Raw genomic sequence first — 230,686 nt, 5'->3', positions numbered from 1 at the left:
GAACATGCTTACCGGTGCGGTAGCCGATTCATTGGCGTCTGTCAGCTTAACCAGCGTGATATGTGCTGCCTGGTCCTGGATATACTGGGACGCGGAGATGGAAGTCACATCGCCGTTATACCCCACGATGGCTTCATTTTCCGCTTTGATCTCGCTCAGTACCAATACCACTGTCTCTGCCAGTTCAAAACGGTTGTCGTCTTTCACTTTTACAGACAGGCTCGCGGTGCTGGCGCCATTGTCAATCACAAACGGCGCTTTGATGCTGCTCACAAAGTCAGCACCAGGCAACGCGGTACCGTTACCGAACTTGTAAGTCAGCCTTACAGGCTTGCCAGTGGCGTTGATCAGCGGCGTATTGTCGCGTTTGAACAGCCCCGCAGAGAATACCACATCGGTAGCAGGTTCCGCCCCGTTGGTGCCTCCAATGAATTTTACCATGGCCGGCTGGTCCAAAATGGTCACTTCGCCTTTCGCCTTAGTGAGGTGCAATTCCGACGCATCCATGATCTCTACGTGGAAAGACTCTTTGCCCTCCAGCAGATTATCGCTTTTAACGGGTATCTGGATAGTCTTCGAGATAATAGCACCTGCAGCGAATTCAGAAGGTACAAAGGAGATAGTGCCTTCAGTAATGTCGAAGTCCCCCTGACCAGCGCCGTCTTTATGCGGGATGGTTTTGTAATGCACATTCACCGGGGTACGCACGCCATTGCTTCTAAGGAAGCCGGAGAGCGTAATGGTGAGAGAGGCGTTAGACAAGCCGTTGAGCGGCTCAGAAACGGCAATATCATTCACAGACACACCGTGGCTGATTTTGATGATACGGTTGCCGTCTTCGTCACCACCGCCGGCCGCCAGGATTTCGCCGGAAGGGCTCATCAGCAGGGAGGCAAGAGTGGTTTTGGCATCGTATTTACCCAGTTGTTTGTCGAACATCAGTTCACCGTCAGGCGTCAGTTTAATGAGGCGGTACCCTTCCCTGGTCACCACGCACATCTCATCGTCTTCTGTGAGCAGCAGGTGCTGAAACACCGTACCCATGTTTTTGTTGACTACCTGCGTGCCGTCGGGCAGTAATTTTACGATTTTACCGGTATTCATGCCGATGTTACCACCAGCAGCTACCACTTTACCGTTTTTACCTACTTCCAATGCATACAGGGCTGCGTCCACCTCTTTGTTGAACAGCTCTGTACCGTCAGGACGCAGCTTTACGATGCGGCCCTTATCTTTTTCTTCCGCACAGGCGAAGATCTGGCCCAGATCGTTCACCTTCATGGCGTTGAACTTACCGTCCAAGGTGCTGTATTCCTTGTCGAATACTACCTGGCCTTCGGCGTTCACTTTAGCGATGCGGCTGGCGTTGCCGGTGCCATAAGCACCGCCGCCCATGGCCAGGATGGAACCGTCTTCCAACAGCAGCATTTTTTCAAACACGGCGCCGGGCTTACCAAAAGTCAGGTCAAACTGTTTTTCACCCTTACCGTCTACTTTTACCATAAAGGCTTTACCCTGACCGTCTCCCACGTCTCCGCCAACAGCTACAATATTCTCGTCTTCGTCGATTAATACGTTAGTAAATACGTTGTGTGCCCCAAAACCTTTGTCAAACTCGATCTTGCCATCGGGTGTCATTTTGGTGATGCGGGCCTGTGCCGGCTTGCTGCCATCTACGCCTACGGTGATGTAGTTACCGTGACGGTCGGCAATGATCTTCGTGAAATAACCACCCTGACCGTTGCCGATGCTTTTGTCAAACACCACTTCTCCCGTGGCGCTCAGTTTGGTAATACGGGCATTACCATAGGCAATAGTGCCGCCGCCTACTGCCACCAACTCATTTTTAGGCAGCAGTAACAAGTCCTGGTAAGCTACCAGCCCGCCTTTGTTTAAACGGGTATTGTAAATAGGATTTCCCGTGGAGGATAATTTGGTGATACATCCGTTATCCAATCCACCGCCGATAGCAACAATAGCATTGTTCTCCGCAATGGCCAGTTTACGGTACTGGTTCTTGGGAGCGCCCATGCTTTTGTTGAACACAACTGGCATTTCCTGGGCAAAGGCCTGTGAGCCCATTCCCAGCAACAGCATTAGTGATGCAACTTTGTTCATTTTGTTAGTTTGATATACGCAATAAAAAAAATCAGTTTACTGTATGGTGATCTCACACCGCCTGTTCACTCCCTGCTGCAGGATAAATTTCTCCCGGTCAGCATCCATGGTATACTGGCTGGCTACCAGCACCGGCCGGGTAGACCCGAAGTAGTTGATACGAATGCGCGCAGCTTCCACCCCCCTGCTGAGCAGGCACTCCTGGATATACACCGCCCGGTTTTTGGACAGGGCGAGGTTGTATTTCTCCGTACCGATAATGTCTGCGTGGCCGTTAACGATGATCATCCGCTGCGGTTGGGCTTTCCAGATATAAAAGATAGAATCCAGCTTACGCCATTCCTTGTCCTGTGGGATATAGGAATTGAGATCGAAATAAACGGCGCCCGGTACTTTCCATCCGGAGACGGGTATACGAAACGCGCTGTCTGCAGCCAACGTATAGGCGCTCACGTGAATAACCGTACTGTCTGCCGTCATGTTCTTTTTTACGGGAGATGCGGGAGCCCCCTTTGCAGTAGCTGCCCCCTGCCGGTTGAGCTGCTGTGGCTGACCGCCAACGGTCCGCTGCCCATAGTCGGGCACGATAGCAGCCGGGGCTGCTGCAGTGACAGGCGCAGCGGCGGGCGCCGGATGGGCCAGGTTCTGCCAGGGTATCATCTCCGGAGAACTGTCCACCACCTCATCTGTATAATCTTTTACCTCACGGGCAGTCGTAGTAACGGGAACGGCTGTATGTACCACGGCAGGCGCAGCAGGCTTGTCTTCCGCTTTTACAACGGGAGCCAGGTTATCATAGGTTTTATCCCCTACTAAAGTCAGCTGTTGACGGTTGTCCGTCTGCATCATGGTATAAGGCACTTTGTCTTCGTCGTTTACCGGCTTGCCGGGATAAGGCAGTCCCAGTTGTTTCAAAGGATTCTTCTTCAGGTTCAGCACATAGATATGATCATTATCATGCACCCCGGAACGGTCCGATGTAAAATATAATAATGATTTGGATTCGTCCAGCACCGCATTCAGATCGTCAAACTGCGAATTGACCGGATAGGGCAGATGTACAGGGCCTTCATCGGGTTTCTTCAGATCGATCATGAATATGTCCAGCCCGCCGAAACCCCGTAAACCGTTCGATGCGAAAAACAGTTTGTCTCCCACAATAAACGGATACAGTTCATTGCCGTTGGTATTTACCTTCGGGCCCATGTTCACCGGCGTTTTCCAGCGTTTTTCCGCTTTGTCCCAGTCAGCATAGTAGATATCCGTACCACCCTGACCGCCAGACATATCGGACGCAAAGTACAAACGTTTACCATTCGAAGCAACTGAAGGATGCAGGAAAGACCAGGAATCTGAAGATTTTCCCAGCTTCAACGGCACCGGTTTGCTCCAGGCATCGTGATTTTCCTGGTAGGTGGAGGTCAGCAGCTGCGTGCCGTTGTTATAATTGATATAGGAGTTTTTATCGTTTTTAACGTCGGTAAAGCGGTTGGAGGTATAGATCACCTTCTGCCCCTTATCGTAAAAAGAGGCCGGCCCTACCTGTAAAATGCCTTTCAGGCTGTTGTTGAACGGCTCAATACCATCTTCCGAGATCATATACAACCTGGAGTTCGTGTAAAATGACTGTGCTTCGTTCTTCTTAAAATCATTGGAAAGAAAAACGATGTTGTCTTTATACAGGGCCAGTCCGTACTGATAGCCGGGCAAACTGAGCCGGAGGCTGTCGGCTTTTACGTTCCGGAGAGAATCCCGGTTAAAGAAGGTATAATAATTCACCAGTGATTCCTGGAGATTGGTGAAGCGGGCATTGTTTTTATAATTGTTGGCGTACACTTCACTGATCTGCCGGGCCTTTTCCACTCTGCCTGTGCGTTTCAGCAGGTCAATATAAGTGGTCACGTCCGTCACCAGCACGTCATCGCTGGGTTTATACAGCAACTCATCGTACAGGCTGACTGTTTTTTCAAACTGCCGCGTCTCAAAATAAATGCGGGCCAGCTGGAACTTCGCCTGTCGCCGCGCATTTTCATTATTGGTGTTATTAATGACATCATTGCAAAGCGATATCGCCCGCTCATATTCCTGTCTTTTAAACAACCGTTCCGCTCTCCTTGCTTTAGACATGCCCATACTACCGGAAGTATGGTCTTTCACAAAAGAGCAGGAACCAGTCATGATCAGCACACCCAGGAAAAACACCAGGTGGCCAACATGGTAATTTCGCATTCGTTCCGTGAATCGGGTTTTCATAACATTTTTTTTAAAAGTACCGCGGGGCCACCACTTTCCATTTGGACCAGGAAAAACGATAATTGATCATTACTTCGTGGGAAACTGTTTGCGCGCCTTTCAGGTTAGACTGCATCGGGGTATCGTAAGAATAGCCCAGTTGCAGGTTTTTGTTCAGCTGCACTTGTACAAGACCGGTCATCGTTTTTTCGGAACGCCAGGATGCGCCCAGCCATACCAGATTTTTTAAGAGAATATTCGCATTGAGATCATACTGCACGCCTGTGCCTTTAACGATCCGCAGCAGCACATTGGGTTTGAGTTTTACGTTGTCATTAATGGTCAGAAGGTATCCGGATTGAATAAAGTAATGTGATTGTACCACCACCTTGTTGACACTGTTGCCCAGGTCAAAACTCTTAAAAGTGGGGGAAGAAACGCCTACAAAAAAGTGATCGGTAAAGAGCATGAAACCAAAGCCCACATCTGTTTTCCAGTAGCTCTGGTTCTGCGCGAACACCGGGTCGGAGGTAGACAGGGAGCTGTTATCCTCCCGGAACTGCGACATACCGGCTTTCAGGCCCATGGCGAGGTACAGCTTTTCGTTCAGCTTTACCCGTTGGGACACGTTGAAGTGCACGCCTGTCTGGGAGTTCACCGTTATTTTTTCATTCATCAGCGACACACCAAGGCTGGTATTGGTAGCTTTCAGTGGTGTATAAAAAGAAGCAGTAGCTGTTTTAGGCGCTCCGTCTACGCCCACCCACTGGTTACGGCCTACGGCTGTCAGGCTGGAAGACTCGTCCATGGAAGGGTATGCCGGGTTGATGATCATCCCGTTAAACATATACTGGGAGTAGATCGGCTGTTGCTGCGCCCACCCTTTCAGGCAGCAGCAACAGCATAGTACAGCAATCCCTAAAGCTTTCATAAATCGCTTGTTCATAGGTATCAGCTTGAATATTTTTACCAATAATGATCTCAACGTTTGATGACAATAAATCCGGTATACCGTTCTACCCTGCCATCCACCCAGATCTGTATCTGGTAGAAGTAGGAGCCGTCCGGCACGTCGGCGCCTGACTGGCCGCCGGCATTGGCCTTGCCTTTGAAACTGTTGGATTTATTATCGTAATTACTTGTCTTGTACACGGTACCGCCCCAACGGTTAAACACCACTACCTCGTTTTTCGGGAACTTCTCGATGTTCTGGATGTACATGAGGTCATTACCCTGTCCGTCATTGTTCGGGGAGATCGCCGGATGTACTTTGATCTTGCCGTCCTTACCGTCGAGGTAATCGATCTTGCGGTTATTGTCGAGATGGAAGCGGCTCACGGAATCGGGCACACCGTCACCATCGGAGTCCAGGTCGAGGAAGTTCGGGATACCGTCTCCATCAGTGTCATCGTCAAACGGGTCGCCGTTGCCGTTGATGTCTTCCTGCTCGTCGGTCAGGCCGTCGCCGTCGGTGTCGCAGGTTTTGCACATCGGGTCGTCGTTGAGGATCACACCGGTAGCTTTGGCAGGATCGCCCAGTACCGGCGTATTCTGGCCGGAAGGCACGGTGATGGTCTGCAGCTTCACGATGAAGGTCTCGTTTTGTTCAAAAGCCTCGTCCCCAATGATATTCACCACTACTTCACCACCGGGCTGGAAGGCAGGTATTTTCGCCTGTTTGACCGTATTGTCGAAATCCGTTCCGGGCGTAGCTTTAAAGCCCAGGTAAGGGAAACTTACCCCATCTGTTGATTCTTCAAAGTCATAGTTGAGGGTAATATCTCTTGAGCTTTTCCGGTTCATCTTCACCACAAATCTCAGGGGGGTATTTTCGCCTTTATTACCTTCTTTTACGCTGAACTTCTCAGCAGCAAAAGCCAGCGTCAGCGGGTCGTTGTCATGAATGGCCGTTTGTGCGGAAACGTTAGCCCCCGCTTTGTAGATCGGGGTACCGCTGCCACTCACATGCGGCAGGATGGTCGCTTTCAGGAAACCGTCATCATCATTGGTATCATTGTCTACCGCGGTAAGGCTAAAGTCCTGCGCCGTACGGAGTGCCGGTAATACCACCGTGATGGTATTGCCATTCACAGTGGCGCCGGCCGCTGTGAAACTGCGTGCAGCATCCTGGTCTACCCGGAAGCGGATCGGCAGGTCACGCGCAGCGGTATTCACCGCACGGATGCTGAATTTCACTGGTTTACCTTCATCTACCGGCAAACCATCGTTGATGATGTCCACCAACAGGGTATCGTTATCGTGGATCAGCACGTCGGCCTGCGCTTTGGCAGATAATGGCCAGGTAACGCCCGGAATGTCGCCGGCAACGGTTTTCAGCTGCACCTGCACATTTTCATCCCCTTCCACAATGGTATTGTCAATCGGATCTACTTTAATATCAGCATAGTTCTTACCGGCAGGGATCACCGTGGTGCCGCTGAGTTTACGGTAACGGGTATCCGCCACAGCATTGCCGCTCACCTGATAAGTCACGGTCACATCTTTCACGGCCGACAGCCTGGCATCGGTGAAGTGTACCCTGAAAGCGCCGGGCGTACTGGGTTCGGACGCATCAGCGGTCTTTTCCACCATCATCTGACGGGCGGTGGCTTTGGCGCCGGTAGCGTAACTTTCATCGTCAAACACCGTCATGCGTACAGTATCCTTATCGTTCACATCGAAACCGATGTTTTTATTGAACCGCTTCATCTGCGCCAGCATCAGCGCTACCTTCACTACTTCGTCGCCTTCAATCACCAGGTTATCGATCACATTCACGGGAACGGATACACTGTTCTGACCTGGTGCAATAGTGGCGGATGTCTGTATCGGCGCTATGTTGGTAGTACCGGCTATGCTGCTCACATAAAACACCACTTTTACTTCGGCAGCGGCGGTGCTGGTACCCGGCAACTTAATCAGGTAAGCGCCGTGGGTGGCCGGTTCGGCCGCATCGTTCTTCTTCTGCAGGTGTACGCTCATATCGCCGGTTTCCGGTATCAGTAAAGATGACGGCTGCAGCAGGGTATATCCTGTGGTTACCAGTTGTGCAGTCAGCTGCAGGGTCTCATCTCCTTCCAGCACATTATCATTGATCATCTGCAACGTGTATACTTTATTGTTAGTCAGCGCCGGCAGCGTCACGGAAGACGGCACACCGCTGTAGTCTGCGGCATCCGCAGTGGAAGCTGCATCCCTGCCGATGTTGATGGTAATGTCTTCATCGGAAGAGATCAGGCTGTTCACAAATCCGACCCTTAGGGCGGAAGTGCTGCCCTCATGCAGGATGGCGGAATCTATCTTCACCTGCACTTTCAGATTGTTGGGATCAAGACGGGTAGCGTCTTTGATGAGCAGGTCGAGGGTATCGCCCTTCATGCCTGCTATATTTTTCGGTGTGGCTACCAGCTGTAACAGCTCGTCTTTTTCGAGGATGTTATCGTTTTCCGCGTGTACGGAGAAGCTGACATCCGGTTGCAGCGCCGGGATCGTCACCTGTGGCGGCAATCCGCTGTAGTCGGACGGTTTGGCTTTTGTAGCGCTGCCGGCGGACAGTGTCACCGTGATCGGTTTGCTGGAAGTAACGCCAGGCGCCAGGGATACTTTGGCCGCATAGGTGTCTCCTTCTTTTACAGCAGTGCCGGTCGTTACCGGGATAATATGGATATAACCGGTCGCCGGATCGTCATGTGTCCTGTCGAGGATTATCACAGTATCTCCTTTCACCGACATATTCACATCGCCGGTGGTGCCTGTGAGCACTACGGTTTCATCATCTTCCAGCACCAGGTCTTTCACAGCTTCCAGCAGCACAGGATGAGTAGCGCCGGTACCCAGTTTCGGGATAGTGATCGTAAGCGGGAAAGGCAGCGGTTTATAGTCGATAGCATCGGCGGTAGACGCCGCATCTTTATGGATGGTGACAACGATGGGCTTACCTGCCTGCCAGCCGTTGGGCAGCTGTACCCCGATAACGGCGCCGGGGCCGCCTTCATTGATAGCGGCCTGCGAGCGGGTAATCTTCACGGGCGCTGTCAGCGGATATTGCGCATCTTCGATGTTTACGTCAAAAACATTGGTGGTATAGCTGCTGATCGCATCGGTGGCAGTAGTACTGATCACCAGTTTCTCAGGTCCTTCCACAAGGTTATCTGCTGCTATCTTCAGCGCAATCGTAGTATCGTTGGCGTTATTAAAGGAAAAAGCGGTGTTCATGGTATAGTCTGCACCGGCTTCCGCATCGCCGCTGGTTTGTGTGAGCGTTAGACTGATGGGTACTTCAGTCGTAATGCCCGCAGGCAGTGCGATACGCACGTGACCGTTATCTCCTTCTTTCGCGTTTAATGTTTTATAGGGTGTGAGTGTCAGCGCCCTGTTGGCGGAAACCGTGCGTGTCAGGTCCTGGATTTTCAGATCGAGGTTGTTCACGGTATAACCGGCCAGTGTGGCGTTGAGTTTGAGTGATTCGTCTTTTTCCAGCACCTGGTCGGTATTGGTCTGAATCACCTCGAAAGTGTGTGTTTTATCTGTTTTCTCCAGTTCCAGCAGGGTGTTGATAACGGCGTAGTCATTTTTGGCGAGACTGGCCTCTGAAGCGGCATCTACAGTCAGCTGCACAGCAACTTTTTTGGCGGAGGTGTACAGCCGCGCTACGGTCACGCTCAGCTTCTCCCCTTCCGGTATCAGCGTTTTGCTGGCGGTGAGGGTGATTTTACGGGCATCCGGTTTATTGATGGTATTGTCTGCAATGTGAATGGTCGTGCTGGTAACAGGCAATGCGGCGTTAGCCGGGTTACCGTCAATGATCAGGTCGGCGTCATCGTCCAGCACATCGTTGTCAGTGGCGAGGACCTGCATGGAGGCGGTACCGGTGGACTGGATGACCAGCTGCTTGTTGAGTATAGTGGTATGGCGGTCGTCAGCGGCGGTGGAGCTGCTGTTCTTCACCAGCTGTACCGTCAGCGGAATGGCTGATTTCCAGCCGTTCGGCAGGGTGGCCGTCAGCGTGGCGCCTGCCGGGTCGTTCTCGCGTATGGTGGCGGGCGTACTGCTGAGCACAATCGGGTTGGTTGCCAGCAGCGGATATTCCCGGTCGTTGATCGTAAAGGCCAGCGTAGCCGGGGTCATGCTGTAGGTGGTGCTATAGGCATCGGTGATGGCCGGTGTGATGGTCAGGTTTTCCTGGTTTTCCACCAGGTCGTCTTTTAATATGCTCAGCGTGGCGACAGGCGCCGGTATAGCGGCGGTGATCTGCAGTGGCCCGGTCAACGTATAGTCGTTGGTGGCAGCGGTACCAGTGACAGCGCTGAAGTCTATATTGATGGGTATTTGCGTAGTAACGCCGGCAGGTAGTGTAGCCGTAATAGTGGTCGTATTATTTTCGGCAATGGTGGTCTGCGGAACGTTGAAAGTCACTTTCGTGTTGGCCGCATTTCTTCTGGTGGCATCATTGATGGTGACGGTCGTTCCGTTCACCGTATAGGCGCCGGCGGTGCCTTTGATCACCAGGGCTTCGTCTTTCTCGATCACCATGTCGGGAGCGGCTGTCAACACGTTGGCCGGCGTGGTATAGGTGCCGGTGGTATTGGCCGGCAGTTCAATTTCGTTGACAAGCGTATAGTCTGTTGTGCCGGCTTCGGTACCTGTCGGGTTGGCAGCCAGGGCGATCCTGATATTTTTGGCGAAGCTGTAACCACTGGTAAGGCTGATGGTAAACGGCGTTGCCTGTCCTTCCGTTAGCGGCGTAGTGACTGGCGCGATGGCGATGGATACAGCAGCAGCATCTGTCTTATCGTGGATATTGAGTGTTACGTCTGCACCGGTATTGATACCTGTCAGCGGTACGCTGGCAGCCGTGGCGGCGTGGATCACCAGCACACGATCATCTTCCAGCACGAGGTTGGCTGCCGCGGAAATAACATCCGGCACAGAAGCCTTTGCTCCGGCGGGAATCACCATGGAAGCTGGTAAACCGCTATAGGAGCCTGTCTGCGCGGTGGTACCGGCAGCGGTGGAGATATCGAAGGTCAGTGCCACGTCGGTGGCAACGATACCGGCAGGTAGTTCTATCCAGCAGTTGGCGCCGGGGCCGCCTTCGTTGATGTCGTTAGTGGACAGATGGAGTGTAGCCGGCGCCGTGAGGGGCAGCTGTGCATCTTTAATAGTGATGGTGGCTGGAGCCAGCTTAAAGGCGGTGGCGCTGCCGTCGGTGATAGCGGCGGTGAGGGTAATGGTTTCATCCCCTTCGATGCGGCCGTCGTCTGTCAGTTTGAGTGTACCGCTGATGGGGGTGCTGCCGTTAATAACAGTGGCCGGCAGGGTCAGCGTGTAGTCTGTATTTTCTGTGGCGGTGCCTCCTTTCGTCAGGGTAACGGTGATGGGTATATCCGTAGATACGCCCGCCGGCAGGCTGATGTTGAAGGTACCGTTATAACTCTCTTTAAAGGTGAGCGCAGGATAGGAAACATCCGGGTCTGCGGGGGTAACGGTAACGCCTAAAGTAATATTGGCGTCGTGGTTGCGGGTATCGTCGGTAATGGTGATCACCGGGCCGGCGGCTGTTTTAGCCTGACCGAGCACGTTGGCGTCTCCCTGTATTTTAAAGGTTTCGCTGGCTTCGAGGACAAGGTCCGTTTTAGCGGTGACCACAATGTTTGCGCTACCGGTACCGTTGGTGATCTTCACTTTTTTATCCATGGTGAAGTCCACGTCTGCCAGGGCGGTGTTGCCGCTGAGGACGGACAGGTCCACATAGGTATCTTCTGTCACCGTGGTGCTGCCGGGCAGGGAAATAGTGCCGGTGATCTGGCTGCCTTCGTTGACGGTTGTCTGCGGGAAGTTGATCGTCAGCGTGCGGTCTTCATCATCGACGATGGTATAGGTCGCCTGTTTGGTAGCGCCCAGTTGTACCAGTGCGTTACAGTTGATATCCTGTAGTTCGAGGGTCAGCTTACGGCTGTATTCCAGTCTGTCGTTCCCTTGGATGGTCACGTTGGTCACCGGTACGGTAGTAGCAGTGGTGTAGTTACCGGCCGGAATAATAAAGCCCATTTCGTAAGTGAAGTCCTGGTTTTCCAGGGCGGGATGCGGTTCTCCGGCATTGGCTACTACTTTCATTTCGGCGTATACCGGCATTTTGAGGATGCCGCCGCTCACTTTCAGCAGGAGGCTTTGCGGTGCGTGGTTATTGCCGGTGTTACCTTCGTTATCGCTGGCATCGCCGGCAAATTCTACAGTCACGGGCGTGCTGCCGTCGCTGGTTTGCCCTCCGATAGCGGTATGGATAGCATCATAGTCAGGATAGGTGGTAACGGGCGGTGTGTTGTCCAGGTCGCCATAACCTACCGCAATGCGGGTCCCCAGCGTTTTACCCGCCAGTTTGTTATTCAGGGCTGATTGCACTAGTAGCATACGGTCATACCCCACACTGATGCCCGTGCCGGTGTTGGAGGGGTAGGGAAAGAGCGTCAGGTTGGAAGATGACTGGTATTTGCCTGGCGCCTTGATATCGTCTGACAGAAAGTAACTGGCAAAGGAGGAGTTAGCGATAAAGGCATGGGTATAGGGTTGCGGCACGCCGCAGTTGATGCTGGCCGCCGTTCCGTGGTAAGCGCCCATGTAAGCCGTTCCGCCCGGCTGTTTAAAGCCGAGGGCGCAATAACCTGCAATGCCCGCCTGATAATCGTTACCGCCGCTATAGGCATAGTTGGGGTCTTGCTGCATGGCCAGGTGTTCTTCCTGGTAAAGCATTACGTTGTACCCGATATTGGCGCCGTTGAAGGAGTAATCGACGGTAAAGTATTTATTCGGCGTTATATAAGTGTAGGCGCGGGTGATATACACAGGTGATTCGAAGTCTGACCCGCCCGCCGGTTTTTTATCATACACCTTGTTAAAGACGAAGATCCTGTAGGGAGAAGTGGCGCTGCCGTTACCGATGACCGGGGATATATAACAGACGTTGGTGTCCAGGCTCTGCAGGGCAGTCATGGGGGTGGTACTGTGTTTCACCCGGATATAGTCGCCGTACCCTTTTTCACCGTTGGCCGCATAAGATTCTGTTTTACCATTCCGGAACACCTGTATCCTGCCTTTGGCGTCCATTTCCAGCCGGAGGCCGTCGCTGGCGGAGTTCCCCCCGGTGGCGTTGATCACGCGGATGGCCGGCAACGGAGCCTGTGCCTGTATGCCGGTATAGCTCAACAGGAACAGGAGCAGTATTACGCAACGCCGAAGCATGGTTTTGCCTTCCGGCAATAGATGCAGCTTCTTTTTCATAGGATGGGACAGGACTAACATATGCGTGTGTAAATTTCTATTTATACATATAAGATTTTATTCAAAAAATGTAAAAAACAGTCCTTTGTAAAACCCTATATGCCTCGTAATTGGCTCTCCCGGCAAACCTTTAACCTAAATACTTCATAAGCTGAAGCTGAAAAACCTTCTGTTGCCGGCAATTATTGTTATCAATACCCCGGGGATGGGGAGAAAATAAGACACACAAATTGCGCTTACAATGATGTTTAATAATTGCTCATACTCTTCTAACTGTTCTTTACCACTAAACAATTAAATATTAAATCATATATTTTAATTCACAAACTTATAACATAATTTATATTAAATCAAATTAAATTTGAAATGAACAGCAAAGACGGCGCTAATGAAATGATTAACAAAATTTTAGGGGCACACTGCGGTGAGGAGGACGGCGCTATTATGTAAAAAGTTAAAATAAGCCTAGATTTGCACAAAACTTTATTTAATGTCCACAATTGCAAAATCCAACATCGACTTTAGCCTTCCGTATAAGGTAAAAGATATGTCACTTGCGGCCTGGGGTCGTAAAGAGATAGAGCTGGCAGAAGCCGAAATGCCCGGTTTAATGTCATTGAGAGAAGAATATGGTGATAAGAAACCCCTGAAAGGCGCACGTATTGCCGGTTGTCTGCACATGACCATTCAAACTGCCGTACTGATCGAAACCCTGGTACACCTGGGTGCGGAAGTACGCTGGAGCTCCTGCAATATCTTCTCTACGCAAGACCACGCCGCTGCTGCAGTAGCCGCTGCCGGTGTTCCTGTATTTGCCTGGAAAGGTCTCAACGAACAGGAATTTGACTGGTGTATTGAACAGACCCTGTTCTTCGGTGGTGCTGACCGTCCGTTGAACATGATCCTGGACGATGGTGGCGACCTGACCAACATGGTATTGGACAAGTATACCGAGCTGATCCAGCATATCAAAGGTCTGAGTGAAGAAACCACTACCGGTGTTCATCGCCTGTATGAGCGCATGAAAAACGGTACTTTGCCGATGCCTGCCATCAACATCAACGACTCTGTTACCAAATCCAAATTTGACAACAAATATGGTTGCCGCGAATCCTGTGTAGACGCTATCCGTCGTGCTACTGACGTGATGATCGCCGGTAAAGTGGCTGTTGTTGCTGGTTTCGGCGACGTAGGTAAAGGTTCTGCTGAATCCCTGAGAGGTGCAGGCGCCCGTGTAATCGTTACCGAGATCGACCCGATCTGTGCTTTACAAGCTGCCATGGAAGGTTATGAAGTGAAAAAAATGAACGATGCCGTTAAAGAAGCGGACATCATCGTTACCACTACCGGTTGCCGCGACATCATCACCGGCGAACACTTCAAACTGATGAAGGATAAATGTATCGTTTCCAATATCGGTCACTTCGACATCGAAATCGATGTAGCATGGCTGAATAAAAACTACGGTAACACCAAAGTGGAAATCAAACCCCAGGTAGATAAATATACCATCGACGGTAAAGATATCATCCTGCTGGCAGAAGGCCGCCTGGTGAACCTGGGCTGCGCTACCGGCCACCCTTCCTTCGTAATGAGCAACTCCTTCACCAACCAGACACTGGCTCAGCTGGAACTGTGGCTGAATTCAGACCAGTACGAAAACAAAGTATACGTACTGCCTAAACACCTGGACGAAAAAGTTGCCCGCTTACACCTGAAAAAAATCGGTGTGGAACTGGACGTACTCACTTCCGCTCAATCCGAATACCTCGGCATCCCGGCAGAAGGTCCGTTCAAACCAGACTACTACAGATACTAGTCAATACCCATTGACAACACAAAGACCTGAGCGGATCACCTTTGCTCAGGTCTTTTTTTATGCCGCATTTTTATGCACACTGCGATAAAACGGCCGCCCCTTCGTAATTCGTGGACCGTAATTCATAATTGATTAGTATTTTTGTGGCATGACAAAGCTGAGCGTAAATATCAACAAGTTTGCTACCCTGCGCAATGCACGGGGCGGCAACCTACCGGACATTCTTAAAGTGGCACAGGATTGCGAACGGTTCGGCGCTGAGGGTATCACCGTACACCCCCGCCCGGACGAGCGTCATATCCGCTACCAGGACGTAAGAGACCTTAAACCCCTTGTCACTACCGAATTTAATATCGAAGGATACCCTTCCCGGGATTTTATGGACCTCGTACTGTCCGTAAAACCACACCAGTGCACACTGGTACCGGACCCGCCGGACGCTATCACTTCCAACACCGGCTGGGATACCATCCAACACCAGTCCCAGTTGAAAGAAGTGATCAGTGAACTGAAAAATGCAGGCATCCGCGTTTCGATCTTCCTCAACGCTGAACCAGACAAGGTAGAAGGCGCTAAAACCGCCGGTGCAGACCGCATCGAACTGTATACAGGGCCTTACGCAGAAGAATATACGAAAGCACGTACGCAGCCGCAGAACCTTCAGCTGTTCAACGACTATAAAAACACCGCCCGCGAAGCCACCAACATCGGCCTCGAACTGAACGCCGGTCATGACCTGAACCTCGACAATCTCCGCTTCTTCAAACTGCATATCCCGCAACTGAAAGAAGTGTCTATCGGCCACGCCCTTGTAGTGGATGCGCTGTACTATGGCCTCGAAAACACCATCCAGCTGTATAAAAGACAACTGGCCGACCACTAACGCTCACATAAAGCGGATAAAGTATAAAAAAAGATACCCGTTTGATGATATATCAAACGGGTATCTTTTTTATAACGTTCCTATCGCCACGAATCAGCAACAATGATGATCATCGCAGTTAAATGTTTAAAGCCATTCCGCTGAGAGGAATGGCTTTAAGAACCCTTAAAACAATCAACATGATGCTCATACCGGGGTCACAACAAAACCGATATGAACTTTTAAAAAATTGCTGCCAGGACTGGCAACAAAATTCGTTTATGTTAAAACTAAAACTAATTCACTTTTATGTTCATCACACGACAGAAAGCCCCTTTCGGTATTCCCTGTTCCGGTGACTTACTTCTTTAATAACGCTATTTCCAGCACTTGGTTCATTTCTCTTACATAATGAAACTTCATGCCTTTGATGTATGAAGGATTTATGTCTTTTATATCCTTCTCATTTTGCCAGCATAAGATAATTTCCTTGATGCCTGCCCTTTTGGCGGCCAGAATTTTTTCTTTGATACCGCCCACCGGCAGCACCTGTCCTCTCAGTGTGATCTCACCGCTCATTGCCAGGTAGGATTTTACCCTGCGGCCCGTGTATACAGAAGCCAGGGCTGTCAGCATGGTAATACCCGCACTGGGACCGTCTTTCGGCACCGCGCCTTCCGGTACGTGCACATGTACGTTCTTCGTGTGGAAGATTTTCGGGTCCAGCTTCAGCATGGAAGGATTGGACTGTAAATAGGTCAGGGCCGTAACGGCAGACTCTTTCATCACATTGCCCAGATTACCTGTCAGTTTCAGCTCCCCCTTGCCTTCGCTCAGGCTGCTTTCGATGAACAGGATATCGCCGCCCACATAAGTCCAGGCCAGCCCTACGGCAACGCCCGGAGGGTTGCCCACTTTATAGATCTCATTGGAATAACGGGGCCTGCCAAGTATCCGCTCTATGTCCGCGTCGGTGATATTTGCCGGCAGCTTGCGTTCCATGGCTACTTCTTTGGCGAGGTTGCGCATAATGGCGGCAAAAAGCCTGTCCAGCTCCCGGACGCCGCTTTCGCGGGTATAATCTGCAATAACATGTTCTATAACGTTATTGCCTATCTTGAATTTCGCATCTTTCAGACCATGTGCCTCCTTCTGTTTGGGCAGCAGGTGGCGTTTGGCGATCTCGGTCTTCTCTTCGATGGAATAACCGCTAAGGTCAATGATTTCCAGCCTGTCGCGCAGCGCAGGGTGGATAGCATTGATATTGTTCGCCGTTGCAATAAACAACACCTTGCTCAGATCGAATTCCAGCTCCAGGTAGTTATCGTAGAAAGTGCTGTTCTGTTCAGGGTCCAGTACTTCCAGCAGGGCTGAACTCGGGTCGCCGCGCAGGTCGTTGCCGATCTTGTCAATCTCATCGAGGATCATGACAGGGTTGGCAGATTTGATTTTGCGGATGGACTGTATCACCCGGCCCGGCATAGCGCCGATATAGGTTTTACGGTGACCTCTGATCTCGCTTTCGTCATGCAGTCCGCCGAGGCTGAGGCGCACGTATTTACGGCCTACTGCGCTGGCAATCGAACGACCGAGAGAGGTTTTACCTATACCCGGAGGGCCAACGAAACAGAGGATCGGTGATTTCATATCCCCTTTCAGTTTCAGTACTGCCAGGTATTCCAGGATGCGCTCCTTGATTTTTTCCATGCCATAGTGGTCATGGTCCAGTATTTTTTTCGCCTTTTTCAGGTCGTAGCTGTCAGTGGTATATTCACCCCAGGGAAGGTCCAGCAACAGGTCCAGGTGATTGTACACCACGCTGTAGTCGGGCGTGCTGGGATGCATGCGCTCCAGCTTCTCGATGCCTTTGGCAAAGGCTTCTGCCGCAGCGGCCGGCCATTTTTTTTCTTCCGCTTTGCGCTTCATTTCCTTCAGCTCGCGGTCGTTGGCGTCGCCTCCCAGTTCTTCCTTGATGGACTTCATCTGCTGCTGCAGAAAGTAGTCGCGCTGCTGTTTGTCGAGATCCGCCTTGGTTTTATTCGTGATTTTGTTTTTCAGTTCTGCCAGCTGCAACTCTGTCTGCAACAGCTTCATCAACAGTTCTGCACGGGTGCGCAGGTTATTGATTTCCAGCAGTTGCTGTTTGTCTTTCAGGTCCGAGTTAAGGTTGGAAGACACGAAATGCACCAGGAAAGAGGCGTTTTCGATGTTTTTGAGAATAATGCTCGCTTCCGAAGGCAGGTTGGGCGACAGCTGGATGATCTGCGCGGCCAGGTCCTTGATAGAGGAGATATAAGCCTCAAATTCGGAATCGTCTTCCGCCGCCTCGTCCTGTAGCAGGGTTATCCGGGCTTTGAAATACGGATCTTCCGAAACAATCTCTTTTATCTTGAAACGTTTGCGGCCCTGGATGATGATGGTGGTGCCGCCGTCAGGCATTTTGATGAGTTTGACAATGCGGGCCACGGTACCCACCTCGCTGAGATCGGCCACGTTAGGATCTTCGATGGTACTGTCTTTCTGTGCCACCACACCGATCAATTTGTCAGCCTTGTATGCGTCGTTAACTGCCTTTATGGATTTATCCCTGCCCACCGTGATCGGTAAAACCACACCGGGAAACAGGACGGTATTGCGCAATGGTAACAATGCCAGTTCATCGGGAATAATGTCTTCCTCCTGACCCTCCCCGTCTTCATTCAAAGGGATAATAGGCATAAACTCCATTTCATCTTCCGAATTTCCTAAATAAAATCTGTTCATCTGAGATATTTAATGCCCGGAGGACATTCTGGCAGAAAATGCTGCAGAAGCCTCCGTTTTTTTATGCTCTCCTACCTTGTCAAGTTTGGTGCCAAGTGACGAGTTGTCACATTTCCCGCAAAGGCGCTAAGCAGCAAAGAACGCTAAGAAAACAAAAAAATAACCGTTGAGAAAATATAAAAAGAACACCAGGAAAACAATAAAAAAGCGAAGATTACATTTTGAGAGCATGATATTGTGCTAAAACAATAATCTATTGACCTCAAAATGTACTCTTCGCTTCTTTGCGTTCTTTGCTGCTTAGCGTCTTTGCGTGACTACAGGGTTACGCCCACTCCCAGCTGAATGCTCTGGTTTTTCCAGTTGCTGGTATTGGTAACGCTTTCGATGCCCTTTACGTCGTTGAACCCAATGATGTAACGGGCGCTGACATTCACGATAGGCAGTTGGAGCCACAGACCGGCCACGCCGGAAATTTCGCCGCCTTTAAAGGCAGTATTGGCAGCACCGAAAACTTTTCTGTCGCTCACCATAGCGCCGAACTGAGGACCTACCTGCAGTTTCAGACGCGGGGTACCGAGGTCGATATTAGCGAGCAACGGAATGCTCAGGTAGTTCAGGTTAACTTTTTTACGGTTATCGGAGGTGCTCACCCCTTCGTAGATATCGCTGAATTTATCCGTGGTTTCTGTTTTAGTAGATGAGAAGATCACTTCACCCTGCACACCAAAACCTTTCACCAGATTTAATTGTGCGAAACCACCGAGATGGTAACCTAATTTGAATCCGTCCTGAAATCCGGAACCATCGAGTTTTCCAAGGTTGGCGCCACCTTTAATACCAAAGCGCAGTAATTTCTGTGCGCTGACAGTGGTGGTAACAGCGGTCATTGCGAGCATGGCAACGGCGAGAAACAGTTTTTTCATAATTGTATTGTTGTTAGTAATGGTTAAAATTATAGACGCCCGAACAGTAAAATACCCCTACTTATCTCAGGGAGATTCCCTAAATACAAATTCCGTGCTATTTGTTAAAGAAATCAGAAACTGTAGGACAAACGGGCGGTGAAATAACCCATCAATTGCTGTTCAGTGCCGGTTAAAGGCTTAAAAACAGTGAAGGAAGGAGAAAAGGTAAACTGATTGAAAAGATAGGATGCATTGATGGTACAATCAATGGCGCGGGGTTCAAAACCGGTATGGTCTTCGAAACTCAGCACTTTCCCGGGGCGGCCTTTGTTCGGTTTCATTTTGGGAGAGCGGCCCATATAGCGGAAAGCTGACAGCTGGCTGTAATAGTTGGCAGTACCCATGGTGAGCGACAGGGAGGGCTGCAACAACAACGCATCGTTGGAAGACAACAGGCCATCAAAAATAAACGGATGCCGTACCGTAGCGATCACATTAAAATCGCTGCCGGTCACATGTTCCTTCAAACGCCGTGTACCACTGGTATAGGCTCCCCAGCCCAAATCCAGGCTGATGCCCATGTGCAGCCACCACTTACGGTAATAGAAATAGGAAAATATTTCATTGTTGATCGGCGTGACCGGAACATCGGTGGAATCAGCAAAAACGTAACGGGTATACGAAATGCCGGTGAGGAAATTTCTTTTTTTCGTATAGTCATATCCGGCAGTAAAGTCCCATTCAAACCAATGTTTTTTGTCGGTATCGAAAAGGTAATAGCCGCTGGCGCCGGCGGTAATGCCGCTTTTATGGTACCAGGTCAGTGAGGGAGAAAGGTAAGCCTTCATGACGATAGGCTGCTCCAGGTTGACGGTCTTGGCGCCGTAAGCAGGATTGTTGCCATAACTCAGGGATGCCACGACTTCACTTTTCTGTTGTTTATTCAGCAGTGAATCCAACTGCCTTTCAAGATCCGCCAGGGATTGGCCCTCAGCGAAAACACAGCAAAACAGTAGCAGACATGTCAGGAATACGCGCATTGAACAGGAGATACTGGCCACAATATAGCATATTTTGGGATTTACGGATTTACGGATTTACGGATTTTGGGATTTACGGATTTTGGGATTTTGAGATTTTGTTAGTCGTGGGGCGTGCCTCCTCAATCCCGAAATCTCAAAATCCGTAAATCCGTAAATCCCAAAATCCTACACGAGGTCGATCACCGTAATTTCCGGCAATACGCCTACCCTGCCCGGGTAACCGAGGAAACCAAAGCCCCTGTTCACATACAGGCGTTGTTCCCCTACTTTGTACAGGCCGGCCCATTCCTTATAGAAATATTGGGCGGGGCTCCATTTGAGACCAGGTATTTCCACGCCGAACTGCATGCCGTGGGTATGGCCGGCGAGGGTGAGGTCAATATCAGGGAACTCAGGACGGACCTGGGCATCCCAGTGGGTAGGGTCGTGCGACATCAGGATTTTGAAGGGGATATGGTCTATCCCGTCATAGGCCCGGCGAAGATCGCCGTGGCGGGGGAAACGTTTGATGGCGCTCCAGTTTTCCACACCGAGGAGGGCGATCTGACCGCCGTCTTTCTCCAGCACTACATTTTCGTTCATCATGAGTTTCCATCCCAGTTCGCCGTGCACTTCCTTCAGGCGTTCCAGGTTCTTTATCTGCATTTCACTGTGGCCGGCAGGCGTTTTATCGGGCCAGGGGTAATAGTCGCCGTAGTCGTGGTTGCCCAGCGTAGAGTATACGCCCATGGGGGCCTTCACCTGGTTGAACACATCCATCCACTGGGCCATTTCATCTGCCCGGTCGTTGACCAGGTCGCCGGTAAACAGCACCAGGTCCGGTTTCTGTGCGTTGATCATGTTCACGCCTTTGGTCACGGCTTCGCGGTTGGCAAAGCTGCCGGAGTGGATGTCCGAGATCTGCACGATGCGCATTCCTTTAAAGGAGGCGGGCAGATTTTTAAATGCCAGTTTGATTTTATGGACGCGGTAGTTGTATTTATTGGAGAAGCCGTAGACCAGGGTGCCGAACAGGCTGCCGCCGGCGATGAGGCCGAGGCGGCTGAGAAACTGGGAGCGGCTGATGCCGTTTGCGGCGGTGGTTGCCGTAACGGTGCTTTTTTCCGGGGTAAACCGGTGGATAAGCCATATTACGCCGCGGCGCACGTCATCTATCAGCAGGAATACCACCGCCAGCAGCTTGGCTACTACCAGCCCGAGAAACAGCGCCACCAGGTAGGATTTCAGCTGGGCCGGCCAGGCGTGCCAGTGGATGTATGGCAGCAGCAGCACCATCAGAATGCAGATGGCAGACACCGACCAGTACGCAACATAGGTGATGGTCCTTACCCGGGGCAGCGACATATATACCATGGCGCGTACCGCCTGGAACACGTAGAGGTCCAACAATAACAGAAAAACAACTAATATAATAGAATTCAGTCCAGGTCGCATTACAAATAATTAATATAATATTTAACAGAAAAGCAAATTAACACAAGTTATCCGTCCCAAAAAGTTAAAACCGACAACCGGCAGCTATGCAGACGAATAACAACCGGATAAATTGCCCGGTTTTAAATTAAATTTCAAAACCGGGCATCTTATCGCATATATATTAATTATATATTAAATATCAACCATAACAAAGGAAGGGCTTATCAGGACACTTTGTGAATAAATAAATATACTACAGCGCCGGAATTGTTGCTATTCGTTGTATTTTTGTCCGATTCAGGTAACTTTTAACAATTAATGACCGGGTTAGTGATTTATTGGGCGAAAGCTTACATTCATCATTCATCGCCCGGAATTCGTTTTTTTTACCTAAACTTGAGACCATGAGATACACCAATTACGGTCATTCCTGCTTTGCAGTGGAGATAAAAGGCAAACGGATACTTTTCGACCCGTTCATTACGTACAATGAGCTGGCTAAAAAGATAGATGTTCAGACGATACAGGCGGATTATATTTTTGTGTCGCATGGTCATGAGGACCATGTGGCTGACCTGATTTCGCTGGCGAAGCAGACCGGGGCCACAGTAGTGTCCAATTTTGAGATTGTTACCTGGGCGGGCAAGCAGGGGTTGACCAAACTGCACCCGATGAACACCGGCGGTAAATGGAAGTTTGATTTCGGTACGGTGAAATGTGTGGTGGCACAGCATTCCAGCTGTTTGCCGGACGGTTCTTACGGCGGTAACCCGATGGGGTTTGTATTTATGACCGACGAAGGCAATTTTTACTACAGCGGTGATACGGCGCTAACGCTCGACATGGAGTTGATTCCGGATATTACCGAACTGGATTTTGCCGTTTTGCCGATTGGTGATAATTTCACCATGGGCCCGGAAGATGCCATTGCCGCGGCCGAAATGATTGACTGTGAAAAAATAATCGGTATCCACTACGACACCTTCGGGTATATCAAAATAGACAAGAAGGAAGTCATGCAGTTGTTTGACGAAGCCGGCGTGGAACTGTTGCTGCCTGAAATAGGCAGTACCATAGAGGTTTGAGGAAGAAGCGATCCTGCTATTTAATCCTTTATCCTATAAATGAACCTTTGAATTTTTTAAATTAGACAATGGCTAGAGTAATCGCAATCGCTAATCAGAAAGGTGGGGTAGGAAAAACAACCAGTGCAATCAACCTGGCAAGCAGCCTGGCTGTACTGGAATTTAAAACATTGCTGGTAGATGCTGATCCCCAGGCAAACAGTACCACGGGACTGGGCTTTGACCTGCGGAATGTGCAGCAGAGCCTGTACGACTGCATGGTAAACGATGTGCAGGCCAGAGATGTGATCCTGGAATCCGATACGCCCAACCTGAAAGTATTGCCTTCCCATATTGACCTGGTAGGTGCTGAACTGGAACTGATCAATCACCCTAACCGTGAGCGGGTGATGAAGCAGGTGGTGGATGCGGTAAAGGATGATTATGATTTTGTGATCGTAGACTGTTCCCCTTCTCTGGGACTGATCACGGTGAACGCACTGGTGGCTTCCAATGCAGTGATCATCCCGGTACAATGTGAATTTTTTGCACTGGAAGGTCTGGGCAAATTGCTCAACACTATCAAGATCGTCCAGAGCAGACTGAATACAGACCTGGAAATTGAAGGTATCCTGATGACCATGTACGATGGTCGTCTGCGCCTCAGCAACCAGGTGGTGGACGAAGTGAAGCAGCATTTTGAGGAGAGCGTATTCAACACCATCATCCATCGTAATACCAAACTGGGAGAAGCGCCCAGCTTTGGTAAATCTGTTATTATGTACGATGCAGCCAGCACCGGTGCCATCAATTACCTGAACCTGGCCAAGGAAATACTGCAGAAGCATAACTACACGAAAATTAAATCCAAAGACAAAATCTTAAAATGACCAATCCAAGTAAGAAAGAGGCGTTGGGGAAAGGTATCCGCTCGCTGCTCCAGAACATAGACACTGACCTGAAGCAAACTGCCGGCGCACTGAGCGACAAAACGGTAGCTACCGCCACAGGTATTGAGCGTATTGCGCTGGAACAGATCGTGACCAATCCGAAGCAGCCGCGTCGTGACTTTGATGAGGTTGCACTACAGGAGCTTAGCCAGTCTATCAAGCTGCATGACATCATTCAGCCGATCACAGTGGCCAAGATCAGTAACAAAAAGTACCAGCTGATTGCCGGCGAGCGCCGTTTGCGCGCCAGCAAAATGGCCGGACTGAAAGACATTCCGGCCTACGTGCGGCAAGCCAACGACCAGGAACTGCTGGAGCTGGCCCTGCTGGAGAACCTGCAAAGGGAAAACCTGAATGCCATCGAAGTTGGATTGAGCTACAAGCGGCTGATGGACGAATGTTCCCTCACACAGGAACAGGTGGCCGACCGTATGGGCAAGGAAAGAAGTACCGTCACCAACTATATCCGCCTGCTCAAACTGCCGCCTGACATCCAGGTAGCGGTACGCAACGGACAACTGAGCATGGGCCATGCCCGTGTGCTCACCGGCGTGGAAAACGTGGAGAACCAACTGTTTCTCTACAATGAGATCCTGCAAAACGGCCTGTCTGTAAGACAAACGGAAGACCTCGCCCGCAAGATCAACCAGGCAGACAAAGGTAACCAGCAGAAAGCGGCCAGGGTAAAACTGCCCCCCGCTTTCCAGAAGATACAGGACAACCTCAGCTCCCACTTCTCCACCAAAGTGAAGCTGGAGAGAGGCAAGAATGGAAAAGGAAGCATTATGATTGAATTCTATTCAGACGATGAACTGAATAGCATCCTGGAAAAAATAGATTTATAAGGTGGCTAAAAAGGCTGGAAGAGCATTCCGTTTATTTCGTCGCCATGTACTGGTATGCCTGGCATTGCTGGTATTGGCGCCCACACTGAGAGGGCAGGACACCACCCGCCGTGCTGCCACAGATACTGTAGTACGCCCGGTCACCGACACCGCCGTCAAACCCGTTGCCGTGTTAACGGATACGACTGCGTCCATCATCAGGCTGCCGTCGCGCGCGCCGCACAGTCCGCGTAAAGCGGCGCTGTACTCCGCCATACTGCCGGGGCTTGGCCAGGCTTACAACCGTGAATACTGGAAAATGCCGCTGGTATACGCTGCCATTGGCACCTGTACCTACTTTTTTGTGTGGAATATGGACAACTACCGGACCTACCGCGATGCCTACCGGCTCTCGATGGATGGCAACCCGGACACCAAGGTGCCGGACCCGTTCCTCGCCGCACAGTCACCCCAATACCTGAAAGCGTATCGTGACTACTACCGGCAAAATGTCGATTACTCCGTACTCTTCTTTGTACTGGCCTATACGCTTAATATCGCCGATGCTACCGTATTTGCACATTTGCGCAACTGGGACATGTCCGACGATCTGAGCATGCGCGTGTCCCCGGCCATTATCAACAACCGGAGTTTAGGCATCAGCGTTAAACTCGACATCGGCGGCGGCCGTAAGCACCATAAAACAGCCTGGGTGGCTGGACGGTAACCAACTCCAACTCATCATCAATCTAAAAAAACAGCAGCAAGGGTCATGAAAATAGCACTAATCGGATATGGTAAAATGGGTAAGGCGATCGATGCCATCGCCACTGCCAAAGGTCATGAGGTAATCCTGAGAATAGATCACGACAGCCAGCATCTGCTGGACAAGGAACACCTGGGACAGGCGGACGTGGCCATTGAATTCACCACTCCTGAAACCGCCTACCATAACATACAAAAGTGCTTTGAAGCCAACGTACCCGTTGTTAGCGGCACCACCGGCTGGCTGGAGAAGCTGCCCGAAGTGAACGCCCTGTGCGAAAAAGGCCACCACGCCTTTTTACACGCTACCAACTTCAGTATCGGCGTCAATATCTTTTTTGAAGTCAACAAAAAACTGGCAGCCCTGATGGCTGCCCAGCCTCAATACAATGTATGGATGGAAGAAATCCACCATACCCAGAAAAAAGATGCCCCCAGCGGCACCGCCATCACACTGGCAGAACAGCTGCTGGCCTCCGTGGACCGCAAAAAAGGCTGGGTCAATGATGAAACACAGCAAGCTGACATGCTGTCCATCATCTCCAAAAGAATAGATCCCGCTCCGGGCACGCATACCATTCATTACTCCTCCCCGATCGATGATATCACGATCACCCATACCGCCCATTCCCGCGAAGGTTTTGCCGCCGGCGCCGTAGTGGCCGCGGAATGGCTGAAAGGGAAGGCTGGCGTATTCACCATGAGAGATGTGCTGAACCTCTAGAGATTTCGTAATGAATTGAAAATCAACTATTTTTTATTCGTGTTACGCTCCGCGTCGGCTGCTGAAATATAAAACTCAAAAGAAGGGCTTATATTTGTTGCGTCAAAAATGTTCATTGCACCACGATAGCGTCATCCGAGAGATGCAAATAAGTCAGTATGTTATCTAAAAAAACACAATACGCATTTCACGCACTCATTCACCTGGCAGAAAATGTTGATAAGGGACCTATCCTGATCTCCGAGATCGCACAGGAAAAGAACATCTCTATCAAGTTCCTCGAAAACATCCTGCTGGAGCTGAAAAATGCCGGTATTTTAGGCAGTAAGAAAGGGAAAGGCGGCGGATATTATCTGATGCGTCCTCCGAAAGAGATTGCCCTGGCTAAGATCATCCGGCTGCTGGACGGCCCCATCGCCCTGTTGCCCTGCGTAAGCCTCAACTACTACGAGCGCTGTGAGAACTGCCGCGACGAAGCCGTATGCGGTCTGAATGAGGTGATGAGCAAAGTAAGGGACGCCACCCTGAAACTGCTGGAGACCAAAACATTAAAAGATATTCTTACCCGCAACGCATAACCAGCGCAGCGTGAAATTATCGGACCGGCCGGGATGATTCCTGGCCGGTTTTTTTGTGCGTTTTGTCCCCCGGGATTATCTCCCGGGAAAACCAGTATGCCGCCAATATTCTCCGTTCTGCCAACCCCATCGCGCCGGGCATCCGGAAACGAAACGCCCTAACCCGCCGATATTCTCCGTTCTGCTAACCCCACTGCGCCGGCATCCGGAAACGAACGCATAAACCCGCCAATATTCCCCGTTCTGCCAACCCCACTGCGCCGGGCATCCGGAAACGAAACGCCCTAACCCGCTCCTACAGCGCCTTTCCCAACAAACGACAATTTTTTGATATAATAGTCTATCTTTTTTATAGGATTTATGTATTTTTGTGTACGGCGTCACTGAAAAGTACGCGCTGGCACTAGGCAATTATCTTTAAGGAAGATTACATGACAGACATTACCAACGCACTGGCCAACAAGCCGGTGGTAGAAGCCATACAATATCTCCTGGAACAATATCCGGGTGCGGTGGCCTTTTCCACTTCCTTTGGCCAGGAAGACCAGGTAATCGCAGACATTATCTGGCGCAATCACCTCCCCGTAAGAGTATTTACACTGGACACAGGACGCCTGTTCCAGGAGACCTATGACGTAATGGACGTTACCCTTGCCCGTTACAAACAGCCGATCGAAGTGTTTTATCCCGAAACAGCGGCGGTAGAGAAACTGGTCAGCGAAAAAGGCCCCAACAGCTTTTACGATTCCGTGGAAAACCGCAAGCAATGCTGTGGCATCCGCAAAGTAGTACCGCTCAACAGGGCGCTGGAGGGCGTAAAAGTATGGATCACCGGCCTTCGCGCCGAACAGTCCGAAAACCGGCATGACATGCAGACGCTGGAATGGGACGAACACCGCCACCTCTACAAATACAATCCCCTGATCCACTGGGGATATGATGAAGTACTGGCGTATCTCTCCCAAAACAATGTTCCTTATAACAAACTGCACGATAAAGGCTATATTAGCATTGGTTGTGCACCCTGTACACGCGCCATCGGGCCGGGAGAACACCCGCGCGCCGGCCGGTGGTGGTGGGAACAGTCGCAGAAAGAATGCGGCCTGCACGGATAACAGAAAACAGCCTTTGCAATCATAAAATTATTGTCACCCATGACACATCAGATAAACTGGGAGTTTCCACAGGCGCTGGAAGATGAAGCCATATACATATTACGCGAAACGGCCGCCCAATTTGAGAAGCCGGTACTGCTCTTCTCCGGCGGTAAAGATTCCATTACCCTCGTAAGACTGGCCCAGAAAGCCTTCTACCCGGGCAAAGTACCGTTTCCGCTGCTCCATGTGGATACCGGCCATAACTTTCCCGAAACGATCGAGTTCCGCGACTGGCTGGTCAACAACCTCGGTCTCGACCTGATCGTCCGCAATGTACAGGACAGCATCAACCAGGGCAAAGTACAGGAAGAAACCGGCAAATATGCCAGCCGCAACGCCCTGCAAACCGTTACCCTCCTCGATGCCATCGAAGAAGGAAAATTTGACGCCTGCATCGGCGGCGCCCGCCGCGATGAAGAAAAAGCCCGCGCCAAAGAAAGAATCTTCTCCGTACGCGATGAATTCGGCCAGTGGAATGCTAAAATGCAACGCCCTGAACTGTTCGACATCCTCAACGGAAAAATCAATATTGGTGAAAACGTGCGCGTATTCCCTATCTCCAACTGGACAGAGCTGGACGTATGGAACTATATCCGCCGCGAAAAACTGGAAATACCTTCCATCTACTTCGCCCACGAAAGAGAAATCATAGAGCGCGACGGCCTCTACTGGCCCTACTCCTCCTATCTCAACACCACCGCCGATGAAGTGCCTTTCCGCCAGAAAGTACGCTTCCGAACCGTAGGCGACATGACCTGTACCGCTGCTGTACTGTCCGAAGCCGATAAGCTGGAAGACATCATCACAGAAATCATGGAAGCTAAAATTTCCGAACGTGGCGCCCGCATCGACGATAAACGCTCCGAAGCGGCCATGGAAAAGAGAAAACAGGCAGGTTACTTTTAACATTTACTTCTTACAGCAAAAAAGCGAACGCATATGGAGGTTTTACGTATAGCCACTTCCGGTAGTGTGGACGATGGGAAAAGCACCCTGATCGGCCGTCTTTTATACGACACCAATTCTATTCCCCAGGATAAAATGGAGGCGCTCCACGCCGCCAGCAAACGTAAAGGACTCGATTTCACCGACCTGTCTCTGCTGACAGACGGCCTCGTGGCAGAAAGAGAACAAGGCATCACCATCGACGTGGCGCATATCTATTTCTCCACCCCTACCCGCAAATACATTATCGCCGACACACCCGGCCATATTGAATATACACGCAACATGGTGACCGGCGCCTCCAACGCGCAGGTATCCCTGATCCTCATCGACGCCCGTAAAGGCATCGTGGAACAGACACATCGCCATTTCTTCATCGCCAACCTGCTGCGCATCCCCCACCTGGTGGTATGCGTCAACAAGATGGACCTGGTAGAATACAGCGAAGCCCGTTTTAACCAGATCGTGGAAGACTTCCAGCAGCTGCTGGCCAGCGCCTCCTTCAAGGCACAACAGGTGAAATTCATCCCGATCTCTTCCCTGTACGGCGAAAACGTGGCTACCCGCAACGGCACCATCAATTGGTACAACGGCCCTACCCTGCTCGATTATCTCGAACAGATCGACCTTGACCAGGAAGACAGCCGCCACCCGGCCCGCTTCCCCATACAAAGCGTAATCCGCCCCCGTACCACCGAACACCACGACTTCCGCGGCTTCGCGGGAAAAGTGGCCAGCGGCCATTTTAACGTAGGTGACGAAATCATCTCCCTGCCTTCCGGTCAAAAAAGCAGGATCAAAACCATCGAGCAGTTCGAAACACAACTGCCGTCCGCCCATGCCCGCGAAAGCGTTGTCATCACCCTCGAAGATGAGATCGACAGCAGCCGCGGTAACATGCTCGTAAAGACCGGCAGCGTGCCCGAACAACGCAAAGAAGTGACCGCCAACGTCTGCTGGATGGACCAGCAGAAACTGGTCGCCGGAAAAACCTACCTGCTCCAGCATGGCGTAAACCGCGTAAAAGCAAAAGTGCAGCAAATCAACTTCGTCATCGATGTCACCAGCAACCAACACATCGAAGGCAAAAATGATATGGGCCTGAACGATATCGGAAGCATCACCCTGAAAACAGCCCAGCCCATCTTTGCGGACATCTATGCGGAAAACCCCGCCAACGGCTCATTTATTCTGATCGATGAATTTAATAACACGACCGTAGCTGTCGGAACTTTGATAACATGATTATTACCGGTTTCGCGGATTCACGAAGAAAAAACGGAGATTGGCACTACCTGCGAAACTCATTCAGGACTAAATAAAGCAATATAAAATGAAGGCCCGGTGAAGATATCACCGGGCCTTACTATTATACTCAAATCAAACAATATATGCTATTCTATATATTCTTAAACATATCTGCTGTCATCTTCGCCAGGTCATATTCGTGTTTCCATCCCCAGTCGGCGCGGGCGAGGCTGTCGTCCATACTGTTGGGCCAGCCGTCAGCGATCTGCTGGCGATAGTCCGGTTCGTAGCTGATGGTGAATTCAGGAACATGTTTTTTGATCTCCGCCGCAATCTCTTTGGGGGAGAAACTCATGGAGGAGAGGTTATAGGCGGAACGCACGGATATTTTGGAGGCATCGGCTTCCATCAGTTCAATGGTAGCGCGGATAGCGTCCGGCATATACATCATGGGCAGATAGGTGTTTTCTGACAGGAAGCAGGTGTATTGTTTGTGTTCTTTCGCTTCATGGAAGATTTCCACCGCATAATCGGTAGTGCCGCCGCCGGGAGCTGATTTATAGCTGATCAGGCCGGGATAACGGAGGCTTCTTACGTCTACGCCATAACGGTGATTATAATATTCGCACCAGCGTTCGCCGGCGAATTTGCTGATACCGTAGATAGTCGTTGGTTCAATGATCGTATGCTGCGGCGTGTCCTGCATCGGGGAGTTAGGACCGAATACCGCGATAGAGCTGGGCCAGTATACTTTATCGATATTTTCTTCCTTCGCGATATCAAGGACGTTGAGCAGGCTTTGCATGTTGATATGCCATGCCAGCAGGGGATTTTTTTCACCGGTGGCAGACAGGATGGCCGCCAGCAGATATACCTGGGTGATGTTGTGACGAATGATCAATACGTGCAGCATCTCCTTGTTCATCACATCCAGCGATACGTAAGGGCCTGTTCCTTTCAGCAGCTCATGCTCTTCCCGCAGATCCGACGCCACCACGTTAGCATCTCCATACATTTTCCTTAACGCCAGCGTCAACTCCACGCCTATTTGTCCGCAGGCACCAATAACCAGGATCTTATCTTTCTTCATATAAACGAAAATTGTAAGCAATAATTTGAGAGCGTAATATTAACAGGTTCGCCGGTATTTCCGTTCCACCTGTCCACGCGCATGACAATGCTATAACAATAAAAACTGCAATGGGTGAACTTTCTGATTCCGGATTACAAAAGTATGACAATTTTAACTTTTCGTATAGGGTGAAGCGGCGGATACAGGGGTCTGTTAATGCCGGGAAAGACTATCTTTGCAGGGCGATTAATGACCCAATAGTTATAAAATTATGAAGCATTTAAAATCATTGTTCAAAGAACAATACAATCCGGAAAATTTTTTCCTGATTGCTGGTCCATGTGTGATAGAAGAAGAAGAATTGCTGATGACAGTAGCGGAGAAAGTTTCCGGTATCTGTAAAAGGCTGGCGATCCCGTATGTATTCAAAGCATCTTACCGGAAGGCCAACCGTACCAGCGCCCATTCTTTCACCGGCATTGGTGATGTGGAAGGGCTGGAACTGCTGCAGAAAGTAGGCAAAACATTCAACGTACCTGTTACCTCCGATATCCACTCCGCCGCCGAAGCCGCTATGGCAGCAGCTTACGTGGATGTGTTACAAATCCCCGCCTTCCTCTGCCGGCAGACGGACATCCTGTTGGCCGCCGCAGAAACAGGCAAAGTAGTAAACGTAAAGAAAGGCCAGTTCCTCAGCGGCGAATCCATGAAATTCGCTGTAGAGAAAGTGACAGGGGCCGGCAATGAAAATATTATCCTGACAGAAAGAGGCACCACCTTCGGTTACCAGGACCTGGTGGTCGATTACCGTAACATCCCGGTGATGAAACATTTCGGGCATCCGGTAGTGATGGACTGCACCCACTCTTTGCAGCAGCCCAACCAGACCAGCGGCGTTACCGGCGGCAACCCGCAGATGATCAGCACTATCGCCAAAGCGGCCATCGCCACCGGCGCTGACGGGCTGTTTATCGAAACCCATCCTGAGCCGTCCCGCGCCAAGTCCGACGGCGCCAATATGCTCCGCCTCGACCTGCTGGAAGAGCTGCTGGAGAAACTGGTGGAACTGCGGAAAGTAGCGGTGAAATTATAAGGTCTGCAAAGGCTTCCCCTTGTTGTTTTGGATCGTTTTATGTAAATTCATAAAACACTAAAAACAGCTCAATATGATCAGTTTACACCATTTAAAAACCGGAGATACGGTGATTACCAGTTACGGAGGTGTAGAGAAACCGGGGAAGATTCTGCAGGTGGATCATGAGGACAAAAAAGTGCTTGTGGCCACCGATAATGACACGAATGAGTTTTGGTATGATCTCGACAACCTGTACTCCATTCCGCTGGACGAGGCAACCTTACTGAGATTGCAGTTCCATCTGGACACTAACCAGTCCGGTAATGGCAAAGGCCGGTTGTATGTCCGGGGACCATTCTCCGTACGCATGCACGAGCCGGGCAATCAGCCCCTGCTTCAGTTGCACTACCGCGACGAGACCAGGAACCTGAACGCGCCCATTACGCTGAATGAGCTGCAAAACCATTATCACGGTATGACCAATTTCCACCTGGAATAAACGCCGGAGGAAGCATATACGACAAAGAGGATGTGACCGGAATACCGGGCACATCCTCTTTGTCGTTTCAGGGAACGATATAACCGGTGACAACCAGGCAGAAGTGTACAGGGCACCGGGGCAGCATTGGGACCATGAGATACCAGTGCATAGAAAAACCGGGGAAAATCAGAAAAAAGGGGCAAAAAGGCCCAAAAACGAGAAAATGAGGGTAATAACTCCAATAGTGAACTCTGAAAAGCCGGGAAGATAGCCGTTAAAGTTAAAAGAGGCCGGAACGGGAAAAACTGCCGGAAGATAAAGGGGCGGAGGTGAAACACGCAGCGGCCGGAGCCTTACGATCTCAGAGATAGCGCAGGGGATTTCTTCTGGCGTTGAGGATATAATTTTTCATATTCATCCAGAAAGCGAGGATCATATAAACGATCACGGGCGATCCCATGGTGAGGAAGGTAGCATAAATAAAAAAGAAGCGGATCCGGGAGCTGGCGACACCCAGTTTTTCACCGATGGCATTGCACACGCCAAAGGCCTTCCATTCCAAAAAGTCTTTTATCCGGTTCATGTTCCAAATGTATCAAATTCCGGCGGGAAAAACAAGCGTGGCCGTCACCGCCGTAATTTAACAGGAGAGCGGCGGGAGCGGTACCCGGGGAGCCTTCTTAAAAAAGGGGGTAAAAATTTAATATAATATTTTTTAACAATTCTTTTAGAGATGGAGACCAATTTGCCCCGCCTGTTTTTTGGGCGGCTGGCCGGGTAAAATTCTGGCGGGATCTTCAGTAATTAATTTAAAAACTTGTTGTTTTTAGTTAATTTTGCGTGCAATTTTTAACCGCTCTTAAATTATTTTTTTCCCATGGTGTTTGATATTGACATGATTAAAAAAGTGTATGCGGCACTACCGGGTAAAGTGGAAGCGACCCGTCAGCTGTTAGGCCGTCCGCTCACACTTGCCGAAAAGATTTTATACGCACACCTGTATGCACCAACTACCACGCCTTTTGAAAGAGGCAAATCCTACGTTGAATTTGCGCCGGACCGTGTAGCCATGCAGGATGCAACCGCCCAGATGGCGTTGCTCCAGTTTATGACCGCCGGCCGCAATAAAGTTGCGGTTCCTTCCACAGTACACTGTGATCACCTTATACAAGCCAAAGTGGGCGCCACACAAGATCTGGCGGCTGCTGTTGACACTAATAAAGAAGTTTACGATTTCCTTTCTTCCATCTCTGACAAATACGGCATCGGTTTCTGGAAGCCCGGCGCTGGTATCATCCACCAGGTAGTACTGGAAAACTATGCATTCCCCGGCGGTATGATGATCGGTACCGACTCCCACACCCCGAACGCCGGTGGTCTGGGTATGGTGGCTATCGGTGTTGGCGGTGCCGACGCGGTAGACGTAATGGCCGGCCTGCCCTGGGAGCTGAAAATGCCGAAACTGATCGGTGTGAAGCTGACAGGTAAAATGAGCGGCTGGACTTCCGCAAAAGACGTGATCCTGAAAGTAGCGGGTATCCTGACCGTAAAAGGCGGTACCGGCGCTATCGTGGAATACTTCGGCGAAGGTGCTGACAGCCTGAGCGCTACCGGTAAGGGCACTATCTGTAACATGGGTGCTGAAATCGGCGCTACCTGCTCCCTGTTCGCTTACGACAGCAAAATGGCTGACTACCTGAAAGTAACCAGCAGAGCTGAAGTAGCCGCCCTGGCAGACGGTGTGAAAGAACACCTGCGTCCGGACGCGGAAGTATACGCAGAACCTGCGAAATACTACGACCAGGTAATCGAAATCAACCTCGACGAACTGGAACCCCATGTAAACGGTCCGTTCACCCCGGACCTGGCATGGCCTATCTCCAAATTCGCACAGGCGATCAAAGAAAATAACTGGCCTGAGAAGCTGGAAGTAGCCCTGATCGGTTCCTGCACCAACTCTTCCTACGAAGACATCTCCCGCTCCGCTTCCCTGGCCAAACAAGCCATCGACAAGCAGCTGGACATGAAATCCGAATTTACCATCACCCCAGGTTCTGAACTGGTGCGTTATACCATCGAAAGAGACGGTCTGCTCTCTACCTTTGACCAGGTAGGCGGTGTGGTGCTGGCAAACGCCTGCGGTCCCTGCATCGGTCAATGGGCCCGTCATATCGACGATCCTAACCGTAAGAACTCTATCATCACTTCCTTCAACCGTAACTTCGCGAAAAGAAACGACGGCCTGGCTTCTACCCACGCTTTCGTAGCTTCTCCTGAAATCGTGACAGCACTGGCCATTGCAGGTGACCTCACCTTCAATCCGCTGACTGACACCCTGAAAAACAAAAACGGCGAAGACGTGAAGCTGGACGAACCTACCGGTTTTGAACTGCCGGTAAAAGGTTTCGCAGTAGATGACGCCGGTTACCAGGCTCCTGCCGAAGACGGTAGCAAAGTACAGGTGATCGTATCCCCTACGTCCGACCGTCTGCAGCTGCTGGAAGCATTCCCTGCATGGGAAGGCACAGACCTGAAAGGCCTGAAACTCCTCATCAAAGCAAAAGGCAAATGTACCACTGACCACATCTCCATGGCCGGCCCATGGCTGAAATACCGCGGTCACCTGGACAACATCTCCAACAACATGCTGATCGGCGCGGTAAACGCGTTCAACGATAAAACAGATACCGTTAAAAACTCCCTGACAGGTGAATACGGTGCTGTTCCGGCTACCATGCGCGCTTACAAAGCTGCCGGCCTCGGTGCGGTAGTAGTAGGCGACGAAAACTACGGTGAAGGCTCCAGCCGCGAACACGCTGCCATGGAACCCCGTCACCTCGGCGTTCGTGCTATCCTGGTGAAATCTTTCGCCCGTATCCACGAAACCAACCTGAAAAAACAAGGTATGCTCGGTCTGACCTTCGCTAACAAAGAAGATTACGACAAAATCCAGGAAGACGACAGCATCGATATCGTAGGCCTGACCACCTTCGCTCCGGGTAAACCGCTCTCCGTGGTGCTCCACCACAAAGACGGCAGCACCGATGAATTCGCTGTAAACCACACTTACAACGAACAACAGATCGAGTGGTTCAAAGCCGGCGGCGCCCTGAACGTAATCCGTGCAGAAGCAGCCAAAAACAAAAAATAATTCAACCTACGGTTGAATAAAATACACTGAAAAACGGGCAGAACTTTCTGCCCGTTTTTCTTTTTAAATTGCCCCGGTAAATCATACCCATATGTCCATCCCCGTTATCAGCGAAAGCTGGGCCCGGCTGAACCACGCATATACTGCCAACACAGCCCTCGTTCAAAAAGCCCTCACGGACATCCTCACCGCCTACCAGGCGCCGGGGAGGCACTATCATAACCTGCAGCACATCACCCAGCTGCTGACGCTGCACCACACGTATGCCGGCCAGCTGAAAGCGCCGGACACCGTGTTGTATGCCATCTTCTTTCACGACATCGTTTATGATGTACAGCAGCGCGACAACGAACAACAAAGCGCTCTGGCCGCGGGTGAATACCTGCGGCAAACCGGTTTTCCCACAGCAGACATCAATGCGGTGGAGGAATTTATCGTGGCCACACAGACGCATGTCAACACCCTGCAGCATTCCGACCTGGATTACTTCCTGGACTTCGACCTGCAGATACTGGGGACCCCGCCGGACAACTATCAGGCCTATGCGCAACAAATCCGCCAGGAATACAGTATCTACCCCGATAACCTGTATCATCCCGGCAGAAAAAAGGTATTGCAGCATTTTATGGAGATGCCTGCCATTTACCGTACCCCCGCGTTTCAACAACAGTATGAAACACAGGCCCGGCAAAACATACAAGCAGAAATAGATCACTTATAACGGAAACAAATGCATATGAAAAATATCGTCGTTTTTTGCGGCTCCAGCGCCGGCCAGGAGCCGGTTTATATGGAACAGGCCTTTCAACTGGGCGCAGCGCTTGCCCAACGCAACACAGGGCTGGTATATGGCGGCGCCAAAGTAGGCCTGATGGGCGCGGTAGCCGATGGTGCCCTGCAGGCAGGCGGCAAAGTGACTGGCGTACTGCCTCATTTCCTGCAACAGAAGGAGCTGGCGCATAACGGTCTCACAGACCTGATACTGGTAGACACCATGCACGAGCGCAAAACCAAAATGAATGAACTGGCAGACGGCGTCATTGCGCTGCCGGGTGGCTTCGGCACTATGGAAGAGTTATTTGAAATGCTGACGTGGGGGCAACTGGGGCTGCATCAGAAACCCATAGGCATGCTTAATGTTAACGGCTTTTACGACGCGCTGCATCAGCTGTCACAAACGATGACGGAGAAAGGTTTCCTGTCGGCCGCCAATCGTGACATGCTGTTGTACAGCGACCGGATCGACGACCTGCTGATAAAGATGGAGCAATACCAACCGGTAGACAAGCCGAAATGGATTACGCCGGCACAGAGCTAGTTCATCGTTCCTAATTTTTCTTTCAGCGCATTTTGCCTCCACAGCGGTTTCTTCAACTCGAAACGGCGGACGAGGCTCACCCTGAAATTGCCCGTACCGAAAGCCTGATAGGTGTTTGGTACGGGCATTTTGCTGCGGGTAGTCATACCCACATAATGGACCCCTGCAAAATAACGGCTGGAGTTGTATCCCAACGACGCCCTTACCGTGTTACTGAACTGAACGCCTACATTATGGCCTACGTCGCCATTGTCGTAGTGCAACCCTGTTTTAGCCGCTCCGATGCCGGTCGTTACCGACAGGGAAAGAAAAAAATGTTTGCGGTACACAAACGTATGTGCATACCCTACATTGGCAGCCAGGCTGGCGATACCGCTTTTGTAGTAGTGCTGCTCCCGCAGGAAAGTGGTATCCTCAATATTGGAGGGCACGAGGGAGGAATCGCCCTTTATATTTGCCAGGAAAAACTCTCCGCCAAGGATAAAGGACCCGGCGCTTTTTTTCTGATATTCATTTTGCAGGTTAGGTGCGCGATAGGAGAACCGTTTGTCGTTAAAAATATACTGTACGTTCATACCCAGCGCCCTGTTGCGGATATCGGGGCGTTGCGGATACGGGTTTTGTTTCGCGTACTCTTTACCGAAAACCTTCTCCGGGTTGGCGATATAATATCCCCTGTAGGACTGTCCGTAGAAATCCACCACCAGCTTACGCAGGTAGATGTGGGATTGCAGATCGATATACCGGGTGCTGCCGTATTTATCGTTCTGCCTGTTGATAAAAGGGAAGTTAAACCCCAGGTTAATGCCAATAAAGCGGTAATTGGCGCCCACTCCGATGTTGAAGGGTGTATTGGGGCGATAGAGTATATCTTTCTTTTGTTTTCTGTCGATGATATCGTATTTCGTGTATTTACGCGAGCCATAGAGCCGGAAGGTGATATCTTCCGTATGGTCTTCAATGTAGGCGGTGTCGTTATCGGTCTGCAGCCACTTGAAGAATCTCCCCTGGGCGGCGGCTGTCACCGTGCATACACATAGTATTGCCAATGTTACTAAAGTGTGTTTGATCATAGTCATTTTTTACAGTTACAGGTCCATACAGGGGGTTAACCGGGCAATTCAATCACTTCCAGTTGCTCAATACGGCCCTGATCGAGCCGGAACCGGAGGAGGGTCTTTACTTTATGCCATCCTTGCTGGCCACAGGCGCCCGGGTTCATATGTAACAATTGCAATGCCGGGTCCGGCATTACTTTTAAAATATGGGAGTGCCCGCAAATAAAGAGTTTGGGAGGATTCTTTTTCAGTATGTCGCGGACACCGGGGGCATATTTCCCCGGATAGCCGCCAATATGGGTCATTAACACCTCTACCCCTTCCACAGTGAAGCGCAGCGTTTCCGGATAACGGATACGGATATCCGCTCCGTCGATATTGCCGTAAACAGCCCTGAAAGGTTTAAAGGCCTCCAGCTGGTCTGCCAGTTCAACGTTGCCGATATCACCTGCATGCCATACTTCATCGACGTCTTCAAAATATTTAAACACCTGTGGATGCAGATAACTATGCGTATCTGACATTAAACCGATTTTTTTCAACGGAAATACTTTATAGCTTTATATGATTATTTTTTATTTTAGATCTATGCAAAAGCCCCCTGTACAAACGATCGCCTGCCTTTTGATATGTTGTCCCGACCGGCCCGGCATTGTGGCTGGTGTGTCCATGTTTTTTTTCCAACTCGGTGCAAATATACTCGATGCGAGTCAACACAGTACCGATCCGCGGGAAGGATTGTTTTTCATGCGTATGGAGATCCAGCTGGACATCGCTGACAGGGCCGGGCTGGAACAGTCTTTCCAGGAAAAAGTAGCTACGCCGCTGGCCATGGAATGGCAGCTACACTACAGCGACCAGCGCAAGAAAATGGCCATTATGGTTTCATCTTACGACCACTGCCTGATGGAGCTGCTGTGGCGCTGGCGCAACGGCGAACTGGAAGCAGACATTCCGGTGGTCATCTCCAATCATACCAAACTGGAAAAAGAATGTACCCTCCTGGACATCCCGTTCCACTACCTGCCGGTCGATGCCGGCAACAAGGCCGAACAGGAGCAGGCCGCTATCAGCCTGCTGGAACAGCACCAGGTCGATTTCACGGTGCTGGCCCGTTACATGCAGATTCTTTCGCCCCGCTTCGTGGAGCTATATCCGCAGCGGATCATTAACATCCATCACTCCTTTCTGCCCGCCTTCGCCGGCGCCCGTCCTTACCTCAACGCCTACACGCGCGGGGTGAAACTGATTGGGGCCACCGCCCACTACGTTACCAATGAACTGGACGAAGGTCCGATCATTGAGCAGGACGTTGCCCGTGTAAGCCACAAACACTCCGTAGACGATCTCGTAATGCTGGGCCGCGACATAGAGCGGCAGGTACTCACCCGCGCTGTCAAAGCCCATATCGAAAACAGGGTAATTGTGCATGGTAATAAGACAATTATATTCTAACATACCCCTATCCAGGGACAGGATATAAAAAAATCCCTGCCCGATGCAGGGATTTTTTGTGCGTATGATCTTTTTATGTCAGACGTCAGATCATTATTTGTTGATAAACCTCGCCAGTTTCTTTCCGGAAACGGCATAAGCTTCTTTAATACGTTCACCGGTATCGAAGTCAAAGCCACCGAACATACGGCCAGGGGCATTATCTACAGAGATTTTAGCCACCGTTTTACTTTTATTGGCCGTTTCCACGATGAGTACTTCCGCGTCGATGTAAGCATTTTTACGCATCACACCTACGTTGAAACCCGGCTCCACAAAGGTGGTATGGAAGATCAGGGTGTATTTGGCGCCGGCGTAGTCGCCCACTTTGGTATCGCTGTTTTCATTGAAAAGAGATTCGAAGCTGGGTTCGAAGCGGTCTTTACGGTCGTTTTTCCAGGCTTTGGCCCAGTTATCGCCTTTACCGGCTTCTTTCTGATTGTATTCAGCTGTTTTTTTCTGAATGTAGTCTGCCTCATTGTCAAACTTACCTACTTTCAGCTGATCATAGGTGAATTCAACATTCAGTTGTTTTTCACTTTTCAGGGCAGCCAGATCGCCATCGACCAGCTTGATTTTCTGGGCCATGGCGGGAAGCCCGATCGCAGCCAGCAACACTACTGCCGCCATTTTGGGGATGATTTGCATAATCGTGTGGATTTTGGGCAAAACTATGAAAAGAGAAAGGCATAACGGTGCGTATTTCTACCTATTTTTTCCCGGGCTTCCCCTTTTTCGTTAACTTTAAGATAATGCTGAAAACCATTCTGCACGAGTACCTGGAGACTAGCTGCGCCACTATTGTGACGGCGTTTCAGCAACTTCCGCATCCCTCCCGGCGGCAACAGGCGATCCATCAGCTGCGGGTGGGCAGTAAAAAAGTCCGTGCCCTGCTGGCTGTAGCCGGAGAGCTACCCGACTATCACCTGAAAACGGGACGTTACCTCACCACGCTTAAATTGCTGCAAGACCTTGGCGGCACTTCCCGCGACACCCGGTTACAGGAACAGGCCCTGACCCGCTGTGAAAAGACCATTGGCTGGCGTTTCTCTGTAGCCCACCTGTTACTGAAAACACGGCTTTCCACCGCTGACAATGCGCTGGAAGCTATAGTAGCGCGACTATCCATCAAAAAACTCTCCCGGCTGCCGGACGCTTTTAAAGCCGCAATAGCCGGCATTGATGAAACCGCTGCCACAGACGCCATCGTCAGCCATGTAGCCTCCACCTACAACAATACCATCCTGCCGGAAAGCAAAGCTCCGGCAGCAGCCTGGCACGATCTCCGGAAACGTATGAAACAGCTCTATTATCAACTGGGCATTATCACACAACTTCCCCACCATACCCACCGTCACCGGGAACAACTACGGCATACGAAAAAGGCCGGCCAGCTGCTGGGACAATGGCATGATGCCAGTGAATTGTTATTGTTTGTAAAAACGACGGCTGCACAGGTCAGAAAGGAAAAAATAAGGCTGCCGGCAGCAACAACACAACTGATATTGTTGTTGCAAAGGGAAACCAAAGAAAAACTGGCAGACAGTGCCAAACACCTGAAAGATTTAGGGATTTTCTAAAAGAAAGAAACCCCGGGGACCAATGCCCGGGGCTAAGATATTGAAGGAGACTACACGAATGATGCCTGTACCCGATGTATGTTATCCGGTCATTCTTCCCCGCAATACGCCATGAGTGTTTCAAACACAATGGCAGCGCCCAATTTGGCGGTACGATTGTCCTGATCGAGGGAAGGGTTCAGTTCGGCGATGTCCACTCCCCGCACTTTTCCGCTGTGCATAATCGCTCTGTAACACTGCAGGAACAGGCCTCCCGGCAGAATGCCGTTGTACGCGGTAGCGCTCACGCCTGGTGCAAAAGCTGCGGCAAACACATCGAGGCAGGTGGTCAGGTATACATGGTCCACCTGGCTGAGGAAATGTTGTATGGCAGCCAGCAGGGTATCTTTATCGTTCAGGTGAAAAGCGTCGGCGCCGACGTGGGTAACGCCTTCTTCTCCGGCGATGTTAAACAGCTGGCGGGTGTTCCCGTTTTTCTGGATACCGAGGGCGAGGTAGTTAAATTCTTCTCCGTTTTGTTTACAGTCCTGCGCCAGTTGCCAGAAGCCGGTCCCTGAGCCGGGGCCTTCCGCACCGGGGATACGGATATCGAAGTGTGCGTCGAAGTTGATCAGCCCGAGGATGCCTTTTTTTTGCGTGTACTTGCGGATACCACTGGCATGGCCATACGTAATTTCATGGCCGCCACCCAGCAATACCGGCAGGTAACCGGCGGCCAGCAGCGCTTGTACTGCCTGGCTGAGCACCAGCTGCGCTTCTTCCAGTGCGGCGCCGTTGCAGACGATATCGCCGGCATCCAGCAGCACTGTATTGTCCACGAAATGGGCGGGGAAGTTAGCGACCGCCTTCCTCATGGCACCCGGGCCTTCTGCAGCGCCGGTACGGCCTTTGTTCCTGCGTACGCCTTCATCGCAGGCGAACCCGAGGAATGCCACGCCTTTCCGGCCTTTTTCAAGGGGTGGAAGCGGCTGTTGCAACAGGTCCACCGTGCGGACCACCTGATGCCAGCGCAACAGGTCTGTTTCTGTACCATCGGTACGGCCGGTCCACACGTCGGGGGCCGTTGGCCGGTAGCTATCCTTTGTTATCATAAGTCTATTGAACTAAATCTCCTTTTTTCCACACCATCGCCGGCTTCATTTTACCCTGGTAGTACAGGATGTCCCTGAAGTCGGCGGTGGGGTAAGCCTGCATGTCAGCGGTGAAGCCTGCCAGCAACTGACCAGTTTCTTTCAGCTGTAGTGCCGGTGCGGCCCTGAAGGTCAGGGCTGCCAATACTTCAGCGGTTGACAGTTTTTCCGCAGCGCTCATCACGGCCGCCTGTACCAGCAGATCTCCCATGGGGGCTGATCCTGGGTTCCAGTCGCTCGCAATGGCCACCGATGCACCGGCATTCAGCAATCTGCGTGCCGGGGCGTAATGCATGCCCAATCCGAGGGAGGCGCCTGGCAGTACTACCGCCACGGTGTCAGATTTGGCCAGCAGGTCCACCTCATGATCGCTGCTGGCTTCCAGGTGATCGGCCGACAGTGCGCCGGCTGCCACGGCAACGGCTGCGCCGCCCGCGCTGAACTGGTCTGCATGCACGGTGGCCGCAAAGCCCAGTTCACGGGCTTTTTGCAGGTAAGTGAGTGCAGCTTTCGCGGAGAAGGCTGTTTCTTCGATGAAGATATCCACCCTGTCTGTCAGCGATTCCGCTTTCAGTACGGGCAATAGTTCCTCCAGCGCCCATTGCAGGTATTCGTCTTCCGTGCCGGAGAAATCGCGCGGTTTCATATGTGCCGCCAGGCAGGTAGGCACCAGTGTGGCGCCTGTGTGCAGCGATGCTTGCTGAATGGCGCGCAGCATTTTCACTTCGCTTTCAAAGTTAAGCCCGTAGCCGCTTTTCACCTCTATGGTCGTAACGCCTTCCTGCAGGTGGCGGTTAGCCCGTGCCACCGTATTTTCTACCAGGGTAACGAGATCGGCTGTACGGGTTTTGGTCACCGAATCCCAGATACCGCCGCCGGCACGGGCTATCTCGAGGTAACTTTTTCCGGCGATACGCATGGCGTAGTCGCGGCTGCGGGTGCCGTCGTAGCAGATATGGGTGTGGCAGTCGATAAAGCCGGGTAGCAGTACCATGGGTTTATCGATGAAGGCCACTTCACAGTCAGGATGTTCCTTTAACAGCGTCTTATAAGGCCCTACGGCCACGATCTTTCCCGCGCCGACCACCACACCGCCTTTTTCGATAACGGTCAGCTGTTCGTCCTGCAAAGTACCTTTCAGCGGCAGGCCGCCGAGGGGAAGAATTTGCGAGAAAGGCCCCAGTAATATTTTCATGGTGCTTTTATTAATTATGAAATTTGGGGATTTTTTGATGTACGATTTCGGCGTTGGGAGGTTATTGCTCAAAGATCCTCAAAATCAAAAAATCCCTAAATCAAAAAATCCCTAAATCAAAAAAATCCCTGAATGCTATATGTTTATGCCGAATTTATCGGCCCACTGTTGTGCTTTTTCGTAGCCGGCGTCTGCGTGGCGGAAGATGCCCATGGCCGGGTCGTTGAACAGCACGCGGCTCAGGCAGGCAGCTGCGCGGTCTGTGCCGTCGGCCAGTACGACCATGCCTGCGTGTTGGGAGTAGCCCATGCCTACGCCGCCGCCGTGGTGGAAGGATACCCAGGTAGCGCCACCGCCGGTGTTGGACATGAGGTTGAGCAGCGTCCAGTCGCTGACAGCGTCTGAGCCGTCTTTCATGGCTTCTGTTTCGCGGTTGGGGGAGGCAACGGAGCCACAGTCGAGGTGATCACGGCCGATCACGATAGGCGCTTTCACTTTGCCGGTGCGCACCAGTTCATTGAAGATAAGGCCGGCTTTTTCTCTTTCGCCGAGGCCTAGCCAGCAGATACGGGCGGGCAGTCCCTGGAAGGCCACTTTTTCCTGCGCCTGTTTGAGCCAGTTGATCAGGTGGGTGTTTTCCGGGAAGGCTTCCATCAGTGCGCGGTCGGTGGTATAGATATCTTCCGGGTCGCCGGAGAGGGCTACCCAGCGGAAGGGGCCTTTACCTTCGCAGAAAAGCGGGCGGATATAGGCTGGTGTGAAGCCGGGGAAGTTAAAGGCATTGGGCTCTCCGCCTTCTCTGGCGAATTCGCGGAGATTGTTGCCGTAGTCAAAGGTGACGGCGCCTTTCTGTTGCATTTCCAGCATGAAGCCTACGTGGCGGGCCATGCTTTTGAGCGACAGTTCGCGGTAGCGGGCAGGGTCTTTTTTACGCAGTTCCAGTGCGGCTTCCAGCGTCATACCATTGGGAACGTAGCCGTTGATCGGGTCATGCGCAGACGTCTGGTCTGTCAGCATATCGGGGATGATATTGTCTTTGAGGAGGCGTTCCAGCATATCGCCGGCGTCGCTGACCAGGCCGATGGACAGTGGTTGTCCTTTCGCCATGGCTTCTTTGGCCCAGGCTACGGCTTCATCGTAGGAGTGGGTCATGCGGTCGATGTAGCGGGTATCGATACGTTTTTGGATGCGGGTAGGGTCGATGTCCGCAGCGAGCATAACGCCGCCGGCCATTGTGGCGGCCAGTGGCTGGGCGCCGCCCATACCGCCGATGCCGGCGGTGACGATCAGTTTACCGGACAGGTCGCCGTTGAAGTGCTGGCGGCCGCATTCCATAAAGGTTTCGTAGGTGCCTTGCAGGATACCTTGTGTGCCGATGTATATCCAGCTGCCTGCGGTCATCTGGCCGTACATCATGAGGCCTTTGGCGCGCAGTTCGTTGAAATGGTCCCAGGTGGCCCATTTAGGCACGAGGTTGCTGTTGGCCAGCATCACACGGGGGGCCTGCGGGTGGGTACGCACGATGCCTACGGGTTTGCCGGACTGCACCAGCAGTGAGTGGTCTTCATCCAGTTCCAGTAAGGTTTTAATGATTTTCTCCAGGGCTTCGCGGTTGCGGGCAGCCTGGCCAATACCGCCGTAAACCACCAGTTCATCGGGGTTTTCGGCTACTTCAGCGTCGAGGTTATTGAGCAGCATGCGCAGCGGGGCTTCCGTCTGCCAGGATTTAGCATGCAGCTGTGCGCCGCGGGGCGCTTTGTAGTGCGGATGGGCCGCGTATTGTTTAATAAAGTCCAAACTGGTCATGGTAGATGCCGTTTAAAGGTAATTGATGTTGTGCGGCGGCTTCATTGGCTACGCGCACAAGAGAGTGGTCCGTGATGATTTGGTGTAAAGCTTCGATATCGTAAGCGAAGATGCGGTCTTTGTTAGCGAAAGACACTTTTTCGCGGGTATAGCGGTGTACGGCTTCCAGGATGGGGCCGGATTTGAGCGGCCGGCGGAAATCCACTGCCTGGGCGGCGTAGAGCAGTTCGATGGCGAGGATGTATTCCAGGTTACCGATCACCTGGTTGAGTTTGCGGCCGCTGATGGAGCCCATGGACACGTGGTCTTCCTGTCCGAGGGAAGTGGGCACGCTGTCGGCGCTGGCGGGGAAACAGAGGGTTTTGTTTTCCGTCACCAGTGCGGCGGTGGTGTATTGTGGTATCATGAATCCGGAGTTGAGGCCGGCGTCTTCGATGAGGAGTTTGGGCAGGCCATATCTTCCTTCGATCATCATGTAACTGCGTCTGTCGGAGATATTGCCCAGTTCAGCGGCCGCTACGGTGGCGTAGTCCAGGGGCAATGCCATTGGCTGGCCGTGGAAGTTGCCGCCACTGATGGTGTCTGTATCGCTGAAGATGATCGGGTTGTCTGTCACCGCGTTGAGCTCAATGGTGGTCAGTTCCAGCAGGTGCAGCCATGCGGTGCGGGAGGCGCCGTGGACCTGTGGCATACAGCGGAGGGAATAGGGGTCCTGTACGCGGCCGCAGTCCACATGCGAAGCCATGATTTCGGAGTTGTCCAGCATGGTTTTGAGGCGGTGGGCCACCAGCTGGTTGCCGGGGAACGGGCGGATAGCATGCAGGCGCGGGTCAAAAGGTTTATGGGTGCCCATGAGTCCTTCGAGGGAAAGGGCGCCGATGATGTCTGCCGCTTCCAGCGCGTTGTACAGGCGTTGCACTGCTTTCACGGCGAAAGAGAGGATAAACTGGGTACCGTTGATCAGCGCCAGGCCTTCTTTAGGACCGAGTACTACGGGTTGTATGCCTTCCCGTTGCAGCACGGCTTCCATGGAGGTGGTCTGTCCTTTGTACCATACTTTTCCGAGGCCTATCAGGGGCAGGAAGAGGTGTGACAGCGGAGCCAGGTCGCCGGAGGCGCCCACGGAGCCTTTTTCAGGCACCAGCGGGGTGACATGGTTTTCGATATGCCAGATGATACGCTCCAGCGTGGAGAGGGCGGCGCCGGAGTAGCCCTGTGCCAGTGCATGCACTTTGGTGATAAGCATGATCCGTGCAATCTCTTCGGGGATAGGGTTGCCTACGCCTACGCTGTGGCTTTGCAGGATATTATATTGCAGGGCGCGGGTATCCTCTTCAGAGATTTTGGTATCGCAGAGGGGGCCGAAGCCGGTATTGATACCATATACCGTGGTATGCTGCGACACGATCGTTTGTACGTACCCGTTGCTGGTATTGACTTTGGTGATCACCTCCGGGGTGAGGACGCCTTTCGTTTTGCCAGCGGCAATGTCGAGCACCACGCCTACCGTCAGCTGGTCGATACCGTATTTGAAAATAACACTCATGGTTGTTGGTTTATGGACAAAAGATTGTCTGGTGTATGATTAGTCGTTTTGTTGAATGGATTTGATCACTCTTGCGGAAAGCGGCTGCTGTTGCACAGCCTGTTCCACCTGAGCGATGGCGGCGAGCAGTTGCTGGCTTTGTTTGTTTTCCGTGACCAGTTCTTCCATGGCCGTGGAAATCGCCTTCCAGACAGGCTGTATCTGTTGCAGCATGTCTGTCCCTTTTTTGGTGAAAGCTACCAGTTGCCGGCGGCCGTCTTCTTTACAGGGCGTGGTTTTGAGCAACCCTTTTTTGCGCAGGTTGGTCACCATCTGGCTCACGGCCGAGTGGGATATTTCCAGCTGTTCCGCGATGTCGATGATGGGCATTGGCTGCTGGCCGGACAGCAGGTAGAATACGGGAAACCAGCTGGCGTCGAAGGGGATGCCTGCCTGTTCATATACCTTGTTGACTTCCGCGAGGAAGTATTCACTGAGCCGCCGCAGGCGGCTGCCGAAGACAAGGTACCCTAGTGAAGGATAAAAACTCATTACGGTTTTACGTTTTTTTGATTGCTTTTTTGACCCGGGACCCGTGGTATCCCGGTCATTAAATTATATAAGCGCTTATACATTTATCTTAAAAGAAGACGATAAACAGACGTAAGCGCTGGTATGTCTTCCTAAAACTTTATTACCACTATAAGAGAACATTTCCCGGTAAGCTACAGGTAAGCATCTTCCTAAAGCCTTATTACCACTATAAGAGAACATTTTCCGGTAAGCTACAGGCAAACATCTTCCTAAAGCCTTATTACCACTATAAGAGAACATTTCCCGGTAAGCTACAGGTAAACATCTTCCCAAAGCCTTATTACCACTGTAGGAGAACATTTCCCGGTAAGCTACAGGTAAACATCTTCCTAAAGCCTTATTACCACTGTAAGAGAACATTTCCCGGTAGGTACAAGCTACCATTATCCCATGCTCAAAGATATATCCGCTATAACCAGGCTCTCCCCTTTCAGGGCCGCTTTCGGAGGTATTTTCAACCATATTCGCCATTCTATTATTCGCCTGTCTCACCAGAAAATCACACCGCCCAGCACAAATTATATAAGCACTTATACAATATTAAGAAAAAATAACCAAGCGCCAAGGGAGGTCAGGATTTTTTTCCTGCTATCAGCCACGGGCCCGGTAATGTACCAGTGCCGGGGCTGATGGCAGGAAAATTATCAGGGCGGAAAGCCGTAAAGCCACCGTCCATCCTTTATTTGGCCTTGGCCTGGTTTTCCTTGTTGCGTTTCATATCGAACCAAACGGGGGAATCATCTTCCACATCGCCGTTATAGTTAATAAACAACTCTTCTCCCTTTCTGATATCGCGGCGGGTAATGATGCTCATGGTTTCAGCCTCAAAATCCATTTCGTATACGCAATTGGGGTTATAGTCGTGGTTGTAGATGGAACAGAATCCCAGGGCAATGCAGGAGCGGGTTTCGCGGACGCCCCAGAGGAAAATGTAGTTATGGAGCTTTGTTTTGTCGACAATCTCCGTATCGTCGTAAGAGAGGACCAGCACGGGCGACGTTTCGATCCGGGTACCGGCGGGTATCCTTTCTTTGGTATATACGCCGCGGCCTCTTCCCTTAGACTTATCAATGTACAAGTATGGCTTAATCATAGCACTTATCGAATAAAAGAAGGCGTAAAGTAAAGTTAAAGGAAGAAGTTATCAAAATCATGTTGAAAAATTTTAGGTTTGCGGCCCGAATTAATTTTCTTTTACGGTACCGGTAGTTACTTTTACCCGGATGCTAACAGTAAGCTTATGATCAATTACAACCCAAAGGACTGGTTTACCTTCATTTTCCGTATTCACAAGGCGGACACCGTGCGGAAGCTGTTTCCTATGTTTATCGCGCTGTCTATTTATTCCGCTATCGTAGCATGGCTGGAGCTGTCGTTCTGGAAGCTGTCGGCCAACAGTGAGGTCAAGAACATATCCCTGATGCACGGGCTGCTGGGGTTTGTGATTTCCCTGTTGCTCGTATTCCGCACCAACACCGCCTATGACCGCTGGTGGGAAGGCCGTCGTCAGTGGGGCACGCTGGTGAACAGCTGCCGCAACCTGGCCATCAAGCTGCAGGCCATGCTGCCGGCCGGCAACACCGAAGCCCGGGCGTTCTTCCGGGTCATGATCCCCAACTATGCCTTTGGCCTGAAGAACCATCTGCGGAAGCTCTACAAGGCGGAAGAGATGGAGGCGTTGCCCGAAGGCCAGCCCCCGCTGGACCTCTCGAAGCACGTGCCCAACCAGCTGGCCACCCGTATCCTGCAGAAAATAGCAGACCTGCAGCGTGAAGGGCAACTGACCGGCGACCAGCTGATTGTGCTCAACAACGAGCTGCAGTCCTTCACCGAGGTATGCGGCGCCTGTGAGCGTATCCAGAGCACCCCTATCCCCTTCAGTTACAGTGTATTCATCAAAAAATTCATCTTCTTCTATATCATGACCATGCCTTTCGGGTATGTATTCAGCCTGGGATACCTCATTATCCCCATGGTCGTATTCATCTTTTTTGTACTGGCCAGCCTTGAGCTGATCGCGGAAGAAATCGAGGACCCGTTTGGCTTTGATGCCAACGACCTGCCTACCGACACTATTTCCAATAATATCCGCAAGCACGTCGGAGAATTATTATAGCGTTAACCCCGGAGGCGTTTTATTTTAACTTATTTTCGCGGATAGAGTCAAATTAGTACATGGAAAATGAAGCATTACTGGAGAAATTCAGCACACTGAAGAAAGAAAAAAACTATCGCGAGCTCTCGGTGTACCTGGATGACCAGTTAATTACGGATATAGCGGACCTGATCCATGATAATCCCGAAGACGCGGGCATCATCATCCATCAACTGTCGATCACCCGGGCGGCAGCGGCTTTCCGTATCCTGGACTTCCCCTTGCAGGAAGATGTGATCCGGGCATTACCCCCCGCCAAGATTGCCGAGCTGATGAACGAACTGCCGGCCGATGACCGTACCGCTTTCCTGGAAGAACTGCCCAGTGAAGCAGTAAAAGAACTGATCAAATTACTGGACCCCGAAGAACGACGCATCACCCTCTCCCTGCTGGGCTACCCGGAAAACAGCGTAGGGCGTATCATGACGCCCGATTACATCGCCGTACGGGAAGAATGGACCGTCAAACAGGTGCTGGACTATATCCGCGAGCATGGCAAAGACAGTGAGACCATTGACGTTATCTATGTGATCGATGAGCGGGGCCACCTGCTCGACGACTTCCGTATACGCGAGTTCCTCCTGGTAGCCCCCGATACCGTGGTACATACCCTGATGGACGACCGCTTCGTATCCCTTCAGGCCAACGATGACCAGGAAGAAGCCGTACAGGTGTTCCGGATGGAAAACCGCGTGGCGCTGCCTGTCGTGGACGACAACGGCATACTGCTGGGCATTGTGACCATCGACGATATCCTGTGGATCGCCAACGAAGAACACACCGAAAACATCCAGAAAATCGGTGGTACCGAGGCCCTGGACGAACCCTACCTCGATATGCCCCTGTTGAAACTGGTAAAAAAACGTGTAGGCTGGCTCGTGGTACTGTTCATCGGGGAAATGCTTACCGCCACCGCCATGGGGTTCTTTGAAGACGAAATAGCCAAAGCCGTGGTGCTAGCGCTGTTTGTACCGCTGATCATCTCCAGCGGCGGCAACAGCGGCTCACAGGCCTCTACCCTTATCATACAGGCCATGGCACTGGGCGAAATCAGTATCAACGACTGGTGGCGCGTGATGCGGCGCGAGATCGTTTCCGGCCTGCTGCTGGGCAGCGTGCTGGGATGCATCGGTTTCATCCGCATCCTGCTGTGGAACAGCCTTTTCCATACCTATGGCGAACATACAGTGCTGATCGGCATGACCGTGGGCATCTCCCTCGTAGGCGTGGTGTTATGGGGCACGCTCTCCGGCTCCATGCTGCCTATTATCCTGAAAAAAGCCGGCGCCGACCCCGCCACCTCCTCCGCTCCTTTTGTGGCTACGCTGGTGGATGTGACCGGACTGCTGATTTACTTCTCCGTGGCGTATACGTTTATGAGAGGTATTTTGTTATAAATCCCGCGGAGGAGTTCTCGCGGAGTTCTCGCAAAGCACGCAAAGCAGCAAAGAGCGCAAAGAACAAAATAAGCGAGCAGAGAAAGCAAAGGAGCGGAGATCAAATTTGATCTCCGCTCCTTTGCTTTCTTATTTAAACTTAAAAAAAATCTTTGCGCTCTTTGCTGCTTTGCGTGCTTTGCGAGAACTCCGCGTGAGCTAGTAGCAATCCTCTGTAAGGCTTGTTCCGGCGGACGTTTTATGAACAATGAACAGCCAGTTGTACTCGTCTTCTCCCAGCATGTTCATATGCGGTTTGGCCCGCAGGCCACGCATCGCAGGCACCAGCGTGTTGCTGTGGCCAATTACCAGTATCCGTTTCCCCCAGTCGCCATGCCGCGTGATCTCGTAAATCAACGATTCCCCGGTGGTATCTGCCTTATAGAAGCAGGTGTCCAGTTTTTGTTTGATCCGGAGGCTATCGGCCGTCTGGATACAACGGAGATAAGGCGTCAGGTAAATCTTGTCGAGATGGGCGTTTTTCAGCCGTTCATACAAAAGGCCGGCGCGTTGGAAGCCTTCCGGGGCAAGCGTCGTATCAGCGCCACCGGGATAACGCTCCGCATGCCGGACAAAGTAAAACGTGCCCGTAAGAAAAGTAGTGTCTTCCGATACCGGCACCGGTTGTCGTACAGGCGCCTTGGGTTTGCAGGCAGCCAGGAGGAGGAGGCTGAATATGACTGGGAGTAAACGCATAAGCTGCATGGTAAAAGACAGCCAACCGGCGTCCATCCAAAATTTGTAGCAATTTATGATTAAACCGTTACATTTATCACCCAACAAAATACTGAACCGCTATGACAAAATGGGTATTGCCCGCCATTATTTTTTTATCAGCCAACAGTCTCTATGCCCAGCAACCAGGGCCGCTTACGGTAGAAAAAATCATGCGCGATCCTAAGTGGATAGGCACTTCCCCCGATAATCTTTTCTGGGGGACCGACAACCAGACCGTCTATTTCAGCTGGAACCCTGACCAGCAAATGGCCGACTCTCTCTATGCCGCCGGCATCAAAAATCATACGCCGGTAAAGACCAACGCCGCCGACCGCGGCCTGATCACAGCCAGGTCCCGTGGCTGGTACAATACCGACAGGACACTGCTCACCTACAGCTACGGGGGCGATGTATACCTGATGGAGATAAAATCCGGTAAGACCATCCGTGTTACGCAGACCGCTGCCGCGGAAGTCAACCCGGAGTTCAGCTTCAGCGGCCGGCAGATCGTATACGCACAAAACCGTGACCTTTTTGCCTGGGACAGGGCCACCGGCGTTACCACGCAGCTCACCAGCTTCACGCCCGGCAACAAGCCCGCCGCAGAAAAAGACGAACTGCAAAAGGGCAATGACCAGGAGAAATACCTGAAGGCGCAGCAGCTCGAACTACTGGCCGTTGTGCGCGACCAAAAGGCTAAAAGAGATGCCCTCACCGCCTTTAACAAACAAAACGATGCAAAGCCATTGCGTAAGCTGTACCTGGGCGACAGGAAACTGAGCGCCGTACAGATCAGTCCCGATGGCCGTTATATTACCTATAAGCTTTATAAGGAAGGTGACGGTAAAAATACGATCGTGCCTGAATTTGTAACCGCGACCGGCTTTACTACGGATATCCATTCCCGTGAGAAAGTAGGCGCACCGCAGGGCATACAGGAATCTTTCATTTACGACCGGGAGCGGGACACCGTGCTGCCGATAGTGCTGAAGGACCTCCCCGGTATTAAAGACCTCCCCGATTACAGCAAAGACTATCCGGGAAGGGACAGTGCCAAAGTGCGCCCTGTGGCTGTCAGCGGCATTATCTGGTCTGAAAAGGGCACCCATGCCGTTGCCGACATCCGTTCCGACGATAACAAAGACCGCTGGATCGTGTTGCTGGACCTCAGTACCGGCAAGGTAAAATCCCTGAACCGGCAGCGTGACGAAGCCTGGATAGGCGGCCCCGGTATCAGCGGATGGCAAATCAGTTCAGGCCTGGGATGGATCGATGAAAACACCTGCTGGTACCAGTCAGAAGCCACCGGGTATTCCCATCTGTACACCACCCAGGTGTTGACCGGGCAGACCGAACAGTTAACCAAAGGCCATTACGAAATACAGGAAGCGACCCTTTCCAACGATAAAAAACATTTTTACATCATTACCAATGAAGTACATCCCGGCGAACAGCAATTTTATCGTATATCCGTTACCGGTGGAAAGGCAGAACGCATCACTACCATGGAAGGAGCACATGAAGTGAGCATTTCGCCGGACCAAAAATGGATCGCTTACCGCTATTCCTATTCCACCAAACCCTGGGAGCTCTACCTGCAGCCCAACAGTCCGGGCAGCAAGCCGGTACAGATCACCCACCTGGCGCAATCAGCCGAATTCAAAGCCTACCCCTGGCGTGATCCGCAGGTGATCACTTTCACTGCGCGCGACAACCAGCCGGTATATGCACGGTTGTACACGCCGGACCCGGCGAAGCGGAACGGCGCTGCCGTGATCTTTGTACATGGCGCCGGTTATCTGCAGAATGCCCACAAATGGTGGAGCAGTTATTTCCGGGAATACATGTTCCACAACCTGCTCACCGACAAAGGATACACTGTACTGGATGTGGATTACCGCGGCAGCGCCGGCTACGGCCGCAACTGGCGCACCGGCATTTACCGCTACATGGGCGGTAAAGACCTCGACGATGAAGTGGATGCCGCCAAATACTTGGCAGAGAAATTGCAGGTTGACGCCGGCCGCATTGGAATTTACGGTGGCAGCTACGGCGGTTTTATGACGCTGATGGCGATGTTTACCAAACCAGGCGTGTTTGCAGCCGGTGCCGCTTTACGCTCCGTTACTGACTGGGCGCACTATAATCACGGATATACCAGCAATATCCTGAATGAGCCATTTACTGACAGTATTGCCTACCGCCGCTCTTCCCCCATTTATTTTGCGGAAGGGCTCAAGGGCAAACTGCTGATGTGTCATGGCATGGTAGACACCAACGTACACTTCCAGGATATTGTGCGGCTGTCGCAACGACTGATAGAGCTGGGTAAAGATAACTGGGAACTGGCGGTATACCCCGTGGAAGACCACGGGTTTACAACACCCAGCAGCTGGACGGATGAATACAAAAGAATCTTACATTTGTTCGATAATACATTATTGAAGTAACCACACCGGATGTCCATCATACAGACATCCGATGTCAATGATAAGGGGGAATATAGTGAACGATGATCCGGATATTAACATTCGGTTAATCGTGCACGATATTCCCTTTTTCATTTTAATTTTCATGTTGCGAAGAATGCACGTTATGTGAAAACGCACGCGTAGAACCATATCCTATATTATATTTTATTAACATCAAGTGATGTTATTTTAACAATTAATGCGATATTGCAATGAACACCCTCACCAAAAAACACGCTTAAACACATGTGTGGAATTGTAGCTTACATCGGGCACAGAGAAGCATACCCGGTAGTATTGAAAGGCCTAAAAAGACTGGAATACCGCGGTTACGACAGCGCGGGCGTAGCCATCATCAATGACGGACTACGGGTTTACAAAAAGAAAGACAAAGTGGCGGCACTGGAAGAATACGCCTCCAGTTACGACATGCGCAGCCCCATCGCCATCGGACATACCCGGTGGGCGACGCATGGCGAACCCTGTGACCGCAACGCACACCCTCACGTTTCCAGTGACGGAAAACTATCGATGGTACACAACGGCATCATCGAAAACTACGTACAACTGAAACAGGAACTGGTTAACCAGGGACATGTTTTTCAAAGCGATACCGACACCGAAGTGCTGCTGCACTTTATTGAAGAGATCAAAAAACAAAATCAGTGTTCGCTGGAAGAGGCCCTGCGTATCGCCCTTAAAAGAGTCGTGGGCGCTTACGTGATCGTGCTGATCGATGAAGACAATCCTGACACGCTGATTGCAGCGCGCAAGGGCAGTCCCCTCGTGATCGGCGTAGGTAAAGGAGAACACTTCCTCGCTTCCGACGCCTCCCCCATCGTAGAATATACCAAGGAGGTAGTTTATGTCAACGATTACGAAATTGCCATTATCAAAGCGGATGAACTGATCCTGAAAAATATCTCCAACGAAAGACAGACACCATATATACAGAAGCTGGACATCGAGCTGGCGGCCATCGAAAAAGGCGGCTATGCCCACTTCATGCTGAAAGAAATTTTTGAGCAGCCGCAAACGATCTTTGACAGTCTGCGCGGCCGTCTCGATGCTAAAAAAGGCACCCTCACCATGGGTGGCATCCGCGAATACGCTGAAACGCTCAGCAATGCCAAGCGTATCATCATCGTTGCCTGCGGTACCTCCTGGCATGCCGGCCTCGTAGCGGAATATATGATCGAGGAACTATGCCGCATCCCTGTGGAAGTGGAATATGCTTCCGAGTTCCGTTACCGCAACCCGGTTGTAGGTCCCGGTGATGTGATCATCGCCATCTCCCAGTCAGGTGAAACGGCCGATACGCTCGTTGCTATCGAAGCCGCCAAAGAAAAAGGCGCTATCATCCTCGGCGTATGTAACGTGGTAGGTTCTTCCATCGCACGACTGTCTCACGCCGGCGCCTATACGCACGCAGGCCCCGAAATCGGCGTAGCCAGCACCAAAGCTTTCACCGCGCAGCTGGCCGTGCTGTGCCTCGTAGGCCTGAAAATAGCCGCAGAGAAAGGTTCCATCACCACCCAGCGCTTCCAGCACCTGCTCGATGAACTCGACCAGGTCCCTGAAAAAGTGGCCACAGCCCTGAAGCTGGACGACCAGGTACAAAAGGTCGCCGCCAAATACAAAGACGCACGCGACTTCCTCTACCTGGGCCGTGGTTACAACTTCCCGGTGGCACTGGAGGGAGCCCTCAAACTCAAGGAAATTTCCTACATCCACGCGGAAGGATATCCCGCAGCGGAAATGAAACACGGTCCCATTGCACTGGTAGACGAAAACCTGCCCGTAGTGATCGTGGCCACAAAAGACAGCTACTACGAAAAAGTAGTGTCCAACATACAAGAGATTAAAGCCCGTAAAGGTAAAGTGATAGCGGTTGTGACGGAAGGAGACCAAACCATTCCACCCATGGCAGATGACGTTATTTTTGTACCTTCAGCAGATGAACTCGTTGCACCTATTATCTCCGTTATCCCCTTGCAACTGCTCGCTTATCACATCGGCGTCATGAAAGGGTTTGACGTAGACAAACCGAGAAACCTGGCGAAGAGTGTGACTGTTGAATAACCTAGATCTTATCCATGAACAACATCAAAAAGAAACCACTATCCGAACTGGGTTACAACTTTATTGAAACCCAGTTACCCAAGGGAAAAGACGAATACTACCTGCGTAACGAGCAATGGAGCCGGCAGGGCGAATACAGACGGTTGCTGGCGCATGAGGTGGAGGCCCTCGTGCGCAACGATAACAGTTCCGACGACTGGAACAATATTTTTGTTTCCAACGAATTTAACCCGCAGCTGGTGCAGCACTGCCACTTCTTTGGCATGGTGCGCATCGGTAAACTGGAACCGTATTATCTCGAGTTTCACAACCTGCGGCTGCCGGTAGGACTGTACAATAGCACCATCTGCGCCTGCGACTTCGGTGACAACGTGGTGGTACATAATGTCAACTACCTCTCCCACTATATACTGGGCAACGAAGTGATCGTCGCCAATGTCAACGAGATGGCCACCACCGACTATGCCAAGTTTGGGAACGGCATTTTAAAAGAAGGCGAGTCTGAAAGCGGGCGTATCCAGCTGGAACTCTGCAACGAAAACGGCGGTAGAAGCGTGATGCCCTTCGATGGCATGCTGCCCGGCGACGCCTACCTCTGGACACGCTACCGCGATGACCTGCAGCTGCAGCAGCAGTTCAAAGCCTTTACCGAAAAACAGTTTGACAAACGCCGCGGCTATTACGGCATGGTGGGCGACCGCTGCGTGATCAAAAACTGTAAGATCATCAAAGACGTGACCATCGGTACCGATGCCTATCTTAAAGGCGCCAACAAGCTAAAAAACCTTACCATCAACAGCAGCAGCGTTGCGGCTTCACAGATAGGAGAAGGTTGTGAACTGGTGAACGGTATCATTGGCTACGGCTGCCGCGTTTTCTACGGCGTAAAAGCCGTCCGCTTTGTGATGGCTTCGCATTCACAATTGAAATACGGCGCCCGTCTGATCAACTCCTACCTCGGCAACAACGCCACCATCTCCTGCTGCGAAGTGCTCAACTCCCTGATATTTCCGGCGCATGAACAGCACCACAACAACTCGTTCCTCTGTGCGGCGCTGGTAATGGGACAAAGCAATATGGCAGCCGGCGCTACCATCGGCTCCAATCACAACTCCCGCGGCGCTGACGGCGAAATCCTCGCCGGCAGAGGCTTCTGGCCCGGACTGTGCGTCAGCCTGAAACACAATTCCAAATTCGCCAGCTTCACGCTCATCTCCAAGGGTAACTATATGTCTGAACTGCATATCAATATCCCTTTCTGCCTCGTGCTGAACGATGAGCATGACAACCGGCTCAAGATCATGCCCGGCTACTGGTTCATGCACAACATGTACGCCATCGCCCGCAATTCCTGGAAATATGTGGACCGCGACAAACGCACCGATAAAACCCAGCAGATAGAATATGATTACCTGGCCCCGGACTCCGTAGAGGAAATGTTCCAGGGACTGGCCATCATGGAAGCTGCTGTAGGCAATGCATGGTACGCGCTGCCGGAAAACACGCCCAAAAAGGAACTAACGGAAAAGGACCTACGTAAAAAAGGAAAGGAACTGTTGTTGCAGCAACCGGAAGAAGTAGCCCGCCTGACCATCCTGGTCAAAGGCATGGAAAACAGCTCCCGTGAGGTACAGCTGCTGAAAGTGCACAAAGCCTACGCGCTCTTCCGCGAACTGATTGTTTTTTATGGTATGAAAAACATCATTGCCGCCAGCAAACCATCATTCCTCGCTTTACAGGCTGCTGTTAAAACAGCCAAACGCGGCGAATGGCATAACATCGGCGGACAACTGATGAAGGCGGAAACCGTTAACCTGCTGAAGCAGAAAATCCGGAAAAATAAAATCGCCGGCTGGCCACAGCTGCACGAACAGTACATTGAGATCGGTAAAGAATACGCCACCGACAAACTACAACACGCCGTTGCCAGTATGCTGGAAATAAAAGAGGTATCTTTGAAAAACTTTACCCCTGCATTACTCGCAGAATGGCTGGAAGACTCTACCCGCACAATGGAATGGATAGCGCACAACATCCGCCATTCGAGGGAGAAAGACTATAAAAATCCTTTCCGCCAACTGGCCTATGATAATGCCAACGAAATGAATGTAGTGGTAGGCAGCCTGGAAGACAATGCCTTTATCAACGAGACATTGAACGAACTGGGCGAATATAAAAACCGGGTCAGAAAAATTATCAATGAATGGGAACTGTAGAAAAAACCAGATGCGGCTGGAGCCTGAAAGATCAATTGTATAAAGACTATCACGACCATGAATGGGGCACCCCCCATCATGACGACCAGCATCTCTTCGAAATGCTTTGCCTTGAAGGCGCACAGGCCGGCCTTAGCTGGTACACCGTACTCACCAAACGGGAAAACTACCGTAAGGCATTCGATAACTGGGATGCGAAAAAGATTGCCAAATACGATGATAAAAAAATCGCGAAGCTGCTGGAAAACGAAGGGATCATCCGGAACAAACTGAAGATCAACGCCGTAGTTACCAATGCCAAGGCCTTTCTGGCCGTACAAAAGGAGTTCGGCACCTTCGACAACTACATCTGGTCATTCGTGAACCATCAACCCATTGTCAACAATTTTAAATCATTACAGGAAGTACCTGCGAAGACGCCCATCTCAGACGCTATGAGCAAGGACCTGCTGAAGCGCGGGTTCAAATTTGTAGGGTCTACTATCTGTTACGCCTATATGCAGGCTACCGGTATGGTCAACGATCATATCGCCTCCTGTTATAAAAGAGCGAAGGGATGATTTTTCAGCGATTACTTTTTGCAAAGCCGCCACTGATATTTTTATCGGTGGCGGTTTTGTTTTACGGCTCTATCAGTACTTCGGAGAGGTCTTTATTGTTGATCAGCGTATAGTCGGTAAGGGTATTGAGGAACAGGTACAGCTGCCGCTTTTGCTGATCGGTAAGGGAAACGCCTTTGCGCACCAGCACGTCGGTGGTGATGGTATCTTTGACGCCATGATCGTAGAAATCGAATACCTGGAAGATATCAAGATAACGGCCATCATGCATATAGGGGGAACTCCTGATGATATTGCGCAACGAAGGTACTTTGAATTTGAGGTAGTCAGCCGTATTGCCGGTGATCTTCATGCGGCCAACATCGTTGAGCGCTGCCAGGTAAGGCAGACCGTTGCTGCGATAGCTCAGGTCAGTAAAGAGCGGCTCTTTGTGACAGGCCGCACATTTCTGCTGATATATTGCATAGCCCACCTGTTCATCCGGCGAGAAAGCCGCTCCCGGCACTTTGCGGATAATGCTGTCATAGCGGGAATTACCGGAAATCATGGTGCCCACAAACTGGGTAATGGCTTTGAACATCCGTTCACTGGTGATTTCTTCCGTACCGAAAGCAGCTTTGAACTGTTGGCGGTACCTGGGATCGCCCTGCATTTTCTGCAGTAGTTCTTTCAGGTCCACTCCCATTTCCCGGTGATCAGTAAGCGGTGTCAACGGTTGTATTTCAAGGTTGTTCACTCCTCCGTCCCACATGAACTCTTTCTGCCAGATCATATTAAAGATCGCCGGTACAGAGCGATTGCCTTGTTTGCCCCCTACACCATGGCTCAGCGCATGATCGAAATGCCCGAAGGCGGCGAACTGCTGATGACAGAAGCCACAGGAAACAGTGCTGTCTTTAGACAGACGATAATCATAAAATATAAAACGGCCCAGCGCTATTCCCTGTCCCGTCAGCGGATTACCGGAAAAGTTATATACCGGATCGGGGAATCCGGGTGGCAGCGACAACGTTACCGGTTCCGGTCCGGGGCTACCGCTACCGTTCCTGTTCTCCTTTTTACAGGCATGGGCGAGCAGCAACAGGGTCCCGAAGGCAACAGCGATATATAACGCTTTATGGCGCATCCGTGGTATCAGTTTTTAATGGAGAACATCTGTTGATAGTTTTTGGCGATGTTGAGCGCCGCTTCGCCCGGCGCCATGATAATGGGCGACTGTGCGAAGCTGGCCGTATTGGGCGCGAACCATTTATCCACATTGGCCGCCACATTGAAACGCGGTATCGCTGCGGTAAATGCGCCTACATGGAAGCTCAGGGGCAACTCCACCGTTTTCAGCACATTATAGGGGCCTTTGAAGCCGCCCACATGCCACTGGAACTCATGCGTGGGGGATGCCACCGCATCGGAGGTGCCTTCCAGCTTCGCCATGATGTAACCGCTGTTCCAGGTCCAGAACATGCCGTTTTCCGGGGCCAGCGCGCCCGACTGGACGCCGCTGTTGTTGCGGGCGCTGTCTACCCCTATGAGGAAACGGATAGCAGTAAAGGTGCCGGCCGGCACACTGTCGAGCCGCAGCCGTTTGGTGGAATCCACGGCATCGTTGACCAGGAAATAGGCGGATGCCAGTGGGATGGTTTTCCCGGCATTATCCACCAGGGCGAAGTTGCTGAGATAGTAACGGAATTGGGAAACCCGGAAGGTTTCACCGGCAGGATTCGTGTAAAGCTTTGTGTTTCTGACCAGCTGGCTGCCATTCATCTCGTGGGAGAAATCCAGGTACATCCAGGTATAAAACGCCGGTGGCGGGTCGTCTTTTTTATCATTTTTTGCACATCCGCAGATCCATAGGATAGGCAGGCATATCAGGACACAACGGAAGATATAGGAAGTAAAAATCCGCAAGATCATGGTATTCCTTTTTGTGTTCAGGAAGATACGATGATTTTGCGGATTAAAGGATTAAAAAGGGCCTAGCTTCTCTTGTAGCCCCTCCAGCCATAGTAGAACACTACCACGAAGCAAAGCAGCGGAATACCGTAGGAAATGGCGGTAGAATACATTTCTGTCACCACACCCATCAGGTAGGGAACAGATGCCCCGCCTACGATAGACATCACGATAAAAGAAGCGCCTCTTTTAGTATGTTTTCCCAGGTCTTTCACCCCCAGGGCGAAGATCGTCGGGAACATGATAGACATAAAGAAAAACACCGCTATCAGCGCGTATACGGAAGCGGCCCCGCTGCCTGTCATCACAAAAGCGCACAACAGTACGTTGATGAAAGCGTAGAGCGCCAGCAGTTGATTCGGGGCGATTTTACGCATCAGGGCGGTACCAACGAAACGGCCGGCGAGGAACAGCACCATGCCTGCAGACAGCAGGTAGGCCGCCTTTTCATTGGAAGTACCCTGCCAGTATTCGGTAGCATAGTTGATGAACAGCGCTCCTACGCCCACCTGGGCGGCCACGTAAAAGAACTGCGCGATAACGCCGCCAACAAAATGTTTGTGGGCAAAAAGCGGTCTTTCGTCTTTCATGACTGCTTCTCCTTCCGCTTCCTTGATTTCGGGCAGTTTGGTACGGTAAAAGAAGGCGGCGATGAGCAATACTACCACGCCGATAACGATATAGGTGAGCTGTACGGACGTCAGGTCGTCTTTCCCGCTGCCGAAAAAGAGGGCGCCGCCGATGACAGGCCCGAGGAAAGATCCCAGCCCGTTGAAACACTGTGACAGGTTCAACCGTTGTTCAGAGGATTCTTTCGGTCCCAGGACGGTAACGTACGGGTTGGCCGCGGTTTCCAGGCAGGCCAGCCCGCAGGCCAGTACAAAGAGAGACAGCAGGAAGAAATCGAAATTGAGCGCCCGGGCTGACGGGTAGAAAAGGAATGCGCCGGCTGCATACAGCAGCAACCCCATGATAATCCCTTTCTTGTAGCCGAACCTGTTCATAAACATGCCGGCAGGCAAAGCCATGATAAAGTAGGCGCCGAAGTAAGCGCCCTGCAGCAGGGTGGAGCGTTTCGGTGTTATATTGAGCACTTCCTGGAAATGTTTGTTTAGCACGTCCAGCAGGCCGTATGCCAGGCCCCATAAAAAAAACAGACTGGTGACCAGTATAAACGGGAAAAGGTAGTTGCCAGCCTGTTTTCCGCTTGGGGGACTGCTGGTATAGGTGGAATTACTTACTGCGCCTCCGGCCATAACGAAGAGTTTATTGTTTTCAGGTGAAAGAGTGATGTATCAGTTTAGTCGGCAAATGCTCAGCTGATGGACCTGTCGAGGTGTGTATAACCTCCGTCAACGAATAATATCTGTCCGGTTGTATGTGATGAACGGGGAGACAGCAGGAACACGGTGGTGTTGGCGATCTCGTCTGAGGTGGTCATTCTCTGCTCAAAAGGGATTTTGGCGGTGATGGAAGCCAGTTTTTCTTTCGGATTGGGCAGGGAATTGATCCAGGTTTCGTACAGGGGTGTCCACACTTCGGCGGGGATGACCGTGTTGACACGTACGGAGTAAGGCAGCAGTTCTACCGCCCATTCGCGGGTCAGCGCGTTGATGGCGCCTTTGGAAGCAGCGTAACCGGAAGTGTTGCCCTGGCCGGTGGTCGCTACTTTGGAGCCGATATTCACGATATTGCCTTTGGTGGTTTTCAGGTAAGGCAGCGCAAAATGGGCCAGGTTGTAGTAGTGTGACAGGTTGTTTTGCAGCGATTGCATAAAGCGCTCGGGGCTGCCATTTTCCAGCCCTACCCCGTCATTTACACCGGCGTTGTTCACAAGGCCGTCTATTTTTCCGTATTTCCCGATGGTTTCAGCGATCACTTTACGGCAGTCCTCAACATTGGACAGCTCGGCTTTAACGCCATAGGCCTGGCCTCCAGCCCTGATAATCTCGTCAACGGTTTTGCTGTTGTCTGTTTCATTTCTGCCGGCAATTACGACGATGCCTCCTTCCGCTGCTATCAGTTTTGCAATACCTTCTCCAATACCTTTGGCGCCGCCGGTAACAATAATCACTTTTTCCTGTAATCCTAAATCCATATGCGTGGTGTTATGCTTTATATTATAGATGATAGAATGAGATGGCATTGCCTCCCATAATGTTGTTTTGTTCTGCTGTTGATAATTTACTGATGTAGGTGGTGACGATGTTTTTCACCTGCGCATATTCCGCCGCCAGCAGGCAAACGGGCCAGTCAGACCCGAACATGAGCCGGTTGGGCCCAAAACATTCCAGTACCACATCGAGAAATGGTTCGAAGTGTTCCTGCTGCCAGTGTTGCCAGTCCGCTTCCGTCACCAGTCCGCTGAGCTTACAGTACACATTCGGTGCCTGGGCGATCCGGCGCATGTAAGCGGCCCATTCGTCCAGCTCCCCGGTTTTAAAATCCGGTTTAGCCAGATGATCTATCACGAGGCGGTGGTCCGGAAATTTTTGTACGAAAGCGGCCGTGGCGGCTAACTGCTTCGGATATACGAGGATATCGTAGCTAAATCCGAATTCCGCCAGGGCGGCGATGCCGTGGCAAAAGTCGTCTCCTAGCAGGAAATTAACATCGGGTTCGCCCTGTACGATATGCCGGAAGCCTTTGAGTTTGGGGTGGGCGGCATAGGCGGCGAGGCGGTCCCGCAGGTGGGGATCGCGCAGGTCTGTCCAGCCAACCACGCCTTTGATGAACGGATGTTTATCCGCCAGGCCCAGCAGGAAAGCGGTTTCATTTTCCGACTGGTCTGCCTGTACCGCCACACAGCCGTGTACGCCATTGGCGGCCAGCACGGGTTCCAGGTGTTCCGGAAAAAAATCCCTGCGGATGACCTGCATGGAATCATCTATCCAGGCGTCGCGGACGGGATCATACTGCCAGAAATGCTGATGTGCGTCGATTACCATAATATCATTTTGAAATTTTTTGATTTCCGATTTTTTGATTTCCGGAATAGAGCGCAGGTTTTGCCCCGACACCGAAAATCAAAAAATCGAAAATCAAAAAATTATAACGTGAAGATCTTATCCATGATGATCCATTTCTCTCCCGGTTTGGCTACCGGCAAAGCCTGCTGGTATTTCCACATAAGCTGTTCCCATTCCTGTACTGTAGGATTTGCAGCATCCATGGCTCCTTTTCGGTCAAAAGAGAAAGTATCGTTCACTTCCATGATCATAAACAAGCGGTTGCCGGCGCGGTAGATTTCCATGTTTTGGATACCGCTGTCGGTAATGCTTTTTTTGATCTCCGGCCATACGTTGCGGTGATAGTCTTCATATTCGGCTATCAGCTGTGGCTCGTCGACCAGGTCCAGTGCCAGGCAATAACGGTTCATATGCGGTTATTTAAAGGCTACGACTGTTTGTTTGGAAGTGCCGAGGCCATCGATGCCCAGTTCCACTACGTCGCCCGGTTTCAGGTATACCTGCGGGTTCATGCCGAGGCCTACGCCTGCCGGTGTGCCGGTGGAGATAACATCGCCCGGGAGCAGTGTCATGAACTGGCTCAGGTAAGCCACTACGAACGGTACGTTGAAGATGAAATTGGAGGTGTTGCCATCCTGCATTTTCTGGCCGTTAACGGTGAGCCATAAACGCAGATTGTTCACGTCCCTGATCTCATCTTTCGTCGCCAGCCAGGGCCCCATAGGTGCGAAGGTATCGCAGCTTTTGCCTTTTACCCACTGACCGTTTCTTTCCAGCTGGAAGGCGCGTTCGCTGTAATCGTTGTGCAGGCAGTAGCCGGCTACATAGTCCAGCGCGTCTTTTTCTTCCACGTAGGAGGCTTTTTTACCGATTACCACGGCCAGCTCCACTTCCCAGTCTGTTTTTTCGCTGTTACGCGGAATCATCAGGTCATCGTTGGGGCCTACCAGTGCGGTAGTGCTTTTAAAGAACACGATGGGTTCCGTGGGGATCGGCGCATTGGTTTCGCGGGCGTGGTCGGCATAGTTGAGACCGATGCACACGATCTTGGACGGCCGCTGGAACGGAGCGCCCAGACGGGTGCCGGCAGGTACCTGCGGACAGGAAGCGCCATGCTGTGCCCACCATTGGGACAGGCGTTCCAGGCCGTTGGAAGCCAGGAATTGTTCTCCAAAATCTTCACCAAAAGCGCTGACGTCAAACATCCCTGCTTCTGTAACAATGCCCGGTTTCTCTTGTCCCGGTAAACCAAACCTGATCAGTTTCATTTCAATATTTTTTATTGTTATCCTTTAGTCTTTTTTGATTTCTTTCAGTGTCTGCACCTGTAAGCGGCCGTTGTCCACTTTCAGGTCGATGAAAGGTTCCGCCTTGCCATCTTTTACCAGCGAGAAGTACACATGGTCCGCCTCTGTTGTTTGCTGGATGGTAGGCTGATACCCTGCCGGAATGCCGATGTACATGCTTTTTTGCACACCGCCGAATTCCACATAGAGCTCTATGCTATCGGGACTGTTGTCCGGTCTGATTTCTGCGATGAAGTCGGCGATGATCTGGCCTGACTGCATGTTTTTGCTGTACTTTTTGGTCAGCTCCGCGGATGCGGACACTTTACCCAGGCCCATCGTGTTCTCCATGTATTTCCAGATACGTTCCGGCGGAGAAGTCGCCCACAGTACTTTCAGATCGTTGCCGTCCTGGCTGGCGTGATAGTAACGCACAGCGTGGTTGGGCTTCAGCACCCCGATGTAAGCGCTGTTAGGCTCATCCCACAACACTTTGAAGAGTTCTGCTTCGGGTGCATCTTTCAGCACCATCTGCTCAAATGTTTTTTCTTTTTTCAGATCTTTTATCTGAAACTTAATGGTGATCGTCTGGGTGTCTTTGTCCCTGCCGGTAATAGCTACGTCCACGGTGCCTGCGGGTGTGGCAGGTGTGAGTGCTGTAGCCGTATCAGCGCCGTTGTTCTTGTTTCCGGTTCCCGAATTACAGGCGGTAGCAGCTAATGCTGCCAGTGCTACCAGCCATACACGAAAATGTTGCATAATCGTTATTAATGATTGATGAATGAATAGATTGAAAGATAACAACCTTCAGCTATATTCATCACATTCAATCTATTAATTATTTAACCTGATAAAACCACCGTCGATCGGATAGTCGCATCCCGTGATAAAACCAGCCTCATCAGAGCAAAGGTAGAGGGCGAGATGCCCTACTTCCACCGGCTTGGCCATGCGGCCTATCGGCTGGGTTTTGCTCAGTTTATCAAACATTTCCGCCTCTTTACCGGGATAGTTTTTAGCGATGAAGCCGTCTACGAACGGGGTGTGTACCCTTGCCGGGGAGATGCAGTTGCAACGGATATTGCTGCCGAGGTAGTCCTTGGCGGCAGACAGGGTCATGGTGAGCACAGCTCCTTTACTCATGGAGTAGGCGAACCTGTCGGGGATACCCACGCTGGAGGCGATGGAAGCGATATTCAGCACTACCCCGCCGCCCTGGGCCTTCATTTGTTGGATGACTGCATACATACAGTTATAGGTACCTTTCACATTCACCTGGTATACCCGGTCGAAATCCTGTTCACTGGTGTTCTCAAGATTGCCTACATGGGCGATACCGGCGCAATTGACCAGGATGTCCAGTTTACCGGCCTGCTGCACAATGCTGTCCATTACGTTGATCACCGCCGCCTGGTCGGCCACGTTGCAGGCGTGTACCTGCGCCTGTCCGCCGGCCGCTTTGATTTCTTCTGCCGTGTTCCGGCCCCCTTCTTCATTCAGTTCTATAATATGCACGCTGGCACCCCGGGCGCCAAAGCATTTAGCGATCGCCTGTCCTATGCCGCTACCACCACCGGTGATAACCGCCACTTTGTGATCTAATCTGAACAGCTCCATATTAAAAATATTTAAGGGTTCTAAAATACCTATTTTACCAAGCGGTTTGCAATTGTATTTTCACTGTATTTCATACTTTCTTGCCTAATTTTCGCAAAATTCAATAATTTTCGGATCAAATGAACGACTTTTTACCATTTGAGACCATGAGAAAACTGATATTGACAGCCCTTTTGGGAGGCCTTTTACAGCAGGCTGCCGCCCAGCAACCCAAACCCAATCAATACGGCCTGCTGGTGATAGGCACCCCGGAGCAGTACGCGCAACTGGTAAAAAAGGACAGCAACCAGCAGCTGGTAGACCTGGAGACCTTTATACCGCATATCCGTAAAGATGTGCGATACGCCACTACCAATAATTTCACCCATCAGCAGCTCTATCAGCACACGAAGATCTATCTGCGCCGGCCTGCCGCCGAGAAGCTGAAAGCCGTACAGGCAGCACTGAATAAAAAGGGATATACCCTGCTGATATATGACGCATACCGTCCCTACCGGATCACAGAAGCCATGTTCAAAATCGTTCCCAACGATCTGTACGCCGCCGACCCGCGCAAAGGCTCCGGGCATAACCGTGGCGTAGCGGTGGACCTGTCCATGGCAGACCTTAAAACGGGAAAGCCCGTGGCTATGCCAACGGACTTTGACGATTTCACCAAAAAGGCGCATGAAAATTATGTACCCGCCGATCCAACAGTAACGGCTAACCGTAAACTGCTGCGCGACACGATGAAACAACACGGTTTCAAAGGGTCCCGCACGGAATGGTGGCATTTTTATCTCCCGGATTATAAAAAATATCCCCTGATGGACATTACGTCCCCGGACTGAAGGGCTACGGTTTGGGACTACCGCGCAGGCAGCCCCGAATCCGGTCCATTCTCTTTTAAGGAATAATAACAGTGTCGATCTTACTCATGTAAGGGCCCCATTTATAATAATAGGTACCAGGACCTGGTGTTTTAACAGCGTAAGGCCGTTCTACCTTCTGAAGCGAGTCTGTGCAATTGCAGGACCTGAAAAGGCTTTTCACATACACGACATGTATGCCGGAAGAATCAGATTCATTAAACCCGGTAAACTCTTCACAACGGGAACTGTAGTAGCTCAGGTTAAAGCGGATGCTGTCTGGGCTGCCGTCTACGCGTGTTGCTTTTACAGGAGGATAACTTTCCTGTTCGCAAGTAGTTTTGTGACAGGCGGCAGCGGCAAACAGGCATACGATGCCCAACAAGACATGGTTAAATTTCATACTGTGTAGTTTAAAATGACTCTAGTTGATTTGTGAGAACGCAGTCAACAAAAACCATGCTACACAAAAAAACGGAGTTGCGGTTAGTCACCACAACTCCGTTGTACATTTTGTTGGCAATAGTTAGTATATCTTATTGAGCGCGTCTACATAGGCATGTACAGAGGCATTCACGATATCGGTAGAGTAACCGAAGCCGTAGAAAGACTGGCCGTTGTGTTTTACGCGCATATTTACTTTGCTGACGTCTTCGCTGCCGCCGTGCATGGCCTGGATGCTGAATTCATCCAGTTCAATATCATCCTTGATGATGGCGTGGATAGCGTTGATAGTGGCATTTACCGGGCCGTTGCCGGCAGCACTGGCTTCCCGGTCTTCCCCGTTGATGCGCAGTTTCACGGTTGCCATAGGGCGCAGCGGATCACCGCACACTACCTGTAACAGTGTTACTTTAATGGCTTTATCACCATAATTTTTATCGTCACCGTCGCCCATCAGTTGCTGCAGGTCTGCATCGCTGATTTCTTTTTTGTTGTCCGCCATTTCGAGGAAGCGTTGGTATACTTCGTCGAGGTTGATCTTATCCATTTTGTAGCCCAGCCGTTCGAGGTGGTGCTTTAAGGCGTGGCGGCCGCTGCGGGCGGTGAGGATAATGGAGTTGGAGTTGATGCCAACGTCTTCCGGGTTGAGGATTTCATAGTTTTCGCGGTGTTTCAGCACGCCGTCCTGGTGGATACCGGAGCTGTGTGCGAAGGCGTTGCGGCCTACGATCGCTTTGTTGGCCTGTACCGGCATGCGCATCATTTTTTCTACCAGCGTGCTGATATCGTAGATGCCTTTAGCGTTGATGTTGGTATGATATCCCAGTCCGTGGTGCGTTTTCAGGATCATGGCCACTTCTTCGAGGGAAGTGTTACCGGCGCGTTCGCCGATACCGTTGATCGTACATTCTACCTGGCGGGCGCCGTTCATAACGCCGGCGATGGTGTTGGCGGTAGCCAGGCCCAGGTCGTTGTGGCAGTGAACGGAGATAATGGCTTTATCGATATTGGAGACGTGATCTACCAGGTATTTGATTTTAGCGCCGTACTGATCGGGCAGGCAGTAGCCGTTGGTGTCCGGGATGTTCACGGTGGTGGCGCCTGCAGCGATCACAGCTTCGATCATCTGTGCGAGGAAAGCGTTGTCTGCGCGGCCGGCGTCTTCCGCAAAGAACTCCACGTCATCGGTGAATTTGCGGGCGTATTTTACGGCGGCAACGGCGCGTTCCACGATCTGTTCGCGGGTACTGTTGAATTTATGTTTGATGTGAATATCGGAGGAGCCGATACCGGTATGGATACGCTTGCGTTTAGCGAAGCGCAGGGCTTCGGCGGCAGCATCGATATCGGTGGTATTGGCGCGGGTGAGCGCGCAGATAACAGGTTCCGTCACTGCCTTGGATATTTCCACCACGCTTTGGAAATCGCCGGGGCTGGAGATAGGGAAGCCGGCTTCGATGATATCCACGCCCAGTGCTTCCAGTTTTTTCGCTACAATAATTTTTTCGACAGTAGTCAACTGGCAACCAGGGACCTGTTCGCCGTCACGCAGGGTAGTATCAAAGACGTATACACGATTTTTATCCATGATAGTGTAATATTTTCAATGAAAAAATTAGTTCAGGTTTTCCAGCACTTTGGCGCCCATGGCGTCTGTGCCCATGATGAATTCATTCACGGTATGTTTGTTGGCTATGTCCATTGTCCTGTAGCCCTGGCGGAGCGTAGCTTCCACCGCTTTGATCACGCGCTGTGATTCGGTTTTGAGGCCGAAGGAGATGTCCAGCATGAGGGCGGCAGACAGGATGGACGCCAGCGGATTGGCGATGCCTTTACCGGCAATGTCATGTGCAGAACCGTGGATAGGTTCGTAGAAGCCTACTTTATCGCCTACAGACGCTGAAGCCAGCATACCCATGGAACCTGCGATCTGGGATGCTTCGTCGGTGAGGATGTCACCGAAGAGGTTACCTGTTACCACTACGTCAAAACGTTTCGGGTCTTTGATCAGCTGCATGGCAGCGTTGTCGATGAACATATGTTCTGTTTCCACATCGGGATATTCTTTGGCCACTTCCTGCATCACTTCTCTCCACAGGCGGCTGGCTTCCAGTACGTTGGCCTTGTCTACGGAGCAGAGTTTATTGCGGCGGGTGCGGGCAGCCTCATATGCTTTGCGGGCTATGCGCTCCACTTCATACCGGTGATAGATCATAAGGTCGGAAGCGGTATTGCGGTCTTCTGTTCTTTTCTTTTCGCCGAAATACACGTCGCCGGTAAGTTCGCGGAAGAAAAGGATATCTGCGCCGCGGAGGATTTCCGGCTTGATGCTGGAGGCTTCCAGCAGTTCGTCGAACAGCTTGATAGGGCGTAGGTTGGCATACAGGCCCAGTTCCTTGCGGATCTTCAGCAGGCCTTGCTCCGGTCTTACTTTCAGCGTTGGATCGTTGTCATACTTCGCGTGACCGATGGCGCCAAACAGGATAGCGTCACTGTTTTTAGCCTTCTGCAGCGTTTCTTCAGGCAGCGGGTCGCCGGTGGCTTCGATGGCCACGTGGCCCATGATACCTTCTTCAAACGTGAATTTGTGGTGATAGTTAGCAGCGATGGCAGTCAGTACTTTCTGTCCCCAGGTGGTTACTTCCTGGCCTATGCCGTCGCCGGGTATTACCAATATTTTCTTCTCTACGCCCATACAGGATATTGCTTTTATGTTGTTGTTTTAGTGATTGTTTAGAAATTGAATGCCCGGGTGCCTTCGTATTTTTCGATGTCCTGGCGAAGGCTCAGGAGGTAGTCGATATCATCATAACCGTTGAGCAGACAGGTCTTTTTGTACGCGTTGATATCGAAGCTTTCCTGTTCGCCGCTGGCCACGATACGGATCAACTGGTTTTCCAGGTCTACCTCTATTTTTGCTTCCGGATCTGCTTCGATGGCCTGAAACACTTTATCGAGGAAGGTTTCGCTGACCTGTACCGGCAGGATGAAGTTGTTGAGCGCATTGTTTTTGAAGATATCCGCGAAGAAGCTGCTCACCACTACTTTAAAGCCGTAATCGGCGAGGGCCCATGCGGCGTGTTCACGGGAGGAGCCGCAACCGAAGTTTTTACCGGCCACCAGCACTTTACCGCTGTAGATGGGATTGTTGAGCACAAAATCAGCTTTCGGCTGGTTGTTGGCATCGAAGCGCCAGTCGCGGAAAAGGTTTTCACCGAAACCGTCCCGGGTGGTAGCTTTCAGGAAGCGGGCCGGGATGATCTGGTCGGTATCTATATTTTCAATGGGTACGGGTACCGCAGAAGAAACAAGGTGTTGGAATATTTTACTCATGATAGTGTCTGTTTAGATTTTTATGGCGGCTACGCGCAGTCTCACATAATCTGCATAGAGCTGTCCGTCGCGGGTAAGCTGTGGCGCCAGCTCGTGCTGTACCTGTTGCAGGATAGCCTGCTGATCGTTTTCCGGAACCCCGGCAAAAAAATGTTTGCCGAACATCTCCAGCCAGTCGATGATGCCGTTGTTCACGTCTGCCAGTTGGGTGGGGCGGTCGAAGAAGTGGACCCTTTCCACACGGAAGCCGGCGTTTTCCAGCAGGGTGGCGTATTCGCCCGGAGAGGGAAAATACCAGAAGGGTTCGTAATGGTAGCCTTTGGCCTGCATCACTTTGTCAAGCGTCTGCAGGATGCTGTCCACGTTTCCTTTGCCGCCCATTTCGATCACGAGGCGACCGCCTTTTTTCAGCTGGGCGTGCATGCGGCTGATGGCCTTTTCTTTTTCCCGTACCCAGTGCAGGGTGGCGTTGGAGAAAATGGCGTCGAACTGCTGCGGCAGCGTGAAGGTGGTGGCGTCGCCCACTTCGAAGGTCACTTCCGGGAATGACTGCCGTGCGGTGGCGATCATATCGGGGGAAGCATCGAGGCCGGTGACCCGGGCGCCGGTGGCTGCCAGTTGAGCGGTAAGTTCCCCGGTACCGCAGCCCAGGTCGAGGATGGTTTCCCCTTCCTGTGGTTGCAGCCAGTCACCGATCAGGCTGTTGCCATATTGAAACACGAAGGCGTGTTTTGTTTTATATAAGTCGGCGTCCCAGATCATTTTGGAATTTTGATATTTTGGAATTTAGTTATTTGATGACTAGTGACCGAAAGCTTCCCTGACGTCTGTTACCCGGCCGGTGAGGGCTGCGGCAGCTGCGGTGAGCGGGCTGGCGAGGAAGGTACGGGCGTTGGGGCCCTGGCGGCCTTCAAAGTTGCGGTTAGACGTAGAGATGCAGTACATGCCGGCGGGCACTTTGTCTTCGTTCATACCGAGGCAGGCGGAGCATCCTGGTTCGCGGAGCTGGAAACCGGCTGCTGCGAATACTTTGTCGATGCCTTCTGCTTTGGCCTGCGCTTCCACCTGTTTGGAGCCGGGCACGATCCATACCACCACATCGTCGGCTTTGCGTTTGCCTTTCACGTAGTCGGCCACCAGGCGGAGGTCTTCGATTCGGGAGTTGGTACAGCTGCCGATGAACACATAGTCGATTTTTTTGCCTAGCAGCGCGCTGCCGGGTTGCAGGTCCATGTATTCCAGGGATTTTTTGAAAGAGGGCCTTTCTTTTTCTTCCACCTGGTCCAGTGCCGGGATATGCTGGGTAACGCCCATGCCCATACCGGGGTTGGTGCCGTAGGTGATCTGGGGCTCGATGTCGGCGGCGTCGAAGGTGAGTACTTTATCGAACGCTGCGTCGTCATCGGAGAAGAGTGTTTTCCAGTAAGCGAGCGCTTTGTCCCATTCGGCGCCCTGCGGGGCGAACTGGCGTCCTTTGATATAGCTGAACGTAGTTTCATCCGGAGCGATCAGGCCGCCGCGGGCGCCCATTTCGATGCTCATGTTGCAGATGGTCATACGGGCTTCCATGCTGAGGTTGCGGATAGCGTCGCCGGCGTATTCCACGAAATAGCCGGTAGCGCCGGAAGCGGATATTTTAGAGATGATATAGAGGATGATGTCTTTAGACAGCACGCCGTTTTTCAGGGTGCCGTTCACCGCTATTTTCATGCGTTTAGGCTTGTATTGCAGGATACACTGGGTAGCCAGTACCTGTTCTACTTCTGAGGTGCCGATACCGAAAGCGACAGCGCCGAAAGCGCCGTGGGTGCTGGTATGGCTGTCGCCGCACACGATCGTCATGCCCGGCAGGGTGATGCCCAGTTCGGGACCGATCACGTGCACGATGCCCTGGTAGGGATGACCGAGGCCGTACAGTTCCACCCCGAATTCCGTTGTATTTTTGGTGAGCATCTCCACCTGGTGGCGGCTCAGGGCCTCTTTGATGGGCAGGTGCTGCTCCAGTGTAGGAACGTTGTGGTCGGCGGTAGCCCTGGTTTTCTGCGGGCGGAATACCGGGATGCCACGTTTACGAAGGCCGTCGAATGCCTGGGGACTGGTTACTTCATGGATAAAGTGTGTGTTGATATACACCGCGTCCGGATGTTCCGGCTTACTCATCACGATATGGCTGTCCCAGATCTTATCAAATAACGTTTTTCCCATCCTTAATGCTTTCCTTTTAAATTGTTTATACCTTCAAATCTAATGGGCAATATTTAATTGCCATATCGCTAAATTTGCTATAATTACAACTTTTAAAACACATTGATATTCACTAAATAATTGTTTATCAATCTATTATAAGATTTTATTAACGATGCCCAACAGTCAAAGTGACGCTTTATTCATATTAATAAAAACGCTAACAAAAGCTGAAAAGCGGAATTTTCAGCTGGCATTTAATAAGAATAATACCAAAGACGACGTATTGTTCATCCAGCTATTTAATACGCTGGACAAAATGAAGGACTACGACGAGGAGCAGATATTGAAGAAAGTGCCGGACCTGAAGAAGCAGCAGTTGTCCAATGTGAAGGCACACCTGTACAAGCATCTGTTGTCGAGCCTCCGGCAGTTGTACAAACAGAAAGACCCGCTGATAGACCTGCGGGAGCAGCTGGACCACGCAAGGGTGCTGTACAACAAGGGGCTGTACAACCAGAGCCTTAAAATACTGGCCAAAGCCAAGACGATGGCGGTGGAGCAGGAAGAAGTGATGCTCAGCTATGAAATTGTGGAGTTTGAGAAACTGATTGAATCCAGACATATCACCCGCAGCCTGGAGAACCGGGCGGAAGCGCTCAGTGCAGAGTCCCGGCAGATAGAACACCAGCTCACGCATATCAGTCGCCTGAGTACGCTATCATTGCGTATGTACGGCCTTTACCTGAAGCTGGGCCACGCCCGCAACGAGCGGGACGCCGAAATGGTGAAATCATTTTTTGAAGGTCAGCTGCCGCAGCGCGACGCCTCGCAGATGAGCTTCTACGAGAAGATATATCTCTACCAGGCTTCCTGCTGGTATTATTATATTCTGCAGGACTTCGTGATGTACTACCGGTATACCCAGAAGTGGGTAGACCTGTTCAAGCAGTACCCTACGTTACAGCAGACCGACATGGACCTGTACATCAAGGCGCAGCACAACCTGCTGACCGCTCATTTCTATACGTCCAATTTTGAGAAGTTCAAATCGGCGCTGTGCGACCTGGAGACCTTCATCCGGGCCAACGAAGAGAGCTTTCATGAAAATACCCGCACCTCTGCCTTTGTGTACCTGTACACCGCCAAGATCAACCGTTATTTCCTGGAGGGTACTTTCAGCCAGGGTCTGGCCATGGTACCGGAGCTGGAATCGGAGATCAGCAACCACACGCTGAAGATAGACCAGCACCGGGTGCTGGTGTTTTACTACAAGATCGCCTGCCTGTACTTCGGCAGCGGCGATAACAGTAAAGCGATCTTTTATCTCAACAAAATCATCAACCTGAAGATCGGCAACCTGCGCGCCGACATTCAGTGTTTTGCCCGCATACTGCATCTCATTGCCCACTACGAGCTGGAAAACTACAGCCTCGTGGAATACCTGATCAAATCCGTTTACCACTTTATCTCCAAACACAAGGACCTTGGACTGGTGATGGAAGCGATCATGAAGTTCCTGCGCCGGTATATTTACGCCAACCCCAAAGAGCTGCGCAGCGCCTTTGTGGACCTGAAAGACAGGCTGGAGCAGATCTCCGAAGATCCGTACGAACGCCGGTCGTTCCTCTACCTGGACATCATCTCCTGGCTGGAAAGCAAGATAGAGAACATCCCGGTACAGGAAGTCATTCACCGGAAGTTCATCAATAAAGAAAGAAGAATTTAATCATCTAAAGTATCACCATGTCTGTCGAAAAAAAGTACCATTTCATTGCCTTCTGTGGCAGTCTGAGAAAAGGGTCCTACAACGAAATGGCGTTGAAAGCCATGCAACTATTGGCGCCGTCGCACATCACCATTGAGCAGGTTTTCTACGACCACATCCCGATGTATAACGCCGATGTACATACGGAGCTGTTGGAACAGGTAGTGCCGCTTGTACAGAAAATCGAAGCCTCCGACGGGGTTATCTTTATTTCACCGGAATACAACTACTCTATCCCCGGCGGCCTGAAAAACGTGATAGACGTGCTTTCCAGGCACCCCGACAAACCTTTCAACGAAAAGGCTGTGGCTATCCTGGGCGCCAGCCAGGGTAACATAGGCACTGCGCGTATGCAATACCACCTGCGGCAGGTGATGGTGTTCCTCAACGCCCACGTGGTGAACAAACCGGAGATCATGATTGCCAATGCACAGCACAAGTTCGACGAAACCGGCAACCTGACGGATGAGTTTATCCGCAAGCAACTGCCGCTGATGCTCGAATCGCTGGCAGCGCTGAGCGATCGTTTTCCGCCGGCGGGGAAATAAATGATCCCGGAATGCAGGCCCCCAGGGCAATGAGGTGATTGGGCATTATGCCTTCATATTGGTTAAAAGCCCTGGCATAGACTTGAAGCACTGGGAATTTGTAAGCACTTCTCATTGAACATGAACGTATAAACGAAAAAATACATTAGCTCTGAAAAAATCAGGCTGACCAATCTGGTCAGCCTGATTTTTTCAGAGCTTCACCCAAGCACTGGCTACATCCTATCAACTACTATGTTTATATTGCAATAAAAGTATCTGAATAACATCGCAGGCCCGGACCTGAGCCGACAACCGCCCTTTCTTTTTATGGCTCGATATGAGGTTCGTATTTACGATATTTTGCAAAAAAGACAATCGCTGAAAGCGTCTGCAGCAAAAGGATCGCCAGCCACTCATTATGCCCCAGCACCATAAACAGCACTACGAAACACGTCAGCAGTACATAACGCACGTGCAGTTCATTATTCATCTTCGGAAAATATAAGAGCGACCGGAAGAACATCAATAGCGACAGCGCCATCGCAAACACCATCAGCAGTGAAAGCGGGGACGTTTTCGTATAGGCGTTCACCGAGATCATCACCATTTCCGGTATCCACATCATGAGGTAGATGGCCGCCATGCGTATGTAGTGGCGGAAAGTGCTGATGGGCAGGTTTTCCATGAAATTAAGCCATGTGTCGTCGAAGGCGCGGTGATGGGTGAGCAGTTGCAGATGCAGTAATACGCTCACCATCACGCCCAGCTGGAGGCCGCGCAGGTCGAAGTAATCGCCCTGGTGCATAAGAAAAAACGTCAGCCACAGCACCACGGCGGAGATAATTTTAGCCGAGAGGATGCGGCGGGGAAACTGGGTGAACAGTTCATACAGGAAATAGAGCACCGGCGGTTTGGTAAAGTGGCGGTTGAGCCACCGTTGCAGGTAACCGGTAAAAAAGAAGGTATCCGGCTGGAACAGTTTCCTGTCGTACAGCGCCACCGGCCATACCGCCATGGCGATGTTAAAAAGCAGGATACAGACCGCTGCTCCGTGGTACTGATACCGGAAGCCTACTACCATGGCCGTGCCGGCATACAGCCATACCGGCAGGTAGATGGCATTGTGGACCAGCAGCCAGGCGCGGAGCCGTTTGTTTTTGTCCATGCTGCCCATAGTAGGATACAGGAATTCGTAGCCCTGGCTTTGCAGCACTTTCATGACGAAGCCCGTGCATTTGAGCGCATAGAGTGTCCACAGCGCGAGGACGAGCAGCAGGAAGACGGTGTTGCCGAGGAAGCCCAGCATCAGTCCCCGGTGATAAGGGAGCAGGCTGCCGCTGTCTACCACACCGAACATCAGGTAGAACAGCACGAGGAAGAAGCCCGTGTTCTGGATATAAAATTGGGCGGTGAATATCTTTTGCAGAATGGCCGTAACTGAACGCATATCAATTGAGCGTAATATTTTTCTCCGTTATCCGCAGGGTACCGGTGAGGGCAACCTCGTTGGGATCGAGCGGCTGGTGGGAGGTGATGACGAAAGTGGTGCCGTTGGCGTGCCAGGTGCGGACGAGGTCATACATGATGGCCAGGGTGCGGGTATCGATGGTGATGAGGGGCTCATCGAGCAGGATGACCGCCGGGTTGCCGGTAAAAGCGAGGAGCAGCGACAGTTTTTTGAGCATACCGCTGGAGTAGGTACTGACCGGGTTATTCACAAAGACATGCACGCCCATCCGCTCCGCTATTTCGCCGATCAGGCGGCGGTCGCCGCCTTTGGTGCCGAGATAGAGCTCCAGCAGGTCGCGGCCGGTGAGGAAAGCGGGGTAGAACGGTTCTGCTTCCGCATAGTTGATGAGGCGGCGGAAGGCCACGGGATGGTCTTTGCTGCTGACATCGCCGCGAAGCCGGATTTCCCCTTTGAAGGGTATGAGGCCGGCCATTACTTTCATGCAGGTGGTCTTGCCCGCGCCGTTTTCGCCCTGCAGCCAGTAGATGCCGGCCGGCAGTTCCAGGCGGGGGATATCCAGTACAGGCACGTCCTGATAGTTCTTTTTGACAGTATGAAGGGCAATTACCGGTTCTGACATATGTATAGTTGATCAGCCGTAAATATGAAAAATTAATCCTTATGATAATATATTCCGGTATTCAATTTAACAAAAATTTGCCAGCGGCTTTTTTATCACTGATCATCATTGTTTTAGCCGATTCATAATATTTTTGTGTATATAACTGATGGTGCCCGGGGAGGAAGTTTCAGCGGATTTTCATTCGTTGATCGCACAAAATGTCATCCTTTTTTCATGAAAAAAATTTGTTATACCCAGCGTTATCCACATACCCGTGAAACATGCGCTGTCACTACATTCCAACAATGTTCACATTGTTTTTCCACACCTGTTGAAAACTAAAACAGCCCTCGCTAATGTCGTTCCTTACATTTGTAATCCCGGACGTAATGTGTTTTAGGATATTGATGCTGGAAGCAGGTGGGTAGTAAATGTGAGATATGCGAAATTTTCAGTATACCAACCCCAAATAGGAAAGACCGAAAAACCGCGACCCGAATAAAAAAATATTATTATGAGTAACGAGAATGAAATTCTTTTAAAAGAGAACAAGGACCGTTTTGTCTTATTGCCGATCAAATATCCAAAGATTTGGGAGCATTATAAGAAACACGAAGCGAGTTTTTGGACGGCCGAAGAGATAGACCTGAGCGCAGATATGAAAGACTGGGCCAGCATGAATGACGGTGAGCGCCACTTTATATCCCATGTACTTGCATTTTTTGCTGCCAGCGACGGTATCGTGAACGAGAACCTGGCGGTGAACTTCATGAGTGAAGTACAGATCCCGGAAGCCCGTTGTTTTTACGGTTTCCAGATCATGATGGAAAATATCCACTCTGAGACATATGCTTTGCTGATTGATACCTATATCAAGGACCCGGCAGAGAAAGACCGTCTGTTCCACGCGATCGACACCGTGCCTGCGGTGAAGAAAAAAGCGGAATGGGCGCTGCGCTGGATCGAGAACGGCACTTTCGCGGAGCGTCTGGTGGCTTTTGCAGCGGTAGAGGGCATCTTCTTCAGCGGCAGCTTCTGCTCTATCTTCTGGCTGAAGAAAAGAGGACTGATGCCGGGCCTGACCTTCTCCAACGAGCTGATCAGCCGTGACGAAGGCCTGCACTGCGAATTCGCCTGCCTGTTGTACAGCATGCTGGAAAACAAACTGAGCGAAGAGCAGGTACACACTATCATCCGTGATGCGGTGAGCTATGAAAAAGAATTCATCACTGAAGCCTTACCGGTGGCCCTTATCGGCATGAACTCAGACCTGATGTCACAATACATCGAGTTTGTGGCCGACAGATGGCTGTCTGAGCTGGGCTACAGCAAAATATACAACGCGTCCAATCCTTTTGACTTCATGGAAATGATTTCATTGCAGGGCAAGACCAATTTCTTTGAGAAACGTGTGGGTGACTATCAGAAGTCAGGCGTAATGGGCGGCAGCAAAGAAGCGCAGACCTTCAGCCTGGAAGAAGACTTTTAATCATTTGGGGATTTTTTGATTTACGGATTTTTTGATTTACGGATTTTTTGATTTTAGGGAGATTTCTAAAATATCCAAACTAACAAAATTTCAAAATCAAAAAATCTCAAAATTCCAAAATCATTTATCTAACCTCTTAAATTCACAAACCCATGTTCGTAATCAAGAGAGATGGACGAAAAGAAGCGGTGAAGTTCGACAAGATCACCGCCCGTATCGAAAAACTGTGCTACGGTTTTAATACGGAATATGTAGACGCAATAGACGTGGCCAAGAAAGTGATCCAGGGTTTATACGATGGCGTAACCACTTCAGAGCTGGACAACCTGGCGGCTGAAACGGCGGCGTCCCTCACCACCAAACACCCTGATTACGCCTTGCTGGCCTCCCGCATAGCTGTAAGCAACCTGCATAAGAATACAGAAAAATCGTTCTCCAAAACGATGTGCAAACTGTACAACTACATTGACCCTAAAACCGGCAAGAATGCAGCCCTGCTGTCTGACGAGGTTTGGGAGATCATTGAGAAAAATGCAGACATCCTGGACTCCAACATTATTTATGACCGCGACTTCGCCTTCGACTACTTCGGTTTCAAAACCCTGGAGCGCTCTTACCTGCTGAAAACAGACGGTAAAGTGGTGGAACGCCCGCAGCACATGTTCATGCGCGTGTCTGTAGGTATCCACAAAGAAGATATCGAGTCTGCGATCAAAACATACAACCTGATGAGCGAGCGCTGGTTCACACACGCCACGCCTACCCTCTTCAACGCCGGCACCCCGAAACCGCAGATGTCTTCCTGCTTCCTGCTCACCATGCAGGACGACAGCATTGAAGGTATCTACGACACCCTGAAACAGACCGCCAAGATCTCTCAGAGCGCCGGCGGTATCGGCCTTAGCATTCACAACATCCGGGCTACCGGTTCTTATATCAGCGGCACTAACGGTACCTCCAACGGTATCATCCCGATGCTGCGTGTATTCAACGACACTGCCCGTTATGTGGACCAGGGCGGCGGTAAACGCAAAGGCGCTTTCGCTATCTACCTGGAGCCATGGCATGCCGATATCTTCGAATTCCTGGACCTGCGTAAAAACCACGGTAAAGAAGAAATGCGCGCCCGCGACCTCTTCTACGCCCTCTGGATGCCCGACCTGTTCATGAAACGCGTGGAATCCAACGGTACCTGGTCGCTCTTCTGTCCGCACGAAGCACCCGGACTGCACGAATGCTGGGGCGAAGAATTTGAAGCCCTGTACGAAAAATACGAAAAGGAAAACCGCGCCCGCAGGACCGTGAAAGCACAGGACCTGTGGTTCGCCATCCTGGACGCCCAGATAGAAACCGGTACACCGTACCTGCTGTATAAAGACTCTGCCAACCGCAAGTCCAACCAGCAGAACCTGGGCACCATCAAGAGCTCCAACCTCTGCACCGAGATCATCGAATATACCGACGCCAACGAAGTGGCCGTATGTAACCTCGCCTCCCTGGCGCTGCCCCGCTTCGTGAACGAAGGACAGTTTGACCATCAGAAACTGTTTGAAGTAACCTACCAGGCTACGCTGAACCTGAACAAAATCATCGACTACAACTACTACCCGGTAGAAGAGGCAGAACGCAGCAACCTGCGTCACCGCCCGATCGGCCTGGGCGTGCAGGGCCTCGCCGATGCGTTTATCCTGATGCGTTATCCTTTCGAAAGCGATGAAGCCCGTAAACTGAACAGCGAAATATTTGAAACCATCTACTTCGCCGGTCTTACCGCTTCCAACGACCTCGCCAGGAAAGACGGCCACTACGAAACATTCCCCGGCTCTCCTGCCTCCAAAGGCATACTGCAGTTCGATATGTGGGACGTAACACCGTCTTCCCGCTGGGACTGGGATTCGCTGAAAAAATCCATCATCAAAGATGGTATCCGCAACTCCCTCCTGCTGGCGCCGATGCCGACAGCCTCTACTTCCCAGATCCTGGGCAACAACGAGTGCTTTGAGCCGTACACCTCCAACATCTACACCCGCCGCGTACTGAGCGGTGAGTTTGTGGTGGTGAACAAACACCTGCTGAAAGACCTCGTGGAACTGGGCCTGTGGGATAATGACATGAAAACAAAAATCATCTCTGCCAACGGCTCCATCCAGAATATCAACGAGATCCCGGCTAACATCAAAGAACTGTACAAAACAGTGTGGGAAATCAAACAGCGCAGCCTGATTGACATGGCGGCCGACCGCGGCGCGTTCATCTGCCAGTCACAATCCCTCAACCTGTTCGTGGACACCCCTACGGCCGCGAAGCTGACCTCCATGCACTTCTACGCATGGAAAAAAGGCCTCAAAACCGGTATGTACTACCTGCGTACACAGGCAGCTACCCAGGCGGTACAGTTCACCGTTGAAAAACAGGGCGGCCAGCAGATCCAGCCCGTTATCGCCAAAGGCGGCGACGTTTCCATCGACGACATCCCTGAGGGAGCTGTCTGCACCATGGAAGAAGGTTGCGTTACCTGCAGCGCCTAAGACTTGTAAAAGGGTTTATAAGTATAATTATCACCTCCCCGGTCTCAACGGCCGGGGATTTTTTTGCTGCATCTGAAGGATAATCGCTATCTTGCTGTCCTATAGCAGTCCGACTATTTTTGTAACCCGTACCTATAATATGAAACTATTTCACGCTATCATATTCCTGTTTGGTTGTTGCGCCGCGCAGCCCGTACTGGCGCAGGATATCCTGGCTAAAAAAGACAGTGTGGCCGCCAAAGTGCAACAGGTACCCGAGAAATTTATTTCTACCGCCAAAAGCAAAGCCGACAAGCTCAATAAACAGGTGACCACGCGCACCGACAAAGCCCTCAAACGCTTCCTGAAAGAAGAACAGGCCATGCAGAAAAAGCTGTCTAAAATAGACAGCCTGGCGGCCAAAAACATATTCACCCGCAGCATCGACTCGCTGGGCAACCTACAGGCACGCCTCAAAGGCAAACTGGGGAAAGTAAAAGTACCGTCCGTTCTCTCCCAGCCCGGCGGCCCTTACCTGGACAGCCTTCAAAACTCACTCGCCTTCCTGAAAGGTTCCAACGACCTGCTCAAACAAAGCAAGGGTCTCACCGACAAGCTGAGCAACGCCAGCAAATCCATGGACGCCCTCAAGGACAAGCTGCAGCAGGCCGAAGCCATCAAATCGTTTATACGCGAGCGTAAACAACAGCTGAAAGAACAGCTGGCCCAATACACCGGCTTCACCAAAGACCTGCAGAAAATGAACAAGGAAGCCTATTACTACGCACAGCAGCTGAAAGAATATAAAGAAGTCTTCAAGGATAAAAAGAAAGCAGAACAGAAAGCCATGGAGATCATTAAAAAAGTACCCGCTTTTAATGATTTCATGCAGAAACACTCGCAACTGGCCAGCCTCTTCAACCTGCAGGGCGGCAGCGCCTCCCCCCAGGACCTCGCAGGACTGCAAACCCGCTCGCAAGTGGAACAGCTGATCCAGCAACGGCTGGGCGGCGGCCCCAATGCCGGCACCGCTGTCGGTCAGCAGATGGCCGAAGCCCGCAGCCGTATTAACGAGCTGAAAAGCAAATTCCCCGACCTGGACAACGCCGCCGATATGCCCAACTTCAAACCCAAAGAGCTGAAGACAAAAAGTTTCCTGCAAAGGCTGGAATTCGGCAGCAACATACAGTTCCAGCGCAGCACCAAATTCTTCCCCACCACCAGCGACCTCGCCGGCCAGGTAGCCTATAAGTTCCACAAAAACGGCAGCGCAGGCATCGGCGCGTCTTATAAGCTCGGCCTCGGTACCGGTTTCAACGATATCCACTTCAGCGGTCAGGGCGCCAGTATCCGCTCCTTTATCGACTGGAAACTGAAAGGCACTTTCTATCTCAACGGCGGCTACGAACAGAACTTCCAGCCCGACTACCCCGGAGCGAATGAAGGCATCGGTCAGGCCTGGACACCCAGCGGTCTTATCGGTCTTAGTAAAAAGTATAAGATCAACAGTAAGTTAAAAGGGAACATGATGGTGCTGTTTGACTTTTTATACAGCCAGCATGTGCCGAGGACAGACCCGATTAAGGTGAGGATGGGGTATAATTTTTAGGTGCTATAAGCGGCAACAGCGCAAATATCCATGCAAATAAGCGCATCATTCCTATACGCCATGATGATACAACTTGTATCTACTCTCAGGCATATCATATCATCATGGCCGATACTTTCCACACTTCCGAACACTAATATAAAATCCCCCGCCCGACGGAATCCGTTGCTGTTAGAGATTCCTGTGATGGTGGTATTTATACGGGTATGCAGGTCTTGCATAAAATCGAATTCAACACTGTGTGTGCTACCTGGCATAAACATTACAGCCTCTATGTCCTTGTCTGTTCCGGTTTAAATTTACATTATCTTAAAGGCAAATACTTCACTTCAATTTTTCCTGCATCCCTCCTTCTTTTAAAGATCTTATAATAGCTTTCAACAAAAAAACGTATATTCGGGTAATGTATTGAGAATGTTACCCTATCTGTAGTCCCTATACGATTCGTTACCCAAATACCAGCAATATAATTGCGATTGCTACAGATATAGTTCAACACATGCAGCTTTAGCAAAACACCTATACTATTTACCAACAGCCCCTTTATTTTTCATTTAAAGCAAGCATTATGTTACGTTATTTTTCCGGGCTATTCCTTTGTGCCGCATTGTCATCCGCACGTGCGGAGGCCCAGTCAGCCATCAGCGCTGTAAGAGATTCATTAAAAGTAACCGGTGGCGAAATGGTTATCCGCAACAAAAGCAGGCAAGTGCAGGGCTTCCTGTTCAACCAGTCCAACGGCGCCACCACCTTCAGAAAAGCCGGCAAGGCTATTCAGTTCACCGTCGGGTATGCAGGCTTTCCGGCCGCAGGCGACAGCACGTACGCCCATCCCGACTTTCAGCAGAAAAATATCAAAGTATGGCGCAACGGTTTACTTCAGCACCCCCTGATTGTTGACACGGTGGCAGGCAGCATCACCTTCCGCCCCGCGCTCGTATCACAGGAAACCGTTTATATAGAAGCGCTCAGTACGATCGTTCATGTGAATGCACATTAAAATCCTTTACCATGAAAAAAATTATTTTATCCGTTCTTTTCCTGTTAACAGGAATGTTTACCCGCGCCCAGGCGCCTATCAGCATAGAAAAAGACTCTATTAAAATTCTCAATGCAGAACTGGTACTGAGAAACAAAACCAAAGATGTTAACGGTTATCTCTTTAACACCGGTGACGGCAAAACACTTTTCAGAAAGCTGGGGCAAACCATCCAGTTCCGGGTGGGAGAGCCCGGGTATCCTGCCGCGGGTGACAGTGTTTATCAACATCCTGCGCTGGCCAACTATTTCATCAAAGTGCTTAGAAATGGTCTGCTGCAATACAGGAACAATACCAACGGCGTCGGCATAAACGATCAAAGCGGCAAGATCGTCTTCTATCCTGCGCTGCAAGCGAACGATAAGATATACATCGAAGCGCTGGGAGGCGTGGACCTCTCCCTCGACGGCAGCGATATCAATGTAGGAACACCATCGCCTCCCGGAACGGTGCTGCCCAAAGCCGGCATCCTGGAAAGCGGCAGTAAAGCTTTCATACTACGGTGGGGTACCAACGCCAAAACGTTATACCTCAGCCCGAGAGTGGTGGGTATCGGCTCTTCTACGCTGGCGGGGTATGGCCTCAACTACCCGGACCGCCTCGGCGACAAAATAAACGCCTGGCTTGTTGCCAACACCTATAACGCCACCTGGGACAACCTGGCGGTTGCCGGCTATAGCAGCAAGGATATACTGCCTGTTCAAAACGGCGGCACCCTGGGACATAATATAGAAACAGCCATCAGCCTGAACCCCGATTTCATTTTTGTATCGTTGCCCTCCAACGATCCATCTGCCGGTATAGCCGTTAACGAGAGTATCGCCAACCTGAAGAAGGTCGATTCCCTGGCGCAGGCGAAAGGCGCCGTTGTTTTCTTTGAGACCACACAACCCCGCACCAACTATACCGTTGCACAACAGGGTATGCTGCGCCAGCTGGCCGACAGCATCAGATCTCTATGGCCACAGCGCTATGTGGAAGGCTTCAAAGACCTTGTTGATCCAACCACCGCAGGTGCAATCCTGCCTGTTTACAACAATGGTGACGGCATACACCTCACCAGCGCCGGCAACCAGTTCATCGCCAACAATCTTTTTGACAGGTGGCTCGATTATTTTCAGGCCGTCAGAGGCGTGAAGCGGTATGTCATCGATTCTTCGCTGGACAAAAATAACTGGTCACAGTTTGCCACTGAACAGGAGGCCAACGTGGTCAAACGTTCATTTCCCCGGTTTAACAATGCCAAACAATATTTCCGGGTAAAGGCAGAACTGAAAGATGGTACCTCTTCCCCTTACTCCAATATCGCTACGCTGGACGAAAAGACTAATCCCTCTGTGCCCGGCGTAGACGATTACAATTACCGGCTGCTCGTTGATCTTGGCGGCGATGGCATTAGTACCCTCAACGGGTCTACCCCCGACGGAAAGCCTACCCCTGCGCCGGATAACTGGGGCAAATACTGGAACAACTGGTATGGCATGGGCGGCGTGACCGGCTTTGCCGACAAAGCCGTTATCACCCAGCTGAAGACCACCACCAACGCCGCCACCAGGATGAGTGTTCAGTTATTGGGATTACCACAAGGCACCTTTGGTTCTTCCGCCACCAAATCCATCAACTACAACGGCTTCAGCGTGCCGGCAGGGGACTATCCTTACCAGGCGCTGTATGATAACATGTTCCTGCATTCATCCATCAATCCGGATGGTATCACCCTGCGTGTGAAAGGGCTCGTTAAGACGAATACTTATTACATTAAACTGTGGGGCGCCCGTCTCGACGACAACGCCACACCGCGCACGCTACAGGCGAGGCTGGGCGAAGAGACATGGGCTACGGCACAGTCAGTGGATACCCGCTATAATCTCAGCGGCACCCCGGACTACAACAGGGCCGTTACATTCAATGGCATCACCGGCATGGACTCTGTGGACCTGGTGCTGCGTGTAGGCAGTGGAAGCACTTTCGCGCATGTAAGCCTGGTCGATATCGGTGTTATGGGTACCTTGCCCGTGCTCCCGCAGCTGACCCTGCGCGATACTACCACCGCACTGAGCACGATGCAGCTGACCGCAGTGCCTGTTAATGGCGCTGTGATGAGCAGTTATCAGTGGAGCCAGGTTTCAGGACCGAACACCACCACCATCAGCAACAGCAGCAGCGCTACCGCCAGCATCGCCGGGCTGACCAACGGCACCTTTATCTACCAGGTATCCGGCACCACCACTACTGGCGAAACACTGAGTACCCAGGCCACCGTGAAAGTATACCCCAATAACAACGGCAAAAAAACGCTGAGGGTACATTTCAGCAAGAACCCTGTCACCCCGATACCGGGTTGGTTCAACGTATATAATCCTACCATCAGTCAGCGGGTAACCATGACAGATCCTGTCACCAACTGGACCATCGACAACGTCAGCGATGCCAAAGCTTACTGGTCGTCTTTCTCCGGGGCACAGGCTTCCGATACTGACGGCAGCACCACTAACAACAACAGCGGCGTGGTACCAGATATCGTGCTCAAAGCATTCTGGTTCAACTATGCCCTGAAGTACACTACCGGCATGGACAACCTGCTCATCAAAGGATTGAATCCGGGCAAGACATATACCATCAAACTGTATGCTTCCCGCAGTAGCAGCGCCGGCGGCGCCAGGTATGGCGTATGGCGCGTCAACGGAGGTCCGGAACTGTTGCAGGATGCAGCGGACAACACCACCCGCGAAGAAGTAGTCACTAATGTGATACCAGACGCATCCGGCAATATCAAGTTGTCCGTACACTCTCCGTCAGTCTCCACCAATGGCGATTTCTCGTATATCAATGCAGTAGTAATACAGGAAAATCCATAAACTCATGATTAAAAAAATCCCGGTCCATATAGACTGGGATTTTCTATTTACTGCCTAAAATTCAAACTGCCATTGTATTTCCGTGCCAGGCGTTAGTTTTAGTGAATTATTCATTCTTTATTACTTAACCTAAAAACCTGTCTAGCATGAAACACTCTAATGGTTTCTACATGAGCGCAATCGTCTGTATTGCCACCTTAACCCTCCTCTTCTCCTCCTGTTCCAAGAAAGACCAAGCACTGAACGACCCAACGCCCGCCCCCTCCACTGTAGAAGAAATGACGAACTACCTGGCCAACCAGGGATTTGACCGCGAGCACATTGTCTTTGAAAAAGACCGCGTTATTATCGAAGACGACATTATCATGACCATTGCTGATCTCCAACAGCGTGTTGCCGATGCTAAAGCAAAGCCCAGCACAGAACAACGGCGCGGCACTTACATTGTAAGCAATGCTTACAACAACAACATCAAGTTCTACCTTGAGCCTGGTATTCCCGCGGTATGGCAAACAGCCATCAGAGGCGCTATCGCCAACTGGAACGCCGTAAACGGTACCCGTCTGGGGATGTCTATCGTAACCTCCGCAGCCAGCGCCAACACCCGCATTTTTATGGGTTATGAAAACTCCAACTGGATCGCACGAGCCTATCTGCCGGGATCAGACAGCAGACCTGGCGTAACCGTTGAGATTAATTCTAAATACAACTCCATGTCTGCCACCCAGCAGCTGTTCGCCATCACCCACGAATTCGGTCACACTATAGGGTTCCATCACACCAACCAGACTTTCGGCAGCCTGATTCCCGGAACCCCCACTTCCGACCCTAACTCCGTGATGAATTCTACCGTGCTGCCCTGGAATGGATTCACCTCCTGGGACGTGCGTGCAACGCAGATATTGTATCCACAATAAACATTCTGAGATTTAAGAGATACTTGTCATAATGGTAATACGGGGAACAGCCGATGGCGAAGCCCCGTATTTATTTTTGTTGCATTGTAGGGAAGGCTGTTAAAATTTCCACCACTACGTCTTTGCTTTCTTTAAGATGGTGTACATAATTTGGTTCATTGGTGGTATAAGTCAGGATATTACCGGCGATCTTTTCAAACCTGATTTGAGGATTTACTGCTTGCCTTTTTTACGATTAACTTTCCTACTTCCACAGTAACTTCAATGGCATCGCCTACTTTAAAGCCAACCTTCTCCATCCATAGCCCTGACAGGGTATTTCACCTCTAAAAAATAAAGTAAACATTCTTCTTTGTCCGAATAGCTAACTCTAAAAGTTTCACTATACCTTCTACAATCTCTTTTTCTCTCCCACTTACGTATACTCTTAACTCTAACAATCTTCCAAGGACATTATTCTTTACCTCCTGAGAAAAAATCCAATCATCTTCTGCTGACTCAAGCATTCCATTATTTTCTTCATTGATAATATTCAGAACTTGACTATTATAGGTAAGCATATATACATCATCCAAAATTAAAAACATAGCGTTTGTTGTCGAATCTGAAAGATTATTTACACACCAATCAATCACCTCCCAATGTTCCATTTCATCTTCATTTACATGTTCTTCTGGAACATAGATAGGATATTTTCTTTCCATACATTAATCTATATTTTTAATATGAGTTTGTCGCTTAACAAAATCTTTAGCTTCCTCCCCTTTAAGTTTTCCTGTGGATACCCCCCCCGCTCAAACTCCACTTCCTTCCCGCCATCTGCATCCCGAACGGCGCATAGTCCACCGCTGAGAACACTGTCGCATCTATACCGATTTTATCACCAGAAATAGTCGCCATCACGTTCTCCAGGAGGTTGGACAGTTCTGGCTACCACCGTTGTCGCCGCAGGTTGCCGGGGGCCTTGTGCATCGCGGCTATACCTGGCTGCCAACGTCGTTTTCGGGAAGACATTATAGGGTACGGTTGCCGCTAATGTCTTATTTGTATTCCAAAGAGCTGCCATCATCGAACCGGATTTCTCATCGAACTTTACACCTATTTATTGCAAAAAATCATTCTAAATATTTTTTACCATTTTTCCTGTTCATGTCATATTCCAATACTTACTTGCCTCTTTTTCCACTTTGTAATTATTTAATTACTGAGAACACATCAACTCGGTTAAAATGTCTTTGATAGGTGATACGCCACATACTTCCATTATATTTAATATTACATAAAGGATAGTTTTTATCCAAGATAAAAGTTGCTATTCTATTGGCCTTTAAAAGCTTAAGCGCTATTACATTTTTTTTTCGTTTACATATTAAGCCAAACTCTTTACCCGAATAATCTATATTACTTATCGGATTATCTTTTGTAAATAAAGGTATTCTACCTATTTCAATATTATTCATAGTTATAACAACTGTATCATTATAATTACCCCAAAAGGACAAGATAACAGAGTCTTTGTCTTTCCTAACTATTTTAATATCGGAGCTATCAATAACAGCGTGTTCAATTAAAACCGAATCACGTTTGGAATATAGAAATAGAGATGAATCTTTTTGAGCTTTGCAACTATACATTACGACGATAGCACTAAAAAGAGAAAAAATACAGAATCCTGACAAGGGATAATTTCCAACATTTCTCATATCAAAACATATTTACTACTGAGATTTACTATTTGTATTATTAGCAGGAATTTTTTTCAGTTCCTCCGCTGACCAAAGCGATTTCTTATTAACATTGCGATTAATAGTATTCAACTGATCATTTGTCAGGACAGTACCGTTATTATCACGCAAATTCCCATTAGGGTTTTCTCCTGAATTCATTAGATTTGTCTTAATTAACTCCCTACTTGGTGAAACCCCATTCTGATCTAACTCGGGCATATACTGTGCTTCCTCTTTACTTAGTGACCAAGGATGACTCAAGCCACCAGAGTGACCTACTTCATGCTGAAAGGTTAGAATCAGATCTTTATCTGGAACAGGTTTTCCATCAATTGTTATTCCAATACGCATTTCAAATCCATTAATCTCACCTCTGGTTACCCCGGCATCAACAGATGTAGTTGTAAAAATTGTATTCCCAATGGTTTTTTGCTTCACAGTTGTTTTTCGATCATCGAAATATAAATATGCTATATTCCCATCATTAGGGTCAGGCGGTGTAAAATCCAACACTACAGCTGTTTTTGTTAATTCAGACGGCATCAACATAGGTGGATGAAAATTGGTAAATTTATCTTCTATTGACTTAGCGAACAATTCTGCTTTGGCTTTTATTATATCGGGAGAGGTAATGAGTTTTGAATCATTCACAATTTTTATTCTTAATATATTACTTGTCATCAGGGTGAGTCCAGCGTCAAAGTCATATCCTATTATTGTTTCTTGCCCCCATTCCTTTCCATCTATATCTACTCCATCTATTGGTCTATTACTTGCAAATTGATAAGGTGTTAACATCGGGTATTTCGGAGACAACGGATCTACACTCAGGAACTTCCCAACCCTCGGATCATAAATCCTCATCCCATAATCCTGCTGATTCCCTTCTCCCTTCACTTCATTATCATTCTCCTTCCCATTAAACCCATACCTATACCCACCGCTCAAACTCCACTTCCTTCCCACCATCTGCATCCCGAACGGCGCATAGTCCACCGCTGAATACACCGTGGCGGCGCTACCTGTTTTCGTATCGGAGATAGTAGCCATCACATTGCCCAGGTGGTTGGACAGCTCATACCGCATCAGGTTCGTCTGTCCCCAGAGCGTGATGGCGTTACCAATAGTACCGCCGCTGACTACCATTTCCGGCATCCACATACCGAGGCGGGAACTGCCGTACAACTGCTGTTCTTTCCAGTAGATCTGGCTGCCGCCGTTGTCGCTGTAGACGGCGAGCGCGTTGCCTTGCGCATCGCGGCTATACCAGGTACGGGTGATGGCGCCATTTTTCTGGAATGATTTGTACGTACGGTTACCGCTGGCATCATATTTATATACCAAAGAGCTGTTGTCATCGAACAGGATGCTGCTGATTTTACCGTATAGGTTCCAGCTAACCCTGATACCTGCCGCCCGGTCTTTTACCAGGTTGCCGATGTTATCATAAAGATAATTATCATCGCTCATATTATCTATATCCGATTTGTAGACAGGATCGGCTACAGCATCTTTAACATGGCGCAACTGGTTGGATACCAGCTTTCCATCACTGTTAAGGGGATAATAATAGGTGAGGTTGTCCATAGAGACACTGGTATCGCGGGTACCGTTACGCAGGTACGACAGGATATTGCCGTTACCATCGTAGCTGATGTCCTCTTTGAAATCTTCCACTGATTGGGCGAAGCCCCAGGTGGTAGTACCTGCCGGCGCCTGGTGCTGCCGCATGCGCACCAGGCGGTTGAGCTGATCGTAGCGGTAGCTGTAGCCGACGGGGACACCGTTATTCAACTTACTGAGTGCCAGCGTAGTGCGACTGATGTTACCGTTGAACAAATTATGGCCGGTGATATCACTGGCGGAAGGGGCATACTTCATCGCCAGCGCGTTGACGGAGTTGTCAATTGGCTTATAGTCGCCGGTAAAGTAATCAAGTGAATAACCCATTACATCCGGAGCGAAAGTACTGCGGCCACCGGTGGCGCCGTCCTGCCCAATATCCTGCGCCGGGGTAAGCCCCGTACCATTGATGCCTTTCAACCAGCCCTGCAGCGTGTAGGCATAGTCGATACCCTGTACCTCTTTACCGATTTCTGTACGGGCCAATGGACCGTGCAGGTAATACCGGTAGTTGGCGTTGCGATTGGCGCCATTGGAGGAGAATATCTTCCAGCCATCGCCGGCGTGGGTCACATTGCTATAGGCGCCGATTAGCCTGTTTTCTGCATCATATTCATAGTTGTAGAAAAACTGGTCCGGCTTACCAAACTGATACCGTACTGCATTCACCTTGCCGCTGACGAGGTCGTAGTTGTAGTCGGTCTGCTTCATTTCGTACAGGCTATACAGTTGCTGCCACAAAGTCTTCACGTTACCGATGGCATCATAGCTGTAATAGCTGCCGACTGCGGCCGACTGCGGCGTGTCCCGGTACAGGCTGGCGGATACCCGCTTGCGCAGATTAGCTTGTCCATAAGTGGCTGACAGCAGCGGCATATCATAGTAGGTATTGGTGATCTGCGATTTGGTACCAGATAGGTCAAAATCATTCAATATCGACTGCGAAATAAAATCAGGCACACCGAGATTACGGGCGTTCAGCCTTTCCCCTACTTCAGTGATACGCCCTAAAAAGTCATAAACTGTATAACTATACTGGTTAGGTTTCTCCACCTGAACAGCATTACGGGAAGCTACCAACCGGCCTTTATAATCATACCAGAAGTAACTCATTCCCGCATCGGGAGAACGCTGCTGCACTACCTGGCCAAGGGAGTTATACGCATAATCAGTGGTCAACCGGTGACGGGGATAAACAGCGAGTATCTGCCCTTCCGTAGTACCCTGACCAGGCACCGTAGTCGGCGATCCCGGCTGCGGCGTATTGAGCCTGGCCCAGATCATGGTGTCCCGCAGCAGCGCAGTGCTGTATGCCGGTGCCATACCCATACACACCTCCTGCGCATTCGCGGTGATCTCCGTGCCTGACAATTGACGTGTATACACACGCAACTGCTTCAGATGAGTGAGGTCCGTGGTGAAAGTGGCGTTACCATTCGATCCAATGCCAATGGTCCATTCGCAAGCCGTCGGCAATGGATCGGCCAACGGTGCAAAAGCACGGCCGTTGACGAAAATATTCAGCGCCGCAGAGGGATCGGATAAATTGGCGCCCTGTACCACCACATGCGTAAATTGTCCTAACGGCAGTATCGTACTCAGATCTACCGTCACATGTTTGGATGACAGGATATCGACGTTCGTCTGCGAAGGATAAGCCAGGTTGTAGATAGATACATTCAGGTATTTATCGCTCTGACAAAGATAGAAATAGATCTTGTTGCTGCCCGCTGGTGTGATCACCTGCGAGGCGCTGCCATTATCACTATGCAACCAGAATTCTACAGACCGGTTGGCCGTATTGGTAACGGAAGCTGAGAGCATGTCCAGTGCCGCCTGCGGATTTGTATTGGCTACCGGACCGTTATAGGAACAGCTGCTGTAATCCACGCGACGCGCCTGGTCGATCCTGTCCAGCACCTGTTGATCGGTAATGATATCCACTCCTTCCGGCGGGACCGTACGTACCAGCGAACCTGCCTGATCATAATAATACAGCGTGTAATGATAATGCTGCTGCGATGTTTCCAGCGTAACCTTTGGCTGAACACCACCACACAACAGCACATATTCGTTGCGGAACGCCCGCCGTACGGAATCCACATACGTTCCATATAACCGGGAAGCGCCGATCACTGCGCCATCTGTCAGCTCCAGCATACACTGGTAGGGATCTACAGGCACCACATCATATACCGGGTTATTACATAATATCTCCTGGGGAGCACTTTCCAGCTTCTGCCGGTAGGTCTGGTACTCTAAATAACTAAGGGTGAAACCAAACCGCTGGTTCATGAAATTGCGATATACATCCTCATAATTCACATGCGATGTATTGGGCGCCCCTCCGAATGTTGTATTAAAAGCGGCGTGCGCTGCATTAAAAGTAGCGGCACTGATCCAACCGCCGGCGTTGCCATCAAGGAACACGGGCAGTTTCATTTCCCTGTCCAGCAGGTGGCGGCAGTTGGTACAGCCCTTCACTAACGCGTTGAGCTCAGGCTCCGTTAACGTCATATTCACGCCGAATTTTCCTACCAGGAAGTTATACAGGGTAGCAGCCGGCTGCGTACTGTTCTTTTCGGCAATGTAAGCATTCAGGCGGGCACAGATACCCTCATTGGTGTTACTGATTGCTCTTGCCACACTCTGGACCGGCGTTTCATAGGGATACAAAGCATCCTGCATCCATGGATTGGCGTCAAGACTAAAGCTTCCCAGATAACGGCGCATTACCTGTTCAAAAGTAGCATCTCCGTCAGCATTCACCCTTCCCGGCCTGACAGAGCTGGAACCGTTTACATGCACACTATCGCCTCCATTGCGGCATACTTCTTCCAAACGGGCGCGAAACAATGCCTGACTGTCCGCACGCATATCAGTAAACCGTGTTGAAAGCGCAGTTAACAAGCTTTGTACGTTAGCAGCACAAGATCTGCTCAGATGGACCCGGATGGAATCCTTCCCTGCATTCAGACTGGAATCGAGATTCACAGATGCAGCGGCCTTAAACGCCAGATTGTTTACATGGGAAATTTTCCCTTTAAAAGTGGCAGGACATGCGGAATCAGGATCTACAACATACCCGGTACAACTTAACTCCAGGGTCCTGTAAGGATTCGATGGTAAAATGACGATCTTCCTGGTAGGAGAATTATAAGTAAAAAGCTCTGTATCTACTAATGTCGGCGTTCCACCCGGATCAAACAGATTCACGATAAGCGTAATACCCTTGGGAATCGGTGGTCCACTTACTTTCTCCAGGTAGCATAACGGATGAATATCATCCGGTGGCGTAAACTCATAGTAACTGAACATGCCGACATCAAACTGTGCACAAAGATCCGCCACGCTGGCCGTGCTACCCTTGGATACTCCCGGATATCCGCCTACTACACACTGTCCTTTACATGGCCCTTCATTCCTGAACTGCTGGGAGTATTTTTCTTTTACCTGAAGATAATATTCCACGTATTGCTGCCATTCTCTGTCTGGCACGCGGCAGGAGGCGGCAGGCGTACAGTTATTCCAACGGTGATCCCCGTAACCGGTACCATTGACATTAGTGGCACCCAGAGAGTCGGCACAATACAACTGGTAATCTACATAGGCGCTAAGATGTTTATTGTTCAAACGGTTGTCAGTTACCCCCAATATATTCCTGGAGTAATTATTCAGGTCCGCCCTAAACGCGTCCACCTTCGAACTTCCCGGCCCCTTGAAAAAAGGGTCCGCATCTACCAGCCAGTCGCCATTCGTATAACTATACTGCTTTCCGGGCGCTACCACCGGTATATCTGCAGCACTGGTATGTATCTCGCGTAGACGTTGATCCCATCCGATATAGGAGCTGTTATTCCGGCAATAGGTCAACGCACAGTATTCCGGATGGTAAATGATAAACTTCGCGGCCCATTCCGGCTTCCAATAGCGCTTTACCGATGTCCAACCAAAGCCGGCATCATGCGGACTAATGTAGCTACCATCTTCCAGCTCAATTTTCTCTCTTTCATAATCAGCCGAACCTTGCGCCTGCACCGGAAAAACAGTCCGCCAGTAGTTAAACACAACATTGACCGCTGAGTCCTTCGGCGTACCATCTTCTGCAAATAACGCAAACTGCCCTCCAGGCGTCACATCTGCTTTCAGCGCCCGCTCCAGCCTGTCGCACGGAGAAGTCATACAGTTGGCCCGTAACGTCTGGCAGTTGGCATATAATGCATCATACAATCCCTGCGCCCAGGTGTTAACAACCGCCGCATTAGTCGTTACATCCACGCCGTTACGTTGCAGCCGGTCGCGCAGCGCGTTCACAAAGTCTGTCTTCTGGCCGAGGGCGGTTTTACAGGTAGTACACTCCGCGAAACAACCACTAAAGTCCTCTTTCGCCAGCGCCTCCATCACAAACTGAAAATGTGTTTTCAGGTTTGTATTACGGGCGATGAAATCCTCCGTATACGCCGCTATCACTTTAGGGTTCAGCGCCAGCTCAAACGTAATATAATACTCACCCACCTTGTTGACAGGCACGGCGATAGTGTTGGTATAATCCGCAGTAGCGCTGCAATCAGACAATTCTTTGCCGGTCTTCATGTTGGTCATCTCTACCAGCTTATTATTACAGTCGTCCGCCACCACTACCTTCAGTTCATAATAACAGTTGCTGCAGATGCTGACGCCGTTCTGCTGATACCGTTTGATAAGGCTCGGCATACTGAACTTCAGGTTGTCTGTAACATTCGGTACAGAAGCGAGGTACGTTGTAGACGCTGTGAGCTTCAGCAGCTGCGGGTCAAATACAAAACGGCCGGGCTGCAGCAACGTAACGGTAGACCGCACCGCTGCCGGACGGGATGCCAGCGGCAGCAGGCTGGTATTCGGATTGGTACCGGTAAGCGCAGTGGCCACCGTTTTACCGGCAGCATTCTGATAACTGATAGAGACTTCCCCGTTCGGGTCTACCACCATATTTTTCAGATAGTGATTTGCGTAGCCGGCATCGTTGCCAAACAGACGGTCCAGCTCCCACTGCTCCGGTTTACCGTAATAGTAACGGGTAGCGTGACTGTTGGCGGGAATAGGATCTGGTTGCAGCGCAGGGCCTACGCCTCCCTGTTGACTGATACGGCCGGTATTGTCCGGCGTATAGGAAGTGATGGCCAGCGGATACCCTTCCGCGTCAGGAATGTATTTTCTGAAATCACCGCCCAGCGTCTGATTGGCAGGAGAATAATAATAAGCAGCGCCACTGGATGTATTCAGCGGGTCCGGCTTCCCTATACAGTTGCCGGTCAGCCCCTTGAAAATATTAGCGGCGGTATAAGCGCCACCGCTCGTGTTTTTGTTGAGCAGCGGGTAATAATCGATCTTATTGGCTGCCAGCGGGGCGGGCAGGATACTGGCCACCGGCCGGCCGAACTGGTCCAGCACGGATTCCGCCGCTACCGCTACCTGGTCGCTGTTGTTCAGCGTCACCGTCTGGCGGTTACGCAGCGTACCATCGAGATAACTCATCACTTCCTTACGCTTGCCATCTTCTGCGAAGCTGACACTGTACTGCCAATTAAGTGCCGGCCGGTGCCAGGCGGCATCCAGCGCAATAACACCAGGCTGCTGCACGCCATCCAGCTTACAGGTGTACACCCATGGGCCTTCGGTCCTGAACTGATCGCTTTCATCGACGGTACGGATACGCACCAGCAGGAATTTATACTGCTGGGTGACCGGGATACGGTAACTGTTTTCCATCACCGTCACCCGGCTGGAGTTATTACGAAAAATGATTGCCAGCGTAGCCTCCGGCTGATTGGGATTTTGCTCCAGCGAACGGCCAATGGTGGACTCTTCATCCACAAATGTCCATTCCAGGTCAAACTTCTGGGCGCCGTTGGCATCCCAACTGATCTGCACCTGGCCGGCGCCGGCGTTGGCATTGGCTGCCGCAAAGGCTGTGGTGGTAGTCCGGGATGCTGTACCCGCAGGGACCATGGACACCACCGGCTCCAACGTATGTTCTTTCTGTGGCAGGTAATCCCGGTTAACAACCACCTGCGCTTTTAGCAAAAATACCGGGGGAAGTTCTCCCAGCTCAGCGCTGCTGATATCATTAACGGTGATCTTTATTTTGTACGCGTTCTTAAAATCATATTGGTCAGATAATTGGTACACTGCGCCTGCCGCTGTATCATAACGGATGGTCAGCGGTATATGAGGCAGGGTAATCGGGTTATCCTGTCCCGGACTGCTCCAGTATTCTATTTTAAGATCGATCTTACAGGAGAAGTTCTTACTGAACGTTACCAGTGTATCGGGGTTAACGGTGAAGGTAATACGGTCCAGCACTCCATAGTTCCGGATCGTTTGCCAGTCATAGGCAGGATTTTCAAACTTCTCATCCTTTACCAGCAGCGTATCTCCTTTTTTCAGTTTCCCTGAAAGCTGCTGCTGATAAGGCTCAATGGCTGCATGGGCAGCACCTGCCCATAACAGCAGCAACGCTGTTATCAGGCAGGAAACCCATGTTTTCATATTGCGGTATAGGGACATATCTTCGGATTAACAATTAAAACTTATTGATCAATTCATAATGACGGTAGTTACCTGCTGGTTGCGGGGAAGACTTATTACCGCTCAGGTAAGTATCTGCCTGCAACAATCCGTCGGGAACATGACCCTCTTTCCAGGTATCCAGTGTAATACGCATCTCCCGGTCCATCTCTTCGTTGAGCGGATCGTCCAGGTTGGTCATCCGCATATAGAGCTCCCGGAGCGCTATAGCAGATGGATCGAATACAAACCGGTACTCCTTGCAGGAAGCATGATTGGCGCAACGCAGGCTCACCACGGAGTCCTGTCCGCGGAGACTGCCGGTCAGGCGGTAGTTTTCACTTTCCCAGATTTTCATCAGCGTGTCTACAGGAAGCTGAAAAGGTGCTACCAGCTTCTTCGGCGGAGATACAATGATCTTTTCCGCCTGGTGACTGATCGTAATAAACCGGTCTTTCAGCGATACCATTTCCACATCTCCCAACTGGTAATACAACTCCTCACCATTACGGTAAAAGCGGAAAGCCTGGTGCATGTCGGCGGTGCTGTCTGCCGGGTCCGTAGCACGGATGCTGCCGCTCATGAACAACGTACGGCATGTGTCTATATGTGCGTACAGGTTAAACACAGAAGTCATCACCGCTTTTTCTTCCCGCGAAAAATGATACTCCGTCCACGCGGCCGTATTATCCGCCGGCGCTTTCGGCGCCTGTTCAAATACCGGTGAAGAAGCCACCGCTATGACTACACCCGCCATGAGCGTCAACGGGAGAAAAGTTTTAACCAACAACAAGATCTTTTTCATATCCTGATAATTTCCTTTTTATTAATTCGCTTTTCTGAAAGCTGATCTGGTTTCTTTCAGTGTCATAATGCCTCTTTCTGTTTCCTTCTTCACCCGCACCAGCGTTCCCTCTTCATCGTATTCATAAAAAGTGGCGTAATTGTTTTCATCCATTTCGGCAACCAGCTTCAGCGCTTTGTTATCATAAGCGAAAGTTTTGATGTTGCCGTTGTCCGGGAAGATGCGGATGTCGTCTATCAGTAGGTTAGTAGCGCCTGAGATATTGAGTTGCAGTTGCGTCGCTGCGGACCCTACGTCGATCGTCCCCTCCATCAGTTTCCAGCCTTCCACAACCGCCGTTTTCGTCAGGGGAACGCTTGTCTGGCTATTAACTGTAACGGTTATATTAGGATTGCTGGCAGGGGCTGCCCTGTCTTTCACCCATACGGAGAGTATATACTTACCGCCGGGCACCGGCTGGAAACCATCTTCATACAATCCCGGGCCTGACTTGCGCACATATTGACCGAGGCCATCCAGGGCTGTGTAACTGCCGTAGCCCGGTTTCTTTTCTACCTGGTGCACGCTCGCGGTCAGGGTCAAAGGCTTGTCCAGCTGCATGGAAAACAGCCCGGTATGCGACTCGTTGCTGACGATAGTAGCGCCGGTATTCCGCAGGCTGAAGCTATCCTTATTACAGCCGATGCCGGCATAACAGAGATAGTAGAAATGATGGTCTTCAAAGCCCTCATAGAAAATCTCGCGTTTGCGGGCGTTGCTGGCCACCGCCAGCGGTACTGCACCGTCATAGCCGTATAACACACTACTGTAGCGCAACAGGGCGTCTTTATTCTCCAGCTCCTGCCCGTATTTATCGTACGCGGTCACATAACGGCTACTGGTCCACCGGGAAGTCAGCTGCGTCCAGGCACTCCACGGGCTGCCCGCACCATAAAACCAGTAAGGCACAAAATCTTTATAATAGCCGCTCGTACGGAGATTTAAACCGCCTCCCTGGTTGGCAAATATTTGCTGGTCTTCCCGGTTCACCAGGTACGCCTTTTCTTCTGAAGGCCGCCAATTGCCCAAAATGCCAAACAGGTAGGGATTGATGGCAGTAACCACATCACAGGAAAAAGGATATTGTTTGGAGCAATCCAGCGTCAGGTATGCGCCGTTACAGGAATAACGCATCTCCCGGATACTTCCGTCGGGGTTGCTGATAAAAGAATTATACGGTTTTCCCTGTGTCAGCTGTTTGGTATTAAACAATATTTTTGTTTCAGCAAGATAGCGGTCCATACCGTACAACTCATCGGGGGTAGCGTTATATAGTTCCACACCCAAATGCGCATCGCCATAGTCCGAATTTCCGTTATTCGTATTATTAAAAACGACTTTCAATGCATGAGAACCCGCGGACAATGTTACAGGTACCACATGCCAATATTCATAGTCACCTGCGACAGGGTTGGCGCCCCTGTCGATCGTCAGCACACCATCTATATAAAGCCGCATCAGGTTGTCCACACCATAACCGATCGCATATGTTTTGGATACAGGAACGGTCACGCAAGTCTCAAATCCCAGCCAGGTATCATGTAAGGCGTACTCCGCCCCTTTCAGCCAAACACTGGTTTCATTCAGACGTCCACAGACAGTTGCCCTGTAATCGCCACTCGCGGCAAGCGGGGCAATAATAGACTGCGCGGTAGCAGATTTCATCAGTCCAACCCCACCACCGTCACATTTCCCACCCCAGAAATAGCTGGGACCCGGAGACAACCACTGCCCGTTAGCCATCTTAAAAGAGCCTCCTTTAGATCCGTTGTTGACCGAAGGCGCCATACATTCCAGCTTCAGCGTATCATTCGGGTTTTCATCCAACAGTTTGATACAGGCCGTTCCATCCGGGCTGGGAACATATCCTCCCGGACAACAAACAGGCGCATTCCATTCTTCTTCAAACAATACGGTTTTAGCATCGAGCACCTGGTATACATTCGCCGCATTGGAAGCGCTGGTCAGTACGCCCAGTTTATTGCCTGCCACAGGATTTTTCAGACATAACAAAGTAGTGGTGGTAGCTGCCGTCTGGTTACGGTAACCCGAACGCAGTATCCGTACTTTGCCACTGTAATTCTTCACTACCTGCCCGGCATCATTGATCAACCGGAACTGCTTATCTGAACCATTCTGCACAGGCGAATGAATTACCCACAACCGCTGGCCGCTCACCTGCGCAAACAGTTCATCGCCGGCAGTAAAATATGCCTTATTGGAAGTGATCACACCGTTAGCATCTGTGCCCATGAACAACAATGTTTGAATGTTGCGGTAAGCCCCACCCATCTTGTTATACACCCAATAGGCGGGCATATTAACACCGTACACCGGATCACCAAATTCGTTAGTGGTACTGGTCACCACCGGCGCGCCGGTATTCCGGTCAAACACGAGGTTGGCAGATGTCACCGAAGAGCCATTCACAGTCTTGACTACATGGTCCACGATCGCAGTTTGCTGGATCGTTTTTAAAGTAGACGCAGAACGGAACAATTTATAGTTATCGTTTTCCTTGCGCGGCCAGTGCGGTATGGGCAACGGGAACCAGATAAATGGAATGATATCCAATCCGAGGTGAATAGAAGTACCCTGGTCGATACTCTCCTGCTCCCGCATATCGGTCATCATTTCTATCTCACGGCCCAGCATCTCCTCCTGGTTGATCACGCCGTTTTCGTTGATCGTAGCCACGGTACTGTTGAGCCGCAGCTTACCGCCATCCAGCGGAGATGTTTTATAGTAAAGCACATTGGAAGATATTTCGGCGCCCGCCTGATTAAAAATCCTTTCCGCCTTCGGTTTACCATGCATATCATTCAACCACACCACATACCCCTGTGACATCGCCAGCTCATATACCTGGGAACCACCGGTAAACGACGCCCATCCGGAAGGACCATGACGTCTGGCATCCGGTTTGGCATCTGATTCTACGATTACCGGGAAATCTTTTGCCGTATAAAACTCATGCTGCGTCCATCCGGTGAGGGCTTTGGGATCAGCCTCTCCGCTCGCATCCAGCTGGCGCACCACCACATTGCGGTAGCCCACCTGCGGCGAAGGAAACAACGACTCTCCAAAGGGTTCTTCCAAGTAGAAATAGTTGGTGAGCGCTCCCCTCGACTCCTGGCTATAAGGCACAGGCATACGCATGGGATTCTCATCAGCGCCGGTGTAGGGCTCATAAGCCGCCACACCACTGCTGATGGTCTTACCGTTTTCTGTGATACGGTATTCATACTGCTGTCCATAGGTGGCGGAAGGAGCAGCGGTCCCTGTCAGGAGAGACCAGTTATCTTTAATACTCACCCTTTTTACACGGGCAGCGCCGCCGAGCTTAATACCATCGCCTTTGGCCATCCGGACAAAACTCTTGCTGAGATCTACTTTGGAGGCAAATCGTTTCCGCATGGCCCGTTCATAGAAGTTCTGACGCAGCTCCGCCAGGTTACCGACAGCGCTCACCAAGGCGGACAACGCTTCTTCGATACCCACGTCCTGGGATATACGGTTTTTATATCCCGGATAAGCGTACATCGGATATTCCAGCTTCATCTTCTGCCAGGCGGCCATGATAAAGGGGTTAACCGTCACACGCCCTTCGGTCCTGTCTTTAAAAAGTATATTGTAGGTACCGTCGCGGTTGTCCCTGATTTTCGTCACCTCCGCATAACACGAAACAAAGTCGAAGTCTTCCTTTCCATTTGTAGCCGGATGATCTGTGACATTGATATACAACCGCGCATAAAAGTCATTGCGGCCACCCATATAATCGGCAACAAAATTCCGCAGGATGCTGGCGTCATTATCGCCGCGTAACGGCCCGGGCGCATTTACCCTGAAGCCATGAGCCAACGCCAGATCGCTGGTGTTTGTGCCGGTGCTGTCTGTGATCAGGTTTTTTATCCCGTTCATGACCATCGCCGGCCGGTCCTGCACATAGGCATAATCCCCCGCCTCATAGTCCACTTCTATCTCTCCTCCGGTAGGCAGTTTAACCTTCTTCAGGTTCCACCCGTTCGCATTTCTGTTAGCGATCACGGGGTTCTGCACTGCATACGGAAATTCATCATTGAACAAATTTCCAAAACCAAAAGACGCATTATCATGCTTCGCTTTGAAATTGCCCCAACGGTCGGAGGACATATTTTTATAACCGGAAACATTGTGATATTCGAAAACATACGGATGGTGTTTCCCGCGGGTGGAATTATTGTAGGTGAAATACAATGAATCCAGCGTGAGCTTTCCACCGCCATTGACGTTATTGGGCGCCTGTGGACATAAATTATAGTTATACCGTAGCACTACCGTTTTAATCGGTGTTATCGGATCGCTCTTGGAATACAAACGGATCTCGGAGAGCCTCCGCTGCTGGGCGTTAGCATCATTCCTTGTACCATAAAGATTAGTAACGCCCCTGGCGTCGTCCCTGTTTTCGGTAATAAAATAAACGACCTTGGTTTTAGTTTCGATGGATTGCAGGTACCATATCTCTTTTTCTCCGTACACCACGTTGCCCTTATCATCGGCGCCGTCAGCCTGTTGTCCGCGGCTGTATTGCGCCTTACCTGCTTCTACTGGCGTTCTCCACTTGTAAGTGTCCGGCAACCTGGAATAGTTGAACTTGATGGCCGTACCCGGATCGTCGGGGGTAATACCATCGTTATTCAGGTCCACATAATCAGGACTCAACAGCTGAGTGAGCAGGTAAGAGGCAGCATAAGCCGGCTGACTGTCACGCTGGTAGAAATAATCCCGGCCATAGTTGTGCTTAAACCCATTTTCTCCGTCCATTTCCACCGGGATAAGGCTTATCCCGGTATCCGGTTTGTTTTGCGGGTTTACGGCAAACGTATATTCATCCTGTTTTATATTGTATACCGGCACACCATATACTGCCCGTTTACCATCCGGCTCTGTCACCGTGATTTCGCCGATATGATGGGGCTTGCGGTAACCGATCACCCTGGACATATTCGTAGGGTTAGCTGGTCCGCAAGCCGGTATACCTGATGAAGGTGTTAACAAAGGGAAAGATTGTAAGGAAGCCCGGTTCTTTGTCCGGCTCAGTTCTCCCGCCGTCATGTAGCTCACAACGGTATTGCGCATCTGACGACCGTTTTTTTTCAGTTCTCCGCTGACAGGCGTTGCATTGCCCTGTTTATCTTTTAGTTGTCCCAGGGCCGTCCTGTTGCGCAATGGAACGGATACTACTTCGCTGCCTTTTATTTTGGCAGTAAACCCCGCATCTTCAGCCGTTTGTTCGCCCAGCACCTTGAAATACGCCTGTTCTTCGGTGGAATCGGTGCCGGTGAGCTTATAATCAGATACCGGCAGGAAAGCGTTATCTCTTTTCCATTTGCTGGTAGTATTGGTGATCTGTTGATCATAGAATGCGATACCGCCGTGAAAATAAGCACCTGCGCCGTATTCCATGGATAAAGAGTTATTGCTGGCAACGTCGGTGGCGTAGTTATCAAACATCACACCGGCATTGCCCCTGTTCAGCCTGAACTGACCGCTGCCGGCCTGGTTCGTATAAGAAAACACATCAGGCGTAGCAATAGGCAACGGCAGATTAGGCAGGTTAGGGATCACCGGGTTTTCTTTCTCACGCTGAAAATCCATCACTGCCTCCTGTACATTCGTGCCTTTGTCAGCATACAGAAAACCGTAGGCTTTCGTCTTTTTGACAGTATCCAGGACTTCCGATTTGGTTTTATACCCGGTAAGACCGAAGCCACTGAAGATACCCCAGCCGTTAGGACCAAAATCCAGGGAGAAAGAACCATTGGTAGATTTATATCCAATATTCACTTTAGGATTGAAGGGAGGCGTATTATAACTGTATATGCGTTTCGGCCCGAAATCATTCTTACCAACCGTAAAGGAAGTCCCCAGCGTCAGTTCCTTAATACCTTCACGGGTGTTGTAACTCAAACTGGCAGAATATCCAACAGAGATATTAGCGCGATAGCCTTTCAGAAAATTGGCGTCCAGAGACAAGCCTGTTTCAGTAGATACGCCGCTGTTAGTGTTGGAGTTTACACCTACGTTCATATTCAGGCCGCCACTCAGCATTCCTGCGTTCATCAACTGCAGCCCCAGTCCCGCATTGGCGCCAAACTCCGCTCCCATGCCCAGGTAGTTGTCACTGAAAACCCCTACGGAAACGGAGCCTCCCAGTTTAATGATGTTACCGCCAAACACCTCCATCCTGACGGTACCTCTGCCGCCGTAGGAGATCTTCGGTTTGGTATAGTGTTCTGTCAGGATCTGGTCTCCTCCCATATCATCCGGTAAACCGCGCAGCTGCCGGTTAATAGCGCCCACGTTGAGGTTCCAGCCAAGGCCCACCCAGCTGGCTTCATCGTCCATACCGGCGCCGGAGGCGTAGTTGAGGTTAATAGGATACCCGTCCACATCCAGCAGCGGGATATTGTATTTAAAGCCACCGGTAAACAGGTCTACCATATCGTTGGCGCCATAGGGAGAAAACTGGGTATGCTCCGGCTGTACCGGTCCGGATGTTAATGCCAGCGTCCTCAGCGGCAGTGCGGTTTCCATCACTATCAGTGAAAGGAAAAACAACGCCAGCGCTCTTTTTATTTTAATATTTTTTATCATCATAGCCTGCAGCTTAGAGAGTCTGATTGTAACAATGAATTTATTTTCAGGGGGAAGACCAATCTCGTGGTAGTAAACACCTGGTCTTTAAAAATCAGGGAGGCAGTCCGCTTCTCTTCCAACGCCGGCCGCTGCCAGGTAACCAGGTATTCCACACCGCCCATGTTACCGTTGGCGATACGTTGCGCGATCACTGGCGACAGGGTATCTCCATCAGTCACCAGCTGAAAGACTTCCTCCAGTCCGTAGTTGGCTGCCTGTTGCGCGCTCTTCTCCCTCATATCCGGTTTATCGGCGCGAATATGGACCTTAAACGACAGCTCACTGTCCTCTTCAGCAACCGCCGGCGTACGCGGGTGGTCCCAGCAACGGGGCAGATAAGTACAGGTGACTACAGTGCCGCCTATATTTTTTTCGGTCACCAGGCCGGTATTTCTATCCTGCATCAACCTTTGCAGCTGTTGCCGGTTACTGTTGCCGCAACCCGCGATCAACAAAGCGATGACGATCATTCTTTTTTTCATATGCAGCCGTTTATTCCGTTTCCTGTTTATAGATAAATCTCAACTTCCGTTCACCGCCATCGGGTAGCTTCAGTTCCAGCTGGTAATAGTGACCATCTTTGAAGCCACGGTTATCAGAGAGATCGATAAGGATATGATTACTGCCGTGCTTCAGCCGGACGGCGGGTAACTTACGGATGCGGACCGAAGGGTCCGTAATACCGCTGATCGTATAGGACAGGCTGGCCGGCCCATAGGTATTGCGGACCGCAAAACGTAACGTCCCTTTGGCGAGGTAGAAATTGCCCAGCGCCAGGTCTTCGATATCACGGAAGCTCTCCGCCGACCGGTTTTCCGAACTGTCTGCGCAGTTCACCCGGAACGTCCACATTTCAGAGGTGGCCAGCAGCATATCTCCCCTGTAGGCAGTCACCTGCCAGATATATTCTTTGCCTTCGTTTAGTTCTCTTGCCGCCGGCGGAAAAAACAACATGGGCATGCTGATTAACTGCTGGTTGATCAATGGCATGTTGTACCGCAGCGCTTCCGCTTTAGCCTGGCCGGGTTTTAGTTCGCTCAGGATGAGGCGGTACTGCATACCGGGAACGGCAGGCAGTAAAGGTTGCCAGAAAAATGTAGGGCGTTTGTCGCAGATGGCGTCCTCATCGGCCGGAGAAGCCAGGATAAGTGGCGAAAAAGGCTGCAGCATATAGTCGAAACACTGTTCACCGAGCACCGGTGCGCTATTGCCCTTACCGGCATCTGCTATTTCAAAACAATATTCATATTCCGCTTCCGTGAAATATCCCGACTGCCGGCACATATCGGCAATACGGTTATTACCGAAGCGGATATCTGCGCCGGACAACAATCCTGGCGGTAAGGCGTTTAAACCTGGCATCAGCCGGAAAGCGGGCGTTTTGATGGACACCACGGCGCCCACTGGTTTAGCCGTCACCGTTATCGTCAGTACTACATCCTGTCCGCCGGCAGCCTGCCCGCCTACGCGTACCTGTAAAAGGCCGTCCAGCGTCCTTCCCTGTACTTCCGGCATAAAGGCAAAGGATACCTGGGCCTTCGCCTGTAACTGCCCGAGCAGTATCATCAATAACAATCCAATACAGAATTTTCTCATAACCTGTCAGTTCAATAAGTAATGTATCATCAGCTGTGTGCTGAAATTTCCAAAGAGATAGTTTTGGGTGGTGTTGACGATGTTCTTCCTGCAGTCGAGATACAGGTTCACATTCAGTCTGGGCAACAGCTCCGTGCCGATACTCTGTTTAATGCCGGCCTGTTCCACCACTGCTTTGTTGTTCAGATAGGTGATACCGCTGGTGCAGGCCAGTTTCTTCAACACAGTGTAACTCCAGCCTGTTTCCGCCGTCAGCAGGTCCCCATACAGCGCCTGCCCTTTGACGTCCTTATTATACATCATGCTTACTGTCAGCATATTTGTATTAATGATAAAACTCTGGTTGACATTCAGGTTCACCAACAGACTCCTTACCGGCAGGATATCCATCTGCTGCAGGCTGAAGGTAACGTTGTTGCTCTGCGGCAATGACCAGAGCTTCCCGCTGTACTGGGAAGACAGACTGACATGCCTGTTCACATACCCCGGCTGGTCCATCTTATCGCTGATACCTTTCATAACGGACTGGCCAATACGCGTAGAAAGGGAGAAGTTCTTTTTCACTTTCACGCGGGCATCGATGGTATAGGCGCTGTTTTTCCAGCGGCTGTTGGTCAGTGCCGACATGCGCATATCCTGTAAGTCGGCCCGGAAGCCCACTGTAACACGGCGTTTATTCCATGAGCGCCGGAGGTTAAGGCCATAACGTACCGTTCCCCTGGCAGATCCCGGCGCAGCCGGGTTACTGTAGCCAAGGCCGGAATAGCTGATGTAAGCGCGCTGGGAAAGGTCCAGCGATTTTACGGTACCGGTATAGTCCAGACCTACTGAGATCGTCTGCCAGAAATCGTTGAACAACGTAAACGCAGCCGCTTTGGAGGTAAGCGCATAGTCATTGCCGGTAGCGGCGTTTCTGTATTCACTGTTCGATTTGGAAATTTCGGCGGCGATAGTACCATATTCCCCAAGGCTCACTTGTTCCGACACTGTTCCAACGAAGACGTTACGGGCGAGCGTATTGGGATTGAGCTGATGTCCCGAAGCCATACGGCTATTGGCATTCACGATCCCGACGTGGCTGTGCGGCCCGGACACGTCGCCTTTACCCAGTTGCAGGAACTGCATGGAGAAAGAAGATGGGTCTACTCCTTCGTTCAGGCCTACATTTTTAATATCTCCGGCGTCGTTGCGTACGCCGGCGCCAAGCATCATAAACTTATCGTTGTTGAGAAAACTACCTGCGGCGCCACTCATAAAGAGATCTTTCACGGCGCCACCTTTCTCTCCGGCAGCGATTTTACCGGCCTGCAGGCTTTTGGCCTGCAGCAGGAGACGCTGCAGAAAATTGAGCGGCAGCAGTTCTTTTATGTTCCTCACTTTACTGTCGTTACTATTTAACCCCTTCCGGATACTGTTTTCCACGACCGTTTGTGTAGCCAGGGTTTGTTGTGCCGCCAGCCCTTTTGACAGGATAGACTTCAGCTCCCATAATTTATGCAGATAACGGCGTGCCGTTGCCGTTTTCGGGGCAAGTACACTATCGGGCAAATTACTCAGTAACCGGGCTTCCTCCACTTCGAAACCAGGGATATCAAGTACAAGGTTTTTGATCTGGTTACTATCGAGGTAAATCAGCTGGTCCGAAGATAGCAGGCTACTGAGCGCTGTCAGCTGCTGTCCCTTATCAGCGGCCAGCCGGGACATGTCTTCCCTGGCTTTCTCCAGCTTCTTGTCTGCATAATCTTTAAATGCAGCCCTCACGTCGATGTCCTGCAGAAAATATTTATTAAGGTCAAAAGCTTTATTCACATATTGGTTCATCCGTTCGATGTAGGTTTCTTTGTCAAAGGATACTTTGCCAAGGGCGTTATTAAGCGCACCCCGATCGATAAAAGACTGACCGGCGATGTGGGAGAACTGCAGGTTCACCGGGATATTTCCCAGGGTCACATCATCCTGTATGCGGGCATTGATGCCTGCCGGCATGAGCGCGCCGGCGGCGTTATCTGTAAAAGCCTCTGCTGCGGCACCTTTGAAGCGATTACTATAAGCGCCAGCTTTCAAAAAACCTGTAATATCGGTGTTACCCTTCAGTGCATAGAACCCACGGAGCTTTTCATCGAGGTATCTGCCGATCCTGGCAGTATCCTTCAGCAGTCCAAATCCTTTCTGCACCTGTTGCAGTTGCTTGTCTCCATAAAGTTGTTTTACGTAGGCATAAAAGTCCTGCTTCGCTACCGGAAGCAGCGCAGGTCCCATGTCTTTGACTGCGGCGCCGGACGCCCTGTTATTGATCGCGTTGATCATAGGGCCCTGTAGTAGGGGGGCAGATGCAGGAAGCGCCGCCCTGAGCTGTTTGGGCGGAATATCTTTTTTATCAGCGGGCGACTGGGCCAACAACGTCGCCCGTAACATCAGCATTAACAATAGAGCAGAACATAGCGATTTCATGATGGTATAGCGTTAAACAGAACAGACGGATGCGGACCATAGGGTACGGCGGGCATTCTCTTCTTCCTGCCTGGAGTAAAATTTTCTGTTTGGTTGTAATGACCGTGCCCGGCAGATTCCGTCGGACACGGCGTTATTGTCAGTTTACATATTCTTCGATAATAACAGCAGATGCAAGGCCTGCATGGGAAGACACGTCCTTCGCATAAATTGCGATGTTGATCTTACCATCTACGGGGATAACCAGGTTGTCGAATATAGCGGCTTTGCTGCTGTTTGCACAGCGTTAAACTCCGGCACATTCCCTCTGATGCCGACTACCGTCGCGTCCTGCCTCGTGATCGCAAGACCAGTATCCCCCAAATCTCCAAGTCGGATTTTTTTAAATTATGTATAACCATTGCCGTTATTAAACAGTACACCGGGCACAGACCGGGTGCTATTTTGAATAAGCAATTCAGCATTGCGGACAGCGACGGTATCTTTCACCATCAGGCTCGACTGGCCTCTTACCTGGCACAGCGTCAGTAGGGCAAACAAACAGAGTATAACATATTTCATGGTACATGGATATTTACACCAGGCATTCACCCGTTGTCACTAACGGGATGAAACGACCGGTCAGACCGGCTTTCAGGCCAGGCACGACTAAATAACGATAACATTTAATTTCACAGACTAGCTATGATGAATACAGGATTACTGTACACATACAATTCAATTCATTTTGATTGGATTTCCTGCATAACGAACCTTCGCAAGAAGTTAACAATACATTATTCTGGTATAGGTAGTTAATTAGGTTACAAATTCAAGGTCACAATAAAGATACAATAATTTCCAGATTACAAAATATTTCTGAAAAAAAATTCAATTATTTATTGATTGTATTATACTCATTGATCCATGTGTCCAGATTTTCCTGTATCTGCTCCAGAGTAGAATAGATCCTTTTCCTGAAGACTATAGCATAAAATTCATCCTGGATAGTTCGATTTAAGCGTTCACAGATACCATTTGTCTGAGGACTACGGGCTTTGGTCTTGCTGTGATCAATGTCTTCCAGGGCAAGATAAAGTTCATACTCGTGGCGTTCCCTGGCTCCGCAGTATTCGGTTCCTCTGTCAGTAAGTATACGCAGCAATCTGATACACAAAATAGTCCCGATAAATAGTAAATGCCCGATCGCTGATCGGGCATTTACTATTTTATAATTAATTACTTAATAACAAGTAATCGCGTCTCCTCTTTCCTTTATAATAGTACTAATATCTTGTGACAGTTTGTACCCACTAGGCAATTTAATACCTAGCATTTTACCTGTTAGATATTCTATATACTCTTTCTCTCCTTGATTTAAACTAATCGTCTTTTCAATATTCAAACCAATATGTGACTGTAACTCTTCTGGAATCAACATCTGTGGATACTTCTTCAAATAAAAAGAGTAATAACTCGGCCAAACCCAAAGACCATCAGTATAAATAATATTAGGTCCAATAAGTTCCCCATCTGTATCATACAAATTAGATATATAACGAACTATTGAAACTCCATTTTCTAAATAATTACAAATTTCAGATAACCTTTCTTTATTAAGAAAGATATCAGAAAAAAGATCATTTATATCCTTGGAGCATGCAATATGCGGATCATGAACTTGCAAAAAACCAACAACATTCATATTCTAAATTAAGGTTTAAATACTTTGAAAACTCCTCCTGGAACTATAGGCTTACCTAATTGGAACCAAGAACCAGGATACCCTACAAACATTGGTCTGGTAGGTGCTACAACCATCGCTTGAGACATTGTAGACAACCGTTGAGCTGCTCCCCCTTCCAATGAGCCAGACCAACAAGACATCAACCGTATACGAGTTCCTTGTTGATAGCCATCAGCAAGCATTTTTGAATATAATGCTTCAACACTCATCCGTTGTCCATTAAAAATAAACTCCTTTCCATTCTTAGCTCCATGCACCACGACATCAAACCACCCTTTCCTAGATGGTAGGTTAGCCATGCTTTCCAGAACTATTTAATCATTTCCATAACCTGCTAAAAATTTACCACTAGTAGAAAACGCAACCCCAGCATAAGCGCCAAAACCACTTTGAACCATCGTAGGCATTAAACCCTCCATCAACTCAAAACTCCCTGACTTCTGCATCCAATCCGCAGCATTTGCATTTCGACCTACCATGTAACTCGCAAATGACTTGTCTGCATTCATCATTTTCCCTATAGACTCCCAATCATAATTCTTACGGGAAGAAGTAATCAACCCATCAAGATAGAGATCTTTCCCATATGTCATTCCTGCCGCACTTTCTCTATTCTCAGGATGCAATACAGTACTGGTAGTAGTTGTGCTTGAACCTCCGTTACTATTAATTACAGTACTGGTAAAATTGTACATAAATACATCTCCTCCAGAACTTCTTGTAATACCAATATTAAAAGAAGATGTACCAGTTGATCTTCTACCTCCCCCGGGATTAAATGTTGTTACATTTCTATTAAAGTTAATCGTATCTAACCCTGAAGGGTCTGCGTTCACTATAGGGTTACTTCCAAACGCCTCATAGGGACTATGCTTATATATAGGATCGTTATTCCATCTCCTGCCTATCCTTGGATCATACTCCCAAAACTCAGCAGTATAGCTATTTCCCTCACCTTTAATCTCATCTGATTTCTCCTTCCCGTTAAACCATAACGATAACCAATGATACTATCCGCACTGTTGTCGCCTGCGATATCACGATTACAATTGCTATCTGTATTGTACGTACATCAATAACTGTTAGCATCAAAGATGATTTCAACAAATTGTCATTTTTCTCACATGAACTTCAGGTGAAAGAAAAAAAGTAGAGACGGGTGGATTTGCATCCTGAAAGATAAAGGATATCACTAACGTCGCCCCATATAGGTGAAGCTGATTAAAAAAACTAATATCCAGCTAATATTCCATCGCTGATGCACCTTTTATCTCCTTGGATGCAGACAAAATAGTACAACTGTTGATAGATAATCTGAAGCTATTGTTCACGCAGCATATTCTACTGCCTTCTAATCAAGGATCTAACCTACAGAGCAATTTCAACTCACCAACTCCACCGAAAATTTGTAACTCCGAAAAAAGGTCTCAGCCTCACTAATCAAAGATGAAACTGCGGGATCATGTATCGCATTAGTATTTAACAACCGAACCTTCTTATTATTAAACCAACCGTTATCCCTATAGATATCTATCCAACAATCAGTAAAAGAATGGAAATCGTGCCCTAAATAGGCTCTATCTCCAATAAATGTTATACTAGCTAGATAAAAGAAGTCTCTTTGTTCCTTTATTAACGAGATATCAATTTCATAGATATCTTTATCAAGTAATTGGGTATTTAAACCTGAATACATAGAACAGGCAACAATATAATCACGTTTCAAAAGAGAGTTGATAGGCTCACTAAACCAATCAAAAGACTGTCCTCTCTGCCAAAAATCGAATACATCTATAATACCTTGTCGATACGCTATTTCATCAGAATCACAAACAAGTCCATCAATCCACAATTCATCTATGCCTGATTCTCTATAGTCAAAAACAAAAACTCCAAACTGAATGTAAAAAACATCTTCAAGTTTTCTATTTAACATAGAGATACGGACCGATATTTTGTCGGCACAATCAAATGCTGTTGTTTTTTTAAACAGAATGCCTGTAAACCTAAAGCTACGTGTTGTATCAGGAGCGTAAGGTTGCAGCCATATATGACTGCAACACATTACTTGTTCTCCATTTGTACTCAGAACAACATTTATCATTTTCATTATGGATTATTGTTGAGGTGCCGCTGGTGGCGCCGGTGGCAGAATTTCTTTGAATTCATGAACCGTACTCTCAAGGTGAGTTGTAGTATAACCGTATTTCACCACGGCAGTACCAGAACTATTGATAGTTTCCAATTTATAAATTCTATAGTTAAAGTCTAATCCAGGTACTTCATATTCTAAGGCCCCTGCCCATCTAAAACCATTGGTACCTTGCCTACCTCCTCTAAAAACGGTTTGTGTACCTGTTTTAGGATCAATCCTTGGGACCCCTCCACCATTTGCAATTTCTATTATTGCAGCATCTATTTTCTTTCCGCCTGGTTTTCCTCTAAGATCTACCTTCTCAAAGCAAGCATTATGAACTAAAATTGCATCACTGGAGACTAAATAATTATGATCTCTGTAAACTTCAAGATTATAGACTGTCTTAAAACCATCTAACTTTTCTTTTTTCGTCAGAACAAGACTACCATTTCTAGTTTTTACAGTTTCGCCGGTTCTCAGGTCGTTTGCATTTACCCAATTATTTCTGTCTACAGACCAAATTGGATGGGAGCCTGTTACTCCTAAAGGAATTGGATTTTCACCGAACCTTAAATTATAGACATTAAAGCTTCCATGCTCAAATGTACCTGTAATAGGTCTATTTACATAATCCCCATTTCGATTTTGCTTCCAAATTCTTGTATCAATTTGACAAATTCGAACTCTTTTAACGATAGCCCAACCTTGGATCCCGAATTCGGGCATATCCAAGTACACCTTGTTTCCTATACTGTCAGCTCCTAATTCTTTAATCCATGAATTTGGTCTACATAGACTAGCTTTTGTAAGTGTGCCATCATTATTTATTAATTGAAAGTCTATCCATTTCCATGTAAAGGGCGTGATTTCGTTAAAATCAATAGCTGTCCATTCCCTCTCGTCATCTTTTCTGGAATAAGTGATGACCGCAGTAACAGAATTATTAATTAACTGCTGAAATTCATACTCAGCTCCTGTATATTTCGACAGTGGGTATGCGCTATCAGTCCAGCATTTCAACAATAATTCCTGATTAGTCAGAAAATCGATTGGATGATACCTACAGGAATCACAAGACTTATAGAAATTATCAGTATCGAGTAAAAGTGACTTGCCGCCATTAGTCCTAATTGAATCCCTCCATTTCACAGAGCCATCCTCTACCAGATCATTATTTAATGCTATTTCCTCAATCTTCTTTAAACCACTATTTGTTAAAATTTGGGGTCCTTCAACAAAACATTTATCTTCTAATCTTGAAAACCAAGCCTTTTGAGTTAACGTCCCATACATCAAAATGTTATTCTGCAGATTAACCGCAGTCTGAGTATAAAAGGCACCTCCAGATTGGTCTTCATTCAAAAATTGCTTAAGCCCATCAGGATCCGGATTTTGAGCCCATTTATGAAAATCACCAATTTTATTCTGGTTTCCAGTACCCTGCATTCCTGCATAACCAATATAGTAATGAGTACCATTATAATTTACATCAGCCCTTTCCGCATGTATTGGAGTTGTCCATTTAAATCCAAACAAAGAATGATTTTTTACTGTTTCCTCACTCGTCATTTTCAGATATGGCTTACCAGAACCATTAAAAAGCAAAGTATAATGCCTTTCCTCTGCCCCATCCAGATCCACGGCCTGTATGGGGGTATTTCCAGAAAATTGATAAGGTGTATAATGCGGAAACTGTTTTGTCAACGGATCTTCTGATAAGAACCTACCTATCCGCGGATCGTAGATGCGCATCCCATAATCCTGCTGGTTCCCCTCTCCCTTCACCTCATTATCATTCTCCTTCCCATTGAACCCATAACGATATACCCCCGCGCAGACTCAACTTCCTCCCTCACCATCTGTATCCAGAACGGCGCATAATCAAAGAACTCCCATAAATATATCCCTTTTCCCTCATTTGTTTTTTTCAGATGAAAGAAAAAATTCGGGCGGGTACCCGCGCGGTGAGCGCGTCCGACAGAACGGAGGATGCGTTACGTCGAGGCATATATCCTGACGCCAGGCAGCGGACCAACGCTCAGCCCATGTACTGCGGCTGATCGCATCCTCCGTTCTGCCGGACGCAAGCAAGATTGTCCAACGACGACCGGAGCGCTGCCGCTGGTGTTCGCGCAGCTTGTGCTACCGCTGGTGGATCAGGGGACAGACCTATGGTAGCTATAATCTCCCGCTTAATCAGGGCTCCACCGCCCCCGCCGCCACTCCCCCGGGGCCGCTGGGGTGAGAGGGTGGGCGAGGGTCCCGCAGGGCCCCGCCCGCACGGAGCCACAGCTGGCCGCGCCTTCGACCTTTGTCTGGCCAGGAGCGCAGCGGATGGCAAAATCAAAAATGGAAGGCCCCGGGGGGACGGCAGGGGGCGGACAAAAATGGGGCAGCTGAGGGCTGGCGGCCATAAAAAAGCCGTCCTGATAAGCTGCCCGCCAGACCGGCAGGCTGCCCGACCGGCGGACGGCGAGCGCGCAAAAAGCGTGACAGGGTGGAGCGCAGCGGAACCCTGGCGCGATTTTTTGCCGCCGACGGCCAGAGGGAGACCGATTTTCCTTTAACATAAAGGCTTTACCTCCATAAACAGGGTTACTGCATATCAGTAGTAATCGGACTTATCTCATCGGATGACACTGCTCTGTCACGGCGTCAACGCCTCCCCCGTTGTTTATAACGTTCTGTACCGATCGGATATTTATGTCCTGCGAACCGTTGCACCACGCTAAAAAGATTAAGAGGTTATAACAGTCGTTATAAGCTATAAGGGGTGCGATCTTTATCAGATCGTACCCCTTATAACACTCAATTTGATATAAACTCAACTTATGCCATGTATCGCATCATAACTGTCACGTATGTAGATAGAACTATATACAGTACGTACAAACTCATTCATAACTAAATTCTTAAAATCAGGATATACAATCCATGTTTTACCATCTTTATACACTGTTGCCGTCACCACAAACTCACCCTTATGTAACCACTCAGGTCACTCGCCCTCTATCTCCTTTACTTCACAAATGCACTTTTCAACATATTCTTTAACCTCATCCCTAACCTCCTTACGATAGGTCACCGGTAATACAACCTCTTCCAATCCCTCCTCGGGAGCAAAAACTACCATTATCGTTTTTTCCATTTCAAAAAATTTTAGACTGCAAAGATACTAAAAGTACAAACGGCTTAGTGCCAGTCTTGCGACCGGGCACTTAAAAGCTAAACTTCTTAGCCAAACATCATTACATTCTAAATATCCAGACTGTATATATATTCCCTTAACTCATCCATTGATCTCTTTGCTGGGAGGATACGAGTATCTAATAAAAATTTTTGTTTATTATACTCCCAATCGCCAATATGTATACCCAATATTTCTTCATGATTCCAAAATATATCCTCCTCAGAGCGTATTAGATTAGGATACTGACTCAATAAAAATTTCTTAATCACTATCCGTCTTTCAGAAGAAACACTATCCAAGCTTAAAATCAATGGCAACAAATCTATTTCCAAATATGCAGATGTAAATACCAGCATCGCGTAATAGGAAAAATCATTGGTAAATCGATTAATAATTAAAATCAGATCATCTACCGTTACATGTTCCCATAAATCTGGAAGACATAGCATTAAAACCTTAGAATAGGTAATATTTCCTTTTTCAAAGTTGTAGAGTATGTAATCAATTTTATTAAATCCTAATATCTCATTTATATAAGGCTCTAAAAAGTATCTATCAATAGGGAAACAGGCTGCTTCTCTCGCTGAATGATAGGATATATAATCTGACAATTGCTTAATTCTATCGTCTATCATGTTAATCAATCTTTGTTTTACCCACTTTTACTGTTTTCTCGTTTTCTAGTTTATATGTATGAAGCGAAGCCCCCGAAACTTTTACGCCATAGCGCTTTAGAATTTTTCCAAAATTACTCGTTTCTGCTTCACTGGGAAGATAATGTCCCGAAAGATTGGTAATTGATTTTACCCTCCCATCATACATTTGAACAGTCCCTGCAAGTTGAACATGCTTAGCCGACATTGAAAGATAATAATGTCCCTTCCCTAATTTGATAGTACCATCTAACAATACCACTATATCATATTCCCCGGTCATTCCCTTTCCTCTTGATTGAAATCTACCATTTACAAGAGTACTGTGAATAGCGTAATAATCACCCGATACCTGTTTATCTGTTCTCTGCTCTCTAATATATTGAGTAGGTAATGAAACATTTGTACCATATAAAGGTGCCTTCAAACTTTCATTATATTTATTAACCGCAGAAATAGACGCTTGAATTCTCAAATTCCTCACCTCATCCTCCGATCTAGGCACCCATTTACCACCAATCATCAAAGAGTTCCTAATGTATTCTTCTCTTCTAAATGCCTCTTCCGCCTTAATTTGTTCATGAGTACTCAATGGGTTTTCCTCATAAGCAAATCCAGCTGAACTAACACCATACCTTGCATAAGCAGCCATGGGCGCAGGTGTCCGAAGTCCTCCTAAAATTGGTCTCATTACCGGGCCTGCTGATGCTGGTTCTGCTTCTTCTGCACCATCTAAGTCAATATATTTAATTGGCTTATTTCCTGCGAACTGGTATGGTGTATACCACGGGAACTCTTTTGTAACTGGATCAACTGATAAGAACCTCGCTACTCTCGGATCATAGATTCGCATCCCATAATCCTGCTGGTTTCCCTCACCCTTCACCTCATTGTCATTCTCCTTCCCATTAAACCCATAACGATATCCCCGCGCCGTACCTACCGTACCATCACCACCTTCACCCGGCACACTACCCGCGTCTTTGATCACCGCTACGAACGCGTCACTAATACCGCTTTCAAACCCAACGGTAAAGTCAATCCATTCTGATGCCGCATACTCGGCAGGCGTATTATTGGAGCGACTATTAACAGTCAGTGTAGCCGGTATCGTTACCTCGCCCGTGCCACCGTTGTTCCAGCCACCTTCTGAGAGGTAGCCACTGCGGCCAGGCATCAGGGAGCCAAAGGGATAATAATCCTGAGCGCTACTGATAACCGGTTCATAATGATCTACTTGCGTACCATCGACGGATACTGGTTTTTTACGGTCGGACACGGTAGCCAGTACGTTGCCCAGGTGGTTGCTTAATTCAAAGAGCTTTTCTCCTCTCGTAAATGTAAGCATTTTGGGTATACCGATACCATTTTTTGCAGGCAGTGTTACCTGGGCGGTATCCACGACGACTTGCCGGGTGCTCATCCCCAGTCTGCTGCTGCCATACAGGTGCGCTTCGCGCCGGATAAGCCTACCCTTACCGTTTTCTGCATCGTTGGCGGCGTAAACGCTGAGCACATTACCTGTTGCATCACGCACGTACAGTGTCTGAACGCCGTTCACGTTTTTGCTGATACGGTTGCCGGCCACGTCGTAGGAAAAATCGATAATGGTGCCGTTGGTTTTACGTATCCGTTTGATTTTTCCGTATACATTCCAGACGATGCTGTCAATGCCGGCAGCTCTGTCGGAGGTGAGGTTGCCGATAGCATCGTAGGTGTAGTTGTGGGCCGATTGGTTGTCGATATCCGAACCATATGCCGTGTTACCGATGGCATCACGAATATAGTCTAGCTGGTTAGTGCCGGGTTTGTAGAAGTAACGCAGACTATCCATCTGCAGCGGCTTCCCGGCAAAAGTATTGTTCCCGTTACGCAGATATTTCAGGATATTACCATTACCATCATACGTAACACGTTCCTGGAAATCCGGGATGGTCTGCGGCGTCCAGTTGTTGCTGGTGGCATCCAGGCTCCGGTTGGCATCCATACCGGCGATACGGTGCAATACATCATACTGGTAGGTATAGAGCAAAGGCTCTCCCAGTATAGGCAAATGCACACCCATAGCAGCGATGTTACCATTATACAGCGGACGGAAACCTGCAAAAGTATTAATGCCGGCCAGTGATTTCACACTCGTTCCAATTGGCCTGTAATCGCGGTTACCATAATAATGCAACGTAAACCCAAACGCATCCTGGGCAACAGGCGACGCTGTCATGCCGTCATTACCCATATCTGTGGCCGTAACTGAGCCGTTAACACCTTTCAGCCAACCCTGCAGCGTATAAGCATAATCGATACCCTGCACCTGTTGCTGTCCGATGACAGCACGTGCCAGCGGGCCGTGTTTATAATACTGGTAAAAGGCCTCGTTTTCCCAATAAATACTATCATGACTTGTCTCCACGTTTGTGAGCCTATTCTCTGCATCGTAGATGTAACGGTGATACAGCGCATCCTTATTGCCCGGCTGATAAGCTACCTGGTTCACCTTACCGCTTAACAGGTCATAATCATAAATCACCTTTTTAAAGCGGTTCATGCTATCAGCCATCGTCCCGCGCTTATAGTCCTGTACCAGCGTGTCTACGTTACCATGGATATCATAGCTGTAGAAGGTAGCCGAATTGTACTTAGCGGCAGTCGTATCAGCAATATTATCGTACACCATGCTATAAGACACCCGGTTACGGACGTTGTTACTGCTGAGTACCGGCGCTATCAGGTTGTTGGGTTGGTCATAGACCGTACGGGTGATCTGCTTCCGGGAAGGACCAGCGTTCACCGCCCATTGACTCAACCGGCTGCGGCTACGGCTCAGCTCCGGCGTCATCGCCTCGCTGTTGGATAATTCGCCGACCTCGGTCACCCGGCCCAGGTCATCATATAAGGTATAGCTGTACAAATTAGGCGCCTGCCTGGCGTTCTGGGAAACGGCCAGTCGGCCCAGGCGATCATACCAAAAGCGGGTCATCCCGCCGTCGGGGGACTGCTGCGCCATCACCTGGTTCAGTGAATTATAACGATAATTGGTAACCAGGGTATGCGGGGGAACCAACGTCTGACCGGCGGCACGTGCGGACCGCACCCGCTTCAGCCAGTTGATCGTGGTATCTATAGCAACTCCCTGCGGAGGAACCGTCTTTAAGAGATTACCTGCCTGATCATAATAGTAAAGCGTATAATGATACTCCGATTCGTCATGAATAACCGTAAACTGTTCTTTGTTGAACGCATCACGCACGGAAGACAGGTATTGCTGTTCAAAATTATTGCTCACAGAATCCCTGTACTGGCGGTACAACTCAACAGATTTGCTTTTTACAAAAAAAGTGTTATCTGAACAGCCACTGATATCATTGACTGAACCCGGCACCCCTGGGTTCCCTGAGGCATCTGTAGCGACCGGGCACAGATAAGATCCTTTATATATCGACGCACAGCTGCGAACAGTACCACAACCGGTGGTATTAGATAACGGCGTCCCGTCTGTAACTGTAAACTGGAACGGTTTATTAATATCTGTCAGTAAAATATCTACATCCAATTGGTAGTTATAGTTCACTGAATAGTTGATAAAGGAGCTGACAGTACTATAAGCACTGTCTGAACATCCGGCACGGCCCAGGCTATCAAGCCCCAGCATTCCTGCACGGCCGCCTATATGGATGGCCGCAACAAAGCTATCGGCCACAGGTACTACAGCTCCAACAGTATTGGCAGCTGCTACCTGGTAAGTATTATAGTTGGCCCAGGTGACATCATTGTTGGCATTTAACTTAACGAAGGAATAACCATCCGGCGCATTATATACGGGTGATATCACCAGGCCCATATCCGGAGTCTGTGCAACAGCGAGATGGTCAGTTCCTTTGGTGCCCGATAAGGTACGGCTGGTTGGCCGGACACTTCCTTCCTTTTGTACATCCAGAATTACCAGTTGGCTCCTGCTATTGCCCCAATCAATGGATTCAATCAGGGAAAGCCTATAGCCAAAATCTGTTTTAAAAAACTCTCCGATATCGTTTTTAGTGCTACTGTTGGAATACAGATTATTGCTGATGACACTACCCGTCATTCGGTTCAATTTCATCAACGCCGCTCCGTAAAAATTGCTGGCATTGGTTAACCCCAACAGGGCAATCGTGTCCCGGTCCTGCTCAATCCGATACGCCATATCCGCAATATTGTTCCTTCCTATCCGCTTGATCCACCGGGTACTATCACCGCCACGGCTGATTACACCGACAAGGAACTTGGATTGACCAGACGTTAGGTTATGGCATCCGGCAAAAGCAATATCTCCGTTAGTCAACTCCAGCACATCCCTGACATCTTCCCCAAAATAGGTATTCGCGTCCATGGCGCGGGTCCATTGCTGCACGCCGGAACTATTGATTTTAGTGATCATCCCGGCCTGACCACTCAGGATGCCATTATCCTTTTTGGTCGTCTTGCCTCCCAGTATGTAGCCACCGTCGTTCGTTCGTCTTACTTTTGAAAAATAGTCATTTCCGGCGCTACTGTAAACTTTCGCCCACTGAACGTTGGAGTTTGCATCTACTTTCATGATGCAGGCATCTTCATCTGCCCCGGAACCGTTATTTCTGATGACAGATCCCACCATGATAAATCCATTATCCCCCGTCTGTTTCATATCTTTCACCACCATATCCCTGGTTAAACCAGGTGTAACGGTATAGGCATAAATAACGCCAAGACCGGAACCAGAACATACACTGTCAACAACATAACTGCCCGGCGCACAGCTGTCTTTAAACGCCAGGTAATCAGCAGCCCTGCGGTTCAATCCCAGCCTGTTATTCATGTAATTTTCAAACAGGATATTGAATTGAACATCATTCTCTGTCGCAGGTTGCGCGGTTGGGAGCATCAACGGATAGTTGGCAACATAGCTGTTATACGCGCCATTGAACTCCACACAGGTAATACAGGTCCCACCGGTATTACACTGCAGCAATGCCGGCAGTTCTATCGGTTTCACAAAGAAATGGCCCGCAAACTGTCCGTTGCAGGCATTCCGCAAAGTAGTCAGGTTGCCTTCATCTATCGTCACCTTCCGGGTACGCAGCAGATAAGCGGAAAAGCTGGCATCACCCGCCGGTTGGCCAAAGGTTTCATATTCTTTGTACAAAGCGTTGATACGAGTGCATTCACAATCGGAAGGTTTGGAGAACAGCGGCTTGCTACCGACCGGTTGTTGTTTCTCATACGGCGCAGGAATAGTTACCAGCATACCGTTACATGTCTCAGACGCAGTTATAAAATGATTCTTGTTATAATCGTTGATCACATCCTCAAAACTGCGGAGTGTAGCGGTACTGGAAGGTCTTACTGAGCTGGCACCCATGGGATGATCTCTGTCTGCTCCCTGCATACACACCTCCAGCAGCTTATCCGTAATCTCTGTTAACGCCGCCTGGTTATAATAGGTACATTTGCTTAATTGTTTAATCCAGGTTTGTACATAGTTTTTACAGTTCTCCTTGTATTGTTGCTGGAGATATGCTTCAGACCTGGCACGGGTTACCTCTTCGCTACTTTTACTCAACAGCTCACCATATGCCGTATTGAGCGCTCCCATATCGTTGAGGAAATTAGGATTTCTTCCCTCTGCTGCCAGCTGAGCATCTGTTGGGCAATCAGGACAAGCAGCCCGCAACTGATTGTAAATCACTCTTTGTTTGATACCGATATACAAATCACGGAATACGCGCCACATCATGTTTTTATCGCCTGTGCTGATGGCACTGGATTGAGACATAGAGGTATATATGGTCGAGCGGTTAACCCGGCAGGCGTTATCCTTCGGATCGCAAATAACAGAAATAGCCGCCACCGACCACAGTGGAAGACCTTCCGTATAATTCACCAGGCTATTCTCCAACTCCGTTTTTAAGGCGCCATTATTGTACCTGGCTAAAGCATCCATCCCTGCGGTCTGGGCCTGGAAGGGCGAATAAGATGGATTATTGGTTGGATTCAGGTACGCATTGGTCCATGCTTGCTGATAGGTATCTACTTCCCTTACCTTCGCATCCCATTCCATACTTGGTTTAAACGTCTCATATTTTACCAGCAAACCATACTCGGGGTGAAAAGGCAGCAGGTTTTCCGCCCATGAAGGCTGAAAACTTTCCGCAAACTGAGCCGGCTGTAACAACTGCGGCTTCACATACAAACCGGAAGTCGGATCATATACCAGGGAAGGCTGACCATTGGCATCCAGGTAATCGCCAGTCACCCGCGCATAGGGTGCCGGGGATGTTCCATCGGTATAAAAAACAGACCTGATGTCCTGCAATTTCAACGGATCTGCATATTGACCTGATGGTGCCGATACATCCAGCAACATGGCTTTTCTCACCTCATCGTAAGGCGTATCATACTGACAGAGCGCCTTACAGTCCTCCACCGCTTTATTATAGGCCAATTGAATTTCTTTCCGATGGGTAACAGAGTCGTCGGGTGCATTCCAACCCATCTGTGCCAGCATCAAATCCCTGAAATTGGGATAAGACTCCAGTTGTGCCATACATGCCGAACAATCCGGGTAACAGCCATAGTTAGGTGTAACGAGCCATTGCTCTTGTTCAAACTCACTCAGGCTCTTACATACCGCCTGCGGAAGGTGCTTTTCTTTATAATATTCCAGTCCCTCTTTACTAATACGGAGCGACTTGGTGATTTCGTAAGATCCTTTATCGAGTACCAAATCGAAGCTGACTTCGATAGGTCCCTGGGTAATACCACTCTCCACGATCTGCCCGGCGTTATAATTACGCAACACCTTCACATAGGGCTCTCCACCTGGCAGCAGCTGGTTGTTCTCATTGTCCGTAATACGGATCTCCAGTTCATACAATCCGATGTAACTCAGAGGAGTGCCTGCGCAGGAATTGACCGTTACCACCGGCGGCGTGAGGGAATAACGGAAAGAATATTTTCCTTTCGTTTCCACCTGCTGTGTTTTATGGGCTACCGCCACCAGATCTTGCACCAGGTTCTTTCCGGCAGTAGCAAGGCTGTCGGTAACAACAATCGTATTTTTACTCTCCAGGTCTTTCAGCCCGGCATTTTCCGGGCTTCCGGACAGGGCGGTAGCGATTGTCCGACCGTGCATGTCCAGATAGCTTACACTGTACTGACCATTGGCATCTCTTACCGTATTTCTGAAATAATGCTTTTCATCACCCACTTCGGTACCGAAAAGCACGTCCAGTTGGTTTTGGGTTGCGCCACCATAAGCATATACGGTTTCATGACCCGATGCCACCTGGTATTCCGGTCCAACACCACCTTGCTTACTGATTCTGCCGGTATTATCAGGCGTATACACCGTCTCTGTCAGCGGATAGCCGCCGGCCGCCGGGATAAACCGGTTTACACCATTGTCTTTTTCAGGATTCAGTGATGAATAATATTGACCTGCGCCACCGAAGGTGGAATCCAGCGGAGCAGCATGAGCGGTACGGTAATCCAGCGGACTGGCCAGGTGATCGTACTGGTCTTTTCCATATTCCTGTAAGGTAGCGCTCAGGTTAAAACCCCGGCTGTACTGAATAATATTGCTCAGTGAAGGTGAAGGCAATACCTGCACTGCCGGACGCCCTTGCTGGTCGTAGTACGTCTCGCCCACAATGGTACGCTGCGTGACGTTATCTTTAGTAACTGTTTGGCGGCTACGCAGCGACCCATCAAAATATTGTACCACCGCCTTCCGCTTACCATCTTCTGCATAGGTAACGTCAGACTGCCAGTTCAACTTCTGCTGATGCCCGCTGAAAGCATATGATACCAGCGAAGCACCGGGCACTTCGGTACTCCAGACAGTATACAACCGGGCCTTTTTATTTTGTTGCTGTACCGCACGGACACGCACAAACAGAGAACCGGCATTATCATAGAGCAATGGTATACTGTAGCTGTTCCCCCGGATACTCACACGGGTAGCGTTATTCTCAAAAATGAGCGAGGGCTGGCTTTGATATTTTGATAATACAGAATAATCGATATAGGCCCATTCCAGGTCATACATATCAGCTCCGGTCACAGCGTTCCAGGTGACCGTAATCTCGTCGGCCTCGCCTGTATTAGATGGGTTGCTATACTGCAGATTTTTCACGGCATCGGCGGTCCTGTCCAACTTATACACCGGCAGGATGTTCATCTCATTCTCCAGCACCAGCGCTTTGATAGCAGCGGGTTTGGACACCTGGACATTAACAATCTTCGCGATCACCTTTTGTGCATTATTAAACACAAAAGAAGCACGTGGGTCATGTGCACGACTGGTGTCACTATTAACTTTCAATATAGTCGACACTGTGTCCTGTCGGGCATTCCCACTGCCATCCAGGTAGGTATAAGTCAGCAATACAGTGATGCTGGCTGTATAGGCCTCCGGCAGGAAGGCCTTATTATATTCATCGACCTTAAAAGTGATCACATTCCTGATCTGGTAAGGCAGCACCAGTTTATTTCTGTCAGTATTAAAATAAACGCTGTCCTGCACCTCGAGTGTGGCATTTGTCACCAGTTCGTTCTTGCTTCCTTCCAGAACACGTTTCACAGTAACGCTGTTCTGCGCCCGACCGGTTGCACAGAGCAACAGGAAAAAAGTCAGGATAAATAAAACAGGATATCTTTTCAACATAGGTATTGCGTTACGCTATTGAAGCTGGGGTGAACCGGAAAAAACCTGATAACCGGCGTAAGTAGCCGCGGGGACCAGACTTTTATCCGTTTTATGGAAATATCTTTTTTCATCAAAAATGGCAGCTACAGCGGCTGGCTTCAGCGGTTGGTAGCCGGATAAAAGCACGCTCATCATGGCATATTCCTCATATCCTTCGCCTGGCTCCGCACCGTTCATCATCAGGGAGGTCCTGATCTCCATGTTAACGGCCATCACTCTCATGCTGACGGTGTCCGCCACCACTTCCATTGATTTGCACGAAGCGTTCGGATGAAACAGGAACCGGATTGTTTTCGCAGCTCCTTTACTGTTAACAGTACAACCGGTCAGCAGGCTGTCTTTCAACATCGCCATGAGGTTGCCCAACGGTTGTGCGCCTTGCGGTGTAACAGCAGCATTGGTTACATAAATAAGGGAGTCCTCGTTAAACACGGTTATATCATAGCGGTCGTTATGCAACATTTCCGTATTGCCGATTATGCGGCAATACCGGCTGCTGTCCACGGTCATGGTACCTTTCTTTGATTCCAGCACTACGCCGGGCTCAGACGCATTGCTGTAGCGGTATTCCACCTGGCAACTGTAAGGGCTGGCCGTCCCCGCTGCCTGCAGTTTGTGTATCAGGGCGACCACCTTTTGCAGCTGAGGGTCCAGGGAGGATGATTGCGCATTGGCATCGATATGACACAACAATGCGTATGCGATAAATAGGGCGATCAGTTTTCTCATATCTCTATTCTTTTGCCAGGGAGCTTCTTGTTTCTTTAATCGTCATTACACCTCTTTCTGTTTCCTTTTTCAGACGAATGAGCGTTCCGTCATCATCATACTCATAAAAGGCGGCATAGTTGTTTTCATCCAGTTCAGCCATCAATCGAAGAGATACGGGATCATATACGAATGATTTCATATTAGCATTGAAAGGGTGTACGCGTATATCGTCAAAAAAAACGGCGGTATTGCCTTTTGATTTAAGGATAACAGACAACGTTGTGGCGTTAGCCGGCACATCGATAATGGTTTCATACCGTTGCCACCCGTCGATCAGGTAGCCTACCGGTCTTATGTGATAGACCTTATCACCGGTATGCACTTCCACCGCTGCGTTACTATACGTAATACAATTACAGGGCGCTTCCTCTTTTGCCCAGGCCGATACCAGCAACCTTGTGCCTTGTACCGGAGAGAAACCTGGTAACAGGGCTGCCTCACCCGCCCTGATGCTTTCCAGTATCTGGCCCGGATAGCGACAGACAGCATTTTTACGGTTAACCGTCAATGTGAAATCCTGGTTATTGGCTGGTACCACCATGGCGCTTACTCCTTTATCCTGACCGCTTTCCACGCGCAGAGAATAACGGCCGGTATGCGCATTGCCATTGACCATAGCCGCTTTGTGCGCAGAAAAGTCGAGTGTGCGGCTACCGGAACAAACAACATCACAGGTAGTGCCATAGCTGTAGTCTTCAAAGCCTTCCGCAAAAGACTCCCGGTAGCGGCTATTCTGCACTACTGCCACCGGCAGGGCATTGTCATACCCGTAAATACCGGCATTATACCTACCCAGCGGGTCGTGGTTCTCCAGCTCAAATCCTTTAGCGTTAAAGAGCGTGCTTTCCGCGTTCCACACCCACCTGTTGGTATCTTGTGACGGCTGCCAGGCGCCGGCCATATTATTCCAAAACGCGATAAAAGAAGGGATGGTCCCATTATTCCGTATGTCTGTGGCGGCCGCCGGATCTTCCTCCGCGCGGCTGCCATAATAGACATAGGAGCGTGCCGGGCGCCAGTTGCCGGCAATGCCATAGGTATAGGGATTTACGCTCACTTCTGTGATGCCACTGAAGCACCCACCGGAAGTGTCGGGCTTCAGGGCGCCGGCAGCGGTAGTGCTGATAGCGCTGCTGGTGGTCAATAATATCAACGCCAGTGATGAAAAGAAAAAGCTTTTATATAATAATCTCATATTAGTGGACATTAATTAGTACCTGATGGAACAACAATCAGCCCGGGAACCGGAAGTAGTGTATAAGTATTAATTGTTATAATAAAGTGTGTAGGCGGTTCCTGATGATCATTAACCCATTTCTTCATCGCCTGGTCGACTCGTACCAACTCGTTTGCCGCAATCACCTGGGAAGTCCCGTTGCATATCGCTGTAATAGGCGGCAAATCTGTTTCTACTGGAGGTCTGGAACCAAACTCGTCGTGTTCGTTTATCACCTGATGACGATTAACAGTTACTGCCATGTTCTGAACAGACAGGGGCATTGTGCAAGCAGCATCCTGGTAAAAAGATACCTTTATGTCTGCATAGAAACGTTCCGTAATGGCAATGCCATTTTCAGCTATTGTTGATGACTGGTTCTCATACGTCAGCTTAGCGTAAACCGCATAGCATCCGCCGTGAGCATTCGCATATGCCTGGCCGTTAGCCTCCAGGTAATCTTTCGCTTTCTTGTTAGCCTCCTCACAGGTGGGGGCCTGGAACATACCGGCCTCCACAGTGAAGGTCACCGCAGCACCTATACCGGTTGGGCAATCATTTTTATAGAACACCATAGATTTAGCATCATTCAGGCACCAGCATACTGCTTTTTCATTCGCTTCCCGCTGTCCATTGGCGGCAATATCGGCCAATGCAGCCTGCCTGGCTTCCTCACAGGTAGCACGCACATATTTACCTGCTGGCACTACGTAGGCATAGGGTATCGGCATTGTACATACCTGACTGTAGAAGCTCCCTATTTCCTCTGCGTTCGCACAACCACATATTCCCCGCTCATTAGCTTCACGCTGCCCATTGATATCAATACTATCCAGAACAACCTGCAGGGCCTCCTCACAGGTGGCACGGAGGTATTTTCCGGCCGGGACAGTGTAGGTGTATGGCATTGCAGCCCCTTCAGGGCAGTTCTGGTTGTAAAAGACCTTCTTCATTTCGGGACTCAGGCAACCACAACGCTTGTGCTGCTCTGCAAAAGCAGGCCCGTTAGCTGCCAGATCGTTCTCTGCTTTCAGATTGGCTTCCTGTTTGGTGCTTCCGGTATACTTGCCATAAGGCACGGTGTATAATATCAACGTATCTACGGCCGCTCCGGGACAAACCGCTCTGAAATACCGGGACACCATATCATTTTCATACAATGGCGGTACTTTCACTGGCAGCTTCTTATCCTGCACTTTCCAGAGCTGCTTGTATTCCACCGCGCTGGCATTAATAATTCTCTTTCCAGCATTGATGTCGAACGTATAGGTGTCTCCGCTGCTCTTCGTTAGCGGGTTTGACAACATCGTCACTTCACCGGCGGCGGCGAACATATTTTTTCGCCCCGACCGGATGATCTTAATGGTAGCATCCTCGCCATTGAAAGGCATTCCTTCTTTGGTCATGAAATAAATATCCGGCTGTCCTCCGGCGGTGATATTGGCATCTACCGCCCAGATCCTGTTTACACCGGGAAAGGCCGCTATCCAGGGTTCGCACTCGGTGCCACCAACGCCGCTTTTAGCATACACCAGTATTTCGTCGCCCGGATAGAAATAATCATTCAGGGAAACACCAGCGGGGAAGCCCTTTATAATGCGGCCATTCATACAGGAAAGCCCGGTCATTGTGAGTTGTATATTTTTATAAGCTCCGCTCATACCTTCATACATCCATCCTGTGGGATAAGAAAAATGGTACAGCGGATCATTGTATTCATTCTGTACGCTGGTCAGTAACACATCTCCGGTCTCCTCGTCATACAACAGGTTATGAGTAGCCACTCTGCTGCCTTTGTCCACCGCCACCACACTGTCTATAATACCATGTCGGTTGATCACCTTTGTCATGGCAACAGAGCGGTACAGGTTTTCCTCCCGTTGAGAGAAATTAAAGAGCGAAGGGATGATCATCACCGGCGGAATTCCAAAGGAAAAAAGATCTGCATTCAGATTGGCATTATTGGCATTAGTGACAGCATGTTCCTGCCGCATGTCTGTCATCAGTTCAATGTCTTTCCCGATCACCGCACCGGAATTCACGATCCCGCGGTTATTTAATGTCAGTACCGTGTTATCCAACCGCGTGACGCCGTCTTTCCTGGTAGTCTTGTAATAATAAACAGCGCTGGTAACAGGATTGTACGGGTCTGTTTCCGCGTATACCGCCTGCGAGCGGGGCTTACCATTCATATCGTTCAACTCCACCCGAAAACCCTGTGACACCGCTACAAAATGACGCGCGTTGATCTTCAGAAAATTATCAATAGAAGGCTTGTAACGTTTTTTGGTATCTCCATCAATAAGTGTCCGGTCCGTCAGCGTCGGATAATCGTAGGTGGTGTAAAAACAGTTCTCTGTGAACCCGTTGGCAGATCTTGTGTTCTTCTTGTTGATAGAAGACACCCGCACTTTACTATATCCGACCATAGGAGCCGGAAAAAACGATTCTCCGAAAGGTTCTTCTGCATACCCCAGGGTTACAGGAGCCAGGGCAGCCACCTGTCCGGTATAATACACAGGTTGACGGAACGGGTTCTCCTCCCCTCCCATTACCGGCTCATAAGCTGCTACTCCGCTGCTGATCTGTATTGTATCTCCATTAACTACGGTTGAAGTGGTGTACTGGTATTCCTGTCCGTACTGTGACGTTGCCTGGTGCGTCATTTTATTCCAGTTGTCAGAAGTCACAACACGTTTTACCCGCAGCCCGCCACCATATTTTTTAAATGCAGGGCTGTTCAGCCTGACGAAAGAACGGCTTAGATCAGCATCCCTGGCCCAGCCACGTATTCGGCTGTTTTCTTCAAAGGAGTGCATGGTATTCCGGATATTGTCTGCCATACTGCCCAACACCTTTACCATGTTAGCCACATTTACATCGTCCCCGATGTCTGAACCGGGAAACGCTTTGGACGGCAGGTTAAGACGCAGGAATTGAAGAGCAGCCATTGTGAGCGGACTGAATGAGCCGCCTGGTTCTCCCCTCTTATTGATGGTGGCCAACTTCAGCCAGATCATATCTCCACCGTTGAAATAGCCGTAATAAGGGCCGTTGGCTTTATCCAGCTTCGCATAACAGGGAACAAATTCATTGCCTTGCCCATACTGGTCTCCCGGCATTTTTACATTCAGCCGGAAGCTTAGATCCTCAATGCCTTCCAGGTACCGCTTATATAATTCCTCCTTAGAGTGTACAGGCACCGGTACCTTCACGGAAACGTATATATTATCTCCGCTACTGTTGTACAAACTATTGGTAAGGTAACCGGTGTGAAGGGGCTCTGCCTGTGAGAAGCCGGCGATGTTCATAAACTGCATAGCCCGCTTGTTTTGCACATAGGCGTAGTCGTCACTCTCGTAGGTAACCTTCATTTGAGCCCCGGATGGCAAAGTAATTTCGTCCAGCGTCCAGGCGGCGGCATTATGTGCGGCCAGCGTACTGTCCTGAATCACATAAGGGTAATCTGCATTGGACAACCCGCCCGGATTGTCTGCCGGACTTTTGTAATTGCCCCAACGGTCGTACTGCTGTGTTGCGTATGTGGGATTATGTGTATTATAACGGAATACATAAGGATTTTTTCGCCCTTTGGTATTACCGTTATAGGAAAACCATACGCTGTCCAGCGTAAGCTTGCCAAAGTATTCAGAGCCATCTGCCTGCTTACATAAGCCATAGCTATAGGAGAAGTGTACCGTCTTCACCGGTACAGCCGAAGCACCTTTTGCAAACTCGGCTTTCGTGTACAGATCAATTTGCCTGAGCCTTTTTGCCATGCTGGGAGAACGTTGGCCTGTAGCGTCCATTTGCATCAGGTCTTGCCGATCTTCCAGTGTAAAAATAGCGATCATGTTTTTTGACTCCACGGAATTCAGGTACCACAATTCTTTTTTGCCGGCCACGTAACTTCCTTTATCATCCCGGTCATCCGTTTTGAGCCCTTCCTGGTAAGATGCCTTATTGCTATTGGGAGTACGCCACAACTGTGGGTTGTTGATGCCTGCTACTTTCGTATAGTTAAATTTCACTGCATTGCCGGCGTCATCATCGGAGATACCGTTGCCGGTGGCGTCCACATAATCCGGGGACAGGATACCCGTTAGCAAAAAGCTGTGTGCGTATGCAGGGACCGTTTCTTTGCTAAAGTAGTAGTCGTTTCCGCTGGTATTTTCTCGGGAGTTCTCCTTTGGCGAATAGCTGGTCAACCCGGTAGCAGCGTCGCCTTTCGTCGATTCAACGGAAAAGGAGGCCTCTTCCTGTCCCAGGTTGTATACCGGTATACCATATACGTAGCGGCGGCCATCATTATTGAGCACAGATATTTCAGAAATGTGGTGCGGTTTGCGGTAGGCATTTACACGCTGCTCCCTCACAATACCGTTATTCAGTTTTACACTGTCTTGTGGCGCAGAAGCGACCAGGCAAGATTTAGGTATATAGCCCCAGTCGGTCATGTTACCGTACTTCCACAATAAAATCATCCGCGACCATGATTTCTGATTTTCATAGATGATTCTGATATTATAGAGACGGCCTCCCTGCAGATTGACGGTAGCTTCCTTGTAGGCGCCGCTGTCATGCCAGGCATCCAGTATCTCCACATCTTCTATCAACAGGCGGCATCCTTCGTCAACACTCGCCCTGAACTGATACTTTCCGTCTACCGGCGCCCTTAAACGGCCGGTCCAGTAAGTCCAGAAATATTCGTATCCCAATGGGCTTGGTGGCCAGGTATTGGGACCACCCTCGAGATTCATAAAATTGATCATGGTATCCACGCGCTGAAAGGTTTGTTCTCCCCAGTCCCACATTTTATGATAATCGCCGTTCAGGCCGTACACCTGTTCGGGAAACTCATCCGGTATCACCTTATCGTCACACGTATTCACTACAGCCTGATTATAACCATAGCTGTCAATGTATTTCGAGAGCCCTGCTTCGCCCGCTTCTTTCGCTGTCAGGTAGCTAATCACCTGCGTACGTCTTTCCCGCTTCTGCTTTTTCATGATTCCGGCAGGAAGCGTAATGTCAGATACATCACGCTTATTGGCGTAACGCATCAGTTTATTGGTGGAAGTGATAACAGAAGAGTTTCTGTACGGCTGAAACAGGCGGGCTGTCACCAGATCATCATCACCTATGGCATCCATAAACGTTTTGTTGTTCAGCGTTTTTTCACCTGGATTGCGGAAATAGGCAGCTTCATATTCTTTATCTGAGCGGGTAAAGGCCAGATTAGATGCCAGTGGATTATAAATATTCCACATACCTGTTTCCGTATAACTGCGTGTAAACGTCAGATCAACACCGGCGTGGAGGATATCTCCATAGCCAACATCGAGACTATATCGGTCGGATTTATCCTTAGTGGACACTAACGGGTCGCGCATATATCCCAGATCATTCCGATAAGCGCGGAACATACCGCCATTACCTTCTCCCGAAATGGAGAAAACATCATACGTATAGGACGGCACTGCAATATTAGGTACCGGAGGATACTCGCGGTAAGGTATGTCACGCTCTCTGTTGAAATCCAGCAGGCTGCCGCTGTTGTTAATGCCATTCTGGTAATTGAGGTAACCGTATGCCGGGAAAGACCTCTTCTTGTCTCCTTCCTCAATATATTGACGGGTCTGGTATCCCCCCAAAGCAAATGCGGTGCTTAGTACATTGTAGGACGCCCCAAAACGGGTGTTCACCGTGAAAATACGGTTGGTAAACGGAATTACTGTACTGGGCGTAAAGCCGGGATAAGCAAAGGAAATGTCTGTCGAAAAAGTACTCGATCCACTCTCTGTCCCTTTTTTGGTCCATTTACTTTTGTGGTATTGCCGTAGTCCGGCACTGAACTGCAGCGCCTTCATACCGGAGCGGGAGTTGTAGGCGCCACCAATAGTAAAAGTACCGTTGTAAGCGCCTTTGTCGGTGACCTGTTCCTTCTCCGGCGTTGAGTAGGACAACGAAGGCGACAGCGTCAGTCCCTCCTGAGAATTGTTGGGCAGTGACAATCCTGCGGTAAAGGCTCCCATTGATTTACTGCCTGCGCTCAGGGAAACATTCAACCCGTATTCAAGTCCCCAGCCTTTGTAGCTGTTATGGAAAATACCGACCTGTACACCACCGCCGCCACCGACAATACCTTTGGGGAAACCAGCTATTTCCAGGTTAAAACCGGTAGTCACCCCCAGTGTTTTGTTTTCTTTTATACTGACTTCCTTTGTAATCTGGTCCTGCCCGTTAAAATCATCCGGAAGCCCACGCATGTTACGGTTAACGCTACCCGGGTTCAATGTCCATCCCAGGCCTACCCAGCTTGCTTCCTGGTCCATGGAAACGCCGCTGTTGTATCCCATCGTCAGCGGATACCCATCTACATCCAGCAGCGGGAGCGTATAGGAAAAGTCGCCGGTGAACAGGTCCACCTGGTTTTGATCCCCTACGGAATGGAAGCCCTGTGTCTCTGGTTGTGTGGGCCCGCCAAAGGCCTTGGCGGCCGCTTTCACTACTGAAGATGCAGGCGCGACTGGCGCCGCAGCGGATGCCGGAGGCAACGAAATTACTGAAGCAGCCGGAGACAACGGAGCTACCGGGAAAACGGCAGCCGGCATACTTACCTCTTTTACTGTCCGGGACGACATGCGCACAGCCCGCGTCCCTCCGAACGCATAGGCAGGCAATATAGCTTCTACATACATCAGCGTAAGCAACGCAATGGAAGTTGCTTTTTTGGTCTTACCCAACAATCGCAATATCATGTTCCAAATTATTTATAGGTATAGGGTTTCTTTTATTCTGTCGCTGTATTTTCTTCAGGGTTATAGGTAAAGTTCATTCTCCACCGCTCGTCGCGGGAGTTCTGCAGGATAAGTGCATAATATGCACCTGTCTTCAGCTTACCGCTCCTGCGCAGCTTCAGCTCCAGCAGATTATTTCCCGGCTGTAGCGTGATAGTGCCAGACATGATCTCACGGTTGCCGTTGTCCAGTGATATGATACTGTAACGGGTATCCGCTTCCGCAGTTTCATTCGTATAAGCGAAACGCAGCACATTACCGCAATTGGTCACTACGCCGTCCACTTCTCTTTTCAGGGACACATAAGGACTATTATACGCCGGCATCAGGGCTTTACTGTTCAACCGGAACGTCCATATCTCAGTCTGTGCTGCAAACTGCCGTCCGTTATAGGCTTTCACCGTCCAGGCATACGTGCGGCCGGTATCCAGTGGAACGCCACCGGAAGGATAAGCTGCAAATATCTGTCGCAGCGCGGATGCACGATATACGGGGATATTAGTCTGTACCGCTTCCGCAGCTGATTGCCCCTCTCTCTTCTCCGTCACCACCAGTTCATAATTCAGGTCCGTAAACAATTGCAGCGGTGCAGGAGGTATCCAGGTAAATTGCGGCAGCCGTTGTTCCAGCACGGAAGCATCGGTCGGCATATTCAGCAATGGCGGACTAAGTGGCTCCACGGTAAATGGAATACAATCCTCTGTCGCCGGTTGGCCGGCTTTATCTCCATCCAGCACTACACTGTAACAGGCAAGGTAGCTACCAGGCGACAACAACCCCTCCGGCCTTCTGTCTGTGGTCATCACGAGATATTCATATTGTACCGGCGCCAGGTCTTTCTCCTGTAGCTGGTTAGCGCCCGGGGTCAGCACCACGGTCCTGGTAACGGCTGTCAGCACAGGCTGCGTGGTGCCCGCATCCGATAAACGCAGCAACACACGTACAGCCGCAGGTCTGTTACCTGCATTCACCAGCACCAGGTTCCACAGTTGTGGTTTCACCAGCACACCTACCGGCGGCAGCTGCACGGTCATACTCACCTGCGCAAAGGTTTCGGTCAGAAACAGGCCCATACAGATCAACAGGGCATAAATTTTTCTGGGCATACAATCAGTTAAAAGGTCCGGGTATAGGTTACTCTACCAGTATTGTTCGTGACAAGTTTTTTATGGGCCCCTGGTATAAAGCCCTTATCTGCATACAGCCCGATCTCTCCGATCCAGGGTATCCGGAATTTGGAATGACCGGAATATCCCAGCAGCGACAGGCCATACACCGTTTGGCGATTATATTTCATTCCTCCTCCCAGCTCCAGCCAGTGAAGCGCTTTCCAGCTTACGTCAGCACCGGCGCCGTATAAGCCGTACTCCTGGTTTACCGCTGCCGACAACTGTCCGTTCAATGTAAAACGGTCAAGGAAAAGCGTCTGCGATGCCATCAGGTTTTTACTGTTGAAGTAGACGAAGTTGCTGTCTGTTTGCCGGTTATAAAACTGCGAATAGGATATCACACTATTCATTTTAATGCCACCCAAACTATAATAATGGCTGGCGGTGCCGGTCAATGTATAAAACAGATGCTCCACAAAATAATCATCACTCAGTTTCATCAGTTGTGAAGACGGCTGATAACCGACGGTGATCACCGGCCAGTGTTTTTTCCGCCATGTAGCCTGCAGGCTTTTGAAGACGGTATTACTATGATAGTTGGCCGGCATCATATACGTCACATAGTCATTCTTCCGAATGGCAGCACTGATCGTCAGCTGCCGCCTGAAAAAAGGCTGATCTATCCTTATGTTCCAGGCCGTCTGCCTGGAGCCGGTGGTATACAAACTGAACGACTGGAAATCGCGTCCCATCTGCTTAAACATACCACTGATATTCGTCTGTGTCTTTTCCACGACTGTACTGAATTTCAGGGCATAAGCCTCATTGTGGCGGGAGCTGAAATTCAACATACTGTTAAAAGGCGATTCATGCGAAGCAGCTCTCGCGTAATAGGGCATCGACGACTTTGCCATTTCAGCGGTGATACAGGTAGCGCGATTGAGCCGCCATTGGCCTTCCAGGGCTATGCCCATAATGTGTTGACCAGCGTAGGTGGCAGGGTCTGCCCCCTGGGTATTCATATTATACAGGTCTTTTTTTCCGGTGTAATAAGTAAGGATAACGTTGTTACCTTCTTTCATACCCAGGCCTGCGCGTACCAGGTTCAGGTACTGACGGCCCCGGTTTTCTTTTACGATATAGTTACGGAAACGGTAGTCTACCGCGCCTGATGCTACCGCCAGATAAAAGGAAGGGTTATATTCCAGTTGCACACCGGTGATACTGATATCTTTTGCGGTCAGCTCCGAATAGTTCACCATCGTTCTGCCGATGCCGAAAGAGCGGACAGACAAGAGTGTCCGGTATCCTTTAGGCAGCATGCTGTCCGGCAGGTTCATCCGGTCCAGTGCTGACACCAGTTCCCCATTGGTTTTGCTGTGAGTGATAGCATCCACCAGGGAGGCGGTTCTCTGCCCGTATTTTGTATTCAGCTCACGATATTTTTTTTCTGCTATCACCAACCTACCGGTTAGCGAATCCGCTTCCTGTTGTTTTTTGTGGTAATAGGCCTCGAAAGTATTTTCCGGCAGCTTATTTTTCAGGCTGTCTTTAACCGCCGTTATCTTCTCCTGAAGCTTCCACTTGTCCGCGATTCGATTGGGATCTATTTTTAGTTTATTCCGCCACTGATCTACATTTCCCAGCCCGGCCGCCAGTTGCCTGACAGAATCGGTTATACCATAAAAATTTTTCTCTTTCTCTTCCACCAGTCGTTGCAGTTGCGCCTGCGACGACAACCATCCGCGGAGGGCGGACAAGTTAGCGCCGATACCGGAGATCGCGGACCGCAGCTTTTCCAGCTCCTGCAGCTGTTTCAGTTTTCGGCCGTCCCACTCCCGGGCACGCGCCAGCAACATCTGTTTCAGATCGCGGTTGGTGTATTGCAGATTGATACCGGTAATGTTTCTGAACAAACTGGAGTTTCCCATTTGTGTACTGAAAGTCAGGTGTAACGGATATCTGTTTTTTACAGTGAGGTCCAGTACGGTTTGCACAGTATGCTGATAGATGTCATGCTCTACGTAGGGAGTATCAACATTCGACTGATAAAACAGATCATAGGAAACATTGCCGTGGATGGTAATCCATGGCGTCCGAGGCAGCGTAGGTATAACCTTAACGGGCATACGTTTCCTGGCTACGGGCGCAGTTATCGAATCCCGCTTTCCGTAAAGTTCCACAGGCATAAAAAAGGGCGCTTTACAACCCTGCCGGAGGATAAGGTATCCAGTATCATTCACAAATGCACCCTTGAACACGTTTAACTGGGCATGTACGGGCATGACGAACAATATGGGAACAAACAAACAAGCCAATAAAGTTTTCAAAATTCAGGTATATCTGGTTAGGATAAATCTAAACGACAATCATAAAATTCATATCTGGTATAGGCAATTCCGTTATCAATTCTATATTTCTCTTGCCGCATTCAAAGGTAGATATTTTTAGATGATAACAAAATCATTTTTCAGAAAACTATTCTATTTAATACACCTTGTCCGGCAAAAATCGCCGGACAAGGCGCTATTATCAGTTTACATATTCTTCGATAATAACAGCAGATGCAAGGCCTGCGTAAGAAGAGGCATCTTTTGCATAAAATGCGATATTGATCTTACCATCTGCGGGGATAACCAGGTTATCAAATACCGCAGCTTTACTACTGTTTTGCACAGCGTTGAACTCCACCACATTTCCGTCTATCCTGACCCTGTTGAGTCTTGGTGATGACACGGCGTTAGCCGTCAGTATGATCTTACAGTGTTTCCCTGGCGTAAGTCCGGTCACCTGTAGGTTATCCGTGGGTGTGAATGAAGCGGTGAAAATGACATTGGCCAGAGCTTGCGCCGGAACGATAAAACCACCGCCGTCGTCTGTTACATTCAGGTTGTCTTTGGCTGTTTCGTTGAGGTTATGCACATAGGCAGTCGTCGCGATGGTATTGATTCCAATGCCGGAAGGACTGGTACCGTTTAGCACGGTCAGGTGCGGATGACCGTTCACATTCACAAATCCCGGTACCGGTTTGCTACCGAGGCTGAAGTTAAAGCTGGCCGTTCTGCTGATGTTCGGATTGATCACTGTCACCTGTACTTCGCTGTAGGCAGTAGCGCCCTTGTCATCTGTCACGGTACATCTGAACATATAAGTACCACCTGTAAGCCCGGTAACAGTCGTCGTGGCAGCGTTAGGGGTAGTGATCTGCGCATTGGCGCCGGATGTCTTTGTCCAGGTGTAGCTGGCAATCGTTCCATCAGGATCACTGGCGGTCGCTGACAGAGTGAGTGTAGCCGGCAACGTGATAGTCTGGCTGTTGCCTGCGTTGACTACCGGTGGCTGGTTCACCGGTGCCTGGCCTGTTTTCTCCTCTACCGTTACTACCGCCGCGATACCAAACGGTGTAGAAGAGGTGGTGCTGGCAAACATGGCGATATTGATCTTACCGTCTGCCGGCACAGGGACATCGTCGAACAGGGCAGCTTTGCTGCTGTTGCCGGTAGCATTGTATTCCTTCACATCGCTGCCGATGGCGACTTTGGTATAGCGGGGAGACGAACTGGCATTACCGGTGACCAGTATCTTCGCCAGTTTGCCAGGTGTGAGCCCGGTGAGCTGCAGGTTATTCACCGCGGTATTGTTGGCCGTAAAGAAAGCGCTGGACAGGGTGGCCTGGTCTACAACGAAGCCGCCGCCATCATTCACGACGGTGAGGTTATCTACGGCCGACATGGTGCCATTGGGTGCCCAGGCCGTGGCAGCTACGGTGTTCAGGCCTATTCCGGAAACCGGGTCTGTCTGCGAGATAACACCCTGATGGGGATGACCATAGAGGTTAACATAGCCTGTCACTGCTTTCGGCGAAGGGCTGAAGTTGAATTTCGCCATACGATTGCCGGAGCCGCTGATCACCGTCACGTTTACCTCATCATAAGCCTGTGCGCCAGCGTTGTTGGTAACGGTACAACGGAACACGTAAGCGCCGGTTTCCAGGCCGGTAACCGTTGTCTGGGCGGCATTAGGCGAGGTAATAGCGGCAGCGCCGCCTGACTGCTTGGTCCATACATAGCCGGTAATATTACCCGAAGGGTCATTGGCCGTAGCAGAGAGGGACAGTGTTGCCGGTAACAGGATGGTTTGGTCCGGGCCAGCCTCCACAGAGGGGCCGCCTGTACCGCTGCCCAGTCCCTGTACAACGTTGCTCCACGAAGACCAGGTACCATCCCTGTTAAAATAGCGGATACGGTAAAAGTTGTTATCCAGCCCGATGTTTACGTAGTTAACATTCGGTGCGGTAAATACCTGTGACTCCGTAAAGGGAGCATTGAGAGACAGTGTCCGTTGTAATACATATTTCGAAATGGATGTATTGGAAGTAAAGTAGCCGGTCAATACATCCCGCAGGACGGCAAAAGCCACCGCTGCGCCCTGTGCATTGAGGTGAGCATGATCGCCGCGTTCCAGCAGTGGATTCAGCTGATATGGATTCGCCGGGTCTTCCAGCAGTTTATAAACGTAAGCGCAACGCGCGCCAAATTTCTTCTGCAGCAGGTTACTAAGGTCCAGTTGTTGTATACGTGCGGGCTGAGATGAAAAATCATGACGGGGAAAGCCACTGAAGAGCAACAGCGTGGCGCCTGCCTTGTCACAGGCATCTTCGATGGCAGCAATATTAGCCATTGTTTCAGTCAATGATGTTGCCCCACCATAAGGGCTGTTAGGGTCTGCGTCATTACTGGGCGTTACGAGGATGATAATTTTATTGCCATCCGCCAGCGCTTTGGTAATATTACGGCTGTTATCCACCCATTGATTGGCACCGTTAGGCATCATCTTGCGGGTATTATACCCGGGGTAGCTATAGTTGGTCACTGTACCACCGGTAGTTACAGCGGCAATGTAGCTGGTTAACCTGCCGGAGATAGCGTTGCCCGGGATATCGGTATAGTCGCCGGTTCCCTGACTGCCTCCCAGGATGCCTACGCGGGGCGCATTATACAGATCATCCGGCGTTTTCCACCATTTTAATTGTTGCTGGGAAGCATTCAGGGACCGTACAGACAACACCAGCGGAAATGGTTCTCCTGTACTCAGACCGACTTTAAAACGAACCGTGTCCTGTCCGGTGACGGCAAGCGCAGTATCTCCTAAATTCTCAAGTCTTATTTTTCTAAATTCCGTATATCCATTGCCGTTATTAAACAGTACACCAGGCACAGACCGGGTGCTATTTTGAATAAGCAATTCAGCATTGCGGACAGCGACGGTATCACGTTTCACCATCAGGCTCGACTGGCCTCTTACCTGGCACAGCGTCAGTAGGGCAAACAAACAGAGTATAACATATTTCATGGTACATGGATATTTACACCAGGCATTCACCCGTTGTCACTAACGGGATGAAACGACCGGTCAGACCGGCTTTCAGGCCAGGCACGACTAAATAACGATAACATTTAATTTCACAGACTAGCTATGATGAATACAGGATTACTGTACACATACAATTCAATTCATTTTGATTGGATTTCCTGCATAACGAACCTTCGCAAGAAGTTAACAATACATTATTCTGGTATAGGTAATTTATTAGGTTACAAATTCAAGGTCGCAATAAAGATACAATAATTTCCAGATTACAAAATATTTCCAAAAAAAATTTCTACTATTTATTGATGATGATATAGTCACCATCATCACTAGCTGTAAACCAAATCGGCTTTATCACCAGGCTGGCCGCCACTATCTTGTTATCATCCACAAATATCCTGGCATATACTTCCTGTCCACAACTGCTGCAATCATTTTCTGCAATACCTTCCACCAACACAATTTTCGCGGTAGTATCGCCTGTATCCATATAACCTGCCCATTCCACTGCATCAAACAGTCGATACTCCAGTTGCCTGCAGAGGCCATATTTAAACTGAATGACCCAGTCCTGGTTTGTTTTACAGGCAGGACAGGATAAATTATCTAACAACAACATGTTAAAAGCTCCCACTATGATTCATTTTTTAAGGTGGTGAAGGCCTACTTTATGACGGATACCAATCGCCTGCTATGTTGAAATAATCGCTCTAATCTCATCAAGCTGATTGGCAAAAAACTTCGTTTGTATATCATCCTCCATAATAATCACACTCCCATTTATTCTTGTAATCTCCACCGTACTTAAGCCCAATATTCTTAACATTCCTGCAAAACAAGTTACCCTGATATCAGCGTCTTCATCCCGACTGTAAAATGAATAAAAAAACTTCAAAAGCTCTACATCCGAAGTACCCATGTATGCCTGCGACAAACCGGACAAACTAAACATTCTTAAATCAAAATCGCTGTCGGGATCGTTAATATATCGAAGCGCAACTGACCTATACTTTTCATGTCGAATTTTCAATCCAAACAACAGTCCATAGATAGCGACGCGTCTTATCGCAGGGCGTCTATCATCCAAATAGGAAGCCAGGAATTTCTCTATAATGGATACATTTTTTATACGACCCATATAGTACAGATCGTACAGATAGCTATATAACTTTGTAGCATTGTTCTCTATATGACGAATCTCTTCCTGAACCAGCTTTTCCTCATTCATTTGTTACTTGCTTAAAACTATTAATCAACGCGCTAACGTTCCTTACCCATTTTTAACCACTTTTGCCAATATGCTTCCTGATCAGATACCGTTCCTATTCGTTCCAATTCATCTGTTGCTTTCAAAACATTAACGAGGTCCACCGCCTCTGCCACCTTACCCATAACTAGCTTGTAAGCTAAAAAACTCTCCATGAAGAATCCGGATGGATATACATCAATCCTTGCACCGTTGCATAGAAGCTTCACTCCCTGATCTTCCAGGTATAATAGTATCTTTTGTAATGCAAGGAACGGAAAGTGGTCTTCAGCGGTAAAATGAATACGGTCAGTCTCTAATACAAGGATTACTTTTCTGCCATTTCTTTCTGAGCGAATAGTGGCATCAAAAAAGACATTTCCATCAAAACACTTCAAATAATAAGTACTCATATTTTCTATTTAATCTACCGCAACAAAACACCGAATACGCCCATCCATCGATATATTATACCGTGAAAAAGCAATGGAATCAAAAGACCGTTTAATGCTCTTTCTCAAAATTAACACCATCGCTTCTTTCGGTTTATTCGCCCTCACCCAGGTATCTTCAAACATATCAGCCATCAATATTTTCATTCTATATTTTTCTTTCGATTTGAATAAGAATCCGATAACCCAGTTTTTCCCCATTGCAACTTTGCAGAGACTATCATAACGCTTTGCGGTACTGTCATACAGCGACTTCGTTACTTCTTCCTTTTCGGATGCACAAACAACTTCCCGCTGCTGACAGGACAACTGAAGCATCAAAACAAAGGCAATCAGGGCAAAATATTTCTTCACGGGAATAAAGGTTAACAACACTCATCAGGTACAGGTATTTGCCTAAAGATACATTAAAATAAAAAAGAGGGGTTTATTCCCCCTCCTCATGTATCGGATACCCCCACTGTTCCAACAGGGTATTGTATTGATCGGGGGGTAGGCCGGGCTTATCGTAATGACCTGCCAGTGTTTTCTGGCGCATGGCTTCATAGATACTCACGGCGCAGGCCACGGAGATATTCAGCGATTTTATAATCCCCATCTGCGGGATGATGAAGTTGCCGTCTGAGAGTGACCTGATTTTTTCACTGACGCCCATCTGTTCATTACCAAATACCAGCGCTACAGAGCCGGTGAAGTCGATATCATATAGGCTGATGGCATCTGCAGACAGATGCGTGGTAAAGATCTTGTCATATTTAGCCCGCAGTGCTGTCACACATTCCTCAACGTTGTCAAACTGATGGATCGTCAGCCACATAGCCGCGCTGCTGCTGCTTCTGTGTCCCCATTTTTTCTGGCGCGGGGCCATGGTGCTGATCACATATACATCCTGGATACCTACGGCATCGCAGGTACGTAATACGGCAGAAACGTTATGCGGGTCCTGCACATCTTCCAATACAACGGTTAAATTGGCCTGCCGCCTGTTCAGGGTGGTCAGTAGCCGCTCCTTCCTTTCTGGTGTCATACGTCTGATATTTTCACGAATACCGCAAAAATAGTAAAAATGGCAGGAAGCTGCCAGGTTCTCCCCCGAAGGCTTTGCTCCTTTCCCGGAAACAACTACCTTCACATTCATAAAATTCAAAAGATAACCTATGCTCAAAAAAATCCTGAAGATTGTAGCGGTTACACTGGTAGTACTTATGCTGGCGGCTATCGCCATTCCTTATTTCTTTAAGGATAAGATCATCGCCAAAGTAAAAACAGAGCTCAACAAACACCTGACAGCCAAGGTAGACTTTAAAGACGTGGATATCAGCCTGTTCCGGCATTTCCCACGGCTGGCCGTAGGGCTGGACGAGCTCCAGGTAACCGGTACCGGCGAATTTGAAGGAGATACCCTCGTGGCGGTAAAACAGATTGACGTAGCCCTCAACCTGATGAGCGTCATCAAAGGCGGTAAAATGGACATCTATAACGTGGCCCTTATCAACCCACGGATATACGCCGTTGTCCATAAAAACGGCGCCGCCAACTGGAACATTACCAAACCCGATACCACACAGGCCAACCCGGCGGACACCAGCAAAACCACCTTCGCCCTGAGCCTGCAGCAATATAAAATTGAAGATGCGCTGATCAACTACGACGATCAGCAAGGCAATATGCAGCTGATCGTCGATGGCCTCACCCACCAGGGAAAAGGCGATTTCACACAAGACCAGTTCACCCTGTCCACCAGCACCAGGGCAGACGGTATCACCTTCCGCTACGGCCCCATCCCCTACCTCTCCAGCGTAAAAACCAAGCTGGACGCCGATATTCAGATAGACAATACCACCAGCACGTACACATTGAAAGAAGGCAAAGCTGCGCTCAACAGCCTCGAAGTGGCCCTGCAGGGCTTCTTTAAACTGGTGAACGACTCCACCTATGGCATGGACCTGAGCTTTAAAGCCCCTTCTACCAACTTCAAGGATATATTATCCCTCGTTCCGGCCATCTACAAAGCTGATTTCGATAAAATTAAAACCAGCGGCAACGCTGCCTTCGGCGGATATGTAAAAGGCAACTACTCCCCGGTACAAATGCCGGCCTTCGGACTGGACCTGAACGTGAAAGACGGCTTCTTCCAATATCCTGACCTGCCCAAACCAGTGAAAAACATCCAGATCGCCATGAAAGTCAGCAACCCTGACGGCGTACCTGACCATACCGTCGTAGATATGCCTACCGCACACCTGGAAATGGACAACACGCCGCTGGACCTGCGCCTGCTGGTGAAAACACCGGTATCCGACATGTATGTGGACGGTGCCGCAAAAGGGAAAATAGACCTCTCCAAAGTCACCCAGTTCGTGAAACTGGAAGCAGGTACCACCCTCAACGGCCTCCTCGACGCAGACATCTCTGCCAAAGGCAATATGAGCGCCATCGAAAAACAACAATACGATCGTTTCTACGCCGCCGGCACCCTGCAACTCAGCAATATGCTGTACAAAAGCAAGGATTATCCCGATGGCGTCAACGTAAAAAATCTCTTCCTTCAGTTCAACCCCAAAAACGTGACCGTGAAAGACCTCAGCGGCCAATACCTGGGTAGCAACTTCGAAGCCAACGGAGAAGTGAATAACCTGCTCGCCTATACGTTTAAAAATGCGCCTCTCGACGGTAAGCTCAACTTTAAAGCCGACCAGGTAAATGTGAATAAATTCATGGGCGCCACCACCACCCCGGCAGACAGCAAAACAGCCGCTCCCGCTAAAGCTGACTCCGCTTCCCTGACACCGTTCGCCGTTCCGGGCAACCTCAACATCAGCCTGCAAACCGCCATCGGTAAAGTATTATATGACAAAGCAGTACTCGAAAATGTCACCGGCGCCCTGCTCGTGAAAGATGAAACCGTGACCATGCAACAGCTGAAAGCCAACGCCCTGCAAGGCACCATGGAAATCAACGGCAGCTACAGCACCAAAAACAGCAAAACAAACCCGGACATCAACATCGCTTACGATGTGCAGAACCTGGACGTACAACAAACTTTCAACACCTTCAATACCGTACAGAAACTGATGCCCATCGGTAAGTTCCTGTCAGGCAAAATCACGTCGCAGCTGAAGATGCACGGCAAACTGGGCAAAGACATGAGCCCGGAACTCAATACCCTCACCGGCGACGGTAACCTGCTGCTGATACAAGGCTTCCTGAAACAGTTCGCACCAGTGGACCAGCTGGCCAACACGCTCAATATCTCCCAGCTGAAAGACATCTCCCTGCGCGATATCAAAAACTATTTCGCCTTTGAAAATGGCCGCGTAAAAGTAAACCCGTTCAAAGTGACGGTCAACGGTGTCTCCATGAACATCGCCGGCTCCCACGGCTTCGACCAGTCGCTGGACTACACCCTGCAACTGGCCCTGCCCCGCAGCCTGATGGGCTCCGCCGGCAACAACCTGGTGAATAACCTCGTGTCGCAGGCACAGAACAAAGGCATCCCGGTTAATCTGGGCGATAGCGTACACCTGCAGGTACTCATGGCCGGCAATATCATGAAACCCTCTCTCAAAACAGACCTGAAAGAAAGCGCCAACAACCTGAAAAACCAGGCGACGGAACTGGTGAAAAATAAAATTGATACCGTGAAAAACGTGGTACGCGACTCTGTCAATCAGATCAAAAACAACGCTGTCAACGCACTGAAAAACGAGCTGAAGAACCAGTTGGGCGGTAAAAAAGATTCTGCTGCGCCAACCGGTGGCAAACCACTGGAAAATGTAGGCAAACAAGCCGGCGAGTCAGTGAAAAACACGCTCAACGGCCTGTTCGGCAAGAAAAAACCGGCAACCGATTCTACCAAACACTAATCACCTGAACCATGATCATAAAAAAGCTCCTGAACCTATCAGGAGCTTTTTTTATGTCCCCATTATTTTTTCGTAACTTATAGTAACCAAACCCCTCTCCCATGTTCATGAATTTCGTGCATTCCACGTATTGTAATGCAGCTATTTTCGCAGGGATAATCTTCGTCTTCATGGGGTATTTTATCCGGCGTTACCCACCTAAGAGCATCAGATCATGGTACGGCTATCGTAGTGCCCTCGCGTCCCGCAGCCCGGAAATGTGGAAGGCGGCCAACCAGCACGCCGCTTACATCTCCCGGCGCATCGGTATCATCCTGATCCCCACCGGCCTCGCCTGCGCCCTCTTCTTCGACAGCCAGACAGACTGGTTCTGGTACATCACCGTTGGCGCTGTTGTAGTAGGCGCCATGTACATGGTAGGTTATACCGAATGGCAGTTGCAACAGATAGAACCCGAATCCCCCGAAGACAATGATAATCTCTGATAATACCCATAAAAAAGCCCCCATTGATATAAAATCAATGAGGGCCATATGATGTACTTACTACTTACAGCTTGCCTTGTATGTCATGTTCGGGCACTGCCTGATAACTCTCTTTCATCTTCCGCAACTTCTCTTTACCATATGCCAGTCGCGTGATAACCACATACAGCACCGGTACGATGAAGATGGCCAGGAACGTTGCGGTGAACATACCACCCAGTACGGTCCAGCCCATGGTTTTACGGGCTTCGGCGCCGGCGCCGGACGATACTACCAGCGGCATGATGCCCAGCAGGAACGCCAGTGATGTCATGATGATCGGACGCAGACGCAGCTTGGCTGCTTCCACGGCGGCGGTCACCAGGTCCATCCCCCTATCCACACGTTCTTTGGCAAACTCCACGATCAGGATGGCATTTTTGGCCGACAGACCGATGAGCGTGATCAGACCGATCTGCGCATAAACGTTGTTACTCAGTTTAGGCAGGAACGAGAGGACCGTAATAGCCCCGAAAGCGCCGATAGGCACAGCCAGCAGTACGGAGAACGGTACAGACCAGCTTTCATACAGCGCCGCCAGAAACAGGAACACGAAGATGATGGATAACGCGAAGATATATACGGTTTTGGAACCGGATAATATCTCCTCACGGCTCAGGCCGGAGAACTCATATCCATAACCCTCCGGCAACACCTGTGCCGCTACTTCCTTCAGCGCATTGATAGCGTCGCCACTACTATAGCCGGGAGCAGGGTTACCGTTGATTTCCGCGGAGCGGAACAGGTTATAGTGGGAGATCACCGGCGCATTCTCAATCACTTTATAGGAAGTGAGCGCGCTTAGCGGCACCATGGTACCTGAACTATTGCGCACATAGAACTGACCGAGGTTTTTGATATCTCCGCGATAAGAGGAATCCGCCTGCGTTACCACACGGAAATTACGGCCGTAAACGGTGAAATCGTTGATATAGGCACTACCCATATAGGTCTGTAACGCGGTGGCAATGTCGGAAATTTTCACGCCCATTTTCTTGGCCTTTTCACGATCGATGTCCAGCTGGTAACCGGGAGTACGTGCCGTAAAGAAGGAGAAGGCGCGCGCTATCTCCGGGCGTTTATTGACCGCCGCAACAAACTGTTGCAATACGCCTTCAAAGGCTTTGATATCGCCGCTTCCACGCTGCTGCAATACAAAGGAGAAACCGGCAGTCTGGCCCAGACCGGGGATCGCCGGCGGCGGAATTACCACCACATTGGCCTCCTTGTACTTACTGAGTTTTTTCTGTACCGCTGCTACCATCCCGAAGATCTGGAGAGAATCGGCTTTACGCTCGCTCCATGGTTTCAGGGAACAGAAGATAGTGGCGCTGTTGGATTTGGTGGAGAAGTTCACCGCGTTCAGGCCGCCCAATGCCGCATAGTGGTTGATGCCCGGCGTTTCATCGAGGTCTTTCATCATCTGGCTCATCACGGCTACCGTACGCTCTGTGGAAGAGGATTCCGGCAGGTCGAAGGTAATGATCAGACGGCCCTCGTCTTCCGTGGGGATAAAGCCGGTCGGTTTGGCTTTAAACAACATCAACGTACCTACGAAGATGCACACCAGGATAACGAGCGCAAAACGCGCATACCGGATGCTCTTTTTCACCCCCATAGAATAACGGGAAGTGGTATGGCTAAACCAGCGGTTGAATTTATAGAAGAACTTGTTGAGACCTTTGGAGTCTTTATCCAGGTGCATAGGTTTCAGCAGTAGCATACACAGCGCCGGTGTGAGCGATAACGCCACGAAAGCGGAGATAAGTACGGAGATAGCGATAGTGATCGCAAACTGCTGGTACAACCGCCCTACTATACCGGGGATAAAGCCTACCGGCACGAATACCGCCGCCAGGATCAGCGCGATAGCGATCACCGGTCCGGAGATCTCCTTCATTGCCTGTATAGTAGCGTCTTTCGGCGACATCTTCTCGTGGTCGATATTATGCTGCACCGCTTCCACCACCACAATGGCGTCATCCACCACGATACCGATGGCCAGTACGAAACCGAACAGCGTCAGGGTATTGATGGTAAAGCCCAGCGGGATGAAGAAGATAAACGTCGCAATGATCGACACCGGGATCGCCAGGATCGGGATGAGGGTAGCCCTCCAGCTCTGCAGGAACAGGAACACCACGATCACGACCAGTATCAGGGCTTCTACGAGGGTGTGCAATACTTCTTCGATAGACACTTTCACCACAGACACTGACTCGAACGGCACTACGTACGCCACATCGTTGGGGAACTGTTTCTTCAGCTGCTCCATGGCCTCGGTCACGTTAGCTGCCGTTTCCAGCGCGTTACTGCCGGGCGCCTGGTACACCAGGAGGTAGGCGGCACGCTTACCATCTACATAGTTGTTACCGGCGTAGTTGAACTTGCCCAGCTGAATGCGGGCCACGTCTTTCAGATATACCAGGGAACCGTCGTTCGGGCGGGTTTTGACAATGATATTGCCAAATTCTTCCGGCGTAGTCAGACGGCCTTTGGTAAAGATATTGTACTCAAAAGTCTGCCCTGTCTGTTGCGGTGGCGCACCTACGGAGCCGGCGGTGATCTGCGCGTTCTGTTCGGCCAGTGCGGCGCGGATATCTTCGGCGGTAACGCCCATCTGCGCCAGCTTATCGGGCTTCAGCCAGATACGCATACTGAAATCGTCCGCACGGGTGAAGATATCGCCGACCCCTTTGGCGCGCAGCAACGCGTCTTTCACATACACGTTGGTGTAGTTGTCGAGGAAGGTAATATCGTGTGTGCCTTTGGGTGAGTACAGGGCTACCAGCATCAGGATGCTGGGGTTACGTTTTCTAACGGTAAGACCTAAACGCTGTACTTCCTGTGGCAGGGTAGGCTGTGCAATACCTACACGGTTCTGCACGTCCAGCGCTGCGATGTTGATATCGGTGCCAACTTCAAAGTTGACCGTCATGCTCATCTGGCCGCTGCTGGTATTGTTGGTGGAGATGTAGGTCATACCGGGGGTACCGTTTACCTGCACTTCCACGGGCGTGGCCACCGTTTGTTCAACCGTCTGCGCATCCGCGCCGGTATAGTTACCGGTTACCTGTACCGTAGGGGGCGAAATCTCAGGGTACTGCCCTACGGGCAGGTTCATCATCGCCAGTATCCCTACCAGCACGAGTACAATAGAGATCACTATTGCGGTCACCGGCCTTTTTATAAAAGTATCTGCAATCATGAGTTTCTGCTGTTGATTCTACTAATAAACTATTTCTTCTGCGGCGCGCCCTGTGCGGGTGGCATTCCTATCTGTATCCGGCCGCTGTCACGCAGACGCTGGAAACCTTCGGTGATCACTTTATCACCGGCCTGAATACCGTCCATGATCACGATTTTATCGGCGATCTTCGGTCCGAGGTGTACCTTTTTCTGTACGGCGATGGTGTCTTTGGCCACGAACACAAAGTATTCACCCATTTGTTCGGTAACGGCTTTATAAGGCAGCAGCAGGCGATGGCCGGACTGCTCGTTGAGTACCTGTAGTACGCAGCTCATGCCGTCTTTCAGCTGATTTTCAGGATTGGAGAATTCGATCCTCACCTTCACGGTAGCGGTCTGGTTGTCTACGCCCCTGTCGATGGCCAGTATGCGGCCGCCATGCCGGTACATGGTACCATCGGGCAGCTGCAGGCGGAAAGTGGAATCGCCGGCGCCAATGCTTTTACCCTGCAGGGCAGCGAAGCGGGAGAGGTCTGTTTCGTTGATCACAAAATCCACTGCGATCGGGTTTTCGCTGGAGATGGTATTCAGCAGCGTAGTGCCGGGGCTTACCTGGGCGCCCAGCCTTACCTGGGAGATACCGATACGGCCGGTGAACGGCGCTTTTACGAGGGAATAGTCCAGATCGGTGCGAACAGCCGCCAGGTTGGCTTCTGCCGCTGCCAGCGCGCTGCGGGTAGTTTCCAGGGATGCTTCCGCATTGTCCAGGATCTGGCGGGCTACCGCATCCTGCTCTGCGAGGCGCTTGTAACGTTCATCATCTTTTTTGGCCCTGTTGTAGTTAGCCTTCGCACTGGCGATATTGGCTTCTGCCTGAAGATAGGCAGCCTGGTATTTGCGGCGGTCTATTTCATACAGGGGTTTTCCTTGCTGCACAACTTCACCATCCTTAAAGAAGATGCCGGTGATAAAACCGGCTACCTGGGAACGCAGCTCTACGTTGTTCAGTGCGGTGACGGTAGCGGGGAATTTATCATAATAAACGGCCGGCGCTTCGGATGCCTCCGTAATATTAACCGATGTAGGGGGCATGGCTGGCGCTCCTTTCTGGGCTGGCCCTTTACAGGCGGCGAAGCCCAACAGGCCGGTAGCGCTGATTAAGACAAAGTGGTTCATTTTTTTCATATCCGATCCGGTTACCATTTAATAATTAGCAGTTAAGGTTCCTAATGCTTTTTGCAGGTCTATCTTACTGGACAGCACCTGGTACATAGCGTTGTAATAACTCAGTTGCGCCGTGCGCAGGTCTGTCTCTGAGATCAACACATCGAGGTAAGTCTTGATGCCTTCCTTGTATTGCAGTTGCAGCATATTATAGACGTCCTGCGCCATCGCCACGTTTTCTTTCAGCGTATTGAAATCGTTCAGGTTACTTTTATACGTAGCCATCGCCTGCGCGTACTGTGTATTGATCTGGTTTTTCAGCGTAGCGAAATCCCAATCGATGCGCTGCAGCTGTAGCTCGGCCATTTTGATATTATGTATCCGCTTGCCGCCCTGGAAAATGGGGAGCGACAGTTTCAGCCCCAGCAGCGAGTTAGGATAATCGGTGCTGTACAATTTGCTGAAGGTCTGGTTCTGCCAGGCGAAGTTGTAATTCACAAAAGCTGACACAGAGGGCAGGAAGCTCCATTTGTTGTATTGCAGGTTTGCTTTCTGCAGGCGCTGTTGTGTTTGCAGTTGTTGATACTCGATCCTGTTCTGATAGTTGGAAGTGAGCGTGGTGTCTTCTCCCGTCACCAGCTGCACCATCTGTGTAGTATCATAGGCCAATGGTACGTTACCGGCGCTTTCCGGGTAGCCCATCAGTTGTTTAAGGTACACTTGTTTGGCGGTGAGCAATTCGCGGGCTGACTTCTGCTGGGCGCGTGCGTTGTTCAGCGAGATGCTGGCGCGCTTAAAGTCGATCTTGTCCACAGTACCGCTTTCATACTGGTTGCGGGCATCTTTGAGGCTGCGTTCCAGCCTGATGATGTCTTCATCCAGTACCTGTATCTGCTGGTTGGTCAGCAGAATGTCATAATAAGCTTTGCTGACATCGGCCACCACGTCTATCTGGTTACGGACGGTGTTCTGCTTACTTTGTTTTCGTACAGCCTTGGCCGTGTTGGAGGCCAGTAACAGGTCACGGGTAAAGATGTTCTGGTTAAGTCCAAAGGCCGCATTGGACGTGTTGGCCACACCTACTTTGGTTGGGTTACCGCCAAAAATGGAGGTGGGCAGTTCCAGGTAGTGCTGGATGTTGTAGTCCAGGTTGATCTGAGGATACCAGTCGGCCAGCTTGCTTTTGACGGTCCTGTCGGTGATGGCTTCATCCAGCTGTGATTGTTTCAGCACGGGCTGATGGGCCAGGGCATACCGGATACAGTCCTGCAGCGTGGCGCTGGTTAAAACGGAATCGGCCGGTTGCTGCGCATACAGCGGTGGCGATAACATGATCCCACAAGCGGCTGCCAAAAAATAAAATGCTCTTTTCATAAAAGGCTTTTGTCATTCAGTTCTTCATTGTACCAATCGTGAGCACAAAGCATCTGCAAGCGCACCCGCTACAGGTGTTCATGCTCATTAATGCTAAAGATTTCCTCTGCACATAGTCAACCGTATTCAGTAATGACCACGACATGTTGCAATCGCAGGAAAACAGGCAGGTTCGATAAATTGCTGCTTATTCAGGTAACACCGTGGCATAGTCCACAGGCGGGTTTGACCTTTTGAACAACATCCAATAACAGCGAAGTAGGTAGGGTAACAGGTGATCTGTTACTTAGGTAAAATTAAAATTGAGGCGCTAAGATAACCTTCTCCAAACAAAAATCCACCCATTGGGTGGATTTTAACAATTACTTGAAATTCTTTCCCGGTCATCCTTTATTACGACCGCTGAAAATATGTTTCTCTGCATGATAGGAAGATCTTACTAACGGTCCGGCTTCTACGTAGTCGAGTCCCATGTTGTAACCGATCTCGCGTAACTCGGCAAATTCATCCGGATGTACGAAGCGGACTACCGGCAAATGTTTGGGAGTAGGCTGCAGGTACTGGCCCAGCGTTACTACGTCACAACCGTTGTCGTAGAGGTCCTGCATGGCTTGTACCACTTCTTCCTTGGTTTCTCCCAGTCCGAGCATGATACCGCTCTTGGTACGCATCCCTCCTTCCTTCAGGCGGCGGATCACTTCAAGGCTGCGGTGGTATTTGGCTTGTATCCTTACCTGTTTGGTGAGGCGTTCCACTGTTTCCAGGTTATGGGAAACGATTTCGGGTGCCACGTCAATGATCCGCTGCAGGTTTTCCCATTGGCCACGGAAGTCCGGGATGAGGGTTTCCATGGTGGTCTGTGGGTTCAGCGCCCTTACGGCGTTGATGGTATTGGCCCAGATAATGGAACCGCCATCTTTCAGCTCGTCCCTGTCTACGGAAGTGATCACCGCATGTTTTACCTTCATAAGGTAGATGGCCTCGGCTACACGCTGGGGCTCATCAAAGTCCACGGCTTCCGGACGGCCGGTGGCCACGGCGCAGAAGCCGCAGCTGCGGGTACAGATATTGCCCAGGATCATGAAAGTGGCCGTGCCGGCGCCCCAGCACTCGCCCATATTAGGACAGTTGCCGCTTTCGCAGATGGTATGTAATTTATGGGTATCTACCAGGTTTCTTACCTGTTTGTAGTTTTCGCCTATCGGTAACTTAACGCGCAGCCAGTCTGGCTTCTTCACTCTGGTGGTGGCTGGTTCTGCTGCTATAACGGGTAGTTCTTGCATCGTTAACTCCTTTCTTTAAAAAAACAAAGTTAACACTTATCTCCTATTCCAGCGCTTACCAAATTGCAAGCTAACATATGCATTAAAAAAGAACTGTTTATCTTTCTGTTCTGCCATAATCTGTATCTTTTTTGAATACACTTCGGCATTCACGCCTACCTCAAGGGCGCTGACAATTTCATTGAAATGGGCCCAGTCGAAACGGAGACCGGCCCGGGCGTGCAGTCCCGGTACAAAATTCAGATCGCTCCATCCTTTACCGAAACCGGCGGCGCCGATGATCTTGTCTTCCTTGAGGAAGTTATTGTCCGGGTTGTTGGGGTCGTATTTTACTTCCCTTTCAGGCCCGTCCTGGCTCTTTACGTTGACATAATAGGGTTTGAGCAGCCCCAGCGTAAGGCCGCCATAATAAATGGCGTCCACTTCCACCCCGTTTTTATTGGCTTTGCCCCCGATCAGGTAGCGCTGACCGATACCCAGCTTGGCCTGGTAGAAATTATTCACTTTACCATATATAAAAGGCCTTTCGGTAAAGGAAAAGCCGCTGCCGCCGGTACCCTGGCGCTTGGTTTCCTTGGGGTCCTTTTTCTCCGCGAATTCAAACTGGAAATAATTCACCACCTTCCGGCTCTTGCGGTAGCCCATTTCCACAAAACCGGACCAGCCATCGGTATTCAGACGGGCGCCCACGGAAAAGTCGCGCTGGAACAGGTTCTCCCCCTCTTCCTGCTCACGGAAAACGGAGATCCGTTTCAGTTTACGCTGTTCTTTTTCGCTTTTTTTTGAGGAGGACGTAGATTCCCGGCCTGTTGTCTGTGCGTACAACCCGCCGCTGATGGTTGCTAAAAATAGGATGATGTATAATTTCTTCACAGTGAATGGGCTATTATTGTAATAAATAAACGCTTGAACAAAGGTATTGTTATATTAATATTACAAACGTACCTAATTTTTTTTGAGTTTGCCAGGCCATCTTCTCCGGTATTCCTGATCTACTAAAAATACATTTATTTTACGGTTGAAATCAAACCGCTAAAACATCTCCTAAAAATAAAAACTATGGCAACAGCTGAAATAATTTATAACGGCGATCTGAGAACCACCGCTACGCACCTGAAATCCGGCTCTGTGATTGAAACCGACGCCCCGACAGACAACCAGGGCAAAGGCGAACGCTTTTCCCCTACCGACCTGGTAGCCACCGCACTGGGCAACTGTATGCTCACCATCATGGGCATCAAGGCAAGGGATAGCCAATGGAACATCGAAGGCACCAAAGTGAGCGTCACCAAGATCATGGGCACCGACCCACGCCGCATCACCGGCATCACCGTGGTTTTTGACATGCCGGCCGGCCACAATCTCGGCGAAAAAGAGAGGACGATCCTTGAAAGGGCCGCCCATACCTGCCCGGTAGCCCACAGCATCCACCCGGACATCAAACAGGAGATCACGTTCAACTGGTAGCTGTTCTCGCCAAGCGGCTAAGAGAGCAAAGAGCGCTAAGTTTTCTAAGATTGATAAGAAAAAACAAAGGAGCGGAGGTTAAAATATGATCTCCGCTCCTTTGTTTTTTCTTATTAAATCTTAATTAATCATAATTAATCTTAAAAGCTTAGCGCTCTTTGCTCTCTTAGCCGCTTTGCGTGAGGATTCGCGTCCCTACTGCACATTCGAGGCATCTTTTCTGTTCACAATAGTATTGTTTCAGCTCCAGCATGGCCTGTGAGCCGAGTGCCTGTCCGGGCGCCACGCCCAGCTGTCCCCACTCCCGGATGACATGGTTGTCTTCCGGTGGCAGTTCGTGCAACAGGCTGAGTGCCAGCTCCTGGTAATCGGGCTGTTGCCCCTGCCGGCCGTACAGGTGCATCAGCGGCAATACGCTGTTGATCAGCACGGCGTGCAGCGCCTGCCTTCCCGGCTGCCGTGCCTTCCTGACGGGGTGATCGAACCGGTAGTGGGTGTGCCAGTACGAAGAAGGGGGTACGAAAAACAGCTGTTCCAGCTGCCGCCGCGCTGCCACTTCCAGCATGGCGGTAAACAACCGGCGGCTGCGTTGCAGTAGCGCTGCCAGGGCGGCTATGCGCATAGAGGGAAAAGAAGACGGGCGCATCCGCAGCCAGCGCCAGCTATGTGCCGGCAACGGTTCCAGCCGGTGTTCTTCCCGCAGCCGGCGGTATTCCTGCTGTAACTGCAAAGGATATACGTCGGAAAATACCGTTTCCAGCATGCCCGCCTGCCCGAATAGCAGCGCTTCCGTGGCCAGCGGCCGGTGGTGGTACTGCTGCAGCAGCCGGTAGGGCAGCGACTGTGCCAGGGCCAGGAAAGCCGGGGTGTTGACCGGCGCGCCGTAACTGCGGGCCACTGCCCAGTAGCAGGTCTCTTCCCAGTCGTGGCGGTTGACCGACAACCAGTGCTGCAGCTCCTGCTGCCGGCGTTCCCAGCGCTGCGCCAGCAGGCGGTCCTGCCAGGAAGTCCATACCAGCGACGGCACGCGGCCGGCATGGGTGCTGCAGGGGACAAAAGCGGCCGATTTTCGCAGTTCCTCGTAACGTTGCAGCAGCAGGTTGGAGATATACGGCTGCAGCTCCAGGCAGCGTATATGCCCGCCAATGCCGGCGGGCAGGTCGTGCACATACACGACGTGTAAAATGATATGCCCGTACTGCGCATTGCCGGCATGGCCATGCCGGTGCCAGTCAGACGAGCGCAGATGCAGCTCCACCGGGCCTGCCCATAAAACGGCGCCGATTTTTATACGGGCGCCCGTAAAATCCGGGCCGCTATGATGATTGTGGGTACCGGGGCTGATCACCTGCACCGTTTCGCCGGTGGTGGTCACCAGGCCTTCGTGCCGGTACAGCCGGCACTTCCAGATATGCTGGAAAAGCGCTTCCGAGAGCGGGGGGTTAACGTACATAAGATATGGTTGGTCAGTCAAACAATACTACTAAAGATAACAAAACACGGGCGGCCCGAAAATAAATTTGTTGCCCAAATTTGGAAAATTGATAAAACTGCTGTTACCTTTGCACCCAGTTCTTAACATCACTTATCCAGAAAGGCGGAGGGACTTGGCCCTGCGATGCCTTAGCAACCTTTCCGGACCAGCATTTGGTCGGGAAAAAGGTGCTAATTCCTGCCCCGGTATTACCGGGGAAAGATAAGTTGGCAGAGATAAATCTTCACCAGATATATAATTGATTCAAAGCTCTTCCAACACCAGGAGGAGCTTTTTTTATGCCCTCTCCCGCCCACTTCCTGGAAAAAGGTTGTTAAAATAGATTTTTAATGATAAAGTTGCATTGCGCGACCATCGTGACATCATTAAAATTTTATTAACATGAAAACAGCTACACAACTGATTCACAGCATTCCGGTAGACGAGCTGACAGGCGCCATTTCAGTACCTATCTATCAGACGTCCACCTTCGTGCAGGAATCACCGGGCATCAATAAAGGTTTTGAATTTTCGCGGGCCAACAATCCCACGCGTAAAGTGCTGGAAGAGCTCATCTGTAGCCTGGAAGAAGGATATGCCGGCTTCGCTTTCGCCAGCGGCATGTCTGCCATCGACGCCGTACTCAAACTGCTGAAGTCCGGCGACGAAATCATGGCGGTGGAAGATACCTACGGTGGCATCTTCCAAATCTTCAACCACATGTTCGAACGCTTCGGCATCAAAGTAAATTTCGTGGACACCAGCAACCTGGACAAGGTATTGGCCGCCATCACGCCCAACACCCGTATCATCTGGCTGGAATCCCCCACGAATCCGACTTTGCGCGTCTCTGACATCAAGTCGGTCAGCAAGATCGCCAAACAACATAACATCCTGCTGGCGGTAGATAATACCTTCAGTACCCCGCTGCTGCAGCAACCACTGACGCTCGGCGCCGACATCGTGATCCACAGCGCTTCCAAATACCTGGCAGGCCACTGTGACGTGATCGCCGGACTGGTAGTGGTGAATTCAAAAGCGCTGGCCGACCAGATACGGTACAACCAGAACATCTCCGGCAGCATCCTGAGCCCGTTCGAAGCATGGCTCACCATCCGCGGCATTGAAACGCTCTACCTCCGGTTCGAGAAACAATGCAGCAATGCCAACGCCATCGCCAACTGGCTGGCCGCCCACCCGGCGGTGGACAAAGTGTTCTATCCCGGACTGGCCACGCATAAAAATCATCACATTGCCCGCAAACAGCAGAAGAACTACGGCGCGCTCGTCAGCTTCTCGCTCAAAGCAGACAATATCAAAAACGCGATCCGCATCGTTAACGCGACCAAGCTGTTTAAACTCGCGGAAAGCTTCGGCGGCGTGAAAAGCATGCTGGCCCACCCGGCCACCATGACACACCGCACCATACCGGAAGAATTCCGGAAAAAAACCGGGCTGCAGGACTCCTGCATCCGCCTCTCTGTAGGGATCGAAGATGCAGAAGATCTCATCAACGATCTGAAACAGGCGCTGGATAAATTAAACCATCCGGCAGGCAAACAAATTACTGTTTTACAATAGCTGTCAGCCGCTTGCGGCCGCCGCCGGAAACACTGACAGCACCAACCAATTATGAACTAAAGTATGGAAAACAAGATCATCAATCTGGGTATTTTCGGTTTCGGCGTCGTAGGCCAGGGCCTCTACGAGGTATTGAACAGAACTAAAGGGATTAATGCACGGATCAAAAAAATCTGTATTAAAGATCCCAATAAATCAAGACCTATCGACAGTAGCTATTTTACAACGGATAAAAATGAAATCCTTGAAGATCCTGCTATCGACGTAGTGGTGGAGCTGATCAACGATACAGAAGCCGCTTTCGACATCGTCAGCACAGCCCTGCGCAATGGTAAAGCCGTTGTCAGCGCCAGCAAACGCATGATCGCCGAAAACCTGCCGGCCCTGTACGAGCTGCAGTCGGCCAACAAAGTGCCTTTCCTGTACGAAGCCTCCAGCTGCGCTTCTATTCCCATCATCCGTAACCTCGAAGAATACTACGATAACGACCTGCTCAACGCTGTGGAAGGTATCTGTAACGGCTCAACGAATTATATCCTCACGAAGATATTCGAAGAAAACCTCAGCTTTGAAACTGCCCTGCAACAGGCACAGGAACTGGGTTTCGCCGAAACAGACCCCACCCTCGACATCGAAGGCTACGATCCGAAATTCAAACTCGTGATCCTGCTGCTCCACGCTTTCGGCACCTTCGTAAAACCGGAAGAAGTGTACAACTTCGGGATTCACCACCTCAACGATTTCGATATCCAGTTTGCCAAACAACGCAACTGTACCGTTAAACTGATTGCGCAATGCCGCCGCCAGAACGGAAGCGTGTTCGCCTACGTGCTGCCGCACCTCGTAAAAGAGCATAACCTGCTGTACGATGTATACAACGAATACAATGGTATCCTCCTCGAGAGCGCATTCACCGACAAACAGTTCTTCGTGGGCAAAGGCGCCGGTGGTACCGCTACCGGCAGCGCCGTACTGTCAGACATTTCCGCGCTGCTTTACAATTACCGTTATGAATACAAAAAAATCAAACAGAACAACCAGCCCAATTTCACCAATGATGTGAAACTGAAAGTATACCTGCGCTACAAAACACCCGATCAGGTAGACCTGGCCGAGTTCTTCAACATCTCTGAAAAATATGAATCACCGGAGTGGAGATATGTAGTGGGTACCATCAACCTGCAGAAACTGAAAGATGCAGGCTGGCTGAAAAAGAAAGACGTCAACCTGTTGGTCCTCGAATAAAATATTGGTGCCATCGGCACAACCAACCACTTATGCGGGCCAATCCTTTCGGATTGGCTCATTTTTTTGCCCCCCGGCCCTAAGACCGGGATGTGGGGATCAGGTTGAGTTCTTCTGCTACCTTGCTGACAGGCAGCCCCATAACATTATAAAAACAGCCATGGATACTGTCAATACCTACCGCGCCGATCCATTCCTGGATAGCATAGGCGCCGGCTTTGTCGTAGGGTTTGTAGTTATCCACATAATACGTTACCTGCTCGTGGGTGAGCGGCTTAAAATGTACCGTGGTCGTCTGGGAGAACGTTTTCTCCGTACCGTTGCAACGGATCACTACGCCGGTGATCACGCGGTGTTCGCGGCCACTGAGCGCGGTGAGGATACGTACCGCATCGTCGCGGTCTTTCGGTTTGCCGATGATGGTTTCATCGAGCACCACTACCGTGTCCGCAGCAATGACGATCTCTTCAGGCTGACAAAGCGACGCTACGGCCGCAGCTTTCTGTTGTGCGATATGAACAGGGATCTGTTCCGTGGCCAGGCCGGGAGGATATGTCTCCGCGGTTTCCACCACTCTCACCTCGAAAGGAATGCCTGCCTGTTCCAGCAACTGTTTTCTGCGGGGCGACTGGGAAGCCAGTACTACGGGAGCGCCTTTGTACATCTCTATAAATAACATTTAAAAAAGATCATAGATAAAATTCCGGTCAGCATCACCCATTTTACCACGGAGCTGACGCGGTGATAATGTTCCGGCAGATGGGCCTTCTTCAATAACACGTAGGCATATACGCAGGGCGCCTGCACCAACAGCAACAGGTAGGCGATGGCGATATACCAGCCCAGCAGCCATACCCTTATCTCTACGGCGATGATGGTCACCTGCAACGCCAGCAACAGTATATTGCACAGCCTTTTAGCCGGCAGCACGCCCCAGATGATGGGGATGGTACGGCAGCCGTCTTTGCTGTCACCGATCATGTCTTCCAGGTCTTTCACTACTTCGCGTACCATGGAAATGATAAAGGCAAACAACGCATACACACCGATGATCTGTATCAGTTTACGGCCGGAGGGCGACATAATGGCTTCGAAGCTTTCATAGATCTGTTTCTCGTAAAAGCCCACCACAGATACTGACAGGGCGGTCAACAGCGAGATGACCACATTACCGATCAGCACCTGCCGTTTGAAGGAAGTGGAATAAAACCAGAGCAGCAGGGAGCAGATCACCTGGGTAAAGCCCAGATAAATCTGGCCGGTTTTCCACGCCACGATAAAGCCCAGCGACACGCCCGCCATATTAAATATGGTATGCCATGCCATGGCCCAGCGGCGGCTGATAATTTTATCCAGCACCATCTTGTCCGGTTTATTGACAATATCGATGTTGATATCGAAATAATCGTTGATAATATAACCCGCGGCCGCAATGAGTACGGTGGAAAGGCTCAGCAGCACAAACTGCACCACCGAGAGGGAAGGCTCTTCGCCGCTGCTGTGCAACACCGGCTCCACCACGCAATACTGCAATAAGAACTGGGTAAGGGTAATATAAATGAGGTTGGGATATCTCACCAGCTTAAAAAACGCAGCCCAGAGCTTCATAGTGTTCTGTTTATTATTTCGATGCAATGCCTTCGTCCATCAGCCAGTGATCATTGAGCTTCAGGACTTTTTCTATTACCTCCCTTACACAACCTTGTCCGCCTGCTACCGGGGATATATACCGGGAGATGCTTTTGATCTCGCTGACCGCATCAGCCGGACAGGTAGGCAGGGCTACGAGCTGCATCACCTGGTAGTCAGGGATGTCGTCGCCCATATACAGGATTTCGTCCCAGGTGAGATCATGCTCAAACACATAATCCTGGAGTTTTTCCTTCTTATCATGAATACCGGTGTAGATGTCGGTGATCCCCAGGCCCTGCAGCCTGCTGACCACACTCTCCGATCTTCCGCCGGAGATGATGACCACCCGGTACCCTTTTTTAACGGCCAGCTGTAAGGCGTAACCGTCCTTAATATTCATTTTGCGCGACATTTCCCCGCCGGGCAATAACTGCAGCGTTCCATCCGTCAGCACCCCATCCACGTCCAGCACGAAAGTGGTAACAGGCTTGAATAAAGCTAATACGTTCATCCGGCAAATGTAATTACGAATTACGAATTACGAATTACGAATTTAGGGTTCTGCCGGAATTGCATTTCATTATTTTATGATAAAACAAGGCAACTAACCAGCCCGGTCGTAATTCGTAATTCGTAATTCGTAATTCGTAATTATTTTTTGTGGAACTGGTAAATAGCTTCGCTCATCACTTCGTACATCCGTTTCAGCTGTTCGTCGCCGGCCAGCAGGGCACGGTGCAGGGCCATGGTCGTTTCATCATTACGGAGGGCCGGACCCGTTTGCACCGTCTCCGGGGCGTACCGCTCCAGCCGGTCGAAAGTCTCCTTAATAATAGGCTGCAGCAAGGAGAAGTCCAGCTGCTCCCGGTCACAGTAGGCTTTTGCCTCTGCGAAGAGGTGGTTGGTGAAGTTATTGCACAGTACTGCGGTGAGGTGATACTTCAGGCGCTGGTCCGAATCGGCGATGGTGATGCGGGAGGCCAGGCTGCCGGCTACCGCCTGCAGGCGTTTCAGCACTTCGTCATTACCCGCTTCCAGCATGATGGGGATGGGCGGGTAGTTTTTGAGTTCTTTGCGGATGGACTGCAACGGGTACAGCACCCCGGTGTTGACCGAAATCCGGGAAATAGCGCTCAGCGGTACCGCCCCGGCCGTGTGGGCCACGATCCTTTTGCCCAGGCGGAGCTGATCATTCAGCTCCGGGATGGCAGCGTCGCTGACGGCCAGCAGGTATACGTCCGCTTCCATATTAATATCCATCAGGTCGATGGTGAAGGAGGCGTTGAGCATCTCCGACAGCTCCCTGGCATGGTCGGCGTTACGCCCCACCACCTGTTTTATCTGGTGGCCATGCAGTTTTAACAACTGTCCGAAACAATGGGCCACATTTCCAGTGCCAATGATTACAATATCCATAAACTAAAAATACAAATTACACGTGAGCAATCGGCAATTACAACCTTCTGATTATAAATTATGATTATTTATTCTTTGTAAAGATTTATCATATGACAGGTTCTCTACAGGACAAGTTCACCTGTTTTGGGGACAACCAGTATTCCGTACATTCGTCTTCCTGATCCGTAATTCGTAATTTTACCTTTAAAGACGCCTTATTTTTTATTTTGAAGGTACTTTTATATAATTGCAAAATCCTATTAGTATTTATTTTACGATTTTTTACGTATTTAGCAGCACATTAAAGAAGCATACATGGCAAAAAATTTAGTTATAGTGGAGTCCCCGGCAAAGGCCAAGACCATTGAAAAAATTCTGGGCAAGGACTTTGAAGTCAAATCCTGCTTCGGGCACATCCGTGACCTGGAGAAGGACGACATGGGGATAGACATCGAAAATAACTTCAAGCCTAAATATGTAATACCGGAAGATAAAGAAAAGGTGGTAAAAGACCTGAAGAAGCTGGCAAAGGAAACCGATGAGGTTTGGCTGGCAACGGATGAGGACCGTGAAGGGGAAGCCATTTCATGGCATTTGTGCGAGGTATTGGGCCTCGATCCGAAAGAAACCAAACGCATCGTATTCCACGAAATCACCAAACCGGCCATCGAAAATGCGGTACAGCACCCCCGTAAGCTCGATATGGACCGGGTAAACGCTCAGCAGGCCCGCCGTATCCTCGACAGGATCGTGGGTTTTGAGCTCTCCCCTGTGCTATGGAGAAAAATGAGCATGCGTAACTCCCTCTCTGCCGGCCGTGTGCAGTCAGTGGCTGTACGCCTGATCGTGGAAAGAGAACGGGAGATCAACGGTTTCACCGCCGTCAGCACCTTTAAAGTGGAAGCATGGTTTACCGGTAAAGACATCAACGGTAAAAACATCTCCTTTAAAGCGGAAGGCCCCAACAAGTTCAAAACAGCGGAAGATGCGGAGAAATTCCTCAAAGACTGCGTCAGCGCCGTCTATTCCGTAAAAGACATACAGGTAAAACCCGGCAAAAAATCACCTGCCGCCCCTTTCACCACTTCTACCCTGCAACAGGAAGCCAGCCGCAAACTGGGATACAGCGTATCCAAAACCATGTTGCTGGCCCAGAAACTGTATGAAAGCGGTTTTATCACCTACATGCGTACTGACTCCGTCAACCTCTCCGATACAGCGGTAACGGAAATCGAAAAAGCGATCAAAACCAGCTTCGGCGACCGCTACCATCAGTTCCGCAAATTCAAAAACAAAAATGAGTCCGCCCAGGAAGCGCACGAAGCTATCCGTCCTACCTACATGGAGAACTCCACCGTAGACGACAGCGACACCCGCAAACTGTACGAGCTGATCTGGAAACGCACCATCGCCAGCCAGATGGCCGACGCTGAACTGGAAAAAACCATCGCCAAAATCAGCATCTCCACCAACAATGAGGAGCTCACCGCCAGCGGTGAAGTGCTGAAATTCGACGGCTTCCTGAAAGTATACATGGAAAGCCACGACGATGAAGATATCAACGAAGACGAAGCACAGGAAGGATCACTGCCGCCACTGGCCGTGAAACAGACGCTGGACCTGAGAGAAATGAAGGCCACCGAAAGATTCTCCCGCCCTGCGCCCCGCTATACAGAGGCCAGCCTCGTTAAAAAACTGGAAGAACTGGGCATCGGCCGCCCGTCTACCTACGCCCCTACCATTACCACCATCCAGAAAAGAGGATATGTGGAAAAAAGGGACAAAGAAGGCATAAAAAGAGAATTCCGCATCCTGATACTGAAAGCTGATCAAATCAGCCAGCAGACAGACAGCGAAAATACCGGCGCCGAAAAATCCAAACTGTTCCCCACCGATCTCGGCATGATCGTGACCGATTTCCTCAACCAGTACTTCAATTCCGTGATGGACTACGGCTTCACCGCTAAAATTGAAGAAGAGTTCGATGAAATCGCCAACGGCAAGAAAGTGTGGAACAAAATGCTGAAAGAGTTTTACAGCCCATTCCATAAAGATGTGGAAAACACGCTGGAAAACGCCGAACGCGTAAAAGGCGAACGCCAGCTGGGCGTGGAAGAAGCTACCGGCAAACCGATTGTGGCCCGTATGGGACGTTATGGCCCGATGATCCAGATCGGTAAGGTAGAAGATGAGGAGAAACCCCGCTTCGCCAAACTGAAAACGACCCAGAGCATCGAAACCATCTCCCTGGAAGAAGCGATGGAGCTGTTCCGCCTGCCGCGCAACATCGGCCAGTTCGAGGATTCAGAGGTAATCGTCAACATCGGCCGCTTCGGTCCATATGCGCAACACGATAAAAAGTTCTATTCCCTCAAAAAGGAAATGGACCCGTACACCGTGGAACTGGACGAAGTAGCGCCGCTGATCGTGGAAAAAAGAGCCGCCAAAGACGAGCGGACCATCAAAATATTTGAAAAGGAGAAGATCCAGATCCTGAAAGGGCCTTATGGTCCCTACATCAAACAGGGCCTGAAGAACTTCAAGATACCGAAAGAGAAAATTGACACCGCTGCGGACCTGACCGTGGAAGAAGCCAAAGCTATCATTGAAGAAGCCAAAGCTAATCCGCCTAAGAAAAAAGCACCGCCACGGAAGAAGAAAGCTGAATAACCCGACATGCACGAAAACAAGGAAATAAATGCATTGTTCCACCTGTTGGATGATCCGGACCAGGAAGTATTCGACACCGTCGCCAGCAAAATACTGCTGTACGGTAAGGAGATCATTCCCAACCTGGAGAATCTGTGGGAGAATACCGTGGATGAATCCATACAGGAGAGGATAGAACTGCTGATCCACCGGGTCCATTACCAGGACCTGCAGGCTGCCTTGCGTGCATGGAGCCAATCGGAGCTGCAGGACCTCATGCAGGGCGCTATCCTGGTGGCCCGCTACCAGTTTCCCGACCTGGCGCCCTCTCAGATCCTGAACGAAATAGAACGCATTAAACGCAATATCTGGCTGGAGCTGAATAACTACCTGACGCCGCTGGAGAAGATCAATGTGCTTAACAGCATGATCTATAATTACTTCGGCCTGAAAGGGGAAGAAGTCTCCTATCAGCGGAAAAACCAGTTCTTCATCAACCAGGTGATAGAGTCCAAAAAAGGCAATCCCGTTACCAACGGGATCATCTACCAGAGCCTGTGCGCCATGCTGGACCTGCCGGTATATGCGGTGAATATCCCCCGGCAGTTTATCCTTGCTTATTTTGATACCTTCATCGATTTTGATGAACCGATAGATCCGGATGACCAGCGTATCCTGTTTTTCATTGATCCCATTCAGGGACAGATCTATACCCAGCAGGATGTGGACACTTACCTGAAAAGAGTTTCCGTCCCCTCCGTACCGTCTTATTTCAAACCGCAGTCCAACAAACGTATCATTCAGTTTCTGCTCGAAGAGCTGGCGAAATGTTTCCGGGACGACAAAGACGCTTACCGCCAGGATGAGTTAAGCAATCTCGCCTCCCTGCTCGAAGATTAATTACTGCATTTAATATATGCCCAATAAAAAAGCCGATTGCTAAGCAATCGGCCTTTTTATTCTTGCAAGAATTGATATTATTTAGAAATAATATTCGCTTACTTAGCAGGAGTTGCAGCAGCAGAGTCAGCAGCTGGAGCTACAGTAGCAGCAGAATCAGCAGGAGCTACAACAGCAGCAGAATCAGTAACTGGAGCTACAGGAGCAGCGTTCATAGTGTCTACAGTAGTAGCAGTAGAGTCAGTAGCAGGAGTGCTACCACCGTTACAAGCTACGAAGAACATACCAGCTGCGATTGCAAATACAAATACTTTTTTCATTTTAGTTTGTTTTATTTTTTTAAAACCGCGGCAAAGGTATAGAATAATTTCAGAATACAAAATCTATTCATTCCCTTTTTTTACGGCCTATTTTTTCCGGAAAAAGATCTTCACAGGGACACCACTGAAATTGAAGTTGCTACGGAGCTGGTTTTCCAGGTAGTTCCGGTAGGGCGCCTTCACATCGTCTGGCAGGTTACAGAAGAACGCAAACGCCGGTGTGTGGGTAGGCAGCTGTGTTACGTATTTGATACGGATGGGCACACCTCTTACTACCGGTGGGTGATACGCTTCTATCGCTTTCAGCATCACCTCGTTGAGGCGGGCTGTCTGCACTCTGCGCAGGCGATTTTCGTACACGTCCAGCGCTGCTTCGATTGCTTTGAAGATACGTTGCTTCTCTATCACGGAAGTGAAGATGATGGGCACGTCGGAGAACGGCGCGAGGCGGCCTTTCAGTTCTTTCTCGTAGTCGCGGGCGGTGTTGGTGCTTTTTTCCACCAGGTCCCATTTGTTGACCAGCACCACTACGCCTTTACCCTTACGGGCGGCGAGGCTGAAGATGCTGAGGTCCTGTGCGGTAATGCCTTTTTCGGCATCCAGCAGCAGCATGACCACGTCTGCTTCATCGACCGCTTTGATGGCGCGGATCACGGAGTAGAACTCCAGGTCCTCGTTCACCTTCTGTTTACGGCGGATACCGGCCGTATCGATCAGGATGAAGTCTTTCTGGTACATATTGTACCGGGTATGGATGGTATCGCGGGTAGTGCCGGCGATATCGGAAACGATGTTGCGGTCGGCGCCTACGAGGGCGTTGAGCAGGGAGGATTTACCTACGTTTGGCTGGCCGATGATGGCGATTTTCGGTACGTCTGCTTCCAGGCTGGGGTCTTCCATATCGTCGGTGATATGGGACACCACGGCGTCCAGGAGTTCACCGGTGCCGCTGCCGCTCATGGAGGAGAGGAAGAAGGTATTTTCGAAGCCGAGGCTGTAGAATTCGTTGGCTTCCAGCTGACGCTGGGCGTTGTCTACTTTATTGACAACCAGGTACACCGGTTTGGAGGTACGGCGCAGCAGGTTGGCCACATCGGTGTCGAGGTCTGTGATACCGGTAGACACATCTACCATGAAAATGAGTACGTTTGCCTCGTCCATGGCCACTTTCGCCTGTTTGCGGATTTCCCGCTCAAAAACATCATCACTGTTGGTCACAAACCCGCCGGTATCGATCACGTTGAAAGATTTGCCGTTCCAGTCGGCGATACCGTACTGACGATCGCGGGTAACACCGCTCTGATCGTCTACGATAGCGCGGCGCTGTTCCAGCAAACGGTTGAACAACGTTGATTTGCCCACGTTCGGGCGGCCCACTATAGCTACTGTAAATCCAGCCATTGTATTATTATGATTACTACTTTTTAAAATTACAACCTAGTACCCGTATTCTTTCAGGTACAGGTCATTATCCCTCCATTTGCCGCGTACTTTCACAAACAGTTCGAGGAACACCTTGCGTTCGATGAATTTCTCGATGTCCTGCCTGGCCAGCGTGCCCAGCTCACGGATGGATTTGCCTTTCTCTCCGAGGATGATGCCTTTCTGTGTGTCACGGGTAACGATGATCTCCGCCGTTATCTTGGTCAGTGTTTCCTTTTCCTGGAACTGGGTCACGATCACGGTGGTATGATAAGGGATCTCTTCTTCAAACAGCTGGAAGATTTTCTCCCGGATCATTTCCGCCACGAGGAAACGTGTAGACTTGTCCGTGAGGGTATCGTCCGGATAGAAGGCGTTGCCTTCGGGGATCAGCGCCACGATCTCCTGCATCAGTTCCTTGATGTTTTTCTGCTGGCGGGCAGAGATAGGTACTACCACTTTGGCTTTACCCCAGGCCCTGGCTTTCTCCAGCAGCGTGTCCATGTCTGCTTTGGAGAGGTTGTCCATTTTATTGAGGATGAGGATGGCCGGTACTTTGAGCCGCAGGGAGTCGAACAGTTCGAGGTTCTCTTCCAGCGAGTCTTTCGCGTCCATGATGAGCAGGGCCACGTCTGCGTCTTCCAGTGCGGACTTCACCGCACCCATCATTTTCTCGTGCAGTTTGTATTTCGGGTCGATGATACCCGGCGTGTCCGAGAATACGATCTGGTAACCGGGCTCGGTGATGACACCGGTAATACGGTGCCTGGTGGTTTGCACTTTGGGAGATATAATAGCCAGCTTTTCGCCGATGATGGCGTTGAGCAAGGTACTTTTCCCCGCGTTGGGCTTACCGAATATGTTTACAAAACCTGCTTTGTGCATGACGATCTAATAATAAAGGCTGTGCTGCTTTTTCTCTACTCAAACTTACGGAAATAAAAAAAGCCGAATTTCTTCGGCTCTTTCTGGTCTCTTTACCAGCGCTGATGCGCTCTTTTGTAGCGAGGAGCGGATTCGAACCACTGACCTTCGGGTTATGAGCCCGACGAGCTACCTCTGCTCTACCTCGCAATGAGGGTGCAAAGATAGTATTAATTTCATTTGCACCAAAACTTTTTTCAAAGAAATTTAAAAAGCCAACCATAACCGGTTGGCTTTCATATTGGAATGCATGTACATTTTAGAAGGGCAGATCATCGGCGGGTTGTTCTTCCACCAGTTCCTGTTCCGGAACGGCCGGGACCTCTACAGGGGCAGGGCGGCGTCTTTCCTCATCCTTACGGCTGAGCAACTGCATGTGGTACACCCGGAGCCTGACGGCCGCGGCGGGCTGGTCCGTCCGGGTAATATACCCTTCTACCCTGGGGCCGCCTTCTACATATACCAGCGTACCCTGATGCAGATGGGCTGCCATCATCTCCCGGTTCCATAAAGAGCAGTCCACCCAGGTGGTACGTTCTTCCAGCACCCCTTCGCGGTTGCGGAAACGCTCATTAACGGCCACCGGAAAATTAAGCACCACATTGCCGTTCACTTCTTTCCTGACAACGTCCCGGCCCAGGTAGCCGATAAACTGTAGTTTAATCATCTCATAAAGATTTAATGGTTAAAAATGAATACAAGATGATTGAGAGAAGTATAAAAGGAAATTAAGGATTTTTTTGTTTCACGCAAAGAATTATCACGCAGAGAATTATCACGCAAAGGATTATAAGAGAGCAAAGCGGTAAAGGGCCTTTTGTTTATTGTTTCACGCCAGGTCCGCTAAGAAAGCAAAAAGGCGAAAGATGTTTTTTTATGCTACCTTCGTGCCTTCGCAGGGACTTACTTGTTCCCCTGCCATGTATGGGGTGCCTTACTTTTCAGGCTGAGATCACACCCACAGAACCTGGACCAGGTAATGCTGGTTAGGAATTTGAAAAAAAGAAAACAGACATACTAGAAATGAAACAGCTGATGTTGCTGGTGCTGCTGTCTATAGCAGGCACTTTACATGCACAATCCCTTGTTACTGGTACCGTTACCAGTAAAACCAACGGTAAGCCACTGGAAGGCGTTACCATCTCTGTGAATCAAACCGGCGCCTTAACAGACAGGCAGGGGCACTATGCCATCCATCTCCCTAAAAAAGGACATTATACGCTGCTGGCCAGCTATATCGGGTACAAATCATACACCATCACCATACAGGCCGGCAACGGCGCACAGGTGGCCGACATTAGCCTCGAAGAAACCGGTCTGCTCGTAAAACCCGTAGAGATCACCAGTCTCCGCGCCGGTAAAAATGCGCCGTTCGTCAACAGCACCCTCACCGCCGCCGACATCAAAAAAGGCAACCTCGGTCAGGACCTGCCCCAGCTGCTGGATCAGCAGCCCGGCGTAGTCACCAGCTCCGACGCCGGAACCGGCATCGGTTACACCGGCATGCGCGTGCGCGGCTCCGATATCACCCGCATCAACGTGACGGTCAACGGTATCCCCATCAACGACGCGGAATCACAAGGCACCTTCTTCGTGAACATGCCCGACTTCGCCTCCTCCGTCAGCAGCATCGAACTGCAACGCGGCGTAGGCACCTCCACCAACGGCGCCGCCGCTTTCGGCGCCACGCTCAACCTCAGCACCAACGAATACCGCGAGAAAGCCTATGGCGAAATCAGCAGCAGCTACGGCTCGTTCAACAGCTGGAAAAACACCGTCAAAGCCGGTTCCGGCCTCATCAACGACCACTTCACCATCGACGCACGCCTGTCTAAAATCAGCTCCGACGGATATATAGACCGCGCCACCTCCGACCTGCGCTCCTTCTACACCTCCGCCGCCTACATCTCCCGGAAAACAGCCGTCCGCCTCAACGTTTTTTCCGGTAAAGAAAAAACCTACCAGGCCTGGAACGGCGTGCCCGAAGCCATGCTTAAAACAAACCGCACCTATAACTCCGCCGGCACCAAAAAACCCGGCACCCCCTACGATAACGAAACAGATAACTACCAGCAGGACCATTACCAGCTGTTCCTCAATCAGGAAATCAATTCCAGCCTTAACTTCAACGTAGCCCTCCACCTCACCCGCGGCCGCGGCTACTACGAAAACTACAAAGCCAATAAGGCCCTCAAAGATTATGGTCTGCCTCCATACAACCACAACGGCACGATCATCGATACCACCGACCTCGTGCAACAACTGTGGCTCGACAACTACTTCTACGGCAGCGTGTTCTCCGTCAACCGCACCGGCGAAAAATTCAACTGGAGCCTCGGCGGCGGCTGGAACCGCTACACCGGCGACCACTACGGCAAAGTGATCTGGGCTAAAGCCGGTATCGACAAAGACCACGAATACTACCGCTACCCCGCCGATAAAAACGATTTCAATATTTACTGGAAAGGAGAATATAAAATCACCGAAGCCCTGCGCCTCTTCGGCGAACTACAATACCGCAACATCGCCTACAACATGGACGGCTTCGAAGCCGCTCCCGCCTACATGCCGCACGTGAAGTACAATTTCTTCAATCCGAAAGCCGGCGTGACTTATTATCTCAATCCCGCCAGCCGCGTGTTCGCCTCCATCGCCCTCGCCAACAAAGAGCCTAACCGCGTGGACTTCGAATCCAACTACGGCGTAGCCGAACCCAAACCGGAAATGCTCCGCGACGTGGAAGCCGGTTACTCCTGGAGCAACAACATCGCCTCCCTGCAGGCCAACGTGTACTACATGAACTACAAAAACCAGCTGGTGCAAACCGGCCAGCTCACCGACGTAGGCGCCTATGTACGCACCAACATCCCGAAAAGTTACCGTATGGGCGTAGAGGTAAGTGGCAACGTGAAACTGGGCAATATCTTCTCCGTGGCAGCATCCGCCGCACTGAGCCAGAATAAAGTGCTGAACTACAGCGCCATCTCCTACGACAGCAACTACGTAGAACATACCCAAACCTATCATAAAACAGATATCTCCTTCTCCCCCGCTTTCGTCGGCGGCTACACCCTGACGGCCCGTCCGCTGAAAGGACTAACCGTAGACCTGATCGGCAAATACGTCAGCCGGCAGTACATGGACAACACCTCCAGCAAAGCCGGCAGCCTCGACCCCTATTATGTGAACAACCTGCGGTTTAATTACGTAGTGCCGCAACCGTTATTCCGCGAGCTGGGCGTGCAGCTGCTGCTCAACAACATCTTCGATGCAAAGTATGAACCGAACGGCAGCACTTACAGCAGCTATGACCTGAAGCAGAACAGGGTCGTGTATGATAGTTACTACTATCCGATGGCAGGGTTTAATTTCTTTGTGGGAGTGAATGTAGGGTTTTAAAAGAAGGATTTTTGAAATAACCAGCACCTTTCCAATAGGTGCTGGTTATTTTTTTTTGCAAATCGCTAGTACTGTAAACAGCACGACTGATGACCTTGTTTTTATGACGGACTCTATTGTATATGAGATCCTGTCGATCGCGTCTATCTACGCACACGTTATTTCGAAAAACATGTTATCAGATCTTACTTCCAAAAAATTAATCGCCTTTTGGTAGATATCCCCTTCGAAAAATAAAGACGAAAAATCTATGCTATCCGTCATACTGGGTTGAATACGATTATCCTTCAGAAAAAATCCATCTATCCCAAACAAATGAATATTTTCATTTCCACACGCCTTTACAAACTCCAAGGCAATTTCTCTGGAATAAAGGAATATTCCGGCTCGTTCCACTGCTTTTTCTATAAAAATTCGTTCAACTTCCTTCATGAGGAGTAAATTTATACTTTGTGCCTTTTGTCCTGAAATTAAACCTAATCCAATACTCGGAATATTCCTCTATTCTCCTCTAATTAGTTAGTGTCTCGGGTTCAACTTCAACTGCTCTATATCCAATCAATTCAATAGGCCAATGACGTTGTAATCCGCTCTGCAATCTTTGAAAAACTATCCAGTTCTCTCTTCTGGGTCACTTGCAGAACCCCCACTTTTGAAGCATTATAAAAAACAATCATTCGGCAATATCTCAGATCACTAAGAGACCCAATTAAGTAATCCAAAAAACCAATACTCTTTCCCGAAGATGTTTTTCCTATTTTTTCTGCACAAGGGTAAATGTGCTATCACCATCTGCCTCTGACTTCTGTTGCCACTGTAATAAAGACTCCATAAAATCTTCCTGTCTGTCTTCCAATTTAATTTCATGCACAGATAAAGTCATCCAGGAAGAAGTATCCGGTGCCCCCTTATATGTCACATAGAGTAGCTCCCCTTTCGGGAAGGATGGCATATCTTTATAATCGATCCGACCCTGGGGTACCGCACATTTAATAATAAAAGCAGGATTCTCATTGTATAACACCCAGGCATTGTCACGAGGCTTTTCATGACAGCTAATCAGAAGTAGTAAAGCCCAACCAAAAACTTGTAGTTTCATAGTACATCTATTCTGTTGCCAACACTGTCTGCCCTATGGCGGATTTCAATTAAAACAAGAATACCAGTGACGTCATCAGGATTAACAATTCTTGCATTATACCTGCAACTACCTACAAAGCAAAGGAGTGATAACAGAAAGACCACTTTATTCATCAACTGGGACATTTCTTTTTACAGTAGTTTTAGATCGTTCACAACTATCTTAAACTTGCGGTCGTGCATAACCAGAAAGCGCCCTATTACATTATTTGTTTGAACAACCAATAAAGATCATCCCGGCTTTACCAGGATCTATTTTGATGAAATACTTTTTTGAAGGCAATTCTTACGTGGTCTATTCTTTTGAAAATCTTCAAAGTATCATCCCAAGCATACGACTCATGATAGCTTATCAATACCGGAATATTATCTTTGCAAAAACGCCCCAATGCCAAAACGTTGGCTGAAATAATATATACACGGGTAGTTAGTATGATAATGATATAGTAATCTTTGGTATCACCATTAAAAAACATCAAGATCGTTCTTTCTGTTAACCCTAACACCGATTCTGGATCTGCGGTAAAAACCGTCATCGAACATTATGATAAGCCATCACCGAATTCAACCAAACAATCCAAAAAGCAGTCGGTTTCTTTAATCATATTTTTTTTCATTTCTCCAACCATTAAAAACCATTCAATCCAACGACAACCATATGCCGCCATTTATCCATGATAAATTAGTACCATCTAACGGCAGCACTATCAAGTGGCATAATTTTTTTATATTTAATTTGCCTAATTCCTATCCTTTTCAGTTTCTTATACCAACTGCAATATGCTTCAAATGCCTTATCTATCACAGTGCCTGATATCGAGGCGCTCGAACCATCAACTTTATCAACTAAAACGGGATATGATGAATAATAAAACGGATTCTCAAATATCAATTGATTGATTATAAAAAGTGCTTCAACTTGTACAGAATAGTTTTTATTCGTACCAATATAAATTTGCGACTTCAAAGGATTATAACCCATAATTGGGAGGGAACACATTCTCGTATCTCCTCTCAGCAGTAATAATTCTCTTATTGCCTCAACTGTATCAATGTTATGCTTTTTGATCACAAGTGGATATAAAAAATTTTGACTAAGGCTATCGTCGACCAATACTATTCTATAGTATTTACGACTCATATTATCTGATAAATTAGCACCAGTAAAAGAGTTACGCTCAGCTTCAACAACTTTAAAAATAGTCTGAGATACAGCACTACTATAATTTAGTATGACAATAAAAGCAGACAGGATAATTTTCATTTTTTAATTTGTTAGTTGTTTTAGGAATTTTTTTATTTCCTCGGGATCAGAGATCGTACGTATGCCCGTCTTACTTACAGATCCAAATTTAGTATCAAGCATTTTTTCAGCACCTCTTCTTCTTACAAACTCAGTATTATTTTTATCGCTCACATCTGTTAATCCTCGGGAAGCTTGATCCAATGTCACATTATATTCGGTAGTTAGAATCCCTGCATTGTTGTTGTATGTTCCATCTTTGTTCCTTCTCCCTGAATGCACGACTTCATTTAGACTCTTAAAAACCACGATATCCGCTAAGTCTTCAGGAACTCCACATTCTAATTGATTATCATTCTCTAAAATCTTATTAACTTGATCATTATCAATCCATAGTTTATTCTCAGCAAATGTATACCCGTGGCAATCGGCAGTACAATCAAAATTATTATTGTCTACTGAAGAATTTGTCGAACTCATTATACGCCCTTTCGAATCATAGACAATATCTACCTGTGACGCCGAAACTAATCGCATAGCTTGTATGGGAGTTCCATTATCGGCAAACATGGTAACTATTTCGTATGTCCTATCAATCGCCGATTGTGTTATAGTCCCATCAGTATTTTTTGTCGAACCGATAACCATTAAAGGCGCATTAATTTGTTTCCCCGTGGTTGTAATAACGATGTTACCATCTTTATCTCTAATTACTTTTCCATCAGGATCGAGATACTTGATTGGATTATTCGCCACGTAATTGTAAGGCGTCATGTCCAGATACTTATCTGCCATAGGATCCAGAGAATGCCATCTTCCTATTTGCGGATCATAATTCCTTGCAGAAAAATCATACAATTCTAGCCCACTTCCATCCCCAAACTCTTTACGCTGCAACTCTTTTCCATTATACTTCAGCCTATTCTCCTGATACTTACTACCGGCCAATGCGTTCGAGGATATCCCCGCCATCGTCAACCCAAACGGATAATAATGCGTCTCTTCCACCACCGGTCCGCCACTATGTGCCACCGTCAGATTATCAAAGAACACCTCTTGCGTACTTTCATTGCTGGTATAAACATACAAAAATCCGCTCTTTTTAATAACCATCTTATCCTGAGAAAGGGTCTGCAGCTGGTCTGGTTCGGCTTTTACCTGCTTTACGCCACTATTGTCCTCTACCATCTTAAATTGATCGTCGAACAATACGTAGTTCAGGTAGGCTTTGGGCTTATTCGGTTGCTGGTCCGGATTTTTTTCCTTCAGCTGGCGATAGTCATTATTGTAGAAATTAGCATTAAATGGCGTATTACCTACAGGCGCTGCGTTACCATGCGTAGCGTCAGTAGTAGCAGCGCCTCCGAAGGCAGCGACCAGATCTGCCAGCATGTTCTCTGCCGGTACAACCGGACTGCTTTTATCAACCGGACCATTGGATTTGTAAAACGCCTTACTGCTCAGCTGGACGGTATCACCCGCCATTACCCGTAACACCAGCGACGGTCCAATCTTCTTACCGGTGCCTGTTGCCGTTAGTTTAGCCACAGATTCGTTATTACCAGCACTTTCATCTGCCGGGTAACCCACTGGCTTATTACTACGGGTGTTGTCAATATTACTGAACAACAGGTTCTCCGTTGCTGCGTTAGGCGTCTCCATCGTAGCGGCATACATGGAAAAATTCGTCTGGTCAGTCAGCACCAGCCGGGTATTGCCAAGGTGGTCTTTCACGAAGTAATCATAAGCAAAAGCAAGCGGTTGACCAGTTTGGTAAACAGGTCTGATCCGCCCTTCTTCATGCCCCACAAAACGAAGACTGTCATCTTCATAAACAAAACCTCCCAAATAGTCTGTAGTGTTCACTTTGGAGGTGCTACCTGTATTATCAGTGACGGTTTTACGGACCTTATTACCGGCAGCGTCATATATAAACCGGATATTTCCTTTGCCGGTAACAGTAATCAACTCCGGTAAGTTGAGGTGGTTATAAGTAATGGAGGCAATCTGCTTGTTCTCGTCTTTGATCAGGTTACCGCCGCCGTCATAATTGTAATCAACACCATCCGCCTGGCTGTTGGTAAAATCACCCAGACCTGTATTCACCTGCACGGCATCATACACGGATTTCAGCTGATTACTGTTCTCATTGTAACGATAAGCCAGCTTATCCACGTCAGCGGGTGCATTGTTGAGCTGGCCGCGGTGGTTCATGCTCAGTAGGTTACCATTGGCATCATAAGCAATATTACTGGCAGTAAAATCCACCTGCGTATTCTGCCAGTTACCGGCACTGATCTGAGAGAAAGCAGCGCCTTTCAGTCGGTTTACGGGGTCGTAGGTAAATCCGTAGGCTCGTTGAGTGGTATCATTCCAACCCTTCCAACGGATACCGGCGATATTACCATTGAACGACTGACTGGTAAACCCATAATCGTAATTCAACTCCTGCCCGAAATGCGCACCACCGGAGCCATTTTTCAGGTAGTCTTTGCTGATGCTGCGCAGCCAGCCGCGGAGGTTATAATCGTAGGTTTGTTTCTCCAACGGAGTTCCACTCCCTACAATGCCCAGTTCTTTTGTCACCAGCTGCCCGATCTGATCATAAGAATTACGGGCTATAGTCCGCACAGCGGAAGTATCATTCAGTTGTTTGGTCACCTCTTTCAGACGTCCTCTCGCGTCATACAGCATCGCCGTCAATACTGTCGTCTGCGGCGTTACACCGCTCCGGGTATTTTTATGTACATGATAAGTGCTTACTACTTTGCCGTTGAAATCATAGCGAGTGGTGATTACCTCGGTACCGCCTGCCGCATTGTCGGCTGTTACCTGGGTCACCCTGCCTTTATCATCATAGCGGGAGGTCGTAGTCAGCCAGGTATCCGTTCCAAGGATACGAACACGCGCACCTGTCACGAGCCCCTTAGTCAGAGTACCGACAGTCACCGGCTCTGCATTCGGATTTCCACCGGTAGTCGGTTTACTGTAATACCGGCTGTCAGCTGCCTGTGCACCGGTGAAATTATAATTGTCATAAAAAGTAAATGTCAGTGGTGTCAGCGTACCGCTGCTAAAGATATCCGGCAGTGGATTACTCACCGGGATGTCCGTCCTTCCGCCGGTCAGCGATGGATTAATATTAACATCTACGTCGGTACTGGCACCGGTATCAAAACCACCCTCCAGCGTTACAGAGTTCGTTGCCTGATATAAATTGCGCGCGGCCTCATGGGAAGCCACCACCAAATCGGCGGTACCTGGAAAAGTATAGCTGCTGGTGCCACTATTATTGACAGCCCCGTTCAGTTGCGTCTGCAGCGCCTCTCTGGATATATTCCTGCTGTACAGCGCCGTTTCTACAGGCCGGTTCAGCTGATCATAAAAAGTTGCAAGCCATTGATTTTGCGCACGCTGATTAGAATCCCTGGCAAATGCCAGCCGGTCGCGTACATCATACACCATTTCCACCGCACCGGCGCCAGGCACTTTTTTAGTGATCATCCTATTCCTGCCATCATAGGTATACTGAAAACACAGACCATTGGCAACGGTAGCCACATTCCAGCTACTGGTGATCTTCTCCACCCCCAGTGGAGGGATCACAAAACGAAGGTTATTCAGATCATCATAAACGTAGTAAGTACATAACCATCCCATGTGCGCAGCATTGGCTGTGGGCAACAGCCGTACTTTTTTGAGCACCACCTGTCCGGATTTATCTTTATACTCCACCACCTGTCCGCCGTCTTCATCTATGACAACGTTTTTAAGCAACTGTCCTGCTGCATAGATACCCGGGCTCACCGGTAACCCGGTTACCGCCACGTTCCAGATACGCACAGAGTCCTGTGCGGTATTCACCAGGTATTGTTGGCTCACCGGGCGTGTAGCCCAACTATTGCCAGGAGCATAGGTCTTCAATACCCTGTTTAAAGGTGAAGCTTCAAACGCTGTCTGGCTATAAAATATCTTCTCGCCGGGATAATTACCGGAACTCTGGTAAAACTGCTGTTGAACGCTAAAAGGAGATGTTTTGAACTTACCGTCACTCGCCATATCCCTATAAGGCAGGTATTTATACTGCTCCCGGCCGAAGGCATCATACACCACAGGGCTTACAATATCTTTCCCGCTATCACTCATGCCCTTAGCCACCGTTTGCAGCAGCCGTCCCAATCCATCGAAGTATTGCGTCGTTTGTTTTACATCCGCCACCTGGCCATTAGCCATTACCGCAGCCGGATCTGTCATGGGAACAGACGGCTCCCAGGTACGGACATAGTTAATAACCGGTACAGTATAAGCAGAAGGCAAGGCTACCGGCGTTGCAGCAGAAAGAGAAGGACCACCGGGCAGCTGCGCGGATACCGAATACCCGCTGAACATTAGGATACTCAGCAATAAAGCTGCGCCTAAACTGGCAATGGACACACTTTTATACACGCTCATAGGTCTGATAAGTTGAATTTATTCGGTAACTGGTCGCTGGTATTGATAACTCATTTGCTTGACGATCTTTCCGTCCTTATCCCTGACGACAGTCAGCCTTCCGAAGCCATCGTATTCGTAGAACGTTGTGCGACCGGCGGGATCAGTCATACTAGTCATACCCACCAGTGGACGGAAAGTATACACGTTGACCAGAGCATTGCCGCCGGAAGAACGCAGAGGCGCAAGGGCGTTCCGTATCTGCACGTCGTCATACAAATTACCTATCGTGGATGTGTTTACCAGACCGCGTACTGACGCATAGCTCATACCTTTTACAGCCGCCACCGGGTAAATGCCACCATATCCCCAGACAAATGACTCCGGTACGTCATTGGCTTTATGCTGCTGCAACACATTGCCGGCCCCATCATATAAGTCAAATATCAGCAGTGGCTCATAACGTTTGTCCTTCACCACACGTCCCCCACTCGCTACTGACGGAATAAAATCTGTCAATACACCAGAAACATTCAACCGGAAAACGGTATCCGGATAAGGCTGCGCTGTTTTGTATGACACAAATTGTCCGGAAACGGTTCCGGGACTTGCATTATTGCTGACCGTCGTATAGCTTTCAACAACCGGGGAGACAATATGCCGTTGCTGCAGGTTCTTTATACCCAATGAGACATTATCCCCTGCACTAACACCATAATTAAAAGGATAGCGGAAGAACTGCCGCTCTGTACGATTACTCAACTCTTTTACCACTGATGCTACTTTAAGCGAACTGGTATCATAAGTATAGGTGGTGATGGTTCGGACAGAATCGCCTGACCCAGTTGAATACAACGTCAGTGTATCTGCGACCAACGGCATCCATTCAGTCACTATCCGGTAATAGTCAGTCTTATATTTAATAAACTGATACTTACCATCCGTTCCCATTGCTGCATAAGGACAGAAAACAGATTGCTGCGCCTTAAAACTCCTTAACTCATACTGAAAATCCGGAAGGATGGAATAGGCCTTCTTTTCTATAGACACCAGCTTATTACCTTTCCCGTAAGTTACCTTTTGTGTCAACAAACCTCTGCGCCAGTCATAACTGGTTGCGGGCGGAAAAGGTGGCGCATAAGTGCCCCCATTGTCCCTAAACTGTGCCGCTGACGTGTAGTAGCTCACCACTTTATTGCTGCTGTCTTTGGCATCATAATATTCTGTAACCCGCTGATAACCGGCAACTCCACCCTGCGTGCTACCCAATGCAACATGAGATACGGAAGAAAAGCAAAGATATACCAGCTCTTTTCCACAATCCATATAGTCCGGATAGGAAGAGGTATATTCTCTATAAGTATAATGGTATTCCGGTTGCTCCATGATAACCCCGCTGCTATATTCGGGATCATCCATTTTATAGCTGTAACTTCTAACGATATCATTATCATGGCTAATGCCATCATAGCTCGTGATTTTAACTACCCTGGCCCCACCCGCATACTTCAATGGGCGGGTAAACTCATTTGAGACATAGGTATAGAGAACAGTCACGTTCACTCTGTCAAATGGCATGACAACATTTAATTTTAATTCATAGGTGCCTGCATCCAGTTCAATGCTCTCCTCTTTATTCGTATATCTGTCTATGTTAATTCCATAGGCGTAAAAATACCCTCTGCCACCAACTTTTGTCATTTCGACTCTCGCTTCAGGAGCTTGAGGCCCCCACGAACAACACGGTAAACAATTGGCTTTACAGTTTGAAATCTGTGCAGTTACTCTGACCACCTGTTTTTCCTTAATTACAAATGTAACTGTCTTTTCTTCCGCCTTACCATTATGTGTAAGCAATGCTGATACATTCGCTGGCTTCACTATAGGCTCAGGCGCCAACCGGCTTGAATTAATGTAACTATAATCATTTCCCTCAAACTGAAACTGTGTATACCCTCCTGTAGGGTATTCGATTTTTTCCAACATACCCACCGTTACTTCACTACTGTCAGCTTCTCTGTCTGCCAGATTTTGCCTGGTACCATCCCTCTTTATAATATAAGGTATCATTGTAGCCCCTCCACCGCTGTTGTGATACCCCCAGTGGTCCTGCGCAGAAGAATTAAGTCCCGGCAACTCATTTTCCCGATTGTAGGTCAGTTTATAGGGTGGGTGGCTTCGGCCATTACCATCGTACTCAATGACAGAATCCAGTCGCAGCTTGTTAGCACTGGTATAATAATTATAGTTGAACTGAAACTTACAGAGCCTGTTCTCGGATTTATCCACATAAACGACAGAATCTATCTTGCGGTCGTTGACATCAGTTCGACCAGAATAATAGAATTTAACGCGGAAATCCCTTCCACTAATGGTATTCAGGTACTGACCGTGTATAGACTGATTGCAGAATGTATGCTCAGTTCTGTCAGGTCTCCCTCCTAATGAATAGCAAATCTTCCTCGTCTCTGATACCTCCATAGTTGGAAGTTGGTATAGTCGTTTATCGTAAGTAAAAACAATAGAGTCCTGACCATCCGGCGAAAGCATTTTAGTAATATACCAGGCTTGCGGACATGACTGATCACTTTCACTATAGGTATAGGAAGTCGTCACCACTTCTTCTGCCGTAAACTCATAGATATAACCGTTTTCATCAACGATCTTCTTTGAAAAATCCGGTAAATCGCTAATCTGCAATTTGGAATAGGGGATGGTCTGATAGCCATTGGCAAAATGGGCATATCTTCCCGCACGACCGTTGAAATTGAAAAAATACAAATCAGCCTCACCATCCTCCAAACCACTGGTGATCCTTTTGAGATAAACATCACCAGCCTCGGTAGAGCCGTAACCCGGTAATGGCTTCCCCTGTTGCTGAATATTATTATAGCCCAGGCTTTTTTCATCCGCAATACCTCGCACTGTCCTTGTTACGCAGCCACCTGTATTCAGCGTCCAGCCAAGACCGGTACGGGAAGCTATTTCATCCACCCGGATACCACCTGCATGATAACTTAACGACAAAGGAATCTTTAGTTGCCCACTCCCGGCGGTGAATAAGGGTATCTCAATAGAAGGAATTCCCGTATACTGGTTCACCGGAATTTCACCATAACGCGCCAACGCGGCGGCATTTGGTGGCGGTGGTGTCACATAGGAATTGATTTGGGAAACATCGCTCTGTGCTTTTGCATCGATTCCAACATATAAACACAACAGGACAAGCAGGCGTTTCTTAAACAAACTCTTCATAGGTACCATATACTACTTCGTAAAAATCTTTTTAAAACACTAAATCCGGGACTCAACACATAGGTGTGAAAAACGGGTTATTGCCGCATTTCGGTTTTATCTTCACAGATTCGGGTTACACAATACAGATCTAAGGTATGTATTTATGACATCTTTTCAAAGACAGATTACCTATCATTCCTTACTAACATACCAGTTATCCTTCGCTTCCCAATAGCACTTTTCATCAAAGCCAGGCATATCCATTTTCCTGGCTACCCTTATCAAATCCGGCTGGTCATGTATTATCCAGATAAACACATTACCGACACTGTCCACATCTAAGCCATCTACGTGATACTGAATGAACTTCATTGCCAACTGCTGTTTATGATACTATCCGGGTTACTGACGTCCTTCATCAGATGCGTGCTTGTCCCCACAACTTTCCCCGATGACCGGTTAACTTTAACAATATAAGGACCATCATCCAGCTCATCATAAACAAACAATATCGACGAATGGTCACTATGATCTATGCCTCTGTTCAGTATATACTTGTTCCTGAACGGGGAGAAATCTTCTTTACTATACTTTTCCAGGAAGGTCTTACACGGCGATTTACAGCAATCGGCAAAGATAACCCAAGCTGAAAGTGCAGCCAGCAGACCGCCGATATTCAATGATAATTTGGTATTCATGGTAATCCTCACACACCCTGAAAATAAAAAACCCTCTCCGCATATCACGAAGAGGGCTACTATTTTCCTATCAAGATAATTTTAATTCTCCAGCAGTTCCGCTATCGTCTTGTCCACGGCTTCAAACGGAAACCCTTTGATCACCGCGTCCATCTGCGCGGCTATCTGTGCGGTGCACAGGTTACCGATACTGCCGGCATGGGTATGTTTCACTTCTTTAGACGGAGAGAAAGTACCACCTTCTATGTCCATACCTACCTGTTTGTAAGCTTCGCGGAACGGCGTGCCTTGCAGCACCAGGTTGTTCACCACTTCCACGCTGAAGAGGTACTGGTACTTATCATCATCGAGGATATTTTCTTTGATGCGGATATTTTCCAGCATAAGGCGGCTCATATCGATACAATCGCGCAGCGTCTGGAAGGCGGGGAACAGGTTCTCTTTCAGCAGCTGCAGATCGCGGTGGTAACCGGAAGGCAGGTTGGTGATCATCATGGCGATTTCATTGGGCAGCGCCTGTAGTTTATTACCATGAGAGCGGATCAGTTCCCATACGTCCGGGTTTTTCTTGTGCGGCATGATACTGGAACCGGTGGTCAGTTCATCCGGGAAACTGATAAAGCCGAAATTCTGGTTCATGAACAGGCACGCATCCATGGCCATCTTGGCGATGGTAGCAGCGATGCCGGCCAGCGCAAAGGAAACGATCTTCTCCGTTTTACCGCGGCCCATCTGGGCGTATACCACGTTGTAGTTGAGCGCGTCGAAACCGAGCAGGCGGGTGGTCATCTCACGGTCAAGGGGGAACGAAGAACCGTAGCCGGCAGCGGAGCCGAGCGGATTTTTGTTCACCACTTTATAAGCTCCCTGTAACATAGTGAGATCATCGACGAGGCTCTCTGCATAAGCGCCGAACCACAGTCCGAAAGAAGAAGGCATGGCGATCTGCAGGTGGGTATACCCAGGGATCAGGTGATCTTTGTATTCTTCACTTTTCTGTTGCAACAGGTCGAACAGTGCTTTCACGGAAGACACCATCGTCTGCAACTCGTGACGGAGGAACAGTTTCAGGTCCACCAGCACCTGGTCGTTGCGGGAACGGCCGCTGTGTATCTTTTTACCTACTTCGCCCAAACGACGGGTCAGCAGCAGCTCTACCTGTGAGTGGATATCTTCCACGCCTTCTTCCAGCACAAAATTACCATCCTGGATATCCTGGTAGATCTTCTTCAGCTCCTGCTTCAGGATGGTCAGCTCACCGGCTTCCAGCAGCCCGATGCTTTGCAGCATGGTGATGTGTGCCATAGAGCCCAGCACGTCGAACGGCGCCAGGAAAGCATCCATTTCACGGTCTTTGCCTACCGTGAATTTCTCTACGGCATCCAGCGATGCCTTATCTTTTTGCCACAGTTTCATAAAAAATATTTTATAGTAAACGCTTAGCGCTCTTTGCTCTCTTTAAAAACTTTGCGTGCGCGGGATTACTGGATCATCTCCAATATCCGGATATAACTATCGATACCTGCCCTGATCTCTTCCAGGTAGATGAATTCATCTGCCGTATGCGAACGGGCGGAATCGCCGGGCCCCATCTTCACGGAGGTTGCCGGTATCAGCGCCTGATCTGAAGTGGTGGGGGAACCGTACCACGTTTTACCCAATGTAATGCCCGCTTGTACAAACGGGTGCTCCATCGGGATAAAGGAAGGCCGCATCCGCATGGAACGGGGCTTCACCTCACATTGTACATTTGCCCGGATGACTTCCAGCAGCTCCTCCAGCGTATACTGGTCGGTGGCGCGCACGTCTACTACGAAACTGCAATCCGCCGGCACCACGTTATGTGCTTTGTTGGAAGTGTTGATAACCGTTACGCTCATTTTTACCGGCCCTAAGGTGTCCGACTCTTTAGAAAAACGGAAATCGCGGAACCAGGTAATATCCGGCAGCGCTTTATACAGCGCATTCTCTCCTTCTTCCCGCGCGGCGTGGCCAGCCTTGCCGTAAGCCGTGCAGTCCAGCACCATCAGCCCTTTTTCGGCGATAGCCAGTTGCGTGAGCGTAGGCTCTCCCACGATAGCGAAATCAATGGCCGGCAGTTTATCGAGAATGCTCTCGATACCGTTAGCGCCGCTGATCTCTTCTTCCGCAGTAGCCGCCAGCACAAAGTTGTACTCCAGGTCGGTGCGGTGATAGAAATGCAGGAAAGTGGCGATGAGGCTCACGAGGCAACCGCCGGCGTCGTTGCTCCCCAGCCCGAACAGTTTGCCGTCTTCCACATCCGGACTGAAAGGGTCACGGGTATACTGCGGATTGGGCTTCACGGTATCGTGATGGGAGTTCAGCAGGATATTACGTTTGGCGGGATCGAAGTGTTTATTCACCGCCCACACGTTGTTAAGATGCCGTTCGTGCGGTATGTCCATGGCGGTCAGGAAGTCACTGATCACCCGGGCGGTACCGTCTTCCTCCCGGCTTAAAGAAGGCGTGGCTATGAGCTGTTTTAACAGCGCCACAGCCACGTCGTATAATTTTTCGTTCCACATAGACTAGCATATTAAAGTGCCTGCTACCGTATCGGTGGTATTGCTCAGCACATCGTCGGCGTGTCCTATCAGCACTTCCTTCACGCCGTTATTGATGGCGGAAAAGGCGTTCTCCAGCTTAGGCAGGATACCGTCTGACAACACTTTGTCTGCCAGCAGCTGCTGGTAGATGTCTTTGTTGATCAGGTTGATGACCGCGTTGTCATCGTTCGGATCGTGCAGCACGCCTTTTTTCTCGAAACAGTAGATCAGCCTCACCTGGTAGCTGGCAGACAATGCGATGGCCAGCGAAGCGGCGATGGTGTCTGCATTGGTGTTCAGCATCTGGCCGCTACCGTCGTGGGTAAGCGGGGCAAACACCGGTGTAAGACCTGCTTCCAGCAAAGCTTTCAGCGCAGTTATCTGCACCATATCCGGTTTTACATCGCCTACAAAACCGTAGTCGATTTCTTTCACCGGTCTTTTGGTGGCAGGGATGATGTTGGCGTCTGCACCGGTAAGCCCGATGGCGTTGCATTGCGCGGCCTGCAGTTTGGCTACCAGCTGCTTGTTTACCAGCCCGCCATACACCATGGTCACCACGTCGATCGTGGCGGCGTCGGTAATACGACGGCCATCGACGTATTTAGACTCGATGCCCAGCTGATCGCCGATACGGGTGGCGATCTTACCGCCACCGTGTATCAGTATCTTTTTACCGGGTATGGTGGCAAACTTCTCCAGGAAAGCCTGCAACAGTACCGGGTTATCAATAACGTTTCCGCCTACTTTGATAATAAACAGATCAATCATGATTATCCTTTCAATATTTCGCTTAATACCGCCTGTGCCGCCCATACGCGGTTGCCCGCTTCAGGGACCACGATGGATTGAGGCCCGTCCAGCACTTCGTCCGCGATCACCACATTCCTTCTCACCGGTAAACAGTGCATTACTTTGGCGGCATTGGTATGTTTGAGTTTATCGTTGGTCACCATCCAGCTGGGGTCAGTGCAGGTGATCTTACCGTAATCCCTGTACGAAGACCAGTTCTTCACATACACGAAGTCAGCGCCTTCCAGTGCCTTATCCTGGTTGTATTCGATACGGGCGTTGCCGGAGAATTTTTCGTCCAGCTCATACCCTTCGGGATGAGCGATCACAAAGTCTACTTCTCCCCATGCGTTCATCCACTGCGCAAAAGAGTTGGGAACAGCCTGCGGCAGCGCTTTTACATGCGGCGCCCAGGTCATCACCACCTTTGGTTTGCGGGGCTGCTGCCAGTTTTCCTTGATGGTGATCACATCGGTCAGGCTCTGCAAAGGGTGCAGGGTAGCGCTTTCCAGGCTCACCACCGGTACGCCGGCGTATTTAATGAACTGGTTGATATATTTCTCCGTATAGTCTTCTTGTTTATCTTTCAACCCCGGGAAGGTGCGGATAGCCAGTATATCGAAGTACTGTCCCATAACGGCGGCAGCTTCTTTTACGTGTTCGGTGGTATTACCATTCATCACTACCCCGTCATTCATCTCCAGCGCCCATCCTTCTTTGTCGATGTTGAACACCACCGCTTCCATACCCAGGTTTTTAGCAGCTACCTGTGTACTTAAACGTGTTCGCAAACTGGGATTCAGGAAAATCATTCCCAACGTTTTGTTTTTTCCCAATTCCTTATCGCTGAAAGGATCTTTCTTGTAGTTCATGGCAATGTCCACCAACCGCGGGACACTGGGCACATCTGCTGTTGAAATAAATTGCTTCATTATTACTATTTGACTTCTTTTCTAAACGCTTCCAAAAACTGATCTGCATGGGCTTTGGTCAATGCCAGGGAAGGCAGCAGCCGGATTACGTTCGGCTTGGCCTCTCCGGTAAAGATCTTATGAACACCCAGCAGGTTCTTTCTTACATGGGCCAGTTCTTCCGGCATCTCAATACCGATCATCAGCCCGCGGCCCCTTACTTCTTTTACCTGGGAGAACTTCCGCAGCTCTTCCATCAGGTAAGCACCTACGCTGGCAGCGTTGTTGATCAGCTTTTCGCTTTCGATCGTTTCCAGTACCGCGAGGGCGGCCGCACAGGCCAGGTGGTTACCCCCAAAAGTGGTGCCCAGCATACCATGTACTGCTTTGAATTTCGGGGAGATGATAATGCCGCCTATGGGGAAACCGTTACCCATGCCTTTGGCCATGGAGTAAACATCGGCGTCCACACCGGCAAAATCATGGGAGAAGAACTTACCGCTTCTGCCATAACCGCATTGTACGGAGTCAGCGATAAAAACGGCATTGTGCGCGTCGCAGAGGCTCCGGATCTTCCGCAGGAAAGACTCGCTGGCCACGTTGATACCGCCTACGCCCTGGATGCCTTCAATGATAACAGAAGATACTTCATGTTGTTTAAAAGCGGCTTCCAGCGCAGCTTCGTCTTCCCATGGCAGAAACACCACGTTGTCGGTCTCGTTCACCGGCGCCACGATCTTCGGGTTGTCGGTGGCGGCCACAGCGAGGGAAGTCCGGCCGTGGAAAGCTTTGCGGAAAGCAATCACTTTCTTTTTACCGTTGTAGAAGGAAGCCAGTTTCAGTGCGTTTTCGTTGGCTTCAGCGCCGGAGTTGCACAGGAACAGCTGATAGTCTGCTTTGCCGGACACCTTTCCCAGCAAGGCTGCCAGTTCTTCCTGCAGCGGCATCTTCACGGAGTTGGAATAGAAACCTACCTTATGCAGCTGATCGGTCAGTCTTTTCACATAGTGCGGGTGGGTATGACCGATAGAGATAACAGCATGACCGCCGTACAGGTCCAGGTATTCGGTGCCTTTATCGTCCCATACGTTGGAACCGGCGGCTTTGTCTATAATGATATCGTTTACAGGATAAACGTCGAAAAGTTTCATGATGTCGGAAAAAATTAAAATGATAAAAACGGTTAGAACACGATGGACTTCAGTCTGAGTCCGGCCGTTTCATCCAGTCCGCACATAAGGTTCATGTTCTGTACAGCCTGACCGGAAGCACCTTTTACCAGGTTATCTTCGATGGAGTGGATCACCAGTTTGTCGCCCACTTTCTCGAGTTGCAGCAATACCTTGTTGGTATTCACTACCTGCTTCAGGTCGATCTGCTTTTCGCTGACATGCGTAAAAGGATGACCGGCATAGTAGTCTTTGTACAACTGCACCGCTGCTTCCAGCGTCAGGTCGCTCTGCAGGTAAGAGGTGACCCAGATACCTCTGGGGAAATCACCGCGTACCGGTACAAAGTTGACCGTTTCTGCGAAGCCGGGTTGCAACTGTACCAGGCTTCGTCGTATTTCTTTCAGGTGCTGATGGTTCAGCACTTTGTAGGTGGAGATATTGTTAGCCCTCCAGGTAAAGTGGGAAGTGGCCTGCAGGCTCTGTCCGGCGCCGGTGGAGCCGGTGATGCCGGTGGTGTGTACTTCTTTCAGCAAACCGGCTTTAGCCAGCGGCAGGATGCCCAGCTGGATGGCAGTGGCAAAACAACCGGGATTGGCGATGTTATTCGCCTTTTTGATTTCTTCCCGCTGCAGTTCCGGCAGCCCGTACACAAATTCCCTTCCTTTAACGCTTTCGCCTAAACGAAAGTCCTGGCTCAGGTCTATTATTTTCACATGGGGAGCAACGTCTGTCGCTTCCAGGAATTTTTTGGATTCCCCGTGCCCGAGGCAGAGGAACATCACGTCTATATCGTTGCTCAGCTCAGCGGTGAAAGACCGTTCTGTTTCGCCCAGCAAGTCGGCATGTACTGCGTACAACGGATTGCCCGCATTACTACGGCTATGCACAAACGAAATGGATACGTCCGGATGGTTCAGTAATAACCGGATCATTTCTCCGCCGGTATAGCCTGCCCCACCAACAATGCCTGCCTTTATCCTTTTATCATTTGCCATGATTGCGATGCTGATTTTAGATAGAATTTTTAACCTGATGCCAGATCATCGTCTGGTTACCGAAAATTTTGCTGAAGCCTCTTACGTCTTCACCGGACCAGCCGCTGTTCATTTCGCCGTATTTGCCGAATTTGCTGCTCATCAGGTCGTAGGGTGACTGGATACCGGTTACCTGGAAGCGGTAAGGCATCAGGGTAACGAACACTTCACCGGAAACATTTTCCTGTGTATGCTGCAGGAACGCTTCGATATCGCGCATTACCGGGTCCATGATCTGTCCTTCATGCATCCAGTTGCCGTAGAACTGCGCCAGCTGGTCTTTCCAGGTCAACTGCCATTTGGTGAGCACATGTTTTTCCAGCGCGTGGTGCGCTTTGAGGATCACCATCGGGGCGGCGGCTTCAAAGCCTACACGGCCTTTGATGCCAATGATAGTATCGCCTACGTGGATATCACGACCGATGGCGAAAGGCCCTGCGATGGTTTGCAGGTATTGGATGGCTTCAGACGGGTGACCGAATTGCTGATCGTTCACACCTATCAGTTCGCCTTTATCGAAAGTCAGTTTTACCTGCTCTTCTCCTTCTTTGGTCAACTGCGTAGGCCATGCTTCTTCCGGCAGCATAACGTTGGATGTCAGTGTTTCCTTACCCCCTACGGAAGTGCCCCACATACCTTTATTAATGGAGTACATGGCTTTGTCGAAGTTCATGTTCACGCCTTTGGAACGCAGGTAGTCAATTTCCGCTTCACGGCTCAGTTTCATATCACGGATCGGGGTGATGATCTCCACACCGGGGATCATGATATGAAATACCATGTCAAACCGCACCTGGTCGTTGCCGGCGCCGGTACTGCCGTGCGCTACCGCGTCAGCGCCCACTTCTTTCACATATTCCGCGATGGCCAGCGCCTGGCTCATACGCTCTGCGCTCACGCTCAGCGGGTAGGTATTGTTTTTCAGTACATTACCGAAAATCAGGTATTTAATAACGCCGTCGTAGTAGGAACGGACCGCGTCAACAGTCTTGTGACTTTTAACGCCCAGGTTATAAGCGCGTTTCTCAATTTCCACCAGTTCTTCTTCAGAAAAACCGCCGGTGTTAACGATTACGGAATGCACCTCATATCCCTTTTCTTCAGTCAGATATTTAACGCAATACGAAGTATCAAGTCCTCCGCTAAATCCCAGTACTACTTTTTTCATTTTTACGACATCATTTATATATTGAAAACTATATTGTCAGACAGTGTGTGGCAGGCTTCAGAACAGGAAGAACTTTTTCCTGGTGCCGGTAGCGCCGCCTTCTTTTTTGCTGTTGAGCAAAACAAATCTTTTAAATCTTAACCAGCGCTCGTAGAGCTTTATGTTTCCTTTAAATCTCCGGCGTCTTTTCTCATGGTGGATCTGGCCGGCAGCGGTGACAGACAGCTGGTTGGCAGGCTGCAGGACAGTGGCGGCCGCTTCCTGTTTGGCTTTGGCATCGGCCATGGCACGCTCTTCCGCCTCTTTCAGCTTTTCAACGGGATCATACAGCATCGCGGTGCACAGGCAGTTCTTCCGCTCTTTGCTGGTGAGGATATCGAAGTTCACACAGCTGCGGCAGCCTTTCCAGAACTCTTCATCGTCTGTCAGTTCAGAGTAGGTAACGGGCTCATAACCCAGTTCAGAGTTGATTTTCATCACTGCCAGCCCGGTAGTCAGGCCAAATATTTTGGACTCGGGATAGGTTTCTCTCGACAGTTCAAAGATTCTCTTTTTGATGGACTTTGCCACGCCATGTCCGCGGAAGGCAGGATTCACGATCAGCCCTGAGTTGGCCACAAATTTGCCATGCCCCCATGCTTCTATATAACAAAAGCCTACCCAGTCACCTTTTTCGGTTACTGCGATAACAGCTTTGCCCTCCTGCATTTTAAGCTCCACATAGGCCGGTGAACGTTTGGCAATTCCAGTCCCACGCGCTTTTGCAGACGCCTCCATCTCATCGGTGATGGTTTTTGAATAGTGTATATCGTCAGGTGTGGCTACCCTAACGATGATATGCTGATTTTCCAACTTTTAAAATTGAAATCGTGAATCAATAAACTACATTGAAGTCTTCCATTACGGAACATTCACCGGACATGGGGATATCCGGCGCGATAGCGGTTGTATGACAAGCGCTATCAAATCCTGGGTCGTCGGGAAAGGAATCTAAAGACATTGAACCCAACAGAATATACCCCTTTATTTAAAGCGGGATGATATGCAGAGATGTTGGTATGAGTTGCGGTTTTTTCCAACTTCAGTTCAGCGTTAAATTGTTATAAATATTGTCTTTAGTTTAGATTAACCGCAAAGTTATAATAATATCTTTTTAATCAATCGAATTTTTTTTGGGGAATGCCGATTTTTTTCAAACCGTTAACAAAAAGGCGACTGAACCCAACTCGTCAGGATCCAGCCGCCTTATACTTTAGTTATTTATATACTATTTGGTAATAACTCCCAATTCGGCGATGCTCGCCCGGTTGTCCTTTTCGGTTGCCGGCGTAAGGGCCACCAGCCGTATGAACCTGGCTTTCACCGGCGCAAAGGAGATGGTTTGCGGTACCGGGTTGTTTTTGATATTGGCGAAGCTGCCGGCGGCGGCCGGTTGTCCCCAGCTTTTACCGTCGGTGCTGGTATAAAAAGCATACCCGTAAATCACGCCGCCAATATGCTCATTGGTGGTGGGCGTGTAGGTAAAGCCTTTCAGCGTCAGCGTTTCGCCCAGGTCTACCTCCAGTTGGTGCGGGTATTGTGTCTCTTTTTTGTCAGATGCCCACACGGTAGCCGTATTGCCATCGATCGCTTTGGCTGCTTCCGCTGCGGCCGGGGCCACTACCTGCCATTTGGCGGGCGCCACGTCGAAGCTGGCTTTTACTTCCGGGCTGGCGGCCTTCGTCTTACGCAGGAAAGCCCTGGCTTTCACAGTGCCGCCCTGCGGCAAACGGATTTCCGTCTGCGGTGTGTACATCGGCGAGTTCAACGTAGGCGCAGTGCCATCGGTCGTGTAGTGTATTTCCGGATCGGCAGAAGCGGCGGTGATGGTCACCATCCCTTCTTTGTCCCGGCGGATTTCCGGTGTGGCCAGCATACCGGGCGCTTCGTACAACTGTATCTCGCTGATCACCGGCGCCGCTTTGGCGTCTGATATATTAATATATACCTCCGTGGTGGTATAGTCCGGCAAACGCAAAATACGCTTGTGGCCGATAGTAGTTTCCCGTGCGATCTCCTTCTTCACACCATTGTCCAGGATCTCCACACTGAAAGCTTTCACCCGCTGGCCCAGCGCGATATACTCCTGCAACACCACCCGGTTGAAGGTAACCGGCTTTTTGAAGGTCAGCTTCACCGTGGTGGCCGTCACGTTGTCCGGCGTAGCCCAATAGGTAGCATTGCTACCATCTGTGAGATGAGCCACTTTCACCTCCGGATTATTTTTACGTGTATCCGTAGCCGTTACTACCGCATTTTTTGCGAGATTGTTTTTGAAAGTAGCATCCAGCGTGCGACGCAGTTCCATCAGGCGGGTGGAGTCGTTCGGGTGTATCACTCCGTCACGGTCGATAGGCACGTTCAGGATCAGGTTGCCATTGCGGCCTACGGAACCGTAGTAGATGTCCAGCAGCGTGTTAAGCGATTTCACCTTGTCGTCTGTATCGGGGCTGTAGAACCATCCAGGGCGGATAGACACGTCACACTCGGCAGGGATCCATTGTTCACCGTCCTCATTGCCTTCGTTGAGCGACTTCGTCGGAGGGCCACCGGCGCCGGGCGAAAATCCTTTCACATTGAGCGTGCTCCAGTTAGTGGTGCCGGCGATGCCGTTTTCATTACCTACCCAGCGGCAGCCAGGCCCTACGTCACTAAAAATAACAGCGTTCGGCTGATGTTTATATACCACTTTATGGAACAGGTCCCAGTCATAAGGCTGTTTGATGTTACCACCGTTGGCGCCATCGAACCACTGCTCAAACACAGGGCCGTAGCTGGTCAGCACTTCCTCCAGCGTATTGGCGAACACCTGGTTGTAACTGGCGGTGCCGTACTCAGGATGGTTACGGTCCCAGGGCGACAGGTACACGCCGAACTTCAGGCCGTACTCCTTACAGGCGGCCGACAGTTCCGCCAGCACATCTCCCTTGCCGTTTTTCCATGCGCTCTCCCGGACAGTATGCGTACTGTATTTGGAAGGCCACAGACAAAAACCGTCATGGTGTTTGGCGGTGATCACAATACCTTTCATACCGGCTTGTTTGGCGGTACGGGCCCACTGACGGGCGTCGAGGCGGGTAGGGTTAAACACCTTCGGATCTTCATCCCCATGTCCCCACTCTTTGTTGGTGAACGTGTTTGGTCCGAAGTGGATGAACATGTAATATTCCATGTCATTCCAGACAACCTGCGCTTTGGACGGCAGCGCACCATAAGGTTGGATCTTCTGCGCCGAGGCCATGCCACAGGCCAGCAACCCGGCTAGTAATAAATTGGTCTTTTTCATTTCACTGGATAAATTACGGATTACAGGTCAGCTCCAAAAATCCCTCCCTGCTTCATGCTCAGCGAAGATAATCCCCATCCCGCACCGGAGATGATCGGGTATTCTCTATTCATAATTCAATATTAACCAACAATCGTTTGCATTTTCCGCCGTTTATCACAAAAATGTAATAAAAAGGATATCCGGGTTGGTTTACACGCAGCATTTTTTATAAATTTAGTCCCTTCACAACGTATCCATATACGATTAAAAACTGAACAATGAATAAACAACCACTGCATCGCAGAAGTTTCCTCAAAAACACGGCGGCCGCAGGTATAGGACTTTCTATGCTCGGCTCCTCTGCAAAACTGTTTGCCAATGAAAAGAAACCCAAGGTAAGAATTGGTCTGATCGGCGTAGGCGCCCGCGGTCTGAGTCACCTCAGCCTCTGCCTGCACCGCGACGACGTTGATGTGGTAGCTTTTGCGGACCCTGACACCGCTTACACCGTTCCGAAAGCAAGAAATATGATCGCCAAGGTATACGGCGGCAAACGAAAAGTGGCTGAATATACCAACGGCCCGGAAGATTACCTGAACCTGCTGAAAAGAGATGATGTAGACGCTGTAATCATCGCCACCCCCTGGGAATGGCATTCCATCATGGCCGTCGCTGCCATGAAAGCAGGCAAAACCCCTGCTGTGGAAGTATGCGGCGCCTCCGATATCCAGGAATGCTGGGAACTGGTAAACACCAGTGAAGCTACCGGCGTACAGGTTTTCGGTATGGAAAACGTATGTTACCGCAGAGATGTGATGGCTGTGCTGAACATGGCGCGCCAGGGCCTCTTCGGCGAAATCACACACCTCCAGGGCGGCTACCAGCATGATCTCCGCGCAGTGAAATTCAACAACGGCAAACAATACTATGGCGGTGGTGTGGAATTCGGTGAAAACGCACTGTCCGAAGCGAAATGGAGGACCAACCACTCCGTTCACCGCAACGCGGACCTGTACCCCTCCCACGGCCTCGGCCCAATCGGCAACCTGATCAACATGAACCGCGGTAACCGCCTCATGACCATCACTTCCGTGGCTACCAAATCCCGCGGCCTCCACAAATATATCGTGGACAACAGCAGCGAAAGCCACCCGAATGCTAAAGTAAAATTCAAACTCGGTGATATCGTTTCTTCCCTGATGACCACCAGCAACGGTGAAACCATCATGCTGTCCCACGACACCAACTCCCCGCGCCCTTACTCCCTCAACTTCCGCGTTCAGGGTACCAACGGCCTGTGGATGGATGATCAGGAGTCCATATATATCGAAAAGAAAAGTCCATATGACGAGTGGGAAAAAACCGGCAAACCGGAAGATGGCAACAGCTACTTCGGTAAATACGACCACCCGCTCTGGAAACGCTACGCTACCGACGCCAAAGGCGCTGGCCACGGCGGTATGGACTGGTACGTGCTCAACTCCTTCGTGGAAAGCATCAAACGCGGCACGCCTTACCAGCTCGACGTATACGACATGGCTACCTGGTACGCTATCACCCCGCTCAGCGAACAATCTATTCTCGAAGGCGGCAGCGTACAGTACATCCCGGACTTTACCCGCGGTCGCTGGATGAACAGAAAACCCATCTTCGGACTGGATGACCAGTACTAAGCTATTGACTATAAAATAAAAAGGAATCGCCCATTGACAGTTGTCAATAGGCGATTCTCTTTTAATACAATATGAACAATAACCTCAGGTTATCCATACTTATTTCCGCTGCTACCTTTGCGAATCAGCGAAATCAGCGTTCATCATGGCTTCACAGCCCCCGAATCAGCCGGAACCCTGTCAATCATGGTCCCGTCCTCGATCGTGGTCACATAAATCTCCGGCGCTTTACCAAACTGCTGCCGGTACCGCGTTGTCACAAATTCACGGAAGGCGTCTACTTTATCCTGTTTCACCAGATTGATGGTACAGCCACCGAAACCACCACCCATCACACGGGCGCCGGTCACCTCCGGCCGCTCTTTGGCGAGCGACACCAGGAAATCCAGTTCAGGGCAACTTACCTCATAGAGTACGCTTAACCCCTCATGGGTAGCGTACATCAGTTGACCGAAAGTCTGCAGGTCTCCCTGCTTCAGCAACGCCGTAGCATCCTGTACCCGTTGAATTTCTTCGATCACATATTTACAGCGGTCATATACTTTGGCAGGCAGCTGTGCTTTTACGCCGTCCAGCATGGGCATGGTGGCATCGCGAAGTGATTGCACTTCCGGATGCCGGGCCTGGATGGCTTTTACGCCTTCTTCGCATTGCTGACGGCGAACATTATATTCTGAGGAGGCCAGCGAATGATGCACCATGGAATTACACAACACGATGCGGTATTCCGGGAAATCGAACGGAAAATATTCGTACTCCAGGCTGCGGCAGTCCAACCGTACCACCTGGTCCTTTTTACCATGCAGGTTGGCGAATTGGTCCATGATACCGCATTTCACGCCGGGGAAAGAGTGTTCCGCCCGCTGGCCCAGCAAAGCCATGTCCATTCGGCTCATGCCATACTGGAAAATCTCGTCCAGCGCCATTACGAGTCCGCCTTCCACTGCCGCGGAAGAAGACATGCCCGCGCCCACCGGAATATCGCCGGCAATCACACAGTCAAACCCTTCTACCGGGTGGTTGCCTTGCTGCAGCTGATACACCACGCCCATCAGGTAGTTGATCCATCCCGGAGTAGGCACTACATGATTGAGGTCAAAGGATACCGTTTCGTTGGTAAAAACCGCATGGGCGTTGCATTGGCGGGTGCCATTCAACGCCACCGCATACACAATTTTTTTATCGATGGCGGCCGGCAGCACAAAACCGTCATTATAGTCAGTATGTTCGCCAATGAGGTTAATTCTTCCCGGGGAAACTACGATGAGCGGCTCTTTTCCAAATAACCGGATAAATTTCTCCCTTGTTTGCTGTATCATCAGAAAATTATTAAACGTAAATTTTACACCTAAAAATATAAATAAAAACAAGAAAAGCGAAGGATGTTTGTGCGGAAGGGGAAATTTTTTCGGGGGGACGATTTTATGTGTGCGGACACTGGTTGTTATAAACACTCCCTCCCAACAATCCGCAACCGATTGTCACAGCCCGGGGAAGCTACCTGGCGCCACTGCACCGGACATTCAAAAACAGCAGCGGCCTGCATTTGACGTGACAGTAATTGTCAGGTCTTATGCAGGCCGCTGCTGTAAACTATTTTTTATTATCCCTGATTTTCAGGTAGATAGAAACCATCTTCCCGACACAGGTGCTTATTTTCTGCCGATCTTATCCCCTACCAGTGAGTAGAACAGGATATAGACATAACAAGGCACCATGCAGTACAGGAAGGCATGTCTGAAATCGATGCTGCTGCTGTACAGGAAGCTGAACATGCTATGCTGGTCGAACATGCCGCTGTAGATCTGCGGGATAACGCCACCGCCGGCAATACCCATCACGAGGAGGGCGGAACCGATTTTGGTGAAGCGGCCCAGGCCGTCGATCGCCATCGGGAAGATAGCCGGCCACATCAGTGCGTTGGCCAGTCCCAGCAGCGCGATGAAGGTCACCGCAGAAAAGCCGGTATTCAGGTAAGCGCCGATAGTGAAGAGCACGCCCAGTATAGCAGAGATCTGCAGGCCTTTTTTACCGGTGAGGTATTTGGGGATGGTAGCAATACCGATCACATAACCTGCCAGCATGGCCACCAGCGTGAAGGTGGTAAAGTAGCGGGTGTCGGCGATGCTCATGCCCAGGGCTTTACCATACTGACCGATCACGTCGCCGGCCATTACTTCCACCCCTACATACATAAATATGCAAATCACGCCCAGCACGAGCTGAGGGAACTGGAACACGTTGGTTTTTCCGTTGGTGGAAGCGGCGGTGGTAGCATCTTCCGCGTCGGTATCGATTTCAGGCAGGGAAGAACGTTTCAGCAGGAAAGCGAGGATGGTCAGCACAACGGCGATCGCTATGTAAGGACTGATCACACGGGAAGCCAGGCTGTCAAGCAGCGCTGATTTCTGCGCGGGGTCTACTGCCGCGGCTATGTCAGCCTCCAGTTTCTCCGCCCCCTTCAGGATAATGGAACCGAGGATGAGCGGTGCGAGCGCACCGGCCGTTTTGTTACAGATGCCAAGGATGGAAATACGTTTGGCCGCGCTTTCTTTAGGACCGATAATACTGGCATACGGGTTGGAAGCCGTTTGCAGCAGGGCCAGTCCCGCCCCCTGGATAAACAGACCGGTAAGGAACATACCAAAGCTGCGGGCATTCGCCGCAGGAATGAATACCAGCGAACCAATCGCAATGATCAGCAGCCCTAACGCCATCCCGTTTTTGAAACCTGTCTTGTTCAGGATAAAAGAAGAAGGAATCGATAAAAAGAAATAAGCCATGAAAAAGGCCATCGTTACCAGCAGCGCCTGCGACACATTCAGTTCACACACAATCTGGAAAAACTGGATCAGCGTTCCGTTAAGCCAGGTAACAAAGCCGAACACGAAAAACAAAATACAGATGATTGCCATCGCCTGGCCGTACCCCGCCTGTTTGGAAGGTATATTCATTGTTGCTGTTTGGTTGGACATAGCTGTCTGTTTGATTTTTAGATAAACGCGAACATAGTGAAACTCCGTTATATTTTATGCTATAATTCATAAATATATTAGCTAAAACGTTTTACTATCGAAAAAAAATGCAACGGTTTATTCGGTTTTTTAGAAAATCCTTAAAAAAATATTATACATTTATCCGGCAAAATTTCACTGTAACTTAACACGTTTATGGCTCAGCAAACAAAGCAAGGCTCGCAAAGCACACACCCGTCGTTCTTTGTGCTTATACTGGTGTTCTTTTTCTGGGGTTTCCTGGCTGCATCCAACAGTATATTTATTCCTTTCTGTAAATCTCATTTTAACCTCACCCAACTTGAGTCTCAGCTGATTGACTTCTCCTTTTACAGCGCCTATTTCATCGGCTCCCTCATCCTGTATCTGGCATCTGCAGCAAGAAAAGTGGATATCCTCAATAAAATAGGATATAAAAAGGGTATTATTTACGGTTTATTAATTTCCGTACTGGGATCAGCAATTATGATCCCCTGTGTCAACAAAGAGAAGATCGTTCCCATTAAGGAAACCGTGAGTGACATCAGCAGTTTCCAGGTAGAACAACAGCTGCAAACGTCTGACCGTCAGGTGAAAATCCGCCGCGAGAAAGAAAAAGACACCTACGTACTGCTGATTTCCGGCAACGAAGCAGCTGATAAATACATCAACAACCCGCACCTCCTTGCAGAAATACCGCAGGGATTCACGAAGGATGAAGAACATCATCAATATGCCGGCATCTTCAACAAATCCAGCCTGGAGAAAATCATCAACACCCTCGAGGCTGACCACCAGCAAACGGTTACTTTCGGTTACTTTGCCCTGATCCTGATGGCCCTCTTTATTGTGGCGCTCGGTTTCTCCCTGCAGCAAACCGCAGCCAACCCGTTCGCCATCCTGCTGGGCGACCCCGCCAAAGGCGCTCACCGTCTCAACCTCGCCGGCGGTATCAACTCCTTCGGCACCACCATCGGTCCCATCATCGTGAGCATGCTGCTGTTTGGTAACATCAAGGGCGGCGACGTCAGCACCGATATCAGCAAAATCAACACTCTCTATATCCTGCTCATCGTACTGTTCCTCGTTGCTGCCGCCATCTTCGCCTTTGTGAAAATGCCGGAAAGCTCCGACCAGAACGAAGCATTCGAAACATCTCCGAAAGCTACCAAATCCATCATAGGCATTACCCTCATGTTCATCCTGATCCTGCTCGGACTGGTACTGAAATATGAACTGCCTTTCTTCGTGGCCGGTATCGTAGGTATCATCGGTATCCTCTTCTTTGCTAAAACCGCTTCTACGGGCAACAGCGAAGGATGGGGCGCCATGAAATATCCCCAGCTCACCCTGGGCATGCTGGCCATCTTTATTTATGTGGGCGTGGAAGTGACCATCGCCAGCAACCTCGGCGCATTGCTGAAACATCCGGGATTCCTCACCCCCAAAGGACTGGCGGAATCTGAACTGGACCCGTACGTGTCGCTCTTCTGGGGCAGTATGATGATCGGCCGCTGGACAGGCGCCATCAGCGTATTCAACGTATCCAAAGCTACCCGTAAAATACTGTGCGTCATCGTGCCTTTCGTGGCCTATGGCGTTATCCTCGGCGCCAACGTGATCAAAGGCAACGAAGTCAGCGAACTGTATCCTTATGTGATCTGCATCGTGATCCAGATCATCGGTTTCTTCGCCGGCCAGGACAAACCAGCCAAAACCCTCATGGTATTCGGACTGCTGGGCGTAGGCTCCGTACTGGTAGGCCTGTTCACCACCGGTGCCCTGGCTACCTTCGCCTTCATCAGCGGCGGCCTGTTCTGCTCCGTAATGTGGCCCAGCATCTTCGCCCTCTCTATCGGCGGTCTGGGTAAATACACCGGTCAGGGCTCCGCTTTCCTGATTATGATGATCCTCGGCGGCTCTCTAGTACCTCCGGTACAGGGCGGCCTGGCAGACATCCCAAGCATCGGCATCCACGCCTCCTATGTTATTCCGGCGCTGTGCTTTGCTTATCTTGCATTTTTTGCATTCAGAGTTAAAAACATATTAAAATCTCAAGGAATCGATTATGAGTCAGCAATTAGTGGTGGGCATTGATATCGGAGGGACTAATACCAAATTCGGCATTGTAGATCGCAGAGGTAATATTTTGTGTGATGGTCGTATGTTAACGAATAAGCATGAAGACGTAAACTGCTTTCTGGACGAACTCCACCAACAGTTATCTGCATTGATAGCACAGGTGGGGGGCATCGAAAATATCAAAGGTATCGGCGTTGGCGCACCCAACGGCAACTATTACAACGGTAATATTGAATATGCTCCGAATCTGCGCTGGAAAGGCGTAGTTCCCTTAGCCAGCCTGCTCGAGAAAAAATTCGGGCTCCCGGCCGTATTAACCAATGATGCCAATGCTGCCGCACTGGGTGAACTGATCTACGGCGCTGCCCGCGGCATGAAAGACTTCATCGTGATCACCCTCGGCACCGGCGTAGGCAGCGGTATCGTCGCCAACGGCCAGTTGATCTACGGTCACGACGGTTTTGCCGGCGAACTGGGACACATCATCGTGATCCCCGGCGGCCGCTATCACCCCGGCACCGGCGCCTATGGCTCCCTCGAAGCCTATGCTTCGGCTACCGGCGTAACCAACACCGCCATCGAATTCCTTGCCACCCGCCCGGAAGTGCCCAGCATCATGCGCGAACATACCAAAGAGGAAATCAATTCCAAACTGATCTACGAAGCTGCCATGAAAGGCGATCCGCTGGCCATGGAAGTGTACGAGTTCACCGGCCAGATACTGGGCGCCGCCCTGGCCAACTTCGTCATGTTCTCCAGCCCGGAAGCCATCATCCTCTTCGGTGGCCTCACCCAGGCAGGCGATGTGATCATGAAACCGGTCAGAGAGCATATGGAAAAAAATCTGCTCCCGATCTTCCAGAATAAAGTTAAATTGCTGTTCTCTGAACTGAAGGAAAGCGACGCCGCCATCCTCGGTGCCAGCGCCCTGGCCTGGGAAATGAAAGACTAGCCCACGGCTATCTGACAGCTAATCGAAGTAATATGAAAAATAGAAGGAATTTTCTGAAAACAGCGGCCCTCGGTGCCGCTGTTTTCTCTTTAGACAGTGTAGCAGCCACAGCTGCACGCGCACAAGCCAAAGCACCCGTAAAAGGGAAACCCATCGTTATCTCCACGTGGGACTTTGGCCGCGCCGCCAATGAAGCCGCGTGGGAAATACTGAAAAAAGGCGGTCGCGCCCTCGACGCCGTAGAAGCCGGCGTGCGCGTCCCTGAAGCCGATCCCAACAACCACACCGTTGGCTACTCCGGCTTCCCCGACCGCGACGGCCGCGTGACCCTCGACGCCTGTATCATGGACGAACACGGCAACGCCGGCTCCGTAGCCGCACTCGAGCATGTCACCCACGCTATCTCCGTAGCCCGTCTCGTGATGGAAAAAACACCACATGTCATGCTGGTCGGCGACGGCGCCCTCCAGTTCGCACTGGCCAACGGCTTCAAAAAAGAAAACCTGCTCACCCCGGAAGCGGAGAAAGCCTGGAAAGAATGGCTCAAAACATCTGAATACAAACCCGTTATCAACATAGAAAACAAATCGTACACCCCCACCAACGGCGCCACGGCTTTTAACCCGCTCATGCTGCCAGGGAACGTGTACAACCACGATACCATCGGCATGGTGGCCATGGACACGGAAGGTAACCTCTCCGGCGCCTGCACCACCAGTGGCATGGCCTTCAAACTCCATGGCCGCGTAGGCGATTCTCCCATCATCGGCGCAGGCCTCTATGTGGACAACGAAATAGGCGCCGCCACCAGCACCGGCGTCGGCGAAGAAGTGATCAAAATCGTCGGCAGCCACCTCGTCGTGGAACTGATGCGCCAGGGATATCCCCCCGAAAAAGCCTGCAAAGAAGCTGTAGACCGCATCGTGAAAAGAAGCCCTTCCAAAGCCAAAGAAATACAGGTGGGTTTCCTCGCCCTCAACAAAAAAGGACAATACGGCGCTTACTGCCTCCAGAAAGGATTCAGCTACGCCGTCCTCAGCAAAGACGTGAACAACGCGCTGATTGACGGGAAACACCATTTTTAATTCCGGGATTTTTTGATTTACGGATTTTTTGATTTCGGGGATGTATGGCCTATCAAATCAAAAAATCCGTAAATCCCAAAATCCGTAAATCCGTAAATCCGTAAATCCACTGCTTATGTCTTTTGTCCTCGAAATATGCGCCGGTTCTGTCGCTTCCTGCATCGCAGCCGAAGAAGGCGGCGCCAATCGCATTGAACTATGCGATAACCTGCTGGAAGGCGGCACCACCCCCAGTTACGCTACCATCGCAGTAGCCCGCGAAAAAGTAAAAATAGACCTCTACCCTATCATACGCCCCAGAGGCGGTGACTTCCTCTATTCCGACCTGGAATTTGAAGTCATGAAAAAAGACATCGCCCTGTGTAAACAACTGGGCTGCAACGGCGTTGTCATCGGTATCCTTACCCCCGACGGACGGGTAGACAAAAAACGCTGCAAAGAACTGGTAGACCTGGCATGGCCTATGGGCGTGACCTTCCACCGCGCTTTCGACATGACCGACAACCCGTTTGAAGCGCTGGAAGCCATCATCGAAATCGGCTGTGAACGCATCCTTACCTCCGGCGCACGCAATACCGCCGCGGAAGGAGCCACACTGCTGAAAGACCTGGTAGAACGCGCCAACGACCGCATCGCCATCATGGCCGGTTCCGGCGTAAGGGCCAACAATATCGCAGACCTGATCAAAACCACCGGCGTCACAGAATACCACACCTCCGCCAAAGCCTATGAAGAAAGCGGCATGGTATACCGCAATCCCAATGTAAGTATGGGCGGCATCCCCGGCGTACCGGAATACGGTATCTCCCAAACCCGGCGACAGGAAGTATTATTAATTCGTGAAAGAGGGGAAAAAGCCTTGCAGGAGATCAATCCGTAGGCTATATTAGCAGGGAACAATCATATTTTGCTGCACGGTCCCTATACGGCCGCGCAAGCCTTTAAAAGTGAACAACGAAATGAAAAAACTGATCATTGCAACCGGACTGTTGCTGGGCGGACTATTCGCGCAGGCACAGGTCAAAGGCGTAAAACATGTCATCCTGATCGGCATGGACGGCTTTGGCGCTTATTGTTTTCCGAAAGTGGACAATCCCAACATGAAACAGCTGATGAAAGAAGGCTCCTGGACACTGCAGGCACGCAGCGTACTGCCCTCTTCCAGCGCTGTCAACTGGGCATCCATGGTGATGGGCGCAGGCCCGGAAGTACACGGTTATACCGAATGGGACAGCCGTACACCCGAACTGCCCTCCCGCACCCTCGATCAATACGGCATGTTCCCCTCTATCTACACGATACTGCGCGAACAGAAGCCCAATGCGGAAATAGGCGTGATCTACAGCTGGGAAGGGATCGGTTACCTCTTCCCCAAAGCGGCGGTCAACAAGGACCTCGGCACCAAAGACAATGACAGTCTGGCTACTGAAGCCTCTATAGCATACATCAAAGAGAAAAAGCCGGACTTTCTTTTTATACATTTTGACCAGCCGGACGGTGTTGGGCACAATATTGGTCACAATATCCAGCCCTACTTCGACCAGGTGAAAAAAAATGACGAACTGCTGGGCAAAATACTACAGGCTGTCAAAGATGCCGGCATATGGGATAACACCATTATCCTCCTCACCGCCGACCATGGCGGTATCAAAAAAGGCCACGGCGGCAAAACCATGGAAGAAATGCAGATTCCCTGGATCATCCGCGGCCCGGGCGTAAAGGCAAACAAAGAGCTTGGCACCAGTGTTGTTACGTACGACACCGCTGCCACCATCGCCTGGATCTTTGGCCTGAAAACACCGCAGGTATGGACCGGAAGACCTGTGAAGGAAGCTTTTAAATGATTTTCGATTTTTTGATTTACGGATTTTGGAATTTTATATAGATGATGTTAATATTTAAATCAAAAAATCGAAAATCCCTAAATTATATATTATGAAAAGATTGCTGCTCATCACCGTCGTTTGTCTGACAGGCTTCTCACTTCCCGCCCAGCAGGTACAGAAAGTGAAAGTACTGACCTACAACATCCATCACGGTGAAAATATGAAAGGCCTGCCCGATATCCAGGGGATCGCCAATGTGATCCTCGCTACCAACCCGGACCTGGTAGCCCTGCAGGAAGTCGACAGCGTTACCCAGCGTACGCAAAACACCGACCAGCTCAAAGAACTGGCAGCGATCACCGGCATGTACACTTATTTTGCCAAAGCCATGAACTTCGATGGCGGCGGCTATGGCACTGGTATCCTTTCCCGCTTCCCTATCACGGAAGCCAGCACCCTGTCCCTCCCCTCCGTCTCTAAAAACGAAGTGGAACCCAGAGTGGCCGGTATCGTCACCGTGAAACTGCCGGGCGACAGCCTGCTGCAGTTCATCAGCGCCCACCTCGATGCGGAAAGGCCGGCGGCCAACCGTATCGCGCAGGCCAAGCAGCTGGTGGCCTACTTTAAGGAAACCCAAACGCCGGTGATCCTCGCCGGCGATTTCAACGCCATCCCCGCCAGTAAAGAAATACACACACTCAAAAAACTATTCGCTGACGCTACCCAGCAAATGGGCCCCACCTTCCCGGCCGACTCGCCGAAGGTGAAACTGGACTATATCATGGTCCACCCGCAAAACCGCTGGAACGTAACCGGAGCAAGGATCATAGAAGAAGCCGTAGCTTCCGACCACCGTCCGTTGCTCAGTGAACTGGAACTGAAATAATTCTCATCATCGAAATGCTAAAAGTGTCAATGAAAAAATTGTTCTACCTGTGCCTCCTGGGTGGAGCCGCCGCCCTGGGCAGCTGCTCCGGCTCCCGCCACGCAGACGCGCCCAAAGGAAAAGTAAGCATCATACCGATGCCGGCCAGCATCACAGAAAAACAGGATTCGTTCCTGCTCGACAAACACACCGTGATTGTCGCTACCGGCGAAGCCGAGCGCAAAACAGCGGCCCTCTTCAACGCCTGGCTGAAAGAGCTGACCGGCTACGAACTGGATATCAAAGAACAGGGCGACAGGAACACCATTACCCTGCATACCGGTAACGATACCACCAATGCGGAAGGCTACACGCTCAATGTGGACAACAAAGGCGTTGTCATCAACGGTAACAGCGGCGCCGGTACCTTCTACGGCATACAGTCGCTCATCCAGCTGCTGCCCGTACAAAAGGCCGACGCCATGTACATCCCCGGCGTCAGCATCACCGACGCTCCCCGCTTCGCCTACCGTGGCCTCCACCTCGATGTGGGCCGTCACTTCTTCCCGGTAGAATTCATCAAAAAATACATCGATCTGCTGGCCATGCACAAATACAACACCTTCCACTGGCACCTTACGGAAGACCAGGGCTGGCGCATCGAAATCAAAAAATATCCGCGCCTGCAGGAAGTAGCCTCCAAACGCAAAGAAACCATGGCCGGCCGTTATGCAGACAATAAGTTCGACGGGAAACCCTATGGTGGCTTCTATACACAGGAACAGGTAAAAGAAGTGGTGAAATATGCGACCGATCATTTTGTGACCGTTATCCCTGAAATAGAGATGCCCGGCCACGCGCTCGCCGCCCTCACCGCCTATCCCAACCTGGGCTGCACCGGCGGCCCCTACGAAGTAGGCACCCGCTGGGGCGTATATGATGATGTGTTCTGCGCCGGCAACGACAGCGTGTTCGCCTTCCTCCAGGACGTACTGGACGAAGTACTGCCGCTGTTCCCCAGCAAATACATCCACATCGGCGGCGACGAATGCCCCAAAGTACGCTGGGAGAAATGCCCCAAATGCCAGGCCCGCATGAAACAGGAAGGCCTTAAAGACGCCCATGCCCTGCAGAGCTACTTCATACAGCGCATGGAAAAATACCTGAACAGCAAAGGCCGCCAGATCATCGGCTGGGACGAAATCCTCGAAGGAGGGCTCGCCCCCAACGCCACCGTAATGAGCTGGCGCGGCATTGAAGGCGGTATCGCCGCTGCCAGACAGCACCATGATGTGATCATGACACCGGGCAGCTTCTGCTACTTTGACCACTACCAGTCACAAGGCCACAACGAACCGCTGGCCATCGGCGGCTACACCCCCGTCAGCAAAGTGTACAGCTATGAACCAATACCCACTGAACTGACCAAAGAAGAAGCCAAATACATCAAAGGCGCCCAGGCCAACCTGTGGACCGAATACATCGCCAACACCGACTATCTCGAATATATGGTGTACCCCCGCGCTGCCGCACTGGCAGAAGTGCTGTGGTCTCCGGCCGACAAACGCAACTACGATAACTTCGTGGACAGGCTGAAAGTGCATGTAAAACGCCTCGACCAGAAAAAAGTCAACTATGCCAAACACGTGTTTGAAGTGACCGGCGCCGTGACCGACAATAAAAAAGGCGGCGTGGAAGTAAAACTCGACAGTAAGCTGGATGGCGGCAAAATCGTATATACCCTCGACAGTACCGCCCCCTCCCTGCAATCCCAGGCCTATAGCGGACCCGTACAGATACAGCGGTCCGGAACACTGCGGGCGCAGGTATTTGACGGCGATAAACCCTTCGGCAACGAGTATAACCAGCATTTCCTGTTCCACAAAGGACTGGGCAAAAAGGTGACCCTTGCCTCCCCTCCCGGCAAGGAATACGACCCGGGTAGCAGCTTTGCGCTGGTAAACGGTATCGAAGGCATCGCCTCCTATAACGACGGACAATGGTTCGGGTATAATGGCAAAAACATGGAAGCCATAGTGGAACTGGACAGCATACAGGATATCCGCATGGTAGGCCTGAATACGCTGAACCTGCGGGCCAACTGGGTATATCCCCCCAAACAGGTGACTTTCTCCGTATCAGACGACGGTAAGACGTATAAAGAGATCTATAAACAGACCGCCTTCAACCAAACCGGTATCAACCAGGTACGGGGTAAGGTGGAAGCCCGCGGACGTTTTGTGAAACTCAGCGCCACCAACTTCGGGACCATCCCTGCCGGAGGCGAAGGAGCCGGCAACCCCGCCTGGCTCTTCGTAGATGAAATGATCATACAATAACGACCCCAGGGCTACAATGAACAAATACTAGGGGCCGACCTCTTCGGTCGGCCCCGTTTTATGAATGACTCCTACACCAATATTAATCACATAGTAGCCCAGTGGCTTTAGCCCGGGGGAATAACGCCGGATAAGAATGTATTACAATATAAAAACCGTTCTTATTAAGTTAAAATAAATTTAAATTAAATAAGAGCTAAATTTTAGCAGAGATTAGCAGTATTTTTTTTAATTTTCCGGCTCGTTTTTAAACCGCATCTAATCAAAAACGTTTACAAATGACGATTAATCATCAGGAAATTGAACTGATTGACAGCTTTGAGCAAATTGCTGTGGAAATACACCCCTCTGCCAAAGAGGGTTCCAAAGCAGCAGCCCATGAAATAGCTGCATTGATTCGCGAAAAAGCAGCCGCCAATCAAAAATGTGTGCTGGGCATGGCCACAGGCTCTACCCCTAAATATCTCTACGCCGAATTGGTTCGTCTGCACAAAGAGGAAGGACTGAGCTTCAAAAATGTGATCACCTTTAACCTCGACGAATATTACCCCATAGAGCCGGATGCGCTGCAGAGCTACAACCGCTTTATGAAAGAACACCTCTTCAATCACATCGATATCCCGGAAGGACAATACCATATTCCTGATGGCACCATTCCGAAAGATCAGATCAAACAATATTGCGCTGATTACGACAGGCGTATTGAAGAAGCCGGTGGTATCGACATCCAGATCCTGGGTATCGGCAACAACGGCCACATTGGCTTCAACGAGCCCGGTTCCAACATCAACTCACATACCCGCCTGGTAACGCTCGACAACAGCACCCGCCTGGCTAACGCCTACGAGTTCCCCAATATGAGCCAGGTGCCGCGTCTGGCCATCACCATGGGCCTGAGCACCATCTTCAAAGCCAAAAAGGTGATCCTGATGGCATGGGGCTCTCACAAGGCGAAAATCGTTTGCCGTTCCGTAGAAGGCCACAGCACTGACCAGGTGCCTGCTTCCCTGCTGCAACAGCATCCTAACTGCAAATTCGTGATCGACGAACAGGCTTCTGCTGAGCTTACCCGCTTCAAAGAACCCTGGCTCACCGGCGACTGCGAATGGACACCCGGCCTGATCCGCAAAGCCGTGACCAGCCTGGCCCTGAAGTTGAACAAGCCCATCCTGATGCTCACAGATAAAGACTACAACGAAAACGGTCTCAACGACCTGATCGTACAGTACGGTTCTGCCTATGAGCTCAACATCAAAGAATTCAACGCCATCCGCGATACCATTACCGGCTGGCCTGGTGGAAAACCCGGCCCGCAGCTGCCTAACCATCCGGAACGTTCCGAGCCTGCCAAAAAGACCGTGCTGATCTTCTCTCCGCACCCTGATGATGATATCATCTCCATGGGCGGCACCTTTATCCGTCTGCACGAACAAGGCCACGACGTACACGTAGCATACCAGACTTCCGGCAACATCGCTGTTACCGACGAGTTCCTGCTGCGTTTCATCGACTTCGCCGTAGGTTTCGAAGGCATGTTCGATATCGATAAAAGCAAAAGCTCCCAGATCCTGGAAGAAGCCAAAGCCTTTATCCGTGGTAAAAAACCAAGCCAGAAAGATACGCCGGAAAACCGCGCTATCAAAGGCCTGATCCGTCGCTGCGAGGCAAAAGCCACCTGCCGCTACGTTGGCATCCCCGAAGAAAACGCCCACTTCCAGAACCTGCCGTTCTACGAAACAGGTCTCGTGGAAAAGAAACCAATGGGTGAAGAAGATATCCAGCTGACAGTAGACCTGCTCCGCAAAATCAAACCGCAACAGATCTATTGCGCCGGCGACCTCGCCGATCCGCATGGTACCCACAAAGTATGTCTGGACATCATCTTCGCTGCCCTCGACAGGCTGAAACACGAAGAATGGATGAAAGACTGCTGGGTATGGCTCTACAAAGGCGCATGGCAGGAATGGGATATCCACGAAATCGAAATGGCGGTACCGATGAGCCCCGACCAGGTGCTCCAGAAACGCCTCGGTATCTTCATCCACCAGAGCCAGAAAGACGTAGTGCCTTTCCAGGGTACCGACCTGCGCGAGTTCTGGCAACGCGCGGAAGACCGCAACGCCAACACCGCCAACCTGTACGACCAGCTCGGTCTGCAGAAATACTCCGCGATGGAAGCGTTTGTACGTTACCACTTCATGTAGTTTTCTCGCAAAGGCACTAAGCTCTCGCAAAGGCGCAAAGCAGCAAAGAGCGCAAAGTTTTAATAAGATTAGTAAGAAAGCAAAGGAGCGAAGATCAAATCGGATTGGTCTTCGCTCCTTTGCTTTCTTTGTTTCTTATTTATTCTCTTTGCGCTCTTTGCTGCTTTGCGCCTTTGCGAGAGCTTTGCGTCTTTGCGAGAGCTTAGCGCCTTTGCGTGCCCCCTTTGCGAGAAAAAACCTACATTTACCGCATGGATCTAACCCGTGCAATCGCTATCGCCACTGAGGCCCACCAGGGCCAGGTGGATAAATATGGCCAACCTTACATCACCCACGTCCTCCGCGTAATGCAGATGGGGCGTACCACCGATGAAAAAATCGTGGGCGTACTGCATGACGTGGTGGAAGACAGCCACTGGACCGTTGAAGACCTCGCCCGCGAAGGCCTGGCGCCACACCTGCTGGAAGCCCTCCGCTGCGTGACCAAACAATCAGAAGAAGAGGACTACGAACATTTTGTAAACCGTACCCTGCAAAACCGTTTGGCCGCCACCGTTAAGCTCAACGATCTGACAGACAACATGGACATCCGCCGCATGACCACCGTGCAGGACAAGGATGTGGCCCGTCTGAACAAGTACCTGGGCGCCTACCGCAAGATCGCTGCAGCCCTTATCCAGGAGAAATAATTTGAATACCTTTCCGATTAAACCATTAAATTACAGTATAAACGAAAAGCCATCAATGGAAAACGATATCCTCATTGACTTCCGGTTTGTTGCCAAAGATAAACCCCGTTTCGGCGAATTGTTCCTGATCACGGGGGAAGAACATCCAAAATTCCCACCCCGGAGCCAGACTTTTATGCAACTGGCACCGCTTGGATTTGAACAACTAGATGATTTTTTTGGCATCCTGAATGACGAAGAAACCGGAGACGACGTGCTGATCTGGCTTTTCCCGATGCTCAACGGTGAAGAAGTGTTTCACAACAGCGGTCCTTTCGATGCCATCCGGCTTTCGTATAGTGCGCTGCGTAATGCACCCGCCAACGTCAGCCTGCTGGAAGCATGTTTTAACGCCATCAAAGCCCTCCCGGATGTGGAAGTCCGCTTTGACGAAGGAAAAATCGACAGCTTCGATGCCGTACAGAAAAAAAACGATGAAATAGTGGCCCATTGGCGCGCCAATAACATCGAACCCGGCTCCGACGAAAGCCTCCTGATCGAAGAAGATGACGATGACTGGGATGAAGATGAAGACTGGGACGAAAGCGAAGATTGGGAAGATGAAACCGACACGCAAAAAAAATAAAACAACCTATTGATACTGAGCAGGCTTACAGCCTGCTTTTTTTATTTATATATTTTCGTACTTTAGAGCATTACCTGTACTACCACAACTGCCAACTGACGATGAAAAACAAAGCCAACAACAAAGGCCCGGCTACGCTGTTGATTGTAGCCTGCTTCCTGCTGATATTGCTTATTTCAGGCATCCCCTCCGCGCGCAGGATCAGTAAAACCAGTTGCAAGCCCGTCACCGGCCAGGTAACGGAAGTCACCCAAAGTTCCCCCGGCTACGTGGTCCATCTGAAAAACGATCCCAGGATTTATTATATCAAACCTGCCGCCCTCCCGTCGGCCACCACCGCCAGCCTCACGCAACAGCTGCAGGGCCGCCCGGTGCAACTCTTCACCGCCGCCGCATGGTCGCCCCTCGATCCTTTCTCCAGCATGAAAGAAATCCGCCGCCTTCAGATAGGCGATACCGTTATCTTCTCCGAATACTGACCTTACCCGGTCCGGAAATACAGGTAGCACAACGGGAACACCATCGCCCGCCGGCATGTCTTATGCCGTCCATCATGGCTTACATCGCCTGATTGGATAATTTTAGCTATCTTACATTCTGTGTACCAATCAATTATGAAGAATTTTTGTTATTTGGCCCTGGCGATGGTATTATTTGCCTGCCATTCAGATAAACGCAGCCGGTTTGGCAACGAAACTGACACCGAAACCAGCACTACCACCACAGCCAAAAAGAAACCTGCCAGCAAAAAAGTCGCTGCCAGCGTAGGAGCTGCCATTATCGGAGAACGGGTATCTCCCGGTACGGTGATCCGCTCCGGTCCAAAAGGCGATGTCATCGCCACCCTCGCTGATTATATTCCAGTCCACTGCGCCCCGGCCAAAGACGGCTGGCACGCTGTCAGCGTAGATATCGACATCACTGCCGCAGAATACACCAAACCACTGTTCCGTAAGGGCCGCAAACTTAAAGTCAACGGCGCAGATGCCGGCGTACTGGAAAAAGATATACGCCTCCCCGTAGCCACCAACGGCGAAAGGATGTGGGCTAACCTGAGCGGCTATACGGAAAAGAAAAACATCCGCGGCGGCACCGTGATAGAAACGGCGCTGGTCAACTATCTCCGGGAACATAAGGAACACCGCGAAGAAGACATGCAGGCATTCATCCGCAATTTTAAACTGGAAGAAGATAAAACCCTGCGCCCTTATACCCTGTACTTCAACTACGAAAGCGGTATCGACGATCCCAGTCCGCTCTACCGCATCGTACTGGTATGCCAGGGAAAACAGCTGATCGGCGTAATACATTCCCGCCCGCTGCAACTGCCCGGCGCCACCACACGGAGGCTGCAGCGCAACTTTACCATTCACTACTTCAATGGCATCGAAAAAAGCCTGCAGGAAGACTTTGCGGGTAAATTCAACAAGTTTATCGTTTCCGTGGATTGATAAAAGTTATAACCAAAAGTTATGGAAGATCACTTTTGACCATTTGACTCCGGCAGCAAATGAGCAGACCTTTGTGTCTGAAAAATCAATGCTGCTATGCAATTACAAAAGACCGGACACAGAAGGGAAGCACTCCATTTACCTAAGGTAATTTTTATCGCCGCGGCTGCCGCCACGCTGCTGCCGGTGGTACAACCTCCCGTAGCCCTGCTGCTCGGGCTGGCGCTGGCGCAAACGACCGGCAATCCATTTGCACACATCACCCCTAAAATAACACACTGGCTGCTGCAACTCTCTGTCATCGGACTGGGCTTCGGTATGAACGCCCACGCCGCCTTACAGGCCGGCAAAGCCGGTTTCCTGTTCACCATCGCCTCTATTGCCGGTACCCTCCTGCTGGGCCTCGTCACCGGCAGGCTGCTGAAAATAGAAAAACAAACTTCCCATCTGATCGCCTGCGGCACCGCCATCTGCGGCGGCAGCGCCATCGCCGCCATCTCACCCGTGATCAAGGCAGGGGAAAAACAAATCTCCGTAGCACTGGGCATCGTATTCCTGCTCAACTCCCTCGCCTTGTTTATATTCCCCGCGGTAGGCCACTGGCTGGGCCTTTCCCAGCAACAGTTCGGACTGTGGAGCGCCATTGCCATCCACGATACCAGCTCCGTAGTAGGCGCCGCCAACAAATACGGCGAAACAGCCTTACAGGTAGCCACCACCGTGAAACTCTCCCGCGCCCTCTGGATCATGCCGGTGGCTTTTATCACCACCCTGCTTTTCCGTAACAGCAACGGTAAAATAAAAATCCCCTGGTTCATCGGCCTCTTTCTGCTGGCCATGGTGCTCAACACGTGGGTGCCTGCTGTCAGCACAGTCGGACCGTTGCTCGTACAAAGCGCCAAAACAGCCCTCTCGCTTACCCTCTTCCTCATCGGTACCGGTCTCACCCGGCAGGCCTTCCGGGGCATCGGCTGGCAGCCGCTATTACAGGGCGTTTTGCTCTGGGTATGTATCAGCATAGGTGCTTTGGTGGCCATCTTACAACTGATGAAATAAAAAGAGGGTGATTTTCCCGGACTCAGATTGATTATTTTACGATATATTTGATATCCAAGTCAAGTGAAAAAATAACCAACAGACGACCGAATCTTCCCCCGAAGAAACTATTCACCACAACCACCAAGCTAAAGTCCTTATGAGTAAGGCGCCATCAACCAAGTCCGGGACTTATATGGCTTTGTTCCGGGCCATTGAAAGTACAAAACCAGCTGAAGAGCGGCTATTTCATGATCCGTACGCAGCAGCCTTTTTATCGGGTTACCATCAGACGCTGATCTCCGGCTGCAGGGTTCCTTTTTTCAGAAAAATACTGGCAGCCTACATCCAGCTCCGATGGCCCGGCACGCACACCGCCGCTATCGCCCGCACCAAACTGATTGACGACATGATGATACAGGCGGTCCGCGAAGATGGTATTAACCAGATCATCATTCTCAGCGCCACCTTCGATACAAGGGCCCATCGCCTCAATGTCGGCAAGCCGGTCAGCTTCGTAGAAGTAGATCATCCGGTCACGCAGCATTTCAAACAAAGCCGCCTCTGGGAACTGATTAAATCACCTGCCGTACACCTGGATTATGTAAAACTGGATATGAACAAACAATATCTCGCCGATGTCATCTCTCCCTATTTCGTCCAGCAACGCCACTACAACAAAACGCTCTTTCTCTGGGAAAATCTCACCACACACCTGGAGGCACGCCACGCAGAAGCCATGTTCGGCTTCATCCGCAGCTTCCCGCCCGGCACACAGGTGATCGTTACCTACCCGGACAAAGCGGTGCTGGAAAATCCGCATCAGTTCCGCGGGTTCTCCCGGATCAACAATACCCTGCGCCGCGCCGGCGAAGACTGGGACTACGGCCTCGATCCCAAAAACATCACGGCGTTTATGCATGAGCGTAATATGATCGTCCGCTATGACGGCGGCGCCGATAAATACCGCCGGCAGTATTTCGGGGAGAAAAGCCGCAGGATGAAAGGCTACGAATACTTCCGCGTGGTGAAAAGCGAACTGAAATAACCATGCCCCTGCCGGTAAATTCGGGTTATCAATCTTCAGGATTGCAACGTATCTTCGGATAACCATTTACCAGGACAGACCATGCATATCCACTATTTTCAACACGTGCCTTTTGAAGGCCTTGCCAGCATTGCCGACTGGATCGCACAGGGAGAACATACCACCAGCCATACCCGCTGGTATGATGACGCTCCCGACACCACCGGCCTGAAAGATGCGGAACTGCTCATCATCATGGGCGGCACCATGGGCGTATATGAACAGGATATCCATCCATGGATGCTGACCGAAATAAACCTTATCAGGGAAGCCATCAGCCGCGGACAGAAAATACTGGGCATATGCCTCGGCTCACAGCTGCTGGCCTATGCCCTCGGCGCCAACGTATATCCGCATACACAACCGGAAATAGGCTGGTTCCCCATCGACATCACGTTTCAGGGACAGGCCGCACCCCTCGAAAACGTGCTGCCGCACCGCCTCAACACCTTCCATTTCCATGGCGACACCTTCGACGTGCCGCCCGGCGCCACCCGCTTCGCAGCTTCCGCCGCCTGCAGCAACCAGGCATTTATCTACGGCGACCGTATCATCGGATTACAGTTTCATATGGAGATGAACAGCGCCGCCATACTGGAGATATTACGCTGCTGCAGCAGTGCTTTCGAACACAGCGCTCCCTTCGTGCAAAGCCCGGAGAAAATAGCGCAATACCTGCACCTGGCCAACGAAAACAATCAAACCATGTTCCGGCTGCTGGACTACCTGGCCGGACTATAAAACAAAGACATTATGATCGCTGCTTACGACGTACTGATAATAGGAGGAGGACCCATCGGAATAGCCTGCGGCCTGGCCGCAAAAAGAGCAGGGCTCAGCTATGTCATCATAGAAAAAGGTTGCCTCGTCAACTCCCTCTATAACTACCCGCTGTACATGACGTTTTTCTCTACGTCTGAAAGACTGGAAATAGGTGGTATCCCTTTTGTATCCATCAATCCCAAGCCCTCCCGGCCGGAAGCACTGGAATACTACCGCCGCGTAGCCACTTCGGAAGCGCTCAACATTAACTTATTCGAAGAAGTAAGGGAACTACAGCCCAATGGCAGCGAGTACTTCATCACGACCACCAAAACGGCGTATCATGCCCGGCACGTCATTATCGCCACCGGTTTTTATGATATCCCCAACATGCTGGAAGTACCGGGAGAAAATCTGCCGAAAGTCACCCACTACTATAAAGACCCGCACTACTATGCTACCCGCAAAGTGGTGGTGGTAGGCGCCCACAACTCAGCCGTGGACGCTGCGCTGGAAACCTATCGCAAAGGCGCCCAGGTGACCATGATCATCCGCGAAGGAGAAATCGGTAAACGGGTGAAATACTGGGTAAAACCGGATATCGAAAACAGGATCAGGGAAGGCTCCATCAAAGCATATTTCCACTCTTCCGTCAAAAGCATCGACGAACAAACAATAACTATCACCACACCGGAAGGAGAGATCACTTTCGCTAACGATTTTGTGATCGCTATGACCGGCTACCAGCCCGACTTTGGGCTGTTGCAGAAGGCAGGCGTCCAGCTCTCCGGCGACGCCAAAAAACTGCCGGTATACAATCCCCTGACCATGGAAACCAATATGCCGCATATCTATCTCGCCGGCGTAGTCTGCGGCGGCATGGACACGCACGTGTGGTTTATTGAGAACTCCCGCGAGCACGCGGACAAAATTATTCAATCCATCCAGCGATAAAAAAAGAAGGGTGATGGAATCATCCATCACCCTTCTTTATCACGATTTTTAAACAGATCACAGGATATTTACCTCGCGCTCCAGCTCCACCCCGAATTTCTCTTTCACACTGTCCACCACCTGCCGGGACAGCGCATAGATCTCGCTGCCTTTGGCATGGCCGTAGTTCACCAGCACCAGCGCCTGTTTGGCATGTACGCCGGCATCGCCTTCACGGTAGCCTTTCCAGCCACATTGTTCAATCAACCAGCCTGCTGCCAGCTTAAAATATCCGTCCGCCAGCGGATAAGCCACCACCTGCGGGAAAGCGGCTTTCAGCCGTTCATATTGCACCGCATCTACCGACGGATTTTTGAAGAAACTACCCGCATTCCCGATCTTGGCCGGGTCCGGCAGTTTAGACGTACGGATATTGATCACCGCCTGGCTGATAGCCTGTATTGACAGCTCTTTTACGCCCATGCGTTCCAGCTCTTCGTTGATAGCGCCGTAGCTGGTATTAAAACGCGGCACCTTGTTGAGCCGGTAAGTAACGCTCAGGATAACGAACTGGTTACGGTATTGTTTTTTGAAGACGCTTTCCCTATACCCGAATGCACAGTCATTGTTCGAAAACGTGATCACCCTGCGGTCTTCCAGGTGCAGCGCTTCCAGCGAATGAAACGTATCTTTTATTTCCACGCCATAAGCGCCGATATTCTGCATGGGACTGGCGCCCACATTACCCGGTATCAGCGACAGGTTCTCCACCCCGGCCATATCAGCAGCAAGGCAGTACCGCACAAAGCCATGCCAGTTTTCGCCCGCGCCGGCTTTCACATATACGTGGTCGTTATCTTCGCTCACCACCTTCATCCCCTTGATTTCATTTTTGAGCATAAGCCCGTCGAAATCCTGTGTAAACAGGATGTTACTGCCACCACCGAGGATCATCCGGGGCAGCCCCTTTGCCCGTGGCTCGTCCAGCAATGCCAGCAGTGCCGCCTCGCTGTCAAACGAAGCGAAGTAACGGCTCGTTGCCGCGATGCCAAATGTATTATAGGGTTGCAGTAACACGTTTTCTGATACCATAATAGCTTAACTTTATACAGAGCAAATATATCTGAAATTGTATGAAAACTGCTATCGTCATCGGTGCAACAGGTCTTACCGGTACTCACCTCGTAGCCGCGCTGTTGCAGGACAACTATTTCAGCAAGGTAAAGGTGCTGGTACGGCAGCCCTGGGCCCATCAGCACGCGGGGCTGGAAAGCGTTATCGTTGACTTCGATGACGAGCAAAGCCTGTCAGCCGCTATAGAAGGAGATGTATTTTTTTCCTGTATCGGCACCACCATCAAAAAAGCCGGCACCCAGGAAAATTTCCGGGCGGTAGACTACGGCATCACCACCAGATGCGCCGCTATCGCCCGCCGCAAAGACATCCCGCAGTTCCTCATGATCTCTTCCATCGGCGCCAATCCCAAATCTTCCAATTTTTACCTGCGCACCAAAGGACAAACGGAAGAAGCCATCCTGGCCATGGAATTCATCGGCACCTATATTTTCCGCCCCTCCTTTCTCATCGGTCAGCGCAACGAGTTCCGCTTCGGAGAATGGCTGGGTAAGTATCTTATCCAGTTGTTCTACTTCCTGCTGCAGGGCCGCTGGAAAAAATACAGGGGTATCAAAGCCGCTACCGTAGCCCATGCCATGGTGAGGGTCGCCAAACAGTTCGACCCCGGCATACACATCTTTGAATCAGATGCCATACAAAATTTAGGAATTTAGATACCTTCGCTATCATGAAACGACTTATATTCTTTCTCTCCGTTATATATATTGCCGGCTTTCCAGTTCTCACATCTGCCCAGATCAACAACTACTATCCTGATACCTGGAAAGAAAACGCCCGGCCCGAAACACCGGTCCTCAGCGGTGCGGCAGCGGAGGCGCCTTATTATATCGCCAGCTATAAGATAGTGCGTGACTTCAATATCACCAATCGCGATAAAGCAGAGGTGGTTACCCATTATAAAACGGTTTATAAAAGAATACACATCAACTCCGCCGCTGCGGCCGACAGCCTCACCCAGCTGGCGCTGACGCTGGAAAACGGAGAACTGCTGCGGGGCTTCCGCATCCGGTCGCTCCTGCCCGACGGCAAAACGATCAATCTCACCGATCAGACAAGGTCCCTCAAACTCAATGACGGCCGTACTGCCGTGGTAGTCAATAATATCCAGGTGCAGTCCGGCGGGGAACTGGAATATGAGCTCAGCCTGAAAGTGATGTTCGATTATGCCGGCGCCGATTATCTCCAATCCGGCATCGCCAGCGGCCAGATCCAGTTTATGCTGGTAGCGCCCCGTAACCTGCAATTCAATTTTCACGCGGCCAACGGCATTTCCGGCATTACCGACAGCATCGCGGGTAATAACCACTACCACCGGGTAACGGTACAGAATGTGCCGGCACTGAAAAACAACGACTTCTATTATTTCCTGCCACAGCTGCAACGCATCGATTTTGCGCTGAGCACCGCCGTGGAAGGCAGGGATACCACCCGCCTCTCCTGGCAGCAATTCGGACAGGACATTTATATCCCCTACGTTTCGGTAGATAAAAACGAACAGAAACAACTCGTAAAAGAGCTGGACCGCTGGCCCTTCCTGAAGTACCGGCTGCCCGTTCCCCAGCTGATTTACCTGGTAGAACAACATATTAAATCGAACTACAGCCTCCGGCCATCGGGCGATTTCTTCGAGGCGCCCGACCTGGGCACCATCATCCGCAATAAACAAACAGACCGGAACGGAATGATCAAACTGATGATGGCGGCATATTACACGCTCAACATACCTGTACAGCTGCTGGTGACCGCTTCGCGGGATACCATCCCCTTACAGAAAGACCTGGTCAACCGTGCCGCAGCCAATAACATCCTGCTGTATTTCCCTGCGCAGCAGCAGGCGCTGGCGCCTACGGAAATGAATACACGCTATCCTTGCTATCCGCCGCTGTGGGGCAATACCCTGGCGCTCCGTTGCCGCGATACGCTGGTAGGCGCAGAAAATAAAGTACTCACCGACTTTATTGTAACGCCACAACCGGCCTACACTTTCAGCAACAGCACCCTGGAAGCCAGTCTCGGCTCCTTCACCCATCCCGTATGGAAAATCAGCCAGTCGTTCGGCGGCTACGGCGGCAGCAACGTTAAAAACGCTTTCATACAGGCCAACACTACTGAACTACGCAACAATATCTTCAACGCGCTGCTGCCTTTCATGCCCGGCGCCCGCACCGTCGTGTCTGTAGAAGCGCAGAATGAAAAATTCACCAACGCGCCGCTCGACAAACCCGTGGTTATCACCAGCTCGCTGGAAACGCCCGGTCTCATTGTCCGGGACGGCGACCGCTACATGCTCGGCATCGGACAGCTGCTGGCCGGACTGCAGAACTACCAGTACACGCTACCGGAAGGCGACCGCGCAGCACAACTGGCTTTTCCCTATTACCAGGAAAAGCGGGTGCACATTGACTTACCGGCAGGGTACACCCTGGCAGACAAGTCCCTTTTTACGGCAGACATCTCCCATAACAATATACTGGGACTCAAAATGAGATGTGAAGAAGAAAACAGCCGGTTGCACATTTTTATTATTGAATGGTACAGCCAGAGCGAGTTGAAAGGGGAAGACAAAAAGACGCTGGGAAATATTCTCGACCGCCTCAAAAAACTACAGCAACAACAGCTGACGCTGGTGAAGAAACAATAATTATACACAGTCCACGTCCGGCACAATGACCACCGAACGGAAACGTTTCTCTGCCAGCAGGTGTACGAAAAATTCGCGCAGCACATTTTTCACATGAGCGATCACCTTACCGTCGCGCGGCAGTTTAATCAGCATCTCCTGCAGGTAATTGTTCCGGACCCGGGCCACCAGCGGCGCGGCAGGTCCCACCAGTTGCGCCCCTATATGCGGTTGCAGCCACCCTGCCAGTATCTGCGCCGCCTGTTCCACCACCTGCTGGTTCTTATGGCGCAACGTAAGTTTCAGCACCCGGAAAAAGGGCGGATAACCAAACTGTTGCCGCTCAGCTATCTCCGCTTCGTACATGCTTTTGTAGTCGTGTTCTTTTACAAAGTGAAGAATGTGGTGCCGTGTGTTGCTGGCCTGTATCAGTACCTTGCCCATGCCGTGTTTACGGCCGGCGCGGCCGCTCACCTGCTCCATCAGCTGGAAAGCCCTTTCATTCACACGGAAATCGGGATAACTCAATAAACTGTCGGCACTGAGGATGCCCACCAGGTTCACATTGTCGAAATCCAGCCCTTTCACCACCATCTGGGTGCCTACCAGGATATCGATTTCCTGCTCTTCCAGGAGCCGGATCATTTTATTGTGGCTGTCCTTGTTGCGGATAGAATCAACGTCCATACGGGCGATACGCGCTTCGGGGAACAGCTGCTGCAGATCGTCTTCTATTTTTTCAGTACCAAAACTTTTAGGGATGAGCGATTGTGATCCACAGGCTTCGCAGGTATACACATACGGATAACGGGTGCCACAATAGTGACAATGCAGCTTGTCCTGGTTACGGTGATACGTCAGCGATACATCGCATTGTTTACAATGCGGTATCCAGCCGCAGGTGGTGCACAGCAGGAAGGGCGCATAGCCGCGGCGGTTCTGGAACAGGATCACCTGTTTTTTCTCTGTGAGGCTCTGGGTGATCGCTGTTTTTAACGCCTGCGTGAAATTGCCGTCCATGGTTTTTTCGGCCATTTCCTGTTTGATGTCCACCACTTCAATGGCAGGCATCTGTATGCCGCCGAAGCGTTCATTCAGCTCCACCAGACCGTATTTGCCCTGTTGCGCGTTGAAATAGGATTCCAGTGCCGGTGTGGCGGAACCCAGCAGCACTTTGGCTTTAAAGAGGCTGGCGTAGTAGATGGCCGCATCACGCGCGTGATAACGGGGGGCGGGGTCCTGTTGTTTATAGGAAGCGTCGTGTTCTTCGTCGAGGATGATCAGCCCTAGGTCGCGAAAAGGCAGCAACAGGCTGGAGCGGGCGCCCAGCACGATCTGTACTTCTCCGTTCTTTACTTTGTTCCATATCTCCACCCGTTCGTTGTTGCTGAAGCGGGAGTGGTAGATGGCGATGCTGCTGCCGAAATGTTTCTGCAGCCGGGTGATGATCTGCGCGGTGAGCGCTATTTCGGGCAACAGATACAGCACCTGCCGGCCGGAAGCCAGGCATTCTTCCATCATTTTCACATATATCTGTGTTTTGCCGCTGGAGGTAACGCCGTGCAACAGGGTGACCTGTTTTTCTTCAAAATGCCGGCGAACAGCCTGCAAAGCTACTTCCTGGGCAGGGCTCAGGCTGAAATCGATCTGCGCGTCCACTTTACCGGTACGGATCCTGTCAACCGTTCTTTTCTCTATCCAGAGAATATTTTTGTCTACCAGCCCTTTCAGTTGAGCCGTAGTGGCGCCGGACTTCTTCAGCAGATCGTTCTGTCTCACGTCGCCTTCCGTTTTCTGCAGGTGCAGGTAGGCCAGTAACAGTTCCATTTGTTTCGGGGCACGGCCCATATCATTGAAGAGCGCCGCCAGCTGTTCCTCGTTATGATAGTCTGCATGCAGCTGCACGAAGTTCTCTTTTTTTTCACGGTATACTTCTTTCAGCTCTTCGTAGATGAGGCAGACTTTTTCCTCGATCAGTTTTTTGATCACGGAATACACTTCCGATTTATCAAGGATGAGCTGCACTTCTTCTATGCGCAGCTCTTTGCGGATATGCAGCGCCTCTGCGATGAGGTATTCGTCGTCATCGAGCGCGGTAAAATCATCGCCGTAGGCGTCATTATATAATAACAGTGTTTCGCTGGACAGCTTCAGGTGGGCAGGGAGGGCTGCATTGAGCACTTCCCCTTCGCTGCACATATAGTAACTGGCTATCCATGACCAGAAGGCTAACTGTGTGGGATATACGACAGGATCTTTGTCCAGCATATCCAGCAATGGCTTGGTTTTATAGGCAGGCGCCTGTTCGTGCACCGCTTTTACGATGCCCGCATATTTTTTCTGTTTTCCCAGCTGTACTGCCACACGGCTTCCCGCCTGTAAAGCATTTTCCATGCTTTCAGGGACTGCATAAGTGTAATTTTTAGGAAGGGCCAGCGGCAGTATTACATCAGCGTACTTCATCCTACGGGTTGCAATGTTGGGTAATGGCGGTATTTCCGGAGCTCTCTGTCCATGATATCGTAGGTCTGTTGTTTCAGGGTGTTGATATCATCGAGGGTGAGCCCTGCCACCGGGATGGCTGGCAGAAATACCACACGGCATTTGCCGGGGTTGAGATGCATTGGGCCGGAATGCGGCAGCCGGTCTCCGGCATCTACGTATAAAACAGGTTTGATAGGTATCTGCATTTCAATGGCCATTCTGAAGGCGCCGTTGTGGAACGGGCGCAAGGGCTCATTGGATTCGTTGGTGGTGCCTTCCGGGAACACGAGGATAGAGATGCCGGCTTTGAGGGCGCTCATCATCTCACGTACGCTGCGGGCACGGGCTGCTGCGTTGGAACGGTCCACCGACACCACGGAATTTTTATAAATAAACCCGAAAGCCGGTATTTTAGCCATTTCCACTTTCCCCAGCGGCCGGAAAGGAAGCCGCATCACTTTTACGGCGATGGCCGCGTCCAGGTAAGAACGGTGGTTCACCACATAGATACAGGGCTCTTTATCCTTTTCTTTTCCACCGTCATATTTACGGGTTACCCGCATTCCCACCGCCGGAAACCACACATGGGCCCAGAAGCGGAGAAAATAAAAGATGATATTGCCACCTTTCTCCTTCCCCAGCAAAGACGCCAGAAAAATTGGCGGCAGGATCAGAAACATGATGGACAAGAAAACGATAGCGGCGTACACAACATAAATTACACGCAACGGTTTCAATAGAAAATTCATAAACGCCTTGTAGAAATGTGAATGATGGCGGAAAACTACGACTTTTTTCCCGCATTGTCTCGCAAAGGAGACATAAGGCCTTCATTTGCTGTTAAGCTCGCAAAGGAACATAAGACCTGTGTTTTCTTTTTAAGCTCGCAAAGGACCACCTTATATTTAATTACTTACTTATTTGTTCTTCAATCAAATAACGTAGATAACAAAATAATCCGCTCGGGTCTCCGCCCCTTTGCGTGCTTAAAAAGAAAACACAGGCCTTATGTTCCTTTGCGTGGCTAATCGCAACTGCAGCTCCAGTCTTTTTCCAGGTCAATACAGGTGATCACCTTAGCGTGCTGAGGATCGCAGGGAGCAAATACAATACGCAGGTGCTGGCCTTCGTGGGAATAACCTTCCAGGGCATAGGTGGGGCACGGCTGGTCGTTAGGATTGGATTTCTCCGGGTTGATCCTGCCGGTAGACAGGATTTCCTGCACTTCCTCCCGGGTCACATGACGGCAATCCATCCGACAAATGGCGTGTTTTGTGTATTCCAGACGGGCCTGGCGGTTCAGCAGTCCTTCCGATACATTGGCAGACATCCTGCCGGAAGGTGTTACCACAGGCTTATCTGTAATGGGCGCGGAAGCCTTTTTATCACTTCCTTTCCACCATTCCTGATGCCATCCGGCAAACAATAATATTCCCAGTAATATAACGGGCAGGTACTTTTGCAATGATCTCATATTCAATAAACGGGACTCACCTTTTAAGAAAAGCGGCCCTAAATTACTTAAAATTACTTACCTAACTATGACATAAAAAGTTCCTACCTTTGCCATCCTTTATGGAACAGGTTAAAACAGTAGCATTTCATACACTCGGCTGTAAGCTGAATTTTTCAGAAACCTCTACTTTGAGCAGGTTGCTGGAACAGGATGGGTTTGTCAAGACGGATTTTGAGAATACGGCAGATGTGTATGTGATCAACACCTGCTCTGTGACCGACAATGCTGATAAGGAATGCCGGCAGCTGGTGCGCCGTATTCAGCGCCGCGCGCCGGAAAGCATGGTGGTCATCACCGGCTGTTACGCACAGCTCAAACCGGAGGAAATCGCTTCTATCGAAGGGGTGGACCTGGTACTGGGCGCCGCGGAAAAATTCAATATCACCGAACACCTGAAATCTCTTACCAAAGGTAACAGCGCCAAGATCTGCTCCTGCGACATCGAGGATGTTAATACCTTCCATGCTTCCTATTCCGTCAACGACCGTACCCGCACCTTCCTGAAAGTACAGGACGGCTGCGATTACAGCTGCACTTTCTGCACCATCCCCATGGCCAGAGGTAAAAGCCGCAGCGACAGTGTTGCCAGCGTGGTAGACAACGCCACGCAGCTGGCCGCCAGCGGTGTAAAGGAAATAGTGCTCACCGGCGTAAACCTCGGCGACTTCGGCAAAGGCTTCACCGGCGGCAAAAAAAGAGAAGAAACTTTTTATGAACTGATACAGGAACTGGACAAAGTGGAAGGTATCGAACGTTACCGCATCTCCTCCATCGAGCCCAACCTGCTTACCAACGAGATCATTGAATTTGTGGCCAACAGCCGCCGGTTCATGCCTCATTTCCATATACCGCTGCAGAGCGGCAACAATGAGATACTGGGCCTCATGCGCCGCCGCTACCGCCGCGAGTTGTATGCGGAAAAAGTAGCGCTGATCAAACAGTTCATGCCACATTGCGCTATCGGTGTAGACGTTATCGTAGGTTTCCCCTCCGAAAGCGACGCCCATTTCCAGGACACCTACGACTTCCTCCACGATCTCGACGTGTCTTACCTGCACGTATTCACTTACTCCGAACGTGCCAACACGCCCGCACTCGACATCAAACCCGTAGTGCCGGTCAATATACGCCACGAACGCAATAAACAACTGCGTAACCTCAGCCACAAAAAACAACAGTTCTTCCAGGAACAACATCTCAACGAAACCCGTAAGGTGCTGTTTGAAAGCCACAGTAAAGACGGCATGATGGAAGGTTATACGGATAACTACATCCGTGTAACGACCCACTTCCGCGAAGAATGGGTAAACCAGCTGGTGGAATGGGAACTGAGATAAAGCAGGCGTTGTCATCACCCCGGCCACAAGGCCAGCTCCAATAAAGAATTTCATGCCCTCTCTGTATCTTGCTGCGTGTGCTTTGCAGCAGGTTCCCCATATCATGCTGCTGAAAAAAGATACGGAGAGGGCGCTATGATATTTACATCGCCTGAGCGGCGCTATTATTTGGGAAAGCCCGGATCAGCCTTCACTTCATCGATCTGCCTGATATGCCGCCTGGTATGGGCCGCATTAAACAACAACAGCTGGTAAGCGTCCACTGTGCCCAGGTTGGGATCGTCTGTGATGTGCTCCCGCAACTGATCGTTGGTGTTGGTAACATAATCAATCAGCTGGTTACGCTGCGCCACAAAAGCGTTGATAGCGTCTGCCGGCGCGGCATAATTATGTTTGGGCATACCAAAGGGTGGTGTTTGTTGTTTCTGGCTGCGGTCTTCGATCATCTGCAGTAATTTCTCATCCGTAAATTTCAGGTCTTTCTTACGCTGTGGATTGGCAGGCTGCGTCACCAGTTTTTTTTCTGCGTCCATCATTAGTTGTTCGATGATGGTAAGATGTTCCACGCAATCGATGATAGACCATCGGTCGGGCGCCGGTTTGAATTCCAGCTGGGCGTCTGTGAGCCCTGCAACGTCTTTCAGCAGCTGGTCTTTGGAGTCTTTGAGTTGCTGGATCAACAGGGTTTTGTCTTCATGTTTTACGGGATGCGGCGGAGGGAGGATAAAGCCCGAAAACAGTACTACGGCCAAAGATAAAAGCACTTTTTTCATTGTAGTAAGTTTAGGTGGAGAAATGGGGTCGGTAAGCCACCACAAAGCTACAAAAATCAGGGCATTTCTATCAGTTCCAGGAAAGTGTGGCGCGGGATGAAACCTGCGCCCAGCGAGGCGAGATGTTCCGTTTCCACCTGGCAGTCGATCAACTTCAGTTCATCTGCGTACGCCCGCACAAACGTGATAAAAGCCGCTTTGGAAGCGTTGCTCACATCCGCAAACATGGACTCCCCGAAGAAGCAAGCCCCTATTCTGATACCATACAGACCGCCCACCAGCTCGTCATCCATCCAGCTTTCCACAGACATGGCATAGCCTGCCTGATGCAGGCGGATATAAGCTTCCTGCATCTCCTCGGTGATCCAGGTGCCGTCCTGCCCGCGGCGGGGAATACGGCTGCACCGCTCGATGACAGCGGGGAAAGCGGCATTGTAGGTAATACGGAACTGGTTGCGGCGCAGCACCTGTTTCATACTGGAAGAGACTTTCAGGTCGGCCGGAAACAATACGAAACGGGGATCGGGACTCCACCAGAGAATAGGACGTTCGTCAAACCAGGGGAAAATGCCGGAGCGGTATGCCAGCAGCAGTCTTTCCATAGAAAGATCTCCGCCCACGGCCAGCAGGCCATCCGGCTCAGCGAGATGTACCGGAGGGAAAAGCAGTTGTTTTTTATTGAGACGGAAAACGGGCATGGAAAACAAAATCGGTTAGCGGTCCGCCATCTCTTCGATAGTGGCGCTGATACCTCTTTCCACCAGCGCTTCCCACATCGGGCGCAGCTTGGTGTATTCCCCTTCCTTCACAGCATATTTACCATTATGATGGATAATAAGGGCGCATTGCTCCGCCTGTTGGTGGGTATGGCCACATACCTCAATCAGGGAAGCGATCACCCAATCGAAGGTATTAACATCATCATTCCACACGACCAGACTGAAGGGGAACTGCTCGTCTTCTGCCACGAGTACGTCCTCCAGTTCTTCCGTAAATACCTGTGTATTAGTTCTTTCGCTCATTTTTAAATAAAGCTTTACGCAAAATTACATGGATTATTCGTTAATTTATTCATATTTGACCCAGAGAATTGATTATTTAAGATTTGTTTATTTTCATGTTTGCTGTTTCACCCCGCTGTTTGGCGCCGGAATGGTAACCAGATAATAAACAAAATAACAATGTGTTATATGGCCCATAGCTTGGTTTTATTGATGGATACCCATCTGCCGCTGAAAGATCCGGTACCTATTTTTTCATTGGTACTGTTCATTATTCTGCTCGCCCCGATTATTCTCCGCAAATTCCGCATTCCCAGTATTATCGGGCTGATACTCGCCGGTATGGCTATCGGCGAGCATGGGTTTGGTGTGATTGAAAAGGGCAGTATCGATCTTTTTGGCAAGGCGGGCTTACTGTATATCATGTTTCTCGCCGGCCTGGAGCTGGATATGACGGAATTCCGCAAGAACCGTTACCGCAGTATGGTTTTTGGGGGCCTGACCTTCTTCATCCCGCTGTTGCTGGGTTTTGTGGTGTGCACGTACATACTGCACTTTAACTTCAAGGCCACGCTGCTGGTATCCAGCATGTTTGCCACCCATACGCTGGTAGCCTACCCGCTGGCCAGCAGGCTCGGTATCACCAAAAACGAAGCCGTGACCGTAGCCGTAGGCGGTACCATCATTACCGATACCGCCGTACTGCTGATCCTGGCCATCATCACCGGGGCGCAGGCAGGTAACCTCAACACATATTTCTGGGTAAAGCTGGGTATTTCCCTGTCGATATTCGCGCTGATCATCCTCTGGGTGATGCCCATGCTTGGCCGGTGGTTTTTTAAGAAGATCAAGGACGATAAGACCTCCCATTTCATCTTTGTACTGGCCCTCGTGTTTGCCGCCGCCTTCCTTGCGGAACTGGCAGGCGTAGAAGGCATTATCGGCGCATTCCTTGCCGGACTGGCCCTCAATCAGCTTATCCCGCATACCTCACCGCTGATGAACCGTATCGAATTTGTAGGCAACGCCCTTTTTATTCCGTTCTTCCTCATCAGTGTAGGTATGCTGGTAGATCTCCGCGTATTGCTGAAAGGCCCTGAAGCGCTCATCATCGCCGGCGCCCTCACTATCATGGCGCTCAGCAGCAAATGGTTCGCCGCTTTCTTTACACAGCTGATCTTTAAATACAGCCCCACCCAACGAAACGTGATCTTCGGCCTCAGCAGCGCCCACGCCGCAGCCACCATCGCCGTAATCCTCATCGGTTTTAATATGGGCATCGTAGATGAAAATGTGCTCAACGGCACCGTGGTGCTTATCCTCATCACCTGCCTGGTAAGCTCTTTCGTGACCGAAAACGCCGGCCGCCGACTGGCCCTCCAGGAAGCGGAACAGAAACCTGAACTGCCCGACCAGCCGGAACGTATACTGGTACCCGTTTCCAACCCGGAAAGAATTGAAGCGCTGCTGGACTTTGCCGTCATGATCAAAGACGCCAAAGTAGCTACGCCCATCTATCCGCTGGCCGTGGTGCAGGACGACGAAGAAGCGCGGGACAAAATCCATCTCACCAACAAAATGATGGAGAAAGCCGTGATCCATGCCGCCGCCACAGAAAGCAACGTGCAGGTAGTCACCCGCATCGACCTCAACGTATCGGATGGCATCGCCCGCGCCGCCAAAGAACTGATGATCAGCGACGTGATCCTGGGCTGGACAGACAAAACCAGCACCACCGACCGCCTCTTCGGAAATATCTTCGGTACCACCATGGACAACGTATTACAGAGCGTATGGGAAACCGTATACGTGTGCAACTTCCTGCACCCGCTGAGCACCACCAAAAAAATGGTGCTCGTACTGCCGCCCAATACAGAATATGAACTGGGCTTCCTGCACTATCTGCAGAAAATGTTCCTGCTGGCCAAACAGGCCGGCGCCAAACTACTGGTGTTTTCCACCCCCCGGACAAAGTCACTCACAGAAACTTTCATCACCCAGTCCAAACTAAGCGTCGAGGTCACCTTCAAACCCTTCGACACCATCGAAGACTTCCTCATCCTCTCCCGTGAAGTGACCCGCGACGACCTGGTAGTAGTGGTGACCGCCCGCAAAGGCACCCTCTCCTATCATGCATACCTGGAAAATATTCCGGCGAAAGTAAGCCGTCATTTTAAAGACAATAATGTTATCCTGCTATATCCGGAACAAACAGAAATTGATTACCTCGAAGCAGGACTACAGCCGGACGACCTTACCCTGGCCCCAATACAGGAACAACTGGCCAATCTGAACAAACTCGGAAAAGCCTTCAAACGCATCTTCAAAGGCCCTAAAAACAAAGGGTCATAATCGTACATTATGTATACAATTCATCATTCATATCAGGAACGATAAATATTTTTCAACCGCTTCAAACCCTTTATAATAAAGGATTTGAAGCAAACACCTCCCTAATAACCGAAAAAATATTTGGTAGAATAAAAATAGTTTATACCTTTGCAATCCCATCGAACGAAAGGCTCGACGGTAAACAAGAAAGAAGGGAGCTTAGCTCAGCTGGTTCAGAGCATCTGCCTTACAAGCAGAGGGTCACTGGTTCGAATCCAGTAGCTCCCAC

166 protein-coding genes, 2 tRNA genes, 3 pseudogenes and 1 riboswitch (1 of these 172 only partly in view) are annotated in these 230,686 nt (G+C 50.1%); of the genes and pseudogenes, 63 read left to right on the top strand and 108 right to left on the bottom strand.

What is annotated here, in order from left to right; all coding sequences use genetic code 11:
- The 4 genes in view from B5D63_RS27300 to B5D63_RS27285 are tightly spaced (at most 50 nt apart) and all read right to left on the bottom strand, a layout consistent with a single transcriptional unit that may run on beyond the window.
- Window positions 1–2,118, bottom strand: the 5' portion of a protein-coding gene (locus B5D63_RS27300; protein ID WP_078672038.1) for a Calx-beta domain-containing protein. The gene continues 369 nt to the left of window position 1, outside the view; only the first 2,118 of its 2,487 coding nucleotides appear in the window; its start codon is at window positions 2,116–2,118; its stop codon lies off the left edge, out of view.
- Between the two features lie 36 nt (window positions 2,119–2,154).
- On the bottom strand, window positions 2,155–4,371 hold the full coding sequence (locus B5D63_RS27295) for an OmpA family protein (protein ID WP_078672037.1): 2,217 nt from the start codon (window positions 4,369–4,371) through the stop codon (window positions 2,155–2,157).
- A 10-nt stretch (window positions 4,372–4,381) separates the two neighbouring features.
- Window positions 4,382–5,281, bottom strand: a complete 900-nt coding sequence (locus B5D63_RS27290; RefSeq protein WP_159456189.1) for a PorP/SprF family type IX secretion system membrane protein — start codon at window positions 5,279–5,281, stop codon at window positions 4,382–4,384.
- Window positions 5,282–5,331: 50 nt separating this feature from the next.
- Entirely contained in the window at window positions 5,332–12,648 is a 7,317-nt protein-coding gene (locus tag B5D63_RS27285; protein WP_078672035.1) for a Calx-beta domain-containing protein, read from the bottom strand.
- Between the two features lie 469 nt (window positions 12,649–13,117).
- Between B5D63_RS27285 and ahcY the strand changes: the two genes are divergently transcribed.
- Together ahcY and B5D63_RS27275 are read left to right on the top strand one after the other, a co-directional pair.
- Window positions 13,118–14,446, top strand: coding sequence for an adenosylhomocysteinase (ahcY, locus tag B5D63_RS27280; RefSeq protein WP_078672034.1), 1,329 nt, complete (start codon window positions 13,118–13,120; stop codon window positions 14,444–14,446).
- Between the two features lie 148 nt (window positions 14,447–14,594).
- On the top strand, window positions 14,595–15,329 hold the full coding sequence (locus B5D63_RS27275) for a pyridoxine 5'-phosphate synthase (protein WP_078672033.1): 735 nt from the start codon (window positions 14,595–14,597) through the stop codon (window positions 15,327–15,329).
- A 339-nt stretch (window positions 15,330–15,668) separates the two neighbouring features.
- Here the strand turns inward: B5D63_RS27275 and lon are convergent, their stop codons facing one another.
- The 4 genes from lon to B5D63_RS27250 all read right to left on the bottom strand — a co-directional run bounded on the left by lon (window position 15,669) and on the right by B5D63_RS27250 (window position 21,456).
- On the bottom strand, window positions 15,669–18,071 hold the full coding sequence (gene lon, locus B5D63_RS27265) for an endopeptidase La (protein ID WP_078672031.1): 2,403 nt from the start codon (window positions 18,069–18,071) through the stop codon (window positions 15,669–15,671).
- Window positions 18,072–18,388: 317 nt separating this feature from the next.
- A complete protein-coding gene (locus B5D63_RS27260; protein WP_078672030.1) occupies window positions 18,389–18,997 on the bottom strand; it encodes a porin family protein in 609 nt (202 codons plus the stop codon).
- Between the two features lie 113 nt (window positions 18,998–19,110).
- Window positions 19,111–19,899 carry a hypothetical protein gene (locus B5D63_RS27255; RefSeq protein WP_159456188.1) on the bottom strand — a complete coding sequence of 263 codons (789 nt, stop codon included), beginning with the start codon at window positions 19,897–19,899 and terminating at the stop codon, window positions 19,111–19,113.
- A gap of 288 nt (window positions 19,900–20,187) precedes the next feature.
- The gene (locus tag B5D63_RS27250) at window positions 20,188–21,456 is read right to left on the bottom strand and encodes a metallophosphoesterase (protein ID WP_078672028.1); all 1,269 of its coding nucleotides are present in this window, start codon (window positions 21,454–21,456) and stop codon (window positions 20,188–20,190) included.
- A gap of 386 nt (window positions 21,457–21,842) precedes the next feature.
- Here B5D63_RS27250 and B5D63_RS27245 point away from each other — a divergent pair, with 386 nt between their 5' ends.
- The 9 genes from B5D63_RS27245 (at window position 21,843) to B5D63_RS27205 (ending at window position 29,690) form a co-directional block, all read left to right on the top strand.
- Window positions 21,843–22,523, top strand: coding sequence for a metal-dependent hydrolase (locus B5D63_RS27245; protein WP_078672027.1), 681 nt, complete (start codon window positions 21,843–21,845; stop codon window positions 22,521–22,523).
- A 68-nt stretch (window positions 22,524–22,591) separates the two neighbouring features.
- Window positions 22,592–23,392 carry a ParA family protein gene (locus tag B5D63_RS27240; protein WP_078672026.1) on the top strand — a complete coding sequence of 267 codons (801 nt, stop codon included), beginning with the start codon at window positions 22,592–22,594 and terminating at the stop codon, window positions 23,390–23,392.
- Complete coding sequence (locus tag B5D63_RS27235) at window positions 23,389–24,297, top strand: ParB/RepB/Spo0J family partition protein (RefSeq protein WP_078672025.1); 909 nt, start codon at window positions 23,389–23,391, stop codon at window positions 24,295–24,297. The genes B5D63_RS27240 and B5D63_RS27235 overlap by 4 nt, the downstream gene beginning before the upstream one ends.
- A gap of 1 nt (window position 24,298) precedes the next feature.
- Window positions 24,299–25,003 carry a DUF5683 domain-containing protein gene (locus tag B5D63_RS27230; RefSeq protein ID WP_078672024.1) on the top strand — a complete coding sequence of 235 codons (705 nt, stop codon included), beginning with the start codon at window positions 24,299–24,301 and terminating at the stop codon, window positions 25,001–25,003.
- 45 nt (window positions 25,004–25,048) lie between these two features.
- Window positions 25,049–25,765, top strand: coding sequence for a 4-hydroxy-tetrahydrodipicolinate reductase (gene dapB / locus B5D63_RS27225; RefSeq protein ID WP_078672023.1), 717 nt, complete (start codon window positions 25,049–25,051; stop codon window positions 25,763–25,765).
- Between the two features lie 158 nt (window positions 25,766–25,923).
- Window positions 25,924–26,343 carry an RrF2 family transcriptional regulator gene (locus B5D63_RS27220; RefSeq protein WP_078672022.1) on the top strand — a complete coding sequence of 140 codons (420 nt, stop codon included), beginning with the start codon at window positions 25,924–25,926 and terminating at the stop codon, window positions 26,341–26,343.
- A gap of 431 nt (window positions 26,344–26,774) precedes the next feature.
- Entirely contained in the window at window positions 26,775–27,458 is a 684-nt protein-coding gene (locus B5D63_RS27215; RefSeq protein ID WP_078672021.1) for a phosphoadenylyl-sulfate reductase, read from the top strand.
- Window positions 27,459–27,497: 39 nt separating this feature from the next.
- Window positions 27,498–28,406, top strand: a complete 909-nt coding sequence (gene cysD, locus B5D63_RS27210; RefSeq protein WP_078672020.1) for a sulfate adenylyltransferase subunit CysD — start codon at window positions 27,498–27,500, stop codon at window positions 28,404–28,406.
- A 33-nt stretch (window positions 28,407–28,439) separates the two neighbouring features.
- Window positions 28,440–29,690 carry a sulfate adenylyltransferase subunit 1 gene (locus tag B5D63_RS27205; protein ID WP_078672019.1) on the top strand — a complete coding sequence of 417 codons (1,251 nt, stop codon included), beginning with the start codon at window positions 28,440–28,442 and terminating at the stop codon, window positions 29,688–29,690.
- A gap of 154 nt (window positions 29,691–29,844) precedes the next feature.
- On the opposite strand, the gene B5D63_RS27200 is transcribed toward B5D63_RS27205, so the two are convergent.
- A complete protein-coding gene (locus B5D63_RS27200) occupies window positions 29,845–30,783 on the bottom strand; it encodes an NAD-dependent epimerase/dehydratase family protein (protein ID WP_078672018.1) in 939 nt (312 codons plus the stop codon).
- A 253-nt stretch (window positions 30,784–31,036) separates the two neighbouring features.
- On the opposite strand from B5D63_RS27200, the gene kdsA reads away from it, so the two are divergent.
- Together kdsA and B5D63_RS27190 are read left to right on the top strand one after the other, a co-directional pair.
- Window positions 31,037–31,858, top strand: a complete 822-nt coding sequence (gene kdsA / locus B5D63_RS27195; protein WP_078672017.1) for a 3-deoxy-8-phosphooctulonate synthase — start codon at window positions 31,037–31,039, stop codon at window positions 31,856–31,858.
- 73 nt (window positions 31,859–31,931) lie between these two features.
- Window positions 31,932–32,339, top strand: a complete 408-nt coding sequence (locus B5D63_RS27190) for a hypothetical protein (RefSeq protein WP_078672016.1) — start codon at window positions 31,932–31,934, stop codon at window positions 32,337–32,339.
- Between the two features lie 343 nt (window positions 32,340–32,682).
- On the opposite strand, the gene B5D63_RS27185 is transcribed toward B5D63_RS27190, so the two are convergent.
- Complete coding sequence (locus B5D63_RS27185) at window positions 32,683–32,904, bottom strand: PspC domain-containing protein (protein ID WP_078672015.1); 222 nt, start codon at window positions 32,902–32,904, stop codon at window positions 32,683–32,685.
- Window positions 32,905–33,198: 294 nt separating this feature from the next.
- On the opposite strand from B5D63_RS27185, the gene B5D63_RS27180 reads away from it, so the two are divergent.
- The 3 genes from B5D63_RS27180 to B5D63_RS27170 all read left to right on the top strand — a co-directional run bounded on the left by B5D63_RS27180 (window position 33,199) and on the right by B5D63_RS27170 (window position 36,790).
- Window positions 33,199–35,472: an aconitate hydratase gene (locus B5D63_RS27180; protein WP_078672014.1), complete on the top strand. Its 2,274-nt coding sequence runs from the start codon at window positions 33,199–33,201 to the stop codon at window positions 35,470–35,472.
- Between the two features lie 91 nt (window positions 35,473–35,563).
- Window positions 35,564–36,193 carry an HD domain-containing protein gene (locus tag B5D63_RS27175; RefSeq protein WP_078672013.1) on the top strand — a complete coding sequence of 210 codons (630 nt, stop codon included), beginning with the start codon at window positions 35,564–35,566 and terminating at the stop codon, window positions 36,191–36,193.
- Between the two features lie 15 nt (window positions 36,194–36,208).
- A complete protein-coding gene (locus B5D63_RS27170) occupies window positions 36,209–36,790 on the top strand; it encodes an LOG family protein (RefSeq protein ID WP_078672012.1) in 582 nt (193 codons plus the stop codon).
- On the opposite strand, the gene B5D63_RS27165 is transcribed toward B5D63_RS27170, so the two are convergent.
- Together B5D63_RS27165 and B5D63_RS27160 are read right to left on the bottom strand one after the other, a co-directional pair.
- Entirely contained in the window at window positions 36,787–37,863 is a 1,077-nt protein-coding gene (locus B5D63_RS27165; RefSeq protein WP_159456187.1) for a DUF4421 domain-containing protein, read from the bottom strand. The genes B5D63_RS27170 and B5D63_RS27165 overlap by 4 nt on opposite strands.
- A gap of 35 nt (window positions 37,864–37,898) precedes the next feature.
- Entirely contained in the window at window positions 37,899–38,372 is a 474-nt protein-coding gene (locus B5D63_RS27160; protein WP_262488175.1) for a metallophosphoesterase family protein, read from the bottom strand.
- A 64-nt stretch (window positions 38,373–38,436) separates the two neighbouring features.
- Here B5D63_RS27160 and purU point away from each other — a divergent pair, with 64 nt between their 5' ends.
- On the top strand, window positions 38,437–39,303 hold the full coding sequence (gene purU / locus B5D63_RS27155) for a formyltetrahydrofolate deformylase (protein WP_078672360.1): 867 nt from the start codon (window positions 38,437–38,439) through the stop codon (window positions 39,301–39,303).
- A gap of 93 nt (window positions 39,304–39,396) precedes the next feature.
- Here the strand turns inward: purU and B5D63_RS27150 are convergent, their stop codons facing one another.
- A complete protein-coding gene (locus tag B5D63_RS27150) occupies window positions 39,397–39,990 on the bottom strand; it encodes a hypothetical protein (RefSeq protein WP_078672009.1) in 594 nt (197 codons plus the stop codon).
- A gap of 104 nt (window positions 39,991–40,094) precedes the next feature.
- Between B5D63_RS27150 and B5D63_RS27145 the strand changes: the two genes are divergently transcribed.
- Entirely contained in the window at window positions 40,095–40,922 is an 828-nt protein-coding gene (locus B5D63_RS27145; protein ID WP_143313124.1) for a CHAD domain-containing protein, read from the top strand.
- 89 nt (window positions 40,923–41,011) lie between these two features.
- Here B5D63_RS27145 and hutG read toward each other — a convergent pair whose 3' ends face one another.
- The 7 genes from hutG to B5D63_RS27115 form a co-directional block, all read right to left on the bottom strand.
- Window positions 41,012–42,013, bottom strand: coding sequence for a formimidoylglutamase (gene hutG / locus B5D63_RS27140; protein ID WP_078672007.1), 1,002 nt, complete (start codon window positions 42,011–42,013; stop codon window positions 41,012–41,014).
- A 4-nt stretch (window positions 42,014–42,017) separates the two neighbouring features.
- On the bottom strand, window positions 42,018–43,247 hold the full coding sequence (hutI, locus tag B5D63_RS27135) for an imidazolonepropionase (protein ID WP_078672006.1): 1,230 nt from the start codon (window positions 43,245–43,247) through the stop codon (window positions 42,018–42,020).
- A 135-nt stretch (window positions 43,248–43,382) separates the two neighbouring features.
- Window positions 43,383–45,053 carry a urocanate hydratase gene (gene hutU, locus B5D63_RS27130; protein WP_078672005.1) on the bottom strand — a complete coding sequence of 557 codons (1,671 nt, stop codon included), beginning with the start codon at window positions 45,051–45,053 and terminating at the stop codon, window positions 43,383–43,385.
- A complete protein-coding gene (gene hutH, locus B5D63_RS27125; protein WP_078672004.1) occupies window positions 45,031–46,599 on the bottom strand; it encodes a histidine ammonia-lyase in 1,569 nt (522 codons plus the stop codon). Before hutH ends, hutU begins: the two co-directional genes overlap by 23 nt.
- Before the next feature lie 39 nt (window positions 46,600–46,638).
- The gene (locus B5D63_RS27120; RefSeq protein WP_078672003.1) at window positions 46,639–47,130 is read right to left on the bottom strand and encodes a MarR family winged helix-turn-helix transcriptional regulator; all 492 of its coding nucleotides are present in this window, start codon (window positions 47,128–47,130) and stop codon (window positions 46,639–46,641) included.
- A 75-nt stretch (window positions 47,131–47,205) separates the two neighbouring features.
- Entirely contained in the window at window positions 47,206–47,634 is a 429-nt protein-coding gene (locus B5D63_RS34785) for a hypothetical protein (RefSeq protein ID WP_143313123.1), read from the bottom strand.
- 217 nt (window positions 47,635–47,851) lie between these two features.
- Window positions 47,852–48,265, bottom strand: a complete 414-nt coding sequence (locus B5D63_RS27115; RefSeq protein ID WP_078672002.1) for an SET domain-containing protein — start codon at window positions 48,263–48,265, stop codon at window positions 47,852–47,854.
- A gap of 147 nt (window positions 48,266–48,412) precedes the next feature.
- On the opposite strand from B5D63_RS27115, the gene B5D63_RS27110 reads away from it, so the two are divergent.
- Window positions 48,413–49,288 carry a bestrophin family protein gene (locus tag B5D63_RS27110; RefSeq protein ID WP_078672359.1) on the top strand — a complete coding sequence of 292 codons (876 nt, stop codon included), beginning with the start codon at window positions 48,413–48,415 and terminating at the stop codon, window positions 49,286–49,288.
- A gap of 59 nt (window positions 49,289–49,347) precedes the next feature.
- Window positions 49,348–50,724 (top strand): magnesium transporter, encoded by a 1,377-nt coding sequence (gene mgtE / locus B5D63_RS27105; protein WP_078672001.1) that lies wholly within the window; start codon window positions 49,348–49,350, stop codon window positions 50,722–50,724.
- Window positions 50,725–50,922: 198 nt separating this feature from the next.
- Here mgtE and B5D63_RS27100 read toward each other — a convergent pair whose 3' ends face one another.
- Window positions 50,923–51,459, bottom strand: coding sequence for a histidine phosphatase family protein (locus tag B5D63_RS27100; RefSeq protein ID WP_159456186.1), 537 nt, complete (start codon window positions 51,457–51,459; stop codon window positions 50,923–50,925).
- A gap of 101 nt (window positions 51,460–51,560) precedes the next feature.
- On the opposite strand from B5D63_RS27100, the gene B5D63_RS27095 reads away from it, so the two are divergent.
- The 4 genes from B5D63_RS27095 to B5D63_RS27080 all read left to right on the top strand — a co-directional run bounded on the left by B5D63_RS27095 (window position 51,561) and on the right by B5D63_RS27080 (window position 58,809).
- Window positions 51,561–53,930, top strand: a complete 2,370-nt coding sequence (locus tag B5D63_RS27095) for a S9 family peptidase (RefSeq protein WP_078671999.1) — start codon at window positions 51,561–51,563, stop codon at window positions 53,928–53,930.
- A gap of 267 nt (window positions 53,931–54,197) precedes the next feature.
- Complete coding sequence (gene glmS, locus B5D63_RS27090) at window positions 54,198–56,033, top strand: glutamine--fructose-6-phosphate transaminase (isomerizing) (protein ID WP_078671998.1); 1,836 nt, start codon at window positions 54,198–54,200, stop codon at window positions 56,031–56,033.
- 14 nt (window positions 56,034–56,047) lie between these two features.
- Window positions 56,048–58,249 carry a DUF4954 family protein gene (locus tag B5D63_RS27085; protein WP_078671997.1) on the top strand — a complete coding sequence of 734 codons (2,202 nt, stop codon included), beginning with the start codon at window positions 56,048–56,050 and terminating at the stop codon, window positions 58,247–58,249.
- A complete protein-coding gene (locus tag B5D63_RS27080; RefSeq protein ID WP_078671996.1) occupies window positions 58,237–58,809 on the top strand; it encodes a DNA-3-methyladenine glycosylase I in 573 nt (190 codons plus the stop codon). The genes B5D63_RS27085 and B5D63_RS27080 overlap by 13 nt, the downstream gene beginning before the upstream one ends.
- 61 nt (window positions 58,810–58,870) lie before the next feature.
- Here B5D63_RS27080 and B5D63_RS27075 read toward each other — a convergent pair whose 3' ends face one another.
- From B5D63_RS27075 to B5D63_RS27035, 9 genes are all read right to left on the bottom strand, one after another.
- Window positions 58,871–59,935, bottom strand: a complete 1,065-nt coding sequence (locus B5D63_RS27075; RefSeq protein ID WP_078671995.1) for a cytochrome-c peroxidase — start codon at window positions 59,933–59,935, stop codon at window positions 58,871–58,873.
- 8 nt (window positions 59,936–59,943) lie between these two features.
- Complete coding sequence (locus B5D63_RS27070; RefSeq protein ID WP_078671994.1) at window positions 59,944–60,720, bottom strand: MbnP family protein; 777 nt, start codon at window positions 60,718–60,720, stop codon at window positions 59,944–59,946.
- Window positions 60,721–60,782: 62 nt separating this feature from the next.
- Window positions 60,783–62,015, bottom strand: a complete 1,233-nt coding sequence (locus tag B5D63_RS27065; RefSeq protein WP_078671993.1) for a sugar MFS transporter — start codon at window positions 62,013–62,015, stop codon at window positions 60,783–60,785.
- A 59-nt stretch (window positions 62,016–62,074) separates the two neighbouring features.
- Window positions 62,075–62,857, bottom strand: coding sequence for an L-fucose dehydrogenase (locus tag B5D63_RS27060; protein ID WP_078672357.1), 783 nt, complete (start codon window positions 62,855–62,857; stop codon window positions 62,075–62,077).
- A 22-nt stretch (window positions 62,858–62,879) separates the two neighbouring features.
- The gene (locus tag B5D63_RS27055; RefSeq protein WP_078672358.1) at window positions 62,880–63,707 is read right to left on the bottom strand and encodes an amidohydrolase family protein; all 828 of its coding nucleotides are present in this window, start codon (window positions 63,705–63,707) and stop codon (window positions 62,880–62,882) included.
- Between the two features lie 101 nt (window positions 63,708–63,808).
- Window positions 63,809–64,138, bottom strand: a complete 330-nt coding sequence (locus B5D63_RS27050; RefSeq protein WP_078671992.1) for an L-rhamnose mutarotase — start codon at window positions 64,136–64,138, stop codon at window positions 63,809–63,811.
- A gap of 6 nt (window positions 64,139–64,144) precedes the next feature.
- Window positions 64,145–64,996 carry a fumarylacetoacetate hydrolase family protein gene (locus B5D63_RS27045; RefSeq protein WP_078671991.1) on the bottom strand — a complete coding sequence of 284 codons (852 nt, stop codon included), beginning with the start codon at window positions 64,994–64,996 and terminating at the stop codon, window positions 64,145–64,147.
- Window positions 64,997–65,020: 24 nt separating this feature from the next.
- Complete coding sequence (locus tag B5D63_RS27040; protein ID WP_078671990.1) at window positions 65,021–65,773, bottom strand: hypothetical protein; 753 nt, start codon at window positions 65,771–65,773, stop codon at window positions 65,021–65,023.
- 75 nt (window positions 65,774–65,848) lie between these two features.
- Window positions 65,849–66,631: an SDR family NAD(P)-dependent oxidoreductase gene (locus tag B5D63_RS27035; protein WP_200817108.1), complete on the bottom strand. Its 783-nt coding sequence runs from the start codon at window positions 66,629–66,631 to the stop codon at window positions 65,849–65,851.
- Between the two features lie 119 nt (window positions 66,632–66,750).
- Between B5D63_RS27035 and B5D63_RS27030 the strand changes: the two genes are divergently transcribed.
- Window positions 66,751–67,461 carry a M15 family metallopeptidase gene (locus B5D63_RS27030; protein WP_078671989.1) on the top strand — a complete coding sequence of 237 codons (711 nt, stop codon included), beginning with the start codon at window positions 66,751–66,753 and terminating at the stop codon, window positions 67,459–67,461.
- Window positions 67,462–67,516: 55 nt separating this feature from the next.
- On the opposite strand, the gene B5D63_RS27025 is transcribed toward B5D63_RS27030, so the two are convergent.
- The 6 genes from B5D63_RS27025 to leuC form a co-directional block, all read right to left on the bottom strand.
- A complete protein-coding gene (locus B5D63_RS27025; protein ID WP_078671988.1) occupies window positions 67,517–67,882 on the bottom strand; it encodes a hypothetical protein in 366 nt (121 codons plus the stop codon).
- Window positions 67,883–68,005: 123 nt separating this feature from the next.
- The gene (locus B5D63_RS27020) at window positions 68,006–69,511 is read right to left on the bottom strand and encodes a 2-isopropylmalate synthase (protein ID WP_078671987.1); all 1,506 of its coding nucleotides are present in this window, start codon (window positions 69,509–69,511) and stop codon (window positions 68,006–68,008) included.
- 27 nt (window positions 69,512–69,538) lie between these two features.
- Window positions 69,539–70,618, bottom strand: a complete 1,080-nt coding sequence (leuB, locus tag B5D63_RS27015) for a 3-isopropylmalate dehydrogenase (protein ID WP_078671986.1) — start codon at window positions 70,616–70,618, stop codon at window positions 69,539–69,541.
- A 38-nt stretch (window positions 70,619–70,656) separates the two neighbouring features.
- Window positions 70,657–71,256, bottom strand: a complete 600-nt coding sequence (gene leuD / locus B5D63_RS27010) for a 3-isopropylmalate dehydratase small subunit (RefSeq protein WP_078671985.1) — start codon at window positions 71,254–71,256, stop codon at window positions 70,657–70,659.
- A gap of 12 nt (window positions 71,257–71,268) precedes the next feature.
- A complete protein-coding gene (locus B5D63_RS27005; protein WP_078671984.1) occupies window positions 71,269–72,018 on the bottom strand; it encodes a methyltransferase domain-containing protein in 750 nt (249 codons plus the stop codon).
- A 39-nt stretch (window positions 72,019–72,057) separates the two neighbouring features.
- The gene (leuC, locus tag B5D63_RS27000) at window positions 72,058–73,461 is read right to left on the bottom strand and encodes a 3-isopropylmalate dehydratase large subunit (protein ID WP_078671983.1); all 1,404 of its coding nucleotides are present in this window, start codon (window positions 73,459–73,461) and stop codon (window positions 72,058–72,060) included.
- Between the two features lie 265 nt (window positions 73,462–73,726).
- On the opposite strand from leuC, the gene B5D63_RS26995 reads away from it, so the two are divergent.
- Together B5D63_RS26995 and B5D63_RS26990 are read left to right on the top strand one after the other, a co-directional pair.
- Window positions 73,727–75,169 (top strand): hypothetical protein, encoded by a 1,443-nt coding sequence (locus B5D63_RS26995; protein ID WP_235021636.1) that lies wholly within the window; start codon window positions 73,727–73,729, stop codon window positions 75,167–75,169.
- Window positions 75,170–75,186: 17 nt separating this feature from the next.
- Window positions 75,187–75,756, top strand: a complete 570-nt coding sequence (locus B5D63_RS26990) for an NADPH-dependent FMN reductase (RefSeq protein ID WP_078671981.1) — start codon at window positions 75,187–75,189, stop codon at window positions 75,754–75,756.
- A 307-nt stretch (window positions 75,757–76,063) separates the two neighbouring features.
- On the opposite strand, the gene B5D63_RS26985 is transcribed toward B5D63_RS26990, so the two are convergent.
- Both B5D63_RS26985 and B5D63_RS26980 read right to left on the bottom strand, forming a co-directional pair.
- Window positions 76,064–77,185 (bottom strand): hypothetical protein, encoded by a 1,122-nt coding sequence (locus B5D63_RS26985; RefSeq protein WP_078671980.1) that lies wholly within the window; start codon window positions 77,183–77,185, stop codon window positions 76,064–76,066.
- Window position 77,186: 1 nt separating this feature from the next.
- Window positions 77,187–77,828 carry an ABC transporter ATP-binding protein gene (locus tag B5D63_RS26980; RefSeq protein WP_078671979.1) on the bottom strand — a complete coding sequence of 214 codons (642 nt, stop codon included), beginning with the start codon at window positions 77,826–77,828 and terminating at the stop codon, window positions 77,187–77,189.
- Window positions 77,829–78,324: 496 nt separating this feature from the next.
- Here B5D63_RS26980 and B5D63_RS26975 point away from each other — a divergent pair, with 496 nt between their 5' ends.
- The 6 genes from B5D63_RS26975 (at window position 78,325) to B5D63_RS26945 (ending at window position 88,229) form a co-directional block, all read left to right on the top strand.
- A complete protein-coding gene (locus B5D63_RS26975; protein WP_078671978.1) occupies window positions 78,325–79,299 on the top strand; it encodes a ribonucleoside-diphosphate reductase small subunit in 975 nt (324 codons plus the stop codon).
- A 152-nt stretch (window positions 79,300–79,451) separates the two neighbouring features.
- Window positions 79,452–81,827: a ribonucleoside-diphosphate reductase subunit alpha gene (locus tag B5D63_RS26970; RefSeq protein WP_078671977.1), complete on the top strand. Its 2,376-nt coding sequence runs from the start codon at window positions 79,452–79,454 to the stop codon at window positions 81,825–81,827.
- Between the two features lie 139 nt (window positions 81,828–81,966).
- Window positions 81,967–83,415 carry a hypothetical protein gene (locus tag B5D63_RS26965; protein ID WP_143313122.1) on the top strand — a complete coding sequence of 483 codons (1,449 nt, stop codon included), beginning with the start codon at window positions 81,967–81,969 and terminating at the stop codon, window positions 83,413–83,415.
- Window positions 83,416–83,983: 568 nt separating this feature from the next.
- Entirely contained in the window at window positions 83,984–84,415 is a 432-nt protein-coding gene (locus B5D63_RS26955) for a hypothetical protein (RefSeq protein WP_143313121.1), read from the top strand.
- A gap of 11 nt (window positions 84,416–84,426) precedes the next feature.
- Window positions 84,427–87,312 carry an SGNH/GDSL hydrolase family protein gene (locus B5D63_RS26950; protein WP_078671974.1) on the top strand — a complete coding sequence of 962 codons (2,886 nt, stop codon included), beginning with the start codon at window positions 84,427–84,429 and terminating at the stop codon, window positions 87,310–87,312.
- A 146-nt stretch (window positions 87,313–87,458) separates the two neighbouring features.
- Entirely contained in the window at window positions 87,459–88,229 is a 771-nt protein-coding gene (locus B5D63_RS26945) for a M57 family metalloprotease (protein ID WP_078671973.1), read from the top strand.
- A 194-nt stretch (window positions 88,230–88,423) separates the two neighbouring features.
- Here the strand turns inward: B5D63_RS26945 and B5D63_RS35835 are convergent, their stop codons facing one another.
- The 32 genes and pseudogenes from B5D63_RS35835 to B5D63_RS26800 all read right to left on the bottom strand — a co-directional run bounded on the left by B5D63_RS35835 (window position 88,424) and on the right by B5D63_RS26800 (window position 144,113).
- The gene (locus B5D63_RS35835) at window positions 88,424–88,543 is read right to left on the bottom strand and encodes a SymE family type I addiction module toxin (protein WP_394333857.1); all 120 of its coding nucleotides are present in this window, start codon (window positions 88,541–88,543) and stop codon (window positions 88,424–88,426) included.
- Window positions 88,544–88,555: 12 nt separating this feature from the next.
- Window positions 88,556–88,933, bottom strand: a complete 378-nt coding sequence (locus B5D63_RS26935) for a hypothetical protein (RefSeq protein ID WP_078671971.1) — start codon at window positions 88,931–88,933, stop codon at window positions 88,556–88,558.
- Between the two features lie 176 nt (window positions 88,934–89,109).
- Complete coding sequence (locus B5D63_RS35160; protein WP_159456184.1) at window positions 89,110–89,298, bottom strand: hypothetical protein; 189 nt, start codon at window positions 89,296–89,298, stop codon at window positions 89,110–89,112.
- Window positions 89,299–89,422: 124 nt separating this feature from the next.
- Window positions 89,423–89,932, bottom strand: a complete 510-nt coding sequence (locus tag B5D63_RS26930) for a hypothetical protein (RefSeq protein WP_078671970.1) — start codon at window positions 89,930–89,932, stop codon at window positions 89,423–89,425.
- 15 nt (window positions 89,933–89,947) lie between these two features.
- A complete protein-coding gene (locus tag B5D63_RS26925; protein ID WP_159456183.1) occupies window positions 89,948–98,107 on the bottom strand; it encodes an RHS repeat domain-containing protein in 8,160 nt (2,719 codons plus the stop codon).
- Between the two features lie 34 nt (window positions 98,108–98,141).
- Window positions 98,142–98,930 (bottom strand): hypothetical protein, encoded by a 789-nt coding sequence (locus B5D63_RS26920; protein ID WP_078671968.1) that lies wholly within the window; start codon window positions 98,928–98,930, stop codon window positions 98,142–98,144.
- A 21-nt stretch (window positions 98,931–98,951) separates the two neighbouring features.
- Window positions 98,952–105,608 (bottom strand): hypothetical protein, encoded by a 6,657-nt coding sequence (locus tag B5D63_RS26915; protein WP_078671967.1) that lies wholly within the window; start codon window positions 105,606–105,608, stop codon window positions 98,952–98,954.
- Window positions 105,605–106,129, bottom strand: coding sequence for a hypothetical protein (locus B5D63_RS26910; RefSeq protein ID WP_078671966.1), 525 nt, complete (start codon window positions 106,127–106,129; stop codon window positions 105,605–105,607). The genes B5D63_RS26915 and B5D63_RS26910 overlap by 4 nt, the downstream gene beginning before the upstream one ends.
- A gap of 10 nt (window positions 106,130–106,139) precedes the next feature.
- Complete coding sequence (locus B5D63_RS26905; protein WP_143313120.1) at window positions 106,140–107,243, bottom strand: DUF928 domain-containing protein; 1,104 nt, start codon at window positions 107,241–107,243, stop codon at window positions 106,140–106,142.
- A 6-nt stretch (window positions 107,244–107,249) separates the two neighbouring features.
- Complete coding sequence (locus B5D63_RS26900) at window positions 107,250–109,694, bottom strand: hypothetical protein (protein ID WP_143313119.1); 2,445 nt, start codon at window positions 109,692–109,694, stop codon at window positions 107,250–107,252.
- 387 nt (window positions 109,695–110,081) lie between these two features.
- Complete coding sequence (locus tag B5D63_RS35155) at window positions 110,082–110,255, bottom strand: hypothetical protein (protein WP_159456182.1); 174 nt, start codon at window positions 110,253–110,255, stop codon at window positions 110,082–110,084.
- 328 nt (window positions 110,256–110,583) lie between these two features.
- A pseudogene (locus tag B5D63_RS26895) lies at window positions 110,584–110,838 on the bottom strand (integrase core domain-containing protein); the annotation flags it as partial.
- 78 nt (window positions 110,839–110,916) lie between these two features.
- Window positions 110,917–111,378 (bottom strand): hypothetical protein, encoded by a 462-nt coding sequence (locus B5D63_RS26890; protein ID WP_078671963.1) that lies wholly within the window; start codon window positions 111,376–111,378, stop codon window positions 110,917–110,919.
- Between the two features lie 8 nt (window positions 111,379–111,386).
- Window positions 111,387–111,719: a hypothetical protein gene (locus tag B5D63_RS26885; protein WP_078671962.1), complete on the bottom strand. Its 333-nt coding sequence runs from the start codon at window positions 111,717–111,719 to the stop codon at window positions 111,387–111,389.
- A gap of 15 nt (window positions 111,720–111,734) precedes the next feature.
- Complete coding sequence (locus tag B5D63_RS34780) at window positions 111,735–112,256, bottom strand: hypothetical protein (RefSeq protein WP_143313118.1); 522 nt, start codon at window positions 112,254–112,256, stop codon at window positions 111,735–111,737.
- Between the two features lie 545 nt (window positions 112,257–112,801).
- Window positions 112,802–113,530, bottom strand: coding sequence for a hypothetical protein (locus B5D63_RS26875; RefSeq protein WP_078671960.1), 729 nt, complete (start codon window positions 113,528–113,530; stop codon window positions 112,802–112,804).
- A gap of 6 nt (window positions 113,531–113,536) precedes the next feature.
- Complete coding sequence (locus B5D63_RS35610; protein ID WP_262488176.1) at window positions 113,537–114,283, bottom strand: Hint domain-containing protein; 747 nt, start codon at window positions 114,281–114,283, stop codon at window positions 113,537–113,539.
- Window positions 114,284–115,195: 912 nt separating this feature from the next.
- Window positions 115,196–115,366 (bottom strand): annotated as a pseudogene (locus tag B5D63_RS35605) (RHS repeat-associated core domain-containing protein); the annotation flags it as partial.
- 1,189 nt (window positions 115,367–116,555) lie between these two features.
- Window positions 116,556–116,705, bottom strand: a complete 150-nt coding sequence (locus B5D63_RS35150) for a hypothetical protein (RefSeq protein WP_159456181.1) — start codon at window positions 116,703–116,705, stop codon at window positions 116,556–116,558.
- 107 nt (window positions 116,706–116,812) lie between these two features.
- Complete coding sequence (locus B5D63_RS26860; RefSeq protein WP_078671957.1) at window positions 116,813–117,382, bottom strand: hypothetical protein; 570 nt, start codon at window positions 117,380–117,382, stop codon at window positions 116,813–116,815.
- 1 nt (window position 117,383) lies between these two features.
- Window positions 117,384–126,080, bottom strand: coding sequence for an RHS repeat-associated core domain-containing protein (locus B5D63_RS26855; RefSeq protein WP_078671956.1), 8,697 nt, complete (start codon window positions 126,078–126,080; stop codon window positions 117,384–117,386).
- A gap of 15 nt (window positions 126,081–126,095) precedes the next feature.
- Complete coding sequence (locus B5D63_RS26850) at window positions 126,096–126,851, bottom strand: LolA3 family protein (protein WP_078671955.1); 756 nt, start codon at window positions 126,849–126,851, stop codon at window positions 126,096–126,098.
- Window positions 126,852–126,855: 4 nt separating this feature from the next.
- Window positions 126,856–128,088 (bottom strand): hypothetical protein, encoded by a 1,233-nt coding sequence (locus B5D63_RS26845; RefSeq protein ID WP_143313116.1) that lies wholly within the window; start codon window positions 128,086–128,088, stop codon window positions 126,856–126,858.
- Between the two features lie 11 nt (window positions 128,089–128,099).
- Entirely contained in the window at window positions 128,100–134,870 is a 6,771-nt protein-coding gene (locus B5D63_RS26840; protein ID WP_078671953.1) for a DUF5977 domain-containing protein, read from the bottom strand.
- 32 nt (window positions 134,871–134,902) lie between these two features.
- Window positions 134,903–136,015, bottom strand: coding sequence for a hypothetical protein (locus B5D63_RS26835; protein WP_078671952.1), 1,113 nt, complete (start codon window positions 136,013–136,015; stop codon window positions 134,903–134,905).
- Between the two features lie 8 nt (window positions 136,016–136,023).
- On the bottom strand, window positions 136,024–138,207 hold the full coding sequence (locus B5D63_RS26830; RefSeq protein WP_143313115.1) for a hypothetical protein: 2,184 nt from the start codon (window positions 138,205–138,207) through the stop codon (window positions 136,024–136,026).
- Between the two features lie 343 nt (window positions 138,208–138,550).
- Window positions 138,551–141,370 (bottom strand): PKD domain-containing protein, encoded by a 2,820-nt coding sequence (locus B5D63_RS26825; protein ID WP_078671950.1) that lies wholly within the window; start codon window positions 141,368–141,370, stop codon window positions 138,551–138,553.
- Window positions 141,371–141,683: 313 nt separating this feature from the next.
- Window positions 141,684–142,022 carry a hypothetical protein gene (locus B5D63_RS26820; RefSeq protein ID WP_143313114.1) on the bottom strand — a complete coding sequence of 113 codons (339 nt, stop codon included), beginning with the start codon at window positions 142,020–142,022 and terminating at the stop codon, window positions 141,684–141,686.
- A 57-nt stretch (window positions 142,023–142,079) separates the two neighbouring features.
- Window positions 142,080–142,616, bottom strand: a complete 537-nt coding sequence (locus B5D63_RS26815; RefSeq protein ID WP_078671948.1) for a hypothetical protein — start codon at window positions 142,614–142,616, stop codon at window positions 142,080–142,082.
- A 32-nt stretch (window positions 142,617–142,648) separates the two neighbouring features.
- Window positions 142,649–143,047: a hypothetical protein gene (locus tag B5D63_RS26810; protein WP_078671947.1), complete on the bottom strand. Its 399-nt coding sequence runs from the start codon at window positions 143,045–143,047 to the stop codon at window positions 142,649–142,651.
- Window positions 143,048–143,056: 9 nt separating this feature from the next.
- Window positions 143,057–143,440 carry a hypothetical protein gene (locus B5D63_RS26805; protein ID WP_143313113.1) on the bottom strand — a complete coding sequence of 128 codons (384 nt, stop codon included), beginning with the start codon at window positions 143,438–143,440 and terminating at the stop codon, window positions 143,057–143,059.
- 73 nt (window positions 143,441–143,513) lie between these two features.
- Complete coding sequence (locus B5D63_RS26800) at window positions 143,514–144,113, bottom strand: TrmH family RNA methyltransferase (protein ID WP_078671945.1); 600 nt, start codon at window positions 144,111–144,113, stop codon at window positions 143,514–143,516.
- Between the two features lie 130 nt (window positions 144,114–144,243).
- On the opposite strand from B5D63_RS26800, the gene B5D63_RS26795 reads away from it, so the two are divergent.
- Together B5D63_RS26795 and B5D63_RS26790 are read left to right on the top strand one after the other, a co-directional pair.
- Complete coding sequence (locus tag B5D63_RS26795) at window positions 144,244–146,952, top strand: AsmA family protein (RefSeq protein ID WP_078671944.1); 2,709 nt, start codon at window positions 144,244–144,246, stop codon at window positions 146,950–146,952.
- Window positions 146,953–147,122: 170 nt separating this feature from the next.
- Window positions 147,123–147,437: an SdpI family protein gene (locus tag B5D63_RS26790; RefSeq protein WP_235021635.1), complete on the top strand. Its 315-nt coding sequence runs from the start codon at window positions 147,123–147,125 to the stop codon at window positions 147,435–147,437.
- 64 nt (window positions 147,438–147,501) lie between these two features.
- Here the strand turns inward: B5D63_RS26790 and B5D63_RS26785 are convergent, their stop codons facing one another.
- From B5D63_RS26785 to B5D63_RS26765, 5 genes are all read right to left on the bottom strand, one after another.
- Window positions 147,502–150,684 carry an efflux RND transporter permease subunit gene (locus B5D63_RS26785; protein WP_078671942.1) on the bottom strand — a complete coding sequence of 1,061 codons (3,183 nt, stop codon included), beginning with the start codon at window positions 150,682–150,684 and terminating at the stop codon, window positions 147,502–147,504.
- Window positions 150,685–150,713: 29 nt separating this feature from the next.
- On the bottom strand, window positions 150,714–151,850 hold the full coding sequence (locus B5D63_RS26780; protein WP_078672354.1) for an efflux RND transporter periplasmic adaptor subunit: 1,137 nt from the start codon (window positions 151,848–151,850) through the stop codon (window positions 150,714–150,716).
- A gap of 18 nt (window positions 151,851–151,868) precedes the next feature.
- Window positions 151,869–153,203 carry a TolC family protein gene (locus B5D63_RS26775; protein WP_078671941.1) on the bottom strand — a complete coding sequence of 445 codons (1,335 nt, stop codon included), beginning with the start codon at window positions 153,201–153,203 and terminating at the stop codon, window positions 151,869–151,871.
- Window positions 153,204–153,586: 383 nt separating this feature from the next.
- Window positions 153,587–154,486: a lipoyl synthase gene (lipA, locus tag B5D63_RS26770; RefSeq protein WP_078671940.1), complete on the bottom strand. Its 900-nt coding sequence runs from the start codon at window positions 154,484–154,486 to the stop codon at window positions 153,587–153,589.
- A gap of 36 nt (window positions 154,487–154,522) precedes the next feature.
- Complete coding sequence (locus tag B5D63_RS26765) at window positions 154,523–155,359, bottom strand: hypothetical protein (protein WP_078671939.1); 837 nt, start codon at window positions 155,357–155,359, stop codon at window positions 154,523–154,525.
- A 186-nt stretch (window positions 155,360–155,545) separates the two neighbouring features.
- On the opposite strand from B5D63_RS26765, the gene B5D63_RS26760 reads away from it, so the two are divergent.
- Window positions 155,546–155,953 carry an OsmC family protein gene (locus B5D63_RS26760; RefSeq protein ID WP_078671938.1) on the top strand — a complete coding sequence of 136 codons (408 nt, stop codon included), beginning with the start codon at window positions 155,546–155,548 and terminating at the stop codon, window positions 155,951–155,953.
- A 166-nt stretch (window positions 155,954–156,119) separates the two neighbouring features.
- Here B5D63_RS26760 and B5D63_RS26755 read toward each other — a convergent pair whose 3' ends face one another.
- A complete protein-coding gene (locus tag B5D63_RS26755; protein WP_078671937.1) occupies window positions 156,120–157,406 on the bottom strand; it encodes a DUF2851 family protein in 1,287 nt (428 codons plus the stop codon).
- A 129-nt stretch (window positions 157,407–157,535) separates the two neighbouring features.
- Window positions 157,536–157,656, top strand: a riboswitch (SAM riboswitch).
- A gap of 173 nt (window positions 157,657–157,829) precedes the next feature.
- Here B5D63_RS26755 and B5D63_RS26750 point away from each other — a divergent pair.
- Window positions 157,830–159,008 carry a trans-sulfuration enzyme family protein gene (locus B5D63_RS26750; protein ID WP_078671936.1) on the top strand — a complete coding sequence of 393 codons (1,179 nt, stop codon included), beginning with the start codon at window positions 157,830–157,832 and terminating at the stop codon, window positions 159,006–159,008.
- A gap of 63 nt (window positions 159,009–159,071) precedes the next feature.
- Complete coding sequence (locus B5D63_RS26745) at window positions 159,072–160,253, top strand: homoserine dehydrogenase (protein WP_078671935.1); 1,182 nt, start codon at window positions 159,072–159,074, stop codon at window positions 160,251–160,253.
- Window positions 160,254–160,332: 79 nt separating this feature from the next.
- Here B5D63_RS26745 and B5D63_RS26740 read toward each other — a convergent pair whose 3' ends face one another.
- From B5D63_RS26740 to B5D63_RS26725, 4 genes are all read right to left on the bottom strand, one after another.
- Complete coding sequence (locus tag B5D63_RS26740; RefSeq protein ID WP_235021634.1) at window positions 160,333–160,932, bottom strand: Maf family protein; 600 nt, start codon at window positions 160,930–160,932, stop codon at window positions 160,333–160,335.
- Window positions 160,920–161,888, bottom strand: coding sequence for a geranylgeranylglycerol-phosphate geranylgeranyltransferase (locus B5D63_RS26735; RefSeq protein ID WP_262488173.1), 969 nt, complete (start codon window positions 161,886–161,888; stop codon window positions 160,920–160,922). The genes B5D63_RS26740 and B5D63_RS26735 overlap by 13 nt, the downstream gene beginning before the upstream one ends.
- On the bottom strand, window positions 161,875–162,396 hold the full coding sequence (locus B5D63_RS26730) for a KdsC family phosphatase (RefSeq protein ID WP_078671932.1): 522 nt from the start codon (window positions 162,394–162,396) through the stop codon (window positions 161,875–161,877). The genes B5D63_RS26735 and B5D63_RS26730 overlap by 14 nt, the downstream gene beginning before the upstream one ends.
- 140 nt (window positions 162,397–162,536) lie before the next feature.
- Window positions 162,537–163,301: a Rossmann-like and DUF2520 domain-containing protein gene (locus B5D63_RS26725; RefSeq protein ID WP_078671931.1), complete on the bottom strand. Its 765-nt coding sequence runs from the start codon at window positions 163,299–163,301 to the stop codon at window positions 162,537–162,539.
- Window positions 163,302–163,598: 297 nt separating this feature from the next.
- Here B5D63_RS26725 and topA point away from each other — a divergent pair, with 297 nt between their 5' ends.
- Both topA and B5D63_RS26715 read left to right on the top strand, forming a co-directional pair.
- The gene (gene topA / locus B5D63_RS26720; RefSeq protein WP_078671930.1) at window positions 163,599–165,953 is read left to right on the top strand and encodes a type I DNA topoisomerase; all 2,355 of its coding nucleotides are present in this window, start codon (window positions 163,599–163,601) and stop codon (window positions 165,951–165,953) included.
- A 6-nt stretch (window positions 165,954–165,959) separates the two neighbouring features.
- Window positions 165,960–166,832, top strand: a complete 873-nt coding sequence (locus tag B5D63_RS26715) for a transglutaminase-like domain-containing protein (RefSeq protein ID WP_078671929.1) — start codon at window positions 165,960–165,962, stop codon at window positions 166,830–166,832.
- 98 nt (window positions 166,833–166,930) lie between these two features.
- On the opposite strand, the gene B5D63_RS26710 is transcribed toward B5D63_RS26715, so the two are convergent.
- From B5D63_RS26710 to B5D63_RS26690, 5 genes are all read right to left on the bottom strand, one after another.
- On the bottom strand, window positions 166,931–167,212 hold the full coding sequence (locus B5D63_RS26710; protein WP_078671928.1) for a hypothetical protein: 282 nt from the start codon (window positions 167,210–167,212) through the stop codon (window positions 166,931–166,933).
- 27 nt (window positions 167,213–167,239) lie between these two features.
- Entirely contained in the window at window positions 167,240–168,553 is a 1,314-nt protein-coding gene (gene der, locus B5D63_RS26705; RefSeq protein ID WP_078671927.1) for a ribosome biogenesis GTPase Der, read from the bottom strand.
- Window positions 168,554–168,589: 36 nt separating this feature from the next.
- Window positions 168,590–169,459, bottom strand: a complete 870-nt coding sequence (gene era, locus B5D63_RS26700; RefSeq protein ID WP_078671926.1) for a GTPase Era — start codon at window positions 169,457–169,459, stop codon at window positions 168,590–168,592.
- A gap of 117 nt (window positions 169,460–169,576) precedes the next feature.
- Window positions 169,577–169,648: transfer RNA gene (locus B5D63_RS26695), tRNA-Met, on the bottom strand.
- A gap of 109 nt (window positions 169,649–169,757) precedes the next feature.
- Window positions 169,758–170,165, bottom strand: coding sequence for a single-stranded DNA-binding protein (locus tag B5D63_RS26690; RefSeq protein WP_078671925.1), 408 nt, complete (start codon window positions 170,163–170,165; stop codon window positions 169,758–169,760).
- A gap of 356 nt (window positions 170,166–170,521) precedes the next feature.
- On the opposite strand from B5D63_RS26690, the gene B5D63_RS26685 reads away from it, so the two are divergent.
- Window positions 170,522–172,897: a TonB-dependent receptor gene (locus B5D63_RS26685; RefSeq protein WP_078671924.1), complete on the top strand. Its 2,376-nt coding sequence runs from the start codon at window positions 170,522–170,524 to the stop codon at window positions 172,895–172,897.
- A gap of 147 nt (window positions 172,898–173,044) precedes the next feature.
- On the opposite strand, the gene B5D63_RS26680 is transcribed toward B5D63_RS26685, so the two are convergent.
- The 14 genes from B5D63_RS26680 to B5D63_RS26600 form a co-directional block, all read right to left on the bottom strand.
- Window positions 173,045–173,329, bottom strand: a complete 285-nt coding sequence (locus B5D63_RS26680) for a hypothetical protein (RefSeq protein WP_078671923.1) — start codon at window positions 173,327–173,329, stop codon at window positions 173,045–173,047.
- A 322-nt stretch (window positions 173,330–173,651) separates the two neighbouring features.
- The gene (locus B5D63_RS26675; protein ID WP_078671922.1) at window positions 173,652–173,996 is read right to left on the bottom strand and encodes a hypothetical protein; all 345 of its coding nucleotides are present in this window, start codon (window positions 173,994–173,996) and stop codon (window positions 173,652–173,654) included.
- A 723-nt stretch (window positions 173,997–174,719) separates the two neighbouring features.
- Window positions 174,720–175,301, bottom strand: a complete 582-nt coding sequence (locus B5D63_RS26665; RefSeq protein WP_078671920.1) for a hypothetical protein — start codon at window positions 175,299–175,301, stop codon at window positions 174,720–174,722.
- A 3-nt stretch (window positions 175,302–175,304) separates the two neighbouring features.
- Complete coding sequence (locus tag B5D63_RS26660) at window positions 175,305–179,732, bottom strand: DUF6443 domain-containing protein (RefSeq protein WP_078671919.1); 4,428 nt, start codon at window positions 179,730–179,732, stop codon at window positions 175,305–175,307.
- 18 nt (window positions 179,733–179,750) lie between these two features.
- Window positions 179,751–182,966: an RHS repeat domain-containing protein gene (locus B5D63_RS26655; protein WP_159456180.1), complete on the bottom strand. Its 3,216-nt coding sequence runs from the start codon at window positions 182,964–182,966 to the stop codon at window positions 179,751–179,753.
- A gap of 761 nt (window positions 182,967–183,727) precedes the next feature.
- Window positions 183,728–185,062 (bottom strand): argininosuccinate lyase, encoded by a 1,335-nt coding sequence (gene argH / locus B5D63_RS26640; RefSeq protein WP_078671915.1) that lies wholly within the window; start codon window positions 185,060–185,062, stop codon window positions 183,728–183,730.
- 65 nt (window positions 185,063–185,127) lie between these two features.
- Window positions 185,128–186,192 carry a M20 family metallo-hydrolase gene (locus B5D63_RS26635; protein WP_078671914.1) on the bottom strand — a complete coding sequence of 355 codons (1,065 nt, stop codon included), beginning with the start codon at window positions 186,190–186,192 and terminating at the stop codon, window positions 185,128–185,130.
- Between the two features lie 3 nt (window positions 186,193–186,195).
- A complete protein-coding gene (gene argB / locus B5D63_RS26630) occupies window positions 186,196–186,984 on the bottom strand; it encodes an acetylglutamate kinase (RefSeq protein ID WP_078671913.1) in 789 nt (262 codons plus the stop codon).
- 2 nt (window positions 186,985–186,986) lie between these two features.
- Entirely contained in the window at window positions 186,987–187,937 is a 951-nt protein-coding gene (locus B5D63_RS26625) for an N-acetylornithine carbamoyltransferase (RefSeq protein ID WP_078671912.1), read from the bottom strand.
- 5 nt (window positions 187,938–187,942) lie between these two features.
- Entirely contained in the window at window positions 187,943–189,067 is a 1,125-nt protein-coding gene (locus B5D63_RS26620; RefSeq protein ID WP_078671911.1) for an aspartate aminotransferase family protein, read from the bottom strand.
- Window positions 189,068–189,099: 32 nt separating this feature from the next.
- Window positions 189,100–190,083: an N-acetyl-gamma-glutamyl-phosphate reductase gene (gene argC, locus B5D63_RS26615; RefSeq protein WP_078671910.1), complete on the bottom strand. Its 984-nt coding sequence runs from the start codon at window positions 190,081–190,083 to the stop codon at window positions 189,100–189,102.
- Window positions 190,084–190,099: 16 nt separating this feature from the next.
- Complete coding sequence (argG, locus tag B5D63_RS26610; protein WP_078671909.1) at window positions 190,100–191,290, bottom strand: argininosuccinate synthase; 1,191 nt, start codon at window positions 191,288–191,290, stop codon at window positions 190,100–190,102.
- 57 nt (window positions 191,291–191,347) lie between these two features.
- The gene (locus tag B5D63_RS26605; protein ID WP_078671908.1) at window positions 191,348–192,142 is read right to left on the bottom strand and encodes a GNAT family N-acetyltransferase; all 795 of its coding nucleotides are present in this window, start codon (window positions 192,140–192,142) and stop codon (window positions 191,348–191,350) included.
- Window positions 192,143–192,557: 415 nt separating this feature from the next.
- The gene (locus tag B5D63_RS26600) at window positions 192,558–194,615 is read right to left on the bottom strand and encodes an alpha-L-fucosidase (RefSeq protein ID WP_078671907.1); all 2,058 of its coding nucleotides are present in this window, start codon (window positions 194,613–194,615) and stop codon (window positions 192,558–192,560) included.
- Window positions 194,616–194,875: 260 nt separating this feature from the next.
- On the opposite strand from B5D63_RS26600, the gene B5D63_RS26595 reads away from it, so the two are divergent.
- Window positions 194,876–196,270 (top strand): Gfo/Idh/MocA family protein, encoded by a 1,395-nt coding sequence (locus B5D63_RS26595; protein ID WP_078671906.1) that lies wholly within the window; start codon window positions 194,876–194,878, stop codon window positions 196,268–196,270.
- 143 nt (window positions 196,271–196,413) lie between these two features.
- Here B5D63_RS26595 and galK read toward each other — a convergent pair whose 3' ends face one another.
- The gene (gene galK / locus B5D63_RS26590; RefSeq protein WP_078672353.1) at window positions 196,414–197,589 is read right to left on the bottom strand and encodes a galactokinase; all 1,176 of its coding nucleotides are present in this window, start codon (window positions 197,587–197,589) and stop codon (window positions 196,414–196,416) included.
- A 333-nt stretch (window positions 197,590–197,922) separates the two neighbouring features.
- On the bottom strand, window positions 197,923–199,245 hold the full coding sequence (locus tag B5D63_RS26585) for a sugar MFS transporter (protein WP_078671905.1): 1,323 nt from the start codon (window positions 199,243–199,245) through the stop codon (window positions 197,923–197,925).
- 195 nt (window positions 199,246–199,440) lie between these two features.
- Between B5D63_RS26585 and B5D63_RS26580 the strand changes: the two genes are divergently transcribed.
- From B5D63_RS26580 to B5D63_RS26505, 16 genes and pseudogenes are all read left to right on the top strand, one after another.
- Window positions 199,441–201,360 (top strand): MFS transporter, encoded by a 1,920-nt coding sequence (locus B5D63_RS26580; protein WP_200817107.1) that lies wholly within the window; start codon window positions 199,441–199,443, stop codon window positions 201,358–201,360.
- Complete coding sequence (locus tag B5D63_RS26575) at window positions 201,332–202,297, top strand: ROK family protein (protein ID WP_078671904.1); 966 nt, start codon at window positions 201,332–201,334, stop codon at window positions 202,295–202,297. Before B5D63_RS26580 ends, B5D63_RS26575 begins: the two co-directional genes overlap by 29 nt.
- 32 nt (window positions 202,298–202,329) lie before the next feature.
- Window positions 202,330–203,382, top strand: coding sequence for a glycosylasparaginase (locus B5D63_RS26570; protein ID WP_078671903.1), 1,053 nt, complete (start codon window positions 202,330–202,332; stop codon window positions 203,380–203,382).
- Between the two features lie 115 nt (window positions 203,383–203,497).
- Window positions 203,498–204,262 (top strand): copper homeostasis protein CutC, encoded by a 765-nt coding sequence (locus tag B5D63_RS26565; protein WP_078671902.1) that lies wholly within the window; start codon window positions 203,498–203,500, stop codon window positions 204,260–204,262.
- A 79-nt stretch (window positions 204,263–204,341) separates the two neighbouring features.
- Window positions 204,342–205,226, top strand: a complete 885-nt coding sequence (locus B5D63_RS26560) for an alkaline phosphatase family protein (RefSeq protein ID WP_078671901.1) — start codon at window positions 204,342–204,344, stop codon at window positions 205,224–205,226.
- 91 nt (window positions 205,227–205,317) lie between these two features.
- Window positions 205,318–206,094 carry an endonuclease/exonuclease/phosphatase family protein gene (locus tag B5D63_RS26555; protein WP_078671900.1) on the top strand — a complete coding sequence of 259 codons (777 nt, stop codon included), beginning with the start codon at window positions 205,318–205,320 and terminating at the stop codon, window positions 206,092–206,094.
- Window positions 206,095–206,123: 29 nt separating this feature from the next.
- Window positions 206,124–208,412: a glycoside hydrolase family 20 protein gene (locus B5D63_RS26550; RefSeq protein ID WP_078671899.1), complete on the top strand. Its 2,289-nt coding sequence runs from the start codon at window positions 206,124–206,126 to the stop codon at window positions 208,410–208,412.
- Window positions 208,413–208,684: 272 nt separating this feature from the next.
- Window positions 208,685–210,616 (top strand): annotated as a pseudogene (nagB, locus tag B5D63_RS26545) (glucosamine-6-phosphate deaminase); the annotation flags it as partial.
- 251 nt (window positions 210,617–210,867) lie between these two features.
- Window positions 210,868–211,305: an HD domain-containing protein gene (locus B5D63_RS26540; protein ID WP_078671897.1), complete on the top strand. Its 438-nt coding sequence runs from the start codon at window positions 210,868–210,870 to the stop codon at window positions 211,303–211,305.
- 55 nt (window positions 211,306–211,360) lie between these two features.
- Window positions 211,361–211,930, top strand: a complete 570-nt coding sequence (locus tag B5D63_RS26535; protein WP_078671896.1) for a hypothetical protein — start codon at window positions 211,361–211,363, stop codon at window positions 211,928–211,930.
- A gap of 101 nt (window positions 211,931–212,031) precedes the next feature.
- Window positions 212,032–212,409: a hypothetical protein gene (locus B5D63_RS26530; RefSeq protein ID WP_078671895.1), complete on the top strand. Its 378-nt coding sequence runs from the start codon at window positions 212,032–212,034 to the stop codon at window positions 212,407–212,409.
- A 135-nt stretch (window positions 212,410–212,544) separates the two neighbouring features.
- On the top strand, window positions 212,545–213,381 hold the full coding sequence (locus B5D63_RS26525) for a hypothetical protein (protein ID WP_143313112.1): 837 nt from the start codon (window positions 212,545–212,547) through the stop codon (window positions 213,379–213,381).
- A 96-nt stretch (window positions 213,382–213,477) separates the two neighbouring features.
- Window positions 213,478–214,437: a YeiH family protein gene (locus B5D63_RS26520; protein ID WP_078671893.1), complete on the top strand. Its 960-nt coding sequence runs from the start codon at window positions 213,478–213,480 to the stop codon at window positions 214,435–214,437.
- A gap of 175 nt (window positions 214,438–214,612) precedes the next feature.
- Window positions 214,613–215,464: a class I SAM-dependent methyltransferase gene (locus tag B5D63_RS26515; protein ID WP_159456179.1), complete on the top strand. Its 852-nt coding sequence runs from the start codon at window positions 214,613–214,615 to the stop codon at window positions 215,462–215,464.
- Window positions 215,465–215,545: 81 nt separating this feature from the next.
- Window positions 215,546–216,244, top strand: a complete 699-nt coding sequence (locus B5D63_RS26510; RefSeq protein WP_078671891.1) for a type 1 glutamine amidotransferase — start codon at window positions 215,546–215,548, stop codon at window positions 216,242–216,244.
- Between the two features lie 12 nt (window positions 216,245–216,256).
- Window positions 216,257–217,219: a YpdA family putative bacillithiol disulfide reductase gene (locus B5D63_RS26505; RefSeq protein WP_078671890.1), complete on the top strand. Its 963-nt coding sequence runs from the start codon at window positions 216,257–216,259 to the stop codon at window positions 217,217–217,219.
- Window positions 217,220–217,276: 57 nt separating this feature from the next.
- Here the strand turns inward: B5D63_RS26505 and murB are convergent, their stop codons facing one another.
- Window positions 217,277–218,290, bottom strand: a complete 1,014-nt coding sequence (murB, locus tag B5D63_RS26500) for a UDP-N-acetylmuramate dehydrogenase (protein WP_235021633.1) — start codon at window positions 218,288–218,290, stop codon at window positions 217,277–217,279.
- Window positions 218,291–218,331: 41 nt separating this feature from the next.
- On the opposite strand from murB, the gene B5D63_RS26495 reads away from it, so the two are divergent.
- Window positions 218,332–218,988 carry an NAD(P)H-binding protein gene (locus B5D63_RS26495; protein ID WP_078671888.1) on the top strand — a complete coding sequence of 219 codons (657 nt, stop codon included), beginning with the start codon at window positions 218,332–218,334 and terminating at the stop codon, window positions 218,986–218,988.
- Between the two features lie 14 nt (window positions 218,989–219,002).
- Window positions 219,003–220,976, top strand: coding sequence for a hypothetical protein (locus B5D63_RS26490; RefSeq protein WP_078671887.1), 1,974 nt, complete (start codon window positions 219,003–219,005; stop codon window positions 220,974–220,976).
- Here B5D63_RS26490 and priA read toward each other — a convergent pair whose 3' ends face one another.
- The 3 genes from priA to B5D63_RS26475 all read right to left on the bottom strand — a co-directional run bounded on the left by priA (window position 220,977) and on the right by B5D63_RS26475 (window position 224,913).
- Entirely contained in the window at window positions 220,977–223,418 is a 2,442-nt protein-coding gene (gene priA, locus B5D63_RS26485) for a replication restart helicase PriA (RefSeq protein ID WP_078671886.1), read from the bottom strand.
- Window positions 223,415–224,188: a lysophospholipid acyltransferase family protein gene (locus B5D63_RS26480; RefSeq protein WP_078671885.1), complete on the bottom strand. Its 774-nt coding sequence runs from the start codon at window positions 224,186–224,188 to the stop codon at window positions 223,415–223,417. Before B5D63_RS26480 ends, priA begins: the two co-directional genes overlap by 4 nt.
- Before the next feature lie 275 nt (window positions 224,189–224,463).
- Window positions 224,464–224,913 (bottom strand): DUF4258 domain-containing protein, encoded by a 450-nt coding sequence (locus B5D63_RS26475; protein WP_078671884.1) that lies wholly within the window; start codon window positions 224,911–224,913, stop codon window positions 224,464–224,466.
- A gap of 101 nt (window positions 224,914–225,014) precedes the next feature.
- Here B5D63_RS26475 and mtaB point away from each other — a divergent pair, with 101 nt between their 5' ends.
- Window positions 225,015–226,292: a tRNA (N(6)-L-threonylcarbamoyladenosine(37)-C(2))-methylthiotransferase MtaB gene (mtaB, locus tag B5D63_RS26470; protein ID WP_078671883.1), complete on the top strand. Its 1,278-nt coding sequence runs from the start codon at window positions 225,015–225,017 to the stop codon at window positions 226,290–226,292.
- Window positions 226,293–226,456: 164 nt separating this feature from the next.
- On the opposite strand, the gene B5D63_RS26465 is transcribed toward mtaB, so the two are convergent.
- The 3 genes from B5D63_RS26465 to B5D63_RS26455 are packed head-to-tail and all read right to left on the bottom strand — an operon-like array spanning window position 226,457 to window position 228,087.
- The gene (locus B5D63_RS26465) at window positions 226,457–227,065 is read right to left on the bottom strand and encodes a DinB family protein (RefSeq protein ID WP_078671882.1); all 609 of its coding nucleotides are present in this window, start codon (window positions 227,063–227,065) and stop codon (window positions 226,457–226,459) included.
- 56 nt (window positions 227,066–227,121) lie between these two features.
- The gene (gene aat, locus B5D63_RS26460; RefSeq protein ID WP_078671881.1) at window positions 227,122–227,763 is read right to left on the bottom strand and encodes a leucyl/phenylalanyl-tRNA--protein transferase; all 642 of its coding nucleotides are present in this window, start codon (window positions 227,761–227,763) and stop codon (window positions 227,122–227,124) included.
- A 15-nt stretch (window positions 227,764–227,778) separates the two neighbouring features.
- Window positions 227,779–228,087, bottom strand: coding sequence for an ATP-dependent Clp protease adaptor ClpS (locus tag B5D63_RS26455; RefSeq protein ID WP_078671880.1), 309 nt, complete (start codon window positions 228,085–228,087; stop codon window positions 227,779–227,781).
- A 168-nt stretch (window positions 228,088–228,255) separates the two neighbouring features.
- On the opposite strand from B5D63_RS26455, the gene B5D63_RS26450 reads away from it, so the two are divergent.
- Both B5D63_RS26450 and B5D63_RS26445 read left to right on the top strand, forming a co-directional pair.
- On the top strand, window positions 228,256–230,418 hold the full coding sequence (locus tag B5D63_RS26450; RefSeq protein ID WP_078672352.1) for a cation:proton antiporter: 2,163 nt from the start codon (window positions 228,256–228,258) through the stop codon (window positions 230,416–230,418).
- Between the two features lie 192 nt (window positions 230,419–230,610).
- A tRNA-Val gene (locus tag B5D63_RS26445) sits at window positions 230,611–230,685 on the top strand.
- Window position 230,686 lies beyond the last annotated feature (1 nt).

Origin of the sequence: Chitinophaga eiseniae, from assembly GCF_900167135.1 — a bacterium.
Taxonomy (GTDB): domain Bacteria; phylum Bacteroidota; class Bacteroidia; order Chitinophagales; family Chitinophagaceae; genus Chitinophaga; species Chitinophaga eiseniae.
The sequence above is the reverse complement of the archived record's forward strand: the minus strand, read 5'-3'. Positions and strand labels throughout refer to the sequence as shown.

Excerpts from the sequence above, each read along its gene's own strand:
- B5D63_RS27295 (WP_078672037.1), bottom strand. The coding sequence starts at position 4,371 with ATGAAAACCCGATTCACGGAACGAATGCGAAATTACCATGTTGGCCAC.
- B5D63_RS27290 (WP_159456189.1), bottom strand. The coding sequence starts at position 5,281 with ATGAAAGCTTTAGGGATTGCTGTACTATGCTGTTGCTGCTGCCTGAAA.
- B5D63_RS27285 (WP_078672035.1), bottom strand. The coding sequence starts at position 12,648 with ATGTTAGTCCTGTCCCATCCTATGAAAAAGAAGCTGCATCTATTGCCG.
- ahcY (WP_078672034.1), top strand. The coding sequence starts at position 13,118 with ATGTCCACAATTGCAAAATCCAACATCGACTTTAGCCTTCCGTATAAG.
- B5D63_RS27275 (WP_078672033.1), top strand. The coding sequence starts at position 14,595 with ATGACAAAGCTGAGCGTAAATATCAACAAGTTTGCTACCCTGCGCAAT.
- lon (WP_078672031.1), bottom strand. The coding sequence starts at position 18,071 with ATGAACAGATTTTATTTAGGAAATTCGGAAGATGAAATGGAGTTTATG.
- B5D63_RS27260 (WP_078672030.1), bottom strand. The coding sequence starts at position 18,997 with ATGAAAAAACTGTTTCTCGCCGTTGCCATGCTCGCAATGACCGCTGTT.
- B5D63_RS27250 (WP_078672028.1), bottom strand. The coding sequence starts at position 21,456 with ATGCGACCTGGACTGAATTCTATTATATTAGTTGTTTTTCTGTTATTG.
- B5D63_RS27245 (WP_078672027.1), top strand. The coding sequence starts at position 21,843 with ATGAGATACACCAATTACGGTCATTCCTGCTTTGCAGTGGAGATAAAA.
- B5D63_RS27240 (WP_078672026.1), top strand. The coding sequence starts at position 22,592 with ATGGCTAGAGTAATCGCAATCGCTAATCAGAAAGGTGGGGTAGGAAAA.
- B5D63_RS27235 (WP_078672025.1), top strand. The coding sequence starts at position 23,389 with ATGACCAATCCAAGTAAGAAAGAGGCGTTGGGGAAAGGTATCCGCTCG.
- dapB (WP_078672023.1), top strand. The coding sequence starts at position 25,049 with ATGAAAATAGCACTAATCGGATATGGTAAAATGGGTAAGGCGATCGAT.
- B5D63_RS27220 (WP_078672022.1), top strand. The coding sequence starts at position 25,924 with ATGTTATCTAAAAAAACACAATACGCATTTCACGCACTCATTCACCTG.
- B5D63_RS27215 (WP_078672021.1), top strand. The coding sequence starts at position 26,775 with ATGACAGACATTACCAACGCACTGGCCAACAAGCCGGTGGTAGAAGCC.
- cysD (WP_078672020.1), top strand. The coding sequence starts at position 27,498 with ATGACACATCAGATAAACTGGGAGTTTCCACAGGCGCTGGAAGATGAA.
- B5D63_RS27205 (WP_078672019.1), top strand. The coding sequence starts at position 28,440 with ATGGAGGTTTTACGTATAGCCACTTCCGGTAGTGTGGACGATGGGAAA.
- B5D63_RS27200 (WP_078672018.1), bottom strand. The coding sequence starts at position 30,783 with ATGAAGAAAGATAAGATCCTGGTTATTGGTGCCTGCGGACAAATAGGC.
- kdsA (WP_078672017.1), top strand. The coding sequence starts at position 31,037 with ATGAAGCATTTAAAATCATTGTTCAAAGAACAATACAATCCGGAAAAT.
- B5D63_RS27190 (WP_078672016.1), top strand. The coding sequence starts at position 31,932 with ATGATCAGTTTACACCATTTAAAAACCGGAGATACGGTGATTACCAGT.
- B5D63_RS27185 (WP_078672015.1), bottom strand. The coding sequence starts at position 32,904 with ATGAACCGGATAAAAGACTTTTTGGAATGGAAGGCCTTTGGCGTGTGC.
- B5D63_RS27180 (WP_078672014.1), top strand. The coding sequence starts at position 33,199 with ATGGTGTTTGATATTGACATGATTAAAAAAGTGTATGCGGCACTACCG.
- B5D63_RS27175 (WP_078672013.1), top strand. The coding sequence starts at position 35,564 with ATGTCCATCCCCGTTATCAGCGAAAGCTGGGCCCGGCTGAACCACGCA.
- B5D63_RS27170 (WP_078672012.1), top strand. The coding sequence starts at position 36,209 with ATGAAAAATATCGTCGTTTTTTGCGGCTCCAGCGCCGGCCAGGAGCCG.
- B5D63_RS27165 (WP_159456187.1), bottom strand. The coding sequence starts at position 37,863 with ATGATCAAACACACTTTAGTAACATTGGCAATACTATGTGTATGCACG.
- B5D63_RS27160 (WP_262488175.1), bottom strand. The coding sequence starts at position 38,372 with ATGTCAGATACGCATAGTTATCTGCATCCACAGGTGTTTAAATATTTT.
- purU (WP_078672360.1), top strand. The coding sequence starts at position 38,437 with ATGCAAAAGCCCCCTGTACAAACGATCGCCTGCCTTTTGATATGTTGT.
- B5D63_RS27150 (WP_078672009.1), bottom strand. The coding sequence starts at position 39,990 with ATGCAAATCATCCCCAAAATGGCGGCAGTAGTGTTGCTGGCTGCGATC.
- B5D63_RS27145 (WP_143313124.1), top strand. The coding sequence starts at position 40,095 with ATGCTGAAAACCATTCTGCACGAGTACCTGGAGACTAGCTGCGCCACT.
- hutG (WP_078672007.1), bottom strand. The coding sequence starts at position 42,013 with ATGATAACAAAGGATAGCTACCGGCCAACGGCCCCCGACGTGTGGACC.
- hutI (WP_078672006.1), bottom strand. The coding sequence starts at position 43,247 with ATGAAAATATTACTGGGGCCTTTCTCGCAAATTCTTCCCCTCGGCGGC.
- hutU (WP_078672005.1), bottom strand. The coding sequence starts at position 45,053 with ATGACCAGTTTGGACTTTATTAAACAATACGCGGCCCATCCGCACTAC.
- hutH (WP_078672004.1), bottom strand. The coding sequence starts at position 46,599 with ATGAGTGTTATTTTCAAATACGGTATCGACCAGCTGACGGTAGGCGTG.
- B5D63_RS27120 (WP_078672003.1), bottom strand. The coding sequence starts at position 47,130 with ATGAGTTTTTATCCTTCACTAGGGTACCTTGTCTTCGGCAGCCGCCTG.
- B5D63_RS34785 (WP_143313123.1), bottom strand. The coding sequence starts at position 47,634 with ATGGTTGAAAATACCTCCGAAAGCGGCCCTGAAAGGGGAGAGCCTGGT.
- B5D63_RS27115 (WP_078672002.1), bottom strand. The coding sequence starts at position 48,265 with ATGATTAAGCCATACTTGTACATTGATAAGTCTAAGGGAAGAGGCCGC.
- B5D63_RS27110 (WP_078672359.1), top strand. The coding sequence starts at position 48,413 with ATGATCAATTACAACCCAAAGGACTGGTTTACCTTCATTTTCCGTATT.
- mgtE (WP_078672001.1), top strand. The coding sequence starts at position 49,348 with ATGGAAAATGAAGCATTACTGGAGAAATTCAGCACACTGAAGAAAGAA.
- B5D63_RS27100 (WP_159456186.1), bottom strand. The coding sequence starts at position 51,459 with ATGCGTTTACTCCCAGTCATATTCAGCCTCCTCCTCCTGGCTGCCTGC.
- B5D63_RS27095 (WP_078671999.1), top strand. The coding sequence starts at position 51,561 with ATGACAAAATGGGTATTGCCCGCCATTATTTTTTTATCAGCCAACAGT.
- glmS (WP_078671998.1), top strand. The coding sequence starts at position 54,198 with ATGTGTGGAATTGTAGCTTACATCGGGCACAGAGAAGCATACCCGGTA.
- B5D63_RS27085 (WP_078671997.1), top strand. The coding sequence starts at position 56,048 with ATGAACAACATCAAAAAGAAACCACTATCCGAACTGGGTTACAACTTT.
- B5D63_RS27080 (WP_078671996.1), top strand. The coding sequence starts at position 58,237 with ATGGGAACTGTAGAAAAAACCAGATGCGGCTGGAGCCTGAAAGATCAA.
- B5D63_RS27075 (WP_078671995.1), bottom strand. The coding sequence starts at position 59,935 with ATGCGCCATAAAGCGTTATATATCGCTGTTGCCTTCGGGACCCTGTTG.
- B5D63_RS27070 (WP_078671994.1), bottom strand. The coding sequence starts at position 60,720 with ATGATCTTGCGGATTTTTACTTCCTATATCTTCCGTTGTGTCCTGATA.
- B5D63_RS27065 (WP_078671993.1), bottom strand. The coding sequence starts at position 62,015 with ATGGCCGGAGGCGCAGTAAGTAATTCCACCTATACCAGCAGTCCCCCA.
- B5D63_RS27060 (WP_078672357.1), bottom strand. The coding sequence starts at position 62,857 with ATGGATTTAGGATTACAGGAAAAAGTGATTATTGTTACCGGCGGCGCC.
- B5D63_RS27055 (WP_078672358.1), bottom strand. The coding sequence starts at position 63,707 with ATGGTAATCGACGCACATCAGCATTTCTGGCAGTATGATCCCGTCCGC.
- B5D63_RS27050 (WP_078671992.1), bottom strand. The coding sequence starts at position 64,138 with ATGAACCGTTATTGCCTGGCACTGGACCTGGTCGACGAGCCACAGCTG.
- B5D63_RS27045 (WP_078671991.1), bottom strand. The coding sequence starts at position 64,996 with ATGAAACTGATCAGGTTTGGTTTACCGGGACAAGAGAAACCGGGCATT.
- B5D63_RS27040 (WP_078671990.1), bottom strand. The coding sequence starts at position 65,773 with ATGCAACATTTTCGTGTATGGCTGGTAGCACTGGCAGCATTAGCTGCT.
- B5D63_RS27035 (WP_200817108.1), bottom strand. The coding sequence starts at position 66,631 with ATGGAGCTGTTCAGATTAGATCACAAAGTGGCGGTTATCACCGGTGGT.
- B5D63_RS27030 (WP_078671989.1), top strand. The coding sequence starts at position 66,751 with ATGAACGACTTTTTACCATTTGAGACCATGAGAAAACTGATATTGACA.
- B5D63_RS27025 (WP_078671988.1), bottom strand. The coding sequence starts at position 67,882 with ATGAAATTTAACCATGTCTTGTTGGGCATCGTATGCCTGTTTGCCGCT.
- B5D63_RS27020 (WP_078671987.1), bottom strand. The coding sequence starts at position 69,511 with ATGGATAAAAATCGTGTATACGTCTTTGATACTACCCTGCGTGACGGC.
- leuB (WP_078671986.1), bottom strand. The coding sequence starts at position 70,618 with ATGGGCGTAGAGAAGAAAATATTGGTAATACCCGGCGACGGCATAGGC.
- leuD (WP_078671985.1), bottom strand. The coding sequence starts at position 71,256 with ATGAGTAAAATATTCCAACACCTTGTTTCTTCTGCGGTACCCGTACCC.
- B5D63_RS27005 (WP_078671984.1), bottom strand. The coding sequence starts at position 72,018 with ATGATCTGGGACGCCGACTTATATAAAACAAAACACGCCTTCGTGTTT.
- leuC (WP_078671983.1), bottom strand. The coding sequence starts at position 73,461 with ATGGGAAAAACGTTATTTGATAAGATCTGGGACAGCCATATCGTGATG.
- B5D63_RS26990 (WP_078671981.1), top strand. The coding sequence starts at position 75,187 with ATGTCTGTCGAAAAAAAGTACCATTTCATTGCCTTCTGTGGCAGTCTG.
- B5D63_RS26985 (WP_078671980.1), bottom strand. The coding sequence starts at position 77,185 with ATGCGTTCAGTTACGGCCATTCTGCAAAAGATATTCACCGCCCAATTT.
- B5D63_RS26980 (WP_078671979.1), bottom strand. The coding sequence starts at position 77,828 with ATGTCAGAACCGGTAATTGCCCTTCATACTGTCAAAAAGAACTATCAG.
- B5D63_RS26975 (WP_078671978.1), top strand. The coding sequence starts at position 78,325 with ATGAGTAACGAGAATGAAATTCTTTTAAAAGAGAACAAGGACCGTTTT.
- B5D63_RS26970 (WP_078671977.1), top strand. The coding sequence starts at position 79,452 with ATGTTCGTAATCAAGAGAGATGGACGAAAAGAAGCGGTGAAGTTCGAC.
- B5D63_RS26965 (WP_143313122.1), top strand. The coding sequence starts at position 81,967 with ATGAAACTATTTCACGCTATCATATTCCTGTTTGGTTGTTGCGCCGCG.
- B5D63_RS26955 (WP_143313121.1), top strand. The coding sequence starts at position 83,984 with ATGTTACGTTATTTTTCCGGGCTATTCCTTTGTGCCGCATTGTCATCC.
- B5D63_RS26950 (WP_078671974.1), top strand. The coding sequence starts at position 84,427 with ATGAAAAAAATTATTTTATCCGTTCTTTTCCTGTTAACAGGAATGTTT.
- B5D63_RS26945 (WP_078671973.1), top strand. The coding sequence starts at position 87,459 with ATGAAACACTCTAATGGTTTCTACATGAGCGCAATCGTCTGTATTGCC.
- B5D63_RS26935 (WP_078671971.1), bottom strand. The coding sequence starts at position 88,933 with ATGGAAAGAAAATATCCTATCTATGTTCCAGAAGAACATGTAAATGAA.
- B5D63_RS35160 (WP_159456184.1), bottom strand. The coding sequence starts at position 89,298 with ATGATGGCAGCTCTTTGGAATACAAATAAGACATTAGCGGCAACCGTA.
- B5D63_RS26930 (WP_078671970.1), bottom strand. The coding sequence starts at position 89,932 with ATGAGAAATGTTGGAAATTATCCCTTGTCAGGATTCTGTATTTTTTCT.
- B5D63_RS26925 (WP_159456183.1), bottom strand. The coding sequence starts at position 98,107 with ATGAAAACATGGGTTTCCTGCCTGATAACAGCGTTGCTGCTGTTATGG.
- B5D63_RS26920 (WP_078671968.1), bottom strand. The coding sequence starts at position 98,930 with ATGAAAAAGATCTTGTTGTTGGTTAAAACTTTTCTCCCGTTGACGCTC.
- B5D63_RS26915 (WP_078671967.1), bottom strand. The coding sequence starts at position 105,608 with ATGATGATAAAAAATATTAAAATAAAAAGAGCGCTGGCGTTGTTTTTC.
- B5D63_RS26910 (WP_078671966.1), bottom strand. The coding sequence starts at position 106,129 with ATGAAAAAAAGAATGATCGTCATCGCTTTGTTGATCGCGGGTTGCGGC.
- B5D63_RS26905 (WP_143313120.1), bottom strand. The coding sequence starts at position 107,243 with ATGAGAAAATTCTGTATTGGATTGTTATTGATGATACTGCTCGGGCAG.
- B5D63_RS26900 (WP_143313119.1), bottom strand. The coding sequence starts at position 109,694 with ATGAAATCGCTATGTTCTGCTCTATTGTTAATGCTGATGTTACGGGCG.
- B5D63_RS35155 (WP_159456182.1), bottom strand. The coding sequence starts at position 110,255 with ATGAAATATGTTATACTCTGTTTGTTTGCCCTACTGACGCTGTGCCAG.
- B5D63_RS26890 (WP_078671963.1), bottom strand. The coding sequence starts at position 111,378 with ATGAATGTTGTTGGTTTTTTGCAAGTTCATGATCCGCATATTGCATGC.
- B5D63_RS26885 (WP_078671962.1), bottom strand. The coding sequence starts at position 111,719 with ATGGCTAACCTACCATCTAGGAAAGGGTGGTTTGATGTCGTGGTGCAT.
- B5D63_RS26875 (WP_078671960.1), bottom strand. The coding sequence starts at position 113,530 with ATGAAAATGATAAATGTTGTTCTGAGTACAAATGGAGAACAAGTAATG.
- B5D63_RS35610 (WP_262488176.1), bottom strand. The coding sequence starts at position 114,283 with ATGCCCGAATTCGGGATCCAAGGTTGGGCTATCGTTAAAAGAGTTCGA.
- B5D63_RS35150 (WP_159456181.1), bottom strand. The coding sequence starts at position 116,705 with ATGGAAAAAACGATAATGGTAGTTTTTGCTCCCGAGGAGGGATTGGAA.
- B5D63_RS26860 (WP_078671957.1), bottom strand. The coding sequence starts at position 117,382 with ATGATAGACGATAGAATTAAGCAATTGTCAGATTATATATCCTATCAT.
- B5D63_RS26855 (WP_078671956.1), bottom strand. The coding sequence starts at position 126,080 with ATGTTGAAAAGATATCCTGTTTTATTTATCCTGACTTTTTTCCTGTTG.
- B5D63_RS26850 (WP_078671955.1), bottom strand. The coding sequence starts at position 126,851 with ATGAGAAAACTGATCGCCCTATTTATCGCATACGCATTGTTGTGTCAT.
- B5D63_RS26845 (WP_143313116.1), bottom strand. The coding sequence starts at position 128,088 with ATGAGATTATTATATAAAAGCTTTTTCTTTTCATCACTGGCGTTGATA.
- B5D63_RS26840 (WP_078671953.1), bottom strand. The coding sequence starts at position 134,870 with ATGATATTGCGATTGTTGGGTAAGACCAAAAAAGCAACTTCCATTGCG.
- B5D63_RS26835 (WP_078671952.1), bottom strand. The coding sequence starts at position 136,015 with ATGCCCAGAAAAATTTATGCCCTGTTGATCTGTATGGGCCTGTTTCTG.
- B5D63_RS26830 (WP_143313115.1), bottom strand. The coding sequence starts at position 138,207 with ATGCCTGTGGAACTTTACGGAAAGCGGGATTCGATAACTGCGCCCGTA.
- B5D63_RS26825 (WP_078671950.1), bottom strand. The coding sequence starts at position 141,370 with ATGAAATATGTTATACTCTGTTTGTTTGCCCTACTGACGCTGTGCCAG.
- B5D63_RS26815 (WP_078671948.1), bottom strand. The coding sequence starts at position 142,616 with ATGAATGAGGAAAAGCTGGTTCAGGAAGAGATTCGTCATATAGAGAAC.
- B5D63_RS26810 (WP_078671947.1), bottom strand. The coding sequence starts at position 143,047 with ATGAGTACTTATTATTTGAAGTGTTTTGATGGAAATGTCTTTTTTGAT.
- B5D63_RS26800 (WP_078671945.1), bottom strand. The coding sequence starts at position 144,113 with ATGACACCAGAAAGGAAGGAGCGGCTACTGACCACCCTGAACAGGCGG.
- B5D63_RS26795 (WP_078671944.1), top strand. The coding sequence starts at position 144,244 with ATGCTCAAAAAAATCCTGAAGATTGTAGCGGTTACACTGGTAGTACTT.
- B5D63_RS26790 (WP_235021635.1), top strand. The coding sequence starts at position 147,123 with ATGGGGTATTTTATCCGGCGTTACCCACCTAAGAGCATCAGATCATGG.
- B5D63_RS26785 (WP_078671942.1), bottom strand. The coding sequence starts at position 150,684 with ATGATTGCAGATACTTTTATAAAAAGGCCGGTGACCGCAATAGTGATC.
- B5D63_RS26780 (WP_078672354.1), bottom strand. The coding sequence starts at position 151,850 with ATGAAAAAAATGAACCACTTTGTCTTAATCAGCGCTACCGGCCTGTTG.
- B5D63_RS26775 (WP_078671941.1), bottom strand. The coding sequence starts at position 153,203 with ATGAAAAGAGCATTTTATTTTTTGGCAGCCGCTTGTGGGATCATGTTA.
- lipA (WP_078671940.1), bottom strand. The coding sequence starts at position 154,486 with ATGCAAGAACTACCCGTTATAGCAGCAGAACCAGCCACCACCAGAGTG.
- B5D63_RS26760 (WP_078671938.1), top strand. The coding sequence starts at position 155,546 with ATGGCAACAGCTGAAATAATTTATAACGGCGATCTGAGAACCACCGCT.
- B5D63_RS26755 (WP_078671937.1), bottom strand. The coding sequence starts at position 157,406 with ATGTACGTTAACCCCCCGCTCTCGGAAGCGCTTTTCCAGCATATCTGG.
- B5D63_RS26750 (WP_078671936.1), top strand. The coding sequence starts at position 157,830 with ATGAAAACAGCTACACAACTGATTCACAGCATTCCGGTAGACGAGCTG.
- B5D63_RS26745 (WP_078671935.1), top strand. The coding sequence starts at position 159,072 with ATGGAAAACAAGATCATCAATCTGGGTATTTTCGGTTTCGGCGTCGTA.
- B5D63_RS26740 (WP_235021634.1), bottom strand. The coding sequence starts at position 160,932 with ATGTTATTTATAGAGATGTACAAAGGCGCTCCCGTAGTACTGGCTTCC.
- B5D63_RS26730 (WP_078671932.1), bottom strand. The coding sequence starts at position 162,396 with ATGAACGTATTAGCTTTATTCAAGCCTGTTACCACTTTCGTGCTGGAC.
- B5D63_RS26725 (WP_078671931.1), bottom strand. The coding sequence starts at position 163,301 with ATGGATATTGTAATCATTGGCACTGGAAATGTGGCCCATTGTTTCGGA.
- topA (WP_078671930.1), top strand. The coding sequence starts at position 163,599 with ATGGCAAAAAATTTAGTTATAGTGGAGTCCCCGGCAAAGGCCAAGACC.
- B5D63_RS26715 (WP_078671929.1), top strand. The coding sequence starts at position 165,960 with ATGCACGAAAACAAGGAAATAAATGCATTGTTCCACCTGTTGGATGAT.
- der (WP_078671927.1), bottom strand. The coding sequence starts at position 168,553 with ATGGCTGGATTTACAGTAGCTATAGTGGGCCGCCCGAACGTGGGCAAA.
- era (WP_078671926.1), bottom strand. The coding sequence starts at position 169,459 with ATGCACAAAGCAGGTTTTGTAAACATATTCGGTAAGCCCAACGCGGGG.
- B5D63_RS26690 (WP_078671925.1), bottom strand. The coding sequence starts at position 170,165 with ATGATTAAACTACAGTTTATCGGCTACCTGGGCCGGGACGTTGTCAGG.
- B5D63_RS26685 (WP_078671924.1), top strand. The coding sequence starts at position 170,522 with ATGAAACAGCTGATGTTGCTGGTGCTGCTGTCTATAGCAGGCACTTTA.
- B5D63_RS26680 (WP_078671923.1), bottom strand. The coding sequence starts at position 173,329 with ATGAAGGAAGTTGAACGAATTTTTATAGAAAAAGCAGTGGAACGAGCC.
- B5D63_RS26675 (WP_078671922.1), bottom strand. The coding sequence starts at position 173,996 with ATGAAACTACAAGTTTTTGGTTGGGCTTTACTACTTCTGATTAGCTGT.
- B5D63_RS26665 (WP_078671920.1), bottom strand. The coding sequence starts at position 175,301 with ATGAAAATTATCCTGTCTGCTTTTATTGTCATACTAAATTATAGTAGT.
- B5D63_RS26660 (WP_078671919.1), bottom strand. The coding sequence starts at position 179,732 with ATGAGCGTGTATAAAAGTGTGTCCATTGCCAGTTTAGGCGCAGCTTTA.
- B5D63_RS26655 (WP_159456180.1), bottom strand. The coding sequence starts at position 182,966 with ATGAAGAGTTTGTTTAAGAAACGCCTGCTTGTCCTGTTGTGTTTATAT.
- argH (WP_078671915.1), bottom strand. The coding sequence starts at position 185,062 with ATGAAACTGTGGCAAAAAGATAAGGCATCGCTGGATGCCGTAGAGAAA.
- B5D63_RS26635 (WP_078671914.1), bottom strand. The coding sequence starts at position 186,192 with ATGTGGAACGAAAAATTATACGACGTGGCTGTGGCGCTGTTAAAACAG.
- argB (WP_078671913.1), bottom strand. The coding sequence starts at position 186,984 with ATGATTGATCTGTTTATTATCAAAGTAGGCGGAAACGTTATTGATAAC.
- B5D63_RS26625 (WP_078671912.1), bottom strand. The coding sequence starts at position 187,937 with ATGAAGCAATTTATTTCAACAGCAGATGTGCCCAGTGTCCCGCGGTTG.
- B5D63_RS26620 (WP_078671911.1), bottom strand. The coding sequence starts at position 189,067 with ATGAAACTTTTCGACGTTTATCCTGTAAACGATATCATTATAGACAAA.
- argC (WP_078671910.1), bottom strand. The coding sequence starts at position 190,083 with ATGGCAAATGATAAAAGGATAAAGGCAGGCATTGTTGGTGGGGCAGGC.
- argG (WP_078671909.1), bottom strand. The coding sequence starts at position 191,290 with ATGAAAAAAGTAGTACTGGGATTTAGCGGAGGACTTGATACTTCGTAT.
- B5D63_RS26600 (WP_078671907.1), bottom strand. The coding sequence starts at position 194,615 with ATGAAAAAGACCAATTTATTACTAGCCGGGTTGCTGGCCTGTGGCATG.
- B5D63_RS26595 (WP_078671906.1), top strand. The coding sequence starts at position 194,876 with ATGAATAAACAACCACTGCATCGCAGAAGTTTCCTCAAAAACACGGCG.
- galK (WP_078672353.1), bottom strand. The coding sequence starts at position 197,589 with ATGATACAGCAAACAAGGGAGAAATTTATCCGGTTATTTGGAAAAGAG.
- B5D63_RS26585 (WP_078671905.1), bottom strand. The coding sequence starts at position 199,245 with ATGTCCAACCAAACAGCAACAATGAATATACCTTCCAAACAGGCGGGG.
- B5D63_RS26580 (WP_200817107.1), top strand. The coding sequence starts at position 199,441 with ATGGCTCAGCAAACAAAGCAAGGCTCGCAAAGCACACACCCGTCGTTC.
- B5D63_RS26575 (WP_078671904.1), top strand. The coding sequence starts at position 201,332 with ATGAGTCAGCAATTAGTGGTGGGCATTGATATCGGAGGGACTAATACC.
- B5D63_RS26570 (WP_078671903.1), top strand. The coding sequence starts at position 202,330 with ATGAAAAATAGAAGGAATTTTCTGAAAACAGCGGCCCTCGGTGCCGCT.
- B5D63_RS26565 (WP_078671902.1), top strand. The coding sequence starts at position 203,498 with ATGTCTTTTGTCCTCGAAATATGCGCCGGTTCTGTCGCTTCCTGCATC.
- B5D63_RS26560 (WP_078671901.1), top strand. The coding sequence starts at position 204,342 with ATGAAAAAACTGATCATTGCAACCGGACTGTTGCTGGGCGGACTATTC.
- B5D63_RS26555 (WP_078671900.1), top strand. The coding sequence starts at position 205,318 with ATGAAAAGATTGCTGCTCATCACCGTCGTTTGTCTGACAGGCTTCTCA.
- B5D63_RS26550 (WP_078671899.1), top strand. The coding sequence starts at position 206,124 with ATGAAAAAATTGTTCTACCTGTGCCTCCTGGGTGGAGCCGCCGCCCTG.
- B5D63_RS26540 (WP_078671897.1), top strand. The coding sequence starts at position 210,868 with ATGGATCTAACCCGTGCAATCGCTATCGCCACTGAGGCCCACCAGGGC.
- B5D63_RS26535 (WP_078671896.1), top strand. The coding sequence starts at position 211,361 with ATGGAAAACGATATCCTCATTGACTTCCGGTTTGTTGCCAAAGATAAA.
- B5D63_RS26530 (WP_078671895.1), top strand. The coding sequence starts at position 212,032 with ATGAAAAACAAAGCCAACAACAAAGGCCCGGCTACGCTGTTGATTGTA.
- B5D63_RS26525 (WP_143313112.1), top strand. The coding sequence starts at position 212,545 with ATGAAGAATTTTTGTTATTTGGCCCTGGCGATGGTATTATTTGCCTGC.
- B5D63_RS26520 (WP_078671893.1), top strand. The coding sequence starts at position 213,478 with ATGCAATTACAAAAGACCGGACACAGAAGGGAAGCACTCCATTTACCT.
- B5D63_RS26515 (WP_159456179.1), top strand. The coding sequence starts at position 214,613 with ATGGCTTTGTTCCGGGCCATTGAAAGTACAAAACCAGCTGAAGAGCGG.
- B5D63_RS26510 (WP_078671891.1), top strand. The coding sequence starts at position 215,546 with ATGCATATCCACTATTTTCAACACGTGCCTTTTGAAGGCCTTGCCAGC.
- B5D63_RS26505 (WP_078671890.1), top strand. The coding sequence starts at position 216,257 with ATGATCGCTGCTTACGACGTACTGATAATAGGAGGAGGACCCATCGGA.
- murB (WP_235021633.1), bottom strand. The coding sequence starts at position 218,290 with ATGGTATCAGAAAACGTGTTACTGCAACCCTATAATACATTTGGCATC.
- B5D63_RS26495 (WP_078671888.1), top strand. The coding sequence starts at position 218,332 with ATGAAAACTGCTATCGTCATCGGTGCAACAGGTCTTACCGGTACTCAC.
- B5D63_RS26490 (WP_078671887.1), top strand. The coding sequence starts at position 219,003 with ATGAAACGACTTATATTCTTTCTCTCCGTTATATATATTGCCGGCTTT.
- priA (WP_078671886.1), bottom strand. The coding sequence starts at position 223,418 with ATGAAGTACGCTGATGTAATACTGCCGCTGGCCCTTCCTAAAAATTAC.
- B5D63_RS26480 (WP_078671885.1), bottom strand. The coding sequence starts at position 224,188 with ATGAATTTTCTATTGAAACCGTTGCGTGTAATTTATGTTGTGTACGCC.
- B5D63_RS26475 (WP_078671884.1), bottom strand. The coding sequence starts at position 224,913 with ATGAGATCATTGCAAAAGTACCTGCCCGTTATATTACTGGGAATATTA.
- mtaB (WP_078671883.1), top strand. The coding sequence starts at position 225,015 with ATGGAACAGGTTAAAACAGTAGCATTTCATACACTCGGCTGTAAGCTG.
- B5D63_RS26465 (WP_078671882.1), bottom strand. The coding sequence starts at position 227,065 with ATGAAAAAAGTGCTTTTATCTTTGGCCGTAGTACTGTTTTCGGGCTTT.
- aat (WP_078671881.1), bottom strand. The coding sequence starts at position 227,763 with ATGCCCGTTTTCCGTCTCAATAAAAAACAACTGCTTTTCCCTCCGGTA.
- B5D63_RS26455 (WP_078671880.1), bottom strand. The coding sequence starts at position 228,087 with ATGAGCGAAAGAACTAATACACAGGTATTTACGGAAGAACTGGAGGAC.
- B5D63_RS26450 (WP_078672352.1), top strand. The coding sequence starts at position 228,256 with ATGGCCCATAGCTTGGTTTTATTGATGGATACCCATCTGCCGCTGAAA.